The sequence below is a fragment of the Paenibacillus sp. 2KB_22 genome, from assembly GCF_052115745.1.
Classification (GTDB): Bacteria; Bacillota; Bacilli; order Paenibacillales; family Paenibacillaceae; genus Paenibacillus.
This window is the reverse complement of the sequence record NZ_JBFRHG010000003.1, coordinates 288,357-519,042: the sequence shown is the minus strand read 5'-3', so window position 1 is coordinate 519,042 and position 230,686 is coordinate 288,357. Positions and strand designations below refer to the sequence as shown.

Here is a 230,686-nt window from a genome sequence, read left to right as displayed (position 1 = left end):
CCCAATTCCTTGGACACCGCTATGAGCACCACGGCAGGCTCCTCACCGATATTGGTCACTTCATGAGGCACAATCGCATTCCAGGTGAACGAATCACCCACTTCAAGAACTTCCACATCTTCGCATTGCTCCGCCCGAATCTTGCCCTGCAACACCAGATGACTTTCTTCCCCCGCATGTTTGCTAACCCCTGTCGATGCTCCTGGAGGCAATTCTACAATGGACATGCGCATGGCACCTTTGGCGGTAAGGTGCTGCACTTTGATCTGTCCACTTCCGGCCGTCGTTTCCTTGCGTTCGTTTTTGCGTACCACGTTCATCCGTTGCTCCGGTGTCAACAGCAAATAAGGAAGTGGCACTTCCAGATAATCCGCAATACTTTCAAGCGTAGCAATGGAAGGGGACGTTTTGTTATTTTCTACGTTGCTGATAAAACCTTTGGACAAACCGGTTCCCTCACACATCTGCATGATCGTAATCTGTTTCTGCTTGCGGATCGTACGAATAGCCAAGCCAATATCCATATCGCGTCCCTCCCCTTCTGTTGATCTTCTTCAGGTTATTTATTCGGCGCGTGACTCAACAAATATAATTCGGTTGCCACACGGATCAGTCACGGTCATTTCTCTTGAATTCCAAGGTGTCTCCTCAATACCGGGTCTGGAATATGTGTACTTTTGCAAAATAAGCTTATCCCGTAATGCATCCAGATTGTATGTCTCCACGCGCAAGGCAGCACCAGGTGTACAATCTCCATGATGTTCGGACAGATGAATCACGATGGAATCGAGCGAAACCTGCATGTACAAGGGCATATCCGGTTCGAATCGATGTTCCCAATCCAATTGGAACCCCAGGTATTCAAGGTAGAATTCTTTAGCCTTTTTTTCATCAAACATCCTTAGAATAGGCACGATACTCTTCAACATCCTGATCACGTCCTTGGGAATAAATTATGAACCATACGCAGCGACACTTTTTTAGAGCCATTCAAGATTTCTTATAAACAACATATATTCATCATACAAAAAAAGTATTGACCCTACAATCAAACCATGATAAATTTTTTTTCATAAATAAGAATATTTATTTCATATTAGTGAACTTCGTCATGCGGCATCAGAACAATATATGTAACTCATTCCTCATCAGGTGGTGTTTTCAATGAATTCTCCTTATATACATGAAGTCCGATTACCATCCCATTACAATTCTGATCAGCGTTATCCTGTCATCTTCGCCTTACATGGCATGGGATCAGATGAGCAAGATATGCTTCGTTTGATGGAGCCACTACAATCTGATTTTATTATCGTCGCCATCCGTGGGCCTATCGTTCAGGGTAGTGGTTATGCTTATTTTCAGATCAAAAGCATTGGCAATCCCATCCGCGAATTGTATGATGCCTCCGTGCTGGGACTGCAACAGTTAATTGTTGATCTGTCCGCCAAATATGCAATTGATCCCACGCGGCGTTATATTGCCGGATTCAGCCAGGGCGCCATTATGGCAATGACCCTATCGCTAATCATGGGAGATGCCATTAAAGGCATTGTAGCCATGAGTGGGTACATCCCGCAATTTGTGAAAGACGAGTACAAACTGCAACCCGATGCGGAGCTGTCCGTGTTTATCTCGCATGGGGATCAGGATCATCTATTCCCGCTGCAACTGGGCGAAGATAACGCCAATTTCTTCCGTCAACATACCCATCACGTCACATATGTACCTTACAACGGTGGGCATCAAGTGACCCCCGATCTATATCAACAATTCCAACAATGGCTTCGGGCGGATGCACATCTGACTACCGAAGACCTGAACGAAGACCCGAAAGGACTGAATTCATAATGATGCCATCCCTGTTTATTGCTCACGGTGCCCCATCACTGGCACTGGAGGAGAATGCGTACACCGAATTTTTGCAGAAACTCGGACAGGAACTGCCAAAACCCAAAGCAATCGTATTGTTCTCTGCTCACTGGGAATCCACAACTCAGCTTGTATCCTCGGTAGCCAATTACGAAACCATCTATGATTTTGGCGGTTTCCAGCCCGAGCTGTATCAGATCAAGTATCCGGCTCAAGGAAAGGCAGAAACCACTGTCGAAGTAGAGCGGTTATTGCAAAAAGCCGGGATTCCGGTACAAACGGATGATGTTCGTGGCCTGGATCATGGTGCATGGGTCGTTCTGCGCCTGCTCTACCCGGATGCGGATATTCCCGTAATTGCCTTGTCTGTGAATCGCTATCTAACAGGTGAACAGCAATATCAGGTCGGACAGGCACTCGCTTCCTTGCGTGAGCAAGACATTCTCGTCATTGGCAGCGGCGGAACCGTTCACAATCTGCGTCGATTGAACTGGGAAAGTAACGGCGTTGACCCGTGGGCATCAGAGTTCGACAACTGGCTACATGACAAGCTGGTGAGTTGGGATACGGAGTCTCTCTTCTCCTATGATAAACTGGCACCTTCAGCTCAAGCGGCCGTGCCTACCCCGGAGCATTTTGTACCGCTGTTACTCGCCATGGGTGCAGGTGATCAGAACAAGCGGGCATCCCTCCTGTTCAAAGCCTATCAGTATGGCAACCTGAGCTTGTCCTGTTGGAAGTTTGATTAAAGAGGACGATGTAAAAAGCTAGTTTCATTTATATGGTTGATAAATAAGTAAGCGTGGTTTACAGGGATTGCCCCTGTAAACCACGCTTTATTTGTTGTTAGGAGCGACTTTCATGAAGGTTGTACATCATCGATTGGGATTGAGCCAGGTGTGCTGAGTATGCAACCACCGCATTTGAATAATGAGACCATTGTAGTATGTAAGCAAGGACTCCGGTTTCTTGTGTGCTTTTTCGGATTATAACTATAATATGGTGAAATCAGGCACAGTTTGCTCGCATAACACTCATCATATTATCTGAATAGTTCATAGGGAGGGAATTGCATGTCAGAACAGCGTATATATGAATTGATGGATGAACTGGATATGTTGCTGGAGGAGAAGGTACAAGATGAGGAAAACCGGGAGCTCTTGGAGGCATATCGCCAGTTTGAAGGTGTGACAGATGAGCAGCTCGATGCATTCGAGCGGGAACATGGCATTCGTTTACCTGCTGATTTTCGTGCGTTTTATAAATGTAAAGATGGGAGCGGTTATGGCTTTCACGTCTTGTATCCAAGCCTTGAGGACGGACGGGAAACTGAGCCATTTTATCTATTGTCCTTGGAAAGGATTCAAAAGGGGCAATCCACGCTGGTGGAGAACCGTATGGATGATTATTTTACCGAAGAAGAGATCGGAGAACTTGATCCCCGAATCAAACCCTACCTTTTTCAGAAAAAATGGGTTACGTTTGGCATGCTCGGAGGTGGATCACTGTACCTGATGTTCGACTTTGATCCGACAGAAGAAGGTTCATACGGGCAAATTATTATGTACATACATGATCCAGATTTTGTATATTACGTGGCTGGGACATTTACGGAACTGTTGGAACAGTCCAATCGGAATCTACGTGCCTTGGAGGCCATTGAGTACTAAGGAAGTGTAAATTACTCCAGCTGTAATCTCTTCACTTCCTATGGATCACATGAATCCATGATGATATGACCTTTTTTGCATAATGCTGGGATATGTCAAAGCGGTTATAATAACATTTAGTGGAAATGCACAACCTATGTAGATGAGGACTACCTTTTCTACACATTACATTGATCTGGGAGGAACATACGAAGTGGCTGAACAACCAAAGTCTGAGAGCTTTATGTCTCTCGTCAAAAAGGGGAACACCTCCTCCGCCGTTGCGATGGCAGGTAATGCTGTACTTGCCGTGTGCAAAGGGGGAGCTTTCCTATTCAGTGGCAGTGGTGCCATGTTCGCTTCGGCGATGCATTCGCTCGCTGATGCCATTAACCAAGGGTTTGTATTTGTCGGAAGTGTGTTGTCCGAGAAAAAACCTACACGCCGCTTCCCGACCGGATTCGGACGGGTCATTAACATTTTCTGCATGATCGCCGTGATTGTCGTGACGATTATGGCGTATGAAACGATCCATGAAGGCATCCATCTGTTGCAGCATCCTGTTGGTCATACCGGCGGTCTCTGGATTAATATCGGAGTACTTGTTCTGAACATTGTCATTGACGGGGCCATTCTGATCAAAGCCATGAAGGAAATCTTAAAAGAAGCACGGGCACCCAAAGCCGCCGGATTTGCCTTGGTCCCTGCTGCGATCAAAAATGTAGGCCGTGCTGCGCCACCAACCCGTCTCGTATTCTACGAAGATGTTGTAGCAGTACTCGGTGCGACACTCGCCTTGATCTCCGTTGTAGTCATTGCATTGACCAATTTTGCTTTGCTTGATGGTATTGTGACGACGATTATTGGATGTCTGATGATCGCTGTAGCCTTCCGGGTTGGTTACGATAATATGATCGGATTAATTGGTGTTGCGGCTCCGCAGGATATTGAGGACAAAGTATCCCAGACCATTCTGGCAGACACACACGTTGCCGATATTCAGATGATGCGTATCATTCAGGAAGGCCGTTATTATCATGTGGAAGGTCTGATTGAGTTGACCAAAGGACTCAGCCTGGCGGATGCGGATGACATCAAGTTCCGTATTCAGGAGAAACTGATGACGAACCCCGACATCGCCGACGCAGCCATCTCCATCATTGAGGATGACGGTGTGAACAGCTGGGGCAAGAAACATTCGGATGTGGTGAAATAACAGGCTACATTCAGGATAAAAAGAATGACAGAACCCACTCTTCAACAGAGTGGGTTTTTAGTATGTTCAACGATAGGCTCATCTTCAGAAAGATAAAAAGATAATTTCCCTGAAATGCTTACCTAGACTTTGGTCTAGGTTCACTTTAACTCCAAAGACCGAGGATCAACTTTTCCACTTCATGGTATGCTGTGAGCAACGAAAGTAATTGCTCTACATACGACCGTTCGGAAATTGATCTTGTATTGAGAAGGAGAGATATTATGGCTAAACGTACGATCCTTGCGCCTGTTCTCATTTTGTTGGGCGTGTACCTGATTCTGAACCAGGGAGGTTCACTCGGTCCGGGTACGATCTTTGCGACCTTCTGGCCCACGTTATTCGTGATTCCACTAGGACTGTTCTTTCACTGGCTCTACTTCTCCATGATTGGCAGAGGGGTTGGACTGCTGGTTCCCGGTGGATTGTTGCTCACTGTTGGTATTGTCTGTCAGATCGCTATGCTGTTTAACAACTGGGGTACGATGTGGCCGGGCTTCATTCTGGCTGTAGCTGTGGGTTTGTTTGAATTGTATTGGTTCGGTAGTCGGAACAAATGGTTGCTAATCCCCATCAACATTCTGACGGTGATATCGCTATTGTTCTTCGCCGTGATGTCGATTGGCACGATGCTGAGCAGTTTGAGCTTTATCCAGCCGTTCGTGGCGATTGTGCTGATTATGGGTGGGGCGTGGATCATGGTGGGTCGCAAAAAGCGCATGTAACCCTTTATTCGTTTCCACTTGATCACTGCGGTGACAGAACAACTTCGGATCGCTGTTATCCCCGGATTTTTTTGATTCCCCTTTACAATGGGAAAATCCGGTGATAAAGGCGAACGCTCCGCTTCCTTCGTTTGTTCTGTCCCCTCCGTTAACGTGTGCACGAAAAAAAACATATCCTACGCTATTGCTCTGAAGCAGGTAATAAAAAAGGGTTGCAGCTCGTCATTCAATTGAAATGACGAGCTGCATCCCTTTTTTCTTTTTTGCAAATCTAACGAACTGTACACACGCTATTGGCGGTTATTTGCTATGCATTTTAAACTCCAGGAACAGGTCATTGTAATGCGAGAGCATTTTTTTGCCCAGATTATCGTAGACCTCCAGCTTGCCTGTCAGTGTCTCGTCTGGATAGAAGCGCTCATCCTCCGAGATGTCTTCTGGCAGCAGCTTAAGCGCCTCGGCGTTCGGCGTGGAATACCCGACATACTCCGCATTGCGAGCAGCATGATCCGGGTCCAGCATGAAGTTGATAAATTGGTGTGCCCCTTCAATATTACTCGCCGTCTTCGGAATAACCATGTTATCGAACCAGAGGTTCGAACCTTCTTCCGGCACCATATAATCCAGCTTATCGTTCTCATCCATAATCTCGGATGCATCCCCGGACCATACAAGTCCAACCGCCGCTTCCTCGTTCGCAAGCAGCATCTTGATCTCGTCTCCGACAATTGCTCTGACGTTCGGTGTCAATGTAGACAGCTTCTTCAGCGCTTCTTGCAAATGGTCTTCGTTGGTATCGTTCAGGGAATACCCGAGACTGTTTAATCCCATCCCTATGACTTCGCGTGCGCCATCAAGGAGCAGGATTTGATTTTTCAGACGCGGGTCCCACAGGTCATTCCAGCTATCAAATGTCAATCCATCCACCAGTTCGGGATTATATACAATCCCCACCGTGCCCCAGAAATACGGAATGGAGTACTTGTTGCCTTCATCAAAGGACAAGTCCATGAACCGCGGATCGATGTTGTCCAGATGGGTTAATTTGCTATGATCGAGTGGCACGAGCAGGTCTTCTTCTTTCATTTTGCTAATCGCATATTCGGAAGGAATCGCTACATCAAACGTAGTACCGCCCTGCTCAATCTTAGTCAGCATAGCTTCATTGGAGTCAAACGTCTGATAGATGACTTTAATACCTGTCTCATCCTCAAACTCCTTGAGCAGATCAGGGTCGATATAATCGCCCCAGTTATAGATGGTTAGTGTATTGCCGCCAGAATACCCCTGACTCTTGTTCAGATACGAAGCCGTGATCATCAGGGCAAAGGCGGCCACAAAAACAAGCGCAAATGTCCGTACTAGTTGCTTCATGGACGCAGCCCCTTTCCTCCAGGTGGTATCCGTGTTGCGCGGCGGTTAATGAAGTAATATCCAACCACCAGCAGCACCGTGAGCAGGAATAACAGGGTAGACAACGCATTGATGGACAACGAAACGCCCTGCCTTGCTCTGGAGTATATCTCTACCGAGAGCGTGGAGTAACCATTACCCGTGACAAAGAATGTTACTGCAAAATCATCGAGCGAGTACGTCAAGGCCATGAAGAATCCGGCAAAAATACCGGGTTTCACGTATGGCAGTACCACACGCGTCAGAATCTGCCATGAACCAGCGCCCAGATCACGCGCCGCATCCATCAGTGTTGGGCTCATCTCCTGTAGCTTCGGCAGTACCATGATTACGACAATCGGCACACTGAATGCAATATGAGACAGCAGGACCGAAGTGAAGCCCAGTTTGATGCCAATCATGGTGAAGAGAATCAGGAATGACGCACCAATGATGACATCGGGACTCACAATCAACACGTTATTAAGTGACAGCAGCGTATTCTTCGTCCGTTTGCGACGCACATGGTAGATCGCCAGTGCTCCTGCTACACCAAGGATCGTTGAGATCGCTGATGACAGGAGTGCAATGATAAATGTATTCAGCACAATGATGAGCAGCCGTGTATCGGCGAACACCTCTTTGTACCATTCGAGCGTGAATCCTTCGAAGCTGCGCATGTGACCGCCGCTGTTGAAGGAATAGAAGATCAGATACGCAATCGGTGCGTACAGAATGGCGAATACAACGGCCAGATAGACGTTAGACAGCTTTCCGTTTCTTCCCATTACGCACCTCCTTCTTGCCTGATCCGGTCAGGAACATAATAATCGCCATCGCAATAATCAAAAAGACGGCAATCGTTGACCCCATCCCCCAGTCCTGAGTGACGAGAAAATGCTGTTCAATCGCTGTTCCCAGCGTAATTACACGGTTTCCCGCAATAAGACGGGTAATCATGAACAGGGACAGCGCAGGAATAAATACAGCCTGACAGCCTGATTTCACACCGCTAATCGTCAGCGGAAAGATCACCCGGCGGAATGTCAGCCACGATGAAGCCCCCAGATCACGCGCCGCGTAGATCAACGATGGATTCATCTCTTCCAGCGCATTGAAGATCGGCAGAATCATGAATGGAATGAAGATGTACACCGAGACAAAGATAAAACTGAAGTCGGTGAACAAAATCTGCTGTGTGCCAATACCCACCACTTCAAGCAGGGAGTTGGTCAGACCGTACGTTCCAAACAGACCGATGAAGGCGTACGCTTTTAACAAGAGATTGATCCAGCTTGGCAGAATGATCAGCAGCAACCACAGCTGCTTGTGCTTCGTCCGGGTCAGCATATACGCCGTTGGATACGAGATGAGCAGTGAGAACGCCGTAATCAGAAATGCATACCAGAACGAACTGAGCGTCATCTGCAAGTACACCGGTGTAAAGAACCGAGCGTAGTTGCCAAACGTGAAGTTACCCTCCACATCGAAGAATGAATAATAGATGACCAGCAGAACCGGCGCCACAACGAACAACACCATCCATAATACATATGGAATCAGATACGCATTGCGTGTGCTGGCCTTAGTCTGCATGAGCGGCCTCTTGATAAGCTTCGAGTCGTTTGTCGAACTCTTCTTCAGTCTCGTTAAAGCGCATGACGTGCACAGCTTCCGGGTCAAAATAGAGTCCAATCCGCGCGCCGACAACGGCTTTCTTCGTTGAATGAACAAGCCACTCGTTGCCCGCATCATCATATGTGGATATTTCGTAATGCACCCCGCGGAATAACTGGGAGTCCACATTGACCTTGAGCTTGCCCTGTTCTTCCGTTGTAATCTCCAGATCCTCTGGGCGAATGACAATCTCTACCGGCTCGTCCGGCTGGAGACCCTGATCGACACACTCGTGCTGTGCGCCAGCGAATTCCACCACAAAGTCCTGCTTCATTCTGCCCGATACAATGTTCGATTCCCCAATAAAGTCCGCCACAAAACGGTTAATCGGCTCATCATAGATATCGTTCGGTGTACCGCTCTGTTGAATCACGCCGCCGTTGAGAACAAAAATTTCATCCGACATCGCCAAGGCCTCTTCTTGATCATGCGTCACAAAGATAAACGTGATACCCAGTCGCTGCTGCAGCTCCCGCAATTCATACTGCATCTCGGTCCGCAGCTTCAGATCGAGTGCAGACAAAGGCTCGTCCAATAACAGGATTTCAGGCTCGTTCACAATCGCGCGTGCAATCGCAACACGCTGCCGCTGTCCGCCGGACATTTCGCCAATTTCACGGTTCTCATAACCGGACAGATTGACGAACTTGAGGGCTTCCAACACTTTGCTGCGAATTTCAGCCGTTTTCATCTTTTTGATCCGTAAACCAAAAGCCACGTTCTCAAATACATTCAGATGTGGAAATAACGCGTAATCCTGAAATACGGTATTCACCTGCCGCTGGTGGGCAGGCACCCGGTTGATGAGCGCACCATTAAAATAAATACTGCCCTGAGTCGGCTCCGCAAAACCGGCAATCAGCCGCAATATCGTTGTTTTTCCGCAGCCCGATGGGCCAAGAAGCGTATAAAATTTACCCCGCTCAATCTCAAAGCTGACTGCCTTCAATACGGCTTCATCCTGATCGTATTGCTGAGTCACCGCTTCGAAGCGGATAATCGGTTGTTGTTCTGACATGCTTCACATCGCCCCCTTATACTTGAGGTACCTCTTCATTCTGTACACTTTCGTTCATGCATCCTTATAGATAACCCATCTATTATATATGATTCAGGTATAACCGCAATGGTTTTGATGTAAACACCACGTGTCATTTCTTCTTATTTTCAAAAATCCTGCATACATTACGGGTATATGTCGATATCTACGCATTCCTTTGGGAAGTGAAGCACATTTGGGATGCCATTATATGGTGAGAGGAGTCTTGGCTCTTGGATATTCGTCGTAACCTGCCCTTGCTGATGACCATTTGTTTTCTGAGTCAGATGGGCGGATTCATGATCCTGCCTCTGTTCCCTTTGTTTATTGAGGAATTCGGCCTGTCTGGCTGGATGATGGGGGTTATTTTTGCGCTTTTCTATGTGGGAAAAGTGATTGGTGGCATTCCTGCTGCGGCAATTTATAAGAAACTCGGGGGTAAACGAGCTCTCATCTTCATGCTGGTACTGCTCGCTGTCTGCATGGGTGGCTTCGCGGCGTCTTCTGCTGCGGTGTTATTCGGCCTGCTTCGACTGCTGCAAGGGCTGGCTTCCACCGGACTTACCGTGGTCGTGCGTTCCATCATCGGAGATGGGGGCAATGTAGACAACCGCGGCCTGTACAATGGATATATCAGCAGCAGTGAGGGTGGTGGAATGGTGCTCGGTCCGGTTATAAGTGGCTGGCTCGCGCTGCACTGGCCTCTGTCGGTTCCTTTTCTGCTTGTTACGTTATGTTGTCTGATGGCTGTGGTCGCTGCGATGGGAATGAAGACGACGGCGCCAGCTAGAGCTAATCATGAATCTGGGGAGACGTTGAACGATCCTCCATTAGAAGAACCTTACGCTGTCGTCAAGCAAGAACCTCTGGACAACTCAACACACTCGGTGCTGCACACGGATGTAGTTGAAGAATTCACTACAAGTGACTCCCACCCGCATACTACTATGACTGCTCCCCCTTTACCTTCAACAACATCTGATGCACTGCATACGCAAGGTACGGATATCTCCCAATCCAATCAAGATCCCGACTCAACATCGATTGGCCCAACTACAGAGCTCACTCAGCGTCAACAGCTTCTCGGCTACGGTACAGTACATTTTCTGGAGATGAGCGCCTATGCGGTATTCCTCACCTATTTTGCACTGTATGCAGCTCACATCATGCATTGGGACCCCTTTGCAACCAGTCTCGCCTTCACCGTATCCGGGATTTCTACGCTTGCCGCTGCTCCCTTTGTCGGTTATCTCTCTGACCGGTTAGGCGATCGTCTGTTGCTATGTATGCTCGGCATGTTCCTGATTGGAATCGAAGTTGTTGTATTTCTAAGCACGTCCTCCCATCTATGGGTCTACGTTGGTATGCTGATTGGAGGGGTTGGCGGGGCATGTTACATGGATTCGTTCTTTGCTCATATCGGTGATCATATCCCCGATGAGAGTCGAAGCTCCGTCATAGGCAAAATTGTCTCTGCGGCTGAGATCGGCTCCATTATATCCCCACTGGTTGCAGCACTGCTTATGGAAGTTGGATCGCTTTACTCCGTGTTTGTGTTCAATCTGGTGCTGATTGCTGCTGCCATTGTAGTTCAGGCTGTGATGCGGAGTCAGTACAGGACAAGACGACTGTAAATGCAAAAGGGAGATGTCCCACAAGTCATGAACATGACGGAGGACACCCCTTCATTGGCATAATTATTTTCCTAACAATGTTGCGATGTGCACTGCATTTTCTTGGATTTTACTTTTTAAGTAAGGGTCAGTCCTGTCAGGTAATTCGGTTGGTTTGTAAAACTTTGCTTCAAGAACTTCCACCCCATCTGGCTTCAATTCTCCCTCATACTCGGTGCAAACATAACCAATGACCACATTGTAGTATTCATGCCCATTTCTTAATTTCGTATATAACTCTTTTCCTGAGAAGACGCCATACAGATGAAGTTTCTTAATCTCTATCCCAATCTCTTCTCTGACCTCTCGTATTGCAGACTCTTCCACCGATTCGCCGAGCTCCATAAATCCACCCGGTACTCCCCAAGTGTCATCCAGATGTCGAACCAACAAAATCTCACCTGTCTTGTTCAAGATCAATATACTCGGTCTCACCAGAATAACAGGAGCATTGCCAACCATTCCTCGCAACGTTTCAATGTAACCCATGGATTGTTCCCTCCCTTATGTGAAGCCATGACCTCATTATAGGCATGTTATATATTTCCATATAGAGAAAGAATCTTCTTCGTTTTTTCCTATTTTAAAGCCCTTACTTTGAAAAAAGGATCGCAAAAAATAACCCGTCTGCACAATCTAATGTGCAAACGGGCATTTCATTGGTGCATCTTCGGCCTGTGGCTGGGGATTCTCTACATGTGCATTCTGCTGCTCACTGCTTCGCAGTTCTGCGGCAGATGCCACGCCATCTTTCAGCGTATACGCCTGATCCTGATGGAAAAAGTTCGGCTTCACAATCTCATTGCGATAGGAGCTGTGGAAAATATGCGTTGTCGCCGGGGACACTGGCGGAATCAGCCACACCCAATCCCCGGTCAGCTCACGCCCAGCCTTCTCTTCCCGCTGTTCAAACATAGCAAATTGCGCTGCCGCCGTGTGGTGATCCACAATGCTCACGCCTGCTTTCTTAAACGAATGCAGCACAGCTACATTTAGCTCCACCAACGCCCGGTCCTTCCACAAAGTTGTTTCACTTGACGTATTCAATCCACATGCCGCCGCCACCGCAGGCAGCTTGTTATACCGGAACGTGTCCGCCAGATTACGGGCGCCAATCTCCGTACCCATATACCAACCATTAAACGGCGCAGCTGGGTAAGATATACCGCCAATCTCCAGACGCATATCGGCGATCATCGGCACACCATACCAACGCATACCCAGCTCAGCAATCTCCTTCTGCTCCGGGTGCTCAATCATCACTTCCACAATCTCTTCTTCAGGTATTACATACCACTCTGGCGCTTGTCCTTGTACCTGAATAATGAGTGGTAACACATCATAAGAGCCACCTGCTCCTTGCCAGCCAAGGGACATGGCCGCCTTGGTCAACTCCACGGAAGCAGGATCTCCAATAATACCTTGCTCTGTCTCATATCCTGCATAACGAATAAGCTGATGATTCCAGACACGTACCGGAGCTCCATTTGGTCCATCCGGTGGAAGGATCGTAATCATCGGAATGACTTTGCCTCCGTTGGATGCCACATGAATATGATTCAACACAGCATCCGCTGCCGTTCCTGCCGTATCGGCATGACGAGCATCCACAATCCGTAATTTATCCCAGAACAGCCGCCCGATGCAACGGTTGCTGTTCCGCCAGGCCATTTTGCAACCTTGCTCCAATTCTTCTGTGGTATGCACATAGGTACCTGTTGCTTCGATCTCGCCCATAACGGCAACAAGCCGGGCCTGCGCGTCTTCACGCGAATGGCCCAGCTCTTCATAACATGTATATATAAACCGTTCAGCTTCTTCCTGCAATTGTTCCAGGTCTGACCGCATCATTCATTCCACCATTCTGTACATCTTGGATGCCATCATTATACGGCAAGCGCACCGGATTTGTAAGCGAACGGATACTTTGTTCACGGACTCTACATATCGTTGTCAGGATGAAGGGTAACCTTGCTTATTTGCCCAGAAATGCGTTTAACATCCAGACCTCTTTATCCAGCGCAGCGGTGAATCCAATTAACATATCTTCCGTTGCGTTATCTTCTGCTTCTCCCGCTTCGTGAATGCCTTGATGAATCACTTCTACCATTGTACGCAGATCAGCAACCACCGACTCTACCATACGCTCAGCAGACAACTGGCCTTGTGCCTCTTCAATTGGAGACAGACGCAGTTGTTCAGCCATTGTAGCCACCGGACGTCCACCAATAGCCAGCAAACGTTCTGCAACTTCGTCCATATTCGCCGTAGCCAAGTTGTACAACTCTTCGAATTTGGCATGCAGTGTGAAGAAATGAGGTCCTTGGACATACCAGTGGAAGTTATGCAGTTTCGTGTACAATACTGACCAACCTGCGATCTGACGGTTCAAGACATCTTGAAGTGCTGTGGCATTGTTAGCAAAAGTGTTGTTTCTAGTTTGGATTGTGCTCATGGAATTTATCCCCTCTCGAATATAAAAATAGAATTTAAATGATTGTTATGGCGTTGCTTTGATTCATCATTTTAATTTAGACTTAATCTAAATCTTGTTATAATTATAGCACCGCATTTACGGTTTGGGAAGGCTTTTGCACTGTCTTGTGAATGAAGATTCCATGAAGTACAACTTCATAGAAACGTCGGCACAGGCGTTAACCGAAATGAGAGGTGTAAACAAACTATTCCTCAACGATTGGAGCTATGATAGACTCATCTGATTGGGTTTCCATATTTTTTTGGAGTAGGATGATACCATCATAAGGAACGTTGCCATTGTAGGAAGTTAACTTAGTCACGATTGCGGAGGTAAACATGAGGATATTTCAATTTAAACAAGAGTCAGGTAAGAAGATTACCAAATTCGATTCTAATTTCGTCATGTCACGTATTACGCAGACCGACAAAACAACTCATATCGGATGTATGCACTTGCCTGAGGGTGGAGTAATCGGTTATCACCAAGCAGTGGTTCCGCAACTCCTTTTGATCGTTAATGGAGAGGGTTGGGTTAGAGGCGAAGCAAATGAATACATCAAAGTTCATTGTGGCGAAGCGGTTCTGGGGGATAAACATGAATGGCACGAAACCAAAACAGAAACTGGACTCATGGCCATTGTAATTGAAAGCGAAGAGTTAGACGTCTAATTATTAATGCCTTTATAGAAGGTATAACGTAAGAAATGAAGTCTTCTTTAACACCAAAAAGCAGACCTGCACCTAAAACGGTAACAGGACTGCTCCTTTCAACATATATCTCCTTAAACTCGAACAAGCTCAAAAGTTAGAATACGATTGATCTCTTCATAGCTCGATGCTATAAAATGAGGCTGATGATCGGACTCCGGCAGCGCCTCCCGATGGTTGAACCAGATAACCTTCCAGCCTGCATCCACTGCACCTACCACATCATTACGCCACGAGTCTCCGATGTAATAGCTAGAACGCGCATCAGTCCCGGACTGCTTACTCACATATTCAAACAATCTGCGATCCGGTTTCGCATAACCAGTCGTACCGGAGATGAAAATCAGATGCTCGTCCACGAGACTGAGCACATCCAGTGCTTCAAGCTTGCGGCGCTGATGCTCTCCTTCTCCATTGGTGATTAGTCCAACGGTATGGCCCTCTGCCTGAAGCCTTCTAATTAACTCATATGCTCCTTCAAAAGGCACAATCTCAAACTGTCTGCTCAGATACTGAGCTTGCAGTTCTTCAGCCTGACCCGATTCTAGAGGGAGTCCAAACTCCTCCATCGTCAACTCAAACCTCCGACGGCGCATTCGCTCGACCGCATCCGGCTCCGGTACAGCAGACAGATCTTCTTGTGCAGACAGCCAGTCACTGTAATAACGAAAACGGTGATATGCCTCAGCATAAGGGAAGTCATCCGGCAAGCCGAGAACGTCTTGCAACGCGCCACGAAGCGGCTGCAAGTGATCATATAAGGTATCATCCAAGTCGAAAAATATGGTTTTAGCATTATTTATTTCATTCATAATCGTTGTCTATCCTCCTGCTTTGAGTCCAAACATTCTCTTCTTACTATATATGTATTCATTTGTTCCGTCCAAAAGTGGATTTCTTGCAGCCCTCTCCAAGTTAATCCATAGCTAAAAACCTCTGTCTGGCAAAGAAGCATTAAACACTCATTCTTATACATAAAAACACCCCATTTCACAACTCATGGTCATGAAATGGGGTGACACTATTTTTTTATAAAACTTATTCTAAAATCAACGAGACAACCTTACCTGCATTCACATCAATCAGGCCATGGTCCGTGATCTTCAGAGCCGGACTTACTGCAAGAGAGTGAGTACTGATCGACATGATCGGGTTATAGTGCACATAACCAAGAGACAACATGGCTGCGCGCAGTTCCTTCACTTGATGGGACACCACTGCGAGTGGTTCTTCCGTCAGAATGCCACCTACGGGAAGTTCCAGATGGGACAGCACCTTGCCGTCTTCTACCACGCAGAAGCCACCCTGGCTCGAAATTACGGTGTTAGCTGCCAATATCATATCTTCGCGATTACGTCCTACAACCAGCAGGTTGTGATTGTCATGTGAATATGTCGTTGCAATGGCGCCACGCTTGATGGTGTCTCCACCGATCAGACCATGTGCTCGATTGCCGTTCACACCATAACGTTCAAAGGTCGCGATCTGGGCATATCCGCTTTCTTCCCATAACAATTCGCCATCCGAAGACTGAATCGGTGCAATATGTTCTTCCACAAAAGTAGAACCATCCTTCACCATCATGACACGGCATTGGTACTCACCTTCACCCGCGAGATCAACACCTGGTCCACTGACTTTCGGGTCGGACAACTGAATTGCAAAATCTGCTACGCCCAGTTTCTCCAACTGAACACTCTTATAGAAGTGAGGCGGGAATTGCCCGATGATCCGTTCCTGCTTATACGGTTCGTAATCGTCATAAGCTTTGCGGCCATTTTTGTACACCTGATCAATGGAGAGATCATCCAAGTTGGATACCAACACATAATCGGCCACTTTGCCTGGGGCAATGCTGCCACGATCGGTCATTTTCATACGGGAAGCAGGGGTAGACGTTGCTGCGTAGATCGCATCTTCCGGACGCATCCCCATCTGAATCGCCTTGCGTACGATATGATCCAGATGACCACGCTCCACCAGTGAATCCGGCATCACATCATCCGTTACGAAGCAGAAATGCTGTGCCACATCATGTTGAATCAGATACTCCATGACCTCAGACGTCATCGATTTCTCCTGGATTTCAATAAACATGCCTGCTGCAATCCGCGCCTGTAATCCCTCAATGCTCTGATGGGTATGATCGGAATCAATACCTGCGTAGATCAGTCGATGCAGATCGAGTCCAAGCAGTTTCGGTGTATGACCTTCAATCACCAGATCAGGATAGTTTTTGCGGATATGCTGTAAAATCTGGTTGGTCTTGCACTCCGGATCACGGATGACATCGACATAGTTCATAATCTCACCCAGACAGATAATCTCGCCAGTGGCGAGCAGCACGTCCATATCTTCGATTTCAATCGAACCACCTGTCGTCTCCATCGGGGTTGCCGGAACGGAACTTGGGATCGCATAGAACATGTCCACCGTCGTCTCCCGACTCGCAGCCATCATCTCTTGCACCCCTTCGAGCCCGAACACATTCGCCATCTCATGCGGTTCTGCGACAATGGACGTTACCCCACAGCCAATCAGACCATGGGAAAAGGTTTCTGGTGTCACCATCGTACTTTCAATATGCAGATGGATATCGATCAAACCAGGAATCATGTATCTTCCTCGTGCATCAATGACTTCGTCTGCCTGAAACATCTCCGGTCCACCGGGTCCAACATATAGGAATCTGCCATCCAACACAGCAGCGACGTTGTTCATTTCAAACCGTTTATAATAACTGTTATACACATGTACATTCACAATCAGTTGATCTGCACGCATGGGGCATAATCTCCTTCTTCACAAGCATTTCACCACGATCCGAACCGGACAATGAACCTGCACTTTAAACTGCTGTACTGCACATGACTGCGCACCACCGCCATCATCCGGAATCATCGCATGAGTTGCCTTCTTTACTGCTCTTATTTCTTCAAGCTATTCCATTCATTCACGGTTACTCTACCAGTACAAGCTTGTCCTGTGGGAAGATCAGGCTAACACGCTGCCCGCTAAGGTACGGTGTTTCCATCTCCTGATTTGCTGTAAAGTCACCCAGTTCCGTCTCAACTACATACTGATAGCTGCGTCCCAGATACGTGCTGACTTTGATAATGCCCGGCAAAGCGTTCACCACATCCGCGGAGGTATCTCCACTTACGATCAGATCATCCGGGCGAATCGCACCTTTGCGGGCACCGGGAAGGGCTGTTCCAGGATGCGCTGTTGCCGTAAACATGCGGCCACCCGCATGCAATGTGATGACTTCACCTGCATCGCTGCGATCCGCAAATTCAATAAAATTATGGAAGCCGATGAATCGTGCGACAAACTCCGTTGCCGGATATTTAAAAATCGTTTCCGGGCGGTCAAGCTGCTCGACCACACCTTTGTTCATGATTGCTACCTGATCCGAGATCGAGAAACACTCTTCCTGGTCATGAGAGACATACAACGTTGTGATACCCAGCTCTTGCTGAATCCGGCGAATCTCCACCCGCATGTTAAGGCGCAGGTTAGCATCCAGGTTACTGAGTGGTTCGTCGAACAAGAGCAGGTCAGGCTCAATGACCAAGGCACGAGCAATCGCCACACGTTGACGCTGTCCACCGGACAGTTCTTGTGGAAAACGTTTCTCGAACCCGTTCAGGTTAACGACTTCAAGGATTCGCATCACACGGGAAGAGATATCCTTGTCTTTCACCTTGCGCATCCGCAAGCCAAAGGCCACGTTGTCATAGACAGACAGATGCGGGAATAATGCATAACTCTGGAATACAAATCCGAAGTTCCGCTTGTTCGCCGGAACCTTTGTATAATCCTTGCCGCCGAACATAAACTTGCCCTGTGATGCTTCCAGAAATCCGGCGATGAGGCGCAGCGTAGTTGTTTTGCCGCAACCGCTCGGTCCGAGCAGGGAGAGCAGTTTACCTTTTTCCAGCTCCAACTGAAAATCCTTCAGGATTGTCTGCTTATCGTATGCCACGGATACGTGGTCTAATGTCAGCAATGCCATAGCGTTCTGCGCCTCCAATTAACGTTTAGTAAAGTATGAAAATCCGCCCATGATCCGTTCGATCACGAACATTAAAAGTCCGGTCAGTACCATCAATAGCATGGAAATCGCTGCAATCGTTGGGTCAAAGTAATTCTCCACATACGTCAGCATCTGAATTGGTAATGTGCTTACCCCTGGTCCGGTCATGAACACCGAGATATCCACGTTGTTGAACGACTCCAGGAAGGCAATCAGCACCGCAGCGATAATTCCTGAGCGGATGTTGGGAAGCACGATTGTGAAGAACGTTCTCACCCGTCCCGCACCAAGACTCAGCGCAGCTTCTTCCACGGCGAAGTCAAAGCTCGATAGACTCGACGCGATAACCCGAATAATGAATGGAAGCATGATAATCGTATGACCAATCAATAGTCCAAGGTACATGGGCAGATGGTAGATTACGATCAGATATTTCATCAATGTAAAACCAAGCACGATTCCCGGGATCAATACCGGGGACAGGAACAGTGCGTTCAGCACGGACTTGCCTTTGAAATCGTAACGACTGAGTGCATACGCAGCCGGAACTCCAAGCACCAGTGCCAACAGGTTCCCCAGCAAGGAAATGATGATGGACGTCTGGAACGTGCGGAGGAAACCGCCTGTGTTGAAAATATTCTCATACCAGCGGAAGGAGAACCCTTCCGGCGGAAATTTGAGTACCGTTCCCGGTTCAAACGAAGTGATCGATATGATCAGAAGCGGGCCCAGCAGAAAGATAAAGACCAGCAGACTGAACAGGCCCAGCCCGATATGTTTCTCCCGCATATGTCTACCCCTTCGGATTTAAAGTTTTGGCCATTTTGTTCATGACACCGACCACGACAAATGTAATCACAATCATAATCGCGGCAACAACCGAGGCCAGATACCAGTCGTTGAGGGTCATGGCGTTCTGATACAGGAACGTAGCAATTACGCGCTGCTTGCCTCCAAGGAGGGCAGGTGTGGTATACGCCGTCAGGCTTCCGACAAAGACAAGCACGGCTCCGATGACAAGTCCTGGCACAGCCAGCGGGAACACAACCCGGCGGAATGCCGTAATGCGCGATGCGCCGAGACTTTGCGCTGCCTTGAGCAGGTCACCGTCAATGTTCTCCAGCACGCCCACCAGAGAGATAATCATCAATGGCAGGAACAGATGCGTCAGACCGATCATCATCGCTGCTGGTGTGTACAGAATATCCAGCGGCTTGTCCACGATCCCCAGACCAACAAGGGTGTTGTTGATCAGCCCTTTGCGTCCAAGAATGATCATCCAGCTAAACGAACGCACGACCGGGCTCGTCAGCAGTGGGAAGATCGCCAGTGCCAGCAAAATGCCTTTGCGGCGCGGCGCTTTCTGCGAAATATAATAAGCTGTCGGGAATCCGAGCACCACACAGACGATGGTGGTGACCACGCTGACTTGCAGCGTCGTAAGCAGTATTTTCAAAAAGTATGGGTCTCTGAAAAAATGCATGTATCCTTCAAACGTGAAGGAGTTTTCTTGGAAAAACGTCGATCCGATCGTCAGGACAATCGGAATGATCATAAATGCCGCCAAAAACACGAACCCCGGCAGCAATAGCCAGTAGATTACTGATTTTTTCATCGCCATACTCCTGACTTGTAAAATGGTTTTATTCACACGTTTCACTGGCGCACATTTCAAAATAAACTCCATGTTCATCGCACCAGCCGTTCCGGTTACGAATCGTTCTTACGATCGCTGTTACCCTTGGATTTTCTTGATTTTTTCTTATATAGAAGAAAAAATCCAAGGATAAAGGCGAACGCTTCGCTTCTTCAGAATCGATTTCGTCCCCTCCACTAGCAGCGAAATACGTAAGGATTGATTTTAAAATTTAACTCCATTGCCGTGAAGATCATAACTACGCGTTTAACGCGTTGACAAACAGTTCAAGGAACGCTTCTGCGTCCACGGTTTCGCAGACGAGGGTGTTGGGCTGCTCGCCCAAACGGTTTTGGAAGTCGCATACCATCTGGCCATCGCACAAGCGGCTGGCGGTTTCGACATCGACGTAATACGATTTGCGTCCTACCAGTTCCGGGGCAAGGGCTACGCCCACGGCTAGTGGATCATGTAAAGCGCACGCGCGGACGCCGTTCATTTGTTCATAACGGTTGATATATATCTCCGTGCTCTGAGCCACGTATGCGCGCAGTGCAGGATCAGTGAGACGCTCAATTGTTGCTTCATTCAGCAGCGTTTGACGCGTCACATCCAGTCCAACTTGCGTAAGCTTCTCGATGCCTGCGTGCAATACGATGCGTGCCGCCTCTGGATCAGCGTATGTGTTGTACTCGGCTGTCGGCGTAATGTTGCCATGCCCGCGAACCACACCACCCATGAAGATGACTTCCTTCAATAAAGAAGGCAATTCAGGACACTTCATCAGCGCGAGTGCCAGATTGGTTAATGGAGCAGTCATGATCAATGTCAGTTCGCCTGGATATAACTTGGCTTGCTCCACGATAAAGTCCGGCGCAAAACCTTCCTCGGCTTGCTTGGACACCGCTGGATCAGGCAGCGCACCGCCCAATCCGTCCTGTCCATGTACTCGGTGTTCATAATGCGACTTGCGAGCAAGGGGTCCTGCCGCTCCAGCAATCACCGGAATTTCAGGTGCACCCGCAAGTTCAAGGATTTTGCACGTATTCTCTGTTGCCTGCTGGAGTGATACGTTCCCACAGACTGTGGTGATACCGAGAATGTCCAGCTTCCGGCTTTTGACCGCCAGCAAAATTGCCAGTGCGTCGTCAATCCCCGTGTCCACATCCATAATGATGCGATTCAGCGATTCATTCATCCGTTCTCAACTCCTATACGGTGATTGGTTGCTTGCTGCAAATGATAAGTTGAACTAAAGAATATTTACACTTACCACTCCGATGACAGAATAACCTTCTGATCGCTGTTATCCCCAGATTTTTTTGAATCCCTTCTTCAAAGGTAAAATCCGGGGATAAAGGCGAACGCTTCGCTTCTTCACGTTATTTCTGCCCTCTCCGTTCTCGTGTAAAAAGTTTAGTAAACTATATAGATCAAAGATAACTATTTAGTCGGTTACTTGTTTTTATTGTGCAATCTCGCGGTTCCAGCGATCTGTCCAGCCTTTAACCTGTTGATTCACAAATTCCATATCCAGCTTGTTCAGCTTCTCAACAACGTCAGCACCGTAGGTTACGCCTTCTGCTTCTTCAGCAGTCAGTTCAACCTTGGTGTTCACTGGGGAATCGACTTTAGCTTTAGCAGATTTCGCTTGTACATCTTGACTGAGCTGCCAGTTGATGAACTCTTCAGCCAGTTCTTTGTTTTTGCTGCCCTTCACGACATTGATTGTGTTCATCACGGCATATGCACCTTCGCTAGGTGTAACAAACTTCGCATTAGGCACAGCTGCTTTGAGATCTTTGAAATACATTTCCATGATCGGTCCGCCTGCAATCTCTTCTTGGGAGAACATGTTCACGAATTCGGAAGTTTGGCTGTAGAATTTCACCACATTGCCACTCAGTTTTTTCAGTTCAGCAAATGCCGCATCTTCATTAAACGTATCATTACCAGCTACACGGGAAGCTGCATCCACAACCATCGGGCCTGCTGTTGCCGTAATATTCGGGATGGTCAGGTTACCTTCAAACGCCGGGTCCCACAGGTCACTCCATGAAGTCACTTCTTTGGAAACGAGGTCCGGGTTATAAGCAATTCCAAGCTGTCCAACCGTGTAGGCCGGGCCATAATCTTCACCAAGCGGGGCTTTGGCAATATCATAAATGTCATTTACATTTGGAATTTTGGAACGATCGATTTTTTCAAACAGACCTTCATCAATACCTTGTTGTGCATAGTAGTCAGACAGGTAGATGACATCGACATTCGATGTACCTTGACGGATTTTGTTCAGACGTTCAGCGTTATTGCCGACTTCGAGCACGATGTCTACATTATGTTCTTTTTCAAAAGGACCAAATACCGATTCATTGAAGAAATCTTCCGAGAAACCCCAAGTGGAGATAACCAATTTGGTAGCTGCCGTTCCTCCATTGCCTGATCCGCTTGTTGCATCCTCTGTGCTGCCACAACCTGCAAGTAATACCGATGTCATTGCCACTGCTGCCAAACCGCTAATCCACTTTTTCATCATGATCCTGATTCCCCCTGATATATGTGATGTGTAAAAAAACAAAAAGAAAAGCGCTCTTGTATAAACAAGAACACTTTTCTTCGTAAACAAAGGAAAGCGACACCCGCTGCCGGTACATCATCGGTTTCTACTTCAGAATCAATCCGAAGACAGACGCCATCATATGAAATTGTACGGAACCTGATCATGAATCCGGGCCATAACCTCCATATGCATCAACAAGAATCTATCCTGCCGATCCATCCTAGGCCTGTTCCAGAATCACATTCGTGATCGCCCACTGAGTGGACGCATCATAATCCCGCAATATTGCTTCAATTGGCAAACCCATGTGTTGCTCGAGCTTCTCCCGGAATTTCTTCTTATATAAGACAGACATGCGGAAGTCCACTTCCAGCTTTAAGCCGGGGGCCTCCCCTTCCAGGGCGTCAGAGCGCGGTGAACGTCGGTGCTTCGCGTAGAAGGTCACAATGTTCTGGTCAATGGTCACTCTCAGGAGAGTGGTGCCAAATCCGAACAGTTCCTTCGAGATTTCGTTATAATACTGGCACATCTTCTTCTTACTCTCATTGCTGTCCAGTAGTTCCATGAACTCACCCACATCTCTTACTACCGTACATTCGACGTGTTAACACGATTGATTATACATAAATCTTCTGAAATGAGCAACCCAAAAGATATACTTAACATGTAAATCACACACAGAAGCGAACGATAAGACATTTCCCTCCAAAAACAATTCGTCTTAAACCACAGTAAATTTACATTAATATGCCTGCATGTCAATCCTATACTATTGTTACTTCTAAACTTCGTTTTAATACACCGTAATCGAGGCTTCGTTTCAACTTTCCCTATAAGGGTATTAATTCCTGCGAAACATAGACAAACTTCGTCAACAACCGTTAAAATGAGACACAATGTTGACATGTTTTTATTTTCTAGAAATTGGAGGCTTAACCCATGCAATGTCCAGTATGTAATCATGAAAATGGAGATGCCCAGTTTTGCGAGAGGTGCGGAACTAATCTAACGCAAACTACCTCTTCACCCTCACTTGTAAAGAACCCGGAATCTGCTGCTGCTTCAGAACCCGAATATACTCGCTGGTCCAGTACGCAGAACACATCTTCCGAGGCACCCGTTCGACACAACACACCTTCCGTCTCTACTCAGAAACAACAGACAACAGAATCAACAGGCACCAATGACCATGCTTCTGCAGGAGACAACATCTCCAATCAGTGGAATAATATCGTGCAGAATGAGAAAGTTCAGCAAGCCAAAGAAGTAAGCAAACAGTATCTATCCTATTTCCTCAGTGTATTAGCCCGTCCTTATCAGACGATGAAAACCGTTGGCGACCAGCATTCACTAAACGGATGGCTAACGATGGCGCTGATTGCAGTCCTATCTTCTACATACTTCTTAATTACCTTCAGTCGCATAGGTATGGATGGCTTGTTCATTGGTGGATTTGTAAGGCCGCTATTGTTCACCGTCATTATCCTGATTGCCTCAATTGCACTGATGTACGCTATTCTGAAAATTGAGAAAATAACCTTCCGTCCCAAAACACTGGTTGCCCAGTTCGGTACATTGCTTGTTCCTGCTGTCGTATCCCTTGTTCTGGCGAATCTGTTTATTATCATCTCGTATTCCATCGCGATCGCCTTGCTTGTGGTCTCGTATATCATCATATTTGTGGCTCTGAACTCGGTGCTATTCCAATATCCATTGAATCGTACCAAAGCAGCCATCGACAGTATGTACAGCGTACTCATCGCCAATGTGGTCGTATTCTTTATTCTGTATCGATTGTTGGGTGAGGTTATTATTGGACTGATCGGGCTGATGCTTTCGCCGTTTGGCCGTCTGTAAACATTATCGCCGTTATCCGTAAAATCGTATTAAGGCTTTCCCTGCTCACGCGGGGAAAGCCTTTTTTTGTTTTCCAAGGCGGCATTGCACTGTGCATGTATCATACACTATAATGTGTAGTGCAACAGGTATGTTCTTATTGACGTAATAAACCAATCCAGCAACCCCCGTTTACGTAATGAAAGGATTCATCGTTGTTATTAACACTACATTATGTAGTGTTAAATTCACTCATTTTACGAAGAAAGCAGAGGAACTCTCTATGGACATGACTCATATGAATCATATGCAAATGGAGCATGAGGCAGGCACATCCTACCTGTGGCTCATCGTAGGTGTAATCGTGTTACTGTTCTCCATCGCCGCTTATATCTGGGCATCACGCACACAGGGCAAAATCCTGGGCCACATGAAAAAGAAAGAGCGGGCGGACATCCACAAAAAAAGTCGATCCCTTCGGCTGGCTGCACACGTAATGATGGCTGTGTCGATTATTACGTTTGGCCTGTTCTTCATGCAAGGTGCAGGTAAAACATATAATGTAGCCGATCTGGAGTCCAACGCGACAATCGATGTGACGGACGATAAATATTATGGGGCAGACCATACGGAGGACCCTATCCAGTATGAGATGACGATTCCGACATCAGGGCCGCATAATCCGCATGATATCAAGTTTGGATTTTACACCGACTTTCCGGGCTATAATTACCTGGTACACAATCTGGAGCATGGGGATATCATCATCTATTATCGTGAGAATGCAAGCGAGGACTTGAAGGAGCATCTAAAATACCTTGCCAAATTCCGCGAAGCTGGGGCAGGTATACTTGCCGTACCAAATAAGGATATTCCCGAAGGCAGTGAAGTCGTGGTGACCGCATGGACCAAAACGATGAAACTTGACCAATTCGACGATGCCAAAGTGGGTACTTTTATCAATAAATATATTAATCAGGGACCTGAAAAGATTCCTGCCTCTGTTCGCCAGGGCGGCGGAACAATGTAATGACGTAATCACTCCGTCGTGTGAAGGCCTCTAAGTCGTAACCATGAGGCTTGTACCAATGATGGACATGGTCAATATAGGATTGAAACGTAATTAGCTCCCGGATCAAAATTGACTCGGGGGCTAATTCTTTATCGCCGGGATGCCGATATTTCAAGTAGAAAACTGTACATCTGATATACAATACATACGAACCAAAGAAGCGACGATTATCATGTAAAGAGACAAAGAGACGATCGATTCAACAGATCAAGGGGGAACACTTTTACCAATGAACAGTTTGTTTATGCGGATCTTTTTATTTTTTTCCTGTCTGATGCTGGCTGCGGGTGCGGTTCTTGGCATTACCATGTACCGTTCATCAGCGCAACTGGTCGAGCAATCCATGGGGATGCAGGCACAGGCTGTGGCTGAACGGGCAGCTGCATTAATTGACCCTTCTCTGTATGCACCACTCAGTACCGGACAGGACGAGACAGCGTATTATGGCACCTTGCGTGAGCAGCTCAGTCAGCTGCGCGAGGCCAATGGGCTCAAGTATCTCTATACACTTGGTACACGCGAAGAAAATGGAACTAATACATATTTCTATGTTGTGGATGGGGCTGCTGCCGATGTAGCAGAGGATGACTTCTCCCCTTACGGCTCCGCAGAAGAGACCCATTATGAAGGAATGCTGCAAGCTTTTGAACAGAATGAACCTATTCGGGGCGAACTCACCCAGGATGAATATGGCGCTACCATTACAGCGTATGTGCCAATCCATGGGGCTGACGGAAAAGTACTGGGGCTAGTCGGTGCGGATCTGGACTCCACTGCGGTCTATGAACTGATGTCTCGCAACCGTATGACCATGATCTGGACAGCGCTGGTTATTGTGCTGCTCAGTGTCTTGTTGGTGTATGGATTCGCACACTACTTGACCCGCCCGTTGGTGAAGCTGAAGAAGTTGATTACCGAAGTGGGAAAAGGCGACCTGACCGTCAACGTCGAACTTGAACGAAAGGACGAAGTCGGACAGCTCGCTTCCGAATTCAAACATCTGGTCACTGGTACCCGTGATGTTATGACGGGCATCCGTCAAAGCTCCGATTCTCTGCTGCAAGCTGCAGAAGGTGTATCTAAACACTCGCAGGCAACTGCCGAAGCTAGTCAGCGTATTGCCGAGCATACCAATCATACAGCCAGTGGAGCTGCCGAACAGGTGGCACGAGCAGGCGAAGTCACAGTAGCCATGGAAGAGATTACGCGCAGCATGCAGCATATTGCGAATTCGTCTTCTATGGTCGCGGATGTCTCGCAGGAAACGACTAATAACGCAGTGCAAGGTCAAGCCAACATTAACACGGCAATGGATAGCATGGACAAAATTCATCAAGCAAATGTGCAGATGGTGGCCTCCACCACTCAGCTTGAGCAGTACTCTGATAAAATTGAGTCGGTAGCACATCTAATGAAGGGTATCGCTTCACAGACCAATCTGCTTGCACTTAATGCGAGTATTGAAGCGGCTCGTGCAGGAGAATATGGCAGCGGGTTTGCGGTGGTTGCCTCAGAGGTTCGCAAACTTGCGGGGGAATCAGAGCAATCGTCCCAGCATGTCACCGAATTGATCGCCGAGATGACACGTCAAACTGCCCTGTTGTCAGAACATATGTCAGCCAGCACATCTGCCGTACAGTCCGGTCTCGCTGTTGTTCAGGAGGCAGGCCGTTCGTTCACATCCATTCATACCGGAATTGAAACGATGAATGAACGTCTGCACGAAGTATCCGCAGCATCCGAGCAGCTGTCTGCCAGTGCAGAAGAAGTGTCCGCTTCCGTGGAGGATATGGAGCATATCTCGCGCGAATCCTCTTCCAGTATCCAACAGGTGTCACACGCTACCGGAAGCCAACTGCAATCCATGGATGAGATGCGTGCATCCGCTGAATCTCTGCGGGTACTGTCCAGTGAGCTGAACGGATTAATTAGTCGATTTAAAATATAGCGGGCAGCTAGATTGTTGATGTCAGCCCACAACAAAAAGCCGCACGGCAGAGACGGGATCATGGGGTCAACCCCATTTCCAGACACTGCCTGCGGCTTTATTTTTGTTGTACTTTTAAGGATGGCAAGCCCTAAGGCTGCCTGAATTAGTAGCGCTGCGGAGCAGCTTTTTTACCCAAATCCGTCATGTACGTAAAGAACGCTTCCGGATCGGTATCATACACCAGTTGTACTGGACGTCCATCTGCTTGCTCCACCGTGCGGCCCTGGCTTGGACCATCCGGGATGACAATACAGTTTACGGTTTTCTTCTTCACGATGTCCTCGCGTCCAACGGAAGCCGTTGTCAGCACATCCCACAGATAATATGTGGAATTTGTCTCACTGTACACCAGTGGCGGACAACCTGCGTAACAGTTACCCAGGAAATCTACGCCTTCGAAGCGACGTTCTGCTGCCCAGCGGTTACGAACGGCTGGAGTCAGAGGCACCTTGTTGGTGCTTTCCAGTGCAACCAGATCGATCTGGATGCCGCTCTGCCATACACGGTAAGCCGCTTCCGGGTCCCAGAATACGTTCCATTCCGCTGTGCCGTCATGCTCGGGCTCTTCTACATTACCACGCTCGAATGTGCCACCCATCCATACCAGCTTGTCGATTTTCTCTTCAATGTCTGGTGCTTCGTCCAGTGCACGCGCAAGGTCAGTCAGCGGTCCTGTGAACAGGAGCAATGTTTTGCCTTCGGTGTTACGTACTTTCTCGATGAGATGCTGGTGTGCCGGAACGGCAGAGAGTGGTGCTTCCATTTTGCCGGATTCGTTCAGTACAGGAAGTGCATCTACATAGAAGGAGTGCAATCTCCACGCCGCAGGAAATGGATTTTTTCCTCTGGAGTTGGATTTGGATACCTCTACGGAATATGTACCGAAACGATCGATGATTTTACGGCTGGCATCTGTTGCTGGCTCCAGATATCCGTCTGCCGGAATAACCGATACCCCGGTTACATGTACATTGTCCATTTGCAGAAGCATGAACAGCGATACGAGGTCATCCACGCCGCCGTCATGGTTAAAATACACATTAAGTTGGTTCGTCATACTTGCTTTCATCCTTCCCCCTGGTGTCCCATTGATGTTGATCATCCGTCTGCCCAATGGCCGACGCTCCCTCTATTATGTCCCAAAACCATTGGCCACGTAAACCTTCACCACGCAAAGAAAACAAGGGTCACGCCTCATCCTGCGGATATTTTACAGTTCCACCATTCCATCTCAGGAGCAGACCCATCCAACTCAATTCCGTGCCATTGTTGTGCAAAAAGAAATGGACAGCAGGCTTGAAGCCCCGCCGTCCATCTCACCCCATCCATGCATTACATGGACTGGTTTTGTTTCTGGTTCTGTTTCTGTTTCTTCTCATTCTTCTCAGCAATCGGAATATACTTGCCTGGCCAGAAGGCCCATTTGCCCAGCAATGTGGTGATTGCCGGAACCATGAACGGACGTACCAGGAATGTATCCAGCAACACACCAACAGCCGTTATAATTCCGAATTGCACCAATACTTGAATCGGCAGAGTCGCAAGTACCGCAAAGGTTCCTGCCAGAATCAGGCCGGCAGAGGTAATAACCGAGCTCGTCTCACCGACGCCTTCCTTAATAGCTTGACGAAGCGGCATCGTTTTGCGTTTCTGCCAGATGCTTGAGATCATGAAGATGTTGTAGTCTTCGCCCAGTGCCACCAGAAATACGAAGGAATACAGCGGAATCGCGCCCTGTATGGCATCGGCGCCAAGTCCGTAGTGAATAATGATCCAACCCAGACCCAGTGCAGAGAAATACGACAGAACAACCGTTGCAATCAGATACGCCGTAGCTACAACAGAACGCAAGTATAATAGCAGCAATAGTGTAATCATGCCGATGACCACCGGAATAATGATCTTGGCATCCCGTTCTCCAGCCACTTCAATGTCATACTGTTCTGCTGTCTGACCATCGATCCAGATCTGACTGTCCACATTGGTTACTCCAGCATCTTGAAGCGCCTGTTCCGCAGTAGCCCGCAGATCCGGAATATGCTGCATCGCCTCCATGGAATATGGATTCAGATTAAATTCCACGTCATAAGCCGTAATGTTAGCATTCTCGGCACCCTGTTGGGCATCGCCCACTTTGCTAATGTAATCCAGCGATTCAAGCCGCTGCTTCAGATCGGTTTCTTTACCTTCGGCATCAACAATCACTTTCACTGGAGCCAGCTCGCCTTGAGAGAACTGTTCACCAATAACTGTGAATCCTTCGCGGGAAGGCACATCCTCCGGGAAGGAAGACAACAGATCATATGTGAATTTAACCTGAGTAGAGAATGCTGCTAGTCCTCCCAGCAATACCAGGGTAATTGCAAGCACGGTCCATGGTTTGGTGACCACCGTACGGCCAATCCAGCTTTCCTTCACTTTGCGTGGGGCAGGAGCCGGTTTGCCTTTTTTCTTGGCACGTTCGACTTCCATCTCATGGGTACGTGGTACGAACGGGTAGAATGAACCCCGGCCGAAGATCGCGAGCAGAGCCGGAACCAGCGTCAGACTTGCAATAAACATAATAAAGATGGATAGACTGAATGGTACGGCAAAACGATGATACGCACCATATTCAGCCAGTAACAGCACCAGTAGTGCTGCAACGACCGTGAATCCACTCATGGCAATGGCGCCGGAAGATCCGGTAATGGCCTGGAAGATGGCTTTCTTTTTGTCCGGCTCATGGTAGAGAATTTGGCGGTATCTGGAGATCATGAACAGGCAGTAATCCGTTCCTGCTCCGAATAACAATACAGTCATGATTGAGATTGACTGTGCGTCCACCGTAATCCAGCCTTGATCCGCCATGAATCCGAGAATCGGACTGGTCACCATATACGCGAATCCAACCGCAATAATTGGGATAATCGCTAGCACTGGCGAACGATAGATCAATAGCAGCAGCACCAATACCAGTACAACCGTAGCGATAAGCAAGGATACATCGGCGGAAGAGAATAGTCCGCTCGCATCAATGGATATCCCTACTGGCCCTGTTACACGAGCAATCAGTGTATTGGCATCATCTATAGCTACATCGAACGGGTTTGCCCCGAAGATGTCTTGTGTTTTTTGCTCAAGTGCTTCAATGCCTTGCTCTAATTGTTCTGCATCGGCACCTTCATTGAAGAAAAGCGGCATAACCAGGGTGCTTCCGTCTTCCGAAAGCTGGCCTTTCAACGCCTGTGGCGGCAATTGATAGAGTGGCACAACGGACTGCTGTTGTTCTACCGGATCTTGATCCAGTCGCTCCGTTAATGCCTGAATGTTCCCAATCTGCTCATCCGTCAAACCGCCGGCTTGACGCCATACGATTAACGCGGGCAGTCCTTCACCACCAGGGAATTCCTTCTCGGCAAGTGCAGCTGCCTGAACCGATGGTTTGGACTCACTTAGATCCTGCGCGTTATTAGTTTCACGATCACCAACAGCAGGCCATACCATGCCCAGCACAACGGCGATAATGATCCATACCAACAGTGTAATCCATTTGCTTCGTTTGCCAGCAACCCAGCGGCCATAACCCGAACCTTCCTGCATTGTCTCTTCATCTCCCTATTCTGTTTCTATGAAGCCCTATTTATGTGATGGTGTAGTAATGAACCATGGGTCATAGTATAATTGAGTTAATTATATATACCGGAAGGTTAATTTTGCAATGCCTAATTTGTGAACATGCTTAGCCAGCGATTAAATACGTAAAGAGGTCAGTGATTATGAGCAAAAAAACAAACATCCCCCGGTCACCGGGCAGACCCAAAACGGGTGCCGATCAAGCATCTGTCCAAACCAACATATTGATGACAGCTTCACGTCTGTTTATGGAATATGGGTATGAACCCGTCTCTCTCCAACAGATTGCTTCATTGTGCAATGTAACCAAAGCATCAATCTATTATCACTTCACCAGCAAAGCCGATCTGTTCACCGTTGCCATTACCCGCATAATGATGATGAGCATGCAGCAGACTTCGCTCCGCCTGGATGAACCCGGCACATTACAAGAGCGGCTGATCAAGGTTGCGCAAGCGAAGATGCAACACTCCCATATTGAGACGGAGAGCATGATGCGAGAAGCCGAGAAGCATCTGAATACGGAGCAACTCAGCCAGATTCGAGAAGCTGAGGTTCAGATCTTCGAAGTGCTTGCGACCCACTTCAAGCAGGAGATGGACAATGGTTATTTGCGGGTTGCCAGTCCCATGCTGCTTGCCCATGCATTTACGTCACTGCTCATGCTCGCGAACCGCGAAGATGTGCGCAACATGAATGGCGGCAGCATTGAGGAACTTGCACGGGAACTTGTTGCCCTGTTTCTGGATGGAGCGGTTAGGCGGAGCGGGAATATATAGCTGTATCTCTAAGCAGTTATGCCAAAAAACCATCGGGCGATGTAATGAACACACCTACCGATGGTTTATTGGTTGAAATCTAAACATGATTATAGGACTCTGCTCCCGACAATGTTGTATTGATTCTGTAATTACTTACCTGTTACTTAGTCAACAGTGATATAAATAGATATATTAGGGCCATCACTACTATTCTCCGTATAGAATTTACCTTCACCCGTTGGTCTTCCGTTCTTAAACATGCCCACATAGACTAACTTACCGTTCAAGTAACCTTTACCTTTGCCGGTAATAGCTCCATTTTTAGCCTGCCCATCATAGATGATTACACCATCTTCGTACAATTTAATTTTGCCAGAATACGTGGGTACTCCTTTATCAAATGCACCAACATAGGCAATTTCTCCATATTGATATGCTTTACCTTGTCCCTGTGGCAGTCCATTTTTAAATGTGCCCTGATAGAACATCTCACCAGATTCTGTATACCACTTACCTTGACCATGAAACGAACCCTTCAAAAAATCGCCCTTATATTTAACTGTTCCATCTGGATAATATTCGGTGCCCTTACCTGAAGGAAGCCATGTTTCCATATCCACCTTACCAACATAATTAAACTTTCCATTTGGGTAGTAGAGCTTTCCCTGTCCATTAGAAATATCCGAGTACAGCTTTCCATCTGCGTTATACCTTTTTCCTTCATGAGGCCTTCCCGCTACAAACTTACCTTCAAAGCTCTTCTTCCCATTTGAAAAATAGGATATTCCTTTACCATTAGGTACGCCATTTTTGACTTCTCCCACATATTTGTGTTTTTCACCAGAAAGAGTAATATAGATCTCTTTTTTCGCTGCTGAGACCTGTCCCGGTGAAGTAAACAGCGGTGTAACCAAAATTAAAAAAACAGTAAACCACTTCAAACAATTCTCTAACTTTCGCATTTCTGTAAATCCCCATTTCTATTTTTATAGAATCTATCGGCCTGCTAAGATTAAACTGATATGCCTCTTTAAACTATGAATGTCTGGTTTACTACAACACAGCTTTGTATACAGTACAGCAAATCAAAATATGTAATTCGAGCAGAGTAATACGAATCTTCAAAAATGAGTTTCTCTTCGACTTAGCAAGCACGACAATACTTATATCGACCATTATAGCTACAAGCATGAGAAAATATGGTAAAGTGTTGTTAATTATCTATTTCCCGTTGACTTATACGATACATAACATGATTAATACAAACCTTGAACCCATTGGAGGAAAAACCATGTCACCACCAAAATCATCCCCACGCATCCCCCGTCTGCTGGAAACAAAGCGCATATACCTGCGTCCTTTCGAGATTACAGATGTAGATGCTTATTTCCCTGGTCTGTTTGACACCGAGATGCGTAGGCTGACGGGAACACAGAACAGTTTCACACGCACTCAGGTTGAACGTTATGTTGAAAACGCAGCACAGGATGACTCCAGACTCATGCTACTTATTGCTTTACAGGAAACTGACCAGATCATCGGAGATGTCGTCCTGATGGACATGCATGCCAAGAATCGCAGTGCACACATCCGGGTTGCCATCGATCAGGCGGAGCATCAAGGAAAAGGCTACGGTAGCGAGGCTTTGCTGCTTATGCTGGACTACGGCTTCGGCATCTGTAACTTGCATCGAATAGAGCTTGAGGTGTATGCCTTCAACGAGCGAGCGATTCGCACGTATGAGAAGCTCGGATTTCAGCGCGAGGGTGTGAAGCGGGATGTCTTGTTCTACAATCACCAATATCATGATGCCATTCAGATGAGCATGCTGGAGGATGAGTTCAGGCAACGTCATATGGAAGATCAGGCAGGTAATAATTAAGTTTCCGTTCAGCCAAAATCAAACCAAAAAACCGGGGATTTAGTACACCTCCCCGGTTAGAAACTTCAGATGACCCGTCAGCACCGATAGCTCGGCGGGTGTCTTCATATACAGTTCGCCATCCGTGTCAGCTGACATCGGCGCATCTGTGTTCACTTTTAGCGTAGATGCCTTGAAGTATGAAATGCTCTCACTCTGAGGTTGCCAATCTCCCTCGGGCTTATGTGACAGGATCTCTCGCAGCAGCGGGATGCCTGTCTCATGAATAATGAGTACGTCCAGCTCCCCATCCTGCAATGCATCCGGTGCAAAGGGCAGGGCATTCGTTCCCAGAAAACGGCCGTTGGCTGCGTAGATCATCACCGCTTCGCCTGCCATCTCTTTCCCATCCGCCTCCAATTGATAACGAAACGGCTCCGTATGACTAATCGTCTGCAACGTGCTGATGAAATAACTGAGCTTACCCAGCGCGCCTTTCAGATTCTCGTTAATATTCTGCGATGCATCACTAATTAAGCCAATGCCAAAAAAGTTCGTGAACACCCGATCATTGGCTCGTCCAACATCAATGGATACTACCCGACCTGCGAGCATTTCTTGTGCAGCAGTCTCTGCGTCGGGTGATCTGCCGAGCGAACGCGCAAAGTCATTACAGGTGCCTCCAGGCAATATGCCAATCAATGGAGGATGCTGCAGATCAGCCAGTCCATTCACGCATTCATGTACCGTGCCATCCCCACCCAGGATAAACACCACATCGAATTGCTCACCGCGTTCACGACACAACTTCTCTCCTTCGCCGGGTTCATCGGTACGCATAATGACGAGTTCATGGACAGCGGGAGCCAGCACACCAGCCACAAGGCCCACTGTATTCTCACGATTGGCCTTACCCGAATGATGATGATGAATTAACAATGCTTTGTTAAACTCCATCCTTCTCTTCCTCCATTCCAATGCTTGTTAACCTTTACCCAAAAAGGTTGAAGCCATAAACAAGCCCTGCGCTAAGCACTCATCATTCCAAATAGGTTCCCCAATCAGATATGCATCCTAATCCTCATTCATTCGTAATAGCTATATAAATTCAACTATTTATATAACTCGTTGATCTTACAAACCATTTCCTTGTTTAACCAGATGTATGCATGAGAAAAAGGGTTTCTCCGCACCTTATGTCATAAGGCTGCAAATTTTGCTGGTGAGAACCCATTCAAATCGAGTCAAAACGGTTATATCTATACCATATACGAATGGAGGGATTCCCTATGATTCCAGCAACGTTGGAACAATTGGAGCAAGTTCGCAAGGAATGCCGTACCATGGTTCGCAAAAGAGCTACCGCATCTGCCGGTACAACACTCGTTCCCCTGCCCGGTACAGACGTACTGGCTGATGTGGGGATGCTGATGCAGCTGTTGCCTGCCATTAACAATAAATTCGGATTATCACAAAAACAGTTGGACGGCATGGACCCCGAGACCAAATCCATGATCTATGGATTCGTGATGTCCATCGGAAGCAAAGTCATCGGACGTATGGTGACGAAAGAACTGGTTGTACAGGTTTTGAAAAGAGTCGGCGTACGCGTAGCTACCAAATCCGTCGCTAAATTCGTCCCATTTGCTGGACAGGGATTGGCTGCTGCACTTAGCTTCACAGCCATGCGATATGTGGGTAACAAACACGTGGATGACTGTTATGAAGTCGTCAAACGCATGATTGAGCAGCGCGAATTGATCCCGGGTGAACCCGCTCCGTCTGCACTGGAGGAAGCTAACAGTGACGACATGAAGATAGAAGCGAGGTCGATCTCTAGCAACGGCGCAGATGAACCTGCTAAGGAGTCTAAGGATCAGTAACTAAAACGATCCATATCCTAATGTCACTCCTCTGGATATACGACAAATAGCCGGGAACCCCTACTAGGGGGCTCCCGGCTATTCTTGTTATTTACATTGTAATCAGATCGCCTGCGGTTGCTGCTCCGCAAACTGACTATTGTACAGATCCGCGTAGAAACCTTGACTCGCCATTAATTCATCATGATTGCCCTGTTCAATCACGTTACCATGATCCATCACCAGGATCAGATCGGCGCCGCGAATGGTGGACAAACGGTGTGCAATGACAAAGCTCGTGCGATCCTTCATCAGATCATTCATTGCTTTCTGGATAAACACTTCGGTCCGTGTATCCACGCTGCTCGTCGCCTCATCCAGAATGAGGATGGCCGGGTTCGCCAGGATCGCTCTTGCAATGGTCAGCAACTGTTTCTGCCCTTGAGAGATGTTCGACGCCTCTTCATTCAGCACCGTGTCATATCCATCAGGCAGTGTACGAATAAAGTGATCCGCATGTGCCGCAACGGCTGCCTTGATTACATCCTCTTCCGTAGAACCTTCTCGACCATAGGCGATGTTGTCCCGAATCGTTCCGTTGAACAACCAGGTATCCTGAAGCACCATGCCGAACAGACTGCGCAGCTTGCCACGCTCCATGTCCTTAATGTCGGCACCGTCAATCGTAATCTGACCATCCTGAATTTCGTAGAAACGCATTAACAGGTTGATCAGGGTCGTTTTACCGGCTCCCGTTGGTCCAACAATGGCTACCGTCTGTCCCGGTTTTACATCAATGTTCATGTTATGAATAAGCAGTTCATTTTCTTTATATCCAAAATTAACACCTTGGAACGCAACCGCACCTCTAGGCTGCTGTAATTGCACGGGTTGTTTGGACTCCGGAACTTCTTCCTCTTCATCCAGCAACTCAAATACCCGTTCTGCCGATGCAATCGTCGATTGAATGATATTAGAGATATTAGCAATCTGGTTAATCGGTTGTGTGAATTGACGGGAGTACTGCGTGAAGGCTAGAATATCCCCGATGGAGATAGATCCGCGAGTAACGAAGATCCCACCCACCACACAGATCAGTACATAACCCAGGTTACCGACAAAACTCATGAGCGGCATAATAATACCGGAGATAAACTGGGCCTTCCAACCGGATTCATACAACTCTTCATTGACCTTCTCGAATTGCTGTACTGATTGTTCTTCGCGTCCAAATGCTTTGACAACCTTGTGTCCCGTGTACATCTCTTCGACATGACCATTCAGTTCCCCGAGGGACTTCTGTTGACCCGCAAAGTGTTTTTGCGAACGGGAAGCGACCAGCATGACAACAACAACACTGAGTGGCAGCGTCAAAATCGTGATTAGCGTCATCCATGGACTAATCGTCAGCATCATGATGATTACGCCGACAATCGTTACGATGGACGTAATAAACTGTGCCAAACTTTGCTGAAGGGTATTACTGATATTGTCCACGTCATTCGTGGCACGACTTAGTGTCTCCCCGGTCGTACGGGAGTCGAAATATTTCAAAGGAAGGCGTCCAACCTTCGCACTGATCTGCTCACGCATGTCATACACAACACGTTGGGCCACACCGGCCATCAGGTATTGTTGAACATACATGAATGCAGCACTGAACAGATAGAGCCCGCCCAGCAGGTATAATACTTTCATCAATGCAGGAAAATCAATCCCGGCTCCCTGTACACCCTGAAGGATGGCAATGGCGCCTTTACTGAGAATATCCGTTCCTTCGGCCATAACTTTTGGACTGATGATACTGAATACCGTACTCAGAATGGCTGCAACCAGCACCCCAAGTAGACGAGAACTGTGGGGCTGGAGATAACGAATCAAACGCCGCAGTGTACCTTTGAAATCTTTTGCTTTCTCAGCGGGAGGTCGCATGCCCATACCGGGACCGGGTCCCGGTCCGCGAGAGGCACGGGGTGCTTTATGTTTTTCTGTATGATCACTCATGCGATCTCCTCCTCGGTCAGCTGGGAGGATACAATCTCGCGATACACTTCATTGTGCTCCAGCAGCTCTTTATGTGTTCCTGAACCGACAATTCGGCCCTCATCCATAACCAGAATGCGATCGGCATCCATTACTGTACTTACGCGCTGGGCAACAATCAGCACAGCCGCTTCTGTCGTTTCAGACTTCAGCGCAGCACGAAGTTTAGCATCCGTTTTGAAATCAAGAGCAGAGAAACTGTCATCAAAGATATAGACTTCCGGACGGCGAACAAGTGCGCGAGCGATGGACAGACGTTGCTTTTGTCCACCAGACACATTGTTACCACCTTGTGCGATAAGGCTGTCATATCCATCCTTCATCTCGGTAATGAAGTTCTCTGCCTGAGCCGTACGAGCCGCATGAACAACTTCATCCATTGTGGCATCGTCTTTCCCGTGACGGATATTCTCCGTAATTGTACCCGTGAAGAGGACTGCCTTTTGTGGTACAAAGCCAATTTTGGCACGCAAATCTTCCTGCCGAAGTTCACGCACATCCGTACCATTTACGCGAACGCTACCTTCGGTCACATCATAGAATCGTGGAATAAGACTGAGCAATGTCGATTTACCCGAACCCGTACCGCCAATGATGGCTGTTGTCTCACCTGAGCGAGCTGTGAAGGATATATCGGACAACGCTGGATTCTCTGCGCCCGGATAACGGAAGGTAACATTGTCAAACTCAATCATACCCTGCATGGATTTCATGCCACGAGGCTGCTCGGGATTGCTAAGATCCGGCTGCATATCAAGCACTTCGTTAATCCGTTCTGCCGATGCTGAAGCTCTTGGAATCATGACAAAAATCATGGAAACCATAATCAGTGAGAACATGATTTGCATTGCATATTGAATGAAGGCAATTAATGCACCGATGTTCATATTGCCGCTGTCGATCCGCATTCCACCAAAATAAAGGATGGCAATCATCGAAAAGTTCATAACCAGCATCATAACAGGCATGATGGTCGCCATGAGCACATTAACTTTAATAGAAGAATCTCTCAGTTCCGTGTTGGCCCCGTTAAAGCGCACGCGCTCATGCTCCCCACGGTTAAAGGAACGAACGACGCGAATCCCTGTTAACTGCTCACGCAGCACCAGGTTGAGTCGGTCCAGCTTTTTCTGAATGGTTTTGAACAAAGGTAAACCCTTGGAACCAATCAGCGCAATGGCTCCGCCCAGTACAGGAAGCACGACCAGGAAGATTGTAGATAGTTTGGCGTCCTGTGATACCGCCATGAAGATACCCCCGATACACATCAACGGAGCCATAATCATCATGCGCAGCATCATCGTCAGTACATTCTGTACCTGCGTGATATCATTCGTCGTACGCGTAATCAGGGAAGCCGTACCCATCTTATCGAACTCTTGAAGCGAGAAGTTCTCCACATGGCGGAAAACTCTGCTGCGCAATTGTTTGGCAAATCCACCCGCGGTTCGAGAGGAGAGGTAACTGGCGATCACCGAACACGCTGTTCCGCCAATCGCGATGACCAACATCCATCCACCAATCTGCCAAATATATGGGACATCTCCTTTAATGATGCCGAAATTCACGATATCTGCCATTAGTGTAGGCAGATACAATTCAGCAAGCGACTGAAACAGTACCAAAACCAGAATGAAGATAATCGGTGTTCGGTAAGGCTTCAGCATGAGAAACAGTTTCATCATGGCGTATCATCTCCTTGTGTCGAATCATCTTTTTCTAGGGAAGGCAATGTATCAAAAAAGGTGTACACCTTGGTTAACAACTCAGCCAACTGAAGGCTATCGCCCTCACCCAGATGCGCCACCAACTTATTGAAGATTTGCATGCGCTCTTCGTGAGCAGCCCGAATAATAGCCCGGCCTGCTTCCGTAATTGTAATGCGCACTGCACGTCGATCCTCCGGGTCCATGGTCCGTTCGACAAGCCCTTCGTCCTCAAGACCACGAATAACAGGTGTAATGGTAGGTGATTTCACCCGTAACAAAGCACTGATCTCCGAGACTTTCATCCCGGGATGATTGGATTGTATCGTGTCATTGAAATCAGGCGGATTGTTCTGCCAGTTCAATTGTTCTCCCGGATGCATCCCATGGAGCAGACAACCCAGCACCATAATTTCATTGTGATTGCGCCCGTGAGGTTTATGTTGCCTCCACTTGCCTTTATTAAACTGCATGATGGAGTATAAAAGCTTCTGAGCGACCGGATCTATACCAGTCATAATGGGTTCCTCCTTCTTTCTTTATCATTCCATAGACATCCAACATCATAGGACATCTATTAAATAGCATTACAATTAAATAGATGCACAATTAATTAGGTGTACTAAGTATATTATCGCAAGAAGCGAAAGTCAAACATCTAAAAATAACCAATATAAACCCATAATCAAGAGCATACACGCGCTTGATTATGGGTTTTGTCATTTTGCCGTCATTGGTGCCTGCTATAGTTATTGTGCGCAATATCAGGAATGAAACTCACAAAAAAAGCTCCCATCCGATACTCCGGTAGATGAAGACCCGGTGTACGAAATGGGAGCATTGTTATTCATATGGAATGAAAAAAGGTAGCCTCTCTTATTGCAAAATTAGATGAACTTGTTGAGTATCACGCATCACCTATCATGACTTTGAAGCAGAGACCGTTTTAAGCACGGAGGCAAACGGGAAATACTCTTTTGCATTGTTGTAGGCGATGCCCTGTACGATCTGACCAAGCAGCTCCATATCCTGCGGCGCCTCCCCTTGTTCGGCCCATTCACCGATAAGGTTGCAGACCAATCGACGGAAATACTCATGCCGGGTGTAAGAAAGGAAGCTGCGTGAATCGGTCAGCATACCAACAAATCGGCTGAGCAGACCCACATTCGCCAGTGCCTTCATCTGGGCGAGCATGCCGTCCTTCGTATCATTGAACCACCATGCTGAACCAAGCTGGATTTTGCCAGGAATCCCCCCGCCTTGGAAGCTGCCGATTATCGCTGCAAGGACTTCGTTGTCCCTTGGATTTAAGGAATACAGAATCGTTTTGGGCAGTGCTTGCTGCTCATCCAACGCATCAAGTAATCCAATCATTGCTGATGACAGTGGTGTATCATTGACGGCATCGTAACCGGTATCCGGCCCAAGCTTGGCAAACATCCGCGTATTGTTGTTACGGGCTGCATTAATATGGAACTGCATCACCCAGCCCCGCTCTGCGTACAGTTTGCCAAGGAACGTCAGCGTCACAGTCTTATACTTATCCTCTTCCTCACGAGTTACCTTCTGACCTGCAAGTGCCTTCGCAAAAATCTCACCCGCTTCTTCTCGCGTAGCCACACCATAAGGAACATAATCAAGTGCATGGTCAGAGACTCGGCCGCCTACGGAATGGAAGAATTCCACACGGGACTCCAATGCAGCAAGGAAGGATTCATAATCGGAAATCGCTTTGCCCGATGCCTGAGACAGCTTGCCTACCCATTCGGTAAAAGTATCTCGGTTCAATTCGAGTCCTTTATCCGGACGGAAGGATGGCAATACCGCTGTATCGAAACCTTCGATCTCCTGAATCTTCAGATGATACTCCAGCGAATCGGTAGGATCATCGGTTGTGCACACAACAGTGACATTGGATTTGGTAATCAGATCACGTGCACCGAATCCGTCACTGTTCAGTTTGGCATTTACTTTATCCCATATAGCTGGTGCGCTAGTCTCATTCAATACTTCGTATACGCCGAAATATCGCTGTAATTCCAAGTGAGACCAGGCGTACAGCGGATTACCAATCATCATAGGGACCGTTTTGGCGTAAGCCAGGAAACGATCGTAATCGGTCACTCCCTCGCCGCCGGTCACATATTTCTCTTCAATTCCGTTTGCGCGCATGAGCCGCCACTTATAGTGATCACCGTATAACCAGGCTTCTGTAAGGTTGCCAAAGGTTTTGTTCTCGTAGATCTCCTGAGGACTGAGGTGGCAATGATAGTCAATAATCGGCATGTCTTTGGCATAATCCTCATATAACTTGATCGCCGTTTCATTGTGCAGTAGAAATTGTTCATCCAGAAAAGATTTCATTCGCCTCGCACGCTCCCTTTAGGTGAGTTTACGTTCATATGGGTTCACTTCCCATCTTTACGCTACACTGTTTGCCATCAAAGTTCAATATAAAATGATAGCGTTATCAAAAAAGGTTGATTTAGGCATATATTGGGGAACAAGGTATACTGGATTTAACGCAAGGATGCTGATCTGAAGACCACACAAGGAGATGAATTTGAATGAAAATTACTTTTCTCGGCACAGGAGACATGTTCAGCGTGGAGCAGCACCACAATAGTATGTTGGCTGAATTCGAAGACACGCATTTGGTGATTGATTTTCCGGAATCGAATGCCAAAGCACTCAAGGAATATGGATTCCCCATGACCGATATTCACAACGTCTTTATTACCCACCTGCATGAGGATCATATTAACGGTGTACAGATGTTGGGTTATTACGCCCAAATTGTGGGTGACCGCAAACCCCGTCTGTTCATCCACGAACAATTGGTAGACCCGCTCTGGAACATTCTATCCCCCGGCATGCGCTACACAACGGATGGTGAACGGACCATGAGTGATTACTACGATGTCGTTCCCCTGCCAGATGAAGGCACATTCGAGCTGGGCGGTGTGACGTTTGAGACATTTCGAACGCAGCATGTTCCCGGTATGGTCAGCAATGGGCTACTCGCCAAACCTTACTTCTATTACAGTGCAGACAGTACGCTCGACCAGGAACGGGTGGAGCATGTTGCCGCTGATGTGCAGCTAATTTTCCATGAATGTCATATGCATGATCTGGTGATCAAATCTCATACTTCATTGAAGGATCTGGAGCAACTGCCAGCAGAAGTGAGACAGAAAACTGTGTTGATGCATTATCATGACGAGTACGCGGATGCGAACAAACGGGAACAATTCAACCGGGATCATGATCTGCGAATGGTTGGCACACTGGAATCATTTGAACTGGAGTAGGTAAGCGGAGATCCAACACATAGGCAGCGTCTACTCAGGTTCCTTTGCTACGTTTGCCTATGGTGAGAGCGTTAACCCAAGTTAAGCTAACGAATCTGAGAAGCCTTAATCAGTTGAAATCCAAGGTTTCAGTATTCTAACGAATCTCAGACGCGTTAATCTGATGATATTGCTCCAATCGGCGCTAATTCAATCGTTTTTGGCAGTAATAAGGTTACTGAGATTCGTTAGACATCCCATAAGACTAATTCGGTGCATATAAGGCGGGCTGAGTTCGTTAGGAGTTCTGCTGAGTTGGAATTTTAGTCATCCATAGAAAAATGCAAAAACCACCTGAACATAGGAGTCTATCTCTCCTGTTCAGGTGGTTAACGATCTATTTATACACCATTTTCATATCCATCGGTGCATCTTTTCTTTTCTTATATTGCCTGATATATGCCGTTACTCAGCGTCAGCGCAGTCCTCATTCTGTTCAGGAAGGGCCCATACCGAGACGCCTCCACCGCACACATGGAAGGTGGCCCAGCCGTCTTCCTCGATGGTAATCTGATCCTCACAACTGTTCGTCAAGTCCACCCAGACTTCACCAGCACGATGCTCTCCGACGAACATCCTTTTCTCGCCGTCATCGCCGTTGGAGATGACCACCGCACAACCGGAACCTTCGATTTCCTCTACGCCACGACGAACCCAGCCAATCGTATTTGCGTGATCGAAGTAATCTTCCTGTTCTCCATATGCCTTGTTGCAGCGGGCAGACAGCAGAATGTCTAGAATTTCTTTTTTGCCATCCACAGGTTCAGGGCCACCAATGCCATAATAATCGCCGTAAAATACAACCGGATAACCATCACGACGTAATAGCGTCAACGCATAAGCACTCGGCTTAAACCAATCTCCAATCCAAGATTCCAATGCTTCATGGGGTTGGGAGTCATGGTTATCTACGAAGGTTACCGCATGGGTAGGATGGGTCTGAACCAAGGTGTCATCAAAAATTTTGGAGAGATCAAAGTCTCTGCCCGCAAGAGAAGCCTCATGCAACTTGTAGTGAAGAGACACATCGAACAGATCGATCTGATAGTCTACCGTATCGAGAAATTCACGACATGCATCCAGGTTCGAGTTCCAGAATTCACCCACGATGTAGAAGTCCTGACCGCGTTTACGGATCATCTCTGCTGCGAACTCCTTAATGAATTCATGGTTAATATGCTTGATGGCATCCAGCCGGAACCCACCGCACTGAAGGGTATCGATCAGCCATTTTCCCCAATCGATCATCTCGCGCCGCACATCCGGGTGGTTATAATCTATGTTGGCGAACATCAGATAATCGTAGTTGCCAAACTCATCATCGACATTCTGATTCCAGTTCTTGTTCTCACCTGCGATGCGGAATACACCGCTCCGTTCTCCCTTGGCATCATAGTCCGTACCGTTGAAATGTTCGGAGCTCCACTTAAAGGAGGAGTATTGATCACCGCGACCCGGGAATGTGAATTTGGTCCAGCCTTCAATCTCGAATGGTTCAGAAATTTCCTTTGTTCGATCATTGGGATCAACCTCAATCACTTTGAACACTTCCGTCTCATCTGCTCCGGCCTTGTGATTCATGACCAGATCCACATAGACGGCAATTCCGTTCTTCTGGCACTCGGCAATGGCCTCCACCAATTCCTGCTTGGTGCCATATTTGGTCCGTACGGTACCCTTTTGATCAAATTCGCCCAGATCGTACAGATCATATACACCATAACCTGTATCTTCTGCTGACACTGCCTTGGTTACGGGTGGTACCCATACCGAGTCAATGCCTTTGGCTTTCAGTTCCGGGGCCATTTCAGCCAGTCGCTTCCAATGATCTCCGTCTGCAGCCAGGTGCCATTCAAAAAACTGCATCATGGTATGATTTCTCTTCATTATAACCGACCTCCTTGATTGCTTTCGAAGCGGACCGCGGAACGGATAGGGTAATCGCCGTTGTTCGTTCGTTGCTAACCAAGTTATAACCCTTTCACCCTACCCTTCAATCATGTAAAAGGAAGAAAATCGAAAAAAAAGTTAGTTAAACTCCTTGGTTCCGCATTTGCCTGATTCCCATTGGAACTGCTCTGAAGATGCAATATCAGATCCGTTTATAGTCCCGCCACTCCTCGGGCAGCAGGGAACGGTACGGTTCTTGGATAAAACGATCGTCAACCAGCACCAACACGCCCTTGTCTTCTTCCGTTCGAATCAGCCGTCCACCTGCCTGCAGCACCTTATTCATCCCTGGGAAAATATAAGCGTAATTGAATCCGTTGCGTCCTGTACGATCATAATAATCACGTAATACGTTGTTCTCCAAACCAATCTGCGGCAGCCCCGCACCTACCACCACAACGCCATTCAAGCGGTCTCCCGGCAGATCGACACCCTCCGAGAATACACCACCCATAACGGCAAACACCAATCGTGTTCGTTCAGGATTCGGCTGGAATCCATCCAGGAACTGCTCCCGTTCCAGTTCGTTCATGCCCTGCTTCTGTATGACCGTATCCGCTTCGCTTGGAAGCTGTGCATAGGTTTCATAGATCTCGCGCATATAAGGGTAAGACGGGAAGAACACCATCAGATTGCTGCGCGGCCATTCGCTTACCAGCTGTTGCAGCATCTCCGCAATGGGTCGCCGGGATTGCTCCCGGTCTTTATAACGCACAGATAAGGGCATGAGTCTCACATCCAACTGTTCACGCTGAAATGGTGAGGGAATCTGCAATGTATAATCCTCTTCCTCTGCACCCAGCATATCCCGATAATAGCGAAGAGGTGACAAGGTTGCCGAGAAATGAATGAGGGAGCGGAATCCTTTGGCTGTCTGACGAAGCAGTACCGAAGGATCGAGGCAGAATAGCTTCACTCTCACTTCACTTCGAACGCACTCTGCATACGTGATGAAACGTTCATCATACAGCTTGGCAATACGCAGAAAATTCTGTGCCGTAAAGTAAGCATCCAGCAGCAGCTGATCCGTCTCGGCATTGCCCGAACCACCTTCAACAAGACATTGCTCCGCAACCATGACAAAAGGCTCCAACCGTTCAATCAGTTCCTCCGGTGCCTCCTGTTGAATGATCTTCCCTTCTTCTCCACCGTTCTTCCGAAGGGTAATCAGATACTTATCAATGGCCCCGGTGTAGTCAACAATGGCTTTGGCAGCAGGCACACTGCTGCCCAGCGACTGGAACTCCCTTTTCACATCCAGAAACACCGCCTTCTCCAGCTCCGCGGAAAACATCGTTCGGCCACGATCGACTAGATTATGAGCCTCATCCACGAGTAACACCGTCTTGCGCTTCTGTTCTTCCAACATTCTTTTCAGAGAAATACGCGGATCAAAAATATAGTTATAATCGCAGATCACCGCATCGGCTGCATATGCCGCATCCAGGGAAAACTCAAACGGACACACCCGATGTTTGCGCGCATACTGCTCGATGACCGGACGTGTCATCAACGTCTCATGTTCCAGCATGTCCAGCACAGCCCCGTTAATACGGTCATAATATCCTTCGCACATGCCACACTGCCCCGTATCACAAGCTTCTTCTTCCTTAAAACAAATCTTATCCTTCGCGGTCAGACTGATCACATGCATCTTCAATCCTTCCGATTGCATCCGGGCAAAAGCTTCCTCTGCCGCCACCCGTGTCGTTGTCCTCGCAGTCAGATAGAACAATCGGCTCGCTTCGCCTTCGCCAATTGCTTTGACCGTTGGGAACAGCACGGACATGGTTTTACCGATGCCAGTTGGTGCTTTGGCCATCAATCCCTGACCCTCACGAATCGTCTTGTATACGGCACCTGCCAGCTTTCGTTGTCCCTCCCTGTATTTGCGAAAAGGAAACGGCAGCTCTTTCACACTGATATCACGCTCTTCTTCATATGCAGCGATCATCTCTGCATACGGCGCATAACCGGCAATCACTTCTGCCGCAAACTGCTCCAGTTCCTGCCTTTCTGCCATTCGGCGAAATCGCCTTTCTTCATGGTTTACCGAATGCACATACGTCAGCTGTACTTGCATACGTGGTTCATCATGCTGAACGGCGTACATATAGGCATACATCATAGCCTGCGCCCAGTGTACTGGAAGACCCTCTCCCAGATCATCCAGATTGCCCGCAGTCGATTTGATCTCATCCACCGTCAATTGACCCTCCAACCGGATCAGGCCATCACATCTCCCTTCCACCACATAGGTCAGATCCCCATGTTGGATCTCAGTTTCGAGCACAATCTCTTTTAAATCCTCTTCGGTATACTCCTTCTGTACCCTCTGATGAATTCGAGTTCCCTCCTGCATCGAGGCATTGGTCCGGAACCCTGGACGTATGCTGCCACTGCGGTACACATACTCCACCAAAGGTCTAACCGATATCCGAATTGTTGTCATACGATCACCCGTTCTGTTTGTAGTGACTATACTTTATCATGAAAAGACATGCTCAAACCAGTTGATCGGCCGATTGGACTCGCACAATCTCATATGCTATCTTGAAATAGAATGTACTTAATGAGGAGGCAGCTTCTATGTATATCTATTTGGTTCCTTCACCGATTCCGGATGCACTTGCTGCGTACCCGCATCTCACTTTGCGAAGCGAAGAGCATGTGCGTCTGGCGATTGAATCCGCAGAACGCCTGATGAATATCGAGTCTGATGATAAAGTAGCCGCATATGAAGCTTTCGATGCCGCAGGCTCCTGGACTGGCGGTGGTTACGCTGTTCTGAACAATATCCCTGTTACAGAGGATGGTCGTCACGATTTTGAAGAACGATTTAAGAACCGTGCCCGCAAGGTAGAAGATGAGCCTGGTTTTGTCGGTATTCGTGTGCTTCGTCCTCTCAAGGATGATACGTATGTTGTACTTACACTCTGGCAATCCGAAGAACATTTCAAAGGATGGCAGGAATCCCAAGCCTATAGCCACGCTCACCGAAACCGCAGTACAAGCGAAGGGCTGACTGCACAGAAGCCCACCATGTTCCCCAGACCTTCTTACGTCACAACGTACACGATAGAATAACGGAATGGGTCGCATCTGGCTTTTATCGCAGTAACCCATGTCTTTACACACCTCTTCCTGCGTGGAAGAGGTTTTTTGCCGTCCATTGTTGAAGGCTTTCATTTTTGACACAGCCATGCTGAGATAGGATAATACTTGTTAAATGAAACTTCGGAAGGGAAGGCGGTACCTTGTCACGCAGTTCACTCACCCGATTTCTAAGCGGACCTTTTATATTCTTTACCATCATCATGATGATCAAAAGCTCACTGGCCTGGATCGTTATCTTCGATGACATCCCTATCTGGAAACCTCTGCTGACCGAATTGCCGCTCATCTGGATCGGCTTCTGTCTAATTGAGTGGTTTGCTGCCAAGCGGCGGATGTGGATGTATCTTGCCATGAATTTGCTGCTCTCAGGGATTTTCTTTGCAGCCATCATGTACTACAAATATTACGGTGTAATCGTTAACTATCACGCGCTGGCACAGGTGAATCAGGTGACTTCGGTCAAGAGCAGCATGTTCTCTTTGCTTGATCCCTATTATTTGTTTATTTTTGCAGACGTACTGATCATTGGGGGGATACTCGTTCGTCGTCGGATCAAACTCGGGAGTACAGAACGCCCGAATCGCATTCCGCTTGAACGACATGCCAGAAGACGGGTTGCTTCGGTCATTCTGATCTTGTCCATGATCCTGTGCATGCTTAACATTTATCCCAATCGGGCCAGCATGAGTGAGCTTACACAAGCAGAACAGATGGGCATCCTCGGTTACGAGGCATATACCATCCTGGATCGACCTGATGAACTTGTGCCCATTGCTCACATTGATCAGGCTGCCATCCACCAACTGAAGCAAACGACTCAACTTCCTGCGATTGTGGAGCAGGGTGCAGCCAGCGGACGCAACGTGATCATGCTCCAGTTGGAATCTTTTCAGAACTTTCTGATTGGATTAGAGGTGGATGGACAGGAGATCACGCCCAACCTGAATGAATTGGCTAGACAGAGCCTGTATTTTCCGAACTTTTATCAGCAAGTCGGACAAGGAAATACATCAGATGCGGAATTCGTTGTGAATACATCGTTCTACACTCCACCGAACGGGGCAGCAACGACTGTATATGCAGATAAAGCTCTGCCGAGTCTACCCAAGCTAATGGCAGCGAACGGATATCAGACAGCCACCTTCCATACAAATGATGTTCGATTCTGGAATCGGGATCAGTTATACAAGGCACTTGGATTCGACCAGTATTATGATATTGATTATTTCGGCACACAGGATTCTATCGCCTTCTCGGCCTCGGATGAAGTACTATATTCCAAAACACTGGATAAGCTGGAGTCCATGCAGTCTTCGGGCAATCCCTTCTATGCCCATATCATCTCCATGTCAGCCCACCACCCGTACACTTTGCCCGAAAACAAGGTGAAGCTGACGCTGCCTGAGCGTTACAAAGATACGTTGCCCGGTGATTATCTGATATCGCAGCATTATGCAGATCAGGCGGTTGGACAGTTGATTGCAGGACTGAAGGAACGGGGATTATGGGAAAATAGCCTGCTCGTCCTGTATGGGGATCACCTGGGGCTCCCCATCTATTCACTGGATCGGGAAGACAAAGTCGTCATGAAAGAGTTGTATGGTCGGGACTACACATCAGCAGATATGATTAATATTCCGCTCATAATCTCGGCCCCGGGCGTTACCCCGAGTGTGCAACTGGAACAGATCGGAGGTCAGGTGGACATTCTGCCAACGATTGCAGGACTCACCGGCGTATCATTGGAGGACCAATTACACTTCGGACAGGATTTGCTGCGTGAAGGCGGGAATCTTCTACCCGAACGATATTATCTTCCTTCCGGGTCGGTTCTAAACGATGCTTCTCTCTTCATTCCGGCGAAAGGATACGGGGACGGAACGCATTATTCCCTAGCTGATGCGGGTAGACAGGATGCCGGGCAACAGCAGATGGATGTTCCTTTGGAAGAGACGCCGCAGATTTCGACGGACAAGGTACCACCAGCAATAGTTACATCCAATAACAGTGAGGTTTCTTCTTCACGGTTTATAACCAAGGAACAGTATGATCGAGCATTGGATCTTGCACACTTGTCCAATAGTTATTTGAGCCAGTTACTGGATCGAAAGGGCGCGAAATAAAAACGAAACGTTAATGTACAGCTAATAGGCTTCATCTAAAATGAAATGAACTAATCATCTAGGGTATCTTCAACTCAGGTAAGCTATACGGATATCAACATACTGAAAGCAAAGTTTTGAAACCCGTTTTGTGGCTTTATCTTGCCTGTTCTGGCGAATCGGTTGACGTTTTTCTAAGGAACACAGGACGTCTTATTTGACCTATATGTCCTCTTTATACATTTTAAAGAATATCAGACACGTTATTCCTCAAAATCTATCGACAAAAACGCTACAAACGGCTATTTATTGTGGTATAGCGTGTCTCAGGTTCCTTCAATTTCTTCGGATGCTTCAAATCCCTGATTAAGGCGCCTCAGATTCGTTTGAGCTCGCTGCGACATAGTCTTAAAGAAACCGAAAAACCCATTAACAAAACCGATGACGGTCTGATTAATGGGTTTCTATTCGTTTTATTGTGGGCCAGGACGGGACAGGATAGGACACGACAAGCCATCTACGACGGCATCATCAGATCAGCCCCGCTCCCATTTACAACGGCAGTAACGCAACCGACTTGCGAGCAGTCAATTGCTCTACCATGGCAAGCCACTCCTGTGGTTTATTCGGTAGCACCGCATAATACCGATTCAGGAAATCAGCCACCAGGCTGGATGGCAATTCACTGAGCGACTCATCGCCTGGCATGAAGCAAAGATCCAAGCCCCCAACCGCTTCACCATCCCCTTGCCAGGATGGATGAACGTACGGGAAATCCAGACGCTGGTATCCCAGATGAGACAATACTTCGCGGCGTACATATGGGTCCATCGGCTTGATCCCGCCAAACTCGTGATCCTGACTCAGATATGGGTTATAGATTTCGGCAAACATGCCGAACAACTCTTTTCCATTCGCTGCCGCGAGCTTCTGCAGATCACGCTTGCGGTGATTCGCCAGGAAACTGCCGATGCCCAGACCTTCACGCCCAATAATCGTAAAGTCCGTCATGGCTACATTCCAATCCTCGTAATAACGGTACTCTGTCGCGCCAACGACTTGTCCCTCATGCACAGCTACGAACACCCGAATACCTGGATCTTCCAGCGGTTCTTCCCACAGGGGGAAGTCCAGCACTTCTTCCCGCGGGAAGATCTCCTGCATCAGCTTGTGCATCTGGGCAAACAATGGATCGTTAATGGATGTAATACGCGTGAATTCCATGGATAAATGCCTCCTTAATATGAATGTATATTTTTAATCATTCGTGTATATAACTCGTTCAAAATGGGGTTTGATCTGTAATGGTGATCGCTATAATTTTTGCGGCTTGAAAGCTCAAGGAAGCAAATCTTATCGAAACGGATTCCGCCACTCCATCAAGGCAGCATAATTGCAGGACTCCTCATCGTCCAGATAATCTGCGGTCACACCAACTGGCATGCGCCCACAACGAAGCAGGAACGATATCACCGGATCACGTCTTTCTCCCGCTGCCACCTGGTTCAGATATTCCTGCGCAGACAGTTGGTCTGCAACCAGATGATAACCTGGCATTCTACCAGCACCCAGTAACCGGTCTATACCCTGTTCAATGACAAGGTGGTACATCGCCTGCATCATAAGCTGAGCCAGTCCCCACTTGCGGTACTTCGGACGAACACAGAGATCAACAATATACAGCGTGTTGCCATCCGACTGGTGGTTACGAATATAGCCGTCATCCGTTACTTCGGCCCAGGTATGACTCGCCGGATGTGCAGGGTCCCACTGCATCCGCAGCGAAGTCATCGATCCGGCCAATTCTCCATCCAATTCAATGCAGATGGCCCCTTCCGGGTAATGCTGCACATGACTGTTGAGCTGCTCGTGACTCCAGAGCAGCTCTTCCGGATAAGGAGGAGGGAAACTCTCCGCCTGAATGCGAATGAGTTCCTCAAAGTCGGCTGCAATATAATTGCGGACGACTGCCTTTACCCTTTTACCATTCCGCTCCGGGTCGGTGATCAGCATTTCTTTCGTATACATGTTACCGGATCGCCCCTTTCCACTGACAAATGAATTCTGATAAATGTTCCGATGTCCTGTTCGTTTATAAATGGAGTTGCCTACTCCCAATCGGTATACAGATCAGTTCGGCGGTCACGCCAGGTCGTTACCGATCCACGTTCACGCACCTCATATAATAAGTCCAGATCCAGATCGGCGGTCACAATCATATCGTTGTTAATCTCACCCTCGGCCAGAATGCCACGTGGCGGGAATGGGATATCATTCGGCGTAATGATTGCAGCTTGTCCATAGTTGGCACGCATGAAGTCAACCGTCGGCAAGTTACCCACCGTTCCGGTTAACACAACATACACCTGATTCTCCACCGCGCGGGCATGACTCGTATAACGCACACGATAGAATCCGTGACGATCGTCCGTGCAGGAAGGACAGAAGATCACGTCAGCACCTTTGGCTTTGGCCATGCGCACAATTTCGGGGAACTCAATATCGTAACAGGTCAGCATGGCAATACGGCCTTTATCGGTGTCGAACACCTCAAGTCCATCTCCGGGAGCCATGTTCCATTCCTGTACTTCGGTTGGCGTAATGTGAATCTTGTCCTGGCGCACGATGCGACCATCCGGGTAGAACATGTGGGCTGTATTATATAGCTTCCCTTCACGGCGAATGACGTGGGTTCCCCCGATGACGTGCATACCGTACTTGGCAGCAAGTGACGTGAACAGTTGTTCATATTGTTCCGTAAAGTTCGGCAGATCTTCAATGGTCAGTGCATTGCCTTGTTTGTCCCCAATGGACATTAATTGCGTTGTGAAAAATTCCGGGAACAGCACAAATTCAGTTCCGTATTCACTCGCTGTCCGTATGTAATGCTCAGCCTGAGCGGCGAACTGCTCAAACGAGCTGATTGTGTGCAATTGGTATTGTACAGCGGATACCCGCAGTTTCATGTTCGTACACCTCCACCATTATTATGCTTCCATTGTAACAACGATCCGGGGTCAACAAAAGAGTATTTACACTGGGCAATACAATGACAGAACAACCTCCCGATCGCTTCCTTACTCACCCAACATCGACTGTGTGAATCCAATCCACTCTCTCGTGGCAAAAGACAGATAACGGTCCTTCCGCCAGATCATGCCGAGTTGCCATGGAATCACCGGTTCCACCACGGGTATAATGCGCACGCGCATGTGATCCACCTCACGACAGATCGTTTCCGGTAGTAAGGCTACACCCAGATTGGCGGCAACCATCGCGCTGAGCAGATCCCACTGAGAGCTCTCATATACCACACGGGGCTGGAATCCCGCATGCTGACAAGCCACAATAATCCGGTCATGCAAGGCAAAATCCTCCCGAAAGAGTACAAAGGCGTCGTTTTCCAGTTCATGCAGCGCAACCGCTTCTTTCCCCGCAAGTGGATGTGAGGGATGTACGAGCAGGTTTAGCTTCTCTTTGACAAACACAAAATGATCCAACAGCTCATCCACGGTTGGCAGTACGGCAACGCCAATATCCAGAGCACCACTGATCACATCGGCCTCCACTTTTTTGGCACCATCCTCAAATAGCTGAATGGTCACCTGCGGGTAGGCTTTGTGAAATTCACCAATGATCATGGGGAAAAAGCTGGACCCCACCATCGGCGGCAAGCCAATCCGCAAGTGACCTTTCTTCAAGTTCATCAGATCGTCCAATTCGGATGACAGACTGCGGAATGATTTTTCGATCTCAAGCGCCTGCCGGAAAAACACATGGCCTGCATCGGTTAGTTCCACCTTTTTGCCATAACGGTCCAGTAGCGTGATCCCCAATTCCTCTTCAAGACTCTTGACCGTCTTGCTGATGGTCGGCTGGGTGATATACAGAACCTCGGCGGCTTTGGTGAAGCTCTGCTGCCGGGCAACTTCCAGAAAATATTGCAAATGGCGGATATCCATCGGTTGGTTCCCACCTCTCATAGACAAATGGAATAATAAACATTCTTAATATGCATTTTACTCATGAAAGAATGCCATGTAAAATTTATGATATCAAATGATTCATTTTCATAATAACTCAAATGATTACGTTGATTATATAAGGAGGGATTGAAGTGAAAAAATGGGGCCTCGGTATTGCACAGGTTGCGCTCTTAATGGTTTTTTCACTACTTATGGACCTGCTGGCCCGTACTATCCATCTTCCTGTACCGGGTTCGATTCTCGGTATGGTTGTGCTATTCATTCTGCTTCAGACTCGCGTCGTGAAGCTGCGCTGGATTGAAGTTGGAGCTGCATGGCTGCTCGGTGAACTACTATTATTTTTTATCCCGTCAGCCGTTGGCATCATGAACTATATGCCCATGCTGGAGCATGACGGACTGCAGATTTTATTCATCGTACTACTTAGTACTTTCCTGGTCATGTCCTGCACAGGCCTGGTGGCTACACGAATTGCCAAACGAAAGGAGCGTCACACTGGATGATTGGATTTCTCTGCTTGTTGTTAACCGTTGGGATCTATGGGGTAGCCAAACGAATGTATCGTAATCTGCCGAAAGTGTATCTGTCTCCGTTGCTCATTACGCCGCTTCTTGTCGTTGGCATATTGCTCGCAACGGGAACGGATTATACCACGTATAGTAGTGGTGGCAAATGGCTGAGTCTGCTTCTTCAACCGGCCACCGTTGCTTTTGCCGTACCGCTCTACACCTTTTTCCATGTACTCAAAAAACATATTTCCGAGATTGTCTTTAGTGTCATGACCGGATCGGTGGTTGCCGTACTGTCTTCTGCCCTGCTTGCCAAATGGCTGCAATTGGATTCAGGCCTGATCCATAGCTTGATCCCGCGCTCTATCACCACCCCAATTGCCATGAACGTATCCGCTACAATTGGTGGCATTCCCGCAGTGACGGCTGTTTTCGTTATTATGACCGGCCTGCTCGGGGTGATTATGGGACCTTCTATCGTCAAGATGCTGCGCATTGACGGTGAGATTGCACGAGGCACACTGTTTGGAACCGGTGCCCATGGCACAGGAACATCCAAAGCATTTGAACTGAGTTCCCTGACAGGTACCATCTCCAGCATCTCCATGGTGCTCGCTGCATTATTCACTTTAGCCGTTGCACCTATCCTTTCCAAACTTATTTTCCCATAATAGATGGAATTATCCCACTTTTTTGAAATATTATTGTTGTATTAAAGCCCTTTCTTCCTTACAATAAGGACAGGTTTTAATTGTGAATATTGCGGGGGAGATGCGATGAAAAGAACCGGAATGAAGAGATCTCTGGACCGTCTTGGACGAATTGTCCTTCCCAAAGAAATGCGGGATACGATGGAAATCCATATCGGCGATCCGCTTGAGTTTTTCATTGAAGGGAAAGAGTTGATTTTAAGAAAGTACAAATCAACATTATGTATTTTTTGCGGTGATGTAGACACGGAAATGTATTTCAAAGAACAATTCATCTGCCGGACTTGTGCAATTCAATTAAAACACCCGGATGACTCTCCCGACTGGTTCGTACCTCAGAACAAACAGGCTCCTGCACCCGTGGAGCGTCCTGCTACCAAATCCGCCCCTGTCTCATCTCCCGCTAGGGAAGAAGGGACCACAGCTGACAACCAAGAATACCCGGACCTGCGGCCAAAGACGGCACGCATGCTGCAACAGATGAAAGAAATTGTTGAACAGAATCCTGGTTTGGCTCAACAGCAAATTGCGGAAAAGCTTGGCATTAGCCAAGGACGCGTCTCTCAATTAAAAAAGTTACTATAATCAAAATGGCATTTGATCATTTATAGTCAGAAGACCTTCCAATTCAGGAAGTCCCGCTGCAAGAGAACCCGTTGTTTTTCGTGGGTTCTTCTTTTTTATATAAAATCCATTCAACCATAAAAAAGATGACCTATGCTCATCTGCAGCGGCCATCTCATGATATCGTTTCAAATCTTCTATTTATCTCTCACTTATGCCTGAATCGCATCCAACTGGCCTTCTTCTTCCGCTTCCAATCTGCGCATGCCCACAATCAGGACAATAATGTTAGCTACCAACAACACAGCCGGGAATGGAACCGCAGCATATTGTGCATAGATTAGATGACTTCCCACGGCTCCAATTAGAATGAATGTCAGTATGCCAGAAGCCAGGATACGAGTCCGTGGAATCAGCAGCCCGACTGCACTAAGCAATTCGGCAGCGCCGAGCAGATACATGGTCCATGTTGGATAAGAGAAACTCTCGAATGTCTGAATCATCATGTCTGCTCCACTAATTTTATTAAACCCCGTCATGACAAACACACCTGCAAGCACAACCAAAAAAATATAACCCAAAATTTTGTTCATATGTAGATCCTCCTGTGACAAATTATATGTTCCTACTATGTAATGATTATTTTTGCTGTACATTGTAAAAAAAGAATCTATGTAAAAGTTCCCACAGGGTCACTCTGTTTTCAACCGTTCAGCCCAGTTCAATTTTCAAAATAGTACGCGTTCATATTATACGTATTATTTATCACCAACTTACTTTTATGAAGTTAGTATATAATAATAATATAATTTCTTCAAGTAATTTTTCACCGTATGATGTATAATACATACAAAAGGTATGTTACAGTATATTTTGTAGTAACCCTCATTTCATTTACTTGAATGTTCTACCATTCCAAGAGTGGCAGAAACCATGTCCTTTCATATACAACTGCGTAGAAAATGATCTTGAATCGAGGTGAATACGTTGAAACTGAGAAAAGCAAAAGCACCAAGTCCCTGTATGATCACTCAGGCGATAGACATCATAGGCAAGAAATGGGTACTGTTAATCATGTACCAACTGTTGTCCGGACCCAAACGGTTCACGGAGCTTGAAGCAGAGATGGCGATCAGTGGACGACTTTTATCGGAGAGATTGAAGGAAATGGAGACGGAAGGTATCGTAACCCGGCATATGTTTCCGGAGATTCCTCCTCGTGTAGAGTATGAATTAACACCCAAAGGCAGAGCGATTGAACCTGTCATTGATCAGATCTACAGCTGGTCTTCCGACTGGTTGAAACAACAGAAATCCGAGTAATGTGAATTGCCGTTCCATTCATCTCCACTCGACACAAATACGCCTGAATCAGGCTGATCTGCCGATCAGTTTCCGATTCAGGCGTATTTATATTACGTTCAACTTTGATTAATGAGAGAGATGCTTTGAGGGCTGAAGCTTGACAGGCAGACCGGAATCAGCCGATGCCAACGCCGCTGTCGTAATCTCCTGTGTACGGCAGGCATCCGCATAATCGGACAGGATTCGTGAACGATCCCCGGTACGCAGGGCATGAATGAACGCTTCATTCTCACGCTCGTATGGATTAGGTCCTGCCGAAATCTCCAGGCCTGCCATCGCATGTGTTGCGGCACTTGGCAGAAGCAAACGTTCTGGTGTCCAGTCCCACACACCTGCATCCGTGTAGAATTGAAGCCCTGCGCCGCCCTCCCCGTCTGGCAACAGACAGGTATTGGCGATGCTTGCAATCGCTCCACTTTCCAGCTTGAGTGTCACATTCGCCACATCAGCAACGCTGACATGCTCATGTTTCTCATGCATGCTTCGCTGAGCTGCTACAGCATATACCTCCGTAACTTCTCCTGCACAATACCGAAGCAAGTCTACAATATGTGTAGTCTGCTCTACGAATTGTCCTCCAGAACCGTCCTGACGCCGCCACCAGGCAACCCCTGGCATTCCGCCCATCCAGCGGCCAAGAGCCATGCCGACCGTCTGTTCTTTCATCGCTTGTTGCAGTACTTGAGCAGCCTCCTGATAACGGAAATGGTATCCGACAGAGGTTAACAATCCGCTCTTTTGCACCTGATCCAACACCTGACGCGGCACGTCCATTCCGGTGCTCAAAGGTTTCTCCACCAGGAATGGAATACCGCGGCGGATTAATTCGGACTCTATCGATCCGTGAGACATCGGAGGCACACAGATATACACCGCATCCAGCTTCTCACCATCCAGCATATGTTCAAGTTCCCCGTAACCAACAGCATCATAGACAGAGGCCATAGCCTCTGCCTTTTCCAACGTTGTTCCACAGACACTCGCGACACGAACACCTTCCATCCGTGCGAGAATATCCGCGTGCACCTTACTGAACCAGCCTGTTCCAATGATTCCGATCTGTAATGTCATGGATGTAATCCCCTCTCTATGTTACACGCTTACATGTTCCATTCGACTCTCGATCTTGAAATCCTGCCTCAGATTTTGCCGGATGCTTCCAGCAACAGCTGATCCAGTTCCTGTGTATGTTTAACCTCTTCCTCTTCAGACCAGTTCAAACGACCTGCCATATACGAGATAACCGCTGCTTTATAGCGACGAACTTCATCAATACGGAAGAATAAATCACCTGTTCTTCGTACCAAAAAATCAGACGGAGTTACAGCCATCTCTTCATCAATCGCGTAACTTAACATCAACAATAGCTCCTGTGGCATGCCATGAAGCTCGGACTTGGTGCGTGGATCGGGCATTCGCTCATATAGTGCCTCCACATTGGAACCATACGTGCGGACCAGTCGCTCCGCAGCAGGTCGAGCAAGTCCCAAGGCGACACCATCCTTGATCTTGCGCTCCGCATACGATACAAATCCAGCCGAACCCCCTACGTCACCGCCAGAGATGGGCATCTTTTTTGTTACACAAGGGCCTATGGGATGTCCACTCTCCTGCTCCATCTGGCGTGCGACCAGATCAACGACCATCTCGGCCATTTTACGGTATCCGGTTAACTTGCCCCCGGCAATCGTAATCAGATTGGAATCAGAGACCCAGACTTCATCTTTACGTGAAATTTCGGAAGGATTCTTGCCTTCCTCATGAATGAGTGGACGCACACCCGCCCATCCGGATTCCACGTCCTCGGTACCAATGTGCACATCTGGAAACATGCCATTGATTGCATCAATCACATAATCGCGATCCGAGTCGGAAATTTGCGGGTGTGCAGGATCGTCCTGATATACGGTGTCGGTTGTTCCGACATAGGTTTTGCCATCACGTGGGACAGCAAACACCATTCGACCATCTGGTGTATCAAAATAGACGGCCTGCCTCAATGGGAAGCGTTCACCATCAAAGACCAAATGAATGCCTTTGGTCATCTGCAGCGTTTTACCCTGGCGCGAGCCATCCAATTCCCGCAGACCGTCCACCCATGGACCGGAAGCGTTGATCACCTTGCTTGCTTTCAGCGTATAGGTCTGCCCATCGATCTGATCCATGGCCTTGATACCTGTAATTTGGCCATCCTCCTTCAGGAAACCTATCGCCTTGACGTAGTTCACTGCCTGTGCCCCACGTTTGACAGCTTCTTTCAACACTTCAATGGTGAGCCTGGCATCGTCAGTGCGGTACTCCACATAGAGTCCACCACCCAACAACCCCTGTTTGCGTAATAAAGGTTCACTATCTGACACCGCTCCAGCATTCAACATTTGGCGTCGTTCACTGCGCTTCACCCCGGCGAGCCGATCATACACCATCAGTCCAACGGATGTGCTGAATCGGCCGAACGTACCTGCCGTATAGATCGGTAACAACATCGGTTCCGGTGTTGTCACATGTGGCCCATTCTCATAAACGACAGCCCGCTCCCGCCCTACCTCAGCAACCATTTTCACTTCATATTGCTTCAGATAACGCAATCCGCCATGGACAAGTTTGGTCGAACGACTGGATGTACCTGCTGCAAAATCCTGCATTTCTACAAGCGCTGTCTTCAATCCGCGTGAAGCCGCATCCAATGCAATCCCTGCGCCTGTAATCCCCCCGCCAATAATCAATATGTCAAAATGTGCATTCATCATGCTTTGCAAATATTCGGTCCGGTATGCTGACGAGAACGTATTTGTCATTCTTGAACCTCCCATTGATTCCTTAGTGTTTCCGTAAAAAAACAAAAAAAAGGACCACGTCATTCGCTCAGCAATTGCTGAGCGGCACGTGGTCCCTCCCGATCTCCAGACATCATTTTTTAACTTGTGCCTTTATCCTATCACAGATTTTTCACGGCGTGAAGTCCTGAAATGACACATTATTCAAAAAAAATTCAAAAACTTGTTCTGCCAAAGGATGGAATTTCAAATGAATCCACTAACCTTGTTTTTTTCCTTATAGTGGGTATATGTTTTGGCTTCTCCAGGAAAAATAACCCTGTAAATCATGCATCATTTTCCACCAGTAAATATCATTTATAACATATGTTTAGTTAAAAAGTACAAATACCCACACCAAGGAATATTCATTTCATTTCTTTTATTTAAAAGCCATCGCTGCGTTTACTGCACGTTTCCAGCCTGCATACAGTTCTGTCCGTTGTTGCTCAGCCATAACAGGCTGGAAGACACGCTCCGTATTTTCATGATCGGTCAATTCATCTGCACTCGTCCAATATCCAACCGCCAATCCTGCCAGATAAGCCGCACCCAATGCAGTCGTTTCATTCACCGTTGGTCGTTCGACAGGAATGCCCAGAATATCACTCTGAAATTGCATGAGAAAATCATTGGCCGCCGCTCCTCCATCCACACGCAGAGCATGCACGGGAATACCCGAGTCGGATTCCATGGCCTCCAGTACATCTTTGGTCTGATACGCCAACGCCTCAAGCGTAGCACGGATAAAGTGTTCCTTCGTGGTACCTCGGGTCAGGCCAAACACTGCACCCTTAACCTCGCTATCCCAATATGGACTGCCCAGTCCCACAAAAGCAGGTACCATATATACACCATCCGTCGAAGGCACGCGTGAGGCGTAGTCCTCACTGTCTTTGGATGATCGAAGCATTCTTAATCCATCACGCAGCCACTGAACCGCTGAACCTGCTACAAAAATACTGCCTTCAAGCGCATATTCAACCTTGCCATTCATCCCCCAGGCAATGGTCGTAATCAGTCCGTGATCGGATTGCACCGGGTTCTCTCCCGTATTCATGAGCATGAAACATCCGGTACCATATGTATTTTTCATACTGCCCTTGGTGTAACAACCCTGACCAAACATCGCTGCCTGCTGATCTCCTGCCGCTCCCGCAATCGGAATCCGATGACCGAAGAAATGATAGTCTGTCGTGTGTGCATACACCTCGGATGAACCTCGTACTTCTGGCAGCATGGCCTTAGGAATGTCGAGGATTTCCAACAATTCGTCATCCCATTGCAGATCATAGATGTTATACATCAGGGTACGTGAGGCATTGGATATATCCGTGACATGTGTCCCCCCGCTTAGTTTCCAGATCAGCCAGCTATCAATCGTGCCAAACAGTAATTCACCCTTCTCTGCCCGCTCCCGGGCACCAGGGACATGATCCAAAATCCATTTCACCTTCGTTCCCGAGAAGTAAGGATCGATCAGTAATCCTGTTTTGCGGCGGAAAAGGTCCCCCAGTCCCTGCTTCTTCAATTCTTCACAGATGTCTGCGGTCTGTCTGGACTGCCATACCACTGCATTATAGATGGGTCTGCCTGTTTCTCTGTCCCACACCACAACAGTCTCCCGCTGATTGGTAATTCCAATTCCCGCAATCTGAACGGGTTTGATGCCGCTCTCTGCCAGACATGAAGCCATCACGGCAAGAATGGAACTCCAGATTTCGTTGGCATTCTGCTCTACCCAGCCCGGCTTGGGGAAATACTGGGGGAATTCCTGCTGTGCAATGTGCACGATCTCTCCATCACGGTTAAACAGAATAGCTCGGGAGCTTGTCGTTCCCTGATCCAGAGCCAATATATACTTTTCCATACAGATAACCTCCTGTTGTGGGTTCTTTTTACGGTGTAAGCGATTTCTCAAAGTGACGGATCAGATCTGCATTGGATGTGGTCACTGCCGTAGCCCCGACACCAAGCGCAAGTTCAACCTCTTCCGGTGATCGAATCAATCCCCCTGCAATAATAGGGATACCGGTACGCACAGACACTTCCGCAATAATATGCGGAATGACGCCAGGTAGTACTTCAATATAATCAGGTTGAGTTTTGGCCAGCAACAGATAACTTTTCTCCAGAGCATGAGTGTCCAGCAGAAAAATACGCTGAATAGCCATAATCCCCTTCTGCTTCGCTTTCTGAATGACACTTGCACGTGTAGAGATTAGTCCTGCCGGACGAATGTGCTGACACAGATACTCTGCCGCATACTCATCATTCTTCAATCCCTGTACCAGATCTGCATGCAAAAGTATCTTTTTGTCATACCGCCGCGCCTCGTCCATCACACTCTGAAGCTGTGCAATATGGGTTTCCAGCATCACCCCATAGGTATAAGGGCCTTCAATCATCGCTTCAAACTGCTTCATGCTCTTCGCAGCTGGCAATATACGTTGTCCCTCAAATGGCACCTTCGTTCCTCCCGCATTCATCAGATGCCTATATTGTATAATCCGCCCTGTGGGAACGGCAAGCCATTCCGTAAATCAGGAAAAGCTGGTTACCGGGAAACATGATCACACCAAAAAGCCGCTGCTGTATTTCTCCATAATGGAGAGTACAGCAGCGGCTAATCAGCTAATCGAATACGTCTATGAATTATGATTAAGCCTGTGCATGTGGAAGCAGCGTATCTGCCCCGGCCCAGCCATCATTTTCTGCCAAGTGACCGGAACGGTTCACTTTGGTCTGCAGATATTTTTCATTGAACGCAGAGCGATCTCCCCACAGCGGGACACGTCCGCCCACATTCAATCCCGCTTCCTGCAAGGCAGCCAGCTTCCGCGGATTATTGGTAATCAATGTTACCGGTGCGGAGCGAAGTGCACGCAACACAGCAATTGCATCGTCATAATTACGAGCGTCGTCCGTGAATCCAAGCTGCAAGTTCGCATCTACCGTATCCAGACCTTCTTCTTGCAAAATGTACGCCATCGCTTTGCTGAACAGACCGATGCCACGTCCCTCATGGTTCGCAAGATAGAACAGTGCACCTGCTCCGTGAGCAGCGATCATTTTCATGGATTGCTCCAACTGGAAACCGCAATCACAGCGTTTGCTGCCAAAGATGTCGCCTGTATGACAAATGCTGTGCATCCGAATTAATGCTTCTTGTGCGTCAGCAAAATCGCCATACACCAGAACACTGGATTGTTGACGCTCTGCCAGTTCAGCAGCAGCTAGAGATTCAATTAACTCGCTGCTTTCCATCGCTTTGTCCGATTTCATCCAGCTATACCACTGAAAGGTCTTGGTCTCCCCATCGAGGTTAACCGGAAGCTTGATCGGTCCCACCAGGTATATGAACTCTTTTCCACTCGGAAAAGTCTGAATTTTGGGGGCAAGCAGTTGAATAATATGTGAATTGATCATTGTCGTTCCTCCTGTTTAGGCCAACTTGTCTGTTGATTGATTCGCATCCAGAGCGAAAATGGATCACTCGGATGTTATATAGTACGTATCTATATTATTCTCATCATCATTAGTTACTTTATGTAAGTTAGTTTAGAATAAAAATTATAATGTGTCAAGTAACTTTTATTTTTAAAGTAACTACCCAATTTATGTTACGCAATGGACACAAATATGTGTTTCATTTCAGGAATATTGGGTATGAGTTTATAAACTGCTCATACACTAAAGTTGTAGTCCAAAGCACTTCATGCCTCGAACTTAACGATGAGGGGGTAATACACATGATCCGCCGGAAAAGAACATGCTGGACAGCCATACTGATGGTCTGCGTCCTGCTCATAAGCGGATGCTCCATCTGGCCCGGACAGGACGATTCAGCGAACAACAAAAAGGTAACGCTTACATTATGGTACTGGAACCGTTCCATTGATGATAAGTTGATTGCCAGGGCTAAAGAAAAGTTCCCCAATATCGAACTGACAGCTCAGAAAATCGGCGGTGATTTCAAAGCCAAACTCAAAACAACACTCGCTGCACGCTCAGGTGAGCCAGACATTGTGGCACTGAATGACTGGATCATGGAGCTATTCCCCAGTGAGGACCGTTTCTATAATCTGTATGATCTCGGTGCAGGAGATATTGAAGACCAATATCTGCCGTGGAAATGGAAGCAAGGCGTTACGCCAAATGGACAGATGATCGGTTTCCCCATGGATACGGGACCGACAGCCCTCTTCTACCGAGAAGATCTGTTCAAGGAGGCCGGATTGCCATCTGATCCTGAAGACGTTACACGTCAGATAAACAGCTGGGATGCCTATGCTGCTGCCGGAGAAAAGATCAAGGAAAAATTCGGTGGGAAGGTATTTCTGACCGACAATATTGCAACCGTTTATAATCAGGTCTTATCGCAGTCTGCGGAGCGCTATTTCCGCCCGGATGGGTCCTTTATCGGTATGGATTCCCCTACTGTGCGCAAGAGCTGGGATACGGCCGTTGCCTTTAAAGAGAAAGGCCTGCTTGCCAATGCAGATGGCTGGACTCCGGGCTGGAACGCAGCGATGAATAACGGTGAAGTCGCCTCGTTCGTTGGTGCTGTCTGGATGAAGCAAGTCCTTCAGGAAGCTGCCCCGGATACATCCGGGAAGTGGCGGGTGGCTCGGGCTCCGGGAGGGGATGGCAACAACGGGGGATCATTCCTGTCTATTCTGAAGTCGAGTGAACATCCTCAGGAAGCTTTTGAACTGGTTCGCTGGCTGCAAAGTCCCGAGAATCAGTTGGAGCAATATCAGACATTGAACCTGTTCCCTTCTGCACCAGGTGTATTTGACGACCCTGCCATGAAAGAGAAGGAACCCTTCTTCGGCGGGCAGGCGACCGGTCCTGTATTTGCCGAATCGGCACAGCAAGTGCCGGATGCTTTTTTTGGTGAAAGATACCCCTCTGTACACAACATTATTACGCGAAGGCTGAATGATGTCGCGAAGCAAAATGCCAATCCACAGCAGGTTTGGACAGATACGGTACACCGCGTTGAGAGGGAATTGCAGCGGTGAGTAAAGATTACAGCGTTATCCTGATTACTGGTCCTGGTTTCATGTGGTCTCGTTATCCGCAAAGGAGGAATTCATATGGCTGTAACTGAACCTCGTCTTACGCCCGATCCTGGCAATACCAGACCTGATCTGGATCGGCAGAAGTCACTCTGGTCCAGAATATGGGAGCATCGTGCACTCTATGTTGCGATATCGCCGTTTTATATTCTGTTTGCCGTATTTGGCCTATTCCCGATCGGGTTCTCGCTCTATCTGGCTTTTCATAAATGGGATGGCATCGGTGTCATGACGTACAACGGGTTCAACAATTTCAAATACATGCTGACCGATGCCGAGTTCTGGCAGGCCGTGGGCAACACCTTCATGATCTGGATCTATTCGACGATTCCGATGCTCTTCTTCGCATTGATTATTGCCTTTCTGTTGCATGCACCATTCGTGAAGTTCCGTACATTATTTCGGGTTGGTTATTTCCTGCCAAACGTCACGTCCATTGTGGCGGTAGCCATTATCTTCGGTGCCTTATTTGCCAACAATTATGGCTTTCTCAATTATCTGCTGCAGTCGGTTGGGTTACCGGTTGTGGAGTGGATGAATGCACCATGGGGCATCAAAGTTGCGATCTCCTCCATGGTGGTCTGGCGCTGGACCGGATATAACGCCGTTATCTATCTGGCCGGGCTACAGAGTATCCCGCAGACGTTGTACGAAGCAGCCAAGATTGACGGGGCATCCGCGATACAGTCCTTTTTCCGCATCACAATCCCGATGCTGCGTCCTGTCATCCTGTTCACGGTCATTACATCAACCATCGGCGGTATGCAGCTGTTCACCGAGCCGCAAGTATTGGTAGGCAATGATGGCGGCGCGGGTGCAGCAGGCATGACGATTGTACTGTACCTCTACCGTGAATCCTTCATTAACAATTACTTCGGATACGGCGCTGCTGTTGGGTGGGGTATGTTCCTCATTATCGCCCTGTTCTCGATTGTGAACTGGAAGCTTGTTCAAGGCAAATCATCCTGATGTGATAAGGGGGAGCGCACATGGCGACCAAACACCTCAAATCGCTGGTGTTGTATACCGGTCTTATCGGGGGCATGCTCATATCCATGTTCCCGTTCTATTGGCTGATTGTAATGTCCACCCGGACAACGTCCGATATCTACAAGTTTCCACCGCAGCTCTGGTTCGGGGGCGAACTGTGGAATAATATTACGCGGGTGTTGCAGCAGATTGATTTTTGGGGCGCCTTTCTGAATACGTTGTTTGTGTCGGGCCTCGTGACCATTCTGGTACTGTTTTTTGACTCACTGGCGGGGTTTGCGTTTGCGAAGTTTGAATTTCCCGGCAAAAAGTGGCTTTTCATCTTGCTGCTCGCAACCATGATGGTACCTTCCCAGCTATCGCTGGTGCCCTCCTTCGTGCTCATGGCCACGTTCGGCTGGGTCGGTTCCTTCAAAGCCCTTATTATTCCGGGCATGGTGAATGCCTTCGGGATCTTCTGGATTCGCCAATATGCTACGGAGTCTATTCCGAATGATCTGCTCGATGCAGGGCGCATCGACGGCTGTAATTTCTTCCGGCTCTATTGGAACGTAGCGCTGCCGATTCTGCGACCTGCCTTTGCTTTCCTCGGCGCGTTCACCTTTATCGGCGTATGGAATGATTATCTGTGGCCTTTGATCGTCCTGACGGATGAGCGTAAGTACACCTTGCAGATTGCGTTGTCTCAATTAAACGGGCTGTATAACACAGACTACGCGATGGTGATCGCAGGTACGTTGCTTGCCGTCATTCCGCTGATCATCATGTTCCTGTTCATCAGCCGCCAGTTTATTTCGGATATTGCCGCAGGAGCGGTGAAGGATTAAGGATGGTGTAATCGAGATCGACGTAATCTGTTCCAATTTTGATCCATCCCTCAAGTCTGATATTCTTATCTATAGATGAAATAACAGATGCCATATAAGTTGGATGAATAGCGCCACCTTATATATTCAAGAAAGAGGGATGACAAAATGGCTTCTTCACCCTATATGATCGGCGTAGATATCGGCACAACCTCCACCAAAGCCGTCTTGTTCGAGCAGAACGGCACCATCGTGGCTCAAGGCAGTGCCGATTATCCGCTGCACACCCCCACACCTGCGATTGCGGAGCAGGATGCGGAAGATATTTTCAAAGCAGTCATCCAATCGGTCAAACAGGCTACCTCCAAAGCGGGAGTTAAGCCGGACGAGATCCTGTTTGTCTCGTTCAGCTCAGCCATGCACAGCATTCTCCCTGTCGATCAACACGGCACACCGCTGATGCGGGCCATGACATGGGCAGATAATCGCAGTGCCGAGTGGACCGAAGCACTCAAATCGGAGATGAATGGTCACGAAATCTATCTGAGAACAGGGACGCCGATTCATCCGATGTCCCCACTCACCAAGATCATGTGGCTCACTCGGGATCAACCGGAACTGTTCCAGCAGACGCACAAATTCATATCCATGAAAGAATATGTGTTCTATAAATTATTTTCTGAATACGTCATTGATCACTCCATGGCCTCCGCCACCGGACTCATGAATCTGGAGAAACTCGACTGGGATGCAGAAGCACTGCATGTGGCGGGCATCACGCCGGAACACCTGTCCCGATTGGTACCAACTACACATGTGTTAAAACATGGATTGCACCCCGAGTACGCCAAGGAGATGGGCATTGCGTTCACCACACCGTTTGTCATCGGAGCCAGTGATGGCGTGCTCTCCAATCTGGGCGTTAACGCCATTGATCCAGGCGTCGTAGCCGTGACCATTGGTACCAGTGGAGCGATTCGTACGGTTGTAGATAAACCGGTGACCGATCCGAAAGGACGCTTTTTCTGTTATGCACTCACAGAGGATGCATGGGTGATTGGCGGACCCGTGAACAACGGCGGTGTTATTTTTCGCTGGATTCGGGACGAGTTAGCGGCTTCCGAGGTAGAGACCGCGAAACGACTTGGCATTGATCCGTATGAAGTGCTCACTCGTGTCGCCGAAAATGTACCTCCGGGTTCGGAAGGGCTCTTGTTCCATCCGTACATGACGGGTGAGCGGGCTCCGCTCTGGAATCCCAATGCACGTGGCTCGTTCTTCGGCCTGACGCTGCATCATAAGAAAGAACATATGATTCGCGCTGCGCTTGAGGGTGTATTGTTTAACCTGTACACAGTCATGCTGGCGATTGAAGAAAAGATCGGTCGGCCGAAAAAGATTCAGGCGACAGGCGGCTTCGCCCGCTCCGAGCTTTGGCGCCAGATGATGGCGGATATTTTCGATCAGGATGTCATCATCCCCGAAAGTATTGAAAGCTCCTGTCTCGGTGCAGCCGTACTGGGCTTGTACGCCCTTGGCCGCATCGATTCCCTGAGTGCCGTCTCCGGCATGATCGGATCAACGCATCGACACCAGCCGGACCCCGACAGTGTCCGCGTCTATCGGGAACTACTGCCAATCTTCATCCGCATCTCCCGCAAATTCGAAGAAGAGTATGCGGATATTGCTGCTTTTCAGAACAAGACGATGCAAGGATAGGCAAAGCGTGGCATGGCACGGAATAGCTAACGAATCGTAGACATCTTATATAAGGTTTATGGCGTGTTTTCAACATCTACCGAACCTGAGCCACCTTATATCCGATTTTAGCCGCGGTCAGCAGCCCCAAAGTCTGATTTTCGGAAAATAACGTCTCTTCGATTCGTTAGAATCTGACTTATGCCAATTTTCGGTCAATAGCGCGTCTCAGGTTCGTTAGAATTGACAGACCATCGTCACCATGCCGTGAATTACCATCTCCTAAGCTGCATTGGCTCAAAATAACCTACCGCTCTATCCACTACGTCTAACGCACGTTCATAATGACCGTCCCGCCATGTTTAGAACATGCGGGACGGTCTTTTTCATCTACAAATTTTTTGTACATATCTTCATGTAAAGTTTTTTGTATCCATTTAGCTGTAGGTAGAGTTTGTGGCTAATAACGTGATGAAACCCTCTTCCTCATCAGGGTCTCTCAAATGAGTTACATAGGCCAACGAAAAAAAGCCCCACAGTCTGAGAGACTGTTGAGCTTCGTTTCCAAACCATTTTATTATTACTTAAATTATACTGCGCTATTACTGATTATACTTGCTGAACGCATTCTGGTCGGCCTGTACATTCTCCAAATACACAATCTGCCCCGCATCATTTACACGCGCGATATCAATACCTGCTTTGGCATATACCGTTCCGTCTGCCGCTTGTCCGCATACCGCCCAGTTGGTTTGGTAGCTGCCGTCAGGCTGTTGCACCCAACCGTCCCACATATGTTTTACGTCCTTATTGTACTCGTAGAAAGCTTTCATAAAACCATCGAACCCTGTTCGACTGGAGCCGTTAAGTACAATTTCTGCGTCCGGTGTAAAAAGGGACAATAAATCCTGCATGGCGCGCTCGTCTGTGCGTGAAGCATCAAATAAACGGAAGTAGTTGTTCAATGTTGTAATGGTACTTATTGTACTCATTCATATTCCTCCTAGAATAAAAAGCCAATTTCCAATCTTTCAGTTCGAATATTTTCGAACTAACTGAAAAGAAATGTAACATACTTCCTATACTGCCCGCAAGATATAGTTCGAAATTTTTCAAACATTGAAAGAGGAAGCCGAATATGCTAACGTCATAGATATGAGAACTCCAACGATACCTATGGCTTCGGAACTGAAGCTGACCACGGTCTGCAATGCATTGGGTGATCCGATTCGTATGAAAATTGCACACTGTCTGGCCAGCTCTGGCGAGAAAAACTGTTCCGCCTTCGAAGTAGACCATATTTCCAAATCCACGTTGTCCCATCACATCAAAATTTTACGTGAAGCCGGCGTGATCCAGCCACGCATTGAAGGCAAACAGCACTTTTATTCCCTACGAAAGGAAGAATTAGAGGTACGTTTTCCAGGTCTCGTCGAGATGATCCTGAATACAACCGAGGAATACGTACATTAAAGTAAGCAGGTCTGGGATCGATCGAAGAACCACATTTCATCATAATGGTATATCTATAAAGGAGGCTAACTATATGGACAAAAAAGCGGCAAAGATACTGCTGAGTACCTTCTGGGGAGGTGGCGGTTGGAAAACAGCTTCTATCCCGTTCTCCGGGGATGAATTTGAGTATGCCAAAAGCAAAGGCGTTATGTTCGACCCACTCACGATTACGCATGACGAGATTGTCCAGCGTCTATACGACATGCATCAGGATGACTCGTTCAAGGAGCGGGTAATATCGGCCTTTCTACATAGTCTGTCCACCAAAAAAGTCTACCTGCGCAGCGCATTATCCAGCTGGGCTTTAACATCGAACATGCCTCTGCATACCTATGCGGAACGCCCTGCCCTTCACCCTAACACCAGTGCCTGCGGGGATTGTAATTACCTGCGTTTGCAGTCAGACAAGGAATATTCCAACGTCGACTTAAACGTCCTGAACTTTGAACGGATCAAGTGGGGCGGTGTGCGTCATGGCTGGCTTCTCTATTGCCTCATGGATTTGGAATTACTGCGTAAGGACAACGATACAAGCTATGAAGTAACTCCTGAAGACCAAGCTATCCTGGTAAAGCTGCTTGAAGCAGCTCAGACGGAAGAACCCAAGGACAGTGCACGTTCACTGGAGAAAAAGTGGAAAGATATCTTGCCTTCCAGCAAACAGGAGCGGGATGCCCTGCTGGAAATCTGGGCGGCAGCCGGTATATTGGTTCCTGGAGATAAGCCGCGAAAAGGCAAGGGTGGTTCCGGTGATTTCATCTTTGCAGCAACCTGGCAAGGTGATGATGGATATCATGCAGAAGCCGTAAAACATTATTTCGGCTCCTATCTTCCTCAAATTTGACTATATGGTACCCAGCAAATCCATGGTTTTAATAAAAAAATACATCTTATGGCATGTTCCTTAAATTGATCGTTAACCTAGACGCACCTAAAGACACGTCAAAGTCTGAGTATAAGTTCTAATTCCTCCTTACTTTTTCGCTTCAAGCCATCGCTCCCTTCACGTGCTTACCACAATAAAAATAAAGCGCAGCACCAACTTTGTTGAAAGTGGCGCTGCCCTTCCCATCTTGATAAATTATTCTAAACTTTTCAACGATTCAATCATATTAATTCGAGAGACCTTTTTCTGAAGCATCAGGTTAGAGAGAGTAGTAAGCAAAAATGCAATCAAGATTGATACCAACATAACAAAAATATTTATTTGATCCGGGATTTGTTGATGGGTACTCGACAATGCCTCAATAATAATCGAATACATGTACACGCTGATTGGCAGAGCTATAATGACTGCAAAAGTGGTGAGTATCATATTCTCGGAAAAGATAAGTCGATTTATTTTATATTTTTGATAACCCAATACCTTAAGAGTAGCCAGCTCTCGATTTCTTTCATAAATGTTGATGGAGGATATGGTGTAAATGGCGCCGAACGAAAGAATAACCGCACTAATGATAAACATAATGAAGATAAAACTATTTTGCTTCATAATAAATTGTGCGGACTTTTTCAAATCATCTTTATCCGCGATTGTATCTACCTGTTTATCTTGTTCAAAAAACTGTCGAACGTTAGGAAGATCTGCGGCATTGTTGGCTTTCACTAGAATCGATGTTGGCTTATAGTCGATGTTAAAACTATTCAGATACGCTATCGAACTAAAGAAAGATGGATTGGAATACTGATTGGATATTTGTGCAACCTTCATATCGACTGTTTTATTTTCAAACGACGGGTCGGTAAATCGAATTTGAATCGTATCCCCTACCTTAACTTTATATTGATTTGCATACGATTTGGGTATCAGCACGCCATTGTCCATAAGTGTCATCGGATTGTCTTTCTCGTCAAAAAATTGGATAAGAGTGTTATCTTTCTCCGTAACGGTCAACGTGGCATTCTCATGTTCATCGCCCTTGGTAAACTCCACAGGAAAGGTCGATTGAACATAGCTGCTTTTAATCCCGGTGGGTAACTCCACCTTTTCCAGCTCTGCCCCTTTCGTGTATTCTACCTTCAGATCATAGGTATTCACCTCTTCGATCTGGTCCGCGACCCTTTGTAAGGACGTTTGAGTACCAAATGCAGTGATCAACAGCACCGTGCTCACCACAACACCTACGGAGCTTGCTATCGCCTTTTGTTTGTTAAGAAAGATGTTTCTCAAAATAAGTTTATTGCTATAGGAAATACGTCCCCACATTTTCGGAAGCCGCTCAATAAGCAGTTTTTTCATCTTCTTCGGCGGTTTAGGCCTCATGGCCTGTGCTGCGTGTTCTCGCAGAATCCCTATGCCGCTCAAGTAACAAGCCAACATGCCGAATGCACTCGAGAATAGAACAGGCATAATGATTGAGAAAGGGGATAAGGAGAATGTTATATTCGGTAATGAGTAGGATCTGGCATTTGACGCCTCAATCATTGGAACAAATATGATTGCCGAAACGATACAACCAAGAATGGAGCCTATGATACCGACAAGTATCGGGAATCCCATGTAATGGAGCATGATGCTACTGTTCTTCACTCCTAAAGCCTTCATAATTCCTACCTGGTTCCTTTGCGAATCGATGATCCGAGACATGGTGAGGAAGAGAATGATTGCTTCGATGATAAAGAGAACCAGCGGAATAACCCTACTCATCAATTTATTGTTATAAACTGTTTGTTGAAGCTGCGAGTAATTGAATGTTCGCTCTTTACTTATTTGACTTACATAAGAAAGTTGTTGGGACTGCGCTTCAACGTTTTTGCCTAATCGTTCTATATCGTATCCTTCTTCCGCATCAATCAAAACCTCATTATAGTAAAGGTTGCCGGTGATTCGAGGAATTCCCGCTTCAGCCACATATGCGAATCCAAAAGTTTTATGATCCTGGGTTTCGTTCTTTTTGGCATATTCCACATTTTCGCCCAAGCCGCTAATGGTGAATGGCATATTTGCGTTATTAACAATCAAATTTATTTGATCTCCAACACTGTACTGATGTTCTCTGGCGTAATGGGAATCCAGCAAGATTTCATCCATGCTGGATGGAATCTTACCTTCAACTATTGCAGATGTATTAATATTATTAACTGCGGGGATGGAGTGGATTTTTAAAGCCGCTTTAGTATCACCAAATGATTGCATCGCATCAAAGGTATACCGTCCCTCCACCTCCTTTACCCCTTCAATTCCACTCAACTTCGATATATCCTGCTTGGATACTTGGTCGTAGTAAACGTTTAAGTCACTTAAATTATGGGTTTGAAAGTAATCCTTCGAATAAGAGCTAAGGTTATCACTTAGCGTAACCAGTCCCGTGTAGAAAAAGGCCCCTATGGTGATAACCAATACAAAGGCCAGAAATTGACCGATTGATTGCTTGATATCCCTTAACAATTTTTTCAGTAATTTCATCACCACTCAATCCCTTCAACGCTTTGTTTATGCTCATTAACTGTTACACTTTCGATTCTCCCACTTTTTACTCGAATGATTTTATCCGCCATGGGCACAATTGCCGAGTTATGCGTGACCAACACAACACACTTTTTCGTTTCCGTGTTCAAATCCTGAAGTAGTTTCAAAACGGACTTACCAGTCACATAATCCAATGCACCGGTCGGCTCATCGCAGAGTAATAACAAGGGGTTCTTGGCAACAGCACGTGCTATTGCAACTCGCTGCTGTTCTCCTCCGGAGAGCTGAGACGGGAAGTTTTTTATCCGATTCTTCAAGCCGACTTTATTTAATATCTCTTTGGCATCCAAATGGTCTTTGCATACTTCAGTGGCAAATTCAACGTTCTCTAAAGCATTCAAATTGGGGATTAAGTTATAGAATTGAAAGACAAACCCTACCTTTTCGGCGCGATACCCCGTAAGCTTTTTTTCGTTGAAGCTGGTAATATCCTTATCGCCAACCGTCACATTACCCGAGGTAGCCGTATCCATGCCACCAAGTATATTGAGAATCGTGCTTTTACCGGCTCCGCTTGCACCAAGAACAACAACGAATTCACCCTCGTTAATGGTAAAGTCCACACCGTTCAGCGCTTTGATCGGCACTTCACCAATTTTGTATTCTTTCGTTACATTTTTAAATTCAATTAATGTGCTCATAATTTTCTCTCTCCCCATTATTTATTCGTCATACTTCTGGAGCGCTCCCTATTGTAAGTGTATTTCTATTGGTTAGGTATGTTGGTATGTCACTCATGTAACATACTATAATACATTCAATCTCAACTGTCAATAACTGGACTTGGTGTAAAAATTCACCCCGAAAATCCTCATCAAAATTACAATTTTCATTGACAAATTTTCGCATATAAGTTATGTTTTCCTGCTAGGTGTGTAACAAACTACGATGGTGAGTGGTGAGGTAATGAACGTCACTTTCGACGAAAAGCAGCCAATTTTCCAACAAGTAGCGGATATCATTGAAGACGATATACTCAATGGAACTTACCGAGAGGACGAGCAGATTCTTTCCGTTGCTCAGTTTTCTCAGCTCTTTCAAATCAATCCGGCAACTGTTGTAAAAGGGATCGGCCTGCTCGTAAACGAAGAAATATTATATAAAAAAAGAGGGCTTGGCATGTATGTCTCGTCTGACGCCAAACAAAAGATTAAGAACAAGCGGAGAAATCGTTTTTATAACGAACTGTTGTCCAATCTCATTTGTGAAGCTGACAAACTTGAGCTGACAACGGAGGAGATCATTGAGATGATTAAACAATTAAGGAAGGAATGAATTCATTGTGGATATCGTGCTGAGTTGCGACAAATTAAACAAAAAATATGGTCGAACCTACGCATTACGGGATCTGGATATACAGCTGGAGGAAAACGTCATCTATGGCTTGCTAGGACGAAACGGCGCTGGGAAAACAACCCTGTTAAATGTCATAGCGGGTGGACTCTTCGCGAATGACGGCACCATTGAGGTACGAGGAAAAAAGTTGAGTAAAGGAGCACTTCCAGAAGATTGTTGTTTCGTAAGGGAGAATAACAAACTATTTGGAGGAGCGCGCTTGATTGAGATTTTGCAGTTCGCTTCTAATTTCTATCCCAATTGGGACTGGACGTTTACTCATAAGCTTATTCAAACGTTTGGGCTTGATCCCAACCAAAAAATCAAGCAACTTTCAAGGGGCACCGAATCACTTGTAGGTAACATCATTGGACTCTCCAGCCGATCCGCGTTGACATTATTTGATGAACCGGTACTTGGGCTTGATGTTTTGATGAGGGAAAGGTTTTACAAAGAGCTTTTGGAGGATTACGCCAATCACCCCCGTACAATTTTACTTTCTACGCATTTGATTGACGAAATCTCTCCAATTGCAGAGCAAGTTTATATCATTGATAAGGGTTCCATTTTGCTTCATGACGAGATGAATCAGATCCGCATGTCAGCTCACTTAATTCGTGGAAATTTAGATGCCGTGGCTACGTTTACAAAAGGGAAGCGCGTATTACATACAGAATCATATGGCTACGGGAAACTTGCCGCCATTTACGAAAAGTTAAACGACGAGGACAGGCTGCAGGCCCGCAAACTAGACATTACTATCGAGAATTTGACGCTTCAAAGGTTTTTCTCGTATTTAATCGAAGGAGGTCATTAAATTGGGGGCATTGACCGTTCATTTAAAGGCAACCTATTTGCAATTAAGGATATACATATGGATGGTCATTATTATTATCATCCTTGGCAGATTGGCAGAATTCATTGTTGGTTTCTTTACAGACAGTAGCCAAAAAACAGGACTCGCGGATGGTAACCTGCTGCTGCTAATCTTGCTTATTATAGCGATCGTACTTCCGCTCAGCTATTACAACCGTATCGTACATTTGGGTGCAAGCCGAAAACAATATTTCTGGGGGCTTCAATTCGTTTATATCATGTGGGCAGCAGCCCTCGCTTTATTTAATTCTTTGTGGCCTATACTTGAGGTGAATGTGCTTCATAAAAACACTCTTAATCTTATTGAAGCGTTTCATTGGAATGAATTCGGTATAATGGGTTCTTTTCTCTACCAAACCATTTTTTATTTGATGACAATGGCGCTCCTAAGCATGCTGATCTCCGGCTTCTACCACTTTTTTGGTTGGTTTCTGTGGGTTCTGCTCATCGTGGCAATCCCAACCGGGACGGCTATTCCTGCGCTACGCACTCATGTTGTTTCTTTTTTCGAGGCATTGTTATTCAACGACTCACTCCTCAAGGGGGTCGGATTTAATCTTGTGCTCTTCTTTGTTTTTGTGGCTGTCGGTTGGTTTTTCACCAAGAAAAGAACACATTAAATATACGGAGATAAGAGCATGATGAGTCAAGGAAACAATTAGGTTGAATAAAAAAGGCCCCTCTAAAATTCAATTAGAGGGGCCTGAGTCATATCGTTTTTTATTGATGTACCACTATTCTCTATTCATGTCGTTCCACGCATCCATTCAAGTGAGGAGCAATTTATTCATGGAATCCATATAGGTTTGGATTTCTTTTGTAATACTAATTATTTTATCCTCTTCACAAAACAATTTAATCCTGAGCTCATTTTCATGTCTTGCAATACTGATCTCAGTTGATAAGTTATTCGGATCTCCAGCATACTTTTCCTTCATTCCGTTAATCTCTTCTTTCATTTCTGAATGAGAATCATACAGCCCCATATAGTTGAAGATAGGAATATTAATCGTTTCAGAGGCCAGAATATTATTTAGTGTACGATTTACCTTCTTGTACTTGTTCTTCAGATCTGCTTCCGTCAGTAAAGCTGCAAAGTTAATGTTATGCTCATAAGCAAAACTGGTTAATTCATTGATTTTCTCGAAAGCTTGATTTTGAGGATCACATGGTAGGCTTATAGGGAGTATATCAATAAACGCCCCAACTGTATTGAAATAATTATTTGATTTGTACTTCCTTCCAGTGTGCATAAGTGCAAACGGTATTGTCTTGAGTCCGAAATTCAGTTCTAAGATTTTTAGAAATAGTTTCAAAGATATCTCCCACGACTTATCTTCCATGGATTCGATAATTTCGACTGTCAATGGAATGGAAATGGTTGTATTAATTAACAAGGTCTCTTTATACTTCTTCATATACTGACTGAAACTACGATGAAAATCATCTAAATGAAACCTCTCGATCAGTTCTTTTTCTGTTACCCCTTGCGGTCCTTTCAAGAGTTCGCTCACGTAATGATCATACTGCAAAGGCTTTTGCGCCCTTTGCTCACCATCATTCAAATAAGCTTGTCGTATACTCGCTTGAATGATTTCGGAACTCATTGCATCAAAGATTAAATGGTTACATGGTAGATAAACTTTATAGCTGCTTTCGGAATATCTGATAATAATTATTTTGTACAACAATGTATCACATTCATTTGCACGTACTGCATATTCTCCATAAAGCTCGTTGATGTATGCCTGGATATTTTCTTTCTGCTCTTCACTCGCATACTCCATATCTACATATGGTATATCAATCCCTTTAACCGTGTTATACTCTTGGACCATGACTCTATGATCTGATTTAATTAATACACTTCTTAACAAGCCCTGATCGTTAATGACACGCCAAATACTTTGTTTCAGCAGATGCACATTGATCTTGTGGCGAAACTCCATTATTGAACCGCTATACGTTTTGTTTGTGTCGAGCATAATTTGTTGCATCGCTGATAGCGGATAAACCTTTAAGACTTTATTGTTACTTACAAGTGCAGAACTAAAGGCATGGAGCTGATCCGTTAGTTCTTGCCTCCCATTTATTACACTTAGCGTTAGGACTTCCGTAGCCTTTTCACTTTCTTCACCAATTTCTTTATTGTTCCAATTATTATAAATATCCCGTACATTCTCATAGAAGAAAAAATCCTTGATAGAAATATGGATATTTTCCTTGGTTAGTTCTTTGTGTATCTTCGCAATACGTATCGAATCTCCCCCAGCTTCGAAAAGATTGTCTCTCGCTCCCAGTTTCGTAAGCCCTAATACATTCTTACAAATGGAAATCATCAGACTTTCCACTTCATTTTGTGCTTCCTCATATGGGGTCCCCGTTGTTATGACGCCCTTTAATTCAGGCAATAACTTGCGGTCCACTTTTCCATTCAGATTAAATGGTAACGAGTCCATTCTAATGAAATACGCAGGTATCATATAGGCAGGCAATTCCTTAGCTAACGATTCACGTAATACGTGTATTGCTATTTCCTTCTCAGATACATAATAGGCACAAAGATACTTTGCCTCATTCATTTCCTTGTCGATAACGGCAACCTGAGATACCTCCGGCAACTGTAACATGCTCTGTTCAATCTCACCTATTTCAATCCGATAACCTCTAATTTTAACCTGTTGGTCGACTCTTCCTACATATTCGATATTCCCATCAGGGGTCCATCTCACCATATCACCTGTTTTGTAAATAACCTCATTCTGTTGATAGGGATTGGTTATAAATTTTTGTTTAGTTAACGGTTCATTATTCAAGTATCCTCTTGCTAATCCAATACCTGCGATGCACAATTCACCATTTACGCCCGTAGGCACAAGTCTATTGTTGATATCCAGTATTAACACCTGATGATTACGAATTGGAGTTCCGATAGATATTTTCATGTTGTCATCATGGGAGAGATTACAAGTAGTTGTACACACCGTATCTTCCGTTGGTCCATATGCATTTATCACATCTACTTTTTCAAGCAGATGGGAAATCTGCTCATATCTCAGCTCGCTCCCTGCTGTAATCACTCGTCTCAGTCCATCCCTTGCCTCAATGTCAGCCGCTACAAATGGAGGGATTGTTATTGTTGTAATCGCATGTGATTTCATGAATTCGTTCAACAAATTAGAACTGAGCAATACATCTTTATCAGGAATGCAAAGTGTATTTCCTAGTAATACCGTCATAAAGAGCTCCCACGAGAAGGCATCAAAGGCAAAACTCGCAAATTGCAGTATATGTTCATCATTCCCTATCCCAAGATCGCGCTCAAACCAGTACTTCAGATTAATGACTCCCTTGTGCTCTATCATAACCCCTTTAGGTTTCCCAGTGGTTCCCGAGGTGTAGATCACATAAGCCAAATCATTGGAACAATTAATATTATCGATTCGTTCCGCAACATGTTTGTAGAGCCCTTTATCCTCTATATCAACCATCTCTTTAATTTCAAGGGATTTCACTTCCACAAGCTTATGGGTAGAAAGCATAATCTCCGCTTTGCTATCTTGTAAGATATAATTGATCCGATCCTGAGGATAGTTCTCATCAATCGGAAGATAGGCAGCTCCTGCTTTTAAGATAGCTAGTACACCAACAACCATGTCAATGGACCGACCAATCATGATTGGCACGATAGACTCTACACCTATGCCTTTATCTCGCAGAATTTTAGCTATTACATTTGCTCTCTTATCTAACTCACCATAACTTATGGAATCTGCACCGAATATAACTGCTTTTTTTTCAGGGTTGTTCGTAACTTGATAGTCAAACAACTCATGGATCGTATTATCCATATTATAATCCGTATAGGTGGCATTAAAGTCCATTAGTAATTCGTTACGTTCATCTAGTTCTAAGATCTCAATTTCATCGATCCTAATATCTTGATTAGCGATAATTTGGTTCAAAATATTGAAGAAATGTTTTTTTATTTTCAGTACTTCTTCTTCCCCGTAAATTCCATCATTATAGTCGAACTTCACTACCAATTGATCTTCTTCTGGAATAACTTTGATATTAAAATTGTAGTTGGTTTCCTCAAAGATTCGAGATGAACGGATTGAGAGATTAACTTGATCCTGATTGTTTTTGTTGACCATATCTTGATCAATCGGATAATTCTCAAAAACCATCAATCCATTAATGAGACCAGTGCCTACCTCTGTAAACTTTTGAACTTCAACGATCGGGCAGTATTGATAAGCCTCGCTTTCATTAAAGTCCGCTTTGATCCTTTGCAGCAATTTCGTATACCTTTTCTCATGCTTTGTATTCACTCGCAATGGAATGGCATTAATAAAAAGACCCACCATTTCATCAATACCGTTTATTTGGGTTGTTCTTCCCGATACGATAAAACCAAATACAACGTCATCAACATTATTGTATCGTTGCAGTTGAATCGCCCATACGCTCTGGAAGATCGTATTAATGGTAACATTATTGCTTTTGGCCAGAGCTTCAATTTTCTTGGTCACGCTAGAATCAAGGGTTAGAACAACCTCTTGCGGTTTTCCTTGGGTAACGGAAACTTTTTTGAACGGAATTTCGATTTTATTATCGTATCCCTTCAGATACGTGGACCAATAATTCAAGGCTTCAGCCTTATCCTGCAGACTTATCCACTTGATATACTCCTCGTACGGCCTCACTTTCTTCTCTTCTGTAGCAGCATTACATAAAAAACTGTTATAGATGTCGAACAACTCGCCACTAATGATGCCAAACGACCATCCGTCCAAAATAATATGGTGGTTGCTTAGTAATAAGCTATATTGGTGCTCGTCTAGCCTTATCACAAACAGTCTTACTAGCGTATCTTTGGATAAATCGAAGCCTTTCTTCCTATCCTCCATAACCAGTTGTTCAATATAGGCTTCCTTATCATCTTGTACATCCGTGATATCGATGTAGTTGAACGCAGCCTCTCTCGATTTATGAACAATTTGCATGTTTTCCTTGAAGCTGGTACAGTCGAAACTCGTTCGGAAGACATCATGGCGGGAAACAAGCTCCTGAAAAGTCCTTTTAAATAACGGTATGTCCAGTTCTCCGGATACCCGAAGTTCCATATTGACATGGTAGGATTCATTTTGATCAGCCATCGAATGGAACAGCAATCCTTCCTGCATCGGGGTTAGCGGATAAATGCGTTTAATATTTTCGATTTCCCCAATGTAAGGGTCCAGATCATCCATTGAAATATCCTCGTCCGTGAGATCTGATGCGGTTACTTCAACATGATTCCTGGATATGCAATGATCGATGATTCTTTTCAAGCTTTCAAGAAGATGCTTCATCAATTCATCAATGGTTTCATCGGTGTATTCTTCCCTAATGTAGCTCAATGTCAGACTAAGTTCTTTGTGAAGTACCATTCCTGATATACTCAGCGGCTGCAACCTACTACTATCTTTACTCACGGAATCTCCTGGTGATACATCGGATAACGTAAAGTTTTCTCCTGAAATACTCTCATCGAACTGTCCCAAATAGTTAAAAGCGATGTCTGGTTGATCTATATGCTTTAATTCAAAAGGTGACAAGTACTTAAGTATTCCATAACCGATTCCTTTCCGAGGGACTCTTCTAAGCGTATCTTTGGTATGTTTAATTAAATTCGACAAGTTATCTTTGGTGTGTAGTACGACTGGATACTGGCTTGTAAACCATCCGACCGTCCTTGTAATATCGACATCATCAACAATGTGTTCCCTTCCGTGCGATTCCAGATTAATCATGATTCGGTCAGTTGCGTTGAAGCTTCCAATCGTTAACGTCAAAGCAGACAAAAGGATATCGTTGATTTCCGTTGAATACGCCTTATTTACTTTAGTCAATAAATTTTCCGTATATGACTTATCCAATACGATTGTCTTGTTGATTAGTTTAGCGCCAACCACACTTTTAGGCTCCATGTCCTTTTTGAGCTTCTTGATCTTCCATTGGCTAAGGCTATTCCAGTATTTCAATTCATTTTTCAGTATGAATCCGGCTGCATATTTTTTTTGAACGCTCGCCCACTCTTGGAAGGATGTCGTTTTTGTAGGTAATCTGTGTTCTTGCCCATTATAGAGCGAGTCAAAATCCTCTATAATAATTCGCCATGAAACAGCATCTACAACCATATGATGGATAGAAATAAGCAGATGGTCACCATTATCTGTTTTAAACAGACCTAATTTGACTAATGGACCTTTCGCCAGCTTCATGCTTGCTTGGAGCTCGGTGCACAGGCTTGTGATAAAATCATTTTCAATCTTTTCTCCCCTGAAGTCGTAGATACTCAGTTCATACAAATTAGAGGTTGCTTCTCTATTAATTAATTTGCCGTCAGCAAATATCCCTCTGAGAACGTCATGATGCTGTACAATACTCTCAAATGCACGCTCGATCCTATCTACACTAAAACCATCTTTTCTGAACAACATCAAATCCTGGTTAAAATGATCCTTCTTGATAGAATCCTGCTCAATAAACCATAATTGAATTGGAGTCAGCTCGATGTCACCTGTTACATTGCTTTGATCGATGGTCTTTCTTCTCTGTTTTAGATGAGGGAGCATATCATTGATTGTACCGCTGTTCATCAAATCCTTAATATCAAAGGCATAACCTTTATTGTTCATCTGAGCGACGGCTTGAATGGCTTTGATGGAATCGCCGCCTAAAGCGAAGAAATCGTCGTGAATTCCAATCTTATTCACGCCAAGTAACTTTTCCCAGACCTGCGCAATGGCATACTCCATCTCATTCTGGGGCGCCGCATACTCCGTCCCAGTATGTACTTCGCCATCTGGTTCTGGCAGCGAGTTATGATCTACCTTTCCATTAGGGGTTAATGGAAGTCGATCCATCTGTATAAAATACGATGGAATCATGTAGCTTGGCAGAAATACAGCCATATGCTCCCGCAACGCCGATACGGACAGATCCGCATCGGTAATTACATACGCGCACAAATATGCTTCCCCGCCCTTGCTTGTACGAGCGACTACAATCGCATCCCGGATCCTCTCGTGTAGCAACAATTGCTGAGCAATTTCGTTTGGTTCGATTCGGAAGCCACGAATTTTGACCTGTTCGTCAATTCTACCCATATATTCGATATTCCCATCCGACGAATAGCGGGCTAAATCGCCCGTCATATACATTAACGTTCCCGGTTCGAACGGATTCTCCACAAACTTCTCTGACGTTAATTCCGGATTGTTCAAGTAACCGCGAGCCAACCCTGCTCCGGCGACACACAGCTCACCCGCAACTCCAATGGGCTGCAGATGGTTGTGGCGATCAACGATATACGCCTTTGAATTGCTTATCGCTTTACCAATAGGAATCGGCCTATAAAATTCCTCCCCGATGACATAATAGGTAGAGAATGTTGTATTTTCCGTAGGACCATAACCATTAACCAGCTTCAGTGTTGGGTGAGCCGTTCTTACCTGATTAATATGCTCCCATGATAGCGCATCTCCTCCCACAATAAGCGTCTTGAGTCCCGCGAAAATCTTCACATCCTGTTGGACCAATTGGTTGAATAACGGGGAGGTAAGCCACATTGTCGTAATGTGTTTATTCTTGATTTCCTGTCCCAATTTCTCTGCATGTAAGAAGGTTTGCTCCTCAACCAGGACCAGTTCGATTCCGTTTAGCAGAGCCCCCCAAATTTCGAATGTAGAGGCATCAAAGAACATGGCTCCTGTTTGCAGAATCCGATCTCCTTCAGAGAACTGAACGTAATTCGTATTTCTTACAAGCCTTACAACACTTTTATGCTCGACCATAACTCCCTTCGGTTTGCCTGTTGAGCCGGAAGTATACATCACATACGCCAAATCAGATGGGTTGTCGGAGCATCCCGGATTCTCAGAACTTTCCGATGCCAACTCCCTCTCGATATGATCCGTCACTATAATCTCGACACGGCGATCAAGTTCTTGTATCACATCCATATGGGTCGATTGAACAAGGAAAACTCCAGTACTTGAATCATCAAGAAGCATTTTTATTCTTTGAGTCGGATATTTTGAATCAATAGGTAAATAGGCTCCGCCAGCTTTCAGAATTCCCAGAATTCCGGTCACCATTTCAATCGACCGTTCTCCCATGATGCCGACTAATACATTGCTGTCTACTCCCTTATGAATTAAGTAATGGGCCAGACGATTGGCTCTCTCATTAAGTTCCTGATAGCTAATAGTTATATCCTCATAGATCAATGCTGTATGATGGGGCACTCTATTGGCTTGTTCCTCAAACAACTGAATGATGCTTTTATCATGCGAGTAATCGGCTCGCGAATTAAACTCATAAAGAATCCGATTCTTATCACGTTCATTAATGATTTCTAGTTCTTCAACATATAGATGTCTCTTTTCAATAATTTGATCGACAAGAGTTTCAAATCCACTAATGATGTTGGCTATGCTCTCAGCAGAGTAAGCGTTACCATTATAGATGAAATTGATTGCCATTTTGTCGTCTTGGTTAACGACCAACGTTAAGTTATAATTCGTTCCATCAATAAGCTGGAAAGGTAATACAAATTCAGAATTAAGTATCTTCAGATCATTGTTTTTCAAAATTTCTTCATTTAATTGTTTTTCATCAATCGGATAATTCTCAAATACAAGAAGGCTGCTGATCAAATTGTTTTTAACCGCACCGAGATTTTGGATCTCCGCTAGACTTACATAGTCATGTTTGTTATTTTGTAGCGTAGTTTCACTAATCCGATTCAGCAAATCTGGAACATGCAGGGTGTCACTGAACTTCACTCGAAGTGGAATGGTATTAATGAATAGGCCTGGAATAACCTCCACGCCTTTTATCTCGACACTTCTTCCCGATACGACATATCCGTAAACAATGTCATCCGTATTATTGTATTTGCTAAGCAAAATTGCCCAGACACTTTGGATCACGGTATTCACCGTCACCTTGCATTGCCGAGCGATGCGAGTTAAATTGGAGGTTTTTTGCTTATTCAAGATGAGTGCCCGTTCTTTAATGTCGACTTCATTCGTTTTATTTTCTTTTTCGAAAGGAACTTTTGTGATCTGATTGTATTCTTGAAGATAATCTTTCCAGTACGCTTTTGATTTCTCGATGTCTTTATTTTTCAACCATTCAATGTAGGAAACATAAGGCACTGCTTCATTTAAATCAGCCTTGATCCCATGCTTCAGTTCGTTATAGATTTTGAAAAATTCAATTAATATTAGGCTGCTGCACCAGCCATCCATCAGAATGTGATGCAGGTGGGAGATTATGCTGTATCTGTTCTCCTCCATTCGAACAAGCACAATGCGCAACAGCTTATCTTGGCCTAGATCAAAGCGCATATTACGATATTGCTTGATTAATTGATCTAAACACGCTTCTTTATCGTCTCCTTGATGCGTAATGTCAATATACTCGACCTCTGCTTGTCTGCTTCTATATACGACCTGCATACTCTGGTCAAATGAAGAATAATCAAACACTGTTCTTAAAATATCATGCCGTTCAACGACGAGATTAAGAGCCTTATTCAACTTGTCCAAATCCATTTGCCCTTCGACCTGAAAACAAGATAAATTCATATACATATCCTGCTCATCCGTTAAGGCATGGTAAAGCATACCCTCTTGCATGGGGCCAAGAGGGTAGATGTTTTTAATATTATGCAACTCATCTTTATACTTGTAGAGCTGTTCCATCGTTATGTTCTCTTGCGTAATATCCGTGACAGTGATTTCCGTTTCTTCTTTAGCTGCACAGTGGCTAATCAAACAATTCAAATAAGATTGATACGCGACCATCAGTTTCTCGATGGTTCCCACTTCGAATTCATCTTGCTGGTAGCCAATTGAAATTGTTAATTGGTCTGCCAGTAATAACGCTTCGATCTCTAGGGCATAGGCGCCGGAGGGCTGTCTGGAGGAGAATGCTTCATCACCATTTCCCGTCATTTCAACTACATGTTCTGTTCCAGCATGAGCCCTCTTGCCCAGATAATTAAAGGCTATTTCAGGGGACTCATCGTTCAGGCTATCGTTGGATAAATACTTGAGTATTCCATAGGCTATTCCTTGATCGGGAATTCGGCGTAACATGTCTTTCGTATATTTGATCGTATGGTTAAGTTCATCGTATGCTCTAAGTACAACCGGATACTGTACGCCGAAGCATCCGATAGTTCTGTTAACATCCATCATTGTTAATTCTTCATCCCGGTCATGCCTGATCAAGCTAACCAGCGTATGTTCTTCGTTTGTCCAATCGCGAATTGCCAAGGCCAACGCAGATAACAAAAGATCTAGCAGATTCGTATTGTAGGCTTTACTGATCTGTACCAGTAACCTTTCAGTAATCGGTTCACCTAGCACAAGAACTTGTTTGTTCAACTCCATGCAAATTTACCTCTTTCCCTGGGCAATTTTGAAACACTAATGCCTTTCAGGCTCTTCCAATATTCTGCCTGCCGTTTAATTCGGTAAGCATCTACGTATTCGCTCAGTTTGTCAGACCACTCTTTGAAGGATATCGTTTTCTCAGCAAAAACAATGTCCGTTCCCTGCTCTACTTGCATGTATGCGCTGGAGAAGTCCTCAAGCAAAATGGTCCATGATGGCTCGTCGATGACTAAATCATGGATGACGATGAGCAGCTGGTCTCCCTCTCTCATTCTGAATAATCCAAGTTTTATCAATGGTCCTTGTTCAAGATCAATACTGCTTCGAATTACACTGCACTGCTCCTTAACTTCTTGTTCCGACAGATGCTCATATACGCGGAAGACATCAAGGTTTTCATTAAAGTCTTGATTAATTTGAACGACCTTGCCGTTATCATTCTTAAACACCATTCTTAATACGTCATGGTGAACCAATAGTTTATTGATAACTTCCCTTACAATGTCTGGCTTAAAACCGTCTGACTTGTATAACATTCTACATTGGGCCCATTTAGTTTGCTCTTTACCTTCTTGTTCCAGTAACCACCGTTGAATGGGCGTTAACTCGACTTCCCCCGTTATGAAATTGTTACTCCGTTTAGCATGGGGCTGTTCAATAACGTTCACTAGCTGCCTGATCGTAGGATTTTTGTATAAATGATCTGCCTCAAAGTTGATGTCCTTCGTTCTGACTCTCGATATAAGCTGAATAGCTTTAATCGAATCTCCTCCTAATTGAAAAAAATCATCGTCGATCCCAATTGGATTAGAGCCTAAGGTTACTTCCCAAATCCGGACTAATACCTCTTCTAGTTCATTACGCGGAGCTGCGTAACCTGCACTAGTATCGTTATTTAACACAAGCATCGGCAGCATATCGCGCTCCTGTTCAGTGTGTAGAACCATGTCTGTTTCAGCTTGTCCGATGTTCGCAAAATCTTTGAGCTTAAGACCTGGATCATCGTTATGGACAATAAACTCTAGAATGTTTTTATAGGTTTCTCCCCATCTCTCGATTGTCTCTTCTTTGAACAAACTTGTCTTATACAACATACTGATATTGAACAAACCATCTTCCTCAAGAATTTCGATGACAAAATCAAAATCGGATAATTTGCTCTTGTATTCATAAGGCTCGATTTTCAGTTGATCAATAGCTAGTACTCTTTCGTCCGTTTTTTCATATACAAACCTGACATTAATGAAACCATCCTTCATTTTCTTCACTTTTTTAAAATAATTCGCTAGAAAGTTGAAAGGATAATACATATGAGCATATGCTTCTGAACAACTTTGCTTCACTTCATTGAGATAAGCTGTTAATGTCTTTTCATCCGATGGATTACTTTTGAGCACGATCGTATTTGTAAACATACCGATACTTTCATTGAATGACCCGTCTGCTCGATTGGTTACCGGGGTTCCTATCACTATTTCTTCATTGCCCGTCAACTCTTTCAACAATAGGTTGAATCCCGCAGCTAACAACATAAATAATGAGCATTTATTACGCATGGACACTCTTTTTAAATTTTGGACTAACTCTGAGCCAATCTTCATATTGACTGTATTTGCGGCAAAATCAGATTCGGCCTTAGTCGGAAAATCGGCTGGCAACTTCAGTAGGTTAATGTCTCCCGATAATTTATTCAGCCAATATTGTTCGTCTTGTTTCCTCTCGTTCGACGACAAGTAGTCGGTCTCCCATTTGACAAAATGTCTATACTGCTTGTTCACGGGCATGAGAGATTCGCCCTCATACAAACGCATAAAATCTTGCACAAATATGCTCATGGATAAACCATCTGCTATTGTATGATGAAAGTTAAAAATAAGCGTTCCTTCATTGTCTTCCCCCTCAATCAAGATTACCTTGAACAACGGGGCTTCCGATAAGTCAAATGGGGAACTGTATTGGTCAATCAGCGTGTCCAGGTCATCACAAGAATTGTTTTTGATCCATTCAATCTTAAAATCCACATGCTCTACAATTTCTTGTTTAAACTCCCCGTCTTCCATAAATAGCCGTGTTCGTAAACTTTCATGGCGCTGGACGATTTCATTGAGTACTGTTTCAAACTTTTGAAGATCCAACGTTCCTCTAACCTTCAACACGTTGACCATATTATAAGGGTCTTCATTGCTAATTGAGCTTAACGTGAATAATCGTTGTTGAATCAATGACATAGGAAGTACAAGTTGTTCTTCTTTGGACCAAACTTCCTGATTTTCAAGCCGTTTCAACGGTACCTCACCCATATAACCGGATTGGAGCATCTCTTCAATGGTTAATCTAATAGCTTCAAATACATATTCGATATCCTCGTCCGAATGTTCGGTAGAGAAGAAGCAGTTTCTTCCTTCCCATACATAAACACCTTTCTCCAGAAGCCCAAAGAAAATAACTTCAAAATCTCCGCGGAATACAAATCTGAACAAAGAACCGAAGTTCACCACTTTAATGGGTACATGAACACTGTCAAAATAAGCGTTTACTCGGGTCACAAAGTCATTCGTTTTCTTATTCAACTTCTCATACATCGTATCTTTGTTCTGAGCTATATAGGTTAGTGAAGCGTGTGCTGCGGCCATCGCCAACGGGTGATGTGAGAAGGTTCCCGCAACAAATGTTCGCTTATCCTCACAAGGCGGAACCGACGTATCGCCAAAACTCCACATGCCTCCGTCGATGCAATCCATGAACTCTGATTTTCCAGATACAACCCCAATCGGCATTCCACCGCCAACAACTTTTCCATAGGTAACGATATCTGCCTTGATGCCGAAATATTCTTGAGCTCCTCCTGCCGATATTCTAAAACCCGTAATGATCTCGTCGAATATAAGTGCAATCCCGTTCTCTTCCGTAACTCCCCTTAACTGTTTGAGGAACTCCTTGGGCTGGACATCAGGCCTTCTGCTTTGAACGGTCTCGACTAAGACGCCAGCAATATCGTTTGCGTTGTTCCTTATATATTCCAGTGATGCCTCTTGATCATAATTCAGCATGACTAAATCACTAACTACGCTATCCAAAATGCCCGGAGCTAACGGGATTGTAGTTAAACCTCCATCCTCACCGATGGACGATATTCCAAGCAACCCGTCATAGGTACCGTGATAGGAGCCCGCAAAAGTAACGATTTTTTTCTTACCTGTACGTGCTCTGGCAATTCGGACGGCCACCATGTTAGCTTCGGTACCCGAGTTGTAGAAAGCTACCCTTTCTACACCCGTTAACTGACTAATCTGTTCGGCAACGGTTCCAGCCAGCCTGCCCATAGGACCCAGAGGCATTCCTCTGCCCAGTTCTTCCGTTATTGCTTCATTGATAAAGCTTGGGTTATGACCAAGCAAATTAACGCCAAATCCCATTGTCAAATCGACGATGTTATTGCCATCAATGTCGCGAAGCTTCGATCCCTTCCCGGACTCGGCTACGATTTGATAAATCATTTCCTTCATGACAGGCCTGAAGCCTGCAACATTTCGATTATTCGCATATACTTTTCTGTAATTTTGCGTATTCTCTTTGGACTTTTTGGAGAAAACAGTATATTTTCTTTCTAAATTGCGAATATAGGTCAGTTTTAATTCATCCAGATTCTCATTATCAATTAAATCCAGTTTTTTATAGGGAACATAGTGGCTTTTAGTATCCACCAATACCGGTTTGACCTTTGGGCTGTTAGCCTGACCCTGAATGGGTTTTAGGCTTGTTTCAGAGCTTGCTTGCTTGTTGTATACCGATTGATCATTGCCGGAGATCGTAATATTTTTTAGAATGTTAAGCTGTTCCTCCATAATTTTCATCTGACTATTAAAAATTTGGTGTACCATATCGCCTACTCCATCGCGCGTGTTATCCAGCGCGTCTAAAGAGGAATGCCGTTCCTTGCTTCCCTCAGCAAAGCTATGTTTTGGCATAGTATCCGGGTCATCATTCTCCATCTCGCCAACTTCGGGTACAATATTGGAGCTGTCGTCGTCTGAAGACCAATCCACATGTTTGTCAATATGCTCGGCAATCTTCTCAACGGTATCCAATTCGTTAAAAAACATGTTTAATACAATTGAAAGGTTGAACTTGTTCGTTATTTGTTTATTAAGTTGAATGAGCACCAAGGAATCAACACCAAGTGTAAGCAAGTTTAGGTCATCCTCGATTTCCTCGATACTCAGCCCCGTTAAAATTTTAATCATTTCTTTTAATTCAGCTTTAATTTCTATTTTACGGTCAATGTGAGAATTATTACTGGACATTTGCTTTTGGTGTGGAGTCGCTGCCATTGGAGAAACACCCTTCGTTTCTACCACTGATTCAATATCTTCCACTTGATTACTGCTGCTACGGACCATTTTTCTTCCCTCTCTCCAAAGCTCTTTCTTTTGAAAAGGATAATTCGGAAGCTTCACTCTTTTTGTATCATAAGATCTATAGAATGAACTCCACTCCAAATTCATTCCTTTCATATATAGGGCACGAATAGAGCTCAACAATTGAGTATAGTTATCCGCTTCTCTTCTCATGGAAGATACAATGAGAATATCCTCGTCATTCAGACATTGGTTAGCCAAACCACTGAGTGTCGCATCTCCCCCAATTTCTATAAAAACATTAACACCTTGTCTTTTGGCTTCTTGAATTGCACTCTGGAAATCAACCGTATTGGATAAATGCTCTACCCAGTACTTACTATTTCCTAGCAGTTCTTCGGTTTCCAACTTTCCCGTTATGCTAGATATCATCGCAACATTTAAGCTTGAAAATGTAATATCACCAATACTGTTTTCGTACATCCCCTCATAATCTTTCATCAATGAAGAGTGATATGGATGCGGGATATTGAGTTTATTGAAAAAGAATTTGTGTTTAGCTTGTAGGGTTTCGATAACAAGATCGACCTCATCACTTCGGCCCGATATCGTAACATTGTCAGGTGCATTGATCGCAGCAATCGACACATTCCTGCATCCGCTTTCCTCTAATGCAGCGCGGACATATTCCACATTCGTAAGAATGACGACCATCTTGCCTTCCACATCAATGGACTCCATCATTCTTCCACGTTGTGCAATCATCAGGATAACATCATCCAAGCTGATTAAATCTGCATAACATGCCGCAGCATACTCACCGATACTATGGCCAATAAGAATAGCAGGTTTAATCCCAAGTGTATCCCACAGCTTTGTTAAAGCATATTCAATGGAGAATATGGCAGCTTGCGAATATAGTGGTCTCTTGAGTAGGGTTGTGTTCTCTCCATAAATCCCATCGAGGATTGAAATGCCAAGGATCTCTTTAAACTTCTCATTACAGAGATTCATTGTTTCTCTGAATACTTTGGAGTTTGCATAGAAATCCTTTGCAATGCCCTCATAGATAGAGCCTTGCCCAGTAAATAAAAAGGCTACTTTTTTGTCATTGGGCTTACCCTTTTGGATCAATTGTTCATGGTTTTCTCCGGTTAGGAGCTCTTCCAAGGTATTCAACAACTCTTCTTTGCTTCTCGTGACTGCTGAAAACCGGTATTTCATAAATGATCGACTAATATTAGACGTGTACGTGATATCTGCGATACTACTTTTATTGATTATCAGGTCTTTCTTGACGGAACTTACATACTCTTTTAACGCTCTTTCGTTCTTAGCTGAAAGAGTTAACAGATGGGTTGGCATTTCATCCAATGGCTCTCTATTTTCTGAGTCTGGCTCCTCAAGGATGACATGAGCTAACGTTCCACTAAAGCCAAATGAACTAATGCCAGCTCTTCTGACTCCGCTTGGCTTATGCCAGTCAATCAGTTCATCAGCGATCTTGATCTTACCCCACGAAATGTTTTTATTCGGATTTTTATAATACATGTTAGGCAGTATTTTCTTCTTTTCGATAGACGCAATGACTTTAATCAATCCAGCCATTCCAGCAGCAGCTTCCAAATGTCCAATATTAGGTTTGACAGATCCGATCAGAATCGGTTCTTTTCTATTCTTAAAGACCTCCGATAATGATTGTACTTCGATCAGATCACCTAGCGGAGTTCCAGTTCCATGCGTCTCAATATAATCGATATCGTCAACCGTTAATTGGGCATTATGTAATGCTTGTCTAATGACACTTTGTTGAGAAAGCCCGTTAGGAGCCGTAAATCCATTTGACCTGCCATCCTGTCCTATTGCGACGCTTTTCACAAGTGCAGAGACCTCATTTCCAGCATCCTTCGCATCTTTTAACCTTTTAAGTATGATGACACCACAGCCTTCTCCTCTTCCAAAGCCGTCTGCCTCAGCATCAAAAGCCCTGCACTTTCCATCCTTGGACAAACCCTTGAATTTGGAAAGCCCTACGAATGGTTCTGGAGTAAGCAATAAATTGGAGCCCCCGACAATGGCCATATCGCACTGGTTATTCCTCAAACTGTCTACCGCCATATTTAAGGCAGAGATGGAAGACGAGCATGCCGTGTCACAGGTAATTGCAGGTCCTTTGAAATCATAAAAATAAGATAACCTACCGGCTGCCGAGCCCAGAGAGACGCCTACTGTGGAATATGGAGTTATATCGGAAGCATCACCTGAGAACAATTCAGCATTAGCATATTCATACGCACTAATTCCTATAAAAACGCCTGTCCTGCTTCCTCTAAGTTCCTCTATATTCAGTGCTGAATTCTCCATTGCTTCCCAGCTAACTTCCATTAAAAGCCTATGCTGAGGGTCTATAGACGCTGCTTCAATCGCAGATAAGTCAAAATGGGTATTATCAAAAGCTTTAATATCATCTTGTAAAAATGACGCATGTCTAGTAACCATCTTTCCTTCGTCGTCAGGATTGTCGCTGTAATAGTTGTGATATTCGAATCGATCTGGTCTAATTGTTGTAACGGTATCCAAACCGTTAGCTAATACGTTCCAGAAACCTTCCGGATTCAATGCATCACCTGGGAAGCGGCAAGAATACCCTATAATAGCAATCTCCTTGTTGCTTCTTTGATCCTGAACAATCGTGGAAAGCTGTTCAATTTTAATTGCAGCTTTTTTGAGGGCCGATTTGTACTTATCAATCTCTTGTTTCATAAGCTCACTCCTATCCATCTCTGATCACTGCATAACTTTTTTTTGTTCTGGGTTAAATTGAATAAACTCACTAAAAGATTTTAAGAAAAATAACGGGATGAATAATAGCGTCATAGCTATGAAGCCTGATAATACGACGTACTTAATTGGATAAAACTCGGCCAGTAAGCCCCCCAATATCATGGCTAACGGTGCTAACCCCATGGAGAGGGTACCTTTTATGGAGGCTACCTTTCCCCTCATTTCCTGAATCACTGTCAATTGGATCGTTGATTCAATCAGTACATTCACTACTGCGTTAAACATACCGCCAATAAACAACAAAGAGATCATAAATATAAAATTATTCATCGTCACTGCAATTGTTAAAAAGATCCCTGCTAACAATCCTGAAACAGCAAGAATCAGGCTTTTGTTCTCAGGCTTAATACGAAATACAGATGTAAAAATCATTCCCGCAAGCATGCCAAGTGTGAAAATAGCAAGTGCAATCCCATATTTTGCTTCTCCCAGGTTTTCTGTGTTCTTGAACATAGGGGCAAGAAGTACGATGCTTATCGTAGCAAAAAAATTTAAAAAACAGGTCAATATAATCAGATCTCTAAGACCTTTTATCTTCCAGATATATGAGAATCCCTCCTTCATATCCTGCCAGAAATTATATTGCTGGTCCTGACTCGTTGACTTCGGTATCTTCATAAAAAATGAAAGAATAAAAGAAATGATATAGGAAATTCCATTAGTTAAGAACAGAATAGGCGGGCCTACGAAATGATACAACATACCGCCCGATGAAGGTCCAATAATTTGGGAGATAGCCCGTACTATGCTTAAATTGGCACTTGCTTGTACAATTCGGGACGAGGGGACGATGTCCGGTATAGATGATGTGACTGCAGGATTAAAGAAGGCTCCACAGATGCCTAATATAATGCCTGCAACAAAAGCCATCCAAATTTGCATAAATCCAAAAATGGCTGCAATACCAACGAAGGTGATACAAAGTCCTCTAATAAAATCCATTATTAAAATTATTTTTCTTCTGTCGGTCCGATCAATAATTACGCCTGCAAAAGAAGATATAAGAACTTTGGGAAACGTTGAAGCTGCTAATACTGCGCCCATCATCCCTGGCGAACCTGTTTCGTAGAGTATCCAAAAAGTTAGTGCAATTTCATAGATGGAATCGCCTAATGCAGAAACCAACTGTCCTTGCCAGAGTAAAAAGAAATTCGGGGTCCACAATCGATCTTTAGGTTCTCTTGTTTTCTTCATTATTCCTCCAATTGAGAGCTAAATAAAGGGAACCATGCTCGGTTAGGATTTACATCCGCTCACCCAGTACGATTCCCTTATTTGAAACCTATTTTTTCCCTATACTCCAACAATCGATAAATAATTCGGCTTGGTTAGCCTGTAACAACACTCTTACTAGCTACGAGCGTAGAGACCGCATCAATGGACTTGAAATTATTCAAATCCAAATCGTTGTTATTGATTTCAATACTGAATTCCTTCTCGATAAACATTACCAGTTGCATGGCGAAGAGAGAATTAACAACTCCAGTAGCAAAAATATCGTCATAATCGTTTAAATGCTGACCATTAAAAAATTTCCCTAAGTATTGTCTTGTTTTACTTTTAATTTCTTCCATCGTCATATATTTACACCTCTTCTTATTTTTTTGAACTTATACCAAACTGCTTGTATAAAATGGGTATGGATAGAACCCTTGGCCCGTTTTTCTTCCATGCGTCCCCGCTTCAGCCATTTTTCGAAGTAGCGGGCAGCACCGAAACTTGGGATCTTGATAGCTCTCGTAGAGAATATCGAGGGAATGAACAACGGTATCTAATCCGATCAAATCGGCCGTTTCAAGCGGTCCCATTTTATGCCCGAAACACTTCTTGAATATATCGTCTACATCCTTCGGATCTGCGACCTGGTCCTGAACAACAAACGCAGCCTCGTTCATCATTAGATGGGAAATTCGGTTAGACACAAACCCCGGGAAGTCATTAACGATGATTGCTTCTTTATGCAGAGAGGTGAGAAGTGCTTTGGTAGCTTCAACAGTCTCCTCTGAAGTATGATAACCTTTGATAACCTCCACTACCGGTTTCATTATGACTGGATTCATATAATGTGAGCCAATAACCTGCGTCGGCCTATTAGTGAGTGAGGCCACCTTGGTGATCGATATGCAAGAAGTATTAACAGCAAAGATACAGTGTGCCGGACAGATTCGATCAAGTTTTAAGTAGACTTCTTTCTTAGTCTCCCATTTCTCTGGAACGTTCTCGATAATATAATCAGCATCCTTCAATAACTCATAGTCAACAGTGAAATTGATTCGATTCAAGATAACCTCGGGCTTGTCCGCGATAAACTCTCTGGTATATAAACCTTGTAAACGAATATTGTTGGATATTTGCTCCTTTGCTTTCGAAAGAATAGCTTCAGAAATATCAACGAGTATCACATCGTAGCCTGCTAATGCAAAATTATGTGCGATTCCAGTCCCCATAACACCTGCGCCAATGACCCCGATCACTCTCACGTTCTTCTCCTCCTAAAAATAACTTGTCTCCCTATTCCCCGCCTGCCGCCACGCATTTTTTTACTGGGTACTTTGTAAACGTAAAAACTTCTTATACGTCAAGAATTTATAGTTCAGATTAATCATCCTTGATATTTTAGTTAGCGAATCTGCTAAGCTAACTTCCACAAAGCTTTCTACTCCCCAATCACCTATTTGTTGAATAGCAGCTTTCCAATTCATAGGACTTGCCATATTTTTGATAAGCTCATCTCTTAAATCTGAAGCATTTTGGATGACAGTCTGAGTAAATACTGATACGATCGGAGTCTCTCCATCTCGAATGAAAGTCTCATCTACAAGATCAATGAACGCCTTAATCCCTCGCGCCGCATAAGGAGAATGAAACCCATATGGCGTATTGATGACGGTGGCCTTGATGGCTCCCTCCTGCTCCGCGATTCGCAGAACCTGTTCGATGCTACTCTTGACACCTGACAGAACAAGGCATGACTCATTATTCTCACTGGCAATGAAGACATCGTTCTCCTTGGTGCCTTTGGCAATGAGATCGCAAACCTCGTCATAAGTCTTGCCTACGATCACGCCCATACCACATTCATCAGCATATCCTTTGGGATACTCATATATTGTCCGAAGCATGCGTAATCCATCTAAGAACGTAATCGATTGACCACAAGCCATCGCCGTGATCAAACCCATGCTATAGCCTACCATCATCGCTGGCCGTATACCCGCATCTACATAATCTTGATAAACCATATAATCGCAAGTATATATTGCAATCCAATCATAGAATAAGCCGTCGCATTCCATCTCCCGAGACTGAAAGAGATAGGCAAGTAAATCAAGCCCAGTCTCATCTTTGACGATGGAGCAGTATTGCTTTAAGATATCAAGCCTCTCTTTTTCAAACATACCCAAACAATCTCGATAGTCCGCACCGACACCCTGAAACAAAAACGCCCGCTGTGGATTAATTAACTTATTCATAACACGCCTCTTAATTCCGGCAGCAATTCGCTTTTTATAATATTTACGATTTTCTCGACATGATCATTAATAAAGAAATGCCCCCCGGTGAAATAATAAGATCTGCTCTGCTGCTCGCATAAATCAGCCCATACAATCTGCTGTTCACTATCAATCTTATCGTCTATGCCGCTCAGTACTGATATCTTGCATTTTATTTTCGTTGGTCTTTCCTTGAATGCATAGTTTTCCATGATCCTAATATCATTTTTCAATATTGGCATATAATAAGCCATAAGTTCTTTGCTCTGAGACAACTCTTCTTGAATGCCTCCTAGCGCAATTATTTTAGAAGCGAACTCACCATCAGGCATGCTGGAGTTAACAAACATATTGTCTCTTACTATGGGGGATTGCCTGCCAGAGAAAAAAATATGCTGCGGTCTATGGTACCCTTCTGCAATGAGCTTATAGTACAACTCAAAGATCAACAGTGTTCCCATGCTATGACCAAATAAAGCATAGGGCTCGTTGCTAATTCTATCTTTGATTATTGAAATGATGTCGTCGACCGCTTCTGTAATATCCTGGTAGAAGGATTGCCCGAATCTTTCCCCCCTTCCTCTAATTTCAATCGCCTCGATTTCGATCGAGGGGTTAGCAAATCTACTCCAGTTTGCATATGCACGCTTAGTGCCACCTGCAAACGGCAAGCAAAACAATTTCATTTGCACGCTCTCCTTTTTAACAGCATGGTGAACATCCTATTTAATTGATCAAGGAGTTGATCTCGGACAAAATATCATCTACCGTTTCATCATCGTTGACTTCAGCAGCGCTATCTTCTGTGGTTTCGAAGTTCATGGCTTCTGATAATAAATAATCGTTTAACTTTCTCAAAGAAGGATAGTTAAAAAATACAGATATATCTACTTGCAGATCTAACAGTGCTTTGATTTCGTTCCTTAATGAGAATATCATCAAGGAATCCACGCCTTGTTCAGTAAAGGAACTATCGATAGATAACTGGCTTTTATCGTTAAAACCGATAATTCGAGCTGCTGCGGCATGCAACATTCCTAATAGATACTCGTATCTCTCCGTTTCACCTAAACGACTCAGCGTAGTAATAACTTCCTCCTTAACGGAGGCAGTATCATTTTGTTGTCCGAATGCCTGATCCTTTGTAATAAAGTTCATTAAGAACTGTGTCACTTCATCCACACTGGTCTTCTGGCAGAATAGCTGCCAGTTCGCATCAGCTACGACAATCATAGGAAGATCCTTCAGGAATACTTTGTCTATCATTTTCATTCCCAGCTCTTTAGAGATTCCATAGATACCTTTGTTACCTATGTTCTTCAAGATAGCGCTGCTGCTTGTTGCCATTCCGGCTTCTTCCCAAGGTCCCCAGCATATCGACATCGCTGGCATTCCGAGGTTTCTTCTATATTCCGCGAAACGATCCATGAAGTAATTGGCTGCTGCATAATTCGCCTGTCCCATATTGCCAACTACCGAAGTAATTGACGACATCATAACAAAGAAATCCAAGCTCTCATCCTTCAGTGCATGATGTAAGTGAAAAGTTCCCTTCACCTTCGTATTGAATACATTCTCAAAGCTGCTCCAAGTCTGATCTTTAATCATCTTATCCTCGATAATGCCAGCAGCATGAACAACACCCTTAATCTTCATATTGTTCTGTTTAAGTTTTTGTACCACTGCGATGATGTCAGATTCGTTACTTACATCGACCTTTTCAACCGCAATTAAAACGCCCTTGCCTTTCCACTCCATCATGTTTTCAAGTAACTTGCCAGAAGCTTCGCTTCTATTCAAAAAGACGATGTGTTTGGCACCTCTTTGTATTAAATACTCTGCATAAATTTGACCAATCGTTCCCGTTCCACCCGTGATTAAATAGGTGGCTTCACCATCAATTTGGAACGTTAAATCCTCTTTATCACCATAACGCTTTGCGTTTCTAATCAACCTTGGGATATACCGCTTATGACGCTCTCTGAGGACAACCTGTTTGTTTTCCCCATACATGATTTCACCAATAATTTCATCAATCTGATCCTTTAACATTAAGAGGTCTGTATCGATAATGCCATCCCACAATGCTGTATGCTCGAGTCTAATAACCTCGGTGAACCCCCATAACGGTGCTTGATGGAGGGATGTAGGTGCCCCATCTATTTGATGCACATTATTCGTAATCACTGTAATACCCATTTTGTTTGTATAATTCAATTCCGTTATGGATTGCACGAGATATAGTAAGCCCCTGCTCTGCTGTTCCACCACCGCAAACAATTGACCTGCGCTTTGATGGTTTAAGCCAACATCTCTCGACGTGCTTAAATAAATGAGCTTGAAATTCTGGTTAGCGTATCGATTCGCAAATCTTTCCAACAGGGCTTTCATCTCGGTTTTGTTGTTGTACGAAACATAAAATACGTCATCTTCATGTTCGACGAATTGTTCCCCCTGTATGACTCGTATAGAGGAGATTCCCTTGCTTTTCAATCGATCATGGAAGCTGTCCACGATATCCGGATCATTTCCAAATAGAATCATTTTTTCATTGGAATTTGCTTGCACCCGCTTGTTTATTCTACTTTCTTCCATCCATTCCACATTATATAACATATGTTCACCGTTATTGTTTAACTCTTTGAGTAAGGTATCCCGTTCGGTTATCTTAGCCATGATATTTTCAATCTCAAATACGATTTCGCCCTTTTCGTTGTAAACATCAATATCGCCCACTACTCCGGACTTTTGAGAATCATTTACTTTCAAATGACACCAGTAACTTTCGGCCTCCCTGTAGTAATACTTCATTTTGCCCAATGAAATAGGAATGGCTGTTTTTAATGCATACTCTTCGATCTGTGAGTCCATTCTCATGCTCAATTCAGATACAAAGAATACGGATTGGAAAATGGAGTCTATGGTGCCTGCGTATACGATGTAATCTTGGGCATTGGGAATATCCTTCTTAGGTTCAATATAACAGACCCCTTCGGATTCACTCTTCCAAACCTTCGATATTCTTGTAAAACCGTCTCCTAAATTAAATCCAAATTTCTTCATCACATCATAGGCATTAAAGCCGGATGTTACTTCAGCGTATCTACCTTTAAGCTCTTCAATTGAAACACGTTTTTCAAATGCTGGATCTTGTTCTTGGGACATCAGAATATTCCCCTGACAATGTTTGATCCAATTCTCATTCGACGATTGTTGTTCCGTACTGACAAGTTCAAATTTCATTTGTTCTAGGTTTGTATCTTTAATTAGAAACTGTACGGTCCGTGTCTCGTCTTGTACCGCCGTTAACGGGGCATGAAATTCAACATTTGATATGGTACAGCTTGACGGTTGTCGAAAATCCTTTGCAATCGATATAAGCATGGACATATGGGCAGCAGCAGGTGCAATTGCTGTGTCAAAGATAATATGTTCTTGCATAAAATATGGATTCTCGCGCGTATAACTGCTCTGATACATCGTGCCATTCTGAAAGTAAGGGGTACTGATTTTCTGTCCAATAAGCGGATGATTTACCGTGTTTGATGCAGTATACACACGTTCCTCATGCGAGCACACGGGCTGCATCCAGTATGATTCCCGGTCAAATGCATACGTAGGTAATGCTACTCGATTGTGGTCGTGATTAAATTCCGTTTCTAATCCTCCCCAGTTAATCGTGACGCCATGGCAATACAATTCTCCCAGGCAATACATGACTTGCTCCCAGGCATTTTTCTTCATACCCAGGGAATTGACCAACATCTTCTCTTCACCAAGAATAAGCTTGCCCAGCGAACATAATGTTTTATTGGGACCGATTTCGACAAAAATTGTATTTTTCTCATCCTTTAATTGGGATAATGCATGATAGAACTCGACGGGATCTTTAATATGATTCGTCCAGTAATCCGCGTCTAACAATTCTTCATTCTCCAAGGCTCTTCCGAGGGTAGCCGATATATAACCTAGCTTGCTGCTTCTAAATCCCACCTCATTCTTGGTAGCCATTCTGAATTCTTCCAATATTGGAGCCATAAGATGTGAATGGAAAGCGTGAGAGACATGTAGTCTATATACATTTATTTGTTCAGTTTCTGCTTTTTTGGATACTTCCTCTACAGCATTCTTCTCACCTGATATCACGATATTATGTTCCGCATTATGCAGTGCAATCGATACCTTATCCTCATATCCCTGGAGTAAAGCTTCAACCGTAGCTTTATTTGCATAAATAGCAGACATTGCTCCCTCTCCCGGAGCGGAATCCATTAATCGGCCGCGGAGTGCAACCAACTTAACGGCGTCCTCGAGGCTCAAGATGCTTGCTGCTACTGCTGCTGCATATTCTCCTATGCTATGACCAAGGACGATTTCAGGCGTAACACCAACGCTTTTCCAGAATTTAAGTAATGCAAACTCTATTGTAAAAATTAACGGCTGTGCGTAGAAGGTTCTTTCAATATCTTTGCTGGAATATTTGTCACTATAAATCAGGTCTGCTAACGATTGGTTTACATAGGGTTGGAACAACCGATCACATTCGTCAAATGCCGATTTAAATGTAGGATTATGGTCATACAATTCTTTTCCCATTCCTAGATACTGAGATCCTTGTCCCGTGAATAGAAATACAATTTTCTTATCCTGTTGAGCGGTCAATTTATCATGAGATATTGTTGAAATCCCCACTCTATTGTTCGTATCCAGATATGCTTGTAACCTTTCTATTATTTGTTCTCTATTACTGCCGTAAACCGTAAACCTGTAAGGGAAATCAGCCTTGCCTTCGTTGTTGGTTCCAACGTAATCTTTCATAGAGATGTTAGGATTATTTTTCAAGTATGCAAGATTGGTTTTAATATTTTCATGTAATGAATGTTCGCTTTTGGCAGAGATTTTTATAATTGAGATAGAATCTGCACCCTTCATATGATGCAGTAACTCTTTTTTAGGCGGCTCTTCTAGTATAATGTGAGCATTAGATCCACCAAAACCAAATCCGTTGAGGCCAACTCTTCTTAACCTGTCTTCTTTTTTCCAAGCTTTATTCTCGGCAACAACGGAAATCGGGGATTTGTCCCATGGGATAAAGGGATTTGGTTCATTGAAGTTCAAATTAGCAGGTATAACCTCGTTTTTGAAAGCCAACAGTACCTTGATAATGCCTGCAAGTCCTGCTGCAGCTTCCAGATGCCCAATATTAGACTTAACTGAGCCAATCTGAATCGGATTGTCCATCGCCCGATCTTTGCCATAGGTGTTGACAACAGCTTTCACCTCAATCGGATCTCCCAGTTTTGTACCGGTCCCATGCATTTCTAAATAGTCAACATCAGAATGTCTCAGTCTCGCATCTTGTAGCGCTTTCATTATTACCTTCTCCTGTGCAAGACCATTGGGTGCTGTTAATCCGTTGCTTTTGCCGTCTTGATTGATCGCGGTTCCTTTTACGATACCGAGTATGTTGTCGTTATCTTTGATTGCATCACGAAGGCGTTTCAAAATTAGAACTCCGCCGCCCTCGCCTCGTCCATATCCATTCGCCGCAGCATCAAAACTTTTACTTTGTCCATCGACAGAGATAGCCTCTAGTTTGGAAAAACACACATGCACCGCAGGTGAAATCATCAAATTCACTGCGCCTACAACCGCAGTATCTATCTCGCCTGATTTCACGGCTTTACTTGCCAAGTGAAGTGCTGTCAGGGAGGAAGAACACGCTGTATCCACGCAAAAAGACGGGCCTTCGAAGCCAAAAGTGTACGATATTCTGCCACATGCCGTACTAAACGTTGTTCCCGTAAGCGAGTAGGCATCAATCTTGCTTAAATCACCAGATTTATAGTGGGCAAACGAATATTCTTCGCCTGCAATCCCAATATATACGCCAGTGTTGCTTCCATAATGCTGCGAGATATTAATGCCCCCGTTTTCAAAGGCTTCCCATGTCAACTCAAGCAACAAACGTTGCTGTGGATCCAGCTGCTTGGCTTCTTTGGGCGATATATTAAAAAACTTACGGTCAAATTGATCGATGGGTACGTTCAAAAAACCTCCCTTTCTTGAATACATCTTTCCAGGCTCTTCTTTGTCAGCACTATAATAGTTATTCACGTCCCAGCGATCCTCAGGCATGTCGCAAATGCCGTTAATCCCATTAATTAGTACATCCCAATAATCCTCCGGACTATTCGCACCACCGGGAAAGCGGCAGCTGATCCCTACGATCGCAACATCATCCTGGTCTTCATTTTCTGCTTTATCTTTCCTCAGATCTACATTTTCTCCAACTTGTTGATCTAGTTTGTTTAATTTGTTATATAAGTAGTCAGCATACAGATTAATGTTGGAGTTCTCGAATATCGATGATACTTCGATATCAACCCCGAATTGATGAGATACTTCTTTCATAAACAAAGGTACATTAATAGATTCCAATCCGAGGCTGATGAATGGTTCATTATAATCCATGACTCTTTCGTCCAAAATATTCTCCACTAAATCAGCCAAATACGAGATGATTTCTTGTTTTGTATACAGACTTTCTGAACTCATGCCACTTCAACTCCTTCTTCCTATGCTTGAAACAATTTTTCATCTCTTGAGAACTTGCCAGCACCAAGGTAATTTCGTTGGTAATGGATCCATTAGTGAAAATATGCTTCATAATGGTCTTCTAGGTGGACTTTAATGGTATTAATGAATCGGAGTCCATCCGCTCCATCAAAAAAACGATGATCGAATGTTAACGTGATTGGAAGCATTTTTCTAACCACAATCGCGTCATTCTCCGAAACTACCGCTTTCTTCTCTGCACGATACAAAGCGAGAATCGCAACTTGGGGAGCAAAAATAATAGGCGTAGCGTACCCTCCTCCAATCGCTCCCACATTGCTTATCGTAATCGTTCCCTCACGCGAATCTGTAAATAACATTTTTTTCGACCTAGCTCTTTCGACTAGTTCCGTGATTTCGTCAGCTACAGTATGGACCGATTTTTCATTCACTTGTTTAATATTAGGAATAACAACACCTTCGTCCGTATCTACGGCAATCCCAATATTATGTCCCGGGAATAACTTTAGTGAGCCGTTGTGCTCGTTTGCATTAAACATCGGGTGCTGTTTGAGCGTTTGCGATAAGGCCTTTACAAATATAGGCGTAAGGCTGACGTTTACCCCTTTGTGTTTCTTTAAATTTTCCTTATGGGATAACAGGTTAGTTATATCTACCTCTGCAAAAACTGTTACATGCGGTATGGTTTTATACGATTTTGTTACGATATTTGCTATTTCTTTGCGCATCGATGTCATTTTTATAATCGAATCATCGATCGGGTCGTCCAATACTGCATTGGGATAAATTCCAAGGTTAATGCCAAACTCATTCCACGAATGCTTCTTATCTTTTGTTGCAGCCAGCTCTAGCCAACCATGGCTCACATCTTCTGCCCCTTCGTCCTCACCTTGATTAATGATAATAATGATATCGTTAACACAGATGACATCGCCGGGATTATAGGGCAGTATGTCAATGACCCCAGCTACTGGTGAAGGGAGTACGGTTGTTACCTTATCCGTCTGAACTTCTACCAACGGTTGATCCTCAACGACACGATCCCCTTCTTTAACCATGTATGCAACAATGTATCCTTCAGCCAATCCTTCCCCAAGCTCAGGGAACAAAAATTCAAATTTGGTCATCACACTTCACCTCACAAGGGAAACTAGCATTTTCTCGATTTCATAAACAATTCTTTCTGCAGATGGGAGATAATAATCTTCAATTGAAAATTGCGGAACGGGGACATCAAAACCCGTAATTCGTTTTATGGGAGATCTCAATTCGCTGAACATGCGTTCCTGAATGACGGCAACAAGCTCTGCGCCTACACCACCTGTTAATGGAGCTTCGTGAACAATTACAGCACGACGTGTTTTTCTTATGGATTCCTGAATCGTCTCAATATCAAACGGATATAAGGTTCGGAGATCCACAATTTCCAAGCTAATGCCGTGTGACTTTTCAAGTTGCTCTGCAGCATGAGCGACGTTCCATATCATAGATCCCCAAGATATAACCGTAATATCGCTTCCTTCTTTGAGCACATTCGCCTTGCCTAGCGGAACCGTATAACGATGCTCCGGAACGTGATGACGTATACTGCGATAAATTTTCATTGGTTCCAGAAAAATAACCGGGTCCTCGCTTTCGGATGCGGCGATGAGAAGGCCTTTTGCATCATATGAATTACTCGGTATAACAACCTTCAACCCTGGTGATTGGAATAAAAGCGCCTCAATACTTTCCGAGTGAAGTTCAGGAGCACGAACGCCAGCTCCATATGGTGCTCTAATAATTAAAGGAACTTTATACTTGCCTTGCGTTCGCATCCTCAATCTTGAGAGATGTGACAAAATTTGCTCTAAGGCAGGATAGATAAATCCGAAAAATTCAATTTCAGCAATAGGCTTTAGACCATTAAGTGCCATCCCAATTCCGCAGCCCACTATACCCGCTTCAGACAAGGGCGTATCCACTACGCGCCGATCACCAAATTTATTAAACAAGTTCTCGGTAACCCGGAAAACGCCTCCGTTCTTGCCAATATCCTGACCTAACAGAAGCACCTTGTCGTCATCAGTCAGTAACAAATCCAAAGCTTCATTTAACGCCTGTACGAGATTAAGTTCTCTCTGCATATCAACCCTCCGTAAATTCTATTGAAGACGATCGTTGCATGAATCTATTAAAGTTACTTTCCTGCTCTTGAACATTCCAAGGCTTCTCAGATAATACGTTCTCAAACATGATGTTTGGATCTGCTTTCGGAATTGAAAGCGCATATTTAATACCGTCATTGACTAATAGCTCTGCTTCCCGATAAACACTCCCTTGCTCATCTTGATTCAATAACCCTTGTCTGCTCAGATAAGCTTCTAGACGTAAGATTGGATCTCGAGACTTCCAAGCTTCACCTTCCTCAGTACTTCGATAGCGGCTAGCATCATCTGCTGTCGTATGCGGACCATAACGATAAGTTACCGCTTCAATTAAAGTAGGCCCTTTACCACTTCTAGCAGCTTCTAATGCGTTCTTGGTCGTTAAATACACAGCAAACACGTCATTGCCATCAATCCGAACATTATCCATCCCGTAGGCAATAGCTTTCTGGGCAATTGTTTCACTGGCTGTTTGCCGAGAATAAGGTACACTAATCGCGTAGCCGTTATTTTGACAGAAAAAAACAACTGGTGCCTTGAATACTGATGCCATATTTAACCCTTCATGGAAGTCGCCCTCCGAAGTGGCCCCATCCCCGAAATAAACCAGGGAACATGCATCATGGTTCTTGTATTTGCTAGCCCATGCTGCCCCCGTTGCTTGAGGAATTTGAGTCGCAATTGGCACATAAGGAGGGAGAATATTTCGGTGATTTGGAGGTATGCAACCTTCGATTCTGCCCATCCAATACCAAATAATTTTTACCATCTCATAACCGAACGTGAGCATAGCCGCATGATCCCGATAGGTAGGAAACATCCAATCCTGTTCTAGAAGAGACATAGCGCTTCCGACTTGACTCGCCTCTTGGCCCTCGAAGGAAGCATACGTACCAATTTGACCCTTGCGTTGCATGTTCACCAACTTCCGATCAAAAACCCGATTTATCACAAGGAGCTTGTACATCTCAATTGCGAGCTTTTCATTTATTACTATATTGCCATTGCTCAGTGAACCATCCAAATTCAAAATTTGAACCAACTGCTTATTTTCCATTAATTATCTCCACCTCCAAAACCTTGGGATAGAACTTTGGACCAATGAACTTCATCCAAGCCATGTTGGCTAATAAAGGCATAAGCCAGTCTTTCAATTCCGAAGCCTACACATCCTGTCGTCATCCACTCGGTTTCACCTCGCTTGATGTTAAATTGTTCTCCAAAGAAGTGATCATGGAAGTTAAAGGAAGCCGCTGCGATCGTCCGATCGCTTGTAACCTTCAGTCTGAGTTCATACTTAAGTTCTTGCATTCTTTGATTAAAAATTTTAGCGGCTGTGTCTTCGCTGCAGAAAAAAGGGTCGCTGGCTACTTCGCAATGCCCCTCCAAACCCAATTTCTGAAATAAGGCAAACGATGCTTCCATAAATTGATGACGGCTCTCCAGAACGAATTCCCTTGATCCCATAAAGACAATCTCACGAATGGAAAAGTCCCATAGTCGTTCTAGTGTGCGATGATATTTCGATTCGTAGCGGAACGATTTACCGAGTGATGTAATGACACGATTTTGTGATTCATCATGCTGCGTGTCTTGGAATTGATGATAAGTGTGGTAACACATCGTTGGAGGCAAACAGTAGTCTACGTTCTGGCAGTGAGGAAGTAAGTAAGAACCAATTCCGTTGTTGGATTTATAATCCTCTAGAAAATCCCGATAGTTATCAATATCATTATGTAACCTTGTAACAAACATCAAGAAATGGGGGAAGGAATTGAAATAGCCGCATTTCTCTAATGTTTTAGTAGAGATTAGAGTCGGGTATCGATATTCGGTTGCTCCAAAATGGGATATCGTTAACCCTTTTATCATGCGATCCAAGTTATCCATTAAAGAGATCATCTTTTCTCCAAAGCATACCTGGCCTTCACCCATCTCATAAACCATTTCTCTTTCAAGCAGTTTATCGAACAAGTCGTCCTGAAAGCTTGTACCGCTTTTATTGGATTTCCACACGACTCGTGGCGGCAGCACTTTTTGAATCACAATCTCATTGTTAATTACAGATTTAATTTTGTCTTCAATTCCCAATGGATCCGTACCTTCCAATAGGTTTACCTCAATTCCCGTAATGGTGTTTTCAGCTTTGACCAATTGAAACTGATGGATACTGGCCGAGATGAAGTAAATGCGTTTCTCAAGTTCCTCGGCATGACCTATTGAGATTGGCCTATCTAGTATAATACTGTGAGTATTCTTCATCGTACTATCCATCCTGTCCTTCAAATTTTTTTAAAATCATTGATTTAAGTAAGTAAAGGCATCCTGCGCAATTAAGACCTGTTGGATCTGCGTACTGCCTTCTACAATTTCCATAACCTTGGCATCCCTCAGATATCGTTGAACCGGATATTCCTTGCTGATGCCATTGGCTCCATGTATCTGCACGGCGTCTGTTGCCGCTTTAAAGGCATGCACGGAAGAAAAATATTTGGCCAACGAAGTAGCAAACGTAGCACTAGTTTCATTCTGGTCCCATAGCAGACCTGCTCGAAGACATAGATGCTTTGCAGCCATCGTATTGGTTACCATATCTGCAATCATCTGTTGAATCAACTGATGGTCCTTTAAATAATGATCAAATTGTCTTCTTCCGCTAACATACTTCAAACTCGCATCCATACAAGCTCCTGCCAAGCCCGCGGCTCCCCAAGCTGTGCTATAACGCCCGTGAGTCAGGCCATTATTTGCTACCAAGGCTAATCCAAAGCCGACTGCACCTACCAAATTCTTAGCCGGTACTCTGCATTCTTCAAATTCCAGTTCAGCTAACATTGAACCTCTGAATCCTAATAATCCCGAAATGGGATGAACCGTTAAACCTGGCGTGTTTCTCTCTATTAACAGGGCTACAGCCTGACCTTCGTTTTGAGCGAAGACCAAATAGACATCCGCTCTCTGTCCGAAAGTTATCCATTTTTTTTGTCCTGAAACTACATACTCATCACCCACTCTCTGAGCTTTAGTTTGAATACTTTTAATATCGCTTCCAATCTGGGATTCCGTAATGGCAAAGGCAACCATCAATTCCCCGGAGCTCATCCTCGGCAACCAGTATTCCTTCTGTTCCTTCGTACCCCATCGCAGAATAGAAGAAGTAACCATCCCTTGAACGCCAATAATATTGCGTAAGTTGGAGCAGGCACGACCAACTTCCTCATTCCACAACCCATATGTAACATAGTCCATATTGGCGCCACCATATTTGACAGGTAGTGTCGCTCCCCAGTAGCCTTCATCGATAATTCGCTGAAGGACAGAATCTGGTACACCTTCTTCTGCGTCAATATGTCTCGCTACGGGCTCAATTTCTAGACCAACGAAATTTTTGAATTGTTGCATTTTGTCCATTTGCTGGTTTGTAAGTCCAAGATCTTCGATCTTCAAAAGATTACCCCTCTTCTTCTAAATAAAATACATCTAGCATCCACTCAAATTCTCATGCACTACCATCATTCCTTGATTTCCAAGTGAAAGGACCTCGATTCCCAACTCTAGTTGTCTCTCTCCTCCGAAAAAATCTAAAGCAATTTTGGCTCTTCTCTTTCTCTTATCAATTTTACATATATTACTTTCCATTCCGTATAAAGGTCCTGATTTTACACGTATTATTGAGTTCTCTACTATGACATTCGAGTACTCGATAATGCATTCATCATTAATGAGATTCAAGATCTGCCTAATTTCCACTTCGTCTATTTCACTGAAAAAATTATCATAATACGCATCTGTATTTCCTTCTTCTCCTAATGGAAAATTCGGTTTTCTCTGTGACCTTCCATATATTTTGTCTAGCTCAAATGACGAATTTCGAAGCATTCGATAGGACCGAGGTATTTTTTTTAGCTCATAATACAGGGATGGTGTCATCTTCGTATAGATGAGAAGATAGCCTGGAAATAACGTTTTTACCACACTATAAAATTCTCCATTTCTTTTCTCTGGTACTAGCCTTTTTGGAACAAATGAATATAAATCTTTTTGGCAAAATTGAGACTCCAAGTATTTTCGGACTATTTCTTCACTTCCTGTTTCGACAAAAAGCACATACCAACCCATGCCACAGCTCCTATATCCAAAAATTTAATTACTAAAGAAAGCAAAAGAAGTAGTTGTCATAAGTGAATATTGATATTTCAAAATACACTGATGAATGTCTGTCTTTAATTTCTGAATGTGGTAATTTCTTTGTGAATAAGCGAACTTCTTCTCGATTTATCTCTTGCTAATAGTGTTAAAACTATTTTAAAGAACATGAAAACCCCCTCTATTCAATAGTGAATGGAGGGGGAATAATCGATATTATTAAATAAAAATTACAGAGGAGAAACATATTGGGTTGCCGAATTACATCGTTTAAAGAAGTCACAAGTAGTTCCTGGAAAATCTCTCATCCGGAAATAAATTAAAAATTATTTTTTACCATATTAAGGTGAATTGAGTATTAAAATAACATAAAAACTTTTATGTGTAATTCCATACTCATTCGACACTCATTCTTTTAAGGCGAATTATCTTATAAATATCTGATCAAAAAAACGATTACATCTCAATTTATGACATAAAAAAATAGTTCATATCCATCTCGGCAACACTAATGACTAGAGGAATTATGACCTTCCTTGTATTTCTTGTAATGAAGCAATACACCGATTTTTTTAAAAAAGGGCATAGCTTCGCCACGAAACTATTTTTCTAGGATAGAATGTCGAACGAATCATATTTTCACTAGGGAAAATTAACGTGCCTAAACAACGATTAATCTTACAAAGCGATTAAATTACTTCTCTGTATAAATATCTCATGCTTTCAAATATAATTCAACATTTTTCTTGGATATAAATTCAAATTTTGTCATCTCCAAAGAAGTGATCTATTGAAAATCAGTAAGAATAAGTGAACTCTCAGATGCCATACCCAATACTCTTCCTTTCACTTCTGTGTTCACAGACATCAATGTATTCTTTCCTACCTTTCTCATTGGCTACTTTGGAGAGATCGGTTACAATAATGACATCGACAGATTTCCTGTTTAACTCGTATAATAAGGGGAAATGGGTAGATGGGAGTGAAACAAGCGAGTTTATGGTATACATACTGGCTTTTATAGTGTCTTTTGCTGTCGTGGTTTTGCTTATTCCGCCGCTTGGTCGACTGGCTCACCGGCTCGATTTTGTGGACAAGCCTCGGGAGGATGTGGAGCGTAAGCTACACAGGCAACCAATCCCGCTCACGGCGAGTTACGCGATATTTACTGGATTTTTCCTGACATACATTGCTTTGACCAAAGAAATCACTTGGGAAACGGCGGCTCTGGTCGCTGGTGGTATGCTTCTGCTAACGATTGGTACCGTCGATGACTGGTACAAAACTAAAGGCAAAGATTTTCCTGCCCTGCCCAAGATGCTCGTGCAAGTCTCTGCAGCAGTACTCGTATTTGCTTCTGGCATAGCGTTCACCGGATTCGTGAATCCCTTCAATGCGGAATATGTCATGCTTCCGATCTGGCTGCAGTTCATTCTCACGATCCTCTGGATCTTCGGGGTGACCACCGTCATCAACTTCTCGGACGGCATGGACGGACTAGCCGGCGGATTATCGGCCATCTCGGCGATTACTTTGTTCATTGTGGCCCTTGCCAAAGGTCAAAGTGATTCCGCACTCATGTCGATCATTCTGGTCGGTGTGACCATCGGTTATCTGAAGTACAACAAAGCTCCTGCCAAGGTATTTATGGGCGATGCTGGTGCAACGTTCCTCGGCTTCATTCTGGCGGTTATCGCTCTGGATGGTGCATTCAAACAAGCAACCATGTTGTCCATCTTCATTCCGATTCTGGCACTCGGTGTACCGATCTTCGATAACATCTTTGTCGTGATCAAACGCTTCATTCAAGGTAAAGCAATCTACCAGGCTGATGCGAGTCAAGCCCATTATCGACTGCTGCGTGCCGGATTGAATCACAAACAGGTTGTTGCTGTGCTCTATCTCGTCAGCACTTGTCTGTGCCTTTCCTCCATCATATTGATGTTGGTAGAGATGTAAGTATCCGCAACAAAGCGGTCATACCCGAACAGAAAAAGAGACGAGTCCAAGATTTCTTGGCTCGTCTCTTTGTTATGTTTATCTGATTCGCGCTCACTGGCTCACACTTATCTCGAAGCCGCTGGCGGCAACGGTTGTTCATGTTGCTGCCGCCCTGTCCATCCCGGCCGATCAAGTTCAATGAGACGGCGGTATCGCTCTTCCCCAGCCAGCAGTTGTTCGTGAGAACCCTGCATGGCAATCTGTCCATTTTCCATAAAAATAAGTTCGTCCATCTGTTCTGCACCGATCAGGTGATGGGTCACCCAGATCATCGTTTTGCCTTGCAAGCTGTCCAGGATAGTCCGCATAAGCTCGCGTTCCGTCACCGGATCAAGCCCTACGGTTGGTTCATCCAATATAATAACAGGTGTCTCCCGGAGCAGTACTCGGGCCAGTGCAATCCGTTGCCTTTCCCCGCCAGAGAAACGCAGCCCTGTCTCCAGCATCGGTGTATCATATCCCTGCGGCAAGGATTCGATCAGGCCGGATAAACCCACTTGCGCCGCCACATGCCTGATCTCCTCATCCGTTGCATGCGGACGTCCGATCCGCAGATTGTTCGCTACCGTGGTGTCGAATAGGTGTGGGCTCTGATTCAGCACTGCGATGACATCAGGCACACTCTCTTCCAGCGTCTGCACAGGTGAATTATTGATCAGAACGTTCCCCGCAGACGGAAGCAAGGCCCCCTGAATGAGCTTCAACAAGGTCGATTTGCCGCCGCCACTTCGCCCAAGGATAGCTAATCGTTTGCCTTGCGGCAAATGAAGGGAGATATCCTGCACAGCGTAAGGATCATCCGGTGCATAGCGATAACTTACGCGATTAATCTCGATGTCTGCTCTTAGTTTGGGCGGAATGCGCAGACGAATTCGTCTGTGTTGAACATCATCTGCAGCGGGTAAGGATTCTGATGGCTGTCCAATCCTCATTTTGCCTTTATTCGCGACTAACATTGACTCACCTGTTCCGTCAGCAAGGTCCGCTCCATTTTGCTTCGGAAGATAAGCTTTCCCTTCCAACTGTTTCAACCGTTCCAACGATTCCCGGTACTGAGGCAGATGCTCCACAGCATCCCCTACAGGCAGAAGCGTTTCCGTGAGCGGAAATAACACCAGCACAAAAGCAGCAATCATCACGGCAGGTAATTGTCCGACAGAAGCGGCATTTCCGGCCCATACTGTAACTGATACGACCATCAAGCCAATGACACACTGGGCCATCAGATCGCGCCAGCGTGTCCAGCGCCGCAACTTGCGACGAATCGCATCGACCTGTTCTTCCTCCTCTTCCTGCTGCTGAACAAACTCTGTTGCTCGTCCACTTGCAAGCCAATCTCCCAGTCCAAGTACACCGTCAGTCAGACGGGTATACAACTTGCTGTTTTCCTTTTTCAGCCGCACGCGCCTTTTCCACGTCACTTTCAGGGAGATCGCAGGTAGCGCGGCAACAAGAAATAACATATACAAGCCCATCCACACCGCAAATCCCAGATCCACACTGCCAAAAGCAATCACAGCCCCGCCGTACATTACAAGTGCAGTAACAGCGGGAAACACGGTACGCAGATAAATATCCTGCAACCGCTCCACATCATCGGCGAGTGCTCCAAGTACATCTCCGGTCTGCATGCGAGAACGCAAGAACAGGGCCTGTGGCTCCAGAATGCGATATAACTTCACCCGTTGATCGGCCAACACCCGCAGTACCGCATCATGCCCTGCCAAGCGTTCAATATATCGAAACACCGCGCGGAATATTCCAAATGCACGTACACCTACAATGGGCACATATACCATGAGAATATTTTCAGGACGCAGCGCAGACTTGGAGATCAGAAATCCGGAGGTAAACAGCAGCAGTACCGCACACAGTGCAGCACAAGTGCCTAGCGCAATGACTGCGATGAATCTCCAGCGGTACTGTGCCACATACGGAGCAATCCAGCTATTTTTTTCTTTTTCGTTACGGACGGTCTCCATATGTTCATATCCGGACTTCATGTTATATCGCCTCCATCTGGGCCTGGATCATCTGATAATATACACCTTGCCTGGCCAGCAGTTCCTGATGTGTTCCTGTCTCTGCCACCGTACCGCCATCCATAACAATAATCCGATCCATATGCGGCATCCAGTGCAGACGATGGGTAGCCAAAAATACAAGTTTGCCTTCAAACAGTGGCAGCATCGTCTGTTTCAGTTCATACTCTGTTTCCACATCCAGATGTGCTGTCGGTTCATCAAGCAGCAGGATGTTCCGTTTACTAAGCAGGGCCCTTGCCAGCGCCACCCGTTGCTCCTGCCCGCCACTAAGCTGTCTGCCGCCAGCCCCAATGGGCTCATTCAGCCCTCCGGATAATGAAGACAGTAACTTGGTTAATCCAGCTGCACTAACGGCCTTGGCGACTTCCGAATCTGAAGCCTCCGGCATGTAGAAACGAACGTTATCGGCCAGACTTCCACTAAAGATATATGGATGCTGCGGGATAGCTGCCGTCTGTCTTCGCCAGGATTCAAGCATATCCGGTGTCACAGGCTGCCCATTGGCTAATACCTGGCCTGATGTAGGCAGCTGAAATCCAGCCAATACATCAATTAACGTGGACTTGCCTGCTCCGCTGGCACCAATAATACCGATTTTGCCGAGACCTGTGATCTGAAATGTGACATCCTTTAGCGAATAAGGACTTTCATCCTCATGCCGTACCTGTACATCCGTTAGTGCCAATCTACTATTCTCATTCCAAGAGGACATTGAGGAAAAGGAAGAATCCAAATCAGGAATAGAATCGGGATCAAGATCAGGATGTACCGCAGCCATGTTATCATTCAACACGACACGTATGGTCGAGTTGCCGGCTTTCCTTTTACCCGAAGATAATGGTGGTGTAGATCCCGCTTCGTCCTCTGCCGTAACCGTATGCGCAACAACATTAGCATAGCCTTCCTGCTGTTTCTGTTCAGCGGCTCTACCCCGTTCGATCACCTGATTAATGGCCGCTCCGGCTTCCTTACCGTCCAATGTGGCATGATAATCAGCGCCGAGCATACGTACAGGCAGGAAATATTCGGGTGCCAGAATCAGTACCGTCAACGCAGGGCCAAGCAGCATATGCCCTTCCGTCAGACGTAATCCCAGACCAACCGCCACGGAAGCAACGGACAGCATGGTGAAGAAATCGAGTGCAAATGAAGAAAGGAAGGCCATACGCAGGGTGGACATCGTCGCCTTCCGATACCGCTGACTGACCCGCCGAATGGAGCCTTCGTGCGTTTTGCTCTGTCCCAATGTTTTTAGCGTCTCCAGCCCACGCAAGGTATCAACAAAATGGTTAGCGAGTGCTTTGTAGGATCGGAATTGTCCGTCTATCTTCCGCTGGGCTGCGAGGCCAATCAGAATCATGAACACGATCAGGATCGGTAGTGTCAGCATCAGAATAACCCCGGACATCATATCCAGCTTGAACACATACAGCAAAATGACGATGGGTGTGAATCCTATGCCTAGCATGCGAGGAATGAATAGTTCGAGATACGTCTTGTATTGAGCGGTTCCCTCACGTGCCAGCGTAACCAGATGCCCTGTGCCCTCCGTTTTGGCATAACGCGGTCCAAGTCTGAACCACTGCTCCACCATCTGTCTGCGCAGATCAGTCCCTGTCTTATCCGCATATCGTGAAGTCACAAGTTGTAACCAGAAGGATAGGGCGTAGCGGGCGGCAAAAGCAGCCAGGAACAACAGCAGTACCGGGTACTGCTCCGTTATGGATGAACCTTCAAACAATGCCGTGATGGCCTGTGCCAGCCATTTGGCTTGCATAATGATCGTCATCGCCTGTAACAGTACCAGCGCTGATGCCAGCGCGAGTACTGGCCGGATGCCCGGCAGCTTCAGCAGCCCCCGTCCCATATCAGTACTCCAGGTGGTGCTGCTCGTTCAGACGTTTGCGGAAGATATAATAACTCCAGATCTGATAGCCAAGAACAAACGGCAGCAATGTGCAAGCTACAATGGTCATGACTTTCAAGGAATACGCACCAGATGCTGCATTGTATACAGTCAGGTCATATGCCGCTCCAAAGGAACTCACCATCACTCTTGGGAACAGTCCGATAAATACCGAAGCAAAGGCAATCGCAATGACTGCACCAGTCATACCAAAAGCCCAACCTTCACGCTTCTGACGCACGAAGTAAGCCGCAAGTACAAGCGCGACTGCGCCAAGTACAACCATGATCCAAAGGGCCCAGCCCCGTACGGTGAATACATCGGTCATAAAATACGTCATTAACGCATAAACAGCGAGCAGTGCAGCCAGCGGCAGCATCAATTTTTGCGCTGTATTCAAGGCACGCTCTCTGAGTTCCCCGACTGTTCGTAGTGAGGCAAACAGCAATCCATGAACCAGACACAGCAGGGTTACACTCAAACCACCAATCACGGTGTACGGATTAACAATATCGAAGAATCCTGCACGCAACTGCATCTCCCCATCAATAGGCAGACCCTTCATGAACGTAGCAAAGACTACGCCGAACAGGAAAGGAAGGAGCGCGCTGGATACTACAATGATGATATCCCATGTTTTGCGCCAGCGCTGCTGTTTCATTTTACTGCGGAATTCGAAGGCAACCCCGCGACCAATCAAGGCGAGTAACACGACCACAAGCGGCAGGTAGAAGCCACTGAACATCGTGGCATACCAGTGCGGGAAGGCAGCAAACATCGCGCCCCCTGCTGTAATCAGCCATACTTCGTTACCATCCCAGAAGGGACCAATCGAGTTGATCAGGGTCCGGCGTTCACGATCCGTTTTGGCAATAATGCCTGTAGACATCCCTACACCAAAATCAAAACCTTCCAAAAAGAAGAAACCGACAAACAATACGGCAATCAGCAAAAACCACAACTCACTTAGTGACAACGGAATAACCTCCATCCACGCCGAACGGATCGGCCGATTCATCGTGATCTTCCGGCTTATCGACCGCAAATGGCCCAGCCTTGATCTCACGTACGAACAGGTATACCATCACGATTCCAAGAACCGTATACGCGGCGGTAAAAGCAATGGTAGAGAACAGAATCATTCCTGCGGATACGTTCGGTGAGACACCGGCTTCGGTCGTCATATAGCCAAACACCGTCCACGGCTGTCTGCCAACCTCGGTCATGATCCAACCAGATGTATTAGCGATAAATGGCAGAGAAATAGCAAATACCATCAGACGCATGAACCACTTTCCTGCAACTTCCAGCTTCTTGCGCATGGCCAGAAACGTACCATATAGGGATAACAGAATCATTAAGCCACCTGCTGCGATCATAATGCGGAAACTCCAGAATGTTGTTCGTACCGGCGGGATGTAATTCCCCGGTCCATACGTCTGCTCATACTCGGCTTGAAGCTCCTTCATACCTGTGACACTGCCGGAGAACTTGCTGTAGGACAGGTAACTGAGCAATCCAGGGATTTTGATCTCACCGGTATTCTCCTGTTTATCCGGGTCGATAAAAGCAACCACCGTCCATGGTGCCGGATCTTCTGTCGTCGTCCATGTGCCTTCACTGGCTGCCATCTTCATCGGCTGTGTCTCCACCAGATATTGTGCCTGGAAATGCCCGGAGAAAGCTACACCCAATGAAGAAACGAGTCCAATGATGATCGCAATATTAAACGATTTACGGAAGATTTCCACATCCTGCTTATTCATCAATTTGTAAGCACTGATCCCGGTGACAACAAAGGCCCCTGTCATCAATGCTCCAAAGATTGTATGTGGAAACTCAACGAGAAGCTGACCATTCGTGATCAGTGCAAAGAAATCATTCATCTCGGCTCGGCCGTTGTTAATCTCAAACCCGACCGGATGCTGCATAAATGAATTGGCTGCCAGAATCCACAGTGCGGAAAGGAATGTGCCTACAAACACCAGCCAGATACAGGCCAGATGCACTTTTTTGGACAAACGATCCCATCCGAATATCCACAACCCAATAAATGTAGACTCCATAAAAAACGCGAGTAACGCTTCAACCGCCAGTGGCGCACCAAACACGTCCCCCACGAACCGAGAGTACTCTGACCAGTTCATGCCGAACTGGAATTCTTGCAGAATACCTGTGACAACCCCAACGGCAAAGTTAATCAGGAACAGCTTGCCCCAGAACTTGGCCATCGTTTTGTAGATTTCCTTCCCCTTAACAACATACAACGTCTCCATGATCGCAACCAACAGTACAAGACCGATGGATAGCGGGACAAAAAAGAAATGGAAGATCGTTGTAAGTGCATATTGGATACGCGATAACATAATCGGATCCATACCGTTACCCCTTCTTTCTGTTCACTTCGCAGTATGCGTATTTGGCATTGAAGCTGCACCTTCGCTGTCTGTCCGCCAAATACGTTGATGAACGTATTGTGCCAGATTCCCTATTTTATACATGTGAGAATTATCACAATCTTCGTCTCCAGAGCAAAAAAAAGTGACCTCGGTCACACAAAGGATAAAATTCAGCCTATTTGAAGCAATCTCATAATACTTTTAGCTGCTTTAGTGCAGATTCAAAAAACGAGGTTTTTAGTACCGAGAACCGAGAAGGTGGAATGCAGCTGGAAATGGGGTAGCGGAGCGCAGGAAAACTCTATAAAAGCTTGCCTACTTCATCTATTCATGGAAGATACTCATGTTTGGGACGGAATGCCCATATGTTAGTCTCAGGCATATCATGCGAAGTGCCGTGAATGGCTTTACATATGAAGTGGAAGCATGAAGCACATGCATAGCGAAGGACGCTCCATATTACAGTCAAGGTGAGGTGAGCGATTCATGGAAAAACCTGCGCCGTTACCAGGTGAAGACTCCGAAGCCAGCCCGGATAAGGCCAGCGCAGCACAGCCCCCTGTACGATATGTTCTCTTCCCTCGCAAAGGAGGATGGTCATCCTTCCCCTATCCCGATATTGCTGCACTGCTGTCGATCGAGGGCGAGGTCTACTATGTCAGCAGTCTGACGCAAACAGAGGATGTACCTGCGGTTATCACCGTGATCTCCCTATCTGAAGCCGAACAGCTATTGCTGGAACCCCGCACCGTGGCAGTGGTTACTCATCCCTACTGGCTCATGGCTGCAGCTTCGCTGGAACCGGAGCTATGTATTGCCCTGCTCCCTGAGCCTGTCGGAGACGAAGCATCTTCCCCCCTGTGGGAGAGCAGTATTTCCAAACTGGTGGGCATCGCCGATCTGGTAGGTACATCCTCAGAAACACGATATATGAAGCTGTTATTCCAAGGCGTACGCGCCATCTGGCTGGGAGGCGAAGATCCTTCACCCGCGGGTTCGATGCAAAAGGATGATCTCGAAGTCCCTCTCCGGGACTACGAACTGTTCTTCCTGCATGCGCTGCGGCAGATCCTGTCAGGCACTCCGGATAGCGTCACCCTGCTTCAATGCAGTGTACGTGCCGACTTCTATCGCCAGCTTCGAGCCAAAGCAGGTGCACATGAGACCATATCCTTTTTGCTGGCAGCTTATGAGTACTTGCTTGAAGATCCTCGGGCTATCAATTCACTTCAAGAGGCATTCTCCCATGCCGTCTTGAATGGTCGCAGTGACTGTGTAGTCTCCCACTATAGATTCCTGTCTGCCATTCATGCCCGGGCCGGACAGTTGGAGGACGCCCTGCGGGTGTATGGAATTAGTGCAGCCGACGAACAGGAACGACATCATTATGAACAGCTATGTCGCTGGTTGGAGGCAGGAGAAGATCAACTTGTACGAGCGGAATTATTGCGTATGAACGATGATTACGGAACCGCGCTGCGCATCCTGGACGAACTTGGCGGAGAAACCGCGAGACATTGGAAATTCCGCATTTATCAGGAGACAGGACGCGTGGAAGAGGCACTGGCTCTGGTGCATGCAGTCGATATTCAGGATGATGCCAGTCGCCAAGATTATCAGCAATTATCCGGAAGTGCCCTGGCTCTGCGAGGAGATAGACACGGGGCAGTCAGACATTTTCTCGAAACGGCACTGGAGGATGAAGATGCCCTCGCCCGGATTGTCGAGCTGGAGTTGTTGGATCATGCTGTACAGCAATTGCTTGGGGAGGTGCCATGATGCTGGACCCGAAGAAACGTAGACAACAGTTGAATGGGCCAATGGTGCACAGGGATATCCGAACCGAAACCACTTACACGCCAACCGAAACAGTCGATCGGACACATACAGACGCATTGGAAAATGGAGATCACACGCCGGATCACGCACCACAAACGCAGGATATCCGAAGCCAAGTGCATCACTGGGGCGATTCTAAAGGTCCCGGAGAAAAGGATGCTGTAACACAAGAAGAAACAAGTGTATTCAAAGAGCCCTTCTCCATTCGTCGGGTTCGCAAAAGCAAAGGCAACAAGCTGACCGCCATGCTGCAGGTTCGCAATGAACGCGGCCGATACCTTGAAGAAGTATTGCATGATCTCAGTGAGTTCGTGGATGAGATCGTGATTGTGGACGATGCCAGCACAGACGGAACCCCGGATCTATGCAAAGCCTATCCGAAGGTGGTCCGTCTGGAGGTATTGGAGAAACCACTGTTCGCCGAGGAATGGCGACTTCGCAACACTTTATGGCAAGCGGCGGCGGGAACACGTCCCGACTGGTTGCTCTCGGTTGATGCGGATGAGCTGTACAGCACAGAGGCCAAGAAAGCCATACGCACGCTGATTAATCAGGAGTATGCAGACTGGTTTGCATTCCGTTTCTACGATATGTGGGGTGGCCGGACCCATTACCGGGAAGATGATCTCTGGTGTCTGCACAAGCGGCATACCGCTTCACTTGTACGTTATATGCCTGGATATCCTTATTTTTATCCACAACAGAATCATCATGTTCCCCGTCTTCCCTTGTCCTGCACCGTATTGCCTGGAGTCAGCACAGAACTGAAGGTTCAGCATCTCGGCTGGGCAGGCAGTCTGGAGGACCGGGTTCGTAAATATTTGCGTTACAAGCGCATTGATCCTAGCGGTGAGTGGGGCAATCTTGCACATTACGAGTCGATTCTCGATCCGGAACCTCGGCTGATTCCCTGGAAGGAGGGACCGTGAGATGGGCGTGGTGAGTATTCTGACGCATAGCTTCACCGACGGGTATAACCGGGAATTTGGTCGAGTATTTGGTGGTGGGCTGGAGCGATATATTCTGGATCTGTGCAGTGTCATCCGTGGACTCGGACATACTCCCGAGGTTCATCAACTGTCCTATTTTGAAGCATTCCAGACCCGGACGGAGCAAATTGACGTATTCGGTTATTCGTACGATATGGATAATGTACCGGAAGCCTTTGATCGAATGGCAGCAGCGGCGCGCGGCCCAGTGATCTATGCAAGCTGTCTGTGGCAACCCATCACCTACAAGCCGGGTAGTCTAGGTATCTGTCACGGCATTAACTGGGATCGTCCCGGACTGCCACTGGAGACCAAACAACAAGTGGCGGAACATATTCAATTGGCTCTGGATGGACTCGTGCGCATTGTATCCGTGGATTCCCATTTCCAGACCTTTTGCCGGGCTGCGTGCACCTATACCGATCCAAGGCAGGTCGTCCTGATTCCCAATGCAGTGGATACGTCCTATTTCATACCTGCCCCGCCAACACGAACCTTCGAGCAGGAACAGGAAGACGAATGGCTTGCCGCATGGAAGACCGATCTGGCGAGTCATGAGGAGAATGCCGGTGCAGTTATATCAGGGATGAAAGCTGTGGAAAGCAAGGGTGGACCGAGTGGTGATGGAGCGTACAATGGGAAGGCTAACGGAGATGGAGGTGGGGATACAGCTAGCGATCAAGAACGAGAGGAGAAGGGAGCGGTAGATCTCCATTTGGAGTTATCAAAACTGGAAAAAGCCGAGGTACATGGCGAATCGTATACGGTTGCTCGTAACCACCTGAATTCAACGGATTGGGCTACGGATATTGTAATAGCAGCAGATGCTGAATATCAGATTAATGGTCTGACTCAGGAACAGGTTGAACAGAAAACTATGGATGTCCGCTTGACCTCTCCCCGCCCAATTCGCATTATATATCCGCGTCGAATCAGCATGGAACGGGGCATTATTCCAATGATGCTGGCAGCAGATAAGCTGCTGGGGGCTTTTCCGGATCTGGAGATTGAATTTGCCGGGGAACTGGTTGAAGGAAGTACGGTCGGGAGAGCCTTTCGTTATTGGCATCGTACTCATCCACATGCGGAGCGAATTAACCAGCGCACGTATGATTTCCGGGATATTCGGGAGGCCTACCATCAGGCAGATATCGCCGTAATTCCAACAATATTCTCGGAGGGTACCTCCTATGCCTGTCTGGAAGCGATGAGCTGTGGACTTCCGGTGATTGCCTCCAATGTTGGCGGATTGAATGATCTGATTCAGGATGGTTTTAACGGGCTATTGGTACCTCCTGGTGAGCAGGAACTAACCGCTGCTCTGGTTCGTCTCGTACAGGATCGGGCCGAGCGAGAACGACTGGGAATCTATGCGCGCGAGACTGCACTGTCCTATGATCTTGCCAGGTGGCGGAGCCGGTGGAGCACGGTGTTGGAATCTTTTTTGGCAGAGACAGGATTAAAGGAGGGAATTCGGGGATGATGGATACGCCCAAGGCACCGGAATTCATGGAATCAAGATACATTAGGCAAAGTGACCCTAAAACGGACACATTGGTCTTCCCCCTGCATCCGGCATGGTGGAGCCGTCCCTACGAATATGAATGGGCCCGGCGGTTTGCACGTCCAGACGATGTGGTCCTTGATGCAGCCTGCGGCATCTCCCATCCGTTCAAATTCTGGCTTGCCGAACACTGCCGTGAGGTTCACGCCTGCGATTGGGATGAACGCATTTTGTCTGAAGAGGCGATAAGACTGGATATTGTTTCTGATTTTGGCGAGCAGGCCGCCCATGATCTGCCGGAATCAACTCTCGTCCGATTGCAGCGCGCAAAGGCTAATCTGGCCCAGCTTCCGTATGAGTCGGGTAAGTTTGATCGGGTGTTCTGTATCTCTGTACTGGAGCATCTGGATACGGGCACGATGCTGCGGGCGTTTCGTGAATTCGCTCGGGTGCTGAAACCAAACGGCCAGTTAATCGCTACTTTCGATGTACCCGAGATGCGGCCTGATCTGCTGGAGACAATCATGGCTGTCACCGGATTAACCATTGAAGATAAGCTAAATGTGGTAGAGCCGGACGATGCCATCTGGTCTGACATGTACGGCACGCCGATCCGCTGTTTTCGAGCGGTGATATGCAAAGGTTGAGACTAATTGGGTTGCTTTGAGTTAAGTGCAGAGTGGAAAAGAGCGCGTGAACCGTGCGCTCCGGGGCGGGCACTTCGTCTAAATGGGGCTGCTGTGCGCCGTCCGGCATGCCGCATAGCGCAAGCAGCCCGCAGTGTTCCGCAGAAGGAAGGCGCTGCGGGCAACGCCAGCACGCCACGAGGCGACAGGGCTTGCAGCAGGTCCTTTTCTATCCAATGAATCTGGAAGATACGTCGTTCCTCCAGATCAGGCTATCAATCTGACTGTTAGCGGATCACTTTCAGTTGGAGGACTAATGGCCTCCACTGCTTATTTTGCTTGGTGGGAAGTATAATTCGTTCAACGATGTATAACAAATGCAACGTGCAAACAACCGCCTTCGAATGAATATCGGAAGCGGCTGTTCGTTTTATAGTAGATGCAATGATGATAAAAAATGTTGTCCGGACAAGGCTGTCAGACCGATTCCTGCGGAATAGTCTCTTTTGCTTCCGATATGAGAGGTTGCTTTCCCTCCCACAAGATGCGTTGCAGCAGTATGCCAGCAAAACCAATCGCCAGCGTAGCGAGACCGATATATTGAAAGGTGGGGCTCGGACCCGCAACTCGAATGAGCGCTCCACCTGCAAGTGGCGCTACAACCAGTACAACACTAGATAGTGAACTTTGAATGCCAAAGACGCGCCCTACATAGGCAGGAGGGGTTTCCTTTTGCAGCAAATAATTCAGTGTTACCATAAAGAGTCCATTGCCCAGCCCAATGCAGAGGCCCCAGATAATGACCCAAATTTCAGGTGTTTGTGGGCCGATCCACCCCAGCGCAGCGATTCCGGCACCCACGAACAGATATCCTCCACCCAGTCCCCACCCATACCCAATTCTCGGCAAGCGATTTAACAACAAAATGATGACGACTGCCCCGGCTCCTGCCGACGACCCCAACCAGCCGAGCAGTGATTCATTACCTGGCTTGATCTCCCTGAACAGGGTCGTAAACTGATAATCAATCATGAGAATGGCCATGAGCCCAAAACAGCCGAACAAAATCGTACTCAGCACGGTGCGACTGCTCCGTATAAAACGCCAGCCTTGCTTCCACTGGGAGAACAAAGATTCCGATCCATCCTTTTCATTAGTAGCACTTCCGTCTGATTCAACGGACTCCGACTTCTCCACCAAACGCCGCAAGGGCCATAATACCGCACCTGACAACAGGCGGGTACAGGCATTAATGACAATACAGATTTGTGGTGAAAAGAAGACCAAAATGACTGCACCCAGAAGTGGTCCCGCTACTTTCGAACACTGACTGACAAAAGCGTTTAGGGACGATGCCTGAAACAGATGCTCCTCTGCCACCACCTGACGGGTTAACGCCTGCTGAGCTGGAACGTGGAACACTCCCATCATGGCACGCAGAGCGAGCAGTGGAAGCAACCATGCCGGGCTTGGTGCGAATAAAATAGCAACGGTTAATCCCACGGTGATTACATCACACAAAATCATGATTTTCACTTTGTGCAGTCGATCAGCCAGAGCACCTGCAAAGGAGCCAAGCAGTATACCCGGGACAGCCATACATACAGGAATAAGTGCAATAATCAGCGGATCAGCACCCCAGCGGTAAGCCACCATCACCTGTATGGCAAGTGCATCGAACCAATCTCCAAACGTAGCTAGCGAGTATGCAATAAACATGCGGACAAACCGGAGGTTAGTCCATAAGCTTTTGGAAGATTGTGCAGATGAGGCGGGCGATTCGGTGGATTCATTGGATGTGGGTTCATTTGAGTTGACGGTCATACGTGTACTTCCTCCCTTGATTACAGCCGTGTGCGGTCTGTATGTTCCTTGGCTGTAATCATAAGAGGGTTATATCAGAGGAAGATCAGAGGATGGGGAGATAGGGGATAAAAATTTACGTATTTCATCTACAATTCGTTGTTTATAGGTGGGAACACCATAATTTTTACCGATCTCTGCGTACACTTGACGATATTTACTGTGCAGTCTGCCTTCAATTCGATGTTGATCCATGAACAGGAGAATCTGATATGCAGCATTCAGATATAGCGGTGCATTCAGCGACATTTTCAACACGTCCAGACCGTCATCCATTCTAAGTTCCGCTTCACGCACTCGCCCTTGCCGAAGCAACCACAACCCCTCCATCACCTGAAAACGTCCGATCTCCCGCAGATAGGGGGCATCCTTCAATCCTGCTCGTAGCACTGCCATTTGAGCCTCAACAGCTTCACCGCTGCCACTCCACAGTTCCACGTATAACGCTGCAAGGGCTACCGGCAGTCTGAAATTCTTGAGCTCATCTGTCTCTATCACACGATACGTCTCCTCCAGTTGCATCCGGGCACGCTCGTATTGACCTACCTCTGCATAGAGTTCAATGATGTTCAAAATGCGGAGTTCTCGAAGCTGTTCCGCAGATAATGCAGATGAATTCAATGCTTGCTCATACAAGGGTAAGCTTTCTGATGGTTCAATTAGCGAGTGGACAAAAATTAATAACCAGTATACGCGCTCCTCAAAAGAAATTTCCTTCGTTGTAATCAGCCATTCCAGATCGCCCTGTATAAAATGAATATACAACTGATAATAAGGGACAATCTGAATGCCGAGTGCTTCCTGCTGTTGAACCAGGGTCTGTATGGCATTTCCCTGCCCAAACAAGTGATATTTACGAAGTAATCCGTGAATGACTTCCTGCATTTCAGGGTCCTGAGCAGAAGGGCTGGCGGGTAGAACGGACTTGTTCTCTTGCACCGTAAGCCGATATCCGTATCCCCGTACTGTATCCAGACTAATCTCATCCCAACGTTTTAATTTCTTGCGCAGCCGATAGATATGATCATCCACCGTGCGTTCAACTGGATACTCCAGCGGCCATACCCGGTCCAACAGTTGGCTGCGCGTGAAGACTTTATCCTTGTTCTCATATAAAAAATGAAAAAGTGCAAATTCCTTCGCCAGCAGGCGAATGGAATCCGTACGCCGGGTTACGGTGTATGTCCCTTCATCCAATTGTAAAGACATGCCTGGTTCCTCCCATGTATTCTTCTCATCGTGTTTTCAACATACCACAAAAACCCTTTGCGAGAACGCAAAAGGTTTCTGTTATAAAGAGCTTGTTATAGTACGAAATGCTTATTCTTGGAACAAGTTATTCCTTTGTTCTAACCGAGTACAACCCGGTCATCGGCCATTTTTTTGCCGCTAATACGCTCGAATTCACCAAGCAACTCCGGCACGGTCAACGTACGCTTGCGCTCCTCGTTGACATCCAGAATAATGCGGCCTTTATCCATCATGATTAAACGATTGCCCAGACGAATGGCCTGCTCCATATTGTGCGTCACCATCAGTGTGGTAAGTCTCATCTCACGCACAAGGGTCTCCGTCAGTTCCGTGATCAGTTCGGCACGTGATGGGTCAAGGGCTGCCGTATGCTCATCCAATAGCAAAATCTGCGGCTGGGTGAACGTAGCCATCAACAGACTGAGTGCCTGCCGCTCCCCGCCAGACAAGAGACCCACTTTGGCATTGGGACGCTTCTCAAGTCCAATACCCAGCTTCTCCAGTTGCGTGTTGAAAATCTCACGTCTGGCACGGGTAACGCCGAAGCCCAGTCCACGTCCTTTACCCCGTTTGTACGCCATGGCCATATTCTCTTCAATGGACATATGTGGTGCTGTTCCTGCCATTGGGTCCTGAAACACCCGGCCAATCCAGCTGCTACGTTTATGTTCCGGCAGGTTTTTAATGGAGCGGTCATTAATCAGCACATCGCCCATATCAGGCTTCATCACTCCCGAAATGATGTTCATCAACGTGGATTTACCGGCTCCGTTACTACCAATGACCGTCACAAAATCTCCCGGATTCATCGTCAGATTCACACCAACGAGCGCAGTTTTCTCATCCGTTGTGCCTGGGTTGAACAGCTTGGTTACTTGCGTAATCTCCAGCATGATCACATACCTCCCTTCGCCTGATGACCCCCGGATCGCATTAACTCTTCTGTTCGTTTGCGAGCCAGACTTCGCTGCTTCATAGAGCGCTGCATCGTTGGGAATACAAGGGCAATAATGACAATCACTGCTGTAATCAACTTCAGATCAGATGTATCAAACCACTCCACCTGAAGGGCCAAGGCCACCACGATCCGGTATATGATCGAACCAACGATCGCTGCAAGTGTAGCCCAGAACACTGTTCTTGCACCAAGGATGGCTTCACCAATGATGACGGAAGCCAGTCCAATGACGATCATGCCGATGCCCATCGTGATGTCCGCAAAGCCGGATTGCTGGGCAATAAATGCGCCAGACAGGGCTACCAGTCCATTGGACAGGCTGACACCTACAATTGTAGTCACATCCGTATTTGCACCAAAACTGCGAATCATGCGTTTGTTATCCCCTGTGGCGCGGAGCGCCAGCCCAACATCTGTTTTCATGAACAGATCCAGCATGATTTTGAACACGAGTACCACGATAATAATAAGCACCATGACATGCTCACCTGAGAATGGATTATCCATACCCATAATGGATTTATTCGGTGCGCCAAGAATACGCATATTAATGGAGTAGAGCGCGATCATCATCAAGATCCCGGATAACAATCCATTAATCTTGCCTTTGGTATGAAGCAGGCCCGTACAAGCCCCGGCTACCATACCGCCAGCCATTGCCGCCAGACAGGCGAGCCAAGGAGAGAAGTCATTGGAGATCATCACCGCCGCGATTGCGCCCCCTGTTGTAAAACTTCCGTCTACGGTAAGGTCAGGAAAATCGAGTATGCGAAACGTAATATATACACCAAGTGCCATCAGTGCATATAAAAGCCCCAGCTCGATTGCTCCTTCAATTGAATTCCAGCTTATACTCACGCTACTTCCTCCCTGTCTATCGAAAAGAATGAGGCGAACCCGTTGCACGTTCGCCTCGCATCCATACTGCCGGATTACACTCCGGTCAGATTATTGAATCAATCTCATAACTCATTAAACTATTGTTTTTGTAACTAGATATAGACAAATTGAATCGTTTTGATCTATATCTACCCTTGATTGAAGTAACTAAAGGTATTATGAATTGATTCTATTGAATAATGTTGTTTTCCTGGTCTTTTACTTCCGCCTTCATCTCATCCGTAACCGTGATGCCTTGGGCTTCCGCTGCTTTCAGGTTCAGGATCAGATCCAGTTTGTCTGGAACGGTGACTTTCATATCACCAGGTTTTGTACCATTTTTCAGAATGTCCGCAGCCATCTCACCCACCTGATATCCATGGTCATAATATTTGAATCCTACCGTTGCGAAAGCTCCTTTTTCAACGGTATCCCGATCACTGGAGAAGAACGGAATTTTATTACTGTTCGCCGTTTGAATGATCGTATCCACCGCACTCACGACAGAATTATCGAGTGTGATGTAGAAGGCGTCTACTTTGCCAACAAGAGAATCCGTTGCCTGTTTTACTTCAGATGTATTCGTAACCGGTGCTTTCACCAGCTTGATATTATGTGTTGCGAGCGCTTTTTCTGCGTTATCTGCCATAACCACCGCATTTGGTTCACCTTCGTTAATGACCAATCCTACCGTTTTTACATCCGGCAGATTTTTGGCGATAAAGTCAGCCAATTGTACGATGGCCTCCGGGTTCGTGTCGGATGCACCTGTAACATTGCCACCCGGTTTATCCATATCGGTTACCAGTTTGGCACCCAGTGGGTCTGTTACCGCAGCGAACAGCAATGGCTTGTCCTTCACTTGCTGAGCCAGAGCCAGCGCAGATGGTGTTGCGATTCCAAGTACGAGATCATTTTTGGAGTCACCCGAGATTTTTTGTGCAATGGACAGGTTGTTCGTCGAATCACCTTGCGCATTATTGTAATCGATTTTGAGGTTCTTGTTCTCTTCGATACCCGCATCCTTCAGGGCTGCGATGAACCCTTCACGTGTAGCATCCAGGGATGGATGTTCAACAATCTGGGAGATGGCAATCTGGTATGATTTTTCCTCGCTGTCTCCACCTGTTGTACTCCCCGATCCTTCGGATTCCGAGCCTGTACCGCTGTTATTTCCGCAACCTGCCGCAACGATCATTGAAGCAACCATCATCAGTGACATCCAAAATTTCTTTTTCATGTGTGAGAACCCCTCTCCATCTTATAAAATGTGGTTACCCTTATCGAGATTCCATTGACACGATAGGGTGGGACAAAACGAACGCTTCAACGCATTGTTGCTTTGATCGACAAAAGCAGACAAATATAGACTTTTGTCATGCGACTGAAGTCCATGACCCGTGTTGGTGTTTTATTGTTCCCCTAATATTAAGGTGCGTCCCGATATACGTCAATGGTTGAACCGCTTCCAATTTACTCTCATCGTATGATTGTGATAGAAAACATTACATAAGATCAAAAAAGGCAACCCACATGTTATGCGAGTAGCCTCATATAGATAGCTTATTTTTCTTCTTGAATTGCTTTTAGCTCAGCAGAGGTTAGTCCCGTCGCTTTGACAATGGTCTCATGATCAAGACCCAAGGTGAGCATATTCAATGCAATTTTCCGCTTGCTCTCAGCTTCACCTTCTTTAATTCCTTCTTTAATCCCTTCTTCGATTCCTTTTTGAATTCCTTCCTCCATGCCTTTCTTGAGACCCTCTTCTCGTGCGCCTTCCATCATGGATACTTGATCCCGTAAAAACTTTTGACGTGCTTCATATTGTTGGCGGAACTCTTCATCCTTGCTCAGTTCCTTCAATAGATTCATGGCCTTTTTCAAAGCCGGTTCGGGTTCGTGCATCATTAACGCCTCCCATCTAATATTGAGTTTTGTATAAAACATCTGGATGTTATTTCAAATTATATCACGCATCTCACCATAAATATAACGTGTTTACGTCATTTCCATTCAAAAAAAGAGACTATTTCGACGAATCGAAACAATCTCTTTGTATAAACCAGTCAGTTCCCCGACGCTTCGCGAATCTCATACTTGCACCTTTTACCGCCATCGGCGTAACATTCGGTACGCTCCACCTCGGCTTGAAGCAGCGAACGGAACAGCTCCAGCTCACAGCGGCAAGCCTGCTTGTAGACACTCGCAACTTGCACAATCGGGCAGTTCATTTCCGTAATAACGTAAGTTCCATCTTCTTCTCTGGACGCATCCGCCATATATCCGTTGGCATTCTGGATTCGCGCAAGTTCCTCCACCCGTCCGGCCAGGTCCTGGCCATCCATCTGGGGCAATCCGCTACGAAGCAACTTGTCCCGGCGACTCTCGAACAATGCATCCACCACACCGCTCCCGGCTGAGTCAGACAATTCTTCAAGCAGTTCCAGCGTAAGGGACGAATATGATTTTGGGAAAAAGCTGTCCCCGCGTACCGTCAATTGGTACACCGAGGATGGACGTCCGGCCGTAGCCCGGGCCTCCCGAACCTCGATCCAGCCGTCCTGCTCCAGTGCCGTCAGATGACGACGAATGGCCATGCCGGTCAGACCCAGATCAGCTGTCATTTCCCTCGCGGTCAATGTACCTTGCTGCTTCAGCATGAACAAAATCCGTTCACGCGTCGTTCGTTCCTCTTCGCGCTTCACGATCAGCACCTGCTCTCCTGCTTATGCGTGTACCGGTGCTGCCTCCCGGCAGGCATCCGAGCAAAAGCGGTTATGCGTCTCTTCGCAATCCTCACAGCTTACGTGCTGCAGGTTGCAGGTTGGACAATTAATATATCGGTCATGTGTCGTTCCACAGTGATAACAGCTGGCAATGACAATATCCTCCTCTGTCCGGTTAATCGGTACAGAGATTCGCTCGTCAAACACGTAACATTTACCATCGAATAGATGGCCTTGTACTTCTGGATCTTTACCATACGTGACAATACCGCCGTCTAATTGAGCTACGTCTTGGAATCCTTCATTAATCATGAACCCGGTCAGCTTCTCGCAGCGAATACCACCCGTGCAGTAGGTAATAATCGTTTTGTCCTTCATGTCACCCAGGTTCTCGCGAATCCACTCCGGAAACTCGCGGAACGACTCAACATCTGGACGGATGGCGCCGCGGAAATGGCCGATTTCGTATTCGTAATCATTGCGACCATCAATAACGATGACATCATCACGTTGCAGATGCTCATGGAACTCTTTCGGTGAAAGGCGTTTGCCACTAATCACATTCGGATCCAGATCTTCGTCCACGCGGAACGTAACCAGCTCTGCTTTATGACGAACAAAGATTTTTTTGAACGCATGCTCTTCCACATCATCAATCTTGAACACCATATCACTGAACAGTGGGTTGGCATGCATGTCTTTCATATACTGTTCCGTCTGTTCAGGCGTTCCGGATACCGTACCGTTAATGCCTTCGGATGCGATCAGAATACGGCCTTTCACACCGAGGTCCTTACAGTATTGCAGATGCTCTTGTGTAAACGTCTCGGGATCTTCAATCTTCACGAACTTATAATATAAAAGCACGCGATACGCGCTGTTACACATGTATATCACCTGTTCCTATTCCATGTTGTTATTAGCCGAATCATTCGGCAAGACGACTACGTTGCACCCTTACTTGTAAAAAGAAAATAAACAGCCGCCCGAAACATCGTCTCGAACTGCTGTCTGACATTCGACTTTTATTCCTGCATTCTAGTTTATCGGAAGCGGAATAGCTTAGTCAATATAAATGTATAGAAAGGGATGAAAGATATGGAACATTTCAACCATAAATGATTTGTCTCTGGAAAATCAAAAAAAATATTTCGAATTTGAACTAAAATCGTATTCATTTTTGCTTTCATATCCATTAAACTATGCTCATCATTATATGACTTCCCCCTGTGATTTAGAAAGATAAGGTGGATCAGGAATAAGCATAACGTAACATATTTAAATGAAAAATGGGGATGAGATCGTGAGTTTAACACTATTCAGGAAAGTAAGCATCATATGGTTGGTATTCCTGATCGGACTAAGTGGTCTATGGAATAATATCAGCATAGTACAACAAGCGCATGCCGCAGCCGCAGATCCCTACCTTGGTGAGATCAGATTATTCCCTTACAGCGCGGTGCCCACAGGATGGATGCCTGCCAGAGGACAGACGCTCTCTATAAGCCAAAATTCAAAACTCTTCTCGCTGCTAGGCATTAAGTACGGCGGGGACGGCACATCAACATTTGCCTTACCTAACCTTACCCATGCTGCACCAGAAGGGATGGGCTATTACATAGCTATGGATGGTATATTCCCTTCCCGAGACCCAGATGGTTTATATACCCGAAATGCTGTGTTAGGCGAGGTTCGCCTATTTCCATATTTCTTCTCTCCCACGGGTTGGTTAACTGCTGAAGGGCAGAGCCTTAATACCTCCGTATATTCGGATCTATATAAAATGATTGGTACAACCTACGGATCAGACACACCGAATGAATTCAAGTTGCCTAACTTTCCAGAGATTAATGGTGTACATTACGCTATATTTACAAATCCAGCTAACCATGCTGAGAATGGTACAGGTAACGAGTACATTGGTGAGATCATTCCCATGCTCGTTAATCTTTCGACGAACAATTGGATATTAGCGAATGGTACGACACTCCCCACCAACGGTAATCAGCCCCTGTTTAGTCTGTTGAGCACCAGGTTTGGGGGCGATGGTCAGGTGAACTTTAAAGTACCTAATTTGAACAGCAGCCAATCCGACTTGGTTTATTATGTTGCTAACGCAGGAGCGTTCCCCAACTTGGACGGTGGGCAGCTTCCGGAAGCAATCGAAGACACCTATACCACGAATCAAAACTCCACTTTAGCTGAGTCTGCACCAGGCGTGCTTTCCAATGATAGCGACGGTTCTACTGCTATTTTGAAAAGTGGGCCGATGAACGGAACATTGGTAATGAATGCTAACGGGGCATTTACTTATACTCCGAACCCCAATTATGTGGGAAGTGACAGCTTTACCTATAGTGCCAGCAATCCATGGGGTACAAGTATTCCGGTGTCAGTGACCATAACGATTGAGCAAACCACTCCTCCTATAGTCAACGGCATATCTGACGGTGGAATATATAATCAAACGGTAACACCTGCATTTAATAGTGGTACCGCATTTCTGAATGGCGCTGCATTCCCGAGTGGCACTCCAGTTACGGCTGACGGGGTTTATACATTGGTGGTAACCAACAGTATCGGCAGTACAACTTTGAATTTTGCCATTGATACGGTAGCTCCCGTTGTATCGGGTGTCACCGATAATGGAAAATACAATGAAAGCCCAACAATCACTTTTAATGAAGGAACAGCCACTCTGAACGGTTCACCCTTCAGCAGCGGGGAAACGCTTCAATCTGAAGGAGAATATGCACTGATTGTTACCGATAGTGCGGGCAATACCACAACCTTACATTTCAGCTTTTATACGCCGCGAACGATCAACTTTAACAGTAACGGCGGTTCTGAAGTAAACGAACAAAAGGTGTCTTACGGTGACAAGGTGATTGTTCCAGCAGTCCCAACTAAAGCAGGATACACCTTTGCTGGATGGTATACCGATTCAGGTCTGAGTCAGGCTTTTGATTTCGGCAATACCACCGTTACCGCTGATATCACTCTGTATGCGAAATGGACGGTCAACTCCTATACTGTTAATTTCGATCCTAATGGTGGTTCAATCGTTGCGGATCAGACGGTCCCATACGGTGAGTTGGTGACAGCTCCTGACGTTCCAACCAAAGCAGGGTACACCTTCGGTGGATGGTATACCGATTCAGGATTGAGTCAGGCTTTCGATTTTGACAATACCACCGTTACCGCTGATATCACTCTGTATGCGAAATGGACGGTCAACTCCTATACTGTTCACTTCGAGTCTAATGGTGGTTCAGTCGTTGCGGATCAGTCAATTCAACATGGTGACTTGGCGGCTGCACCTGATACTCCAACCAAAGCTGGACACACCTTTGCTGGATGGTTTACCGATTCAGTATTGAGTCAGGCTTTTGATTTCGAGACTACCACCGTGACCTCTGATATCACTTTGTATGCGAAATGGAAGGTCAACTCCTATACCGTTAACTTCGAAACTAATGGTGGGTCAGTCGTTCCTGATCAGACAGTCACGTATGGTGAGTTGGTGGCAGCTCCTGACGTTCCAACCAAAGCAGGACACACTTTCGCAGGCTGGTATACTGAGCCTGAATGGAGTACGCCATTTGACCTGAATACTAGATCGATTGTTCAGGACACCACATTGTATGCAAAATGGGCACCAAACACATATAAGGTAACGTTCAATACACTTGGAGGATCAACAGTATCCGATGCAGCTGTTGAATACGGAAAGAAACTTTCAGCACCTGCTTCGCCAAGCCGTTCCGGCTATACGTTTGCAGGCTGGTACGCAGACCCCGAGTTGAAGACTCCATTCAACTTTGCTCAAACAGAGATTACAGTCGATCTGATCTTATATGCCAAATGGAGTGTTAATTCCACGCCACCATCAGGTGGTAATGATGGTAACAGCAGCGGCGGAGGCTCTGGTAACCAGAATAACAACGGGTCGAGCGGTAATCCTTCGCCACCTAACACAACGAATTCATCCAATAATGGCCGTATAACCCTCGCATCGGGGCAGATCGGGCAAGTAAGTTTGGGCGGTGGCATCGCTGTAAATATCCCTGCGGGGGCAATGAACCAGGAACTCAAGGTTACCATTGAACAGATTGCAGATCCTTCTGCTTTGCTGACCCATCAGGTCCACCTGCTCAGCCCGGTATATGAACTGCTCAAAAATGTTCCGCAAAACTTCAATGTACCCGTAACATTAACGCTGACATTTGATTCATCAAGCTTACAGCGCAATCAGCGGGCTGAACTATTTTACTTTGATGAACAGGATAAGGTTTGGCTATCCGCCGGTAAATCATCTGTGAATGGAAATCAAATTCGGGTAGACGTAAACCATTTCACTAAATTTGCCGTATTGGCGGTTGATCAGTCCAAGGAGCCGACCGAAATTTCATTTAATGATGTCGAAGGTCACTGGGCGAAAGAAGTCATCCAGCAGGCTATTCGTAAAGGCATAGTGAAAGGATATGCCGATGGAACATTCAAGCCGAATGCATCCATTACACGTGCAGAGTTTACGGTGATGCTGATGAATGCATTGCAAACAGAGTACACGGAAGCGACTTTATCTTTTACCGATCGTTCAAAAATAGGAGACTGGGCACAGTCTGCTGTAGCTCGTGCAGTGAGAGCAGGATTTATTCAGGGGGACACTGAGGGGGCTTTCCGCCCCAATGACGCTGTAACCCGTGCAGAAATGGCTGTCATGGTAGCCGGTGCGTTTCAATTAAAAGCGATAACTGGCACAAGCTCAACCTTTGCAGATGATGCACAGATTCCGCTTTGGGCCAAAGCAGCTGTCGCTGGCATGCAAAAAGCCGGGATGCTGAACGGTAAAGCACTGAATACCTTTGCTCCAAGTGATAAAACTACGCGTGCAGAAGCGGTCAAATTACTGTTGAACACAAAAAATTAGTGCATATTTAAAAGCCTGTTCCTTCCCGGGAACAGGCTTTTCTGAACTGTTTTATTCGGAGATCGTAATGACCGAGGTCACAAAGTGATAAGACTCGTTCTCCAATACCGCCTGCGATAACAGGATCTTATTGCCTTCCGGGCTCCAGGCGAGTGGATCAGAGGCGTTGTCCATATCCGCCGAGATCTGGAACTGCTCAGCCGACTCCGTGTTGGAGACGAACAGCCCTTTCTCATTATCATTCTCGGAATTGATCGTATACGCAATCTTGGAATCATCACCCGACCAGCTGGTGCCGAAGATCTGCGTGCCTCTGGCGAGTGTGGCCTTCTCATTACCTTCCAGATCGGTGAGCACGAGCGCCCGTTTGGTATCCGCCGTTCTTTTCACAATCGCAAGCCTTGTTCCATCATTAGAAGGGATGACCCATTCCACACTTTTCAGCACCTGTTTCACGTCACCCGTCTTGACGTCGTATGCATTCAACTGGCCGTCCTCGCCCGTAATATAATAGAGCATATTGCCTGACACCTTGATACTCCGTACATTGAAATTGCCTGTCTCCACCAGTACTTTTGTTGTACCGTCCACACTTGCCGAGATCAGATCACCCTTCATATTGGGAAAAACGACATGTTCATTATCCAGCCATGCGCCCTCTTGGATGAAGCCATCCTCCTTACCGGCGGGGGTTGTCTCCCCGTTATGCAGATTCAGAATGTAACCTTTACCCGTATTTTCCTCCGGCTCCCGGTAGAACAGGTACTGACTATCTGGTGACACCAGCGGTGCACCCAGGCTGACTTCACTTTCCTTGAGCGGCGTGTCTGTACCTTTGGTTAGATCATACATATATAAGTTATGCGGATATCTTTCCTGGCCTTCAACGGTGACGGGTTTCAAGGACTTGTTCTCCTTGTCGGATACAATCCAGTCGTCACTTAGCCATGCGATTCCACGCATATTCGGCAATTTATCAATTTTCTCCAACTTGAAGCTCTGGTACACGGACGTGTTGGTATTATCTTTCACTGTAATATCAGTGCCTGTTTTCCCGCCTTGTTCGTTGCCCCCCGGCTCCGTTGTTCCCCCGCATGCTGCTGTTGTTAACAGGGCAATGGCCCCAAACGTGCCCAAAGCTGCTTGTTTCCAATTCATCATGGTCCCCCCTGGTTTCTCTTGCTATAAGACCAAGCATACACACGGCATACTTCCAAAGTTATTCAGACTTGTTTCGAACTTGTAAACTTGAATCAGCCAAAGGGAAAATGAGCTGGAACGTCACGCCTTCCCCATCTTCTGGATTGCCCGACAGCAGGGTGATTGTACCGCCTTGCTTTTCGACAAACTGCTTCACGAGAGATAGGCCCAGTCCGGTTCCGCCGGTTTTTCTGGCTCTGTCTTTGTTCACGGTGTAAAAGGGTTCAAAAATCTTCTCCTGCGCCTCTGCCGGAATCGGCGTACCCGAATTATAAATGCGAATGACCGCTTGACGCTCCTGCATTCGTAGTTCACTCTTCACCCGGATCACACCATCCGGAACGTTATATTTGATAGCATTATCCAGCATGTTGATGAAAATATGCATAAGACTCTCCCGATCACTGCGGATCACCGCCGGTTCAAGTTCCAGTTCCATGTTGAGCGCAAACTTCTCCGCTTTCCCGCGCATCCGGCCACAGGCATCCTCCAGCAGAGCACTGACCTCTACATCTTCGGCCTGGTTCTCGAAGTCGTACTTTTCCAGTGCAGATAAATGTAATACTTTCTCTACCATCTCGTACAGCCGCTCCGTTTCTTTGCCAATGTTACTCGTGGCATCATCAAGCAGTTGCGGATCATCCTTATACATGTCGAGCAGCTCCACATAAGCTTTGATCGACGTTAGCGGTGTCTTAAACTCATGGCTGATGTTACCGATATATTGTTTCTGCTGCTGTTCCAGCGCCTGAAGCTTCTCAATCGCCAGTTGCAGCTTCTGCTGCTCCGCATGCATGGCTGTGATATTTTGCTGAATGGATGTACTCATATAATAGATGCCCTGCCCCAGCTCTCCCAATTCATCCTTACGCCTTACAGGAGACTCCGTAATGTATTTCCCTTCTCGAATGGAATCTGCGGACCTCTTCAGCCGGGTAATCGCAACGGCAAACCGATTGTAGAACAGATAACCTAATATGAAGCTCAGCGCAACCACGGTAATTCCTGCCCATATGAACAGTTGAAGGATGCGAGTATAGAATTCATGGTAACTCTGGACAGGATATTGTATCCATACAGCGCCCATCTGTCCATCTGGACCATCCAGTGGTGCGGCATAGAGCAGGGTCTCGCCCTGCTCATGATAGGCTATTTTATTTTGCAGTGCATAGTCCAGCGTTTCCTGTACGAGTTCACTCTCGCCAGAGGCGAAGGATGCTCCCACCTGCTGGCCTGTCATGTTGTAGAGTGCTATTGGCAATCCGGTAGAGTTGGCCAGTTCCTGTGCCAGCCTACGGCCATTTCGCTGTAAAAAAACCTCCTGATCTAGATGAACCGACTCGGTGTAGTAGGACTGTCGCACATTCAGATTCACCAGCCGTGTCTGCTGCGACAAAATACCCTCAGTCTGTGACTGCTGATTGCGTTCAATACCGCGCAGGACCAGTGAACTAAGCACAACTACCGTCAGGATAAGCAAGGCTGCCAGAAAAACACTGAACTTCAGTTTGATGCTGACTCTCATATGGCCCCGCCTGGTTCAGGTGCAGATGCTTTGTAGCCAATCCCATATACCGTCTGCAATTTTTGCTGATCCGTATCTCCGATTTTTTTGCGCAAACGCTGGATATGAATGTCCACGGTACGTGTCCCACCCGCATATTCCATGCCCCATACCCGATCCAGCAGATCGTCTCGTGTGTACACCCGCTCAGGATTGGACATGAGAATGGTCAGCAGATCGAACTCTTTCGGTGTCAGATCCAGCTTCTCTTCATTCACGGTCACCGTGCGGTGAGCAATATGAATACGCAGGGTTCCATTCACGATGGCCTGATTCTTTGAATCATCCGGTGGTGGACTGCTTTTCTCGACACGGCGCATGAGCGCCTTCACCCTTGCGAGTAGTTCACGGATCTCGAATGGTTTGGTCATGTAATCATCGGCGCCCATTTCCAGGCCGACGATCTTGTCCACGATATCATTTTTGACGGTTAGCAAAATAATGCCGATATCCTCCCGGTCTTCCAGCCTGCGGCATACGCCGTATCCATCGAGCCTGGGCATCATGACGTCCAGAATCATGACCTGTGGGTGAAACGATGCGACCTTCACCAAGGCCTCTTCGCCATCACTCGCAGTCTCTACTTCATATCCTTCGCGCCGCAGCGCGTAAGCAATGGCACTGACGATGCTTGATTCGTCATCTACCACGAGCACTTTTTTATTCATGGGATTCATCCTCTTTATCTATGTCATGGGTTAGTTTATGGGTCTATGTTAGCAAGGTCTATGTTAATTAGCTATGGATGAGTAGCAATTTGTATGACAGGCGTATATTCTCTCAGCTTGGACTTCGTTTTACTTTCTTTATACCCCAAAGGCAACAAAAAAGTAGTATATCATCCAATTCGTTTAAGAAAATCACTGTAAAAAGAATTTTAAAAAAATAGGATTAAGGTTGTTTTTTTATTGGTTCACGTCTCTTTACCTTATTACAAGGCCGCTCTTATCCGGAAAGAACGTTCTTGAAATTCATATTAAGGAGAGATTTTAAATGGCAGAATCAGTTTGCACAACATACGGTGCAAGTCACAGAATGTATTTACAGGGGGCGGCTTATGTAGCAGATAGTACAGGTAAACTCTTAACTAATCAGTTTCCTGGACACAGCGGTTATTTCAAGTGTAAGTGTGGTGATCGATTCATTGCGGAGGGCGCACCTGAATCCGGTGCTGTTATCGGTAACTATGTTACTGAAGGGGGCATCATCGCTGCAGAATCCAAACAAGGCGTAGCTGCAGTTAAAGTTAATACTAGTATGATCAGAAATACAACAGCACGAACTCTTTCTGGTTTTACATTCTACAACTCTAACCCGAACTAATTAATTTATAACTTGTAAAGGTAGCTCATCTTTCTGATGAGCTACCTTTTTTAATATTATTACATTTTTATATTTTTTTTCTAAAATAATGACCATCCTTTCTCAAAAAGGTGTATAATAAAATAGGAACATTTGTTCTTATTTTTTTAAAATAATTTGTTAGGAGGTCGCAAATATATGTTAGAAAAGAAAAGAACACCCCCTGAAATCAAAGCTGCTCTTGAGAAAAAATTTGTAAGTTATATATCTTCTCTCTTACATTTCAATTCAATAAACTTTGATAAGAAAATTCGCAAATATAATGAAAGAAACCCATTGATCATGGAAGATATTGAAGAGAGTTATATAGGTTATGAGGATGAGAAGTTATTGGGATTTAATCTATACAGACTAGAAAATCAAATAAGTGATCCAAATTTACACAAGTTTTTCTTAAAATTATCTGAACGAGAAAAAGAGATACTTAACCTTACTTATGCGGAAGAAAAGAAAGATATAGAAATTTCACAGAAATTTGGAGTAAGTCCACAAAGCATCTCAAAAACAAGGAAAAATGCATTAAGAAAATTACGTCATTTTTTATCTGATGAACCCAGTAGATTGTAGATTCAATTATACCTAGCTCTCATTTAATACATCGCCATAACTATAAGATATAAAGTATTAGGAGGAAGACAATATGAGTAATTCATACAAGTTATACGAACTTCTATCTGAAGCCAAGGCGGAGAATCCAACTGTAATTATTGAAATAATAAGGAAGTTCGAGCCAAAAATAAAAAAGTCACTTCGTCAAACATCTGTTCAAAATCGAGAAGACTTACGACAGGAATTAGTCACAAAGTTTATTGAAGTACTTTACTCGTACGAGATAAATAAGAAATAAATGATGACACTGAGTAAGGGGAGTAAGATTAGCTCCCCGCCCCAGAGTTAATGCTGAATCGTTTATAGATCTTTTAGTTCCGAAATCACATACATATAACCTACTCCTCAAATGACAGGTTCAGAGGCTCGTCCGACATCTCGTACTCTGTCTCCATATGTGTCAGTGGTGTGTTCAGATCAACCTCCTCGAAGCGGAAGCTGTCAACCCACACTTTTCCTTTACCGTTCAAAATAACCCCGAACGAAATGACCGCGCTGCCCTCCGGCACATCAAGCACAATACTATACTGGTTCCATGGCTGCGTACCCTTAATCGGCCGATCATGCATGTTATCAAATTGAAGTACATCATGGACATGATTATCCACACGCATCCATAATCCGCAGAACGCGTCCACACGCTCGGTCTTCACAAATCCCGATAATTTCATCCGCTTGCCTACATACTTGTCCGCTCTGAACTGTTGCATCATTGTTGCGAATTCATTAGGCTCCATCGGTGTAACTGCCTTCAAATAGCCTGAAGATTTCCCCTGATGCACTTCGGCAGGATCAATGCCCATCTCATAATTTTGCGGATGACTTCCGGTTAACATCCAACCTGTAATTGTTGACGTCTGATTCATCTGTAATTCTCCTCCTCTGGTTCTTCCTTCGAATAATTTCAGATCGAACAACTTGCGAAAACGTCCTGGTGGCATGCCATATAATTTGCGGAATGCACGGGTGAAGGCTTCCTGACTTTCAAATCCACATGCCAGGGAAATGTCCAGAATGCCTGCATCTGTGGATCGCAGGGCTGTGGATGCCAGACTCATCCGGCGATTACGGATATAATCCACCACAGTCATACCCACCTCATTACGGAAAACCCGATGATAATGATAGGGTGACAACAACGCCTCGGATGCCACTTCTTCCAGCCCGATCTCCTCATGCAGATGGGCTTCAATGTAGAACAAACTTTGCTGAATCATTGCACGGTAACGGCTCAACTGTGGTAGATCCCCCTTCCATATCCTTACTATACGTGCTACAGCATAAGGCGTTTTGATCATTTCTGCTACATATCGAGATAACCGTAATTGGAGAATTATTCTCTCATCGGAGTTGGTGTAACTAAGCGTTGGTTAAAAGGGTATATATACGCCTCACAAAAACAAAAAAAGAGCCGATCCAGGGACAACATTGCCCTTGACCGACTCTATACGAAAACTCAACAATCAGACAGCCGGTACCGGCTGTGCGCCAACCTCTTCGTCATCATGCTCCACCAGTTCATGTTTCTCCCAGGCTCTGCTCTTCCAGCGGAAGAACATAATGACCGCACGGGTCCACTCATCCGCCGCAATGGCAAGCCACACACCAGCAAGCCCCAGATGAAGCTGGAATATGAGCAGGTATCCCAGTGGCAGACTCATGCAGACCATGGAGATCAGACCCATGTATACCGGGAACTTAGCATCCCCTGCCGCACGCAGGGAACCAATGATTACAATATTGCAGGTACGTCCGGTTTCGAGCAACAGACTGAGCAGAATCACCTGAGCACCCAGCTTGATAATTTCCGGATTATCCGTAAATATGCTCATCAGCGGCACACGGAAAAAAATGATGATTACATCAATGATGACTGTGGCCAGAAGCGCCCATTTCACACTGTCAAAAACACGTTTGTACGCATCGTCTTTGCGCCGCGCACCGACAAGCCGGCCTACAATGATCGATGTCCCCATACCAATCGCCATGCTGAACAAGTAGATATAGCTGGAGATATTGCCCGCATACTGCTTGGTTGCCATGGCTTCTGCACCAAGATAGGTCACATACAGTGTGAACACGAGCTGGCAGGAATGATATACCATGGACTCCATAGCAGACGGAATGCCAATCCGCAGAATTTTGCCAATGAAATGTTTGGACAATTTAATGTAGTATTCGAAATCCACCCGCACCTCGCTCACACGATACAACAACCAGAAGAAAATCAGCAGGCAGATAAACCGGCTTCCCACCGTGGAGATCGCTGCCCCTTCCACCCCAAGTTTTGGCAGACCGAAGTGACCAAAGATCAATGCATAGTTACCGACAACGTGAATCACGTTCATGAATACAGCGACGTACATTGTTTCTTTGGTGTAACCATGTGTACGAATCGTCGCAGCCAGCGCATTAATGAGTGCCTGGAGGAAGATCCCGCCACCGACGATATTTATATACGAACGGGCAAAATCATAAATTTCGCCTTGAATATTCAAGAGTAATAACAAATGTCCTCCGAACAGAAGAAAGATTCCGCTCAGGACCAGACCTACGATAAGGTTCAGCGTAATCGCATTACCTGTCACTTGTGCTGCTTCACTTAACTTTTTCGATCCGATATATTGTGCTACTACAATCGCAGCACCATGTCCAATGACTTCCAATACAAGGATAGCGATAGAAATAATCTGATTGGCTGCTCCAACGCCGGAGACCGCATTATCGGATACCGAGCTGAGCATGAGCGTATCCACGCTCCCCATCAACATAAATAAGAAGAGTTCCAGGAAAATAGGCCATGTCAGTCGAATCAGATTCAGATCCTTGGCATCAGAACGAAGGGACTCTTTGGTTGAGGATATTGCTGTCATTTTCTCACCTTTCCCATGTGGGCTTTAATTCTTAGGGTATGTTAGCACAGGTAGTTTGAAAATGCAGTAGTTTTGCGAAAATAGTTGAAAGTTTTTTGTAATTCCATAAATAGGTATTTTCAGCGTTTTCATCTAGTCCCTTTTCCGTACGACTATCCAAGGTTTTAGAAGACAAAAAAGGTCCTTCCATTACTCGCTTTTAAGCAAGTAATGGAAGGACCTTGGGTCCTCGACTTTTTAACCTTTAACTGAACCCGCAGCAATTCCCTCCACGATTCGATTACTCAGGATGAGAAAAGCAATCAGGATCGGCATAATGCTGATCATCAGCGTCGCACCAATGGCTCCCCAATCCGTTGTATATTGACCGATAAAGTTCTGTACCCCCACGGTCAGGGTCTTGTATGAATCCGTACTGATGAACGTATTAACAAAGATAAACTCATTCCAGTTATAGATCATGTTGATGATTGCCGTTGTGGAGATAACCGAAGCTGTCATCGGCAAGATAATCCGAAAGAAAATCCGATGCACGGAGCAACCATCCATCACTGCGGCCTCTTCCACTTCCCGAGGAAGTGCGTAGTAGAACCCGAGTAGAATCATAATGGTGATTGGCATATTAAAGGCAATATAAGACAAGATGACTGACAAAGGATGATCTGTGAGATGAAGCTTCAGGAACAAGCTGAACAGCGGGATCAACGTGGAGTGTACAGGGATCATCAGACCCACCATGAATAGCCCCAACACCAATGAACGACCCTTCCAGCGCATACGTGTAATGGCAAAGGTCACCAGACTGGCAAACAGCACGGTGAACACCACCGAGACCACCGTAATCCACACACTATTGAAGAAGTATAAGCTGATATTTCCCTCTGTCCATACCTTGACATAGTTTTCCCAACGCGGGGTAGCAGGAAGGGAAAAAGGCGCCATGTCGAATACTTCCTGATTATTTTTAAGCGAGAACAACAGCAGCCATACCAAGGGTAAAATTTGCAGCAGAGCTACCAGGGACAAGAGGAAATATAGCAGAACATATCCGAATCTCCTTAACCATGCCGAACCTCGGCTTGTCTCCGGGTAAGTTGGCAATCTAACGGCCGTATCCGTCTTCACCGGGATGGACCTCCTTTCATTTCACTAGGGCGTGTCTGAAAACTCCGAAGGTGGCAGATTTTGCCGAATTTTCGTTCCAAGCAAGGAAATTTTCCGCAGGCGTGCCGGGGCACGTCAAGGGAAAGTGACGCAGCAGGGGGCGAAAAGGCGGTAAAAGATGCACTTCAGCGAGTTTTCAGACACGAACTAGCGTCAGGAATACTGGATCGTATCTTTGGATGCCGTCGCTTTGCGAAGAAGCCAGGTAACAAGCAGACAGATCAAGAGCAGGAAGAACCCTACAGCACTGCCGTAACCAAAGTCGAAGCTACGGAACGCCTGACGATACATATAGGAGGCCATCACTTCGCTGGAGCCATTCGGTCCGCCATCGGTCATCACGTAGATGAGATCGAAATACTTGAGTGAACCCACCACAGCCAGTACCACAGTCACCTTGATGACTTCAGTAATTAGCGGCAACTTGATTCGAAAAGCGATCTGCCAAGGGCTTGCCCCATCAATCCGGGCTGCTTCCACCAGAGATTCCGGAATGTTTTTGAGGGCCGCATAATAGATCAAAATATAGAAGCCTGCATACTGCCACAGAATTGGTACGAACAGTGCATACAGCACCAGGGATGGCTCCGCCAGCCAGGCTGGCGGATTGCTGAAGCCGATCGCTTCCAGAAAGGTGTTCAGCACACCATTGCTGGGATGGTAGATCTTCAGCCATAACTGGGCGATCGCGACCGAAGACAGCAGCATCGGGATCAAATATATTTTACGGAACAGATTGGCACCCTTGATCTTACCTGACAGCACCAAAGCAATCATCAGATAACCGATCAGACTCAGCGCGGAGAACAAAGCAAGCAAAAAAGTATGATTCGCACTCTGCCAGAATGTCCCGTCTTGAAGCAGTCTGGCGTAATTATCGAATCCAATAAAGGTCATTGCACCGATCCCGTCCCATTGCATCAACCCATAATACCCGGTGAGCACGATCGGGATGTAGACCAAGACCAGCAGCAGAAGCAGTGCAGGAAGCACGTACAACGCAGCAACGAGACGGTTGGACATGACTTTGTCCATCACATTATCCTCCCTTCAAGCGTTCAAACGTGTGTACGTCAATTGCCTTTATCAATCGCAGCCTGATGATTCTTCACAAAATCCTCTGGTGTTACCGCTTTGCCAAACAATGCCTGAATCATGTCCAGATGTGCCTGAGCGGCTGCCGGTTTCATCTGCACGTCTGCAAAGAGTGTGAGACTACTGGCCTGATTCAATTCGTTCAGCAGGTCGATGTAGAGCTGTGGCAGTTGTACTGCCGCCGTATCCACTTTGGTAGCCGGGATAACGCCTGCTTCAGTTACCGAACTCTCACCCCATTTTTCCACAAAGTATTGCACGAACTTCTGCGCTTCTTCCTTCACTTTGGAATTCTGGGCCACGAACAGCCCTACGCCTGGACCACCTACCCAGCTGTTAATATCGCTCTTGCCATCTTCCATCGTTGGGAATTTGAAAAATCCGATCTTGTCCTTGAATTCCTGCGGGATGTCCGGGTTGGTCGTAAAGTTTGGCAGTTCCCATGTGCCCATCAGGTACATGGCAGCCTTTTCGTTCATGAATTCGGATTTGCCCTCATCGTTGGACAACCCGTTGAAGCCTTTGTTGAAGGCATTCATATCCACCAGCTTTTGTACCTCGGCAGCAGCTTGAGTCAGAGCAGGATCATCGAACTTGCCGGAGCCATTGATGGCCTTTTCCAGTGCATCTCCACCTAATCGATTCGCCAGATACATATACCAGAGTGATCCGGTCCAGCGGTCTTTATTGCCCAGTGCGATCGGCACTTCACCGTTCTCTGTCAGTGTCTTCAGCACACTCAGGAATTCATCGTACGTTGCTGGCGGCTGCAAGTTATATTTCGCAAAAATGGCTTTGTTATAATAAATGGGGGAGATGTTCAACTCAATGGGTAGCGCATATGTTTTGCCATCTATCGCATAAGCTTCGGTTGTTCCAGCGATAAATTTCTCACCCAGCGAGTCGCCGAGCAGATCATTGAGCGGTGCGAACAGATTGCCCTTCACATAAGGCTCCAAAAACCCGGCAGCCCAAGTTACACCCACATCGGGAAGTTCATTGGATGCAGACAGAATTTTTAGCTTGTTCTTGTACTGTTCATTCTCCAGCACTTCCTGCTTGATGGTCACATTCGGATGATCCGTCTGATATTGCTTGATGATATCGTTGACCAGTTTGTTTTGCTGTGCGGAACTGCCCGCTGGCCAGAGGTGCATGAATTTGAGGGTTACTTTCCCGTCTGTGCCGTTGCTGCCCGCTTCACCCTCTTGATCCGAACCTGAACTGTTACATCCGGATAAAATTACGGCGAGAACCAGCGTCCATGACAGAAGCATGGCCATCGTCTTTTTGCTCATTATCCCAACCCCCTTGGTTTTTTCGGTTAATGTAACCGCTTTAACCAAATTGTAGCACGAGCCTTACATCCCCATAAGACTAGGATTATTTGGTAAAACTCCACTATTTTGAGGTTATTCGTTACCGCGTACAGTTAAGGAATGACGATATTTGCTTGGGCTAAGCCCCTCCAGACTTTTAAATACCGTGATAAAATACTTATCCGTCTGATAACCTACCTGTTCCGCAATTTCCGAGATGGGCATAGTCGTCTGCACAAGCAACTTCTTCGCGCGTTGAATGCGTTTACGGGTAAGGTATTCACTAAAATTGATGCCGATCTGTTCCTTGAACAACACACTGAAATAACTGGAGTTTAGGTGGAGTAAATCAGCGATTTCTCGCATGGTCACATGTTCACCCAGATGCGTATCCACATAAGTCAAAGCTTCACTGATCTGGCTATTGAGCCTCTGCTCCCTGCGCTCCTTAACATCCAGCAACTTGGGGTCCACCAGTTCCTGCATCGTTTGAATACGCCGCTGTTGTTCGCTGAACTTCAAGGCTTTCTCGACGGTCTGCAACAGTTGTTCCTTATCAATCGGTTTCAACATATACTCCACGACACCCAGCTTAATGGCCTGTTGGGCGTACTGAAAATCGGCATGTCCTGACATAATCAGAACAGCAGGCTTGTTCGAAAAATGCTGAATGGCTTCAATCAGAGACAACCCGGAGATTTCCGCCATGCGAATGTCCGTTATCAACAGATCTGCTGGCTGTTTTCTGAGCCACTCCACGGCCTGAGCACCACTTTCCGCAGTCCGGATGTGATTTCGCCCTGCCGACCACCCCTCCAGTGTCTTGCGAATCCCCTCTCTTGTACGTGGCTCATCATCAACAATAAGAATCGTTTTGTCATGAATCATATGCACCCTCCGTTCCCATGGGAATCTCAAAGCAAATGACGGTTCCTTCCCCCACCTTACTTGTTAAAGAGAGCTTGCACCGTTCGCCAAGTTGGCTACCAAAATAGAGCTTCAGCCGCCGATGTACGTTGATCAGACCTACGCCTGACCCCTTGTTGGATACAGCGGGACCACCATCTAAAGCATGAATGACAGATTGAAGCCGTAATTCATCCATACCGGGACCATCATCCCTAACCTCAATACGAACCAGGTCTCTCTCGGTCGAAGCATCCACATGGATGCTTATCTTTCCCGGTCCCAGTTTACTTTCAATGCCGTGGAGAATCGCATTTTCCACCAAGGGCTGTATAAGCAGTTTCGGAATGGGGACCTTACGAACCGCATCGCTCAGCTCAATCTCCCATTGCATTCGATCTCCCAACCGCATCTGCATAATTCGAAGATAACGCTCTGCGTGTTCCAGTTCGTCGGCAATCGTAACCCATTCATCCTGCTGCGAACTGGAGATCGTGTAGCGAAATAATCGGGACATCGCCACAACCATACGTGCCATCTCCTCATCTCCCTTTTCCTCAAGAGACCAATAAAACGCCTCCAGTGTGTTGAATAGAAAATGGGGATTAATCTGAGACTGCAACGCCTTCAGCTCAGCCCGGGACTGCATGACTTCCTTCTCATGAACCGCGCGGGTCAATTCGTTCTGCCTGTAGACCATCTGGTTATATACGTCATTGAGTTCATTGATCTCCATCGTAGAGCTAACCATTAGATTAGGCCTCATGGCTCCCGGCTGTGCACTACGCATGGCCCGCATCAGGCGTATGAGCGGACGTGTAATCATCGTGGAGAGAAAGAAAGACATGATCAGGAACAGAACAACACCAATGATTCCCGAAACGAGAAGCGCCGTCCTCAGGATGGATACTCCTTCCGTTGTCTCCCGCAGCGGAGTCAGCACAGCAAGTGTCCATCCCGTTAATTCAGACTTTTGCCGGACGACGATATAGGATTCCTCTCCGTTCTGCACGACGGATTCGCTGTCCAATATGGCTTTTGGATCGAGATTAATCTCCAGATCGGAAGTCACCACTTCGCCTGCCCCATCCAAGAGCATGATTGAGTCCTGTGAACCATCTGCCCCATTCGAATCATTCAATTGAAAAAAACTGCGCTGCATCCGCACCACCACATAGCCTCCATGTTCAAAAGAATGGTCCAGCAGGTTTATTCGCCGAATAGCCAGAAGCACACCCGGATCTTCAGGGTCATCGCCTGCCCATACCAGTCTGCCTTTTCCTTCATCCGCCAGGCTGATCCAGTTGCGCTCCACTCTGAGATCGAGGGATCGGTCATCCATGGGAAAGATGCGGTTATAACCCGTAGTGTATATCTCCATACTCTGCGCACCATTGATGAAAGACTGATAACTGCCTGCAATCTGCAAGAGAGCTTGACGTTGATTAAAGGTGGCCGGGTTGCCTTGCTTCTCATCGCTGAGCAGACGCTGCACATAGGAATCATCCGCCACCTGGGCGGTCAGCGAGTTCACTTGTGCAATGAGTGCATCCAATCTGCCACTGGCTTGGACGGCGGTTTGATGAATATGTTTCTCTGCATTGCTTTTCAACAAAGCAGCTACCCGATCATAAGCCGATATGCCTGCGAGCAGCAGAACAACAAGCATCACCATAACGAAACCAATGAAGATCTGATTGCGGAGTGAGTTAAAATGTCCTTTTTTCCTATGCAACTTTCCCATACTCCTCTCTTTTTTGCATGTAAAAGAACCCACCACTTTACGCCCGTGCTCTTGAGGACTGGGTACAAACGATGCCGGATTTATCTACGTATTCAGTTTTACTTATTAAAGCGCTTGCAAAAAAACCAGAATCCCCTTTTCTCATCGTCTTTGTTTATCGATTAAACTAACGACTAAAAAATAGCATAGTTTTACAGGTTAATCAATCCTTCTGGCAGTTCCCAAACGGCAAATGACAAAGATCAAAAAAGAGAGGGGACTCTTAGAGTCCACCTCTCTTGGTTCATATCCCTTCACACCTAATCTTTTCTTTAGCACATTTTCGGTTATTTTACAGACCCTTGTGTAACCCCGTTGATGATCCACTTCTGTGCAAACAGGTAGATGATAATCATTGGCAGCAACGCGAGCAAGTAGGATGCAAACGCAAGGTTAAACTCGGTATTGAACTGTCCTTGGAATACATACTGTACCAGCGGCAGCGTGTATTGTCCCGGGTCACTGATAATAATGAGTGGCAGCAGGAAGTCGTTGTACGTTGACAGGCAGGTCAGAATACCAACCGTGGCACTGATCGGTGCCATGAGCGGGAAAATAATTTTCCAGAACGTGCCCCAGGTTGTCGCCCCATCCACAAAAGCCGCTTCCTCCAATGCCACCGGAATGGACCGGATGTATCCAACGTACACAAATACGTTGAATGCCAGACCATAGACCGTATGCAGCAGGATCAGACCTACCAGGTTCGTCATCTCCAGCGATGCGGTCAGCTTAACAATCGGCAGCATGATGATCGGGAACGGAATGAACATCGCACTGACGAAGTAATAATAGAGTCCTTTGAAAAACTTGCGTTTCTCCATATTCCGCGCAATCGCATAGGCCACCATGGAGTTACTAAGTAACGTCAAAAGCACGGTTGAGGCGGTAACGATCGCACTGTTACGGAACGATTGGAAGAAGTTCGTCATGTCGATGGCTCTTGCGAAATTCTCCCAGTGAAAAGTTGTCGGAAGGGCAAAGACCGATTGGGCCATCTGCTCCGGATTTTTCAAAGCAATCGTAACGGTCATATACAAGGGGAACAGGATAAACAGGGTACCCAGCACAACGAGCAGCATAACGAGCCAATTGATTCGTGTACGGCTTCTCATTACAGATCCATCTCCCTTCTTTGCAGGAACCGGATTTGCAGAATTGAAATCACCGCAATAACGATGAAGTAAATAACCGAGTTCGCAGATTGATATGCATATTCGCCGCCTTCAAATCCTCCGGTGTAGATCAGATGGGAGATGGACTGCGTCGCCCGTCCGGGACCACCGTTGGTCAAGGCTACGATTTGGTCGAAGACCATCAGCGAGTTTTTCATCGCCAGCACCATATTAATGGTGAAGAACGGGGCAATAAGCGGGAATGTTATGCTCCAGAATTCACGCCATTTGCCTGCACCGTCGAGGTTGGATGCCTCGTACAGTGTCGTTGGTATCGTTTGCAGACCAGCCAAATATAGAATCGTATTCAGAGCCACGGATTGCCATACGGCAACAATGACGATACCGATCCAGGCCAGACTTTCGCTACCAAGTATGTTCGTAGATAGTGCGTTGATGCCCAGATTTTGTCCCCAGATCGGGAATACATTGGAGAACAGGTAGTTAAATATGTAACCTACGATCAGCACACTCAGGATATTGGGCAGGAAATAGATGCCGCGGAAAAAGTTACGGAACTTGATCTTGGCATTCAGCCCGAGTGCAATGAGCAGGCTCAGAATATTGGTCAGGATCGTTACCACGATCGCGAATTTGAACGTAAACCAGTAGGCGTTACCTACATTGTCGTCCTGGAACAAGTTGAAATAGTTTTTGAAGCCAACAAAATCATACTCTTTCCCGAATCCGTTATAATTCGTAAATGAATAATAGATGCCCTGGAGGGCCGGCAGTGTCATAAATACAAAGAACAATACTACCGCCGGAACCGTCATCCAGTAATAAGGTGCGATACGCTTGTTCATACTCCATCCTCCTTCAGACAAGGCTTAGCGCCGATTGGCAACCTTGTCCCATTCTTTGTCGAGTGTATCTAGATAGTTGTCGATGTTTTGGTTCTGCAAAAAGGACTGTACGATGGAATTCAGCTGCACCGCAGCCGGAATATAGTGATCGGCAAAGTCTACCACCTTGCCCTGCTCGATATAAGGCATCAATTCCTGCACGGCAGGATCATCCTGCTTCACATCTTCGACCGCAGAGAACAGCGTCTGTTCGTCAATGTATCTTCCGATATTTTCAGGCTTTAACAGAAACGCAATAAACGTCTCTGCCTGCTCGCGATTAGGCGTGTCTGCCGCAATGGTAAACAAGGAGTCGATCCCGTTCACCAGCTTAATCTCGCTTGCATCGTTGCCCGTTGGGAATGGGAAGAAACCAATGTCTACATTTGGGTTCGCTTTACGAATCTCTGAGATGGCCCAGGTTCCCTGGATGTACATGAAGGCTTCACCGTTAGCAAAAGCGCGGTTACCGTCCGAATAAGCTTTACCAAAGTTATCGCCGTGACCGTACTTCATGAGCTCCAGCTGTTTCTCAGCAACCTCTCCATATTTCTCTTTGAACGTTACCTTGTTATCGCGCCGTTCCTGATAGAAATCAATGCCGACCAGATTGGAGGCAAGTGCATTGAACGGCAGGCTTGTCTGCCAGTCATCCTTATATGTGAAGTAAAATGGAATTTCGCCCGCATCCTTAATCTTTTGAGCAGTCGCAATTAGTTCATCCCACGTCTTGGGCACGTCCAATCCCATTTCCTTAAACAAGGTTTTGTTGTACATGATGCCGTTTGCATTCGTCGCGTAAGGAATACCCGTCACTTCGTCCATACCTGTGAGATCATTAAGCATTTGTATGTAGTTCGGATCAATCGTCTGGAGTAAGGAGCTGTCCGTCAGATCGGTGAAAATATCACTCTGGGCCAGAATGGAATAGGTGTCGGTTGCCCCCATGGCCATAATATCCGGAATATCATTTTTGACAACACGTGTCTTCAATACAGTCTCCGCATCTGGCGGATTCACCTGTGTCACCTGAATATCGTCATGCTCCGCATTAAACGTTTTGATCAATTCGTCAAAGGTTGTTTTGGCTTCAGGCTTGTTCTGGAAAAATTCAATCTGCACTTTGCCATTCGCGCTATCCCCACTGGTACAGGAAGCTAGAAGTACAGCCATCATTCCACATAGCAACATTGTCCCGAGAGCCTTGGTAAGCGTTGTTCTCATGTTGTACCTCCCTCAGCTTTATATACGTAAAGATTTACCCATTCAGGTGGTGAAATAACCATTTGGTTAATCCTTCCACAAACTCATACTATGAGCGTTGGCTATACAAGCCTTTATTATTCCTAAAACGGTTTCGATAAAAATGAATCAAGGCATTTCTTCCCACGACTCGAATTGGGCGTAACAAAAAGGACACTGGATGATATCCAATGTCCTTATTTATTAAGCTAATATTCACCCACTATACAGTTTCTATCCACGTGTTACGAACGCTCAACTTTTGGCAAGGCATTGCGTAAACGCTTGGCTCGATAGCTCTTAAACGCACGAATCAACATGCCAATGATAATCATGACAACACCGATGTTAATTGCGACATCAGCGAGATTCAAAATCCCGCGTCCTGACGGAAATACGAGGAAATCCGTTACCCGGGCATAGATAAATCGATCGATCGCATTTCCTAAAGCCCCTCCGACCATAAAACCCGCGCCAGCTTGCATCCAGAAACCGCGAATCTCACCTTTACTCCGGTAATACAGCATGCCTGCTATGAACAGAACAGCAATCGCACCGAACAAACGCGCATTCCCCTGAAACATGCTGCCCGCCATTCCACTGTTCTCGTAATGCTGTAACTGCATGCCCGAGTTACCCAGTCTCATGACGTCGCCAACCTCCATATACATCCTCACTGCAATCTTGGTCCCCTGATCCACTAAAGTCACCAGCAGTGCTACAAAATAAAACAGCATCGTGCTTCTCCTCCTGCCTACTGAGCGCTAACTTATTTTAACTTTAAGAGTTTTGTATATTAGGTTACCTTCACTTTAACACAGCTGATGTACGGTCTCCAAATGAGCCATCCCCAGCCATACATATAGCGTCCAGTAACATGGTCCAGTCGCACTTGGAAGGTACTGTCCCCATTCATGTCGAATGTAGACATCAATCATATATGTAAAGGGGATGCCTGTAATTTGAACCTCACCTTGATCGAAAAATTAAAGGAAATGAAACAGGAAGAAATAGAATTGGTATTTGGCACATTTGGTTCTGAAACGGCGCTTAACCTTGGCCTGCATCTGGTTGAAGAAGCGAAGCGTCGTTCACAGGCCGTGACCATCGACATTACCCTGAAGGGACATCGTCTCTTTTTGCATGCGATGGAAGGAACTCATCCCGACAACGAGGACTGGATTCGACGTAAAAACAACGTGGTGAATCATTTTTCCTCCAGTTCTTGGCATACCGCCCTGCGTTTGAGAAACGAGAACCAGACCCTTGAGCATAACTTCAATCTGCCTTCATCGGACTATGTACTGGCTGGTGGCGCTTTCCCGCTGATTCTCGAAAATGAGGGACAGGTCGGCACCATTACGGTATCGGGTCTGCCTGATGAGGAAGACCATGATCTAGTCACGACAGGAATTCGCTCGTTTTTGTTGCAGCAAGGGTAGATTAAACGTGTAAAAAAGCCCACCTGATCTATATAGTAGATAGGTGGGCTTTACTATCCAAAGCAGCATGCTCAGGACGGATTTTTGCTTCTCATAATATGGTACACATTGCTAAAGCTGCCGGAGAGAATACCGGTAATCGGAAATATGGCCCAATTGATATCCCACCGTTGATATACAAAGCCTGTGAACAAGAAGATGGCTGTCGCCAGCGGCCATACAATCGCTTCCACGGCTCTCACAACCTTGACCTCCTGCTTCTTCTCTACCGTCAACTGGTGCTTCTCCAGCAAGTTTGTGTAAGCCCCCTGAATATTACCGTAATATACAAACAGGAATACTCCTACCCCAGCCATGACCATAAAGGCAGATACACCATAAGAGGCGTAGTTATCATTGATAGAAGAGGCTGCGAAAATAAACACAGGAGACAGAATGCACAGGCAGACACCCGTAATGATGGCTATACGGTAAGTTAGAGCAAAGCTCTCCCGACTATGCTGAATACTCATTTTAAGTGTATAAGGAAGTTGGAAGCCCTTCTCCATATAATTGAAGCGTTCCAGCTTCATACCGCTGTATATGAACATGCCTACCGCAATGGCAATCAATACGAACATGCCGATCAGGCCTAGTACAGCGCCCGTTTCCACCGAACGGTTTGCAGCTGAAATGGCATAGTTCTCAAATAAGGCATCCATGAAAATTAGAAATGCCACACCTGACGCGCACAATAAAACACCCAGTCCAATCCAAAATCCAGCATTTCTCTTCGCAGTGGTATATGCGTAAATCTCTTCTTCCGTTAACACAGGTACTGTCTCTTCCGGGCTGACTGGCTGAATACCGAGTTCGGCTGTTAACTCCTCGATGTTACCAAATTCCGAGATCACAATGCCGATGGCTTCATTCTCCGACTTGCCTTCTCGCTTCAATTCCAGGTATTTATCTTCCATCCCCGAAAGGAGCTCCTGCTTCAGATGTTCCACCTCAGGTGTCTTCGGCAGACCAACAAACATGTTCTCCAGATACACCATAATTGTCTCCATGTTCCGTCACAACTCCCTGATAAATAAATTAACAACCTCCTGCGTAACCTTCCATTCCTCACACTTTTCTCTGTAATAGTCGAGGCCGGGCGGCGTAATCCGGTAATAAGTACGACGCTTCCCCAAACTATTCTCATCCAGGTAAAACGATTCAATATAACCGTTCTTCTCCAATCGGGTGAAGGCCGAGTATAATGTCGTTTCCTTCATGACGTACTTTTCCTCTGTCAGCTGTCTGATGTTCTTGGAAATCTCGTAGCCATACGACTCCCCTTCGAGCAGCATGTAGAGGATCAGCGTATCATTGTAGCCACGTATAACGTCACTGCTGATCACAAAAGATACTCCTCCTCGTTACTTCATCTGTCGTAGTAGTTGAAGTATAGCACAACTTACTACGACAGGTGAAGTAGTTATTCTAAAAATGGGCAATAAAAAATCCGTACCTATTACAGGTACGGATTCATCAGGAATGCTATGCTGTTCATTGAAATGCTAAGTCGCTCAATTATTGAATCGCTGAGAGCACATCCAGAAGCATCGATTTGAACTTCGGCCGATCAATGGCTTCACAGACACGTACATTCGGCTCTTTGCCAAAACGTCCGTTAATATCAACCACACTGTATCCCCGTGTCAGCTCTCCTGCCGCTTCGACATCCACATAATACTGACCCGACTTGGTCATGATGGATTCATCTGCGGCAACAGCCATTAACAACGTATCGGGATGAGTAGTACCATTCAGCTTATGTACCGACTTGTTGAACTGCATAACCACTTTGTTAATTGCGGTGAAGAAATCAGCACCCGATGTACCGAGAGCTGCAATCTCTGCATGATCGTCATCGTCCATCACTGAATATTGCGTACACATCTCCCAGCCAACCATCGTGATCGGAATGCCCGCATGCAGTACAATTTTCGCTGCTTCCGGGTCTACGTAGAAGTTATACTCCGCCGCCGGGGTGATATTGCCCAGTGCATTATTTGTTCCGCCCATGATGTACAGGTGAGCAATCTCTGGAATAATCGTTGGGTCTTTCTGAATCGCCATGGCAATATTGGTCAGCGGGGCAATTGCCAGCAGTTCAATTTCACCTGGATGTGCATGCACCTTCTCAATGATAAAATCAACCGCATGCCCGCTCTCGGGACGCTGATCCGCCTTCGGGAAATGCGCGCCGCCCATGCCATCATCGCCATGCACGTCTTCCACTGTACGGTGCTGAGCTTTACCGTAGGCCATTAGCGGACGCTCGCATCCTTTATACACAGGCACCTTGCCGCCATGTCCAGCAACCTGTACCGTGTACAGGGCATTTTCAACCTCTTGGTCGAATTGTACGTTACCGCCCGTAATGGTGATGCCTTCCACCTGAAAGTGATGCAATGCCGTCAGGATCGCAATCGTATCGTCTCCTGCTGTATCTGTATCGATGATGACTCTTCTCATGATGCCGCGCTCCTTCTTCCGTTTAATTTTCATTTAGAACAAAAATACCACATTACACTTAATAACTCTGCGTACAGAACAATCTTATGATCGCTGTTACCCTCGGAATTTTTTTATACCTTCTCAAAGGTAAAAATCCGATGATAAAGGCGAACGCTTCGCTTCTCCAGATTTTTTCTGTCCTCTTCGTTTATGTGTAAGCACTATATTCATTCTAAATTATCGTTTATCTCTAGGTATATTTTACATCAAAAATGTACCGATGACGATGGAAACGCCGATGATAATGGAACGCAGCAGCTGTGCTACCGCCATATTTCCTCGTGCAATTTCGTCACATACCCGCATTTTTGGAATCAGGAAATCAAATATAATATAGACCAGGCACAGCACAATAATTCCAAACGCCGACCACAGCAGCATATCCAACCACGAATGCGTCGAGAAAGATACCATGCCCACAATAATACACAGTCCCAACAATTTGCTGCCCATGTACATGCCTGCCGCTTCGTTCCCTTTCGCGATCTCCTCACTATCGTTATACCGGGTCAATTTGCTAAAAGCGAAATATCCACATACCAATACCACCAGTAGAATGCCCACACCTACCGCCACATTCACGAGGTTCAATCCCAAGTTCTCCATTCCTTCTTCTCCTCCTCATCATTCATCCGTTCACAAACTGTAGCCGCGCAATAATAGGCCATATCTCCGGTTACTTTCTCTCCGACCCTGGGTAACAACCCAGCCAAACGCCCACCGATAACAAACACCCCTGTAAGCAGATAGCCGCTGTACGCGCCATCTTCCGTCTCGATTACGACCTGCTCCATCGGGACCAGCTTCTGATAGATTTTGGGCTGGTTATTGTAGTAGGCCTCAACTTCTTCATCCTCGTCTTCTTGGAGTGTATCTGCCGTTCTCACGGTTAGAGGGGATTCCTCCAGCTCCGTAAGCCTCTGATGATCCAACTTCTGCTGTACTGCATTTCCATCCAGCAAAAGAGTTCCTCTGCCTTCGCGTCCCCAATAACTTTTGGCTACATATGGCATGGCGTTCAGCTCGAAGGGTTCAGCCGAAAAATAAGTTGGCAGCAGATATCGGGAAATGACGTCCATCTCTGTATCATCAAAGAGCGTAAAACCACAATATTCCGGGGTTTGCTCATTACGCTCGTAGAGCGACCAGATCGCCGCCATGAAACCTTTGCTCTGCATCAGTACATGCTGAACGGGATTCATCAGGCCCAGTCGTCCCTCCCGTACAAGATCAAGCAGTGCAGCCCCAATGTCCACCCCTGTTGTCTCATCCCGATCATCAACTAGATATTCCAGTGGATAGAGGCGGTAGAGCAGATTAATCTCCCGACCTTTATGGTAAAGCGCCTCTCCCGGAACAATCTCCAGTTCCTCCAGCGGAGCATAACAGGCTTCGTATCCAGCTTCCCGGCAACGCTTCATCAGGTACTCGGTATTCGTTCGATCTTCGATATGTTCCCCAAAAGAAGTGAACGTCACGGGGCCCTGTAACCCCTGCGCTGCATAAAATTCCAGCCACATTCTGAAGCATTCCCGAATACACGTATCCATCTCCGCAGATGGTGCAGTCAACGCAGCATTTCCTGCAAGGCCGACCAGGATACCTTCCAATGCAGCGGCCTCTGGTATACCCGTAGGGGTGTCTGTATTATTTTCAATACACTTCGGTCCAGCTTCTCCAATAATCCAGTCCTGGCGGGTAATCCCTCCAGTCACCATCTCCATACGTGCCGCCGGAATAAGCCCGGGATGGATACCCAATTGATGCTCCAAAAAAGAATCCGGCATATATTGCTGGATAAATCGCATCACTTTACAGTAAATGCCGTCTACCGCCTCGGCTGCGGCACGCAGCTTTTGTACCTCCGAGGGAGAATAGACCGTCAATGCAGGCACACAATACTGCTTCCCATACATTCGATGATATGGAATCTGTTGTTCCGTTTCGCCCTGAAATACTTCTTCGTGACTAAACGGTAGTTGAACCACTTGCCTCATCCGGTTATCCTCCCGAACTGCGGAAGAAGCTACCAAAGCCGCTTGATTTGGACTTGGATTTGCTATAGGAGCTGTTACTGTCCTTATTGCTTCGATACGACGACCCGCCGTAGTAGTAGTGCCCACTGCTAGAATCATATTCACATCCGGTATCATACTCCGGGTCACATTCATCATTGTTGCTGCCGCAACCGGATAACACGGCAGGAACCGCCAGCATCAGGGAGAAAGCAACCAGCTTCGCTTTTGATCCGGGTTTCGATGCTTGCCCCCGCTCTTGCTCACTCATCACAGATCCACCTCTTTCATATAAAACAACACTTTCTTGCGATCCGCATCCAGCACGGAATACAGGAACTCATAAGTCTTGCCATCCCGAACGATATAATGGTCGAGCAGTTGCTCGGCAAGCTCCATCGTATAGGCGGATGACGCTGTGCGTTCCAACTCCTGAAATGAACTTCCATTCCACAACATATACTCTGCGCTGTACATGGAAGACATTTTGCACATCGCCAGCGCAGCATCCGCAATGGCTGCACCGTACTCGTCCGGCATCTGTTGCTCATACGCCGTCACGTATACCGCATGTTCACGTCCATCCTGGCATTCATTGGACAGATGCGCCCAGAGTTTATTTTTCACCAAGGTGGCATCCACCAGTTTGCGCATGAACAGTTCATCTCGTGTGACTGAAGTCTGTTCAAGCACCCCCGTCTCCGCCTGTCGATCATCCGACCAACTCCGATACGTCAATGAATAATAGATACCGATAACCTCCCCTTCTGTAAGCTCTTAGGTGAGCCGTTTCAATTCATACAAACGTATTTAACGCGCGAGAAGGTAAAAAGTTACACTAGTGAATCAATTTCATAATACCTTTAGCTGCTTCAATCCAGGCTATATATAGATCAAAACGGTTTATTTTGTCTATATATAGTTACAAAACTCTATTTTTTGTGAGTTATGAAATTGATTCTATTCACCATGACATGTAAAAATGAGAACAGGTTGTCGCCACGTTCTTGAATCAACAAAGCTTGAAAAAACAAGCAGATTCCACGTTTGGTATGTCTTAACCCCGTGTCAAAAAGGCCGGAGAAGATTCTCCGACCTCGTTTGTTCCATCTTATGCTCATGCCATTCGGACCTATAACTCAGCCCACTGGGCCAATACATCATTATATTCAGCGGACAATTGCTCGCGATCATGCCAGATTTGTTCCAGTTCAAGCGGATTGTTCTGCCCCGTTTCCAGCTGTTGATCCAGCGCCTGAATCTGTGCCTCAAGACGAGCCAAAGTCTGTTCCAGCTTCTCCGCAGACGGTTGGTTGCCATTGCCACTTCTATCGTTCGCTGCAGTTGCTACCGAGGTAGCTTCTGGCTTCTTCCCTGATCGAACAGTCCCGCTTGAAGCTGTGGTCATACCTGACTTCATCTCTGACTTGGCTTTTCCGCCAGATGGAACGGCTCCCCCCGCTGTACTCTGACCTGTCGCCGCCGCACGAGCTTGCAATTCAAGCTTCTTCTCGCGATACGCCTCATAGTCTCCCAGATAAGCGGTCATTTGCCCGTTCTCCAGTTCCCAGACACGGGACGCCAGGCGATTGACGAAGTATCGATCATGCGAGATGGCAAGCACGGTTCCTTCAAAATCAACCAGTGACTCTTCCAGCGCTTCTCTTGATGCGATATCCAGATGGTTGGTCGGCTCATCGAGCAGCAGTACATTGGGTTTGCGCTGCACCAGCAGAGCCAGCCGCAGGCGCGTCCATTCCCCGCCGGATAACTGTCCCACTGCGCGGAATACATCCGCTCCATAGAACAGGTATCGAGCCAGAATCCCGCGTGCTTCGCCTTCCTCCACGCCCGCTTCCAGACGGAAGTATTCAAGCACATTCAGCTTCGGATTCGTAGGTTCCTCCTGTTGAGCCAGATACCCTACATCCACGCGAGCCCCCCACTCCAGCTTGCCCGTATTGGGTTGCTCGTCTCCAAGCAACAACTTGAACAGGGTCGTCTTACCGGAACCGTTCCGACCAATAAGAGCAATCTTGTCACCATATTCCAGCAGACCCGAGATCCCGCGTAGAATTGCACGCGAGCCATAACTCTTCTCCACTTGTTCCAGGACCACAACCCGTTTACCTGTTCGATCCGTAGGACGCACATCGAAGTCGGCATTGCGCCGCTCCAATATGGGACGCTTCACCTGTTCCATCCGTTCCAGTGCTTTGCGCATGGAAGCGGCCCGCCGGAAGAATTTTTCATTGCCACCAACTCGGCCCCACTCTTCCAGCTGGCGGATCGTTTCCTTCATTTTTTTGATCACCTTCTGCTGCTCCTTGAACTCCTCGAATTGCTGCAACAGACGCTGTTCTTTCACTGCCATATATTCCGTATAGCCCCCCGCTGCCGATAGCGCCTCACCATCCTCCAGCTCCAGCGTTCGATTCACTACCCGATCCAGAAAGTAGCGATCATGCGAGATCAGGACAATGGTGCCGGAGTATTCTCGTAAAAATCCTTCCAGCCACTCCACCCGCTCCAGATCGAGATGGTTCGTCGGCTCATCCAGCAATAACAGATCGGGTTTTACGATCAGCTGCGAAGCCAACACCACCCGGGTCTGTTCCCCACCGGACAGTGAACCGAAGCGCCATTCATAATGCGCATTAGCGATATCCAGACCGTCCGCCACCTGATCAATGCGGGCATCCATTTCATATCCACCCTCACGCTCAAACTGTTCTTGCAGCGCCGCGTAGCGTTTCAAGAGGCGCTCCAATTGATTAGGGTCTGCAGCACATGCCGGATCGGACATCTGCTGCTCCATTTCCTTCATTTGCGAGCGACATATCATAAGCTCCTTGAATCCAAGGCTCAGCACATCCAGTACGGTATGGTCATCCAGTCCTTCCGGAACCTGAGCTACATATCCCATTCGTGTATCTTTTTTGATCATCAATTGCCCTTCATCTGGCTTGTTCATTCTTGCCATCAGGCGCATAAGTGTGGTCTTGCCGCTTCCGTTGCGGCCGATTAAGGCAACCTTGTCACCTTCCATAATTTCAAATGTAATACCGTCCAGCACCAGATGTGCTCCGTGGTATTGAGTCAGTTGTTGCGCGTTAATCATTATCATAATAAGGTTCCTCCTATAGTTGGAAGATCCTGACCGCAACACAAAAAGAGCCGCAGGAGGTTAGCTCCGCGGCCCTTCAGAATTCAAGCAATATCGCTTATCGTCCGAATGAGGTCAAGGCAGGCATCTTCTCGTACATGTTAACTTCCGTATATTCATAATTGGACAGACTTCTCCCGTTGGTCAGAAAAGTATGAACAATGCCAGCCATAGCAATCGGCAGCTGGCTAATACGGTTGTTAAGCATCTCGTGATTCACCTGTCTTCACCTCCCTTGTCATAATTAATGTCAATATATCACAGACGAATGCATTCCTGCAACCATCCCATCGCCCAATTCATCCTTACTGCACAACAGCTTTACTGCTGGATCTAGTTCCCGCCCCGTCGCCGAAGCACCACATCTCTGATTGCCACCGTAATAAGTGTTAACATTCCCGCAGTACCGAGTGACACACCGAGCAACGCATATCCGATGCCATTCCAGCCGCCAATATGAATGCTGATCATAATTACAACGGCACCGCCAAGCAAGGCTACACATGGCAATATATACTGAACCCATGTCATTCGCCGTCCTTGTAAACGGTAGATCAACCATTCAATCAGCAGCAATGCGAGCCAAACAAGGAGTGTCAATATAATAAGACCTTTCACTCATGCTCCCCCTCCTTCTTCACACATTCTCCGAATACATATTGACGCTGAGCATTCTGATACGTGTAGATTTTATCACATAATGAAGCCCACTACTCACGATAAATGAACTTCGTGAATAGCGGGCTTCAGGGAGGCTCCGAGAGATGAAATGAGAATCGTTCTTCGGGTGATTTTCTCCGCCAGCAGGCTTAGTAAAGGCTCACACTTTCAGCCTGACGTTGCTCATAACGCAGCCCTTTATACAAGTCTGCTTTGCCCGCGGAATTGAACAGATTCATTTTATAACGAATGACGTTCTGAGCCTCAATAATGCAGTCTGGATAAATGGCATTAGGGTCCCATAATTCCGTAGTGCTTAGAATTTCACGAGCTTTATTGAAGTATGCATGTTTCATATCGCTGGAAATATTGATTTTACAAATACCTAGTCGAACGGAGTCGGAGACCTCCTGATCAGGGTTTGCAGACCCCCCGTGCAGAACAAGAGGGATGTCTACCAATTGATTGATTTCTCTTAGGATTTCCATTTGCAACTCTGGTTTAATATGTTTGGGATAGATACCATGGGCTGTACCGATGGCTACGGCTAACGTGTCGATCCCCGTACGTGTCACAAAATCTTCTGCCTGGGCCGGGTCCGTGTAAGTTACCACCGATACGCCGCCTTCGATAGAGTTACCGGTCTGCCCAATCGTTCCCAATTCCCCTTCAACAGAGACGCCGACAGCGTGTGCAATTTCTACCGCCTGTTTTGTAATAGCCACATTGTCTTCATAAGGGAGCAGGGAACCGTCAATCATGACGGAGGTGAATCCACACTTGATCGCCCGGATGATATCAGCAATGGACCCGCCATGATCCAGATGGATCACCAGTGGAACATGGCTGGCATGTGCACGCTGGCGGGCATATGCGAAGAACTCATCCGTCAAAAATTCAAGTTCCGTGGGGTGGATGGCGATGATCGCTGGAGAATTGGAATGTTCGGCCTCCTCAATCACTGCTCTCAAAAATGTACTATCTGCCACGTTAAATGCTCCCACCGCGAATTGGTGTTCCTTGGCTACTTTAAGCAATTCCTTCATCGTAATCAACATGAGATACATCTCCTTTGGATAATTAATTTGTAAGCGTTATCTATATGAAGGGTGCTACTCCACTTTGAACACAATGTCATCGAAGGTTACGCTCTCGTCTTCGGTATCGTCGAATTCTTCATCCATCGCCGTAACGGGCTTCTTTAATAAAGATAGGGTTGCACCGCAGATTCCAGTTCCTATAAGAAGAGATAACATAAACAGCCATGGATGGGTGAAGAGGGGTACAACGAATAGTCCCCCGTGTGGCACTGGAGCCTCAACGCCCCAGATCATAATCAACCCACCAGCTACCGCTGAGCCGATGACACAGGAAGTGACCACCCGGATCAGATCCCTTGCCGCAATCGGAATGACACCCTCCGTGACCATGCATATTCCCATCGGAAATGCGGCCTTTAACGATTCTTTTTCTGCTGCCGTATATTTGTTTCTCGTCAGGAAATACGATAGGGTAATCCCCAGTGGTGGAATAATGGAGCCGACAAACTTGACAGCCTCAGGTCCATAGATACCTTGGACTAACATCCCATCAGCAAATAGTGACATCGTTTTATTCACAGGCCCCCCGAAGTCAAAGGTGGCCATCAAGCCCAGAATGGCACCTAAAACAAATTTGGATCCTCCCTGCATCGATTCAAGAACATGGGTAAGACTGTCCTGTAACCAGACAATCGGTTGACCAATGACCAGAAAGATACCCAAACCAGAGATCAGTGTGGCTAGAAACGGAATAACAAGAACAGGCATTAATCCTTGCATGGACTTTGGCAACTTCACATATTTACGGATACCGAGTACGACATAACCCACCAGAAATCCGCCCAGCATGCCACCAATGAACCCTGCTTGAATCTGACTGCATATAAAACCAACAATTAATCCTGGAGCAATTCCGGGACGGTCCGAGATCGAATAAGCAATCGCTGCGCAAATTAAAGGGACCACTAGCCCCATGCCCCAACCGCCGATCTGATTAATCATATACGGAATGGTACCCTCCGCCTTGCCCACATCGGCTCCTCCCAGAATTTGACCCAGCGCGATACACAACCCTGAAGCAACGATCAGAGGAATCATGTAGGAAATGCCTGTTAACAGATGACCTTTGATGACTGAACCTGCGTGATTGGATTTTGCGCTCATCGCCCTGCCTCCCTTGTTATGAGGATACCCCTAAAGACTGCTCCACCTTTTCAATGAATTTAATCGGGGCTTTAATGACCGTCTCGGTTTTGACTCGAATGATCCGTTTGCCTTTGAACCTTTCTTCTCCACCGATTTTGATATCGGCAGCCACAATGACAACATCAGCTGCCCCGATCTCTTCCCTGGAAAGCTCGTTTTCTGTTCCTATGGTGCCTTGGGTCTCTACTTTGATCTCATGACCACGCGCTTTTGCACCTTTAATCAATTTTTCCTTGGCAATATACGTGTGGGCAATACCAGCAGTGCACGCGGCTACGGCTACAATGTTCATCAGAATCCCTCCAAATGATTTATCGTGCTCCATATTAAAATCCTGAATTGCCATGTTTTACGATACGCTCTCCCTGCTAGCAAACAGCTCCATAATCTGGACCGGGTCCGGCTCATGCATCAAACGCTCCAAAACCTCTTCATCAGCAAGCATACTGGCAACCTGGACCAACAGCTTCATGTGGGTTGTATTCCGATCTACAAGCCGTACAGCAAACAGAATAACGACATGGACAGGTTTGCCGTCCAAGGTCTCCCATTCAAGTGGGTGCTCTGTTCGCCCGATGGTGAGGGAGGTCTTGAGGACCGCCGCCGATTTGCCATGAGGGATCGCTACGTGGTTCTCCAGGCCAGTCTGACCTTCTTCCTCTCTTAAATAGACGTCCTTGATAAACTCTTCTTTGGAGGAAAGGGCTCCTTCCTTTGCCAGCAAATCCGCTAATTCCTCGATGGCTTCATCTTTGGTTCGTGCTTTTAGATCCAGCTTAATCAACCGTTCGTTGATAATCTTGGTTATATCCATAATCTTTCTCCTCCTGATCGTGCTTGGACTGTAATATCTCGAAAAGCTCCTGTGGTGTAGTTATTCTCATGATCTGTTCATACATGCGCCTGCACATCAACAAACTCTGTATTTCTATCAGTAACTCAGTTAGTGGCCCATCATTAAGGAAAGCGATTACAATTTCCAGTTTACATTTGGCCCTTTCGCCTTGAATGACGTTAAAACCGACGATCGGATTAACGTTCACCTCACCGCGAATCAGGAAAACCGACAAATTTTTATTCAACTTGGCCTCGGCAAATGTCCGGTTTTCCGGATTAGCATCTACGTGTTGGAGTATGGATGCACACAGCTTCAGACTGGATGTTGTACCTTCTGCATATTGTTCCTTCGTATTCGTTTCAATCTGAACATAAGATGGGTGGAAGTACGCCCTGAGCAGCGGAAACGAAAACACCCTGTTTTGATGTTGATTCAACCCCTCCTCGTTAAACTTCGCCTTGATCAGGCTGACATCCGTGTCATTTAAAAGCGCCGAGACATACACAACTGGCAAGTCATGATGCTCCAGTTTCACGGTTGAAATAATCAGATCAATATCCGTCCAATCCTCCATCCGCTTGAACCAGCTTGTCGAAATGACATCAACGACTTCCCATTCAGGAAATGAACGATTAATCCGGCTTTTCAGCAAATGAGATGTCCCTATTCCAGTGGAACAGACCAGAATAACTCTTTTCTTTTTACTGCTTTTCTCAATGGATGCCTGAAAATAAAGGACCAGGTAACTTATTTCATCATCACTAAACGAATTCAACCCGCAGGCTTGGGTCAAGGGCAGCATCCCCAAACGGACCAGAGAGAAAATCTCGGCATACGCCTCACGTATATCCTCCAGCAGAGGATTATTAATGGAAATGTTGTATTTAAGACGATTCAGCATCGGTTTGAAATGAATGATCAGACCCTTATACAATTGTTCGTCTGTTGTGAGATCACGCCGGATCATCCCGGATACAGTCTGAATTAATTCCTTGACCATCGCTTTAGACTCTGGACAAACCTTGTCCATCAGACCTGACAACTCAAGATTAAGGGACGGAATACTCATGCCTGAGGAGATCAGATATTGATAGATGAAATAGATCTCTTCACTTGGTAATTCCAATCCGCATAGCTCACTGATTTGTTGGGCCATGGCTTTTGCGATGGAATACACATGAGGGTCAGTTACGGGATGATCAGGAATGCCATCAGCCAATCGAATGACCTTGCCACTCTTCAGTCTGCGGATACAAATCAGCAGGTGAGTCAGCAGGTTGATATAGTAGGGATCGCCTATGGTATATCCTAATTGCTGCTCGGTTTCTTCCAAAATACGTTGAATCCCCTCAACTGAATCGCAGCCAAAATGTTCTATCAATTCAACTCGTGTATTGCCATCAATCCGGAATTCATGCTCTTGTTCTCCTGCCCGTTCTTCACTCACAAGTTCATGAATGAGAGAGGCCATGGCTTTGCGAATGTTAATCTCTGAACCGATCAAACGGGTGCCGAGTTGGCTTTTTTCCAGTCGGAGCTCAAAGGGTTCAATTCGTTCTTCAATAGCCTTGAGATCATTCACAATTGATGCCTTGCCGATAAAGAATTCTTCTGACAGTTTGTTAATCGAGGTTTCCTCAGGAGAATCATATAATAAATTTGTCAATATTTTGATTCTTCTTGCCTCTACGGAAAGGGTAGAGACCACCCTTTTCCCCGAATTCCATTGCGTTCTCCTTAGCTCCATCGTCTGTTCCTGAGTTAAAGCCAGTGCAATACCTCTTCCCGGCTTCCGTTCGAGGCGAATCCCGCGAATGTGCAAATTGTGTTCCAAGGCGTTTAGTTCCCTGTAAATCGTTTTTTCCGACCAGTTCATCTGACCGGCTATTTCTTTGACCGGAACGAAATCCCTACGCTCCAATAGAAAATGCAAAATCTGATATTCCCTCGCAGATAGCGCTTTCATTGGGGATCACTCCTTCCTTACGCTCACAGCATAACACTCGTTTTTTTATTGTTAAATACTAAAATATGTCCATTTCATTCAGGTCAAATTAATATACCCCTCTGTTGATCGCTATCAGGGCCCCCGTTGATTCAGGTATAACAAAAAGGCTCCTGACCGGTTTATCTACCCGATTAGAAGCCTCTTAGCCATGTTTTCAATCCATGGACCGAATATGCTATCGTTGCTCGTCCTACTTTTGTTGCTCAAGTTGATTTAACGTGACCTCAAGCCGTTTATAGCAGGATAAATATGAATTACTTCAACCAATCGGAGAAAAAGTTCCGGTACCCTTCTTTCATCTTCGTGCGCGAAAAAGCACCAAAAGCATACTCCCGATTGTCTTCCGACACACTGCGCGGCGCTGCCACAGCCATGTTCACCAGTTCAAACCAGTTGTCCTCGTTGCCTGCAAAGGCATGCGTGGATCGAATGTGACCGTAGCAAGCGTGCTCCGGCTTCACAACCATTTTGCCCATCGCCATCGCTTCGGTCAGCGGCATTGCAAACGTATCAAAGGCGGAACAGTTCCAATAGACCTTTGCAGAATTCATCAACGTAAATATCTCATCCTGTGTGAGCGCAAATTTCAGCTTCACATTGGCAGGAATGTCGTACTTCTTCATGGTTTCCTTATAGCGAACACCGCCGAACACCATGTACACTTCCTTGTCCGGGTTCTGCCGCGCATATTCCAGCACCAGATCCGGTCGACGATTCGCTTCATCCCTACCAATCCAGAGCACCCGATTATGCACAACCTGGCTCGGGTCATAGTGCCGGTTCGCCAGCTCTTCGCTAAAGCCTATCGGGATGACGTTCACGTCATGTACGCCGAAATTGCGGCCCAGTTCTGTTTTCAAAAACTCGGTCTGCACAATTGCTTTGTCCACCATCGTATAAAATGGCTTCATCATCTCATATCCCGTCAGCGCGGGATCGGGGAAACTGTGCGGGAACAGTACACTCTTGGGTAGGAACATCTTCAAAAACGTAAACCCGGATACCGTGTAGATGACATGCTCTATATTTTGGCTATAAATCTGGTCCAGCACGATATCGTAGTTCACCAGGTCACCTTTCTCATGCTCATACCCCGGCAACCAGTCGTATCCGCTGACATGACGCTCCGGCGAGATGAACACAATCTCCACGCCCAGCTCCAGACCAATCTGCTTCAGCCGATCCGCAAATACACGCGGCCCCTGTGCTTCTGTGAATTGAATTTTACGCATAACAAGTCCGACTTTACGCAAGCTTCTCACCCCTCATTTCTATTCCTCACGCATCTGCTTCATGCACTGTTCCAGCGTCGCTGTCGTCTCAAGCCACTGGTTATTCAGCTGTTCCTTCGGCCATACACATTCCTCACTTCTCAGGTCACCATCAATCAAACGCAGCATCCAGAGGGAAAATACAATAGCATAGGCATTGTACCATCCTGCAAAAGAATCCCGTTCAATCTGCACGCCCAGGCTCTCTAGTTTGTCCAAATAAATGTCTATGACCCGCTCTCGCAAAGCAGGCGTAACCGTTCTGGGAAACAACGGATGCGAGAGATCTACCAGATGGTACATGTCCCACAGCGGCGTATTCAGATGGGCATGCTCCCAGTCCAAGACGACCAGCCTACCGTCAACTTCCGCCAGATTCCCGGGATGCAGGTCTCCGTGACACAGAACGGTAGGAAGTTCCTCCTCTGCTGTGAGAATCAACATGGCAATCTTGTCCCAATCCGATGAAGACAGCCGCATATCCAGCCTGGACAACAGGTCATCCGTAGATTGTCTGTGCATCTGCAACTCATCCAACATGGCGCGAATAGACGGTTTCTGGCCCACGCGAGGCAACTCGCTCCATTCCGTAACAGGCAACGCATGCCACATTGCCATATGCACCGCTGTGTTAAGCATTGTCACTTCTTGCGAATCATGCACCAGTTGCCCCAGATCCTCATAGATCATCCAGCTCTGTGCCGGTGCAATGGTAGGGTCCGACGTTGCAACAAGCTGCGGATAGATTGGGGGTAGACCAGACATCACACGCTCGTACATCCATCGTTCTCGTCCGTGCTGTGCAGGATTCGTCAGCGGTTTAAAAATATAACTTTCACCGGTAGGAACAGTGAATCGCTCCACATATCGTCCGTTCATTCCTTTATACAACTGTTCGCGGCTTGTTATATAGTGATCATTCAGCATTCCTTCGGGTGTCACCCAGCTATATGCATCCATCTCATCTTTCACGCAATCCACCATCCGTTTCGTTCTTCCTGCTGCTCCGATGTTGATTTCTATTCATCATACGTTGCCTCTCTCAAGCCTGCAAGCTTTGTTCGTAAGCGCTTATTCCATGTCTCCATTTAGAGTTTCAAAATTGCTTGTTGCATTTTAGTTAGTAATCACTTACTATACGATTATGAAGAACAAACCTCATGTAGATAGTAAAAAGAAAGATATTTTACAAGCGGCGATGCGCTTGTTTGCAACCAAAGGCGTTGACGGCATATCCGTCAAAGAGATCGGTGACGCCGCCGGAGTAACCGATGCGGCGATTTACAAACATTTTAAAAACAAAGATGCCGTTGCCCTGGAAGCCTTCACCCAATACTGCGCGGACTATACTTCACTGATTGACGGGTATGTTCGCCAGGAAGGTCCCGTGTTGGAGCGCTTCAAGCAACTGATTACCGAGGTTCTTCACCTGCACGATGAAGATCCCTATGGACTGCTGCTGATCTCACAGAATCATGAAATATTCATTGAAGCCGGAAGCAGTGAAGATTACCGTCAACCATTGGATGCGTTAATGGATCTGATCGATCAGGGAATGATGCGGGACGAACTGCCTCAGCAGGATTCACGGCTCACAGCCGTTCTGGTGATCGGCGCGATTACACGTATGGCGGTCTCGAGTATGCAAGGTGAATTGCCAGAGTTGTTGGTACCCTACACCGGGGAAACCGTTCACCGACTCTCATTGATGTTAGGGCACGTATCTCAGGAGTAATGGTAGAGATGGGATGAAGATAGAAATGGAGTAGCGGAGCGTAGGGAAAACTACGTGAGCAACTAAAATGTTTCCGAAGAAAACATACTTCGTAAGCATATGCTTATTCGGCTGAATCCCATATTCGATGCTGATAATGCCGTTAGGCATGATTCGTAATCAAAAGCGGACTTTTTGAACAACTTCTAAAAGAGAATCGTCAACATACCATCAGGATATACCGATGGATTACCGGGTCATACGTGACCTTTTCTTTTTGGACATGAGGTTAGTGTTCATTAACTAAAATAGTCAGGACGTGTCGTTATCATGAAGAAAATATTAATCATCCAAGGCAACCCCGTTTCCCGAAGTTATAATGGCGCAATCGCCGAAGCTTATCGTAAAGGCGCTGTACAGGCAGGTGCCGAGGTTCGCATGATCACCCTGAACGAACTGGAATTCAACATGAATTTAGAGGGAGGCTATCGTAATAAACTGCCGCTTGAACCGGACTTGCTAGAAGCACAAGAGGCGATTAAATGGGCAGAGCATCTCGTATGGGTATTCCCGATTTGGTGGGGAGGACCGCCTGCCCTGCTGAAAGGATTCGTTGACCGAATCTTCATGCCAGGTTACGCATTCAAGTACCAAAAAGGAAAACCTTTCCCGGATCAGCTGCTCAAAGGCCGTACCGCTCGCATGATCACCACGATGGATGGTCCGTACTGGTACTTCAAATGGTTCCAGGGTGAGCCCGCACATAAAATGATGAAAATCTCCACATTTGCACTCACTGGCATCAAGCCTGTACGCTTAACACCTGTAGATGTGGTGGGAAAACAGTCCGAGGAACAGAGAAAGAAATGGCTGGATAAGATTGAGCTGCTTGGTCGGAAGATGGGGTAAAAGATTTCTGCAAGAAATCCTCATCGGAAGTATAGGTTTCTCTCCAGATGTTCACCTTATAAGTTAAATCAAAAATCTGGGGATAAGCGTAATTCAAAGGTAGTCCTGTAATCCGAGTGGCCTAAGTGTAATTTTAGTTTAACTTATATCAGAAAGCAGGAAATGTGCCTATTCCCAGGTACAAAAAAAGGGTTGTCCCCTACGTCTTGTTCAAGGCGTAGGGGACAACCCTTTTAGCATTCATTTTAATTATGGTCTAACGAATCTTACACACGTTAATAGCTCCATTTCCGACAAGTCTTCCGTTTAACGAATCGTAGAAGCGTTATTCTCCCAATCTGTATGTGCTTTCGCAGGTTTTGGCAGGTTTGCACTCAAGCAACCATTACCCAAACGAAATACGACCCGAAGGATGCTCAGGTAAAATGGACGATACCAACTGCTGCACAGCCGGATGATCCGACTGCATGACTGAATCCCCGGCATCACCACTATAAATTAGCTTCCCCTGATCCATTACGGCAATGCGGTCACAGATCGTCATGGCAGCCCGAATATCATGCGTGATAAAGAGATACGATAACCCATACGATGCTCTGAGCTCTGCCAGCAAAGATAGGATTTGTGTCTGGTGCACCATATCCAGGCTGCTAATCGATTCGTCCAGTACGATTAACTCCGGCTTGAGCGCAATGGCTCGTGCGATGTTGACCCGCTGTAATTGGCCACCGCTGAACTGGTGCGGAAGCTTGCTCCCATCCTCTGGTGTAAGTCCGACCTGCTCAAGCAGTTGTCCAACCACACGAAGTTGTTCTTTTGCCGACAATCGCTCGTAATTATCCAGCGGCTCACCGATGATCTGCGCGGCAGTCATAAGCGGATTCACAGCCGAATAACAGTCCTGGAAAACGACTTGCAGATCACGTCGTAATCCCTTGAACACGGGTTTGCTGGATCGGTAGATATCCTGTCCTTGAAATAAAACCTGACCCTGGCTGGGCTTCTCCAGACCAAGAATGATTTTGCCCAAGGTACTTTTACCTGCCCCGCTCGTACCCAGCAGTCCCAGACAAACACCCTTTTCAATCGTAAGTGAAATGTCTGCCAGCACAGGAGGACGCGCTCCCGAACGATCCAGCCAATTACGTTTGCCATAGCTATGGCTTACTTCACGTACCTGAAGCATCAGGTCATCCTCCTCTCTTGTACTTGGCAGAAGCAATCATCTCCGAAGAAGACGAAATTACACATCATCACCATGACCATTCCACTCCTACGCTACCCACTCAAAATACAGTTCATACCCGCTCGCTCCACACATACACTCACTGAACGATTCAACTCACCTGTAATCGCTAACGCCCCAAAGACATACTAGGTCTAGCATTTAACAACATCCGGGTATACTCATGCTGCGGCTGATCGAACAGCTGGTATACATCTGCCTGCTCTACAATTCGTCCCTTCTGCATAACCGCGACTTCATCTGCCATTTGCGAGATCACACCCAGATCATGGGAGATGAGTATGATGGATGTGCCGTATTCCGTACGTAAACGATCCAATTCCTGAAGCACCTTGAACTGATTCACAACATCCAGTGCCGTCGTTGGTTCGTCAGCAATAACCAGGGCGGGTCGCAGACACATCGATATGGCGATCATCACCCGCTGCAACATACCTCCACTCAGTTGGAAGGGATATCGCTTCATCAGTTTAGCTGGTTCAGGTAAGTTCATATCTGCCAAGGCTGCAATCGCCCGCTCTCGGGCCGCTGCTTTGGACATTCCCGAGTGTGTACGCAAGGTTTCAATGAATTGAGATCCAATCGTATATACAGGTGTAAAAGCATTCATCGGATTCTGCATAATAAATCCGATGTCCTTGCCTCGGATGCGTCGCATCTCCTCACCTGACAACGAGCCCAGCTCCCGTCCATTCAGACGGATGCTGCCCGATACCTCCATCCTGCGCGGATCAAGCAGATGGAGCAGTGCGTTACACGTAACGGTCTTGCCGCTGCCACTCTCGCCGACCAGACCGAAGACACGACCTTTTTTTAATTCGAAATCAATGGGCGCAAGTAACGGGACGGAACCCTCCGCTGTTCTAAGATTCACTTGCAGACCTCGAACTTCGAGTACTTTCGCTGCATCATCCACCGTTACGTTCACCTCCGTGTGAGTTTGGTTCCGAATCAACTACCGTTTTGCAATGCCATAACGCTCGGATAATGCTTCACCCAAGATGTTGAACGTAATGACTACCAGTAGAATCAATGCACCTGGATAGATCATTAACTCCGGATGACTGCGAATATAACCCGTTCCTTCATGAATCATGGCGCCCCACTCTGCATTGGGTGGTTGAATGCCAAGCCCCAAGAAGGACAGAGCGGATATATCCATAATCGCCCAGCCCATCTCTAACGTGCCCATGACAACAATGGGACGCTGCACGTTGGGGATGATATGTTTACGAATAATCGTCCATGAAGAGGAACCGCTAACTCGCGCCGCCGCGATGAAGTTCCGTTCTTTCAAACTAACGACCATGTTCCGGCAGATACGTGCGTAATACACCCACTGCACCATCATGAGGGCTAGAAGCACCTGCATCAGACCTGGACCAAAGATCCCCACAATACCAAGCACCAGCACCAGATTCGGAAACGCCATAATGCCTTCACACAAGCGCATTAGCAGACTGTCCACCCACCCACCAAGGTAACCGGAGATCGAACCCACAATGACACCAATGAGCAGAGAAGACAGAAAAATCAGGGTAGCAAAACCAAGCGACACCCGCGCGCCGTACATCAGCCTGGTGAGATTGTCGCGTCCCAGATGATCCGTTCCCAGCCAATGCTCAAGCGATGGACTTGCCAGCTTCTGTAACAGATTCACCTTCACAGGATCATGGGGAGCAATCCATGGAGCTAATACCGCAATCATGAAAAAAAGCAATATGATCACCGAGCAGATCTGGATGGCTCTCTGTCCTTTAAATACCGCACGCCATTTGTTTATCAATGCTCCGCCCGTCCTTTCGCTGAAATCCGTGGGTCCATATAGAGCTGCACCAGATCAACGAGTAGATTGCATACGATGAACAGGCATGCCGCCAGGAAGACATAACATTGAATCACGGGAATATCCCGATTAAATATCGCATCAACAAAATATCGTCCGAATCCAGGCCAGGAAAACACCTGCTCTACAATAATGGTGCCTGTGAGCAGCTTGCCCATACTCATCCCCATCCCCGTAATGAGGGGCGATATAGCGATCTTCAGGACATGCTTGAGCATAATGACTCGTTCGCGAATCCCGCGTGTTCTCGCGTACTGTACATACGTCTCCTGCAATTGCTCCAGTACACTGGAACGCAATAATCGGGTGTAGACCGCAATAAGAATCAAGGAGAGTGTAATCGTAGGCAGAACCAGATTCTCCCACGATCCACGCCCCTCCACAGGCAGCCAGTCCAGCTTCACCGAGAAAAAGAAGATCAGCAGATAACCGAGCCAGAATTGCGGAATAGATGCTCCAATATAGGAAATGGCCCGGCTGACCATGTCAATCCAGCTATTCTTGTACACTGCGGCCAGTATTCCCAAAGGAATACTTACCAGAGCCGATAACAACATACTCCAGAAGGCTAGTTCAGCCGTAGCCGGAAGCCTTAATTTCACTTCATCCCATACGGGTTTATTGGTGAGGTACGAGGTGCCAAAGTCAAGCTTGGCAATCTTCTGAATCGTATGCGCATATTGGGTTAACAAGGGCTGATCCAGACCGAATTCATGTCGCTTTTGCGCAAGCAGCTCCGGTGTTGGATAGATATGAGCTGCTGTCAGATAAGCCTCGGCCGGATCAACTGGTGAAATATGAATAAGCGCAAAGGTAACAAGTGTAGCGATAAAAACGATAGGAATGATCGCGATCATTCGTTTACCGATATAACTGATCACCAAACGTTCCTCCCTTTCATCAAGCTACTTGGCCTTACCAAGGGCCATCCACTCCCTAATTAAAGTAATTACTATTTATTGATTGCCCAGTTCAATGCCGACAAACGGATTTTCATCACGGTTCGCCGGGAAAATAAAGTTGGAAATTTTCTTCTGATATACAGCCGTTTTCTTAATATAAGAGATCGGTACGATCGCCGATTGCTCCTGAAGTGTTTTCAAGATAGAGCCATATAACTCCTGGCGTTTCGTCTCGTCTGTAGATGACAGGGCTGCATGCACCTGATCGTCCAGTTCCTTTTTCATCGGCAACGCACTCAAGGTCTCGGAAATCCCGAATCCAGGGCTCGCCACAACATTAATGAAGGAATGGGGATCATACGGAGCGCCATAGTTATACCAGAAATACAGGTCAAAATCATTGGCTTTCAAACGTTTGATCTGAACCGTCAGTTCCAGTCCAGTGAGATTTACTTTAACCCCAAGCTCGCTCCATTCCGCCTGAATGGTCTCCGCCATCGCTTTCTGAATCGGGTCCGTTTTATCAAAAATCATTTCGAAATCAAGCTGCTGTCCATCTTTCTCACGAACCGTACCACCAGCCGGCAGCTTCCAGCCCGCTTCATCCAGTAATGCTTTGGATTTCTCCACGTCATACGTGATCGGTTCCAGGTCTACATTGGTGTAAGGATAGTTTTTGGACAATACGGTGTCGGCTGGTTCTTCCAAACCGGAAGTGACCCCCTCAACCATCGCCTGTTTGTTAAACCCTTGCTGGAGCGCCATCCGCACTCTGACATCGGACAGCTTTGGATTGGATGAGTTCAGCAGCAGACTGCGTGTGCCCACCGGATCAGACAATTGGGTCACATATTCATCGTTGTCACGCAGCTGTTGGAATGCATCCAGACTGATCACACCTTCCCCGTAGATCAGGTCGAGATCGCCTTTTTCAAAAGCAAGGACACGGGTTTCACCGTCAGGAATGATTTTGACCGTAATCTGATCTACCTTCGCTGCTGTTCCCCAATAATTCGGATTGCGTTTGAAAACAGCATATTCGTCTTGCTTGTAATCAGCCAGCATCCACGGGCCCGTTCCAACTGGCTCTTTGATGCCTTGGGAAGTATCTCCGTCATCCGGGAATCCAGCTTCACCCAGGAAGCGGAAAGGACGAACCACCGACAAATCCTGAAGAACAGGATAATACGGCTCTGTGAGTGTCAGTCGGAAAGTCTGGTCGTCCACAACCTCCGTCTTGTCGAGCACGCCTACAATGCCCAGCCAGCTATGTGTATCTTTATTTTTCATTACAGCGTCAAAATTCTTTTTCACAATCTCAGCATTAAATGGCGTACCATCAGAGAATTTCACACCTTGGCGAAGCTTGAATGTATATACTTTGCCGTCATCGGAGATAGTCCATGATTCTGCCAGGGCAGGTTCCAGCTTTCCGTCCTTCTGGTAACTGATCAGTGGCTCATAGAGCATGGATTGGGCAAATAATTGCGAAGGATTGTACGTATGCGGATTCATTGTACCGATATCACGTGGCCATGACATCGTAATCGACTTCGTAGATGTTTGATCCGAAGCAGCAGATGAGGATTCATCTCCACTTCCTGTATTGCTGCAGCCCACGATAACCAATAGCAACAAGAACATAGTTACCAGCGTGAGGGCCGAAGATTTGCGATGTTGTGCAGACATGGATGTTGAACCCCTTTTCTCTATTTTATGATAATGATTATCATATTCATCCATTAAGAATATGCATGAGCCCTCCTTTTGTCAACAAAATTCGACATGGTATGTGTTGTTACTAAAATAGCCAAAAAACCTTTCCTGTGGGAGGAAAGGCTTCTTGACCTGAATGTGAATTACAACTGGAAAAATAAGCTCCACTATAATCTGCTATTCCTTGCTCACAGCATGGAAATCACGAAATTACATATTCAGATATATCACTGAAATTCGTCTTCACATACACCTTCTTGTTTCTTGTTAAACTTCTATAGTGATGCTCTCATAGAACCGACGAATGACCTTCTCCGCCGGCTTACCGTAAACTCCATATCCATCATCGGTCAGCGCATCCTTCTCCGCATGGAGATGTGCGCTCCAATCCCAAAGACCGAATCCGCGTACCCAGTCACGCTGACTGACATGCCGGAACATGGCTTCATAGAACCGCTCCTGTTCCTCCGCACTCACTTTGCCTTCCAGTCCCCAATCGTTTGGTACCTGGGCTGATCCGCTACGACTGGGACAACCAGCTTCCGCGAAGAAAAAGGGTTTGTCATAAGGAGCAATCGCCTGCTCGATTCGATCCAGCTGTGCCTCCCAATCTCCGATGGGATAATAACCACTGGAAGATATCACGTCCACAGCATCCCACCACTTCACATGATCTTCCTGATATTTGTCAGTGTTGTATGACACCAGTCCAGTGTACGATTCACGCACACCAGCGATCACTTCACGCCACTCCCGATCCCGACGCTCGGATTGCACCATCTCACAGCCTACAATGAACATCTCACACTTTTCCTGCTCTGCTATCGCTGCATAATGCTTCTGAAATGCCGTGTAGCTGCGGAACCAATCCTTCCACTTCGGTTCACAAGGCACATCGATATCAAAAAAGTTAATATGTGCACGCCATGTGCCATCGGTGCAGTTGACAGTTGGTTTCAGAATGACACGCAGCCCGATTGTACGGGCATAACGCATCATATCGACCAGTTCATCATCATCCACCAGATGGTCACCCCGATATTTAACCTCTACCGCCTGCGGATGATCCTGATGTGCCGCCAGTGCAAAAATAACATGCGAACTGCCTGTACGTTCAGCCATCAGACGCAAGGACTCCTTCGCTTCCGGCTTGCGGAAGTCTCCCCTGCCACTCATCCAGCCAAATGTAAATCCTTTGATGTACTCCATGTGCATTACAGCTTGCCTTCCTGGTGGTCTCCGGCAATAACTTCATCCGTCTCGATCACATAATTCACGATTTCTTCGATGGTTGTGTAAGCCACGCCAACATACGTATCGGCTGCACCATAATAGATGGCGATACGTCCCGTCTCAGCATCATGTAACGTTGCACACGGGAAGATGACATTATCGACGAATCCTTGCTCCTCGTACCATTTCTCCGGGGTCAGCACGAAGTTGGAGGAACGATATTTCACTTTGGAAGGCTCATCCAGATCCAGAATGACTGCACCCATGCTGTAGACGAATCCGTTGCACGTTCCAGTTACGCCATGGTAGAACATCAGCCAGCCTTCGGACGTTTCGATCGGAGCAGGCCCGCCGCCAATTTTGACCGATTGCCACCAGCCTTGACCGCCTTTGCTCATGACATGACGATGTTTACCCCAGTATACAAGGTCCGGGCTTTCACTCAGGAAGATGTCTCCGAACGGGGTATGTCCACTGTCGCTTGGTCTGGACAACATCACATAGTTATCGTTAATTTTGCGCGGGAACAACACACCATTACGGTTGAACGGCAGCATTGGATTTTCGAGGCGGACAAATGTTTTAAAATCATCCGTCTTCGCCAGTCCCAATGCAGCGCCGTAGAAGTCCGTACACCAGATGATGTAATACGTATCCTCCACTTTGACCAGACGTGGGTCGTACGCATAGTTCGGCATGAAGGGATCTCCATTTTCATCTACAAATGCAATGCGTTCCTCTTCAATCGTCCACTCCAGACCATCCTCACTTGCTCCCATGTGGAGGTGTGGGCGACCATTAATGGTCTCAGCACGGAATACCCCGATGAACTTCCCTTCATACGGAACAACGGCGCTGTTGAAGATACGGGCAACACCCTTCACCGGGTTACGCGGCACGACCGGATTCGCCGAATGTCTCCATACCGGGCCTTCCGTTCCCTCCGGTTTGGCCTCCCACGGCATATTCGGCAAAGCATCCCCAACAATGTGTACGTTTTTCGTTTCAGCAACTGACATTTTCATTTCTCCCTTCGGTTAGGCTTTATGAAATGAATACTAAAATTACACTAGACCACTTCGATGACAGAACAACCTTCCGATCGCCGTTATCCCCAGATTTTTTTGATCCCTTATAAAAGGGGAAAATCCGGTTATAGCATATGCTTACGAAGTGAGCTTTCTTTCAGAAAGCTTTTAGCGAACACTCCGTTTCTCCAGCTTTTTTCTGTCCTCTTCGTTCCTGTGCATTCTCAATATGCATTTCATATAGCCTCTCGTTTTTTTATTTAACGGAGCCTTGCGCGAAGCCGTTGTAGATGTACTTCTGTAACAACAGGAAGATGATCATGGTTGGAATGATGGCGATCATGATGCCAGCGCTGATGACTTCCCACTGCGATCCGAACGGTCCCTTGAATTTGAACAAGGCGGTGGATATGACCTGTAGATCAGTCTTCGGCATGTACAGAAACGGTGTGTAGAAGTCGTTATAGATGTTAACGCCCTTCACGATAATGACCGTAACAATGGCCGGTTTCAGTAGTGGCAGAATGATTTTCCAGTAGATCGTGAAGTACGAAGCACCGTCCAGCATGGCGGATTCATCCAATGCACTGGAGATGGAGCCCAGGAATTGCAGGAAGATATAAACCGCGATGATATCTGTACCCAGATACATGACGATGGCCGCCCAGCGCGTGTTGAACAGGTCGAGCGCGTTGATGATCTGGAATGTGGCAACCTGCGTTGTCACACTGGGGATCAGGGTAGCGAGCAGGAATGCCGCAACCATGATTTTCTTGCCTTTGAATTTGAACCGATCCAGTACATACGCGATCATGGAACCCGTTAAGGTTGCACCAATGATGGAGATAATCAGGATAATAATCGTATTTTTGAAACCGACCAGCATGTTGCCGTCCACAAAAGCCTTGGTGTAGTTTGCAAAGTTCAGCCAGTTGGCTGGTGGGGCAAGTGGGCTGCTGGTGGCGTATTCCGCATTGGTTTTGAGGGAAGCAAACAGGATCACCACGATGGGTAACAATGCGATAAACGCCGCAATAATCAGGGAAGCATATTTAACTACGCTCGCAAGGGTGTATTTGAATTGTGTCACGTTTATTCCTCCCCTTTCATCGTGACGCGTTGCACGAGCGTAACAAGAATAACGATTAAGAGCAGCACCACAGCCATGGCGGATGCCAGTCCCAACTTGCCATATTTAAATGCCAAGTGAACCGTTTGGATTACAAATGTCATACTGCCGTTGGAACCATCGGTCATGATATATGGAATATCGAACGCACTAATTGCGCCGCTAATGGCCAAGATCAGGTTAAGCTGCAGGATGCGCGTAATACTCGGCAGAATGATATGGCGGAATTGCTGCCAGCGATTGGCGCCGTCAATATCCGAAGCTTCATACACATCCTTCGGGATGGAGGAGATTGCACCCAGGAAGATAATAAAATTGAAGCCCATGTATCTCCATACCGATGCCCCTGCAAGAGACACATTGATGATATTCGGATTACCGAGCCAAAGCTGCGTGTATTGTCCCAGCCCTACAGCATGCATGAGCATATCGAGTGTGCCGTCCGGTTTGAAGAAAAAGAGGAAGATAAAACCGATGGCTACCCCATTCAGCAAATAAGGAAAGAACAGTATGCCTTTGAAGAAGTTTTTGCCTCGGACCTTGAAACTCAGAATCGTGGCAAAGTAGAGGGCCAGGCCCATCTGTACAAACGTTGCAACAAAATAGTACAAGCTGACAATAAATACTTTGAAATATTCGGGATCACTAAATATGCGGGTATAGTTCTCAAAGCCAACATAATCGAATCTTTTGCTGTATCCATTCCAATCAGTGAAACTGTATTTGAACATGTTGATGACCGGTAAGTATGCAAACGTGAACAGCAACGCCAGCGGAATAATTGAGAAGGCACAGATGATAAATATGCGTTGCGCTGAGTAACCCCAATTCGAAACCTTTAAGTACTTCATGCTCTCCACACCTCCAAGCGGTTCACCCGCCTATATATCGAAAGACTCCCGTCCAGGAAATTTGGCTGAACAACTGCCGGAGAAGGCATCTGGCACCATAACTTCAGACACCATTTGCCCCCATACAACATGGATTTTATCCCATGCTCCCGTAGTCTTTTCACCACCTGACCACTTACGTTAATCCCATTATTTCGTGAGTTCTGCTCGTGCTTTTACCCACTTGTCATTCAGGTCCTTCATGATGTCGTCATAGGATTCCTTGCGGTTACCAATACCTGCTTCGATAATGCGTTTCTTGAAGTCAGGCTGCCAGAGACCGATTTCGCCTTCGTTATCAATCTTGTCAACGAGACCTTCCTGACCTTCTTTGGCAGGGGTAAGCGTGGAGAATTTCACATCTTTATATTGATCCAAAATCGGTGGCAATTCCGCGTTTTTGTCTGCATCCATACCGCCGCCCTGTTCAACTGCATAGTTCGATTTCGCCAGGAACCAGTCAATCCAGGCTTTCGCAGCAGGTTTGTTCTCGCTGTTCACGTTCATGCCGATGTTATAGTCAGCCGAGAGCGGGACCACAACCTCGCTTGCATTCGTAGGGAAAGGCAAGAATCCAATGTCGTCCGGCGTATCTGTCATCCCTTGAATCTGTGTGATGGCCCAAGAGCCAAGTGCCATTGTGGCAATTTTGCCTTTGGCAAGATCAGCCTTGGAGCTTTCCCAGTCGGTTGTCGTTGGATCTTTCTCAATCAGACCATTCTTGGCGGCATCATAGAGCACTTTGTACAGTTCATAGTGCGGCTGACCAGGCACAAAGTTATCATCCGTGTTCGGCTGGTCCACGTTAACGTAATCCACGCTGCCCGCAACGGTTGGCAGATCCGATTCCCATTGGGTTAATGCCCAGCCGGATGCATAGTTGGTGTAGAGCGGAACCGCATCTGTATTGTCTTTGATCAACTGAAGCGCAGCCTGGAATTGCTCCGGTGTTTTTGGAACTTCCATAATGCCCGCGTCTTTGAAGACCTGTTTGTTATAAATGATTCCAGAGAACGTAATTACGGTAGGGATACCGTAGACCTGACCATCCACCATGCGTTCTTCAATAGCGGTGTATTTGTCTTTCAATTCATCGTACGTGCCGAGCGGCTCGAAAAAGTCCGGGATATCTGCGATCGGAACACTGGTCGGGATCATCAGTACGTCACCGTAATCCTTGGTGCTCATACGGATTTTCACTTGTCCTTCATAGTCGGCTAGTGCCTGGAAGTTTACTTTCACATCCGGGTATTCCTTATTGAACTCAGCAGCGTAATCTTTGAACACGGTGTCCACAATATCTGTACGTTGTGTAAGGACGGTAATTTCACCCTTGATATCTGCCGGATCTGTACTAATCTCCTCCCCTGCCTGCGAAGATCCACCTCCGGATGAACATGCAGCAAGTAGTGAAGTGATGAGCAGCATCGTCAGCAACATCATCCAACCTTTGTTTTTTCTCAATTGTTTCGACCCCTCTCTTAATTTAATTAAGTTATCGTTAAGGTTACAAAATGAATTCTATTATGGTAACGCTTACCTGTCAATTCATTTATTTATAACCTAACAGGAAAAATTGAGAGTTAATTCGTTGACATCTGTTTTTCAGAGCACTAATATTATTTTATAAAGTTACCGTTAACTTAAATATATAAATTGATTAAACATTTACACGAAACGGAGAGGACAGAAAGAACCTGAAGAAGCGGAGCGTTCGCCTACAAGCTTTCTGCAAGAAAGCTACATCGGAAGCATACGCTATCCCCGGATTTTCTCCTTATGACAAGGAATCAAAAAATCTGGGTATAACAGCGATCGGAAGGTTATTCTGTCATCGGAGTGGCCAATGTAAATATTCTTTAGTCCGTTTATATTTTAAGATTTATGTAACACGTTGAAGGAGCGCTCACTTATGAACACAAAAACACCCCAACTCCAATCTGAGATTAAGGCGCATTGGGAGAAGCAGATTTTACCCTTCTGGTCCAACCTTAAAGATACAACCCACGGTGGATTCTACGGCTGGGTTGGCAATGATCTTCAGGTGAATCCGCAGGCACCCAAAGGCGGGATCGCCACGGCACGTCAACTATGGTCTTTTGCAGCGGCGTATCGGGTTACCGGAAACGAGAGATGGCGCGAGCACGCGGAACACGCATACCGTTTTCTCGCCGATCATGTGATGGATACCGAATATGGCGGCATGTACTGGATGGTAGATTACACAGGGGAAGCACTGGACACGAGCAAACATGTATATACGCAATCATTCGGTGTGTATTCACTCAGTGAGTACTATCGTGCAACCGGGGAAGTTTCTGCATTGGAACTTGCGAAAACGCTTTTTGCTCTCATCGAGGACAAAGGTCTGGATGCCGAACTACCTGCGTACAAGGAACAATTTGATCGCACATGGAAGGAACAGCCCAATGAAATGCTGAGCGAAAACGGGGTGATTGCGGATTACACCATGAATACGCATATCCATGTACTAGAGGCCTACACCACGCTCTATCAAGTGTGGCCAGTTCAGCAAGTGAAGGCGGCGCTGGAACGCCTGCTCAGAATTCTATATAAACAGGTGTATGACCAAGACACCAAATTTCTCGGGGTATTTTTCAACAAACAGTGGGAGTCCATCATCGATCTGCGCTCGTTCGGACATGACATTGAAGCCAGCTGGCTGATTGACGAAGCACTGAAAGTTCTGGGGATGGAACAACATCCGGAGTATGCGGCGATGGTAACGGATATTGCCTATAACATCTCCAATGTGGCCGTGAATGCCGATGGTTCCCTGCTCAATGAACAAGAAGGTGAACATATCGATGAGAAGCGAATTTGGTGGGTTCAGGCAGAGGCGATGGTTGGCTTCTATAACGCGTATCAGCGCACAGGTGATCCACTGTTTCTGGAGAGAGTGGAACGCTTGTGGACCTATACAAAAGAAAACATCATTGATCAGCGTGCCGGCGGGGAATGGTACTGGTCGGTGGACGGAAACGGCACACCGGATCAGAGCGAAATCGCCGGACCATGGAAATGCCCGTATCACAATAGCAGATTCTGTATTGAACTAATTGAGAGGATGGGATCAGAATGATACACCCGAAATACAAGGAGTTACTGGAGAAACAGGAGCAACTGCTTGCTCGCCCCAATGAGATCAATTCTTCCTTCTACAACGGCGTATATGATCGGTATCAATATCCGGTAATCACTCGCCATCATGTACCGCTGCATTGGAGATTCGATCTGGATGAGACGACTAACCCGCATTTTATGGAACGCCTGGGCATTAACGCAACGCTGAATCCGGGAGCCATCTATTTCAATGGCAAATACATCATGGTCATCCGTACGGAAGGATTGGACCGTAAATCGATCTTTGCGCTCGCCGAGAGTGACAATGGAATCGACGGGTTCCGTTTCACGGGTAAACCACTGGTCTGGGATGATATCGATGCGGATGAAACCAATCAGTATGATATGCGTCTCGTTCAACATGAAGACGGCTGGATCTATGGCATCTATTGCTCTGAACGCAAAGACCCGGAGGCTCCTGCATTTGATACATCCAGCGCAGTTGCACAAGCAGGACTGGTCCGTACACGTGATCTTACAAGCTGGGAACGATTGCCCAACATCACCACCAATTCCCCTCAACAGCGCAATGTCGTATTGCACCCGGAATTCGTGGATGGAAAGTATGCCTTCTACACCCGTCCACAGGACGGATTCATCTCGACAGGTAGCGGCGGCGGAATTGCCTTTGGCGTGTGTGAGGATATCTTGAACCCGGTCATTCATGAAGAGAAGGTTATCGACGAACGGCAATATCATACGGTTTACGAAGTCAAAAACGGTCAAGGCCCTGCTCCGCTCAAAACGGATCGTGGCTGGATTCACATTGCTCACGGGGTTCGGAACACCGCAGCAGGACTGCGCTATGTGTTATACACTTTCGCAACGGATCTGAATGATCCGGCGCGCATGATTGCCAAGCCGAGCGGCCACTTCATTGCCCCTTATGACGACGAGCGTGTAGGCGATGTATCCAATGTTATTTTCTGCAACGGTGCTGTGGTCAATGAGCAAGAAGAAGTCTTTATCTATTACGCATCCAGTGATACCCGCTGTCATGTGGCAACTACCACTCTGGAGAAACTGGTTGATTATACGTTCAACACACCGGCCGATCCATATCGTTCCCTGGACTGTGCCAGCCAGCGGGGTCAGCTGATTGAACAGAATGAGAAGCTTTTACAGAAACAATTAACGTAACATCGGTAGAGCGTCCTCTCAGGGAAACCTGCAATGTGCTGAAAATTAGCGAAACAACAGCTAGAATGGCTTTATTCCAAGTGGGTAACGATGTATACTGATATGGATTGTTATTATGTTGGAGGAAAGCACTCATCATAGTGACAGCACATTGTGCCTATACCGGCTTGAAGGAGGCGACCATACTGAAGAACAATATCACCATGCGGGATATCGCCGACAGGCTCGGGGTCAGCAGTGTGACCGTCTCGAAAGCGTTGAATGATAAAGATGGCGTGAGTGGCGAATTAAAAGAAAAAATTAAAGTGCTTGCTATTGAAATGGGCTATCGGTATAATGCCGCTGCCCGTTCGATGAAGGAAGGCTTAACCCATAATATTGGCGTAATTATCCCGGAGCGTTTTACCGGACCTACACAGTCGTTCTATGTACGCGTGTTCCAGCGCATTACGAAACATCTGGAGGAGCAGGGCTACTACGGTATTCTGCACATTCTGAATGTGGAGGATGAAGAAGAATTAACACTGCCCAAGCTGTACAGCGACAACAAGGTCGATGGTTTCATCGTGCTCGGACAGATCAGCAAAGAGTATATTGAACTGGTGCGATCAATGGAAGTTCCCAAAATGTTTCTCGACTTCTATGATGAACATTCGGACATTGATTCGGTCGTTACCGATAACTTCTATGCTGCCTATGAGCTGACGAATTATCTGGTTCAGCAGGGCCACCGTAACATTGCCTATGTGGGGAACCTATATTCCACGAGCAGCATCCAGGACCGATTCCTCGGGTATTACAAATCCTTGCTGGAACATCGGTTGCCGATGAATCCGGATCTGGTTCTGAATGATCGGGATGAACGAGGTACGTTTATTGAGATTGATCTCCCTGAACAACTGCCAACGGCCTTTGTATGCAACTGTGATCAGGTCGCTCATCTGCTCGTTCAAAGACTGAATTCGATGGATATTCAGGTACCTGGCCAATGCTCTGTTGTTGGTTTTGATAATGATATCTATGCCATGCTCTCCGATCCCAAGCTGACAACCGTTGAAGTGGATGTGGAACAGATGGCGCGCACGGCAGTCCAGTCGATGCTCAAAAAGGTCGACAATCCCAACCGCAGTTTCGGCCGTGTACACGTGAAAGGCAATATCATCTATCGTGACTCCGTGAGTGCTGCGTCTGCCTCATCAGATACAAATGGATAGCTGAATAAAAGAATTAAAAACGAACACAGATGACTGGCCTCTATCTTATTGGCCAGTCTTTTTCTGATGCTCCGGGGATTAATAACGGCGGCGATCTGTTGAATCCATCAAAAATGTAGTTGTTCTCCAAATCGAGAGAATGAGAATCAGTTCATATACATTGGTAAAAGCCCCACTCTTCACGGGCAGGGAAATTAACTGCCCTGCAAACAATAATGAAGTCCCAACAAACAGCCATACCCATTTATGTCTGAAAAGCACAATCAAACTAACAAACAAGAGTACAATACCCACGACGATAACCATCATCGGCGGACCTCCATGACCTTCTGCCATATATCGCAGTACTCCATACTCTTCTATAGCAGTGAGATTTTTAACCTCGGATAAAGTAAAGCCTACAATCTGGTAGATAACCAGACCCAGCGTTATCAGCCATGCTGCCACATTCGTTATACTTCTATTTGCAAACTTGGCACCTGAGCTACGCAAGATATGGTAGCCAACAAGAATAAGGGTTGGCGTAGCGAAGGCATGTAGCCAAAATCGAAGGCTACTAAGAACGGTTAACAATTCCCCTTCTCCTATCAGGTTACCTACAGCAATAATTCCATTATCATACGCCAAGCTAAACGCTACAAATAGCTGAAAACTGGAATATGTGAGCCATTGCTTCCTCTGGGTTAAAACGACGACCATCCGAATAACAAGTATTAAATAAACAAGAGTAAGTGCGAAGTATATCCATACATCCAAGCTGCTTCACCATCCTTATATCCAGCCCTATTAGTGAGTAGTGGCTGTTCTGATTTTCGAAAGTTGCAAAGGTGTTATATATTCCAACTCATATTCACTTGCTAATTTTGTTTATGATTAACTAGTTATCATTTCCATTCATTAATTATATTTACCGGTAAGTATAATTACAAGAAGAACTTGTATTAATGACTGTTTATAGAGCTAAATTATATAATAAAGAGCACTCCCGGCTATCGTAGCTGCAGGAGTACTCTTTTCTTGTTTGGAGAATGAACAAGCAACAGGATACTCTGATACCCCTCGCTTTGTTCTCAGACTTACATCACATCATCGCCTAATAACTTGTCTTCAACCAATTGTCCTTGGACCAGGTCAATTTACCTGAACCCGCACCATTGGAAGCCGTGATACGTGCATTCAACGTGGATGGATCATCTGTGGTATAGCTGTAAGGAAGTGTCGAGAAGCCATTCCAGGCGAACGATTTCACCACTGCAGGGATTGGCGCTAACGGACTGCCCGATGTATCACTGCTGCCACGGAATGAGCTTCCATCCAAAGAATACATCGTATCGGTCACTCTGATTTTGCCGGTATAGGTCGGATCTGCCGGATCGGTCTGATTGTTACGAACAGGATACAGCACGTCCTTAATGACTGATTTCTCAACCAATACAGCTCCGCTTTCCGTAGAGATTGCCCCATTGCCAATAATATCAAACTTATAACCTTTGGACGCAATCGCTGTTGCCATCGCCGTTGTAATTTTGGCTTTAGCGGCACGTGCCCCTGTTGCATCCATCACGATGTTATACGCATGTGCGTTGCCTCCACGCAGGCGTGGCATCCGGTCCTGAATATCTTTGTAGAGATTATGGTGCAGCGTCATGGACAGATTGGCATTAGCCGACTCCAAGCTGGTGGAACCGACCAGATGTCCTTTCTTTTGCGGTCCAGAGATGGCAATAATATCGGCTTTGCTGAGACCTACAGCACTGCTGCGCAGGTAGTTGTACATCGGATAGGAAGCCTTATTCGCTTCCAACTCGTTAATCTGCTGGGTAACCCAGCTGTTCGAGCTGCCGTCATCCCCTTTGAAAAGGGACCAGGAGATGGTCACGCCGCTGGTTCCTTTTTTCGAATCGATGAGTCCGTCGTAGGCTTTATTAAATGTGCAGTGATCAATCCATACGTTGCTGTTCTCTTCCAGGGTAATATAATCCCAATCGTTCTTGTCATAATCGCCTTTGGTCGATTCATCCCATTCCCATAACTCATCGAATTCCAGGTTGCGGATGATAACGTTGGAGCTTCGTTTCACGCTGATCGCAGCGTGTTTGATTTTGGAGCCGTTGGCGGAGAAAATGGTGAGTCCATTGAAACCGTCAATCGTGAGCTTGCTGACACCTGTCTGTTTTAATACGGGATGCGTCAGCGCGTCATTATGCTTGGCAAACGGCGAAGTCTGCGCTGCACTCGGAATTTCATTCCAACCCAGATTCAGATCGTTCATGATCTCAACGACTTTCACACCCGAGTTCTTTTTGAGAGCCAGTGCCAGATCAGTCGCATTATACACTTTCTTATACGTGGCTGTGTTTGATTCGCTGACGATACCGCCGCCCGTGTTCCCTTGGGAGAAGCCTGTCAGATTGTAGTCTGCGTTGCCCGCTGCCTGAACACTTGCCGGTCCGGACAATAAGGTTAGCCCCAACGTTATAGCCAAGGCTGTGCTGCACCAGCTTCGAAATGTCATTTTCATCGAATCCATTCCTCCCGAAATATGATGATTACATTCGTCCATCGCTACCATGACAGGTTACGAAGGACATGTTCTCAATGTAAATGTTGTAAGCGATTACAACAATAATCCCTAACTCACATGTAGGTGGGATAGGCTGATGCGGCAAGGAATTGTACTGTAAGCAACCTTGAATCGTACGGAGTTAACTTGAGGAGTAAGATTTCCGGGATACTTTGAGACAGCAAGGCGGTGTCGGATAAAATGAAACCAAAAAAGCAGGACTGCATCTGCTGCAGACCTGCTCGATTTTACTTTTTGATGGAACGTGTCCAGAAGCCGCCATGGAACTGTTTGGGCTCTACGGTAATGACAAATGCTTTGGGGTCCAGGCTGAGAATCGTCTGATAGAGCAGTTTCTGGTTTTTGCGTTTCGCCAGAATCTCCATCACAAGCCGATCCCCGTCACGTCCACTACCTACCCACGCAGTAACACCATACCCTTTATCCCGCAGGGCATTCGCGACGCTTCCATCCAACTGATTACAGATTACTTTAACGGTAATATAACCGAGCGCAATCTTTTCTTCAATCCACGCTCCGAGCAGCACACCCAACCCGTAACCTACCGCATACACGATCAGGGCCTCCGGTTGTTTCAGATAGTTTAGCACCAGATTCAGACCAAGCACATAGATCACAATCTCACCCATGCTGATCAATGCGGCGATATACTTCTGTCCCTTGAGCGTCAGAATCATCCGGAGTGTATAAGCCGATACGTATACAATCTGGATCAAAAAGATAAATATCAATATTTTAAGCAATTGTAATCCCTCTTTCCTGGCCTTCACAAGTGAATCGGCCCTTTGCTGCGTATACTCGACGATTTCGTTTCATCTATACTTCCTGTACGTTCGCTCTATCTCCATCATTGGACGTTATACCCTTATTCTAAACGGTTGGATATTAATTCGTAGACATTTTCTGCTCTTCGCCATGCCAGAACTGCCATTATAGAACCGTTTGTACCGATTATCAACCCGGCGGAGGTCCCAGGGTCGAAAACCGGTGCCTGTGAATATGCTGTATCATCATAACGCCGAGCACGATCGCACAGAGTAACGGGTCAGAACCAGGATGGATGGGTCAAAACAAAAGGGGGAACCGTCATGCAGCTATGGCAGGAGATGGAGCGGGAAGGCATGGAGGAACTCATTTTTTGCCATGATGCAGATAGTGGTTTGAGGGCAGTCATTGCCATTCACAGCACGGCCCTTGGACCTGCGCTGGGTGGATGCCGCTACTGGAGGTATGCGTCCGAAGAAGAGGCTGTTCGGGACGCTGTGAAGCTTGCCAAAGGCATGACGTACAAAAATGCAATCTCTGGACTGTCCTATGGCGGCGGGAAGGTGGTCATATGGAATGTGCCTTTTGCGAAGAATGCAAAACCGGATGAGGATGGTTGCGGATCTCAAAGTGGTGAGCAGGTCGCTGGAGATCTGGGGGTAGAGCAGCAAAAGGGTGCTGCCGCTGAACGAGAAGTCGTCGCTGATCAGGTTGCTGATCGTATAGATAAAAGCCTGGATACGGACTTATCCAAGCGGGCGCAGCGCTTTCGAGCATTGGGTCGTTGTCTGGAGCGGCTGAACGGACGGTACGTGACCGGTCTTGATCTGGGTACCACGGCGACAGACATGGACCAGATCCGACTGGAGACCGCACATGTGACGGACACCACGGGTTCGCTTGGGGCGCAGGATGACTTCACTGCCGAGATGACCGCCTATGGCGTACACATCGGCATTGTGACCTCGCTGCGCCAGCAAGGCATTGCATCTTTGCAGGGCATTCCCGTTGCCGTCCAGGGACTGGGCAAGGTCGGGTATGCCCTGTGCCGTTACCTGCATGCAGCCGGGGCACGGCTCATTGTGGCAGACGTTGTACCGGAGCGTGTACAACGTGCCCTTGTGCAGTTCAGCGGCGCCATCCCGGCCGATCCGGCCCATATCCACGCCGCTGACTGCAAGGTCTTCGCCCCCTGTGCCCTAGGGGGCGTACTGACCCCGGCAACAGTGGAGGAGCTGCGCTGCTCCATCGTTGCCGGGGCGGCCAACAACCAGCTGAGTGAACGACAGCTGGTTGCAGGCCGCATGCAGGCGCGCGGCATTCTGTACGCGCCTGATTATGTGCTCAACGCAGGTGGAATCATCTCCACCGCCTACGAGCTGGAAGGCGCCGGGCCTGACCTGATCCGCCAAAAGGTGGCGGGGATTGCAGGCACGCTGAGCAAGGTATACGCAGAAGCTGCGCAATCTGCGATCTCCACAGCCGATGCAGCTGATCGGCTAGCGGAATCCATCCTTCGATCTGGCCATAAGAACTAGAGCGCCCTAATCTGCCAGAAGATGCAGATAAAGAACCATTCCAATCGTTGACTCCTACGCCGTAAACAAGTCGAGACCATCCCGTATTAGCTCACTCGCTTCTATCACAATTCAAGCGGTTGATTGTGTGCTCATGCGTCCTCACACGCCTGAACCTCAACTTTGCTCGCTGTGCGGGACGTTACTGCTAGTCCTCTTTACTAGACTGGGTAAAGCATTTAATATACAAGCAGCACCCTTCCACCTAAGCATATTCATACCACCAACACATCCGCCACCGCGTTATTCATTCAAAGTATATTATTACCTGGAACTCATCACGGGCTTCGCTCGATCTTGGTATTTCGACGTACTGAAAGAGAGCCTCCAGTGCTTCACTCCATTTTAACGAACCTGATACACGCTATTTGACCCTTTTAGCATGGATCTAAAATCTAACGAATCTCAGACACGTTATTGTGCCTGGATTGGTCCTTTTTCAAGCTAAATAGCTACTTTTCCGAAGGATAGCGTTCCTGAGGTTCGTTAGAATTTATATTTCAGATTTTGACCGTGAATAGGTTGTCTCAGGTTCGTTAGCGCTGCGGATGAAGTTTCTTTGAGGGAGCATGCCTATCAAACCTACCTGCAAGAGAGCCACCATCTGCTTACCCCATTCTAACGAACCTGATACACGCTATTTGCCCCTTTTAGCGTAGATCCAATATCTAACGAATCTCAGAGACGCTATGGTGCCGAGTTTGCTCCTTTTCAAACTAAATAGCTACTTTTCCGAAGGATAACGTTACTGAGATTCGTTAGAATTTATTTTTCCGATTATTCCTCTGAATAAGGCGCCTCAGGTTCGTTAGCGCTGCTGACAAGGAGATCTCTGCTGAATTATCTCTATCAAAAAGAGCTAACCTAGACATAAATGTCCCGGTTAGCCCTTCTAAGCTCTCATCACTATGTTCTTCTCATCTCTATTCTCTTATCACTTTGGTTCTTTGGTTCTTGGTCCGGTTACTGGCTCTCTGTTTCTTTTGTCCTTGGCTCTCGGTTCTCTGGTTCTTCGTTCTTCGGTGTTTAACTCTTACTTCTCCGATGCACTGCACTTTAATTTCTTAGTTATCTAATATGTCACCCTTTGGCCCATTTGTTCCATCACTCTCTGCGCGGATTGCATGCATTGAGTTTTCTTGGAACATTCCCTCTTATCCCATTCACCCTTTTGTTCGCTCCATCTTTTATTCTTTTATTCTTCTGTTCTTCTGTTCTACTACTCTATTCTCAAACTGCAACCGACTTCTTCCTCGCTGTCTTCTTCTCCCGAAACAGCAGCGTCCACAGCAACACATTTGCCACAATCAGAATTGCACCATAGATCCATACGCCCCCCGACACTGAGCGGAAAAAGACATGGACTCCCCATAACATGGCAAGCACAGGGAGGGCGGCAAATACATACCAGCCATCACTTTGCTGCGCCACACTGAAGGATTGGGAGAACGGCGGCTTACGCAGCAGCAACTTGCCTGCCAGTGGGACAATTGCAGTTGCCGTCAACAAGATAATTGCAATATCCGGCAGTATCCGTAATCCAAATGTCCAGGTGAACAGAATGGCATTAACCAGAAATATAGGCAGGAACATGTTGCACAAGAACGCCTTCAGAGCGCCTTTATACAACGCACTATCATTCGCCATCGGTGCAGCGCGAAAGGTCCAGAACGCCTTGTATTGTCCCGAAAATTTCAGCATGACTACCACCGTTACAACCAGAATCAGCACGATGTAAAAGGTGTATACGAACGAACTTTGCCTAAACTCCGCCCAGGTCGAAGATTGCAATTGGGTAAACCAAAATACATAAGGTAAAACAAAGGATAAACCAAGCGATGGATACACCTTCAGCTTGAATTCCCGTTCATTACGCATCATGCTGGCGGACAGTCGGAAGCAAGCCTGCTCCTCTCTGGAACGACTAACCAGCTTGGAGATCAAGCGATCCCACCCTCCGCGTCTGCGCCCAGAGGACTGGCCCGAATGTGCCATTTTCTCCAAATACAACTCAAAGGAAGGCATAAGCCTCACATATACGATCAGACTTACCACCGGAACCAAGACAGCCAGTGCTGTGAAGGTATAGATCCATACATTCCCGCCCCCTGCAAATAACCATTCATAGGCAGCCGCATACCATAACGGAGGCAACAACAATTGCCACCAAGCCGGTGTAAATACCATACCAAAGTCAAACATGCTGAACGAACGAATGACCAGCTGATAACCGATCGCAATCCCCACCGAGAGCAGAATCTGTACCATATTGATCATATCCTTCAGCTTCTCGCCATCCAGAAACTTCATCATGAGAAGATAAATCAGGGATGTGGTCACCAGAATCAGCATGTTGATCAGAATTAATTCTACAAGGAAGATCAGAAAGAATCCGATCCCATGCGTCACCAACGCGGTAATTAACGGTATGCCGGTTAACGAACCCGTCAGCAGTACCAGATAGACACCTGCATGAATGGCTCGGGCCATACCTACCGTTCGCCTATTAACAGGCTTCGTCATGAGAATATTGCGGTCCCGGATGTCCAGCAGTACGGAGGAGAAATCCGAGATCATGGACGTCATGATCATAAACATTAAGATGCCGAACACCAGACCCATCTGAAGCATGAAATGCCCTGTATCCCACACGATGAAGGGAACCATCATCAGTCCCATTAATCCATACAACCACAGGGATCGATGAAACTGATTACCTTCCTTGCGCTCTTTTTTCCCTGAATTGTTGGACAAAATGGTAGGTACTCTGCGTTGATCCATCTGGAATTTCACTCGCAAGATCAGGCGCAGCACATCATAATCCGCCCCTGTTCTGGCGATGATTGGCCGAAAGCGATCCAGAATCTTCAGCGTGCGGAAATCGGAGGTTTCCTCCATATCAGTACACCTCCTGCACAATCGATACGAATCGCTCAGCAATGGCTATGTGCTCATTGAAACCCGTCAATTGATTGAAGACTTCCTCCAATGTCAATGAACCTTCCATGGATTGCTGCTGGAGCTGCTTGAACGTTCCGTCTGCCAACACGCGTCCTTCAGCGATCAGTACAATTCGACTGCTGATCTTCTCCACCACATCCATGATGTGTGACGAATAGAAGATCGTTGTGCCTTTGGCTGACAACTGCGATAAAATCTCTTTGACCACCATCACACTATTGGCATCCAATCCGCTGAGCGGTTCATCCAGGAACAACAGATCCGGGTCATGCAGCAGCGCAGAGATTAACAGCACTTTCTGCCGCATGCCTTTGGAAAAGGATGCAATGCGGGAATGATATGATTTTTCAAGTCCAAAACAATCCATCAATAACTTGGCTTTATAATCCGCATCTTCATAGGACATGCCGTATAACTCTCCCGTAAAAGTCAGATACTCCGCAGGCGTTAATTGTTCGTATAATTCCGCGACCTCCGGAACATAGCCTATTCTGCGTTTATATTCCACATCCCCATCCGCAATATCCTTGCCAAAGATTCGCACCGTGCCCACATATCCTTCAACCAGTCCGAGTAAAATCTTAACCGTCGTACTCTTGCCAGCCCCGTTTGGACCGATATATCCAATCATCTCACCGCGATTCACTTCCAGATCGATGCCATTCAACACATAACGTCCGTTGTATCTCATACGCAAGCTTTCAATGGATAGCACATGTTGTTCACTCACTTCGTTATCCAGCTCCTGTCTCTATCTTTTTCTACAATTCTACTAGTTTACCACACTTTGGTATGACATTGATCGGAAGTAAATCACGATGTGAGCCATCATCTGGTTTTCCCTTTCGAGCAAAAGCATCACGTAACAAGCGTGAACACATCACAAAGCCCCTGTTCCACCTTCAAGGTAAGAGACAAGGGCTTTATCTATAGCTTATCTGTATTTGGAACCTTATTTCTAATACTCAAACCTTCTTACTGCACTTTAACAATCTGAAAATGCTGGTTCGTACCGCCATTATCCGTCCACTGGATGGCCGCAGCCCCATCTGCCAAGGATTGACCGGAGATATCCAATACTTTGCCTGTACTGCGATTCTTCAGTTTATAATAACCACCACCTACATGGACGAGCTGCCATTGCTGGCTGGCCCAGCCCCCATCATTCCACTGTTCAATGACAGCCCCATCGGTGGTAGCACCATTTTCCACACCGATCAGTTTGCCACTGGAACGGTTGATGATTTTGACATAACCGCCACCCGCATCAGTAATCTGCCACTGTTGACTTGTTGTTCCCCCATCTGCCCGCTGCTCCAAATCCGCACCGTTGGCAGAAGAACCCCCGATGACATTTAGCAACTTGTTGCTTTTACGGCTAATCAGCTGATATGAAGCATTCGCGTCCCAAACATCCGGTGTATTCACTCCGGTCACAGTACCTGTTGCTGTATCAATCGTGATACTGCTGGCCCAGTTCATCGCCAGACTGGTTGCGCTTGGGAACGAGAGTGGCAGCCAGACATACTTGGAATCCTGCACAGGTCCGCTCCACGCTCCAGCCCAGCGATCGCCCATGTAGAGATAGGATGTGGTCTGTGAACCCTCTATTGGAACGACATAGGTGGATTGAGAACCATAGGTTGTGCTGTCTCCGAAGTTGCTAAGACCGCTCCAAGTGCCTGTAATACTGGAGGCTGTTGCATATTTGGCCTGATTTGGATTCCAACCGGTTGCACCCGAGGTGATCAGGAAGTAGACGCCGTCTTTTTTGAATAAAGCAGGTGCTTCACGGTATTGTCCGGGCCATAGTGTTGTAACAAGCGATTCCACACCCAGGAAATCCGGGGTCAGCTTATATATATTCAGATCTGCATTCACTCGGGTCGCGGAGATCAGATAAGCTGTTCCGTTATCGTTGTACACCGTCATATCTCTGGAATCATATCCAAGTGGACGATAACTTCCCACATACGTGTAGTTCCCATCAACCGTACTAGAAGTAGCTACGGCCACTCTGGCCTCGCCATAATCCAGACCATTCTCCTTGTGCATCCAAAGTACGTATTTGCCGGTAGCACTGTTGTAGATGACCTTCGGACGTTCAATGTTCGAGATATTTAGCTCAGGTGCCGAGCTGCTGGTGAGCACATCATTGCGATACTCCCAGTTCTTCAGATCCGATGAACGATACACGGATACCGCCTTGAACGTTCCATTCGCATTGCGGTTCTCGCCAAACCAGTAATAATACCCATTCGCCTTGATCATCCCGCCCCCATGAGCATGTACGATATTGCCATTGGTGTCCTTGAACTGTACCCCGTTCGTTACACTGAGCGGAGCAGCTGAAGCATTCGATCCAGGTGCGAGCAGCATGCCTACTGATTGCAGCGCCAGCACCAAAACAAGCAGATAACTCAAGTGCTGAGTAAAGCGAAAGCGGCGTGAGTGTGTATTCTTTTTCAACCATCCATCGTTCATAGCCATATCGTAATGCACCTCCATGTTTTTTATGAAGCGCTTACACAAAAATAAATTTGATATGTCTCATCTGCCTCCGATCGATGATGCATTTTAACATTAGAATTCCTGGCAAGATTGATTGGCCCAGCTTCACCTCCCTGATTCCGATTGTATCCGCCACGTTCCTGCTCGAATAGTGAACAATCCGGCGGATCATGTACAATTTCATACTCCGCGCTCTCCATAAAAAGCAAAAAGACGCTTCCCCCGAAGCGTCCTCTGCTATACCTGCCCTGCCCCTTCATGATGTAACAATCTCTAGCTGTGTGTTACTGTTCATAGGCAGGCTTTTATATAAGATGTTTTATCAGCGTATACTCGCCCTTATTGCTTAGTCTTGGTCGTCAAAATCCTGGTCGAACGATAACACTTTACCTGTGTTGGCATCGATATCTACATCTGCTTCACCTTGAGCAGTTCTCAATTCAATCTCATACACATAGCGACCATCATCATGATCCAGCTCGACTTTGGTTACTTTACCACCCGTAACTTGTTTCAACGCAATGTTTGAAGCTTGGGATGCCGTCAATTTGACCTGCTTGGAGGCAGAGCTGTTAGATGTATTGCCTGTTACAGAGCCTTGATAGTCATCGTCATCATCGTAGTCTTCATCATCCACGACTGCCAAGATTTTGCCTGTGTACGCATCCAGACGAACGACAACATCATTTTTGCCTTTTCGATCAATCTCGATTTCATAGAACGTTTGGCCGTTTCTGCGCTCCAGATCCACGTCATCCACTTTACCATCGGCTGCTTTCAACGCCAACGCTTTTGCTTGGGATGCATTCAGCATTTTGCCTGTGCTGTTCTGATTCTGTGTTACGGATTGTGTCGTTGACGTTGGTGTAGTTTGCACTGATTGTCCGTTCACATTCCCGCTAGCTGCTACTGCCGATCCTCCGAGCAACACCGCTGCTGACAAGCTGCCAATCCAAAGTTTATGTTTGTTCATCATCATCATTCATCTCCTCGTATGTTGTTTCGTTCTCGTCTACATTCATAGAATAACCTGCAGGAATGAGAGATCAGCGAGAGTTAGATTAGAATTTGATGAGAAAATGAGGAGATTGCTCATTTAACGGGTATTCATTGTCCATGTAATTGAAAAAAGATGATCCCCTAAAATGAAGGAATCATCTCTTTGAAGCGATTTCACCCTGTATTCAAAGGGTTTTCTTCTGAACTTTAACTTTTAATCCTCGTCCTCATCCCAAGTCACCGAACGAATGGCTCCCGAGATCGCGTTCACTTGCACAATAGCCTCCCGGCCATCCTCCAGATCAATCTCAACCAGATAATACGGATTCCCGCTGTTGGTTCCACGCAGTTCAATGTCGTCCACATCCCCCGGGACCTCTGCAAGTGCCTTCTGCTTGGCTTGTTTCTCGCTCAGAAACTGAGGTTTGGGATCATCCTTTGTTGGTTCAGTTGTCGGGGCTGCTATTGTTTTGGACGATATCGTCTCTCCCGTATATGGATCAATCGTGAGTTCTTCACGGCTGTTATCCTTCGCCTTCACTACCGCAGTGTATACCGGGCTGCCTTGCTGCTCTACAAGTTCAAGCGAGACCAATTGGTTATCTGTTTGTTGTTTTAACAACGCCGTCTTGATCTGCTCGCGGCTCCATAACGTCTTCTCTTCCGCTTGTGGGTTCGACTCCAGCCGCTTGATGGAATTCACCGTAGCCGTGACGGCATCCACCTGCACGTCATATAATCCGGTCTCCGAACGGAGCTGCATGATATACGTCCCGTCCTTCAACGTGGAATTCACAATCTCGCCCGGATATTGATCCAGTACGGATTGGGCTGCCGCATCTGCCGTAAGTACCGCACCCGTCGATTGCCAAGGCTTCCACCAAGCAACTGCTGCCACAATCAGCACAATGAGAAGCCCTGAACCCCACCAGAGTGATCTTCGCGATTTCGCCCATCCACTGTTCCCCTGTTCATGCCGCTTCATTTCCGGTGGTCGCTGCTCATGCTCTGTCATCACGTTTCCCCCTTATAGCTCTCCTATAGCCCGAGTTCGTCTGCTGTATATTCGGTCTGAGTTTAGTTTCCAATGGCTACTACATAAAATGAACTAATCTGTTACACAGTACGGAGAGGACAGAAAAAACCTGAAAAAGCGAAGCGTTCGCCTTTATCCCCGGATTTTCCCCTTTGAGAAAAGAGAATCGAGAAATCTGGGGATAACAGCGATTGGAAGGTTGTTCTGTCATCGTAGTGTCAGTGTGAACAATCTTTAGTTCAGTTTATATAGTATATAAGAGAAGAATGAGAATTTCATGAGAGCGGACCGTTCTGAACCGATAAAGGCAAAATAATCGAAGCCTCAGTTCCTTCACCCTCGGTACTGCTCAATTCAATCCGGGCTCCCACTGCACCTGCCAGTTCTTTGGCTAGCGACAATCCCAGACCCGAACCGCTTGCGCCCAAGCTGCGTGTTCTGGCCGGATCAACCCGGTAGAATCGGTCAAATACCTTCTCCAGCTCGTCCTCCCGCATACCAATCCCGGTATCCACGATCCGAATTCGGCACTCCTGCCCCTTGGCTTCAAGCCTGACTTCAATGGAATCTTCACTATACTTCCGGGCATTATCCAGCAAAATAAACAACAGTTGCTTCAGCTTGCTCTCATCGCTGATTGCCCAGATTGGACCTGGATCGACACACCGGACTTCCCGGTGGTAGGCTTCGCGAAACGCACGTGTGGAATCCATCGCAAGTCTCGTGATATCCACTCGCTCCAACTGTACATTCCACTGCTCCGGCTGCTTCGCAAGCAGTAACAGTTGCTCGGTCATCTCCCGCATGCGAACCGATTCGGACAGAATCGCTTCTACAGCTTCATCGAATACTTCAGGTCGCTCTTTTCCTCGCCGCTGAAGCAGACTGGCATAGCTCTCAATAATGGTCAGCGGCGTTTTGAGTTCATGAGATGCATCCGATACGAATCGCTCTTGCCGCTCAAAGTTGGATTCGAGCAGGTCCATCATCCGGTTGAACGTCTGTCCCATCGTTTTCAATTCATCCTTCGACCGTTCCTCCAGTGGAAGACGCTTGAATTGGCCGCTGGACTGAATGTCACTCATCGTGCGTGTCATCTGCTGAATCGGTCTGGTCATCCGGTTCGCCAGAATCCGGCTAGAGATAATCGCTGGAATGAGAGCAATAATCGTGACTGCTACAAGCACGGTACGAAGTACAGACAAACGATTCTCCGTCTCTGCGATGCTCTCGGTGACCTGCACGTTCACCACTTCACCATCAGGCCAGATGACGGGGACTGAAACCCACACATATCCAATCTGTTCCACTTGGGTATACTCCGATTTCTTCTCACTTTCATACTTATAGGGCAGCTTGCTCAGCTGCTCTGAAGCTGATGTTGTCGTCACCGGGGAACTGGTGCCGTCCTCATTGACGATCCGAAGCATGCCGTTCACAGGCGCGTAGGCCCGCAGCAAGTCATCCGGCGGAATGGAGCCGGCAGACTGACGCACTCCTTTGACAATAGACTCCGCTTCCGCTTCCACCCGATTAACCTCGTTATCTATGGACATCCGTTCAAACACGATATAGACGGACAGGTTGACCACGATTAACAACACAGCAAATAATACAGATGAATAGCCATAGATTTTACTGCGCAGGCTCATGACTGTTCCTTCAGGACGTATCCTACGCCCCGTACGGTATGTATTAAGGGTGGTGTGAATCCGTTATCGACCTTTTTGCGCACATAACGGATGTACACATCCACCACATTGGTATCTCCATAATAATCGTATCCCCACACAGCCTGAACAATCTGATCACGACTGAGCACCTGACGTTGATTCTGCAACAGATACACCAGCAGATCGAACTCACGTGGAGTAAGTTCAATAGCCACGCCATCTCGCGATACCTCTCGCGTTCCTTCATTCAGTTTCAACCCGGCAGCCGTCAACCAGCCTGCATCAGCTTCATGCTTATGCCCAGACGAGTCATTGCCTGTATCAGCAGGTGTAGACGAAGAAACGGAAGAAACAGCCGATGCCACGGCACTAAGCCGCAATGCGGCCCGAACTCGGGCAAGCAGTTCTTCAATCTGGAATGGCTTGGTGATGTAGTCATTGGCTCCGAGATCTAGGCCGGACACTTTGTCTTCTACGGAATCTTTAGCGGTGAGCATAATGATCGGAACTGTAGCATCTTTGGCTCGAACTCGGCGCAACACTTCAATTCCACTCAGACCAGGCAGCATCACATCAAGCAGAATCAGATCCCACTGACCTTCCCCATACTTCTCCAGTCCTTCTGTTCCACTCCCCGCCTTGCCTACTTGATATCCCTCATACTGTAATTCCAGTTCAAGCAGACGTGCTATTTTGGGCTCATCCTCTATGACCAGCACGGCTTCGTTCATGCAGCGCTCCCCCTCATCCCCATCATTTCATTCTCCCGTTATCTTACAATAACATCTACAGTTTGCCCAAGGCATCTTCAACCGGATGCTCCCCGGCAATCAGATCAAAGGCCATTCGGTACGTCTTCTCTTCCTGCAAAGATGCCACGATGACGCGGGCCACATCTTCACGCGGGATGCTTCCCGGTTCCAGATCGGTTCCAACTGCAATCGTGCCCGTACCCGGTTGATTCTTCAGACCACCCGGGCGAATAATCGTGTAATTCAGATCACTTGCAAACAAGGCACGATCCGCATAGTGTTTCGCCACGTAATAAGGCTTGATGGACTCTGACCATTTCTCCCGTTGATCTGCACCATACGCACTGACCAGAATATATCTGGAGATGCCTTGCTGCTCAGCGGCTTCCATCGTTTTAACTGCTCCATCGAGATCAATCAAAAGGGTTTTGTCCTGACCAGTAGATCCGCCAGAGCCCGCTGTAAACACTATGGCATTATGATCCTTCATGGCTTCAGCCAAGTCCTCCACACTGCCTTCCAGATCCCCGATCACCACATCGGCACCGAGTTTCTTCAATGCGTCCGCCTGCTCCGGTTTGCGGATCATGGCCGTTACCTTATGTTTGCCTTCCTGTGCCAGCTGCTCTACCACAAACTTGCCGATTTGCCCATTTGCTCCTATAACTAAAACGTTCATACGTCATTTCTCCTCTCAGTTGAACGGACTGCTTGTTACGGCTACCCGTTCCTTATATTTAAAGATGCTCATCTTATAATTTAAACGAAAGCCGGCGCTTCTAAGCGCCGGCTCCTGGTCCATGTCCGTTAAATACATATCCCGAACATCATCTGAACATCTATGGGAAATGTAACATTCCGTTGTCTAATAATATACCTTATACCCTAGATGATTTATACGCGACCTCAGATCGACCACTTCCGCCGCACTCTCTTCACATCTGAATATTAATGATCTTTGTTGTCCATTACAACAGAAAAAAGGACGCCCAAAAGGGCGCCCTTGAATGGCATGAAGATTAGTAAGCCAGTGCGAACAAACCGTGAATATGAGCCAGGTAACGGATGTTACTTGCTTCTTTCATCATGGTTGCAGGCAGACCTTTCAGACGAGTCTGGTTGCCACCGATCATGCCGACAGCGTCTTTACGACCCAGACTTCCCAGCGTACCGGAGAATACTGGTGTGAAGGATTCCATTGCGCCACCTTTGAACATTACGCCCAGGTTGTGACCGATGGTTTCACCCATTTGCCAAGCCAATTGTGCTGTTGGAGGGTAAGGGCGAGCACCTTCGCTAGGGAAGACCACTGCGCTGTCACCAGCAACAAACACGTCTTTGTGAGAAGTAGATTGCAGAACTTCCGTAACTTTCGCACGGCCACGATCCACTTCAATTCCGCTGTTAGCAACAACAGCGTTGCCTTGTACGCCACCTGTCCATACGAGTGTATTCGTAGGGATCGAGCTGCCGTCTTTCAGCAGAACTTCATTTTCTTTCATCTCAGTAATCGCTACGCCAACGATGAAGTTAACGCCACGTTTCTCAAGACTCGATTTCGCACGATCAACCAGCTCTGGCGGGAAACCTGCCAGGATGGAAGGACCTGCTTCAACCGTGTACAGGGATACTTCTTTGAAATCGATCCCTTTTTCTTGACATACTGCAGGAAGCAGGTCAGCGAATTCGCCAACAAGCTCAATACCTGTCAAGCCGCCGCCACCAATAACAAACGTAGCGTCTGCTTTGTTGCCGGACTGTTTGTAAGCATCAAGACGAGCTTCAACGTGTGCACGAATACGGTTTGCATCGCTAACCGATTTGAGCGTGAAGCTGTACTCTTGCAATCCCGGAATTCCGAAGAATGCCGTTTCGCTGCCCAAGGCAACGACAAGCGCATCGTAAGAGTATGTGGAGCCGCTGGTCATCAGAACTTTCTTCTCGTCCGGCTTGATTGTATCCACCGTATCGATTTTCAAGTTCACGTTTTTGCCACGCAGCAATTTTTCAAGTGGAAGAGCAACAGCTTGTTCAGCAATGCTTCCTGCTGCAAGACGGTGCAGTTCCGTGATAATTTGGTGTGTAGGGTAACGGTTAACGACAGTAATTGTCGCTTCTTCCGGAGACAAGTATTGACGTGCAGTCAATGCAGTCAACAGACCGCCGTATCCTCCACCCAAGATCAAAATTTGCTTCGACATATCCATCCTCCGTTCTTCTAAGTCTTAACGTTTCGGTTGTTGACGCTCGTTCAAGATGCTCAAGAAAGATTGAGCAAAACGAAGCGATTGTTGTACGTTTGGATCTTTAAGCATTTTCAGCATAGCGAACAAGCCAACTGAAGTTTGCTCTGTTTGCGCACGGTCATTGGCTTCGATGGCAGCAGAAGCTACACCTTTAGCTTTGTCTACAACAGGCTTAGCGAACTCGCCCATTGCGCTCATTGTGTCGCTGATCAGAACTTTGTCTGTTGCTACACTTTGTGCAAAGTCATAAGCTTTCGTCATAGCAGTAACCATTTCAGCCAATTTAGGCAGGTTCTCCACCAGAACGGTTAAAGACTCCTGTACCTCAGGCTTCATCAGTTGATCCAGAACGTCCAAGGACTGGCGCTCGGAAACGTTGGCACCTTCTGTAACTGGCACCTCTTGTTGAGTAGGCGATTGTGACATAAGAGAAAGTCCTCCTTTACTTTGGGATAGAAGTCCGCGACTTTCATGATGCCTGTCAAGCAGAGCCGAACCACAAAATACATCGAATACATCTAAATGTACCAAATTTCACACAATAGGATGAGCGTAGCTCATGGCTACTTCCACATCATGCATTGTATCTTGGATCTATTGCGGACAACATGTGTTGACGCACAAAACGACAAGCAGGCCGAAACCGAACTCTATACCCTTATATTACACCTCTTACACATGAACATGAAAAAGAAATTTTTTACACTTGTGAAGATATTGTGAACATTGTAACAAAATCGATTTTTTTGTCAACCCATGCAGGCAAGCTAAAGCTGCCGATCCTCCTGTCCAAGATCCGCTATCCTACCACATGTGGTATTAAGACAAGATCACATATGACCAGATGTGCGATATGTACACAAGGAAGGATTCGTTTGTTGATATTTACAGGAATTGTTTTCCAAATTCAATCATTTCGCGCAACGAAATTGGTCACTGTCGTTATTATGCAGCGATGAGCGCAGCCTTATTCCATCACGGAGACATCTTTTCTATTTCAAGTATGAACCTCTTGCGTCACGAATGCAAAAAAAGACAGAAAGAACGCCTGACGTATCGCCCTGCCTCCTGATATTTGTTTCCGCTGTTTGCCCAATCTGATCGTTACAATTAGATCACACCATAACTATTTCTGGGGAATGCTGATCCATTCCTTCAAGCAACGCTTTTATTACAACGACAGCGGCTCGCTCCAATTCCTCCACTTCCAGAAGTATCGAGATAGCCTGATCAGCATGAAGCTTCTCATTAGGCAGTCCTCCATCTGGAAAAGGAAATAATTCCACGAGTGTATTTAACTTTTGGGACATGTTTCGATATAACTCTTCTGCCTGAAGACAGAATGGAATTAAACTGGAATAGCAGGCATTCGAAGCCCACTTTAGAGAAACTTCTTTGAAAAACTCACTTGCATAACGTCTTGCATCCCACAAAACCGCAATGTTATAGGCGTGACCGTTTGGTTCTACCCGTCTGTATTCTAGGGCTTCTCTCCAGACTGCATAGGCAGCCACACCACTGACTGTGTTCGGCAAGGTATACGGGTCCTCTCCACGATAATGAGCCAACACAGCTGTCAGTGCCCCGTGCAAGTTCATTTCTCGTATCATGCCATCCGATTCCGCTGCCAGTACAAATACTTCCTGATTCACACCCCGGCCTACATGATCATAGGGAATTGTTCCTGATTTAATGAAATCGGTACCGTATAGGGTGCGGGCTGCGTCATCATAGCCATAGATCAACCCGAATTCGGGAATATTCAGGTCCCACACGACGGCCGGAATTCCCCGATGAATGGCGTAACGTATCAGGGAGAGGGCCTGGACAAGTCTTGGATTAAGCAACCTTTTCCCTTTCGCTTTCTCCTCTAGCATCGAAGGATCGACCAGATTGGCATTTAGTCCCGCATCACTCGCCAAAGCCTCAACCGCATGGGAACGATAACCCATATGTTGCAATCCTCTTGTAAGCACCTCTTTGAAGTTATAGGCGGTAGGTCCAGCGATATGTATGTCCTGAGGCAGGATGGTCAGCCGAAAAGAAAGTCCACTCATCCCCATAACCATGGGGAGAGACGGAGCTGGACCGATATAACCTAACATCTCGTGAATGGATGCTGCTGCCGAGTTCCAGGTTTGGGGAGCCCGAAACGAAAGGGGTTCCTCCAGAGTCAATCGATTTTGCCCGAGTGAATTCCACTCTGCCAGCATTTCTTCTACAGATAAATGAATATGAAGCTGAGCCACTTTTTTACGTGAACGAGATAGAATTTGATACACATTGGCACTTGTCAGATTGAATTTGCAGGCCATTTCTTGCGGTGACAGCTGCTCCATCCAATATGATGTGAAGACCTGTTGTTCTCTTTCATTCAGACAACCCAACAGCCTGTGGAGATTGTTCCTCATTTCCTGCTGAGCAACAGCTTGATACGGATCATAGCCTGTCTCCTGCGATCTCCGATTTGAGTCATTCAAAAGATGATTCAGCGTTATGTCGAGCGAGTCTTGATCGCTCCATGAGGCATCATCGGCTCCAAATCCAAATGCAAAGAACGAAGAAAAATGTTCTTCCCGCTGCTGCTTTTGGCGCTGCATATGTGAGTATGCCTGATTACGCACAATGCGCTGCATCCAGGCCATAAAACGCTCAGCATTCTGAAGCTGTCCCATATGAATGAACGCACGAATAAGCCCATCCTGTAAAATGTCTTCTGCGAGATAAGAATCATACGTAAGTGCTCGTACATAACGAAACAATTGCCCACGGTAACGGTGAATCAACTCTCCAAAGGCGTCTGTATCCCCCGTTTGGGCTCGTTGGATAAGCGTGATATCCTGCTCCTTTTGCCGATCCTCTAATATCTCATCTTCCCCTGGTCTAATATGGCGATTGTTAGTTAATCCATCCATGTATATCTCCCTTTCTTATAGCGCCGCTTCACTTTCATTACTCCATCTTCAAAATAGAAGCTTCGATCATGGCTTCCGTCTCCGCGAGTGCCACCATGATTGTAGCAGCAGCCTCCCAGTTCCGAGAGACAAGACGGGATTGGCATTCACCGAATTGGCGGGATTGTGCGTATTTCAAAGCAGAAAGGTCAGGATGGATTGTGTTAAAAAACAAACCATAATCATGGGCACGACGCGCGCCTACTGGCAGAGAAAAATACACATAATGAGCCCACTCATTACCATCTATTGCTCCAGTACGAACCTGTTCGGCCTTATGCAGAATGGCTGAAGCTCCGGTTCGTCCTTCCTGTGCAGCAATATCATGGGTCTGTTCTGTAAGGGTTGATTTGAACCAAGTAAAAGCCCGGCGGTTAATCTCCTCCAGATCAGGATGTTCAATGCGTTCAGGACTCCACCATCGTCGATACACACCGCTACTCCATGGGAATTCAGACTTCCATGCTTCCTCAAGTTTATCCAGTGTCAGGAAGACATTCGGAAATCCAGCCGGGTCATGCAGGCATATTTCATCGCCCCTCATATTGAGCGCCACTACATAATGATCGCAACCACCCAGGTTGGGAGAGTTGGGATTGTAGACGAGTTTGCCCATATCCAGCGGACCCATCATTACAGGGCCCTGCTTCAAAGCCTCTCTTAGCTCATCTACAGGCATTTCCGTACCCCGTGCTTGCACACTTTCGCGCACACTAAATCCCAGAATGCTCATCGCTTTGCTGATCGCCAGATCAGGACTGGAGGTACAGTTATCAAAAAAAAGCATATTTTCCTGCGATAGAAAGGCCCCTAGTGAAAAGCCACCGATGGTTTCAAGCAGACCGGGATCTATCTTTTCTCCAATGGACGACAGCAGCATTGAAGCTGAATTGGCGTAGCAATATGCACCATTTCCAATATAATTGCTCATATCATAACATCCTCTCATTCCTTTAATGAAGCACGCGATTAAGCAATGCCTATACTTATACTGACTCTTCGTACAGATCATTTCTGACAGAATATCCAGAACAAATTTTTGACCGCCATGAAATAGTGAACGTTTAGAATGCGGACATCCCGGTTAATAAGGACTACACCAGAAACGAAGGAGATGTTCGATATGAGTAATTCAACTGGCGATAAAATCAAAGCAGGCGTAAACAAGGCCAAAGGCGAAGTGAAGGATCAGATCGGTAATGCAACCAATAACAGATCCCTTCAGGCTGAGGGTAAGAAAGACAAAGCCAAAGGTGCTGTACAGGATAAAATTGCCGACGTTAAAAGAGATCACTAGATCCTTTTGATGTAAAACTCAGAAAGCACGAAGATTTCGTGCAATAGATCGTTTTAAACTAGCCTGACCGTCCGTGTTCCGATGAAATTCGAAAATGAGACGGAGGCGCAAAAAAGCCAAGGAAGGTGTTACTCAATACACCCTTCTCTGGCTTTTTTTGTGCATTTTATACCGCTGGAACTGAGTATCTTGCCATATCGATAATGAAACTGCGCGTTTCCCTTGTTGTAGAATTTAATGCGCTAAGTATGACCTTAAGATGGTACATGTTTTATCATTTAACATATTTTTGTTCACACTTATAGTTCGCGGGTAATTTATAGAAGAGGTGATATGAGATGAATGAATGGAAAAAAAATATAAAGACGTTATTTCTTCAGGATAACGGTGTGATTCCCAATCATCCGACCCTGCCCGTGCTTTTGTATAAGAACGTATGGGCTGAAGAGGCCCTCCACGCAGAATCGTTACTGAACCATAATGGATGGGGAAATAGCTGGTTGAATGGTGTGTTCAATTATCATCATTATCATAGCAACGCTCATGAGGCTCTTGCGGTGGTCAGTGGATTCGTGCAACTGATTCTGGGCGGAGAACATGGGCAGAAAGTTTATCTTCAAACAGGCGACGTTGTCGTGCTTCCCGCTGGGACAGGGCATAAACGTCTGGATTCTAGCACTGATTTTCGTATTGTCGGTGCCTATCCGGGCGGTATGAGTTACAACACACGTACAGGCGAGGACGCCGAACGTGCCAAGGCTCTTCAGGAAATCCGAGAGGTTCCGATTCCGGATACCGATCCAGTCTTTGGGCAGGATGGTCCTCTAATGGAAATTTGGAGCGGGAAGAAGTCATAACCGATATGAAGAAAATGAAGCAAAGAATACTATTGGACCATGCACAGTTGAAGTTGGTTCAGTTTTTAACGAGAAACAAATAGACTGTTCCCCGGACATGTAGGAGTTATCCACCGGTGGAACAGTCTATTTAAGTGGGAATTATGAACATCTGGTATCGGAGACACTTCGTGATAACCTTCCTGATTGCAGAAGGAAATGCTTAGATCTTCCGTCTTATTTCAAACTTTTCGATCACGTATCTTGTTTTCTATCTGTACGTTTCAGCCTTAGTCCCTTTCAGCGCTCGGCAAGCCGAACACTGTAATACCTCATTGCAAGTGGCTTTCCATCCATCTCAAGTTGGCCTTGCAGCACCAGTTGGCGTAGACGGTACTCCACGAAGACATCACTTATATGCTGGTTGCTCATACCTATCACTTCACCCACAATACGAGCTGCTCGGATATACTTGCCTGGCTCCCAGTTCGGTGTCAATTCCCTTACCTTCTGCATAATGTACTCGTCCAACGCATCTTCAGGCAGACTCCGAATCTCGCCATTGTCCATCATACGCAATAATCCGGGCTGTACCGAAAGCTCCAGCCAATCCTGCTCCAGTTGCAGGCGTTCTTGCTTGGACAGCGGCTCTTGCTCAGAGCAGATTTGCCACATCGCCAGAAGCTTTTCCGGAAGAATCTCGCCTGTGTGGAGCACATCATATTGAACATCAGGTCTATTGAATAATTGCTGATATAAGCCGCTCGTTTCGATCAGATATATAGGACTCTTACTGCTGCGCAATAGATGCATCGCATAGAGCAGTCCCGTCTTCTCACGTGCATTATTCGAATACCAGAGGGTGATTGACGTCTTGGAATCAATAGACTGCATTGTGGAGCTAAGCTCAAATATTGATTCAAGTTCATGCATGGCATAAGCCTCGCGGTCACTGAGACACATTCGTTCGGTCAGCCAAAGATGCCTGCGCTGCAAATCTGCACGATGGGTCAGATCACCTAAAGGACCCACAGCATAATCATCATCCATAGAGAAAAAGCTCCGCTTTTCCTGATTAGGTAATGTGCTCATTCCCATTTTCAGACTACTCAGAGGTGATTCTCCAAACGTAATATGAATTTCATTTGGCTTGTCGGTCTCAGCCAGAGCTTGTTGTTCCAGCAATTCCAGTGCAAAAGGGGGTTCCATATTCCGAAACAGGGACTGTACCGCATCCGCAAAATCCACCTTTTCGCCTTGCTCCTCCTGCCGCTTGACCACCTGTGCTGATTTCATATAAAGCACACGCAATACTGAACGAAGTTCATTCTCATTCATGCGATTCAACAATCGACTGAAAGCAAAGATATCATCAATCATGCTGATCCTCCTTCAAGCTAACGTCAATATTGACAGAAACTATATCTGAACACTGATACTTTGTTTATGAGGAGATTGATTTTCCAGATGGTTGATTCAGATCTTTCAACTCTTCACCATCTGACGATGACCGGGTAAAATGTCGCTCCAGTTTGCGGCTTGCCCACAGGGATACTGCAATAAAAAGCAATACACCTACCCATCGTACAGGGTGCTCCAGGAATTGTTCCACATTGGAACCGATATACGTCACAGAGAAGATCATGATCGCTTTACCACAACCCACCGCAAGCAGGAAGGATAATAACCGCATTCGTGCGATTCCTGCCGCCACATTAATAATGACGAACGGACCCACCGGGAAGATACTGAGCAGAAAAACATACCCGAACGCGTTCCTCCGAATCCATACCATGCTGCGTTGTACACGAGGTTTGCGTGCCCAGCGTTCCACAAAAGCAGATTTCCCGATCTCCCTTACGATCAGAAATGTCACGGTACAACCGAGAATCATGCCAATCCATGAATATAAGAACCCTGCCCACAGACCATATACCGCACCGTTCACGCCCACAATCAACAGCGTTGGAAGTGGCGGCACAAATGATTTCATAAACGTAAGCAATATTCCCGGTAACGGGCCGAAAGAGCGAAACTTCTCCAGCCAGAAACGAATATTTTCTTCCGTAATATATGACATAATATCCAATGCTGCTGGGGTCATTTGCATCCATCCAATCTATACAATATAAATTCTTAGGTTTGATGTTCACTATACATTTCATCATTCAACTGAATGATGAAGCTTCTTACGCAACTCCCTCCCAGTATAACGTACATCTTCGATGAACACCGTTGTCAATTTGAAGAAATTATTGCACAGTGAACTGAATTCCCATCAAAATCTGAATGAAATCCAAAAAGCACACCTCGACCCTCTTGTGGTCTTGGTGTGCTCTTCATATTAAAACCCGATTTTATCTTCGGGAGTATATCATCCTTATTCCAGCTGCGCTTCCTGCATTGCGAGTTCAATTAATTCTGCCTGATGGGCAGCATTCCATTCGGGAATCCCGGAACGCATGAACTCTTCAGCATCCATTGCCGCTTTGGACTGGTTGCAGAGATTGCAGGCGCAGACACAGTTAAGTGGGGTGGTATGTCCACCTTTGGCACGCGGCAGCAGATGGTCGATTGTATCCCCATACGATCCACAGAAGTAACAAGTGTAGTGATCCCGCGTCAGAATATACCGCTTGAAATCCTTGTTGCTGAACAATCGACGAATCGTGTACCGATTGACCACCACCGCAGCTTTTTCCTTCACCAGCGTGACCGCGAGTTCCATGTCCACTTCCTGATGCCAGCGACGTCCCTTGTCCGTTTTACCGCGCATCCGTACCATGCCCTGCCGGTTGGTCCGGAGCGAAGCCGGATCTTCCGGATCGATGGCTACCGGAGCCGCCGGCGTCTGGCGGCGGGGACGGCCGTCCGTGCCAGCTCCGTGACTACGGCTGGCATGCGCGGGTCGCTGCCCGGATGCACCGCGGGCAGCGTCTTCGCCGTTCGCCTTGGGCGCACGCTCCTTGCGCGCCTGGCGCGGCTTGGACCCTGGCGAGCCAGGCTGGCGCACGGGCGCTTGCCCAGGCTCGCGCCTCGTGGCGGCAGGCTGTGCCTCCGCCGCCGTTGGTGCGGCGACCGTGATGGCATCGCCACGGTCGCTCTGGGCCGGCGCATGGGCCTCAGCAGCGATGCTGCGGGCCTGCCCTGCGCCGGGCGCGAGCGCGCCAGCACGCTTGCGGCGCCGCTTGCGCTTGCGTTTGGCTGCGATCGGTTGATCCGCAGCCATCGGCTCTGCTGCCGGGCCTTGCGGCTCAGCAGGCAGCAGAGCTTGGTGGGCCGCCGCAGCTTGTTCGGCGGCCTGCACTGCAGCGGCTGCTCGCGCACCAGCCCGCTGTGCAGTGCCCTTTGCATTCGCAGCAGCATGGTCCTGCGAATGCCCTTCCCCACGCCAGCGTTCGCCTGGCTGTGGCTCAGCAAGATCAGTTGCTACCTCACCTGCCATACCATCATGCTCCAGACTGGTCTCTTTCTGCTCATTACCTTTCATTCCCTCTACACGCTTGCTCTTCCTCCGTCTTCTCCGCTTCTTCCGAATTCCCGAAGAAGAGGGGGAAGAAATCACCAAGTCAGCATGTTCATCGTCATCCGAAGAGGTCGAATCCAATGTGGGCTGTGGCACCCGACTTCGATTTGACTCAGTTGCCATAACAGATCCCCGTTCCATACCATGAGCGATCTGACCTGCTTCATTTTTCGCAGAGACAGACGGTCTGGCATTAACCGCATGGGTCACCATGCCATCCCGTTGGCGCTCTATCTGTTCACCTGTGTCCCCGATTGAACGAGTACCTTGATCAGCCTGTCCACCGATCTGACGACAGCTGCGGCAGGCTCCCCGCCTGGCTCCGGGACCTGCCCGCTTTCCGGTTCTGCGCCGGAATTCGGACATCGGCCGCTGTTGTCCGCAATACATACATGTTTTGCTCAGTCGCGCTTCTTGTTCCGTCTTTCCTTGCCGGAAAGGGGCTGGACCCGTCTCCATGTTGTCACCTCGGTTCCGTATGAATCCGGTTTCTTTCTATTGTATCACATCTGCTCGTGAACACCCTCATGGCTATAGGCCTGATAATCTTTCGAGTTGTACTCCTGTGTCTGTTCATTACATTCGTGAAGAATGTGTTCCACATATTCCAATATATCCTGCATCGGTCTCCCGCATTTTTCGCATGTTGTCATGTTATTCACCTTAACCCTGTTATCTATAATGTATTATCGTTCCGCCTTATGATTACCCTTCAACCAGGAAAAAGAAACACTCGTTCCCCATATCCAGCATATCCGTATAGATAAAAAAACCGCTTCTTGTTCTCCCCTAAGGTCGACCAAGAAACGGTTTATTATTCCTGTAATGGAAAAGATCTTATCGAACGTCCAGTTGTCCCGAGTTCTGCTGAGGTACCAGTCGCGGTTTCGGTTTCGGCAGATTGCCAAAGATGACCCATGCATAAGGAACGAACCTTGCCGTCAATCCAACGACAATCCACGAAGCGATCAGAGCTACACCAAACCCTCCGGCATACCACAGATGCACTAACCAGGAGACTCCTGTTTGCGGTGGAAATTCACGATACACCAGCAGGAAGAAGGGATGGATTAGATAGATCCCGAATGACAGAGCCCCAAGCCGGTTTAAGGGCTTCACGATCAGTGATGGCCCTTTGCGGTAGAGCAGATAAGCAATCTGGATCAGTACAAGCGCACAGGCGAAAGTATGAACATTCCAGAAGAATTCATACCATAGTGTGTTATACGTTGCGATCTTCATACGCAGCAGATAATAGATATACACATGGCCAAGTCCGGCAATGATCCACACCGCCCAGAGCAGAATCCATGAAGCTACGCGCCCTTTGGTTGCATTGGCCCGACTGATGACGAACCATTGCTTGATTTTAGGGAAATACACCCCGATAAAAGCACCCAGCATGAAATAGGAAAAATACGAGAACGCCCAGCTTCCCTTGTTGGGTACCTGGAATCCATATTTATTACTTACGATGAATGCCCATTGAATCAATAATCCAATCGGTACAGACCATTTCACCACAGAAGGATACTTCTTAAGCAGCCATAACACCAGTGGGAATAACAGATAGAATTGCATGTTAATGAATACAAAGTACAGATGCGTATATGCTTTCCCCGTAAACAGCTTCGTTATGAAGCTTACAGTCGATTCGCCGAACGGTCGACCCTGATAGTGCGTGAAGTGCAGGATAACAAAATACATCAATGAGAACAGGAAATACGGAAGCAAAATATACACGAATCTTTTCTTGTAGAAGTTACTCACGAGTTTCTTGTCCAGTGGACGGGAATAATAGTTATAAAACAGCACGAAACTACTCATAAAAATAAAGGTTGGCGTACCATATTTCATAAATATATTGATAAAGTTGTACAGCCAGTAGTAGCCTGAGCCCGTCATGTCCACCGTCGCATAAGACGTGGAATGCACGCACAGTACGCCGATAATTGCCATGGCACGTACCAGATTCAGCTCTGGAATTCGCTCTCTTTTCAGTGTTTCACTCATGTTCAGGTTTCTCCTTCATGTGTTCGTCAATATGTCAGATATGACTTAATACATTAAAGCTCTCTATCTATTAAAAGCCATATTGCTTAAGAAGGGTAGTCCAATTTCTTAATAATTCCTAAATTTTCAACACATTTCACACTATTTTCATGTCTATATATGTAAAAAAGACCGCGAGTACGCGGTCTTTCGAACATCCTGCTTTCAACCAAATTATTGTTGGTTCGTCCGGATGAGAATGGTAAATCTGGGTTAGACACTTACTCGCCCTGCCCGAGTCTACTTCCCACGACTCGCCAGAATCTGTTTGTACACCTCAATTGCTGCCTGTCTCGATGCCTTCAGATCCACAATTGCATCTTTGCGCGGCTGATGGATGTCTTTGCTGTGCAAGTCTTTCAATTCAGGCAACCACTTGCGAATATAATCGCCTTGCGGATCATATTTCTCGGATTGCGTTACCGGGTTGTTCACCCGAAAATACGGAGCCGCATTCTCACCAAGCGAAGCACACCATAGCCAATTACCACGGTTCTGAATGTTATCATAGTCACTCAGTTTGCGCCTGAAATAGGCTTCACCCAAGGTAAACGGACATTGCAGGTTTTTGGTGAGAAACATCGCCGTGAGTATCCGCAACCGGTTCGGCATATGTCCGGTTTCATTCAGTTCCGTCATGGCTGCATCAATAATCGGAATGCCCGTCTCCGCCCTGCACCACCGTTCAAAATGATCGTCATGGAGGGACGAGAGATCGTACACCTTTTCATATGTAAAATAGTGAGTCTCATAGACCGCCCGATACAGATAGAAGTCGCGGAAACACAGCTGCCTGATCCACTCTCCAGCTTCCGCCGTGCGATTCGCGGCATCGTACATTTTGCGGATAGACACGGCTCCAACCGCTACATACGAACTGAGATGACTCGGCTCGTAAGCCTTATATTCATCTCGATGATCCCCATATTCAGCAATTCGATCCGATAAGAATTGATCCAGCAGCAGATGCGGGTCCTCGTCATTCGAACCAATGCCCTCCAGCAACTCTGAAGGTACCCTCATCGCATCCGGCCATTCAATCGGACGATCGCTCACCTTCAACTCGGCAAGCGTTGTTGCCGAAGGAGGATTGGGATGTTCATTCATGAATTCCACCCACCGCCGATGAAAAGCTGCAAATACCTTATAAGGCTCCGACTTGCCCGTGAAATTCGCGAATCCATTCAGATCCATCAGCAGATGATCCGTCAGTTGCGTGAAGGGAACCTCGTGCGCGTCACTGACTTTGCGTATGGCCCTATCCCGCTCGATTGCATATGGCGTCATGTCCCGATGGACGACAATTTCATCGATCTCGCCTATGAATTCGTTCAGGATAAAATCAACCACTTCAGCCGGTTTGCCATAAGCAACATGCAGTTTTTGTTTGGCTTCAAGATACTGCCTGCCTAATGCCGCTGCATGCTGTCTAAAATTCACACCGCTGTGTTCCTTCTCTCGGCCTTGCCGCAGGAGAAATGGATCATAGATGAGAACATGCACACTCTCTTCTTTGTGTTCCCGCAAATAATCGAATGCCGCCAGATCATCCGTACGCAAATCTTTACGGTGTATGAATAGCTTCATGCCTCACCCTCCTGTCTGAACTTATGTTTATTTATTCGTCAAATTCTGATATAGCCTGCTTGTTTCCGGCTCCGGCTGATGTCCCAGATCCTCATTCAATGTCAATGTGAATGAATGATATAAACGAAGTATGCCTTGCTGATCATCCATAGATGCATACACTTCCATCATGAGTCGGCAGATTTCTTCCAAATAAGGCTCCCGTTCCTGCAATAACGTTAATTGCTCAATCGCTTCCTTGCCACGACCATGCTCCATATCCCATCTCGCGATATCCATAACCAGCCCTGTATACTTGCGTCTGAGTTCTCTTGCTTTGGCCTGTGCCCAACGATAATCATGCTCTTCCAGATAATCGGCACGATAGAGTGGAATCATATGCCTCAGATCATCGACATTGTCTGATGTGATGGCGTTGTAGACCATGGATTTTTCAAATTGATCCACATCACTTACCAGATTGCCTGATAACAGACGATAGCGGTTCATATTGTACTCCAGCTTGCCTGTCATGTTCCATTCCTTAAAAAGCTTTCGAATCTGGTACACGGAGGTATGTAGATGAGTTAGCCCCTTTTCCTGGGAAACATCACCCCACAGCTGATCAAGCAGAATCTCCTTGCTTACCCACTCTTCCCTGTGATGAAACAAAAAAGCAAATAGTTCCTGCGCTTTGGTTGTGCGCCACTTATGTTTCTCAGCACCCTGATCAAGACTTCTATAGATATCCAGATGTTTGAACGTCAGCAGCCCTGGAACTTCGGTATCCAGCTCCACAGAGGCAGGTTCCGATGCCTGTACCTCGGCGGTGGCTGCAACCTGGGAATGATACGACATTATGCCCGCGATCCGATCAATGGTTTTGGCCAATCTTGCGGAGCTTACCGGTTTAAGCACATAATCCAGTGCATGCAGTTCGAATGCTTCCACTGCATGGTCCGCATAAGCCGTCACAAAGATGATGCGAATACTCTGATCCAATTGCTGTATATATTCAGCCGCTTCCAGGCCATTCATTTCGGGCATTCCAATGTCCAAAAATACAACATCTACACGTTCCTTTGCCAGAAAATGCAGACCATCACGAGCAGTTGAAAAACATTGCACGGGTGTAATTCGTCCGTCCGTTCGTAATAGGCGCTCCAGATGAAGCTGCGCTGGCTTCTCATCATCGATCACAATGGCTCTCACCGTTCTTTCAGCCTCCTGCCATGAAAGATTCAATAGGAATACCGATTTTATCGGCATCCGCTTTATTAGGGCGTGTCTCAAAACTCTGAAGTGCATCTTTTACCGCCTTTTCGCCCCCTGCTGCGTCACTTTCCCTTGACGTGCCACGGCACGCCTGCGTAAAACTTCCTGGCTTGGAACGAAAAATCGGCAAAATCTGCTTCCTTCGGAGTTTTCAGACACCCCCTAGTCTGTTAACCATAATTGTTTAACTCGGCACATTATTTGGCATAATCCACCTTTTGCACAGGGATGCGGAACCGAATCTGTGTGCCTTTACCCACATGGCTATGAATCTCCAGTCCCTGACCATAGAGAGACATCAGGCGACGGTTTATATTTTGCAGCCCGACACCTCCAGGACCTTCGGTGTTCCCAGACTTGACCTGAGCCATACGCTCAGGAGGGATACCCACACCATCATCCTGAACCTGTACGACCACATGCTCACTCTCTTTGAAAATCCTAAGATGAACTGTCCCGCCGGCTGCCCGCTCCATCACGCCGTGTCGAATGGCATTCTCCACAAGTGGCTGGATACTTAGAGGCGGCAGATAGAGCTGCACGTCCGGTTCCACCTCATATTCAACCACCAGTCTTTCCTCAAATCTGGCCTGTTCCAGATGCACGTAAGACTCTACCAATTCCAACTCTTTGGTCAAAGGAACAAGCTGCTCCCTGTTCTGGAAGTCAAAGCTTCCACGCAGGTAATGACTCAATTCAATCAGCAAATCGGTTGCTTTGTCCGGATTCACTGCACAGGTCGCGATAATGACATTGAGTGCATTATATAGAAAGTGCGGCTTGATCTGGGCCTGCAAAAAGGCCATTTCAGTGCGAATAGCTTCCTGCACCGAACTCCGCATTTCAATTAACGTCCGAACTCTAGCTCGCAATTCACCAGCATCCACCGGTTTGCTCAGGAAGTCATTGGCCCCCGCCTGAAATCCATGTTTGATATCCTCAGGCAATCCTCGGGCGGTCAGCATCAGAATCGGCAACTCAGACAAGGAACTGTGCTCGCGCAGCTTGCGACATAACTCAAGCCCGGACATTTTGGGCATCATCCAGTCCGTAATAACAAGATCAATGGACGGGAATTCTTCTCGGAGTTTCAATGCAGTGGACCCGCTGTCCGCTGCAATCACACGATACCGTTCCGTCGATAACAGGTTAAGCAAGACCTGTCGATTGACGGGATCATCGTCTACAATCAGAATCGTGTGCTCCGCTTCTGCAAGATCTTCCTGCTCATCTGACTCTCTTGTCACAAGCTCCTTTGCCTGCGCCCCCTGTGCAGCAACATATCGTGCCGCAGTTGGTTTCGACTGAGATTGCAGCAGAGGCAACTTCATAACAGGCAGGGTGAAATGAAAGGTCGAACCTTGCCCCGGCTCCGATTCAACCCAGATCTCACCTCCGCCAAGCTCGACAAGTTTTCGTGTAATACTCAGACCGAGTCCAGTTCCATCATTCACCCGTTCCACTGTTCCGTTACTCTGCTCATACGCCTGGAAAATATCTTCTTGTTTGTCCAGGGCGATGCCCACCCCCGTATCAGCAACCGATACCTTCACCCAGTCCCCTTCGACACTGGCGTACAATCGAATCTCACCCTGCTCAGTATACTTATAGGCGTTACCCAGCAGGTTATACAAAACCTGCCGGAGGCGATCTTCGTCTGCCTCAACAAGCGGCAACGACTGGGGCCATTGCTGAATCAATATAACTGGCTTGTCCTCAAACGTGAAACCCGAGACTTCAACCACAGTACGAGCAACGGATTCCAGATCAACAGCTACTCGTTTCAACTCAATCTCACTATTTTTTAATTTGGAAAAATCCAAAATATCGTTAACCAGCAGTGAAAGGCGCTTGCCGGTTGAAGTAATCATGGACAGATTTTTGGCTTGCTTGGGTGTGACCGCTCCGGCCGCCCCTTCCAGCATCGATTGCGCAATATTAATGATGCCGTGCAGGGGAGTTCGCAGCTCATGAGACGTATTCGCCATGAACTCGTCCTTGAGGCTGTCGATAGCAAGCAAACGCTCCGACAGGGCTTCCACGTCGCGGAATGATTGTGCGAAGCGGATTGCGGTCACAATCATCTGGGCAAATACAAATAATAAAAGTTCAATCAGCGCTAAGAACGCTGTGTCTAGGGTAGTGAACGCACCAAGCGTATGCAACACAACAACCATGAGTATGCTCATCATGCTCACCAGTGCAACGTGGCTATCATTCGGCTGCCCTTTTAACCAATAGAACATGGCTCGCAGCGCATAGAACATGACAACAAGCGAGATCAGCAACATGGGGAGCTCAAGCATCGAGAATAGAGCCGGAGGGAGCGTAAGACCCACAATGGTCTGGGTAACGATTAGCACGACAGCCAGACGTACAAACCACTGATGAACTGCTCCTGGCACCCGGGCATCCATATACCGAAGCAAAAAGTAATAGGCAAAGGCTGAACTAAGGAGCTGAATTCGAAGCATCTCATTATTGGTCAGAAACGGTACAAACGTTCCCAGTAACTTCTCCCCATGTGTCAGAGCGTATAACGCACCGGAAAGGCTGAATAATCCGAGGAAACGGAGCTCCTTCTCCGTACGCCGTAATCTGAACAAAAGTAGAAAAAAGGCGGCAGGCAAGATAAAGCCGAATAAGGTCATCAGATCCTTGAGCCAATCTTGTTGCTGGCTTTTCAGAATACTATGCTCGTCTCCAAACAAAATCGGCGCTACAATTCCCCCAGAGGAATAACTATAGTTCGATACCTGAATGATAATGTCAGCCGTGTTGCCTTCAATGGACGTGAACCCTGTAAAGGGCAGGTTTAATTGTACATCTATGTCCGGGGTCTTTCCTGGCAGGCCTTTGCCGCCAATCTCTTTACCATCGATAAATACCCGGTGAGCCATGCGTATATTCTTCGTGCGTATGCCATAATCATTTTTCGTCGTTCGGGGTGTAAGCTGGACTTGCATATGATAGGTTCCATACCCATGTGCTTGCCCGAGAGATTTGTTCCATCGGGCCGGGACCTGAGTGCCAGACGAAGCTGGCAATGGCTTGCGACCAGATACACTCGCTTCAATATCTGCCGGGCTCAGTAACTGCCCAGGGTAGAAATCCCAGACTCCCTTTAAAGACGCTGCACCCTTGCGATCAAAGTCCCATTGGGTCAGGTCAATTTTTCCATCCGTAGCCTGGGGGTTACCCCGCTCGCTAATTAACGTCTGGGCAATCCAGCCCAGCGGAAAAATGACAATGCATATGAAACTTATGGTCAGCATAATCCAGTGTTTTCTCATCTATGTATTCCTTCCATCCACAAGGGCGAGAGACGTCTAATTTTGTCGTTTTATTCCTATAAATCATTTTAAACGTTTCCAGTGCTCACTGAAATAGTTTCCGTATCATAATCGGTTAAATTCCTTATAACTTGAAGGTTTTCTGTCCCTTTCCGCCGAATCTTGGTACATCAAAGAACCCCAGGCCGATGTTCATCCGAATGAACGGGCGAGATGTCCTGAGGTTGATTGAATGAATAAGCTTAGATGATAATCTTTTTTTGAATCTGATTCTGGAATCTGAATTTCAATGATTATTTAACAACTTGGGCAAGCTTCTGAACAATTCCGGCCCATCCTTGTTCCATACGTTCCCGCACCATGGCATGTGCTTGTCCAAACTCGGTTAGTTTATCCGCATCCCAGCCGCTGTGAATCAGTGTGAAATCCGTACCTTCCGGCTGTTCATTCAGTTGGAACGTTAACGTCCAGTCCTTACCCCAGCGGAATGAAAGCTTGTGCAGCGGTAGAACTTCCGTCACCTGACATGGTGATTGACCAAAGGGGCCTGCTTCCAATATAAACTCGTGCCCTTCCACGGGTTCCAGATTGCCCGGCATGAACCAAGCCTCCAGTCCTTGCGCGGTCGAGACCATCTCCCACACCTTCTCTACAGGTGCATGGAGCACAAGTTCCTGCCGGATATCCGGTAATGCGCTTGATGATGATTCCACTCGTATCGCCTCCTTGGATGTATTTATTCATTGTTTGAGATTTTAAGATTCATGTCAAATGGGTTCTTATAACGGACAAAAAAGGTGTTGACCTCTATTGTGATCTCACCCCATAATTGGAATATACTACATATAAGGCGTGATTCCTATGATAGTCTGCTCTGAAAAATCCAATTCCAACCGTTGCCGGAAGGGATTATTTTAACGTATTCCCTTCCCCTTTTGCAATTCATTACATTTAAATGTGGGGGATACCTATACCATGTCTTTCAGTTATTACGGTCCATTATGTACCGCCGTATATGATCTAACCAAACCCGTGGGACACTCCTTGGGAGGAGATATTGAATTCTATCGCCACTATCTTCAAGGCTGCAAAGGACGGATCCTTGAAGCCATGTCTGGCTCAGGCCGAATGCTCATTCCTTTGCTTGAGGCAGGCCTGAAGGTGGATGGACTTGATTATTCAACCGATATGATTGATTCTTGTCGTTCTCGTTGCACCGAGCGGGCATTACCTATGCCTGAGCTGTTTGTTGCCAATCTGGAGAAGCTCGACCTTCCGTATCGATACGAAACCATTATTATTCCTGGAGGTTCCTTGCTCCTCATTCAAGACAGAGAGGCTTCGATTAACGCATTGCGTAGTCTATTTCAACATTTGGAACCTGGCGGCAGGCTTGTGTTTGATCTGTTTCTACCCGATGTGACACAGCCCTCTTCGATAGAATCATCAACCGTTCCATTACCCGATGGTGATACGATCACAGTAGAAGTCAAAACCATTGAAGTGAACCTTCTACACCAATATAAACGAAGTCTGATTCGCTACGAACAATGGCATCAGGGTCATCTTGTCGCTACAGAGATGCAACAACTTACCCTGCGTTGGTACGGTATTGAAGAGTTACGCCTGATCCTCGAACACATTGGTTTCTCTGATATTAAAGTGTGCGCCGACTTTAACCCGGATCAGCCACCTACACAGTCGAATCAAAAATTCGTCTATGAAGCAACTCGAAGAGCGTAGTCATCCATCCATAATTGGATGCTATGCTTCCCACTATACAAAATTAGGCCACAGCACAAGGTAACCCCTGCTGTGGCCTTCTTTACTATATAAAATTTGTCCTAACATTTACACGAAAACGAAGAGGGCAGAAATAGCCTGAAGAAGCGACGCTACAAGCTTTCTGCAAGAAAGCTGCATCGAAAGCATATACTTCGCCTTTATCCTCAGATCGGAAGGTTATTCTGTCCTCGGAGTGGCAAGTGTAAATATGATTTAGAGCAAATTAGTATCCACGAGAATATTGCTCTGCAATGGCAGCTTGATCCTTGCTGACACCTAGTTCCAGAGCGGCATGGTTCGCCCAGTATGGATCACGCAGCATGCCTCTGCCCACGGCAACCAGATCCGCGTCGCCGTTTCCAATCACTGCCTGAGCCAATGCTGCATCCTCCAGCATACCCACTGCGATGACAGGAACATTCAGTTCTTCACGGAAGCGACGGGCAAATGGTACCTGATACCCTGGATAGTTCCCCGGTTTCCGCTGTCCGGAAGGTCCTTCGCCACCTGAACTGATATGGAACATGTCCACGCCTGCATCTTGGTAGGCACGAGCAATACTGATCGTATGGTCGATGTCATACCCGCCATCCGCGTATTCGACAGCTGAAACCCGCATAATCAGCGGCATGTCTGCTGGCATTTCTTTTTTCACTGCCCGAATGACTTCAACGCCGAAACGGGACAGATCCTGCCCATATACATCCTCACGATGGTTCATCAGCGGGGAATGGAACTGGTGGATCAGGTATCCGTGTGCGCCATGCAGCTCAATGGTATCCACTCCAGCCTGTACTGCGCGGCGAACACCGTCTGCGAACTTCTGCACCATAGCTTCTACCTCTTCCGTGCTTAACGCACGCGGCTCCTTGTACTTTTCTCCCGGGAATGTGACTACCGAAGGAGCAACCGGCTGCGCTGCATCCTCTGCTTTTCGTCCCGCATGTGCGATCTGAATGGCTACTTTGGAGCCGTAGGCATGGATTCCGTCTACCAGTTTGGTGAAGGCAGGTACATGCTCATCTGACCATATCCCCAAGTCATTATCGGTAATACGTCCATCCGGGTCGACATCGGTCATCTCGATCACGATGAGTCCTGTACCTCCAACCGCACGGCTTACATAGTGAACCTGATGCCAATCGTTTGGAATACCATCCTTCGCAGTGACAGAATATTGGCACATCGGTGCCATAACGACACGGTTATTTAATTGCAGGCTCTTGAATTGATAAGGCGAAAATAATTGCTCAGTCATCGTTGCTGCATCTCCTGTTCCTTGATCATGATATATATGAAGCCTTACTTATTGTCCATATCCGAAAACAGTTTTCCATTCTTGCCGTAATTATCTTTCTCCAAATCCTCAATGAAGATAAAGACTTTGCTCGGATCAACATCCAGTGTCTCACAAGCCACCTGAGTCATACGTTCAATCAACTGACGTTTCTGCTCAACCGACTTGCCTTCCAATACCTTAACCGTGATAAATGGCATGTCTAGAACCCATCCTTTCTTCATCGTTTATTATGAACCTCAGTTATAGAAATACAAGTACGTACATTTTTGTGACCTAGTACCCTTTTTGATACCTAGTTATCCTCATATTTCGGCTCTGTCCCATTCTGGAAATGACTGCAAAACATGATATGATAACTATAGAGAGCCACAATAATTAATATACCCAATTTACATAAGTTGTGACGAACGGATACACGATAACGGAGAGGGCAGAAATAATCTGGAGAAGCAGAGCTAAAGCTTTCTGCAAGAAAGCTACTTCGAAAGCATACACTTCGCCCAAAAGGTTATTCCGGACTCGTAGTGGATCAGTGTAAAACAAGTAGCTCAACTTATATACTACTCAAGCTAGGGAGAGAAAATAGATGAAAGATATATTAATTCAAAGACTAAGTACTTATGTTCAGATGGATACCCAATCCGATGAGAATAGTGAGACATGCCCTTCCACACCCGGCCAACTGGCCTTGGGCAAGCTGCTCGTTGAAGAGTGCACATCCATTGGTCTGCAAGATGTGACGATGGATGAGAATGGTTATGTCATGGCTACCCTGCCATCCAATACCGACAAGGATGTTCCTGTCATTGGTTTCCTGGCTCACCTCGATACAGCGACCGACTTTACTGGCAAAAATGTTAAACCACAGGTTATCGATAACTATGATGGTGCTGACATTGTGCTGAACTCGGAGCTGGATGTAGTGCTGTCCAACAAGGATTTCCCGGAACTGCACGAGTATAAAGGCCACACCCTGATCACAACTGACGGTACAACGTTGCTTGGTGCAGATAATAAGGCAGGCATCGCCGAGATTATGACCGCGATGGCCTATCTGATTGAGCACCCGGAAGTGAAACACGGTAAGATTCGGGTTGCTTTTACCCCGGATGAAGAGATTGGCCGCGGACCGCACAAGTTTGATGTAGCTGCTTTTGGAGCCAAATATGCGTACACGGTTGATGGTGGACCACTTGGCGAGCTGGAATATGAGAGCTTTAACGCAGCTGCCGCCAAAGTTACCGTACGAGGCACCAATGTACATCCCGGAACAGCGAAGGATAAGATGGTGAACTCTCTGAAAATTGCAATGGAGTTGAATCGACGCCTGCCTGTGGAGGAAGCTCCTGAATTCACGGACGGTTATGATGGTTTCTACCATCTGTTGTCTCTGGAGGGTGACGTTGAACTGACTAAAATGAGTTACATCATCCGTGATTTCGACCGGGAGAAGTTTGAAGACCGCAAAACAAATCTGCTCCATATCGCGAACGAGCTGAAGACCAAGTATGGAGAGAAAAGCATTACGGTTGAATTGAATGACCAGTACTATAACATGCGCGAGAAAATTGAACCTGTACGCCAGATCGTCGACATTGCTCATGAAGCCATGACCCGACTGGATATCGAACCTGTTATTCGTCCCATCCGAGGAGGAACAGATGGTTCCCAGCTATCCTATATGGGCATGCCAACACCAAATATCTTCACTGGCGGTGAGAACTACCATGGCAAATTCGAATATGTATCGGTAGACAATATGGTGAAGGCAACCCATGTCATTGTAGAGATCGCTCAATTATTCGAGCAACGCGGAGATATCTAATCCACTTGAAGTGCAGTGCAAAAAGAGCACCCCTTGGTATATTCGGGAGGGCGCTCTTTGTTGTGCCGTATTCTATTTTAGTGTGTCGCGTCATGTCGTACATATATGCTGGCTTGATCTTTATTTTAGATGCCATTACTCATATATATTGCCCCCCGCGATGGCACGCAACTGTTCCAGATCACAGATCACGAGCTTTCGCTGCACTTTGCGAATAATGCTTCGATTACACAGATCTTGAACGACTCTATTAAGATGTCTATAGCTGGTACCCAGCATATCGGCGAGTTCTGTGAGCTTGGAGGTCTGGATCTCTTCCGAAGAAGACTCGTCCTGGCCCATTGTGGACAACAGATAGCTGGCAAAGCGACTCTCTACCGGATATAACATATTCAGACTCGATAAGTTGGAAAAAGTATACAATTTGTGCGTAACTTGACTCAGCATGAAGTGGAGAAATTTAGGGTTCTCTGCATACGTATTCTGGAGAGAGCGATAACTGATACCCAGCAACAGACTTTTGCTCACAGACTCTACCGTATTCATAGCCTCCTTGCCATTCACCAGTTCCAAATCTCCCACGAGCGCGAGTGGTGTACTGAAACGAAGCAACAGAGACTTCCCGTTAGGCAGGGTGGTATAGATCTTGAGCTTGCCCTGCACCAGAAAATACAATCGCTCGGGTCGCTCACCTTTGGCACAGATCATCTCACCCTTTGCAGCCTCAAGTAGTCGCAACTCAGCGAGTGCAGACTCATCCAGCACCTGGTCCAACCCATTCTCACGGGCGAGTTGCCGCACAAGTCCAAAGTCCATGATTTCTTTCATTTCGACTTCCCCTCCGTTGTCGTATATAACGTACACAAAGGGACATATGTCCCATAATTGATATACATTCGTACAAATATCTTGATATAAAAATAGTTACAACTAACACTTATATCCAGTAAATCATTTCAAATGGGAAATATTTTAAAATTTAATCATAAAATGTTCATTCTTTCATGCAAAATGCCGTTCACGAAACGCCCTTCTTATCCGATGAAAGATAGAGCATTCCATAGATCGTTAAATATAATACATTCAAATATTGAAAGGATGGTCCTCTTCCATGAACGTTGTAGATGCCCTGCTTAAAGTAATGCCTTATATCAGCAAGATCCTTAGAGAACCAGCCAGTTTAACTGTATATGATCACGAAAAGGTATTGGAGGTTATTACTACCGACAAGTTTGACCTTGGTTTTGAAAAAGGAATGCCACTCTTGGAATCGTATCAAAACTTTTCCATCTTAAAAAACGGAAGAGAAGCTACTCTCGCTACTCTCTCCAAGGATGTTTATGGTATCGAACTGGATATTCTGAACATTCCGATCTTTGATGATCACCAGAAAGTTGTTGCTGTTTTCTGTGTATCTTACGACCAATCCAATCAGAACCAGCTTGAAGACATTATACAAGAAAATCAAACCATCAATGGAAACCTCGTTGATATGGTGCAGCATGTCGCCGCTCATGCCGAAGAATTGCAAGCAACCAGTGAACAGATCTTGCAGAACACAAGACTTGCTGTTCAGAACTCTTCCCAAATCAATAAGGTAGCCGGGTTCATTCGTGAAATCTCTGAACAAACCAATTTGCTTGGCCTGAATGCCGCTATTGAAGCCGCTCGTGTTGGTGAAGCTGGTGCCGGCTTCGGCGTGGTGGCTTCGGAAGTACGCAAACTCTCCGTGGATGCCAAACAAGCTACAAGTGATATCGATACCAGTCTGAGAGATGTACAACAGGTCATCAAACAGATGGAAATTGAAGTCTCCCAGATTGCTGCCTCTTCACAGGAACAAGCAACGCTTGTATCATCCTTTACCGATGTGATTGAGAAGCTCAATGAAACAGGCGAGCGAATGAAGGTTCTGTCCGAGCAACTGATTAGCTATTCTGTTAAAAATTAATCAAAATATATCTTTTGATGAACTCTGGCTAGTGCAAAGATACATTTTATATGCAACAAACAGGACTCGGGTTGCCCATGATGGATAATCCAAGTCCTGTTGTTTGTTGTGTCCATTTTATATAACCAACCACGTTCAGATAAAATCTTAATTAGCTACATGTATTGATTTATCTCCAATAACTTCTTCTTCCGACTGCCAGCACTCCACTTCACCCGGAATATGAATCCGGTCACGCGTAAAGACGGGGTCACGTCCTTCAGCCTTCTGTTTCTTGTAGTCCTTCAGCGCTTCAAAGGTTACCTTGGACAGCATCAGGATGGCAATCAGGTTCACCACCACCATCAGCCCCATGAACAGGTCAGCCAAATCCCACACTAGCTGTACTTTGGCAACTGCGCCAAACACCACCATCGCGATGACGCAAATGCGGTATACCCACAGCCAAACTTTGTTGGATTTGATAAACTCAATGTTGGTTTCTCCGTAGTAATAATTTCCGATTAGTGTACTGAAGGCAAACAGGAACACCATGACCGCCAGGAATCCCGATGCCCATGAACCAATATGTACACTTAGTGCAGCCTGAGTTAACTCAATGCCACCCAGATTGGAACCTTTGTACACTCCTGATAGCAAAATAATCATGGCTGTGCTTGTACATATAACCAACGTATCTGTCAGCACGCCAAACCCCTGAATAAGTCCCTGTTTCACCGGATGTGTTGTATCCGCTGTTGCAGCAGCATTCGGGGCACTACCCATGCCCGCCTCATTGGAGAACAATCCGCGTTTCACACCGTTCATCAGTGCAGCGCCCAACGTTCCGCCAGCCACCTGTTCGATGCCGAAGGCACTTTTCACAATTAACGCAATCATGGCCGGAAGCTGGGTAATGTTCGCCAGCACCACAAAAGCCGCTACCCCAATGTACAATACAGCAAGCACAACGACGATGTATTCCGATGCTTTTGCGATACGTTTGACACCGCCCATAATAATTCCTGCAAATACCACAGCCATAATGATCCCTACCGTTAACCGATCCGTACCAAATGAGTTTTGAAATGCAACGGTAATCGTGTTTGATTGCACCGCATTAAAGACCAAACCGAATGAAAGCGTAATGAGAATGGCGAATAAAATTCCCATCCAGCGCTTTCCTAGCCCACGCTCCATATAATACGCCGGACCCCCGCGGAATCCGCCCTTATCCTTCACTTTATAGATCTGAGCCAGCGTGCTCTCCACAAAACTGGAGGCTGACCCGATAATTGCAATGATCCACATCCAGAATATAGCACCAGGTCCCCCCAGTGCGATGGCCAGTGCAATACCGGTAATATTCCCTGTACCTACACGGGCCGCCATACTGATACAAAACGCCTGAAAAGGTGAAATTTTGCCTAGCTCCTTGCTTTTCCGCTCTAGAAGCACCTTCACCATATCTCCAATCATGCGGAATTGCATGAATCGGGTCTTGGTGGTGAAGTATATACCACATACTACCAATAGTATAATTAACACTTTGGACCATAGAAAATCATTGAAAATGACGACAATATCTTGTATTGTTTGCTCCATTGGTATGCCCCTTTTTATGGTGTATTTCAAGTACAGAGATGGGTCACGTGAAAAGTTTGTACCATTCTGCACAACACTTGCCCCAGACTTTGGGATGTTACTTATACTACAAGGGCATCTACGAAAATAGACAAATACCTACATGCAATTTCTACATTTATTTTAAAAATGGGCTTTGATCGCCCAATCATTGTCATTTAACCTGACATGTCAGGTTCTATGCAAGAAGGAAAGGAACGATTACACTGGAACGAGAGTTCATGGCGGAGTTAACCGCCTTTACCATAGATGTATCAATCACACCATTCACAGAGAAAGGGAATGACTGACATGCGTTATTTTATCGTGGATGACGATCCTGGCGTTCGTTCCATGTTGATGGATATTATTGAAGATGAAGGGCTTGGCGATATTGCCGGGGAAGCTGAGGACGGAGCACATATTCACGTGGAACTGTTGGAACTGCATAAGGTGGATGTTCTTCTGATTGATCTGTTGATGCCACAACGAGACGGGATTCAGACTGTACGGGCGCTTGAAGGAAGGTTCGAGGGCAAGATCGTCATGATCTCCCAGATCGAGTCGAAGAATATGATTGGAGAAGCCTATTCGCTAGGCATTGAATATTATATTACTAAGCCCATTAACCGATTGGAGATTCTATCTGTTCTGCGTCTGGTGAGCGAAAGGCTTCGGATGCAGCAATCCATCGCAGATATTCAGCGGACGTTGCAGGGACTGTCCGGTTTGCATCCTAACGAGCGAACTGCGGCTCCGGTTCCCGACAAAACAATAACGACAGCAGGACACTTCCTACTGTCCGAGATGGGCATGATCGGCGAAGCGGGCAGCAGGGATCTGCTGGACATGCTGGAATATCTGGAGCAGGTAGAGACAGATGAACATAAGTTGTCTCCCTATACGTTCCCGTCCCTCAAAGACATCTTTCAGAACGTAGCGACACGTAAGCTGGGAGAGAACGCCTCACTCGCAGAGATTAACAAGGAGATCAAGGCATCGGAACAACGTGTTCGCAGAGCCATCTTCCAGACATTGAGCCATGTGGTGTCTCTGGGATTAACCGATTATACTCATCCCAAGTTCGAGAACTACGCATCCAAATTTTTTGATTTCACGGAAATTCGCAAGAAAATGCTGGAGCTGCAAAACAATGTGGAGCCTTCCTTGTCCCAGACACGAATTAATACGAAAAAGTTCGTACAGGTCCTATATCTGGAAGCCAAACGGTTGCTGCATTAAAC

186 protein-coding genes and 1 pseudogene (1 of these 187 running past the window's edge) are annotated in these 230,686 nt (G+C 46.5%); 52 read left to right on the top strand and 135 right to left on the bottom strand.

Annotated features, from left to right (window positions below; genetic code table 11):
• Together AB4111_RS21170 and AB4111_RS21165 are read right to left on the bottom strand one after the other, a co-directional pair.
• Window positions 1-524 carry the 5' portion of a helix-turn-helix domain-containing protein gene (locus AB4111_RS21170; RefSeq protein WP_339243225.1) on the bottom strand. Its footprint begins 16 nt before the window's first position, so 524 of the gene's 540 nt are visible here — the first part of the coding sequence; its start codon is at window positions 522-524; its stop codon lies off the left edge, out of view.
• A gap of 39 nt (window positions 525-563) precedes the next feature.
• Window positions 564-929 carry a glyoxalase superfamily protein gene (locus tag AB4111_RS21165; protein ID WP_442033104.1) on the bottom strand — a complete coding sequence of 122 codons (366 nt, stop codon included), beginning with the start codon at window positions 927-929 and terminating at the stop codon, window positions 564-566.
• 235 nt (window positions 930-1,164) lie between these two features.
• Here AB4111_RS21165 and AB4111_RS21160 point away from each other — a divergent pair, with 235 nt between their 5' ends.
• From AB4111_RS21160 to AB4111_RS21140, 5 genes are all read left to right on the top strand, one after another.
• Window positions 1,165-1,851: an alpha/beta hydrolase gene (locus tag AB4111_RS21160; RefSeq protein WP_442033103.1), complete on the top strand. Its 687-nt coding sequence runs from the start codon at window positions 1,165-1,167 to the stop codon at window positions 1,849-1,851.
• On the top strand, window positions 1,851-2,621 hold the full coding sequence (locus AB4111_RS21155) for a DODA-type extradiol aromatic ring-opening family dioxygenase (RefSeq protein ID WP_442033102.1): 771 nt from the start codon (window positions 1,851-1,853) through the stop codon (window positions 2,619-2,621). The genes AB4111_RS21160 and AB4111_RS21155 overlap by 1 nt, the downstream gene beginning before the upstream one ends.
• Window positions 2,622-2,945: 324 nt before the next feature.
• On the top strand, window positions 2,946-3,542 hold the full coding sequence (locus AB4111_RS21150; RefSeq protein ID WP_442033101.1) for an SMI1/KNR4 family protein: 597 nt from the start codon (window positions 2,946-2,948) through the stop codon (window positions 3,540-3,542).
• Window positions 3,543-3,735: 193 nt separating this feature from the next.
• Window positions 3,736-4,737 carry a cation diffusion facilitator family transporter gene (locus AB4111_RS21145; protein ID WP_091036009.1) on the top strand — a complete coding sequence of 334 codons (1,002 nt, stop codon included), beginning with the start codon at window positions 3,736-3,738 and terminating at the stop codon, window positions 4,735-4,737.
• A gap of 263 nt (window positions 4,738-5,000) precedes the next feature.
• Window positions 5,001-5,501, top strand: coding sequence for a hypothetical protein (locus AB4111_RS21140; protein WP_442033100.1), 501 nt, complete (start codon window positions 5,001-5,003; stop codon window positions 5,499-5,501).
• Between the two features lie 300 nt (window positions 5,502-5,801).
• Here the strand turns inward: AB4111_RS21140 and AB4111_RS21135 are convergent, their stop codons facing one another.
• Genes AB4111_RS21135 through AB4111_RS21120 form a run of 4 tightly spaced genes read right to left on the bottom strand, consistent with a single transcriptional unit; the run spans window position 5,802 to window position 9,588 of the window.
• The gene (locus tag AB4111_RS21135; protein ID WP_442033099.1) at window positions 5,802-6,875 is read right to left on the bottom strand and encodes an ABC transporter substrate-binding protein; all 1,074 of its coding nucleotides are present in this window, start codon (window positions 6,873-6,875) and stop codon (window positions 5,802-5,804) included.
• Window positions 6,872-7,681 carry an ABC transporter permease gene (locus AB4111_RS21130; protein WP_036612847.1) on the bottom strand — a complete coding sequence of 270 codons (810 nt, stop codon included), beginning with the start codon at window positions 7,679-7,681 and terminating at the stop codon, window positions 6,872-6,874. Before AB4111_RS21130 ends, AB4111_RS21135 begins: the two co-directional genes overlap by 4 nt.
• A complete protein-coding gene (locus AB4111_RS21125; RefSeq protein ID WP_017691799.1) occupies window positions 7,656-8,489 on the bottom strand; it encodes an ABC transporter permease in 834 nt (277 codons plus the stop codon). Before AB4111_RS21125 ends, AB4111_RS21130 begins: the two co-directional genes overlap by 26 nt.
• Entirely contained in the window at window positions 8,479-9,588 is a 1,110-nt protein-coding gene (locus tag AB4111_RS21120; protein ID WP_124116634.1) for an ABC transporter ATP-binding protein, read from the bottom strand. The genes AB4111_RS21125 and AB4111_RS21120 overlap by 11 nt, the downstream gene beginning before the upstream one ends.
• Before the next feature lie 254 nt (window positions 9,589-9,842).
• On the opposite strand from AB4111_RS21120, the gene AB4111_RS21115 reads away from it, so the two are divergent.
• Window positions 9,843-11,243, top strand: coding sequence for an MFS transporter (locus AB4111_RS21115; RefSeq protein ID WP_442033098.1), 1,401 nt, complete (start codon window positions 9,843-9,845; stop codon window positions 11,241-11,243).
• 63 nt (window positions 11,244-11,306) lie between these two features.
• Here AB4111_RS21115 and AB4111_RS21110 read toward each other — a convergent pair whose 3' ends face one another.
• The 3 genes from AB4111_RS21110 to AB4111_RS21100 all read right to left on the bottom strand — a co-directional run bounded on the left by AB4111_RS21110 (window position 11,307) and on the right by AB4111_RS21100 (window position 13,737).
• Window positions 11,307-11,771 (bottom strand): NUDIX hydrolase, encoded by a 465-nt coding sequence (locus AB4111_RS21110; protein ID WP_339305127.1) that lies wholly within the window; start codon window positions 11,769-11,771, stop codon window positions 11,307-11,309.
• A gap of 147 nt (window positions 11,772-11,918) precedes the next feature.
• Window positions 11,919-13,130 (bottom strand): nitric oxide synthase oxygenase, encoded by a 1,212-nt coding sequence (locus tag AB4111_RS21105; RefSeq protein WP_442033294.1) that lies wholly within the window; start codon window positions 13,128-13,130, stop codon window positions 11,919-11,921.
• Between the two features lie 127 nt (window positions 13,131-13,257).
• A complete protein-coding gene (locus AB4111_RS21100) occupies window positions 13,258-13,737 on the bottom strand; it encodes a Dps family protein (protein WP_091012708.1) in 480 nt (159 codons plus the stop codon).
• A gap of 359 nt (window positions 13,738-14,096) precedes the next feature.
• Here AB4111_RS21100 and AB4111_RS21095 point away from each other — a divergent pair, with 359 nt between their 5' ends.
• On the top strand, window positions 14,097-14,429 hold the full coding sequence (locus AB4111_RS21095; RefSeq protein WP_442033097.1) for a cupin: 333 nt from the start codon (window positions 14,097-14,099) through the stop codon (window positions 14,427-14,429).
• A gap of 113 nt (window positions 14,430-14,542) precedes the next feature.
• Here AB4111_RS21095 and AB4111_RS21090 read toward each other — a convergent pair whose 3' ends face one another.
• The 8 genes from AB4111_RS21090 to AB4111_RS21055 all read right to left on the bottom strand — a co-directional run bounded on the left by AB4111_RS21090 (window position 14,543) and on the right by AB4111_RS21055 (window position 23,268).
• Window positions 14,543-15,280: an HAD family hydrolase gene (locus AB4111_RS21090; protein ID WP_442033096.1), complete on the bottom strand. Its 738-nt coding sequence runs from the start codon at window positions 15,278-15,280 to the stop codon at window positions 14,543-14,545.
• A gap of 226 nt (window positions 15,281-15,506) precedes the next feature.
• Complete coding sequence (locus AB4111_RS21085) at window positions 15,507-17,252, bottom strand: adenine deaminase C-terminal domain-containing protein (protein ID WP_442033095.1); 1,746 nt, start codon at window positions 17,250-17,252, stop codon at window positions 15,507-15,509.
• A 175-nt stretch (window positions 17,253-17,427) separates the two neighbouring features.
• On the bottom strand, window positions 17,428-18,486 hold the full coding sequence (locus AB4111_RS21080; RefSeq protein WP_442033094.1) for an ABC transporter ATP-binding protein: 1,059 nt from the start codon (window positions 18,484-18,486) through the stop codon (window positions 17,428-17,430).
• 18 nt (window positions 18,487-18,504) lie between these two features.
• Window positions 18,505-19,296, bottom strand: coding sequence for an ABC transporter permease (locus AB4111_RS21075; RefSeq protein WP_124116640.1), 792 nt, complete (start codon window positions 19,294-19,296; stop codon window positions 18,505-18,507).
• A gap of 4 nt (window positions 19,297-19,300) precedes the next feature.
• Window positions 19,301-20,122, bottom strand: a complete 822-nt coding sequence (locus AB4111_RS21070) for an ABC transporter permease (RefSeq protein ID WP_036612869.1) — start codon at window positions 20,120-20,122, stop codon at window positions 19,301-19,303.
• Window positions 20,123-20,402: 280 nt separating this feature from the next.
• The gene (locus AB4111_RS21065; RefSeq protein WP_442033293.1) at window positions 20,403-21,329 is read right to left on the bottom strand and encodes a nucleoside hydrolase; all 927 of its coding nucleotides are present in this window, start codon (window positions 21,327-21,329) and stop codon (window positions 20,403-20,405) included.
• Between the two features lie 279 nt (window positions 21,330-21,608).
• Window positions 21,609-22,676 carry an ABC transporter substrate-binding protein gene (locus AB4111_RS21060; RefSeq protein ID WP_442033292.1) on the bottom strand — a complete coding sequence of 356 codons (1,068 nt, stop codon included), beginning with the start codon at window positions 22,674-22,676 and terminating at the stop codon, window positions 21,609-21,611.
• A gap of 247 nt (window positions 22,677-22,923) precedes the next feature.
• The gene (locus AB4111_RS21055; RefSeq protein WP_017691786.1) at window positions 22,924-23,268 is read right to left on the bottom strand and encodes a Na-translocating system protein MpsC family protein; all 345 of its coding nucleotides are present in this window, start codon (window positions 23,266-23,268) and stop codon (window positions 22,924-22,926) included.
• A gap of 374 nt (window positions 23,269-23,642) precedes the next feature.
• Here AB4111_RS21055 and AB4111_RS21050 point away from each other — a divergent pair, with 374 nt between their 5' ends.
• From AB4111_RS21050 to AB4111_RS21040, 3 genes are all read left to right on the top strand, one after another.
• Complete coding sequence (locus AB4111_RS21050; RefSeq protein ID WP_442033093.1) at window positions 23,643-24,560, top strand: hypothetical protein; 918 nt, start codon at window positions 23,643-23,645, stop codon at window positions 24,558-24,560.
• 262 nt (window positions 24,561-24,822) lie between these two features.
• Window positions 24,823-25,569, top strand: a complete 747-nt coding sequence (locus AB4111_RS21045) for a DUF3105 domain-containing protein (protein WP_442033092.1) — start codon at window positions 24,823-24,825, stop codon at window positions 25,567-25,569.
• Between the two features lie 271 nt (window positions 25,570-25,840).
• Window positions 25,841-27,559 carry a methyl-accepting chemotaxis protein gene (locus tag AB4111_RS21040; protein WP_442033091.1) on the top strand — a complete coding sequence of 573 codons (1,719 nt, stop codon included), beginning with the start codon at window positions 25,841-25,843 and terminating at the stop codon, window positions 27,557-27,559.
• Between the two features lie 145 nt (window positions 27,560-27,704).
• Here AB4111_RS21040 and AB4111_RS21035 read toward each other — a convergent pair whose 3' ends face one another.
• Both AB4111_RS21035 and AB4111_RS21030 read right to left on the bottom strand, forming a co-directional pair.
• The gene (locus tag AB4111_RS21035; protein WP_442033090.1) at window positions 27,705-28,670 is read right to left on the bottom strand and encodes a nucleoside hydrolase; all 966 of its coding nucleotides are present in this window, start codon (window positions 28,668-28,670) and stop codon (window positions 27,705-27,707) included.
• 263 nt (window positions 28,671-28,933) lie between these two features.
• Window positions 28,934-31,183, bottom strand: coding sequence for an MMPL family transporter (locus AB4111_RS21030; RefSeq protein ID WP_442033089.1), 2,250 nt, complete (start codon window positions 31,181-31,183; stop codon window positions 28,934-28,936).
• Window positions 31,184-31,359: 176 nt separating this feature from the next.
• Between AB4111_RS21030 and AB4111_RS21025 the strand changes: the two genes are divergently transcribed.
• Window positions 31,360-31,995: a TetR/AcrR family transcriptional regulator gene (locus AB4111_RS21025; RefSeq protein WP_442033088.1), complete on the top strand. Its 636-nt coding sequence runs from the start codon at window positions 31,360-31,362 to the stop codon at window positions 31,993-31,995.
• A gap of 146 nt (window positions 31,996-32,141) precedes the next feature.
• Here AB4111_RS21025 and AB4111_RS21020 read toward each other — a convergent pair whose 3' ends face one another.
• Entirely contained in the window at window positions 32,142-32,939 is a 798-nt protein-coding gene (locus AB4111_RS21020; RefSeq protein WP_442033087.1) for a hypothetical protein, read from the bottom strand.
• A 329-nt stretch (window positions 32,940-33,268) separates the two neighbouring features.
• Between AB4111_RS21020 and AB4111_RS21015 the strand changes: the two genes are divergently transcribed.
• On the top strand, window positions 33,269-33,859 hold the full coding sequence (locus AB4111_RS21015; RefSeq protein ID WP_442033086.1) for a GNAT family N-acetyltransferase: 591 nt from the start codon (window positions 33,269-33,271) through the stop codon (window positions 33,857-33,859).
• Between the two features lie 39 nt (window positions 33,860-33,898).
• Here the strand turns inward: AB4111_RS21015 and AB4111_RS21010 are convergent, their stop codons facing one another.
• Window positions 33,899-34,795, bottom strand: a complete 897-nt coding sequence (locus AB4111_RS21010) for a diacylglycerol/lipid kinase family protein (RefSeq protein ID WP_442033085.1) — start codon at window positions 34,793-34,795, stop codon at window positions 33,899-33,901.
• 332 nt (window positions 34,796-35,127) lie between these two features.
• On the opposite strand from AB4111_RS21010, the gene AB4111_RS21005 reads away from it, so the two are divergent.
• Window positions 35,128-35,721 carry a hypothetical protein gene (locus AB4111_RS21005; protein ID WP_149846846.1) on the top strand — a complete coding sequence of 198 codons (594 nt, stop codon included), beginning with the start codon at window positions 35,128-35,130 and terminating at the stop codon, window positions 35,719-35,721.
• A 102-nt stretch (window positions 35,722-35,823) separates the two neighbouring features.
• On the opposite strand, the gene AB4111_RS21000 is transcribed toward AB4111_RS21005, so the two are convergent.
• The 4 genes from AB4111_RS21000 to uxaC form a co-directional block, all read right to left on the bottom strand.
• Window positions 35,824-37,704, bottom strand: a complete 1,881-nt coding sequence (locus tag AB4111_RS21000; RefSeq protein ID WP_442033084.1) for an ABC transporter ATP-binding protein — start codon at window positions 37,702-37,704, stop codon at window positions 35,824-35,826.
• Window positions 37,701-39,428 (bottom strand): ABC transporter ATP-binding protein, encoded by a 1,728-nt coding sequence (locus AB4111_RS20995; RefSeq protein WP_442033083.1) that lies wholly within the window; start codon window positions 39,426-39,428, stop codon window positions 37,701-37,703. Before AB4111_RS20995 ends, AB4111_RS21000 begins: the two co-directional genes overlap by 4 nt.
• Window positions 39,425-39,967 carry a MarR family winged helix-turn-helix transcriptional regulator gene (locus AB4111_RS20990; protein WP_440391180.1) on the bottom strand — a complete coding sequence of 181 codons (543 nt, stop codon included), beginning with the start codon at window positions 39,965-39,967 and terminating at the stop codon, window positions 39,425-39,427. The genes AB4111_RS20995 and AB4111_RS20990 overlap by 4 nt, the downstream gene beginning before the upstream one ends.
• 403 nt (window positions 39,968-40,370) lie before the next feature.
• Window positions 40,371-41,813, bottom strand: coding sequence for a glucuronate isomerase (gene uxaC, locus AB4111_RS20985; RefSeq protein WP_442033082.1), 1,443 nt, complete (start codon window positions 41,811-41,813; stop codon window positions 40,371-40,373).
• Window positions 41,814-42,016: 203 nt separating this feature from the next.
• On the opposite strand from uxaC, the gene AB4111_RS20980 reads away from it, so the two are divergent.
• A complete protein-coding gene (locus AB4111_RS20980) occupies window positions 42,017-42,760 on the top strand; it encodes an MBL fold metallo-hydrolase (protein WP_442033081.1) in 744 nt (247 codons plus the stop codon).
• 444 nt (window positions 42,761-43,204) lie between these two features.
• On the opposite strand, the gene AB4111_RS20975 is transcribed toward AB4111_RS20980, so the two are convergent.
• Both AB4111_RS20975 and AB4111_RS20970 read right to left on the bottom strand, forming a co-directional pair.
• Window positions 43,205-44,686: an alpha-amylase gene (locus AB4111_RS20975; protein WP_442033080.1), complete on the bottom strand. Its 1,482-nt coding sequence runs from the start codon at window positions 44,684-44,686 to the stop codon at window positions 43,205-43,207.
• 205 nt (window positions 44,687-44,891) lie between these two features.
• Entirely contained in the window at window positions 44,892-47,201 is a 2,310-nt protein-coding gene (locus tag AB4111_RS20970; protein ID WP_442033079.1) for a helicase C-terminal domain-containing protein, read from the bottom strand.
• A 137-nt stretch (window positions 47,202-47,338) separates the two neighbouring features.
• On the opposite strand from AB4111_RS20970, the gene AB4111_RS20965 reads away from it, so the two are divergent.
• The gene (locus AB4111_RS20965; RefSeq protein ID WP_301290215.1) at window positions 47,339-47,836 is read left to right on the top strand and encodes an antibiotic biosynthesis monooxygenase family protein; all 498 of its coding nucleotides are present in this window, start codon (window positions 47,339-47,341) and stop codon (window positions 47,834-47,836) included.
• Between the two features lie 170 nt (window positions 47,837-48,006).
• The gene (locus tag AB4111_RS20960) at window positions 48,007-49,989 is read left to right on the top strand and encodes an LTA synthase family protein (RefSeq protein ID WP_442033078.1); all 1,983 of its coding nucleotides are present in this window, start codon (window positions 48,007-48,009) and stop codon (window positions 49,987-49,989) included.
• Between the two features lie 531 nt (window positions 49,990-50,520).
• Here the strand turns inward: AB4111_RS20960 and AB4111_RS20955 are convergent.
• The 4 genes from AB4111_RS20955 to cidR all read right to left on the bottom strand — a co-directional run bounded on the left by AB4111_RS20955 (window position 50,521) and on the right by cidR (window position 53,930).
• Window positions 50,521-51,192 (bottom strand): GNAT family N-acetyltransferase, encoded by a 672-nt coding sequence (locus tag AB4111_RS20955; protein WP_442033077.1) that lies wholly within the window; start codon window positions 51,190-51,192, stop codon window positions 50,521-50,523.
• 129 nt (window positions 51,193-51,321) lie between these two features.
• Window positions 51,322-51,996, bottom strand: coding sequence for a GNAT family N-acetyltransferase (locus tag AB4111_RS20950; RefSeq protein ID WP_442033076.1), 675 nt, complete (start codon window positions 51,994-51,996; stop codon window positions 51,322-51,324).
• A gap of 80 nt (window positions 51,997-52,076) precedes the next feature.
• Entirely contained in the window at window positions 52,077-52,934 is an 858-nt protein-coding gene (locus AB4111_RS20945) for a carbon-nitrogen hydrolase family protein (RefSeq protein WP_091035930.1), read from the bottom strand.
• A 111-nt stretch (window positions 52,935-53,045) separates the two neighbouring features.
• Window positions 53,046-53,930 (bottom strand): cidABC operon transcriptional activator CidR, encoded by an 885-nt coding sequence (cidR, locus tag AB4111_RS20940; protein WP_074092657.1) that lies wholly within the window; start codon window positions 53,928-53,930, stop codon window positions 53,046-53,048.
• A 155-nt stretch (window positions 53,931-54,085) separates the two neighbouring features.
• On the opposite strand from cidR, the gene AB4111_RS20935 reads away from it, so the two are divergent.
• From AB4111_RS20935 to AB4111_RS20925, 3 genes are all read left to right on the top strand, one after another.
• Window positions 54,086-54,457, top strand: a complete 372-nt coding sequence (locus AB4111_RS20935; protein WP_442033075.1) for a CidA/LrgA family protein — start codon at window positions 54,086-54,088, stop codon at window positions 54,455-54,457.
• The gene (locus AB4111_RS20930) at window positions 54,454-55,134 is read left to right on the top strand and encodes an LrgB family protein (RefSeq protein ID WP_442033074.1); all 681 of its coding nucleotides are present in this window, start codon (window positions 54,454-54,456) and stop codon (window positions 55,132-55,134) included. The genes AB4111_RS20935 and AB4111_RS20930 overlap by 4 nt, the downstream gene beginning before the upstream one ends.
• Before the next feature lie 105 nt (window positions 55,135-55,239).
• Window positions 55,240-55,758 carry an AbrB/MazE/SpoVT family DNA-binding domain-containing protein gene (locus AB4111_RS20925; protein ID WP_253441641.1) on the top strand — a complete coding sequence of 173 codons (519 nt, stop codon included), beginning with the start codon at window positions 55,240-55,242 and terminating at the stop codon, window positions 55,756-55,758.
• Between the two features lie 191 nt (window positions 55,759-55,949).
• Here AB4111_RS20925 and AB4111_RS20920 read toward each other — a convergent pair whose 3' ends face one another.
• Window positions 55,950-56,330, bottom strand: a complete 381-nt coding sequence (locus AB4111_RS20920; protein ID WP_442033073.1) for a DoxX family protein — start codon at window positions 56,328-56,330, stop codon at window positions 55,950-55,952.
• Window positions 56,331-56,760: 430 nt separating this feature from the next.
• Between AB4111_RS20920 and AB4111_RS20915 the strand changes: the two genes are divergently transcribed.
• On the top strand, window positions 56,761-57,060 hold the full coding sequence (locus AB4111_RS20915) for a winged helix-turn-helix transcriptional regulator (protein ID WP_026081419.1): 300 nt from the start codon (window positions 56,761-56,763) through the stop codon (window positions 57,058-57,060).
• Between the two features lie 108 nt (window positions 57,061-57,168).
• On the opposite strand, the gene AB4111_RS20910 is transcribed toward AB4111_RS20915, so the two are convergent.
• The 5 genes from AB4111_RS20910 to AB4111_RS20890 form a co-directional block, all read right to left on the bottom strand.
• A complete protein-coding gene (locus AB4111_RS20910; RefSeq protein ID WP_253441643.1) occupies window positions 57,169-58,173 on the bottom strand; it encodes a Gfo/Idh/MocA family protein in 1,005 nt (334 codons plus the stop codon).
• Between the two features lie 68 nt (window positions 58,174-58,241).
• Window positions 58,242-59,900 carry a glycerol-3-phosphate dehydrogenase/oxidase gene (locus tag AB4111_RS20905; protein ID WP_442033072.1) on the bottom strand — a complete coding sequence of 553 codons (1,659 nt, stop codon included), beginning with the start codon at window positions 59,898-59,900 and terminating at the stop codon, window positions 58,242-58,244.
• 400 nt (window positions 59,901-60,300) lie between these two features.
• Window positions 60,301-61,788 (bottom strand): glycerol kinase GlpK, encoded by a 1,488-nt coding sequence (glpK, locus tag AB4111_RS20900; protein WP_442033071.1) that lies wholly within the window; start codon window positions 61,786-61,788, stop codon window positions 60,301-60,303.
• 28 nt (window positions 61,789-61,816) lie between these two features.
• A complete protein-coding gene (locus AB4111_RS20895) occupies window positions 61,817-62,386 on the bottom strand; it encodes a glycerol-3-phosphate responsive antiterminator (RefSeq protein WP_253441645.1) in 570 nt (189 codons plus the stop codon).
• Window positions 62,387-62,579: 193 nt separating this feature from the next.
• Window positions 62,580-63,347 (bottom strand): GTP cyclohydrolase II, encoded by a 768-nt coding sequence (locus tag AB4111_RS20890; RefSeq protein WP_442033070.1) that lies wholly within the window; start codon window positions 63,345-63,347, stop codon window positions 62,580-62,582.
• A 323-nt stretch (window positions 63,348-63,670) separates the two neighbouring features.
• Here AB4111_RS20890 and AB4111_RS20885 point away from each other — a divergent pair, with 323 nt between their 5' ends.
• The 4 genes from AB4111_RS20885 (at window position 63,671) to gntK (ending at window position 68,517) form a co-directional block, all read left to right on the top strand.
• Window positions 63,671-64,945 carry an ABC transporter substrate-binding protein gene (locus AB4111_RS20885; protein WP_442033069.1) on the top strand — a complete coding sequence of 425 codons (1,275 nt, stop codon included), beginning with the start codon at window positions 63,671-63,673 and terminating at the stop codon, window positions 64,943-64,945.
• Between the two features lie 75 nt (window positions 64,946-65,020).
• Entirely contained in the window at window positions 65,021-65,971 is a 951-nt protein-coding gene (locus AB4111_RS20880; RefSeq protein WP_442033068.1) for a carbohydrate ABC transporter permease, read from the top strand.
• Between the two features lie 20 nt (window positions 65,972-65,991).
• Window positions 65,992-66,819 (top strand): carbohydrate ABC transporter permease, encoded by an 828-nt coding sequence (locus AB4111_RS20875; protein ID WP_145324733.1) that lies wholly within the window; start codon window positions 65,992-65,994, stop codon window positions 66,817-66,819.
• Window positions 66,820-66,966: 147 nt separating this feature from the next.
• Window positions 66,967-68,517, top strand: coding sequence for a gluconokinase (gene gntK, locus AB4111_RS20870; protein ID WP_442033067.1), 1,551 nt, complete (start codon window positions 66,967-66,969; stop codon window positions 68,515-68,517).
• 581 nt (window positions 68,518-69,098) lie between these two features.
• Here gntK and AB4111_RS20865 read toward each other — a convergent pair.
• Window positions 69,099-69,488, bottom strand: coding sequence for a nuclear transport factor 2 family protein (locus AB4111_RS20865; protein ID WP_442033066.1), 390 nt, complete (start codon window positions 69,486-69,488; stop codon window positions 69,099-69,101).
• A gap of 163 nt (window positions 69,489-69,651) precedes the next feature.
• On the opposite strand from AB4111_RS20865, the gene AB4111_RS20860 reads away from it, so the two are divergent.
• Entirely contained in the window at window positions 69,652-69,969 is a 318-nt protein-coding gene (locus AB4111_RS20860) for an ArsR/SmtB family transcription factor (protein ID WP_442033065.1), read from the top strand.
• A gap of 73 nt (window positions 69,970-70,042) precedes the next feature.
• Window positions 70,043-70,855 (top strand): hypothetical protein, encoded by an 813-nt coding sequence (locus AB4111_RS20855; protein WP_442033064.1) that lies wholly within the window; start codon window positions 70,043-70,045, stop codon window positions 70,853-70,855.
• 237 nt (window positions 70,856-71,092) lie between these two features.
• On the opposite strand, the gene AB4111_RS20850 is transcribed toward AB4111_RS20855, so the two are convergent.
• Complete coding sequence (locus AB4111_RS20850; protein ID WP_442033063.1) at window positions 71,093-73,417, bottom strand: ABC transporter permease; 2,325 nt, start codon at window positions 73,415-73,417, stop codon at window positions 71,093-71,095.
• A complete protein-coding gene (locus AB4111_RS20845; RefSeq protein ID WP_442033062.1) occupies window positions 73,417-74,121 on the bottom strand; it encodes an ABC transporter ATP-binding protein in 705 nt (234 codons plus the stop codon). Before AB4111_RS20845 ends, AB4111_RS20850 begins: the two co-directional genes overlap by 1 nt.
• Before the next feature lie 247 nt (window positions 74,122-74,368).
• Between AB4111_RS20845 and AB4111_RS20840 the strand changes: the two genes are divergently transcribed.
• Genes AB4111_RS20840 through AB4111_RS20830 form a run of 3 tightly spaced genes read left to right on the top strand, consistent with a single transcriptional unit; the run spans window position 74,369 to window position 76,311 of the window.
• A complete protein-coding gene (locus AB4111_RS20840; protein WP_442033061.1) occupies window positions 74,369-74,755 on the top strand; it encodes a GntR family transcriptional regulator in 387 nt (128 codons plus the stop codon).
• Window positions 74,756-74,762: 7 nt separating this feature from the next.
• Window positions 74,763-75,632, top strand: coding sequence for an ATP-binding cassette domain-containing protein (locus tag AB4111_RS20835; protein WP_442033060.1), 870 nt, complete (start codon window positions 74,763-74,765; stop codon window positions 75,630-75,632).
• 1 nt (window position 75,633) lies between these two features.
• A complete protein-coding gene (locus AB4111_RS20830) occupies window positions 75,634-76,311 on the top strand; it encodes a hypothetical protein (RefSeq protein WP_442033059.1) in 678 nt (225 codons plus the stop codon).
• 147 nt (window positions 76,312-76,458) lie between these two features.
• Here the strand turns inward: AB4111_RS20830 and AB4111_RS20825 are convergent, their stop codons facing one another.
• The 14 genes from AB4111_RS20825 to loaP all read right to left on the bottom strand — a co-directional run bounded on the left by AB4111_RS20825 (window position 76,459) and on the right by loaP (window position 109,689).
• Window positions 76,459-86,145: an amino acid adenylation domain-containing protein gene (locus AB4111_RS20825; RefSeq protein ID WP_442033058.1), complete on the bottom strand. Its 9,687-nt coding sequence runs from the start codon at window positions 86,143-86,145 to the stop codon at window positions 76,459-76,461.
• A complete protein-coding gene (locus AB4111_RS20820) occupies window positions 86,136-93,269 on the bottom strand; it encodes an aminotransferase class III-fold pyridoxal phosphate-dependent enzyme (RefSeq protein ID WP_442033057.1) in 7,134 nt (2,377 codons plus the stop codon). Before AB4111_RS20820 ends, AB4111_RS20825 begins: the two co-directional genes overlap by 10 nt.
• Before the next feature lie 24 nt (window positions 93,270-93,293).
• Window positions 93,294-94,544: an MFS transporter gene (locus tag AB4111_RS20815; RefSeq protein WP_442033056.1), complete on the bottom strand. Its 1,251-nt coding sequence runs from the start codon at window positions 94,542-94,544 to the stop codon at window positions 93,294-93,296.
• Between the two features lie 134 nt (window positions 94,545-94,678).
• On the bottom strand, window positions 94,679-94,930 hold the full coding sequence (locus AB4111_RS20810; RefSeq protein ID WP_442033055.1) for an acyl carrier protein: 252 nt from the start codon (window positions 94,928-94,930) through the stop codon (window positions 94,679-94,681).
• 30 nt (window positions 94,931-94,960) lie between these two features.
• Window positions 94,961-95,830 (bottom strand): 3-hydroxyacyl-CoA dehydrogenase family protein, encoded by an 870-nt coding sequence (locus tag AB4111_RS20805; RefSeq protein ID WP_442033054.1) that lies wholly within the window; start codon window positions 95,828-95,830, stop codon window positions 94,961-94,963.
• 60 nt (window positions 95,831-95,890) lie between these two features.
• Window positions 95,891-96,823: an acyltransferase domain-containing protein gene (locus tag AB4111_RS20800; RefSeq protein WP_442033053.1), complete on the bottom strand. Its 933-nt coding sequence runs from the start codon at window positions 96,821-96,823 to the stop codon at window positions 95,891-95,893.
• Window positions 96,820-97,530 carry a thioesterase II family protein gene (locus AB4111_RS20795; protein ID WP_442033052.1) on the bottom strand — a complete coding sequence of 237 codons (711 nt, stop codon included), beginning with the start codon at window positions 97,528-97,530 and terminating at the stop codon, window positions 96,820-96,822. Before AB4111_RS20795 ends, AB4111_RS20800 begins: the two co-directional genes overlap by 4 nt.
• Window positions 97,531-97,570: 40 nt before the next feature.
• Entirely contained in the window at window positions 97,571-103,402 is a 5,832-nt protein-coding gene (locus AB4111_RS20790; protein ID WP_442033051.1) for a type I polyketide synthase, read from the bottom strand.
• 92 nt (window positions 103,403-103,494) lie between these two features.
• A complete protein-coding gene (locus AB4111_RS20785) occupies window positions 103,495-104,550 on the bottom strand; it encodes a dihydrolipoamide acetyltransferase family protein (protein WP_442033050.1) in 1,056 nt (351 codons plus the stop codon).
• Window positions 104,551-104,556: 6 nt separating this feature from the next.
• Window positions 104,557-105,549 carry an alpha-ketoacid dehydrogenase subunit beta gene (locus AB4111_RS20780; RefSeq protein ID WP_442033049.1) on the bottom strand — a complete coding sequence of 331 codons (993 nt, stop codon included), beginning with the start codon at window positions 105,547-105,549 and terminating at the stop codon, window positions 104,557-104,559.
• 1 nt (window position 105,550) lies between these two features.
• Window positions 105,551-106,627, bottom strand: a complete 1,077-nt coding sequence (pdhA, locus tag AB4111_RS20775; protein ID WP_442033048.1) for a pyruvate dehydrogenase (acetyl-transferring) E1 component subunit alpha — start codon at window positions 106,625-106,627, stop codon at window positions 105,551-105,553.
• Window positions 106,627-107,832: a hypothetical protein gene (locus AB4111_RS20770; RefSeq protein ID WP_442033047.1), complete on the bottom strand. Its 1,206-nt coding sequence runs from the start codon at window positions 107,830-107,832 to the stop codon at window positions 106,627-106,629. Before AB4111_RS20770 ends, pdhA begins: the two co-directional genes overlap by 1 nt.
• A gap of 36 nt (window positions 107,833-107,868) precedes the next feature.
• A complete protein-coding gene (locus AB4111_RS20765) occupies window positions 107,869-109,017 on the bottom strand; it encodes an acyl-CoA dehydrogenase family protein (RefSeq protein WP_442033046.1) in 1,149 nt (382 codons plus the stop codon).
• Window positions 109,018-109,050: 33 nt separating this feature from the next.
• Window positions 109,051-109,689 carry an antiterminator LoaP gene (gene loaP, locus AB4111_RS20760; RefSeq protein WP_442033045.1) on the bottom strand — a complete coding sequence of 213 codons (639 nt, stop codon included), beginning with the start codon at window positions 109,687-109,689 and terminating at the stop codon, window positions 109,051-109,053.
• Between the two features lie 1,026 nt (window positions 109,690-110,715).
• On the opposite strand from loaP, the gene AB4111_RS20755 reads away from it, so the two are divergent.
• The gene (locus AB4111_RS20755; protein ID WP_145325010.1) at window positions 110,716-111,675 is read left to right on the top strand and encodes an MraY family glycosyltransferase; all 960 of its coding nucleotides are present in this window, start codon (window positions 110,716-110,718) and stop codon (window positions 111,673-111,675) included.
• 107 nt (window positions 111,676-111,782) lie between these two features.
• Here the strand turns inward: AB4111_RS20755 and cydC are convergent, their stop codons facing one another.
• From cydC to AB4111_RS20735, 4 genes are read right to left on the bottom strand one after another with little or no spacing between them, the layout of a single operon-like run.
• Window positions 111,783-113,720 (bottom strand): thiol reductant ABC exporter subunit CydC, encoded by a 1,938-nt coding sequence (cydC, locus tag AB4111_RS20750; RefSeq protein WP_442033044.1) that lies wholly within the window; start codon window positions 113,718-113,720, stop codon window positions 111,783-111,785.
• Between the two features lies 1 nt (window position 113,721).
• Window positions 113,722-115,629, bottom strand: coding sequence for a thiol reductant ABC exporter subunit CydD (gene cydD / locus AB4111_RS20745; protein WP_442033043.1), 1,908 nt, complete (start codon window positions 115,627-115,629; stop codon window positions 113,722-113,724).
• 1 nt (window position 115,630) lies between these two features.
• The gene (cydB, locus tag AB4111_RS20740) at window positions 115,631-116,686 is read right to left on the bottom strand and encodes a cytochrome d ubiquinol oxidase subunit II (RefSeq protein ID WP_442033042.1); all 1,056 of its coding nucleotides are present in this window, start codon (window positions 116,684-116,686) and stop codon (window positions 115,631-115,633) included.
• Window positions 116,631-118,046 (bottom strand): cytochrome ubiquinol oxidase subunit I, encoded by a 1,416-nt coding sequence (locus AB4111_RS20735; protein ID WP_442033041.1) that lies wholly within the window; start codon window positions 118,044-118,046, stop codon window positions 116,631-116,633. The genes cydB and AB4111_RS20735 overlap by 56 nt, the downstream gene beginning before the upstream one ends.
• 507 nt (window positions 118,047-118,553) lie before the next feature.
• Here AB4111_RS20735 and AB4111_RS20730 point away from each other — a divergent pair.
• The 5 genes from AB4111_RS20730 to AB4111_RS20710 all read left to right on the top strand — a co-directional run bounded on the left by AB4111_RS20730 (window position 118,554) and on the right by AB4111_RS20710 (window position 123,380).
• The gene (locus AB4111_RS20730; protein ID WP_442033040.1) at window positions 118,554-119,846 is read left to right on the top strand and encodes a tetratricopeptide repeat protein; all 1,293 of its coding nucleotides are present in this window, start codon (window positions 118,554-118,556) and stop codon (window positions 119,844-119,846) included.
• Complete coding sequence (locus AB4111_RS20725) at window positions 119,843-120,835, top strand: glycosyltransferase (protein ID WP_442033039.1); 993 nt, start codon at window positions 119,843-119,845, stop codon at window positions 120,833-120,835. The genes AB4111_RS20730 and AB4111_RS20725 overlap by 4 nt, the downstream gene beginning before the upstream one ends.
• Before the next feature lies 1 nt (window position 120,836).
• Window positions 120,837-122,378 carry a glycosyltransferase family 4 protein gene (locus AB4111_RS20720; protein ID WP_442033038.1) on the top strand — a complete coding sequence of 514 codons (1,542 nt, stop codon included), beginning with the start codon at window positions 120,837-120,839 and terminating at the stop codon, window positions 122,376-122,378.
• Window positions 122,375-123,046 (top strand): class I SAM-dependent methyltransferase, encoded by a 672-nt coding sequence (locus AB4111_RS20715; protein WP_091012623.1) that lies wholly within the window; start codon window positions 122,375-122,377, stop codon window positions 123,044-123,046. The genes AB4111_RS20720 and AB4111_RS20715 overlap by 4 nt, the downstream gene beginning before the upstream one ends.
• Window positions 123,047-123,179: 133 nt before the next feature.
• Window positions 123,180-123,380, top strand: a complete 201-nt coding sequence (locus AB4111_RS20710) for a hypothetical protein (protein ID WP_307541435.1) — start codon at window positions 123,180-123,182, stop codon at window positions 123,378-123,380.
• 122 nt (window positions 123,381-123,502) lie between these two features.
• On the opposite strand, the gene AB4111_RS20705 is transcribed toward AB4111_RS20710, so the two are convergent.
• From AB4111_RS20705 to trhO, 8 genes are all read right to left on the bottom strand, one after another.
• Window positions 123,503-124,849, bottom strand: a complete 1,347-nt coding sequence (locus AB4111_RS20705) for an MFS transporter (protein ID WP_442033037.1) — start codon at window positions 124,847-124,849, stop codon at window positions 123,503-123,505.
• 69 nt (window positions 124,850-124,918) lie between these two features.
• The gene (locus AB4111_RS20700) at window positions 124,919-126,097 is read right to left on the bottom strand and encodes a winged helix-turn-helix domain-containing protein (RefSeq protein ID WP_442033036.1); all 1,179 of its coding nucleotides are present in this window, start codon (window positions 126,095-126,097) and stop codon (window positions 124,919-124,921) included.
• A gap of 140 nt (window positions 126,098-126,237) precedes the next feature.
• Window positions 126,238-127,032: an ABC transporter ATP-binding protein gene (locus AB4111_RS20695; protein WP_442033035.1), complete on the bottom strand. Its 795-nt coding sequence runs from the start codon at window positions 127,030-127,032 to the stop codon at window positions 126,238-126,240.
• Between the two features lie 2 nt (window positions 127,033-127,034).
• Window positions 127,035-127,895, bottom strand: coding sequence for an ABC transporter permease (locus AB4111_RS20690; RefSeq protein WP_051154091.1), 861 nt, complete (start codon window positions 127,893-127,895; stop codon window positions 127,035-127,037).
• Window positions 127,896-128,166: 271 nt separating this feature from the next.
• Complete coding sequence (locus AB4111_RS20685) at window positions 128,167-129,216, bottom strand: ABC transporter substrate-binding protein (protein ID WP_442033034.1); 1,050 nt, start codon at window positions 129,214-129,216, stop codon at window positions 128,167-128,169.
• A gap of 323 nt (window positions 129,217-129,539) precedes the next feature.
• Window positions 129,540-129,884 carry a hypothetical protein gene (locus AB4111_RS20680; RefSeq protein ID WP_442033033.1) on the bottom strand — a complete coding sequence of 115 codons (345 nt, stop codon included), beginning with the start codon at window positions 129,882-129,884 and terminating at the stop codon, window positions 129,540-129,542.
• 158 nt (window positions 129,885-130,042) lie between these two features.
• The gene (locus AB4111_RS20675) at window positions 130,043-130,690 is read right to left on the bottom strand and encodes a helix-turn-helix transcriptional regulator (RefSeq protein WP_442033032.1); all 648 of its coding nucleotides are present in this window, start codon (window positions 130,688-130,690) and stop codon (window positions 130,043-130,045) included.
• A gap of 12 nt (window positions 130,691-130,702) precedes the next feature.
• Window positions 130,703-131,590 carry an oxygen-dependent tRNA uridine(34) hydroxylase TrhO gene (trhO, locus tag AB4111_RS20670; RefSeq protein ID WP_124116691.1) on the bottom strand — a complete coding sequence of 296 codons (888 nt, stop codon included), beginning with the start codon at window positions 131,588-131,590 and terminating at the stop codon, window positions 130,703-130,705.
• A 415-nt stretch (window positions 131,591-132,005) separates the two neighbouring features.
• Between trhO and AB4111_RS20665 the strand changes: the two genes are divergently transcribed.
• Window positions 132,006-135,635, top strand: coding sequence for an InlB B-repeat-containing protein (locus AB4111_RS20665; RefSeq protein ID WP_442033031.1), 3,630 nt, complete (start codon window positions 132,006-132,008; stop codon window positions 135,633-135,635).
• Between the two features lie 51 nt (window positions 135,636-135,686).
• Here the strand turns inward: AB4111_RS20665 and AB4111_RS20660 are convergent, their stop codons facing one another.
• Genes AB4111_RS20660 through AB4111_RS20650 form a run of 3 tightly spaced genes read right to left on the bottom strand, consistent with a single transcriptional unit; the run spans window position 135,687 to window position 139,067 of the window.
• Window positions 135,687-136,796: a hypothetical protein gene (locus AB4111_RS20660; protein WP_442033030.1), complete on the bottom strand. Its 1,110-nt coding sequence runs from the start codon at window positions 136,794-136,796 to the stop codon at window positions 135,687-135,689.
• Between the two features lie 58 nt (window positions 136,797-136,854).
• Window positions 136,855-138,360, bottom strand: a complete 1,506-nt coding sequence (locus tag AB4111_RS20655) for an ATP-binding protein (RefSeq protein WP_442033029.1) — start codon at window positions 138,358-138,360, stop codon at window positions 136,855-136,857.
• Complete coding sequence (locus tag AB4111_RS20650; protein WP_442033028.1) at window positions 138,357-139,067, bottom strand: response regulator transcription factor; 711 nt, start codon at window positions 139,065-139,067, stop codon at window positions 138,357-138,359. Before AB4111_RS20650 ends, AB4111_RS20655 begins: the two co-directional genes overlap by 4 nt.
• A gap of 325 nt (window positions 139,068-139,392) precedes the next feature.
• Here AB4111_RS20650 and AB4111_RS20645 point away from each other — a divergent pair, with 325 nt between their 5' ends.
• The 3 genes from AB4111_RS20645 (at window position 139,393) to AB4111_RS20635 (ending at window position 140,608) form a co-directional block, all read left to right on the top strand.
• On the top strand, window positions 139,393-139,722 hold the full coding sequence (locus tag AB4111_RS20645; RefSeq protein ID WP_442033027.1) for a hypothetical protein: 330 nt from the start codon (window positions 139,393-139,395) through the stop codon (window positions 139,720-139,722).
• A gap of 177 nt (window positions 139,723-139,899) precedes the next feature.
• Window positions 139,900-140,328, top strand: a complete 429-nt coding sequence (locus AB4111_RS20640; RefSeq protein ID WP_442033026.1) for a sigma-70 family RNA polymerase sigma factor — start codon at window positions 139,900-139,902, stop codon at window positions 140,326-140,328.
• Window positions 140,329-140,401: 73 nt separating this feature from the next.
• On the top strand, window positions 140,402-140,608 hold the full coding sequence (locus tag AB4111_RS20635; protein ID WP_442033025.1) for a helix-turn-helix domain-containing protein: 207 nt from the start codon (window positions 140,402-140,404) through the stop codon (window positions 140,606-140,608).
• 100 nt (window positions 140,609-140,708) lie between these two features.
• On the opposite strand, the gene AB4111_RS20630 is transcribed toward AB4111_RS20635, so the two are convergent.
• The 11 genes from AB4111_RS20630 to lspA all read right to left on the bottom strand — a co-directional run bounded on the left by AB4111_RS20630 (window position 140,709) and on the right by lspA (window position 153,509).
• Window positions 140,709-141,605, bottom strand: a complete 897-nt coding sequence (locus tag AB4111_RS20630) for a helix-turn-helix transcriptional regulator (protein ID WP_442033024.1) — start codon at window positions 141,603-141,605, stop codon at window positions 140,709-140,711.
• Window positions 141,606-141,833: 228 nt separating this feature from the next.
• Window positions 141,834-143,243 carry an MATE family efflux transporter gene (locus tag AB4111_RS20625; RefSeq protein ID WP_442033023.1) on the bottom strand — a complete coding sequence of 470 codons (1,410 nt, stop codon included), beginning with the start codon at window positions 143,241-143,243 and terminating at the stop codon, window positions 141,834-141,836.
• A 237-nt stretch (window positions 143,244-143,480) separates the two neighbouring features.
• Window positions 143,481-144,344 carry a carbohydrate ABC transporter permease gene (locus AB4111_RS20620; RefSeq protein ID WP_442033291.1) on the bottom strand — a complete coding sequence of 288 codons (864 nt, stop codon included), beginning with the start codon at window positions 144,342-144,344 and terminating at the stop codon, window positions 143,481-143,483.
• A gap of 216 nt (window positions 144,345-144,560) precedes the next feature.
• Window positions 144,561-145,442, bottom strand: a complete 882-nt coding sequence (locus AB4111_RS20615) for a carbohydrate ABC transporter permease (protein WP_442033022.1) — start codon at window positions 145,440-145,442, stop codon at window positions 144,561-144,563.
• 38 nt (window positions 145,443-145,480) lie between these two features.
• Window positions 145,481-146,800 (bottom strand): extracellular solute-binding protein, encoded by a 1,320-nt coding sequence (locus AB4111_RS20610; protein WP_442033021.1) that lies wholly within the window; start codon window positions 146,798-146,800, stop codon window positions 145,481-145,483.
• 114 nt (window positions 146,801-146,914) lie between these two features.
• On the bottom strand, window positions 146,915-147,709 hold the full coding sequence (locus AB4111_RS20605; protein WP_442033020.1) for a response regulator transcription factor: 795 nt from the start codon (window positions 147,707-147,709) through the stop codon (window positions 146,915-146,917).
• Window positions 147,699-149,471 (bottom strand): cache domain-containing sensor histidine kinase, encoded by a 1,773-nt coding sequence (locus AB4111_RS20600; RefSeq protein ID WP_442033019.1) that lies wholly within the window; start codon window positions 149,469-149,471, stop codon window positions 147,699-147,701. The genes AB4111_RS20605 and AB4111_RS20600 overlap by 11 nt, the downstream gene beginning before the upstream one ends.
• A 326-nt stretch (window positions 149,472-149,797) precedes the next feature.
• A complete protein-coding gene (locus tag AB4111_RS20595) occupies window positions 149,798-150,625 on the bottom strand; it encodes a carbohydrate ABC transporter permease (protein WP_210109338.1) in 828 nt (275 codons plus the stop codon).
• Entirely contained in the window at window positions 150,625-151,491 is an 867-nt protein-coding gene (locus tag AB4111_RS20590) for a carbohydrate ABC transporter permease (protein WP_036606633.1), read from the bottom strand. Before AB4111_RS20590 ends, AB4111_RS20595 begins: the two co-directional genes overlap by 1 nt.
• 24 nt (window positions 151,492-151,515) lie before the next feature.
• Entirely contained in the window at window positions 151,516-152,706 is a 1,191-nt protein-coding gene (locus AB4111_RS20585) for an ABC transporter substrate-binding protein (protein ID WP_442033290.1), read from the bottom strand.
• Between the two features lie 311 nt (window positions 152,707-153,017).
• Window positions 153,018-153,509: a signal peptidase II gene (gene lspA / locus AB4111_RS20580; RefSeq protein ID WP_442033018.1), complete on the bottom strand. Its 492-nt coding sequence runs from the start codon at window positions 153,507-153,509 to the stop codon at window positions 153,018-153,020.
• A gap of 225 nt (window positions 153,510-153,734) precedes the next feature.
• Here lspA and AB4111_RS20575 point away from each other — a divergent pair, with 225 nt between their 5' ends.
• Window positions 153,735-154,214 carry a heme-degrading domain-containing protein gene (locus tag AB4111_RS20575; RefSeq protein WP_442033017.1) on the top strand — a complete coding sequence of 160 codons (480 nt, stop codon included), beginning with the start codon at window positions 153,735-153,737 and terminating at the stop codon, window positions 154,212-154,214.
• A gap of 71 nt (window positions 154,215-154,285) precedes the next feature.
• Here the strand turns inward: AB4111_RS20575 and AB4111_RS20570 are convergent, their stop codons facing one another.
• The 17 genes from AB4111_RS20570 to AB4111_RS20490 form a co-directional block, all read right to left on the bottom strand.
• The gene (locus tag AB4111_RS20570; RefSeq protein ID WP_210109340.1) at window positions 154,286-155,263 is read right to left on the bottom strand and encodes a permease prefix domain 1-containing protein; all 978 of its coding nucleotides are present in this window, start codon (window positions 155,261-155,263) and stop codon (window positions 154,286-154,288) included.
• A 6-nt stretch (window positions 155,264-155,269) separates the two neighbouring features.
• Entirely contained in the window at window positions 155,270-155,599 is a 330-nt protein-coding gene (locus AB4111_RS20565; protein WP_017691704.1) for a PadR family transcriptional regulator, read from the bottom strand.
• Between the two features lie 172 nt (window positions 155,600-155,771).
• Window positions 155,772-156,719, bottom strand: coding sequence for a nucleoside hydrolase (locus tag AB4111_RS20560; RefSeq protein ID WP_036671600.1), 948 nt, complete (start codon window positions 156,717-156,719; stop codon window positions 155,772-155,774).
• Window positions 156,720-156,962: 243 nt separating this feature from the next.
• Window positions 156,963-157,367 carry a DUF350 domain-containing protein gene (locus AB4111_RS20555; RefSeq protein WP_017691702.1) on the bottom strand — a complete coding sequence of 135 codons (405 nt, stop codon included), beginning with the start codon at window positions 157,365-157,367 and terminating at the stop codon, window positions 156,963-156,965.
• Window positions 157,349-158,758: a glutathionylspermidine synthase family protein gene (locus tag AB4111_RS20550; RefSeq protein ID WP_442033016.1), complete on the bottom strand. Its 1,410-nt coding sequence runs from the start codon at window positions 158,756-158,758 to the stop codon at window positions 157,349-157,351. The genes AB4111_RS20555 and AB4111_RS20550 overlap by 19 nt, the downstream gene beginning before the upstream one ends.
• A gap of 4 nt (window positions 158,759-158,762) precedes the next feature.
• Window positions 158,763-159,047, bottom strand: coding sequence for a hypothetical protein (locus AB4111_RS20545; RefSeq protein WP_192135170.1), 285 nt, complete (start codon window positions 159,045-159,047; stop codon window positions 158,763-158,765).
• Entirely contained in the window at window positions 159,047-159,469 is a 423-nt protein-coding gene (locus AB4111_RS20540; protein ID WP_442033015.1) for a hypothetical protein, read from the bottom strand. Before AB4111_RS20540 ends, AB4111_RS20545 begins: the two co-directional genes overlap by 1 nt.
• A gap of 439 nt (window positions 159,470-159,908) precedes the next feature.
• Window positions 159,909-161,903 carry a ribosomal protection-like ABC-F family protein gene (gene abc-f / locus AB4111_RS20535; RefSeq protein WP_442033014.1) on the bottom strand — a complete coding sequence of 665 codons (1,995 nt, stop codon included), beginning with the start codon at window positions 161,901-161,903 and terminating at the stop codon, window positions 159,909-159,911.
• A 97-nt stretch (window positions 161,904-162,000) separates the two neighbouring features.
• Complete coding sequence (locus AB4111_RS20530) at window positions 162,001-162,162, bottom strand: hypothetical protein (RefSeq protein WP_442033013.1); 162 nt, start codon at window positions 162,160-162,162, stop codon at window positions 162,001-162,003.
• Between the two features lie 113 nt (window positions 162,163-162,275).
• The gene (locus AB4111_RS20525; protein ID WP_442033012.1) at window positions 162,276-162,560 is read right to left on the bottom strand and encodes a YesK family protein; all 285 of its coding nucleotides are present in this window, start codon (window positions 162,558-162,560) and stop codon (window positions 162,276-162,278) included.
• A 191-nt stretch (window positions 162,561-162,751) separates the two neighbouring features.
• Window positions 162,752-163,660 (bottom strand): ketose-bisphosphate aldolase, encoded by a 909-nt coding sequence (locus AB4111_RS20520; RefSeq protein ID WP_442033011.1) that lies wholly within the window; start codon window positions 163,658-163,660, stop codon window positions 162,752-162,754.
• A 54-nt stretch (window positions 163,661-163,714) separates the two neighbouring features.
• On the bottom strand, window positions 163,715-164,806 hold the full coding sequence (locus tag AB4111_RS20515; RefSeq protein WP_442033010.1) for a PTS fructose transporter subunit IIC: 1,092 nt from the start codon (window positions 164,804-164,806) through the stop codon (window positions 163,715-163,717).
• A gap of 16 nt (window positions 164,807-164,822) precedes the next feature.
• The gene (locus tag AB4111_RS20510) at window positions 164,823-165,140 is read right to left on the bottom strand and encodes a PTS fructose transporter subunit IIB (RefSeq protein WP_124116715.1); all 318 of its coding nucleotides are present in this window, start codon (window positions 165,138-165,140) and stop codon (window positions 164,823-164,825) included.
• A 57-nt stretch (window positions 165,141-165,197) separates the two neighbouring features.
• On the bottom strand, window positions 165,198-165,662 hold the full coding sequence (locus AB4111_RS20505) for a PTS sugar transporter subunit IIA (protein ID WP_253441736.1): 465 nt from the start codon (window positions 165,660-165,662) through the stop codon (window positions 165,198-165,200).
• Entirely contained in the window at window positions 165,625-167,652 is a 2,028-nt protein-coding gene (locus AB4111_RS20500; protein WP_442033009.1) for a BglG family transcription antiterminator, read from the bottom strand. Before AB4111_RS20500 ends, AB4111_RS20505 begins: the two co-directional genes overlap by 38 nt.
• Before the next feature lie 296 nt (window positions 167,653-167,948).
• A complete protein-coding gene (locus AB4111_RS20495) occupies window positions 167,949-168,947 on the bottom strand; it encodes a glycosyltransferase (protein ID WP_442033008.1) in 999 nt (332 codons plus the stop codon).
• Between the two features lie 18 nt (window positions 168,948-168,965).
• On the bottom strand, window positions 168,966-169,949 hold the full coding sequence (locus AB4111_RS20490) for a phosphotransferase family protein (protein ID WP_442033007.1): 984 nt from the start codon (window positions 169,947-169,949) through the stop codon (window positions 168,966-168,968).
• A 160-nt stretch (window positions 169,950-170,109) separates the two neighbouring features.
• Here AB4111_RS20490 and AB4111_RS20485 point away from each other — a divergent pair, with 160 nt between their 5' ends.
• Both AB4111_RS20485 and AB4111_RS20480 read left to right on the top strand, forming a co-directional pair.
• Window positions 170,110-170,700, top strand: a complete 591-nt coding sequence (locus tag AB4111_RS20485; RefSeq protein ID WP_442033006.1) for a TetR/AcrR family transcriptional regulator — start codon at window positions 170,110-170,112, stop codon at window positions 170,698-170,700.
• A gap of 306 nt (window positions 170,701-171,006) precedes the next feature.
• Complete coding sequence (locus tag AB4111_RS20480; protein ID WP_442033289.1) at window positions 171,007-171,588, top strand: NAD(P)H-dependent oxidoreductase; 582 nt, start codon at window positions 171,007-171,009, stop codon at window positions 171,586-171,588.
• Between the two features lie 385 nt (window positions 171,589-171,973).
• Here AB4111_RS20480 and nikE read toward each other — a convergent pair whose 3' ends face one another.
• From nikE to AB4111_RS20430, 10 genes are all read right to left on the bottom strand, one after another.
• Window positions 171,974-172,774 (bottom strand): nickel import ATP-binding protein NikE, encoded by an 801-nt coding sequence (gene nikE, locus AB4111_RS20475; protein WP_442033005.1) that lies wholly within the window; start codon window positions 172,772-172,774, stop codon window positions 171,974-171,976.
• Window positions 172,775-172,943: 169 nt separating this feature from the next.
• A complete protein-coding gene (locus tag AB4111_RS20470; protein ID WP_442033004.1) occupies window positions 172,944-173,750 on the bottom strand; it encodes an ABC transporter ATP-binding protein in 807 nt (268 codons plus the stop codon).
• Window positions 173,751-173,789: 39 nt separating this feature from the next.
• Window positions 173,790-174,620, bottom strand: a complete 831-nt coding sequence (gene nikC / locus AB4111_RS20465) for a nickel ABC transporter permease subunit NikC (RefSeq protein WP_442033003.1) — start codon at window positions 174,618-174,620, stop codon at window positions 173,790-173,792.
• Entirely contained in the window at window positions 174,617-175,561 is a 945-nt protein-coding gene (gene nikB, locus AB4111_RS20460) for a nickel ABC transporter permease subunit NikB (protein WP_442033002.1), read from the bottom strand. Before nikB ends, nikC begins: the two co-directional genes overlap by 4 nt.
• A 75-nt stretch (window positions 175,562-175,636) precedes the next feature.
• Entirely contained in the window at window positions 175,637-177,271 is a 1,635-nt protein-coding gene (gene nikA / locus AB4111_RS20455; protein WP_442033001.1) for a nickel ABC transporter substrate-binding protein, read from the bottom strand.
• A gap of 294 nt (window positions 177,272-177,565) precedes the next feature.
• Window positions 177,566-178,507 carry a glycoside hydrolase family 113 gene (locus AB4111_RS20450; protein WP_442033288.1) on the bottom strand — a complete coding sequence of 314 codons (942 nt, stop codon included), beginning with the start codon at window positions 178,505-178,507 and terminating at the stop codon, window positions 177,566-177,568.
• Between the two features lie 5 nt (window positions 178,508-178,512).
• Window positions 178,513-179,550 carry a glycoside hydrolase family 130 protein gene (locus AB4111_RS20445; RefSeq protein WP_442033000.1) on the bottom strand — a complete coding sequence of 346 codons (1,038 nt, stop codon included), beginning with the start codon at window positions 179,548-179,550 and terminating at the stop codon, window positions 178,513-178,515.
• Window positions 179,551-179,815: 265 nt separating this feature from the next.
• Window positions 179,816-180,649: a carbohydrate ABC transporter permease gene (locus tag AB4111_RS20440; protein WP_442032999.1), complete on the bottom strand. Its 834-nt coding sequence runs from the start codon at window positions 180,647-180,649 to the stop codon at window positions 179,816-179,818.
• Window positions 180,650-180,651: 2 nt separating this feature from the next.
• Window positions 180,652-181,539 carry a carbohydrate ABC transporter permease gene (locus AB4111_RS20435; RefSeq protein WP_427437896.1) on the bottom strand — a complete coding sequence of 296 codons (888 nt, stop codon included), beginning with the start codon at window positions 181,537-181,539 and terminating at the stop codon, window positions 180,652-180,654.
• 189 nt (window positions 181,540-181,728) lie between these two features.
• Entirely contained in the window at window positions 181,729-183,042 is a 1,314-nt protein-coding gene (locus tag AB4111_RS20430) for an ABC transporter substrate-binding protein (RefSeq protein WP_253441774.1), read from the bottom strand.
• A gap of 448 nt (window positions 183,043-183,490) precedes the next feature.
• Here AB4111_RS20430 and AB4111_RS20425 point away from each other — a divergent pair, with 448 nt between their 5' ends.
• The 3 genes from AB4111_RS20425 to AB4111_RS20415 all read left to right on the top strand — a co-directional run bounded on the left by AB4111_RS20425 (window position 183,491) and on the right by AB4111_RS20415 (window position 187,076).
• On the top strand, window positions 183,491-184,681 hold the full coding sequence (locus AB4111_RS20425) for an AGE family epimerase/isomerase (protein ID WP_442032998.1): 1,191 nt from the start codon (window positions 183,491-183,493) through the stop codon (window positions 184,679-184,681).
• Complete coding sequence (locus AB4111_RS20420; protein WP_442032997.1) at window positions 184,678-185,862, top strand: glycoside hydrolase family 130 protein; 1,185 nt, start codon at window positions 184,678-184,680, stop codon at window positions 185,860-185,862. Before AB4111_RS20425 ends, AB4111_RS20420 begins: the two co-directional genes overlap by 4 nt.
• A gap of 140 nt (window positions 185,863-186,002) precedes the next feature.
• A complete protein-coding gene (locus AB4111_RS20415) occupies window positions 186,003-187,076 on the top strand; it encodes a substrate-binding domain-containing protein (RefSeq protein WP_442032996.1) in 1,074 nt (357 codons plus the stop codon).
• Window positions 187,077-187,154: 78 nt separating this feature from the next.
• On the opposite strand, the gene AB4111_RS20410 is transcribed toward AB4111_RS20415, so the two are convergent.
• The 3 genes from AB4111_RS20410 to AB4111_RS20400 form a co-directional block, all read right to left on the bottom strand.
• Entirely contained in the window at window positions 187,155-187,832 is a 678-nt protein-coding gene (locus tag AB4111_RS20410) for a hypothetical protein (RefSeq protein ID WP_442032995.1), read from the bottom strand.
• A 337-nt stretch (window positions 187,833-188,169) separates the two neighbouring features.
• Window positions 188,170-189,597, bottom strand: a complete 1,428-nt coding sequence (locus AB4111_RS20405; protein ID WP_442032994.1) for a pectate lyase family protein — start codon at window positions 189,595-189,597, stop codon at window positions 188,170-188,172.
• Between the two features lie 290 nt (window positions 189,598-189,887).
• Window positions 189,888-190,403 carry a DUF2179 domain-containing protein gene (locus AB4111_RS20400; RefSeq protein WP_442032993.1) on the bottom strand — a complete coding sequence of 172 codons (516 nt, stop codon included), beginning with the start codon at window positions 190,401-190,403 and terminating at the stop codon, window positions 189,888-189,890.
• Between the two features lie 345 nt (window positions 190,404-190,748).
• On the opposite strand from AB4111_RS20400, the gene AB4111_RS20395 reads away from it, so the two are divergent.
• Entirely contained in the window at window positions 190,749-191,963 is a 1,215-nt protein-coding gene (locus AB4111_RS20395; protein ID WP_442032992.1) for a Leu/Phe/Val dehydrogenase, read from the top strand.
• Between the two features lie 1,269 nt (window positions 191,964-193,232).
• On the opposite strand, the gene AB4111_RS20390 is transcribed toward AB4111_RS20395, so the two are convergent.
• The 12 genes from AB4111_RS20390 to AB4111_RS20335 all read right to left on the bottom strand — a co-directional run bounded on the left by AB4111_RS20390 (window position 193,233) and on the right by AB4111_RS20335 (window position 208,065).
• Window positions 193,233-194,900, bottom strand: a complete 1,668-nt coding sequence (locus tag AB4111_RS20390; protein WP_442032991.1) for a hypothetical protein — start codon at window positions 194,898-194,900, stop codon at window positions 193,233-193,235.
• 1 nt (window position 194,901) lies between these two features.
• Window positions 194,902-195,693: an ABC transporter ATP-binding protein gene (locus AB4111_RS20385; protein ID WP_442032990.1), complete on the bottom strand. Its 792-nt coding sequence runs from the start codon at window positions 195,691-195,693 to the stop codon at window positions 194,902-194,904.
• Window positions 195,694-195,938: 245 nt separating this feature from the next.
• On the bottom strand, window positions 195,939-197,342 hold the full coding sequence (locus AB4111_RS20380) for an RICIN domain-containing protein (protein WP_442033287.1): 1,404 nt from the start codon (window positions 197,340-197,342) through the stop codon (window positions 195,939-195,941).
• Between the two features lie 478 nt (window positions 197,343-197,820).
• On the bottom strand, window positions 197,821-198,450 hold the full coding sequence (locus tag AB4111_RS20375) for a PepSY domain-containing protein (protein ID WP_442032989.1): 630 nt from the start codon (window positions 198,448-198,450) through the stop codon (window positions 197,821-197,823).
• Between the two features lie 237 nt (window positions 198,451-198,687).
• Complete coding sequence (locus tag AB4111_RS20370; protein WP_442032988.1) at window positions 198,688-199,488, bottom strand: PepSY domain-containing protein; 801 nt, start codon at window positions 199,486-199,488, stop codon at window positions 198,688-198,690.
• 296 nt (window positions 199,489-199,784) lie between these two features.
• A complete protein-coding gene (locus AB4111_RS20365; RefSeq protein WP_442032987.1) occupies window positions 199,785-201,161 on the bottom strand; it encodes an ATP-binding protein in 1,377 nt (458 codons plus the stop codon).
• Window positions 201,158-201,913 carry a response regulator transcription factor gene (locus AB4111_RS20360; RefSeq protein WP_442032986.1) on the bottom strand — a complete coding sequence of 252 codons (756 nt, stop codon included), beginning with the start codon at window positions 201,911-201,913 and terminating at the stop codon, window positions 201,158-201,160. The genes AB4111_RS20365 and AB4111_RS20360 overlap by 4 nt, the downstream gene beginning before the upstream one ends.
• Before the next feature lie 55 nt (window positions 201,914-201,968).
• Window positions 201,969-202,613: an SDR family oxidoreductase gene (locus AB4111_RS20355; protein ID WP_442032985.1), complete on the bottom strand. Its 645-nt coding sequence runs from the start codon at window positions 202,611-202,613 to the stop codon at window positions 201,969-201,971.
• A gap of 340 nt (window positions 202,614-202,953) precedes the next feature.
• On the bottom strand, window positions 202,954-204,135 hold the full coding sequence (locus tag AB4111_RS20350; protein ID WP_253441802.1) for an NAD(P)/FAD-dependent oxidoreductase: 1,182 nt from the start codon (window positions 204,133-204,135) through the stop codon (window positions 202,954-202,956).
• 24 nt (window positions 204,136-204,159) lie between these two features.
• Window positions 204,160-204,606, bottom strand: a complete 447-nt coding sequence (locus tag AB4111_RS20345) for a DUF1641 domain-containing protein (RefSeq protein ID WP_017691658.1) — start codon at window positions 204,604-204,606, stop codon at window positions 204,160-204,162.
• Window positions 204,607-205,295: 689 nt separating this feature from the next.
• Window positions 205,296-207,095 carry an RNA polymerase sigma factor gene (locus AB4111_RS20340; protein WP_442032984.1) on the bottom strand — a complete coding sequence of 600 codons (1,800 nt, stop codon included), beginning with the start codon at window positions 207,093-207,095 and terminating at the stop codon, window positions 205,296-205,298.
• Between the two features lie 37 nt (window positions 207,096-207,132).
• Window positions 207,133-208,065: a hypothetical protein gene (locus AB4111_RS20335; RefSeq protein ID WP_442032983.1), complete on the bottom strand. Its 933-nt coding sequence runs from the start codon at window positions 208,063-208,065 to the stop codon at window positions 207,133-207,135.
• A gap of 192 nt (window positions 208,066-208,257) precedes the next feature.
• On the opposite strand from AB4111_RS20335, the gene AB4111_RS20330 reads away from it, so the two are divergent.
• Both AB4111_RS20330 and AB4111_RS20325 read left to right on the top strand, forming a co-directional pair.
• Entirely contained in the window at window positions 208,258-208,431 is a 174-nt protein-coding gene (locus AB4111_RS20330) for a CsbD family protein (protein WP_307541330.1), read from the top strand.
• 338 nt (window positions 208,432-208,769) lie between these two features.
• Window positions 208,770-209,288, top strand: coding sequence for a cupin domain-containing protein (locus tag AB4111_RS20325; protein WP_442032982.1), 519 nt, complete (start codon window positions 208,770-208,772; stop codon window positions 209,286-209,288).
• Window positions 209,289-209,567: 279 nt separating this feature from the next.
• Here the strand turns inward: AB4111_RS20325 and AB4111_RS20320 are convergent, their stop codons facing one another.
• The 9 genes and pseudogenes from AB4111_RS20320 to AB4111_RS20280 all read right to left on the bottom strand — a co-directional run bounded on the left by AB4111_RS20320 (window position 209,568) and on the right by AB4111_RS20280 (window position 221,692).
• Window positions 209,568-210,647 carry a DUF1835 domain-containing protein gene (locus AB4111_RS20320; RefSeq protein ID WP_442032981.1) on the bottom strand — a complete coding sequence of 360 codons (1,080 nt, stop codon included), beginning with the start codon at window positions 210,645-210,647 and terminating at the stop codon, window positions 209,568-209,570.
• A gap of 64 nt (window positions 210,648-210,711) precedes the next feature.
• Window positions 210,712-211,371 carry a TVP38/TMEM64 family protein gene (locus AB4111_RS20315; RefSeq protein ID WP_442032980.1) on the bottom strand — a complete coding sequence of 220 codons (660 nt, stop codon included), beginning with the start codon at window positions 211,369-211,371 and terminating at the stop codon, window positions 210,712-210,714.
• Between the two features lie 276 nt (window positions 211,372-211,647).
• A pseudogene (locus AB4111_RS20310) lies at window positions 211,648-212,085 on the bottom strand (HNH endonuclease); the annotation flags it as partial.
• A gap of 1,545 nt (window positions 212,086-213,630) precedes the next feature.
• Window positions 213,631-214,806 (bottom strand): acyltransferase, encoded by a 1,176-nt coding sequence (locus tag AB4111_RS20305; protein ID WP_192135231.1) that lies wholly within the window; start codon window positions 214,804-214,806, stop codon window positions 213,631-213,633.
• Between the two features lie 279 nt (window positions 214,807-215,085).
• Entirely contained in the window at window positions 215,086-216,432 is a 1,347-nt protein-coding gene (locus tag AB4111_RS20300) for a cryptochrome/photolyase family protein (protein WP_442032979.1), read from the bottom strand.
• Between the two features lie 27 nt (window positions 216,433-216,459).
• Window positions 216,460-217,623 (bottom strand): response regulator, encoded by a 1,164-nt coding sequence (locus AB4111_RS20295; protein ID WP_442032978.1) that lies wholly within the window; start codon window positions 217,621-217,623, stop codon window positions 216,460-216,462.
• 7 nt (window positions 217,624-217,630) lie between these two features.
• Window positions 217,631-217,816 (bottom strand): hypothetical protein, encoded by a 186-nt coding sequence (locus tag AB4111_RS20290; RefSeq protein WP_442032977.1) that lies wholly within the window; start codon window positions 217,814-217,816, stop codon window positions 217,631-217,633.
• Window positions 217,817-217,883: 67 nt separating this feature from the next.
• Entirely contained in the window at window positions 217,884-220,979 is a 3,096-nt protein-coding gene (locus AB4111_RS20285) for an ATP-binding protein (protein ID WP_442032976.1), read from the bottom strand.
• Between the two features lie 293 nt (window positions 220,980-221,272).
• Window positions 221,273-221,692 (bottom strand): SRPBCC family protein, encoded by a 420-nt coding sequence (locus tag AB4111_RS20280; protein ID WP_442032975.1) that lies wholly within the window; start codon window positions 221,690-221,692, stop codon window positions 221,273-221,275.
• A gap of 262 nt (window positions 221,693-221,954) precedes the next feature.
• On the opposite strand from AB4111_RS20280, the gene AB4111_RS20275 reads away from it, so the two are divergent.
• Window positions 221,955-222,722, top strand: a complete 768-nt coding sequence (locus AB4111_RS20275; RefSeq protein ID WP_442032974.1) for a class I SAM-dependent methyltransferase — start codon at window positions 221,955-221,957, stop codon at window positions 222,720-222,722.
• Window positions 222,723-222,987: 265 nt separating this feature from the next.
• Here AB4111_RS20275 and AB4111_RS20270 read toward each other — a convergent pair whose 3' ends face one another.
• Window positions 222,988-224,022 (bottom strand): NADH:flavin oxidoreductase/NADH oxidase, encoded by a 1,035-nt coding sequence (locus tag AB4111_RS20270; protein ID WP_253441844.1) that lies wholly within the window; start codon window positions 224,020-224,022, stop codon window positions 222,988-222,990.
• A gap of 44 nt (window positions 224,023-224,066) precedes the next feature.
• On the bottom strand, window positions 224,067-224,261 hold the full coding sequence (locus AB4111_RS20265) for a tautomerase family protein (RefSeq protein WP_442032973.1): 195 nt from the start codon (window positions 224,259-224,261) through the stop codon (window positions 224,067-224,069).
• Between the two features lie 389 nt (window positions 224,262-224,650).
• Here AB4111_RS20265 and pepT point away from each other — a divergent pair, with 389 nt between their 5' ends.
• The gene (gene pepT, locus AB4111_RS20260) at window positions 224,651-225,889 is read left to right on the top strand and encodes a peptidase T (RefSeq protein WP_442032972.1); all 1,239 of its coding nucleotides are present in this window, start codon (window positions 224,651-224,653) and stop codon (window positions 225,887-225,889) included.
• Between the two features lie 135 nt (window positions 225,890-226,024).
• On the opposite strand, the gene AB4111_RS20255 is transcribed toward pepT, so the two are convergent.
• On the bottom strand, window positions 226,025-226,717 hold the full coding sequence (locus AB4111_RS20255) for a Crp/Fnr family transcriptional regulator (RefSeq protein ID WP_442032971.1): 693 nt from the start codon (window positions 226,715-226,717) through the stop codon (window positions 226,025-226,027).
• Window positions 226,718-227,000: 283 nt separating this feature from the next.
• On the opposite strand from AB4111_RS20255, the gene AB4111_RS20250 reads away from it, so the two are divergent.
• Window positions 227,001-227,840: a methyl-accepting chemotaxis protein gene (locus AB4111_RS20250; RefSeq protein ID WP_442032970.1), complete on the top strand. Its 840-nt coding sequence runs from the start codon at window positions 227,001-227,003 to the stop codon at window positions 227,838-227,840.
• Between the two features lie 147 nt (window positions 227,841-227,987).
• Here AB4111_RS20250 and AB4111_RS20245 read toward each other — a convergent pair whose 3' ends face one another.
• Complete coding sequence (locus AB4111_RS20245) at window positions 227,988-229,424, bottom strand: alanine/glycine:cation symporter family protein (protein ID WP_442032969.1); 1,437 nt, start codon at window positions 229,422-229,424, stop codon at window positions 227,988-227,990.
• 330 nt (window positions 229,425-229,754) lie between these two features.
• Between AB4111_RS20245 and AB4111_RS20240 the strand changes: the two genes are divergently transcribed.
• On the top strand, window positions 229,755-230,684 hold the full coding sequence (locus tag AB4111_RS20240; protein ID WP_442033286.1) for a response regulator: 930 nt from the start codon (window positions 229,755-229,757) through the stop codon (window positions 230,682-230,684).
• Window positions 230,685-230,686: the final 2 nt, after the last annotated feature.

Excerpts from the sequence above, each read along its gene's own strand:
- AB4111_RS21165 (WP_442033104.1), bottom strand. The coding sequence starts at position 929 with ATGTTGAAGAGTATCGTGCCTATTCTAAGGATGTTTGATGAAAAAAAG.
- AB4111_RS21160 (WP_442033103.1), top strand. The coding sequence starts at position 1,165 with ATGAATTCTCCTTATATACATGAAGTCCGATTACCATCCCATTACAAT.
- AB4111_RS21155 (WP_442033102.1), top strand. The coding sequence starts at position 1,851 with ATGATGCCATCCCTGTTTATTGCTCACGGTGCCCCATCACTGGCACTG.
- AB4111_RS21150 (WP_442033101.1), top strand. The coding sequence starts at position 2,946 with ATGTCAGAACAGCGTATATATGAATTGATGGATGAACTGGATATGTTG.
- AB4111_RS21140 (WP_442033100.1), top strand. The coding sequence starts at position 5,001 with ATGGCTAAACGTACGATCCTTGCGCCTGTTCTCATTTTGTTGGGCGTG.
- AB4111_RS21135 (WP_442033099.1), bottom strand. The coding sequence starts at position 6,875 with ATGAAGCAACTAGTACGGACATTTGCGCTTGTTTTTGTGGCCGCCTTT.
- AB4111_RS21130 (WP_036612847.1), bottom strand. The coding sequence starts at position 7,681 with ATGGGAAGAAACGGAAAGCTGTCTAACGTCTATCTGGCCGTTGTATTC.
- AB4111_RS21125 (WP_017691799.1), bottom strand. The coding sequence starts at position 8,489 with ATGCAGACTAAGGCCAGCACACGCAATGCGTATCTGATTCCATATGTA.
- AB4111_RS21120 (WP_124116634.1), bottom strand. The coding sequence starts at position 9,588 with ATGTCAGAACAACAACCGATTATCCGCTTCGAAGCGGTGACTCAGCAA.
- AB4111_RS21110 (WP_339305127.1), bottom strand. The coding sequence starts at position 11,771 with ATGGGTTACATTGAAACGTTGCGAGGAATGGTTGGCAATGCTCCTGTT.
- AB4111_RS21105 (WP_442033294.1), bottom strand. The coding sequence starts at position 13,130 with ATGCGGTCAGACCTGGAACAATTGCAGGAAGAAGCTGAACGGTTTATA.
- AB4111_RS21100 (WP_091012708.1), bottom strand. The coding sequence starts at position 13,737 with ATGAGCACAATCCAAACTAGAAACAACACTTTTGCTAACAATGCCACA.
- AB4111_RS21095 (WP_442033097.1), top strand. The coding sequence starts at position 14,097 with ATGAGGATATTTCAATTTAAACAAGAGTCAGGTAAGAAGATTACCAAA.
- AB4111_RS21090 (WP_442033096.1), bottom strand. The coding sequence starts at position 15,280 with ATGAATGAAATAAATAATGCTAAAACCATATTTTTCGACTTGGATGAT.
- AB4111_RS21085 (WP_442033095.1), bottom strand. The coding sequence starts at position 17,252 with ATGCGTGCAGATCAACTGATTGTGAATGTACATGTGTATAACAGTTAT.
- AB4111_RS21080 (WP_442033094.1), bottom strand. The coding sequence starts at position 18,486 with ATGGCATTGCTGACATTAGACCACGTATCCGTGGCATACGATAAGCAG.
- AB4111_RS21075 (WP_124116640.1), bottom strand. The coding sequence starts at position 19,296 with ATGCGGGAGAAACATATCGGGCTGGGCCTGTTCAGTCTGCTGGTCTTT.
- AB4111_RS21070 (WP_036612869.1), bottom strand. The coding sequence starts at position 20,122 with ATGAAAAAATCAGTAATCTACTGGCTATTGCTGCCGGGGTTCGTGTTT.
- AB4111_RS21060 (WP_442033292.1), bottom strand. The coding sequence starts at position 22,676 with ATGAAAAAGTGGATTAGCGGTTTGGCAGCAGTGGCAATGACATCGGTA.
- AB4111_RS21055 (WP_017691786.1), bottom strand. The coding sequence starts at position 23,268 with ATGGAACTACTGGACAGCAATGAGAGTAAGAAGAAGATGTGCCAGTAT.
- AB4111_RS21050 (WP_442033093.1), top strand. The coding sequence starts at position 23,643 with ATGCAATGTCCAGTATGTAATCATGAAAATGGAGATGCCCAGTTTTGC.
- AB4111_RS21045 (WP_442033092.1), top strand. The coding sequence starts at position 24,823 with ATGGACATGACTCATATGAATCATATGCAAATGGAGCATGAGGCAGGC.
- AB4111_RS21040 (WP_442033091.1), top strand. The coding sequence starts at position 25,841 with ATGAACAGTTTGTTTATGCGGATCTTTTTATTTTTTTCCTGTCTGATG.
- AB4111_RS21035 (WP_442033090.1), bottom strand. The coding sequence starts at position 28,670 with ATGAAAGCAAGTATGACGAACCAACTTAATGTGTATTTTAACCATGAC.
- AB4111_RS21030 (WP_442033089.1), bottom strand. The coding sequence starts at position 31,183 with ATGCAGGAAGGTTCGGGTTATGGCCGCTGGGTTGCTGGCAAACGAAGC.
- AB4111_RS21025 (WP_442033088.1), top strand. The coding sequence starts at position 31,360 with ATGAGCAAAAAAACAAACATCCCCCGGTCACCGGGCAGACCCAAAACG.
- AB4111_RS21020 (WP_442033087.1), bottom strand. The coding sequence starts at position 32,939 with ATGCGAAAGTTAGAGAATTGTTTGAAGTGGTTTACTGTTTTTTTAATT.
- AB4111_RS21015 (WP_442033086.1), top strand. The coding sequence starts at position 33,269 with ATGTCACCACCAAAATCATCCCCACGCATCCCCCGTCTGCTGGAAACA.
- AB4111_RS21010 (WP_442033085.1), bottom strand. The coding sequence starts at position 34,795 with ATGGAGTTTAACAAAGCATTGTTAATTCATCATCATCATTCGGGTAAG.
- AB4111_RS21005 (WP_149846846.1), top strand. The coding sequence starts at position 35,128 with ATGATTCCAGCAACGTTGGAACAATTGGAGCAAGTTCGCAAGGAATGC.
- AB4111_RS21000 (WP_442033084.1), bottom strand. The coding sequence starts at position 37,704 with ATGAGTGATCATACAGAAAAACATAAAGCACCCCGTGCCTCTCGCGGA.
- AB4111_RS20995 (WP_442033083.1), bottom strand. The coding sequence starts at position 39,428 with ATGATGAAACTGTTTCTCATGCTGAAGCCTTACCGAACACCGATTATC.
- AB4111_RS20990 (WP_440391180.1), bottom strand. The coding sequence starts at position 39,967 with ATGACTGGTATAGATCCGGTCGCTCAGAAGCTTTTATACTCCATCATG.
- uxaC (WP_442033082.1), bottom strand. The coding sequence starts at position 41,813 with ATGAAATCTTTTCTGGATGAACAATTTCTACTGCACAATGAAACGGCG.
- AB4111_RS20980 (WP_442033081.1), top strand. The coding sequence starts at position 42,017 with ATGAAAATTACTTTTCTCGGCACAGGAGACATGTTCAGCGTGGAGCAG.
- AB4111_RS20975 (WP_442033080.1), bottom strand. The coding sequence starts at position 44,686 with ATGAAGAGAAATCATACCATGATGCAGTTTTTTGAATGGCACCTGGCT.
- AB4111_RS20970 (WP_442033079.1), bottom strand. The coding sequence starts at position 47,201 with ATGACAACAATTCGGATATCGGTTAGACCTTTGGTGGAGTATGTGTAC.
- AB4111_RS20965 (WP_301290215.1), top strand. The coding sequence starts at position 47,339 with ATGTATATCTATTTGGTTCCTTCACCGATTCCGGATGCACTTGCTGCG.
- AB4111_RS20955 (WP_442033077.1), bottom strand. The coding sequence starts at position 51,192 with ATGGAATTCACGCGTATTACATCCATTAACGATCCATTGTTTGCCCAG.
- AB4111_RS20950 (WP_442033076.1), bottom strand. The coding sequence starts at position 51,996 with ATGTATACGAAAGAAATGCTGATCACCGACCCGGAGCGGAATGGTAAA.
- AB4111_RS20945 (WP_091035930.1), bottom strand. The coding sequence starts at position 52,934 with ATGAAACTGCGGGTATCCGCTGTACAATACCAATTGCACACAATCAGC.
- cidR (WP_074092657.1), bottom strand. The coding sequence starts at position 53,930 with ATGGATATCCGCCATTTGCAATATTTTCTGGAAGTTGCCCGGCAGCAG.
- AB4111_RS20930 (WP_442033074.1), top strand. The coding sequence starts at position 54,454 with ATGATTGGATTTCTCTGCTTGTTGTTAACCGTTGGGATCTATGGGGTA.
- AB4111_RS20925 (WP_253441641.1), top strand. The coding sequence starts at position 55,240 with ATGAAAAGAACCGGAATGAAGAGATCTCTGGACCGTCTTGGACGAATT.
- AB4111_RS20920 (WP_442033073.1), bottom strand. The coding sequence starts at position 56,330 with ATGAACAAAATTTTGGGTTATATTTTTTTGGTTGTGCTTGCAGGTGTG.
- AB4111_RS20915 (WP_026081419.1), top strand. The coding sequence starts at position 56,761 with ATGATCACTCAGGCGATAGACATCATAGGCAAGAAATGGGTACTGTTA.
- AB4111_RS20910 (WP_253441643.1), bottom strand. The coding sequence starts at position 58,173 with ATGACATTACAGATCGGAATCATTGGAACAGGCTGGTTCAGTAAGGTG.
- AB4111_RS20905 (WP_442033072.1), bottom strand. The coding sequence starts at position 59,900 with ATGACAAATACGTTCTCGTCAGCATACCGGACCGAATATTTGCAAAGC.
- glpK (WP_442033071.1), bottom strand. The coding sequence starts at position 61,788 with ATGGAAAAGTATATATTGGCTCTGGATCAGGGAACGACAAGCTCCCGA.
- AB4111_RS20890 (WP_442033070.1), bottom strand. The coding sequence starts at position 63,347 with ATGATCAATTCACATATTATTCAACTGCTTGCCCCCAAAATTCAGACT.
- AB4111_RS20885 (WP_442033069.1), top strand. The coding sequence starts at position 63,671 with ATGATCCGCCGGAAAAGAACATGCTGGACAGCCATACTGATGGTCTGC.
- AB4111_RS20880 (WP_442033068.1), top strand. The coding sequence starts at position 65,021 with ATGGCTGTAACTGAACCTCGTCTTACGCCCGATCCTGGCAATACCAGA.
- AB4111_RS20875 (WP_145324733.1), top strand. The coding sequence starts at position 65,992 with ATGGCGACCAAACACCTCAAATCGCTGGTGTTGTATACCGGTCTTATC.
- gntK (WP_442033067.1), top strand. The coding sequence starts at position 66,967 with ATGGCTTCTTCACCCTATATGATCGGCGTAGATATCGGCACAACCTCC.
- AB4111_RS20865 (WP_442033066.1), bottom strand. The coding sequence starts at position 69,488 with ATGAGTACAATAAGTACCATTACAACATTGAACAACTACTTCCGTTTA.
- AB4111_RS20860 (WP_442033065.1), top strand. The coding sequence starts at position 69,652 with ATGAGAACTCCAACGATACCTATGGCTTCGGAACTGAAGCTGACCACG.
- AB4111_RS20855 (WP_442033064.1), top strand. The coding sequence starts at position 70,043 with ATGGACAAAAAAGCGGCAAAGATACTGCTGAGTACCTTCTGGGGAGGT.
- AB4111_RS20850 (WP_442033063.1), bottom strand. The coding sequence starts at position 73,417 with ATGAAATTACTGAAAAAATTGTTAAGGGATATCAAGCAATCAATCGGT.
- AB4111_RS20845 (WP_442033062.1), bottom strand. The coding sequence starts at position 74,121 with ATGAGCACATTAATTGAATTTAAAAATGTAACGAAAGAATACAAAATT.
- AB4111_RS20840 (WP_442033061.1), top strand. The coding sequence starts at position 74,369 with ATGGTGAGTGGTGAGGTAATGAACGTCACTTTCGACGAAAAGCAGCCA.
- AB4111_RS20825 (WP_442033058.1), bottom strand. The coding sequence starts at position 86,145 with ATGGAGTTGAACAAACAAGTTCTTGTGCTAGGTGAACCGATTACTGAA.
- AB4111_RS20820 (WP_442033057.1), bottom strand. The coding sequence starts at position 93,269 with ATGAAACAAGAGATTGATAAGTACAAATCGGCCCTCAAAAAAGCTGCA.
- AB4111_RS20815 (WP_442033056.1), bottom strand. The coding sequence starts at position 94,544 with ATGAAGAAAACAAGAGAACCTAAAGATCGATTGTGGACCCCGAATTTC.
- AB4111_RS20810 (WP_442033055.1), bottom strand. The coding sequence starts at position 94,930 with ATGACGATGGAAGAAATTAAAAGTAAAACAAGACAATACTTAGGGAAA.
- AB4111_RS20800 (WP_442033053.1), bottom strand. The coding sequence starts at position 96,823 with ATGAATAAGTTAATTAATCCACAGCGGGCGTTTTTGTTTCAGGGTGTC.
- AB4111_RS20795 (WP_442033052.1), bottom strand. The coding sequence starts at position 97,530 with ATGAAATTGTTTTGCTTGCCGTTTGCAGGTGGCACTAAGCGTGCATAT.
- AB4111_RS20790 (WP_442033051.1), bottom strand. The coding sequence starts at position 103,402 with ATGAGTTCAGAAAGTCTGTATACAAAACAAGAAATCATCTCGTATTTG.
- AB4111_RS20785 (WP_442033050.1), bottom strand. The coding sequence starts at position 104,550 with ATGACCAAATTTGAATTTTTGTTCCCTGAGCTTGGGGAAGGATTGGCT.
- AB4111_RS20780 (WP_442033049.1), bottom strand. The coding sequence starts at position 105,549 with ATGCAGAGAGAACTTAATCTCGTACAGGCGTTAAATGAAGCTTTGGAT.
- pdhA (WP_442033048.1), bottom strand. The coding sequence starts at position 106,627 with ATGGAAAATAAGCAGTTGGTTCAAATTTTGAATTTGGATGGTTCACTG.
- AB4111_RS20770 (WP_442033047.1), bottom strand. The coding sequence starts at position 107,832 with ATGAAGAATACTCACAGTATTATACTAGATAGGCCAATCTCAATAGGT.
- loaP (WP_442033045.1), bottom strand. The coding sequence starts at position 109,689 with ATGGGTTGGTATGTGCTTTTTGTCGAAACAGGAAGTGAAGAAATAGTC.
- AB4111_RS20755 (WP_145325010.1), top strand. The coding sequence starts at position 110,716 with ATGGTATACATACTGGCTTTTATAGTGTCTTTTGCTGTCGTGGTTTTG.
- cydC (WP_442033044.1), bottom strand. The coding sequence starts at position 113,720 with ATGAAGTCCGGATATGAACATATGGAGACCGTCCGTAACGAAAAAGAA.
- cydD (WP_442033043.1), bottom strand. The coding sequence starts at position 115,629 with ATGGGACGGGGGCTGCTGAAGCTGCCGGGCATCCGGCCAGTACTCGCG.
- cydB (WP_442033042.1), bottom strand. The coding sequence starts at position 116,686 with ATGAATCGGCCGATCCGTTCGGCGTGGATGGAGGTTATTCCGTTGTCA.
- AB4111_RS20735 (WP_442033041.1), bottom strand. The coding sequence starts at position 118,046 with ATGGATCCGATTATGTTATCGCGTATCCAATATGCACTTACAACGATC.
- AB4111_RS20730 (WP_442033040.1), top strand. The coding sequence starts at position 118,554 with ATGGAAAAACCTGCGCCGTTACCAGGTGAAGACTCCGAAGCCAGCCCG.
- AB4111_RS20725 (WP_442033039.1), top strand. The coding sequence starts at position 119,843 with ATGATGCTGGACCCGAAGAAACGTAGACAACAGTTGAATGGGCCAATG.
- AB4111_RS20720 (WP_442033038.1), top strand. The coding sequence starts at position 120,837 with ATGGGCGTGGTGAGTATTCTGACGCATAGCTTCACCGACGGGTATAAC.
- AB4111_RS20715 (WP_091012623.1), top strand. The coding sequence starts at position 122,375 with ATGATGGATACGCCCAAGGCACCGGAATTCATGGAATCAAGATACATT.
- AB4111_RS20705 (WP_442033037.1), bottom strand. The coding sequence starts at position 124,849 with ATGACCGTCAACTCAAATGAACCCACATCCAATGAATCCACCGAATCG.
- AB4111_RS20700 (WP_442033036.1), bottom strand. The coding sequence starts at position 126,097 with ATGTCTTTACAATTGGATGAAGGGACATACACCGTAACCCGGCGTACG.
- AB4111_RS20695 (WP_442033035.1), bottom strand. The coding sequence starts at position 127,032 with ATGCTGGAGATTACGCAAGTAACCAAGCTGTTCAACCCAGGCACAACG.
- AB4111_RS20690 (WP_051154091.1), bottom strand. The coding sequence starts at position 127,895 with ATGGCACTTGGTGTATATATTACGTTTCGCATACTCGATTTTCCTGAC.
- AB4111_RS20685 (WP_442033034.1), bottom strand. The coding sequence starts at position 129,216 with ATGAAAAAGAAATTTTGGATGTCACTGATGATGGTTGCTTCAATGATC.
- AB4111_RS20680 (WP_442033033.1), bottom strand. The coding sequence starts at position 129,884 with ATGATGCACGAACCCGAACCGGCTTTGAAAAAGGCCATGAATCTATTG.
- trhO (WP_124116691.1), bottom strand. The coding sequence starts at position 131,590 with ATGTGTAACAGCGCGTATCGCGTGCTTTTATATTATAAGTTCGTGAAG.
- AB4111_RS20660 (WP_442033030.1), bottom strand. The coding sequence starts at position 136,796 with ATGATGAATTGGAAACAAGCAGCTTTGGGCACGTTTGGGGCCATTGCC.
- AB4111_RS20655 (WP_442033029.1), bottom strand. The coding sequence starts at position 138,360 with ATGAGAGTCAGCATCAAACTGAAGTTCAGTGTTTTTCTGGCAGCCTTG.
- AB4111_RS20650 (WP_442033028.1), bottom strand. The coding sequence starts at position 139,067 with ATGAATAAAAAAGTGCTCGTGGTAGATGACGAATCAAGCATCGTCAGT.
- AB4111_RS20645 (WP_442033027.1), top strand. The coding sequence starts at position 139,393 with ATGGCAGAATCAGTTTGCACAACATACGGTGCAAGTCACAGAATGTAT.
- AB4111_RS20640 (WP_442033026.1), top strand. The coding sequence starts at position 139,900 with ATGTTAGAAAAGAAAAGAACACCCCCTGAAATCAAAGCTGCTCTTGAG.
- AB4111_RS20635 (WP_442033025.1), top strand. The coding sequence starts at position 140,402 with ATGAGTAATTCATACAAGTTATACGAACTTCTATCTGAAGCCAAGGCG.
- AB4111_RS20625 (WP_442033023.1), bottom strand. The coding sequence starts at position 143,243 with ATGACAGCAATATCCTCAACCAAAGAGTCCCTTCGTTCTGATGCCAAG.
- AB4111_RS20615 (WP_442033022.1), bottom strand. The coding sequence starts at position 145,442 with ATGGACAAAGTCATGTCCAACCGTCTCGTTGCTGCGTTGTACGTGCTT.
- AB4111_RS20610 (WP_442033021.1), bottom strand. The coding sequence starts at position 146,800 with ATGAGCAAAAAGACGATGGCCATGCTTCTGTCATGGACGCTGGTTCTC.
- AB4111_RS20605 (WP_442033020.1), bottom strand. The coding sequence starts at position 147,709 with ATGATTCATGACAAAACGATTCTTATTGTTGATGATGAGCCACGTACA.
- AB4111_RS20600 (WP_442033019.1), bottom strand. The coding sequence starts at position 149,471 with ATGGGAAAGTTGCATAGGAAAAAAGGACATTTTAACTCACTCCGCAAT.
- AB4111_RS20595 (WP_210109338.1), bottom strand. The coding sequence starts at position 150,625 with ATGAGAAGCCGTACACGAATCAATTGGCTCGTTATGCTGCTCGTTGTG.
- AB4111_RS20590 (WP_036606633.1), bottom strand. The coding sequence starts at position 151,491 with ATGAACAAGCGTATCGCACCTTATTACTGGATGACGGTTCCGGCGGTA.
- AB4111_RS20585 (WP_442033290.1), bottom strand. The coding sequence starts at position 152,706 with ATGATGGCTGTACTTCTAGCTTCCTGTACCAGTGGGGATAGCGCGAAT.
- lspA (WP_442033018.1), bottom strand. The coding sequence starts at position 153,509 with ATGCTGTTTTATTTTGTAGCACTGCTGGTGACTTTAGTGGATCAGGGG.
- AB4111_RS20570 (WP_210109340.1), bottom strand. The coding sequence starts at position 155,263 with ATGGAGACAATTATGGTGTATCTGGAGAACATGTTTGTTGGTCTGCCG.
- AB4111_RS20560 (WP_036671600.1), bottom strand. The coding sequence starts at position 156,719 with ATGAGAAGAGTCATCATCGATACAGATACAGCAGGAGACGATACGATT.
- AB4111_RS20555 (WP_017691702.1), bottom strand. The coding sequence starts at position 157,367 with ATGGAGAACTTGGGATTGAACCTCGTGAATGTGGCGGTAGGTGTGGGC.
- AB4111_RS20550 (WP_442033016.1), bottom strand. The coding sequence starts at position 158,758 with ATGAGGCAAGTGGTTCAACTACCGTTTAGTCACGAAGAAGTATTTCAG.
- AB4111_RS20545 (WP_192135170.1), bottom strand. The coding sequence starts at position 159,047 with ATGAGTGAGCAAGAGCGGGGGCAAGCATCGAAACCCGGATCAAAAGCG.
- abc-f (WP_442033014.1), bottom strand. The coding sequence starts at position 161,903 with ATGATAATGATTAACGCGCAACAACTGACTCAATACCACGGAGCACAT.
- AB4111_RS20520 (WP_442033011.1), bottom strand. The coding sequence starts at position 163,660 with ATGTTGATTACGATGAAGGAATTGCTTAAAGTAGCCAAGGAACACCAA.
- AB4111_RS20515 (WP_442033010.1), bottom strand. The coding sequence starts at position 164,806 with ATGAGCGCAAAATCCAATCACGCAGGTTCAGTCATCAAAGGTCATCTG.
- AB4111_RS20510 (WP_124116715.1), bottom strand. The coding sequence starts at position 165,140 with ATGAACATTGTAGCCGTAGCCGCGTGCACTGCTGGTATTGCCCACACG.
- AB4111_RS20505 (WP_253441736.1), bottom strand. The coding sequence starts at position 165,662 with ATGGATATAACCAAGATTATCAACGAACGGTTGATTAAGCTGGATCTA.
- AB4111_RS20500 (WP_442033009.1), bottom strand. The coding sequence starts at position 167,652 with ATGAAAGCGCTATCTGCGAGGGAATATCAGATTTTGCATTTTCTATTG.
- AB4111_RS20490 (WP_442033007.1), bottom strand. The coding sequence starts at position 169,949 with ATGGTGGATTGCGTGAAAGATGAGATGGATGCATATAGCTGGGTGACA.
- AB4111_RS20485 (WP_442033006.1), top strand. The coding sequence starts at position 170,110 with ATGAAGAACAAACCTCATGTAGATAGTAAAAAGAAAGATATTTTACAA.
- nikE (WP_442033005.1), bottom strand. The coding sequence starts at position 172,774 with ATGCTTCAGGTACGTGAAGTAAGCCATAGCTATGGCAAACGTAATTGG.
- nikA (WP_442033001.1), bottom strand. The coding sequence starts at position 177,271 with ATGTCTGCACAACATCGCAAATCTTCGGCCCTCACGCTGGTAACTATG.
- AB4111_RS20450 (WP_442033288.1), bottom strand. The coding sequence starts at position 178,507 with ATGGAGTACATCAAAGGATTTACATTTGGCTGGATGAGTGGCAGGGGA.
- AB4111_RS20445 (WP_442033000.1), bottom strand. The coding sequence starts at position 179,550 with ATGTCAGTTGCTGAAACGAAAAACGTACACATTGTTGGGGATGCTTTG.
- AB4111_RS20435 (WP_427437896.1), bottom strand. The coding sequence starts at position 181,539 with ATGAAGTACTTAAAGGTTTCGAATTGGGGTTACTCAGCGCAACGCATA.
- AB4111_RS20425 (WP_442032998.1), top strand. The coding sequence starts at position 183,491 with ATGAACACAAAAACACCCCAACTCCAATCTGAGATTAAGGCGCATTGG.
- AB4111_RS20420 (WP_442032997.1), top strand. The coding sequence starts at position 184,678 with ATGATACACCCGAAATACAAGGAGTTACTGGAGAAACAGGAGCAACTG.
- AB4111_RS20405 (WP_442032994.1), bottom strand. The coding sequence starts at position 189,597 with ATGAAAATGACATTTCGAAGCTGGTGCAGCACAGCCTTGGCTATAACG.
- AB4111_RS20395 (WP_442032992.1), top strand. The coding sequence starts at position 190,749 with ATGCAGCTATGGCAGGAGATGGAGCGGGAAGGCATGGAGGAACTCATT.
- AB4111_RS20390 (WP_442032991.1), bottom strand. The coding sequence starts at position 194,900 with ATGGAGGAAACCTCCGATTTCCGCACGCTGAAGATTCTGGATCGCTTT.
- AB4111_RS20380 (WP_442033287.1), bottom strand. The coding sequence starts at position 197,342 with ATGCTGCTCGCACCTGGATCGAATGCTTCAGCTGCTCCGCTCAGTGTA.
- AB4111_RS20375 (WP_442032989.1), bottom strand. The coding sequence starts at position 198,450 with ATGATGAACAAACATAAACTTTGGATTGGCAGCTTGTCAGCAGCGGTG.
- AB4111_RS20370 (WP_442032988.1), bottom strand. The coding sequence starts at position 199,488 with ATGACAGAGCATGAGCAGCGACCACCGGAAATGAAGCGGCATGAACAG.
- AB4111_RS20365 (WP_442032987.1), bottom strand. The coding sequence starts at position 201,161 with ATGAGCCTGCGCAGTAAAATCTATGGCTATTCATCTGTATTATTTGCT.
- AB4111_RS20360 (WP_442032986.1), bottom strand. The coding sequence starts at position 201,913 with ATGAACGAAGCCGTGCTGGTCATAGAGGATGAGCCCAAAATAGCACGT.
- AB4111_RS20355 (WP_442032985.1), bottom strand. The coding sequence starts at position 202,613 with ATGAACGTTTTAGTTATAGGAGCAAATGGGCAAATCGGCAAGTTTGTG.
- AB4111_RS20350 (WP_253441802.1), bottom strand. The coding sequence starts at position 204,135 with ATGTCGAAGCAAATTTTGATCTTGGGTGGAGGATACGGCGGTCTGTTG.
- AB4111_RS20345 (WP_017691658.1), bottom strand. The coding sequence starts at position 204,606 with ATGTCACAATCGCCTACTCAACAAGAGGTGCCAGTTACAGAAGGTGCC.
- AB4111_RS20340 (WP_442032984.1), bottom strand. The coding sequence starts at position 207,095 with ATGGATGGATTAACTAACAATCGCCATATTAGACCAGGGGAAGATGAG.
- AB4111_RS20335 (WP_442032983.1), bottom strand. The coding sequence starts at position 208,065 with ATGAGCAATTATATTGGAAATGGTGCATATTGCTACGCCAATTCAGCT.
- AB4111_RS20330 (WP_307541330.1), top strand. The coding sequence starts at position 208,258 with ATGAGTAATTCAACTGGCGATAAAATCAAAGCAGGCGTAAACAAGGCC.
- AB4111_RS20325 (WP_442032982.1), top strand. The coding sequence starts at position 208,770 with ATGAATGAATGGAAAAAAAATATAAAGACGTTATTTCTTCAGGATAAC.
- AB4111_RS20320 (WP_442032981.1), bottom strand. The coding sequence starts at position 210,647 with ATGATTGATGATATCTTTGCTTTCAGTCGATTGTTGAATCGCATGAAT.
- AB4111_RS20315 (WP_442032980.1), bottom strand. The coding sequence starts at position 211,371 with ATGACCCCAGCAGCATTGGATATTATGTCATATATTACGGAAGAAAAT.
- AB4111_RS20305 (WP_192135231.1), bottom strand. The coding sequence starts at position 214,806 with ATGAGTGAAACACTGAAAAGAGAGCGAATTCCAGAGCTGAATCTGGTA.
- AB4111_RS20300 (WP_442032979.1), bottom strand. The coding sequence starts at position 216,432 with ATGAAGCTATTCATACACCGTAAAGATTTGCGTACGGATGATCTGGCG.
- AB4111_RS20285 (WP_442032976.1), bottom strand. The coding sequence starts at position 220,979 with ATGAGAAAACACTGGATTATGCTGACCATAAGTTTCATATGCATTGTC.
- AB4111_RS20275 (WP_442032974.1), top strand. The coding sequence starts at position 221,955 with ATGTCTTTCAGTTATTACGGTCCATTATGTACCGCCGTATATGATCTA.
- AB4111_RS20270 (WP_253441844.1), bottom strand. The coding sequence starts at position 224,022 with ATGACTGAGCAATTATTTTCGCCTTATCAATTCAAGAGCCTGCAATTA.
- AB4111_RS20265 (WP_442032973.1), bottom strand. The coding sequence starts at position 224,261 with ATGCCATTTATCACGGTTAAGGTATTGGAAGGCAAGTCGGTTGAGCAG.
- pepT (WP_442032972.1), top strand. The coding sequence starts at position 224,651 with ATGAAAGATATATTAATTCAAAGACTAAGTACTTATGTTCAGATGGAT.
- AB4111_RS20255 (WP_442032971.1), bottom strand. The coding sequence starts at position 226,717 with ATGAAAGAAATCATGGACTTTGGACTTGTGCGGCAACTCGCCCGTGAG.
- AB4111_RS20250 (WP_442032970.1), top strand. The coding sequence starts at position 227,001 with ATGAACGTTGTAGATGCCCTGCTTAAAGTAATGCCTTATATCAGCAAG.
- AB4111_RS20245 (WP_442032969.1), bottom strand. The coding sequence starts at position 229,424 with ATGGAGCAAACAATACAAGATATTGTCGTCATTTTCAATGATTTTCTA.
- AB4111_RS20240 (WP_442033286.1), top strand. The coding sequence starts at position 229,755 with ATGCGTTATTTTATCGTGGATGACGATCCTGGCGTTCGTTCCATGTTG.